General features: G+C 53.4%; 193 protein-coding genes, 3 rRNA genes, 3 pseudogenes and 1 riboswitch (2 of these 200 cut by a window edge). Of the genes and pseudogenes, 52 read left to right on the top strand and 147 right to left on the bottom strand.

The window, feature by feature from the left end; genetic code table 11:
• Positions 1–144, top strand: the 3' portion of a protein-coding gene (locus tag KE531_11855) for an HPr family phosphocarrier protein (GenBank protein ID MBR9954295.1). Its footprint begins 90 nt before the window's first position; 144 of the gene's 234 nt are visible here — the last part of the coding sequence; the start codon falls outside the window, past its left edge; it ends in the stop codon at positions 142–144.
• Between the two features lie 58 nt (positions 145–202).
• Here the strand turns inward: KE531_11855 and thiI are convergent, their stop codons facing one another.
• From thiI to KE531_11785, 14 genes are all read right to left on the bottom strand, one after another.
• Complete coding sequence (thiI, locus tag KE531_11850) at positions 203–1,387, bottom strand: tRNA 4-thiouridine(8) synthase ThiI (GenBank protein ID MBR9954294.1); 1,185 nt, start codon at positions 1,385–1,387, stop codon at positions 203–205.
• A gap of 25 nt (positions 1,388–1,412) precedes the next feature.
• A complete protein-coding gene (locus KE531_11845; GenBank protein MBR9954293.1) occupies positions 1,413–2,582 on the bottom strand; it encodes a cysteine desulfurase in 1,170 nt (389 codons plus the stop codon).
• Positions 2,583–3,323 (bottom strand): 16S rRNA (uracil(1498)-N(3))-methyltransferase, encoded by a 741-nt coding sequence (locus KE531_11840; protein MBR9954292.1) that lies wholly within the window; start codon positions 3,321–3,323, stop codon positions 2,583–2,585.
• Complete coding sequence (prmA, locus tag KE531_11835; GenBank protein ID MBR9954291.1) at positions 3,323–4,279, bottom strand: 50S ribosomal protein L11 methyltransferase; 957 nt, start codon at positions 4,277–4,279, stop codon at positions 3,323–3,325. Before prmA ends, KE531_11840 begins: the two co-directional genes overlap by 1 nt.
• Positions 4,280–4,294: 15 nt before the next feature.
• Positions 4,295–5,041, bottom strand: a complete 747-nt coding sequence (locus tag KE531_11830) for a TSUP family transporter (GenBank protein MBR9954290.1) — start codon at positions 5,039–5,041, stop codon at positions 4,295–4,297.
• Between the two features lie 172 nt (positions 5,042–5,213).
• Complete coding sequence (locus KE531_11825) at positions 5,214–5,804, bottom strand: flavodoxin family protein (GenBank protein MBR9954289.1); 591 nt, start codon at positions 5,802–5,804, stop codon at positions 5,214–5,216.
• Between the two features lie 13 nt (positions 5,805–5,817).
• Positions 5,818–6,147, bottom strand: coding sequence for a TIGR04076 family protein (locus KE531_11820; GenBank protein ID MBR9954288.1), 330 nt, complete (start codon positions 6,145–6,147; stop codon positions 5,818–5,820).
• Positions 6,137–6,478: a TIGR04076 family protein gene (locus KE531_11815; GenBank protein MBR9954287.1), complete on the bottom strand. Its 342-nt coding sequence runs from the start codon at positions 6,476–6,478 to the stop codon at positions 6,137–6,139. Before KE531_11815 ends, KE531_11820 begins: the two co-directional genes overlap by 11 nt.
• Positions 6,479–6,670: 192 nt before the next feature.
• On the bottom strand, positions 6,671–7,720 hold the full coding sequence (locus KE531_11810; protein MBR9954286.1) for an electron transfer flavoprotein subunit alpha/FixB family protein: 1,050 nt from the start codon (positions 7,718–7,720) through the stop codon (positions 6,671–6,673).
• A gap of 30 nt (positions 7,721–7,750) precedes the next feature.
• Positions 7,751–8,533, bottom strand: a complete 783-nt coding sequence (locus KE531_11805) for an electron transfer flavoprotein subunit beta/FixA family protein (protein ID MBR9954285.1) — start codon at positions 8,531–8,533, stop codon at positions 7,751–7,753.
• 48 nt (positions 8,534–8,581) lie between these two features.
• A complete protein-coding gene (locus KE531_11800; GenBank protein ID MBR9954284.1) occupies positions 8,582–9,736 on the bottom strand; it encodes an acyl-CoA dehydrogenase in 1,155 nt (384 codons plus the stop codon).
• Positions 9,737–9,922: 186 nt separating this feature from the next.
• Positions 9,923–10,762 (bottom strand): 3-hydroxybutyryl-CoA dehydrogenase, encoded by an 840-nt coding sequence (locus KE531_11795; GenBank protein ID MBR9954283.1) that lies wholly within the window; start codon positions 10,760–10,762, stop codon positions 9,923–9,925.
• 25 nt (positions 10,763–10,787) lie between these two features.
• Positions 10,788–11,564 (bottom strand): enoyl-CoA hydratase/isomerase family protein, encoded by a 777-nt coding sequence (locus KE531_11790; GenBank protein MBR9954282.1) that lies wholly within the window; start codon positions 11,562–11,564, stop codon positions 10,788–10,790.
• Positions 11,565–11,605: 41 nt separating this feature from the next.
• On the bottom strand, positions 11,606–12,787 hold the full coding sequence (locus tag KE531_11785) for an acetyl-CoA C-acetyltransferase (protein ID MBR9954281.1): 1,182 nt from the start codon (positions 12,785–12,787) through the stop codon (positions 11,606–11,608).
• Positions 12,788–13,134: 347 nt separating this feature from the next.
• Here KE531_11785 and KE531_11780 point away from each other — a divergent pair, with 347 nt between their 5' ends.
• Both KE531_11780 and KE531_11775 read left to right on the top strand, forming a co-directional pair.
• On the top strand, positions 13,135–14,478 hold the full coding sequence (locus KE531_11780) for a butyryl-CoA:acetate CoA-transferase (GenBank protein ID MBR9954280.1): 1,344 nt from the start codon (positions 13,135–13,137) through the stop codon (positions 14,476–14,478).
• Between the two features lie 73 nt (positions 14,479–14,551).
• Complete coding sequence (locus KE531_11775; protein ID MBR9954279.1) at positions 14,552–15,592, top strand: alcohol dehydrogenase catalytic domain-containing protein; 1,041 nt, start codon at positions 14,552–14,554, stop codon at positions 15,590–15,592.
• Between the two features lie 12 nt (positions 15,593–15,604).
• Here the strand turns inward: KE531_11775 and KE531_11770 are convergent, their stop codons facing one another.
• From KE531_11770 to KE531_11745, 6 genes are all read right to left on the bottom strand, one after another.
• Positions 15,605–16,042 (bottom strand): hypothetical protein, encoded by a 438-nt coding sequence (locus KE531_11770; GenBank protein ID MBR9954278.1) that lies wholly within the window; start codon positions 16,040–16,042, stop codon positions 15,605–15,607.
• A gap of 15 nt (positions 16,043–16,057) precedes the next feature.
• Positions 16,058–16,954 (bottom strand): LysR family transcriptional regulator, encoded by an 897-nt coding sequence (locus KE531_11765; GenBank protein ID MBR9954277.1) that lies wholly within the window; start codon positions 16,952–16,954, stop codon positions 16,058–16,060.
• Between the two features lie 330 nt (positions 16,955–17,284).
• Positions 17,285–18,658, bottom strand: coding sequence for an argininosuccinate lyase (gene argH / locus KE531_11760; protein ID MBR9954276.1), 1,374 nt, complete (start codon positions 18,656–18,658; stop codon positions 17,285–17,287).
• Positions 18,655–21,471 (bottom strand): YfhO family protein, encoded by a 2,817-nt coding sequence (locus KE531_11755; GenBank protein MBR9954275.1) that lies wholly within the window; start codon positions 21,469–21,471, stop codon positions 18,655–18,657. The genes argH and KE531_11755 overlap by 4 nt, the downstream gene beginning before the upstream one ends.
• A gap of 204 nt (positions 21,472–21,675) precedes the next feature.
• Positions 21,676–22,101 carry a GtrA family protein gene (locus tag KE531_11750; GenBank protein MBR9954274.1) on the bottom strand — a complete coding sequence of 142 codons (426 nt, stop codon included), beginning with the start codon at positions 22,099–22,101 and terminating at the stop codon, positions 21,676–21,678.
• Between the two features lie 252 nt (positions 22,102–22,353).
• Positions 22,354–23,634 (bottom strand): aminotransferase, encoded by a 1,281-nt coding sequence (locus KE531_11745; GenBank protein MBR9954273.1) that lies wholly within the window; start codon positions 23,632–23,634, stop codon positions 22,354–22,356.
• Between the two features lie 248 nt (positions 23,635–23,882).
• On the opposite strand from KE531_11745, the gene KE531_11740 reads away from it, so the two are divergent.
• The 4 genes from KE531_11740 to KE531_11725 all read left to right on the top strand — a co-directional run bounded on the left by KE531_11740 (position 23,883) and on the right by KE531_11725 (position 27,892).
• Complete coding sequence (locus tag KE531_11740) at positions 23,883–25,169, top strand: sensor histidine kinase (protein ID MBR9954272.1); 1,287 nt, start codon at positions 23,883–23,885, stop codon at positions 25,167–25,169.
• A complete protein-coding gene (locus tag KE531_11735; GenBank protein MBR9954271.1) occupies positions 25,166–26,008 on the top strand; it encodes a response regulator in 843 nt (280 codons plus the stop codon). Before KE531_11740 ends, KE531_11735 begins: the two co-directional genes overlap by 4 nt.
• A gap of 150 nt (positions 26,009–26,158) precedes the next feature.
• Complete coding sequence (gltS, locus tag KE531_11730) at positions 26,159–27,370, top strand: sodium/glutamate symporter (protein ID MBR9954270.1); 1,212 nt, start codon at positions 26,159–26,161, stop codon at positions 27,368–27,370.
• Between the two features lie 39 nt (positions 27,371–27,409).
• Positions 27,410–27,892 (top strand): GNAT family N-acetyltransferase, encoded by a 483-nt coding sequence (locus KE531_11725; protein ID MBR9954269.1) that lies wholly within the window; start codon positions 27,410–27,412, stop codon positions 27,890–27,892.
• 290 nt (positions 27,893–28,182) lie between these two features.
• On the opposite strand, the gene KE531_11720 is transcribed toward KE531_11725, so the two are convergent.
• Positions 28,183–28,608, bottom strand: coding sequence for a hypothetical protein (locus KE531_11720; protein MBR9954268.1), 426 nt, complete (start codon positions 28,606–28,608; stop codon positions 28,183–28,185).
• Position 28,609: 1 nt separating this feature from the next.
• A complete protein-coding gene (locus tag KE531_11715; GenBank protein ID MBR9954267.1) occupies positions 28,610–28,807 on the bottom strand; it encodes a helix-turn-helix transcriptional regulator in 198 nt (65 codons plus the stop codon).
• Positions 28,808–28,976: 169 nt separating this feature from the next.
• Between KE531_11715 and KE531_11710 the strand changes: the two genes are divergently transcribed.
• Entirely contained in the window at positions 28,977–30,521 is a 1,545-nt protein-coding gene (locus KE531_11710) for a BCCT family transporter (protein ID MBR9954266.1), read from the top strand.
• A 101-nt stretch (positions 30,522–30,622) separates the two neighbouring features.
• Here the strand turns inward: KE531_11710 and KE531_11705 are convergent, their stop codons facing one another.
• From KE531_11705 to KE531_11680, 6 genes are all read right to left on the bottom strand, one after another.
• Complete coding sequence (locus tag KE531_11705) at positions 30,623–31,552, bottom strand: IS3 family transposase (GenBank protein MBR9954265.1); 930 nt, start codon at positions 31,550–31,552, stop codon at positions 30,623–30,625.
• Entirely contained in the window at positions 31,522–32,193 is a 672-nt protein-coding gene (locus KE531_11700) for a transposase (protein ID MBR9954264.1), read from the bottom strand. The genes KE531_11705 and KE531_11700 overlap by 31 nt, the downstream gene beginning before the upstream one ends.
• Positions 32,194–32,287: 94 nt before the next feature.
• A complete protein-coding gene (locus KE531_11695; GenBank protein ID MBR9954263.1) occupies positions 32,288–33,361 on the bottom strand; it encodes a hypothetical protein in 1,074 nt (357 codons plus the stop codon).
• A complete protein-coding gene (locus tag KE531_11690; GenBank protein ID MBR9954262.1) occupies positions 33,342–34,427 on the bottom strand; it encodes a DUF58 domain-containing protein in 1,086 nt (361 codons plus the stop codon). Before KE531_11690 ends, KE531_11695 begins: the two co-directional genes overlap by 20 nt.
• Positions 34,424–35,371, bottom strand: coding sequence for an AAA family ATPase (locus tag KE531_11685; protein MBR9954261.1), 948 nt, complete (start codon positions 35,369–35,371; stop codon positions 34,424–34,426). The genes KE531_11690 and KE531_11685 overlap by 4 nt, the downstream gene beginning before the upstream one ends.
• A gap of 141 nt (positions 35,372–35,512) precedes the next feature.
• The gene (locus KE531_11680) at positions 35,513–36,835 is read right to left on the bottom strand and encodes a Zn-dependent hydrolase (GenBank protein ID MBR9954260.1); all 1,323 of its coding nucleotides are present in this window, start codon (positions 36,833–36,835) and stop codon (positions 35,513–35,515) included.
• A 170-nt stretch (positions 36,836–37,005) separates the two neighbouring features.
• Between KE531_11680 and KE531_11675 the strand changes: the two genes are divergently transcribed.
• Positions 37,006–38,397 (top strand): cell wall-binding protein, encoded by a 1,392-nt coding sequence (locus KE531_11675; GenBank protein MBR9954259.1) that lies wholly within the window; start codon positions 37,006–37,008, stop codon positions 38,395–38,397.
• A gap of 99 nt (positions 38,398–38,496) precedes the next feature.
• On the opposite strand, the gene KE531_11670 is transcribed toward KE531_11675, so the two are convergent.
• The 9 genes from KE531_11670 to KE531_11630 form a co-directional block, all read right to left on the bottom strand.
• On the bottom strand, positions 38,497–39,858 hold the full coding sequence (locus KE531_11670; GenBank protein ID MBR9954258.1) for a sodium:glutamate symporter: 1,362 nt from the start codon (positions 39,856–39,858) through the stop codon (positions 38,497–38,499).
• Positions 39,837–40,004, bottom strand: a complete 168-nt coding sequence (locus KE531_11665; GenBank protein MBR9954257.1) for a hypothetical protein — start codon at positions 40,002–40,004, stop codon at positions 39,837–39,839. The genes KE531_11670 and KE531_11665 overlap by 22 nt, the downstream gene beginning before the upstream one ends.
• A gap of 154 nt (positions 40,005–40,158) precedes the next feature.
• The gene (locus tag KE531_11660) at positions 40,159–42,204 is read right to left on the bottom strand and encodes an LCP family protein (GenBank protein MBR9954256.1); all 2,046 of its coding nucleotides are present in this window, start codon (positions 42,202–42,204) and stop codon (positions 40,159–40,161) included.
• Between the two features lie 15 nt (positions 42,205–42,219).
• Positions 42,220–43,641 (bottom strand): undecaprenyl-phosphate glucose phosphotransferase, encoded by a 1,422-nt coding sequence (locus tag KE531_11655; GenBank protein MBR9954255.1) that lies wholly within the window; start codon positions 43,639–43,641, stop codon positions 42,220–42,222.
• A gap of 119 nt (positions 43,642–43,760) precedes the next feature.
• Positions 43,761–44,771 carry a glycosyltransferase family 2 protein gene (locus KE531_11650; protein MBR9954254.1) on the bottom strand — a complete coding sequence of 337 codons (1,011 nt, stop codon included), beginning with the start codon at positions 44,769–44,771 and terminating at the stop codon, positions 43,761–43,763.
• A 16-nt stretch (positions 44,772–44,787) separates the two neighbouring features.
• The gene (locus tag KE531_11645; protein ID MBR9954253.1) at positions 44,788–46,983 is read right to left on the bottom strand and encodes a glycosyltransferase family 2 protein; all 2,196 of its coding nucleotides are present in this window, start codon (positions 46,981–46,983) and stop codon (positions 44,788–44,790) included.
• Positions 46,980–47,939 (bottom strand): glycosyltransferase family 2 protein, encoded by a 960-nt coding sequence (locus KE531_11640; protein ID MBR9954252.1) that lies wholly within the window; start codon positions 47,937–47,939, stop codon positions 46,980–46,982. The genes KE531_11645 and KE531_11640 overlap by 4 nt, the downstream gene beginning before the upstream one ends.
• Positions 47,940–48,243: 304 nt before the next feature.
• Positions 48,244–49,194: an NAD(P)-dependent oxidoreductase gene (locus tag KE531_11635; GenBank protein ID MBR9954251.1), complete on the bottom strand. Its 951-nt coding sequence runs from the start codon at positions 49,192–49,194 to the stop codon at positions 48,244–48,246.
• Entirely contained in the window at positions 49,191–51,170 is a 1,980-nt protein-coding gene (locus KE531_11630) for a thiamine pyrophosphate-binding protein (GenBank protein ID MBR9954250.1), read from the bottom strand. The genes KE531_11635 and KE531_11630 overlap by 4 nt, the downstream gene beginning before the upstream one ends.
• Positions 51,171–51,537: 367 nt before the next feature.
• On the opposite strand from KE531_11630, the gene KE531_11625 reads away from it, so the two are divergent.
• Positions 51,538–52,875 carry a cell wall-binding protein gene (locus KE531_11625; protein ID MBR9954249.1) on the top strand — a complete coding sequence of 446 codons (1,338 nt, stop codon included), beginning with the start codon at positions 51,538–51,540 and terminating at the stop codon, positions 52,873–52,875.
• Positions 52,876–52,956: 81 nt separating this feature from the next.
• On the opposite strand, the gene KE531_11620 is transcribed toward KE531_11625, so the two are convergent.
• Positions 52,957–53,106 (bottom strand): hypothetical protein, encoded by a 150-nt coding sequence (locus tag KE531_11620; protein MBR9954248.1) that lies wholly within the window; start codon positions 53,104–53,106, stop codon positions 52,957–52,959.
• 193 nt (positions 53,107–53,299) lie between these two features.
• Here KE531_11620 and KE531_11615 point away from each other — a divergent pair, with 193 nt between their 5' ends.
• Positions 53,300–53,653, top strand: a complete 354-nt coding sequence (locus KE531_11615) for a cupin domain-containing protein (protein ID MBR9954247.1) — start codon at positions 53,300–53,302, stop codon at positions 53,651–53,653.
• A gap of 62 nt (positions 53,654–53,715) precedes the next feature.
• Here the strand turns inward: KE531_11615 and KE531_11610 are convergent, their stop codons facing one another.
• Positions 53,716–54,807: an aldo/keto reductase gene (locus tag KE531_11610; protein ID MBR9954246.1), complete on the bottom strand. Its 1,092-nt coding sequence runs from the start codon at positions 54,805–54,807 to the stop codon at positions 53,716–53,718.
• A 156-nt stretch (positions 54,808–54,963) separates the two neighbouring features.
• Between KE531_11610 and KE531_11605 the strand changes: the two genes are divergently transcribed.
• Positions 54,964–55,368, top strand: a complete 405-nt coding sequence (locus tag KE531_11605) for a MerR family transcriptional regulator (GenBank protein ID MBR9954245.1) — start codon at positions 54,964–54,966, stop codon at positions 55,366–55,368.
• Here the strand turns inward: KE531_11605 and KE531_11600 are convergent.
• The 11 genes from KE531_11600 to KE531_11550 all read right to left on the bottom strand — a co-directional run bounded on the left by KE531_11600 (position 55,354) and on the right by KE531_11550 (position 64,780).
• Positions 55,354–56,145 (bottom strand): HAD family phosphatase, encoded by a 792-nt coding sequence (locus KE531_11600; protein ID MBR9954244.1) that lies wholly within the window; start codon positions 56,143–56,145, stop codon positions 55,354–55,356. The two genes, KE531_11605 and KE531_11600, sit on opposite strands and share 15 nt — an antisense overlap.
• Before the next feature lies 1 nt (position 56,146).
• On the bottom strand, positions 56,147–56,740 hold the full coding sequence (locus KE531_11595) for a xanthine phosphoribosyltransferase (protein ID MBR9954243.1): 594 nt from the start codon (positions 56,738–56,740) through the stop codon (positions 56,147–56,149).
• A 36-nt stretch (positions 56,741–56,776) separates the two neighbouring features.
• A complete protein-coding gene (gene tig / locus KE531_11590) occupies positions 56,777–57,937 on the bottom strand; it encodes a trigger factor (protein MBR9954242.1) in 1,161 nt (386 codons plus the stop codon).
• A 168-nt stretch (positions 57,938–58,105) separates the two neighbouring features.
• The gene (locus KE531_11585; protein MBR9954241.1) at positions 58,106–58,396 is read right to left on the bottom strand and encodes a type II toxin-antitoxin system YafQ family toxin; all 291 of its coding nucleotides are present in this window, start codon (positions 58,394–58,396) and stop codon (positions 58,106–58,108) included.
• Positions 58,393–58,671, bottom strand: a complete 279-nt coding sequence (locus KE531_11580; protein MBR9954240.1) for a type II toxin-antitoxin system RelB/DinJ family antitoxin — start codon at positions 58,669–58,671, stop codon at positions 58,393–58,395. The genes KE531_11585 and KE531_11580 overlap by 4 nt, the downstream gene beginning before the upstream one ends.
• A gap of 142 nt (positions 58,672–58,813) precedes the next feature.
• Positions 58,814–60,205 carry an aminopeptidase gene (locus KE531_11575; GenBank protein ID MBR9954239.1) on the bottom strand — a complete coding sequence of 464 codons (1,392 nt, stop codon included), beginning with the start codon at positions 60,203–60,205 and terminating at the stop codon, positions 58,814–58,816.
• Positions 60,206–60,415: 210 nt separating this feature from the next.
• A complete protein-coding gene (gene dtd, locus KE531_11570) occupies positions 60,416–60,871 on the bottom strand; it encodes a D-tyrosyl-tRNA(Tyr) deacylase (GenBank protein ID MBR9954238.1) in 456 nt (151 codons plus the stop codon).
• Between the two features lie 48 nt (positions 60,872–60,919).
• Entirely contained in the window at positions 60,920–61,636 is a 717-nt protein-coding gene (locus KE531_11565; GenBank protein MBR9954237.1) for a GTP pyrophosphokinase family protein, read from the bottom strand.
• Between the two features lie 36 nt (positions 61,637–61,672).
• Positions 61,673–62,566 carry a S1 RNA-binding domain-containing protein gene (locus KE531_11560; protein ID MBR9954236.1) on the bottom strand — a complete coding sequence of 298 codons (894 nt, stop codon included), beginning with the start codon at positions 62,564–62,566 and terminating at the stop codon, positions 61,673–61,675.
• A 118-nt stretch (positions 62,567–62,684) separates the two neighbouring features.
• A complete protein-coding gene (locus tag KE531_11555; protein MBR9954235.1) occupies positions 62,685–64,070 on the bottom strand; it encodes a HAMP domain-containing histidine kinase in 1,386 nt (461 codons plus the stop codon).
• Positions 64,067–64,780 carry a response regulator transcription factor gene (locus tag KE531_11550; protein MBR9954234.1) on the bottom strand — a complete coding sequence of 238 codons (714 nt, stop codon included), beginning with the start codon at positions 64,778–64,780 and terminating at the stop codon, positions 64,067–64,069. Before KE531_11550 ends, KE531_11555 begins: the two co-directional genes overlap by 4 nt.
• Before the next feature lie 219 nt (positions 64,781–64,999).
• Between KE531_11550 and KE531_11545 the strand changes: the two genes are divergently transcribed.
• Positions 65,000–66,442 carry an amidohydrolase gene (locus tag KE531_11545; GenBank protein ID MBR9954233.1) on the top strand — a complete coding sequence of 481 codons (1,443 nt, stop codon included), beginning with the start codon at positions 65,000–65,002 and terminating at the stop codon, positions 66,440–66,442.
• Positions 66,443–66,501: 59 nt separating this feature from the next.
• Here the strand turns inward: KE531_11545 and KE531_11540 are convergent, their stop codons facing one another.
• The 3 genes from KE531_11540 to KE531_11530 are packed head-to-tail and all read right to left on the bottom strand — an operon-like array spanning position 66,502 to position 69,403.
• Positions 66,502–67,710 (bottom strand): CoA transferase, encoded by a 1,209-nt coding sequence (locus KE531_11540; GenBank protein ID MBR9954232.1) that lies wholly within the window; start codon positions 67,708–67,710, stop codon positions 66,502–66,504.
• Positions 67,710–68,039, bottom strand: a complete 330-nt coding sequence (locus KE531_11535; GenBank protein ID MBR9954231.1) for a hypothetical protein — start codon at positions 68,037–68,039, stop codon at positions 67,710–67,712. The genes KE531_11540 and KE531_11535 overlap by 1 nt, the downstream gene beginning before the upstream one ends.
• Positions 68,036–69,403 (bottom strand): DUF1446 domain-containing protein, encoded by a 1,368-nt coding sequence (locus KE531_11530; protein ID MBR9954230.1) that lies wholly within the window; start codon positions 69,401–69,403, stop codon positions 68,036–68,038. The genes KE531_11535 and KE531_11530 overlap by 4 nt, the downstream gene beginning before the upstream one ends.
• Positions 69,404–69,626: 223 nt before the next feature.
• On the opposite strand from KE531_11530, the gene KE531_11525 reads away from it, so the two are divergent.
• Positions 69,627–70,703, top strand: coding sequence for a LacI family DNA-binding transcriptional regulator (locus KE531_11525; GenBank protein MBR9954229.1), 1,077 nt, complete (start codon positions 69,627–69,629; stop codon positions 70,701–70,703).
• Here KE531_11525 and KE531_11520 read toward each other — a convergent pair.
• Positions 70,651–73,188 (bottom strand): response regulator, encoded by a 2,538-nt coding sequence (locus tag KE531_11520; GenBank protein ID MBR9954228.1) that lies wholly within the window; start codon positions 73,186–73,188, stop codon positions 70,651–70,653. The two genes, KE531_11525 and KE531_11520, sit on opposite strands and share 53 nt — an antisense overlap.
• A gap of 793 nt (positions 73,189–73,981) precedes the next feature.
• On the opposite strand from KE531_11520, the gene KE531_11515 reads away from it, so the two are divergent.
• Positions 73,982–74,191, top strand: a complete 210-nt coding sequence (locus tag KE531_11515; protein MBR9954227.1) for a helix-turn-helix transcriptional regulator — start codon at positions 73,982–73,984, stop codon at positions 74,189–74,191.
• 22 nt (positions 74,192–74,213) lie between these two features.
• The gene (locus KE531_11510; GenBank protein MBR9954226.1) at positions 74,214–74,861 is read left to right on the top strand and encodes a hypothetical protein; all 648 of its coding nucleotides are present in this window, start codon (positions 74,214–74,216) and stop codon (positions 74,859–74,861) included.
• Between the two features lie 261 nt (positions 74,862–75,122).
• Here the strand turns inward: KE531_11510 and KE531_11505 are convergent, their stop codons facing one another.
• The 14 genes and pseudogenes from KE531_11505 to KE531_11440 form a co-directional block, all read right to left on the bottom strand.
• On the bottom strand, positions 75,123–76,667 hold the full coding sequence (locus tag KE531_11505; GenBank protein MBR9954225.1) for an N-6 DNA methylase: 1,545 nt from the start codon (positions 76,665–76,667) through the stop codon (positions 75,123–75,125).
• 844 nt (positions 76,668–77,511) lie between these two features.
• Complete coding sequence (gene tuf, locus KE531_11500; protein ID MBR9954224.1) at positions 77,512–78,705, bottom strand: elongation factor Tu; 1,194 nt, start codon at positions 78,703–78,705, stop codon at positions 77,512–77,514.
• 113 nt (positions 78,706–78,818) lie between these two features.
• Entirely contained in the window at positions 78,819–80,942 is a 2,124-nt protein-coding gene (fusA, locus tag KE531_11495; protein MBR9954223.1) for an elongation factor G, read from the bottom strand.
• A gap of 15 nt (positions 80,943–80,957) precedes the next feature.
• Complete coding sequence (rpsG, locus tag KE531_11490) at positions 80,958–81,428, bottom strand: 30S ribosomal protein S7 (protein ID MBR9954222.1); 471 nt, start codon at positions 81,426–81,428, stop codon at positions 80,958–80,960.
• Positions 81,429–81,738: 310 nt separating this feature from the next.
• Entirely contained in the window at positions 81,739–82,158 is a 420-nt protein-coding gene (gene rpsL / locus KE531_11485; GenBank protein ID MBR9954221.1) for a 30S ribosomal protein S12, read from the bottom strand.
• Positions 82,159–82,387: 229 nt separating this feature from the next.
• Complete coding sequence (locus KE531_11480; GenBank protein MBR9954220.1) at positions 82,388–84,235, bottom strand: alpha-amylase family protein; 1,848 nt, start codon at positions 84,233–84,235, stop codon at positions 82,388–82,390.
• 78 nt (positions 84,236–84,313) lie between these two features.
• Positions 84,314–86,284, bottom strand: coding sequence for a glucose PTS transporter subunit IIA (locus KE531_11475; protein MBR9954219.1), 1,971 nt, complete (start codon positions 86,282–86,284; stop codon positions 84,314–84,316).
• Positions 86,285–86,314: 30 nt separating this feature from the next.
• Positions 86,315–87,145, bottom strand: coding sequence for an HAD family hydrolase (locus tag KE531_11470; GenBank protein MBR9954218.1), 831 nt, complete (start codon positions 87,143–87,145; stop codon positions 86,315–86,317).
• Positions 87,146–87,169: 24 nt separating this feature from the next.
• Complete coding sequence (gene ptsP / locus KE531_11465; protein ID MBR9954217.1) at positions 87,170–88,786, bottom strand: phosphoenolpyruvate--protein phosphotransferase; 1,617 nt, start codon at positions 88,784–88,786, stop codon at positions 87,170–87,172.
• A gap of 39 nt (positions 88,787–88,825) precedes the next feature.
• Entirely contained in the window at positions 88,826–89,074 is a 249-nt protein-coding gene (locus KE531_11460; GenBank protein MBR9954216.1) for an HPr family phosphocarrier protein, read from the bottom strand.
• 298 nt (positions 89,075–89,372) lie between these two features.
• Entirely contained in the window at positions 89,373–90,365 is a 993-nt protein-coding gene (locus KE531_11455) for a LacI family DNA-binding transcriptional regulator (protein ID MBR9954215.1), read from the bottom strand.
• Positions 90,366–90,381: 16 nt separating this feature from the next.
• The gene (locus KE531_11450; GenBank protein MBR9954214.1) at positions 90,382–90,765 is read right to left on the bottom strand and encodes a PaaI family thioesterase; all 384 of its coding nucleotides are present in this window, start codon (positions 90,763–90,765) and stop codon (positions 90,382–90,384) included.
• Positions 90,766–90,857: 92 nt separating this feature from the next.
• The gene (locus KE531_11445; GenBank protein MBR9954213.1) at positions 90,858–91,928 is read right to left on the bottom strand and encodes a glycosyl transferase family 2; all 1,071 of its coding nucleotides are present in this window, start codon (positions 91,926–91,928) and stop codon (positions 90,858–90,860) included.
• Between the two features lie 180 nt (positions 91,929–92,108).
• A pseudogene (locus KE531_11440) lies at positions 92,109–92,747 on the bottom strand (BclA protein).
• Between the two features lie 306 nt (positions 92,748–93,053).
• Here KE531_11440 and KE531_11435 point away from each other — a divergent pair.
• From KE531_11435 to KE531_11425, 3 genes are all read left to right on the top strand, one after another.
• Complete coding sequence (locus KE531_11435; protein ID MBR9954212.1) at positions 93,054–94,052, top strand: GGDEF domain-containing protein; 999 nt, start codon at positions 93,054–93,056, stop codon at positions 94,050–94,052.
• A 117-nt stretch (positions 94,053–94,169) separates the two neighbouring features.
• Positions 94,170–94,400 carry a hypothetical protein gene (locus KE531_11430; protein ID MBR9954211.1) on the top strand — a complete coding sequence of 77 codons (231 nt, stop codon included), beginning with the start codon at positions 94,170–94,172 and terminating at the stop codon, positions 94,398–94,400.
• 12 nt (positions 94,401–94,412) lie between these two features.
• The gene (locus tag KE531_11425) at positions 94,413–96,065 is read left to right on the top strand and encodes a recombinase family protein (GenBank protein MBR9954210.1); all 1,653 of its coding nucleotides are present in this window, start codon (positions 94,413–94,415) and stop codon (positions 96,063–96,065) included.
• A 21-nt stretch (positions 96,066–96,086) separates the two neighbouring features.
• Here KE531_11425 and KE531_11420 read toward each other — a convergent pair.
• Together KE531_11420 and KE531_11415 are read right to left on the bottom strand one after the other, a co-directional pair.
• Positions 96,087–96,764, bottom strand: a pseudogene (locus KE531_11420) (collagen-like protein).
• Positions 96,765–96,809: 45 nt separating this feature from the next.
• A complete protein-coding gene (locus KE531_11415) occupies positions 96,810–97,901 on the bottom strand; it encodes a glycosyltransferase family 2 protein (GenBank protein MBR9954209.1) in 1,092 nt (363 codons plus the stop codon).
• Positions 97,902–98,039: 138 nt separating this feature from the next.
• Between KE531_11415 and KE531_11410 the strand changes: the two genes are divergently transcribed.
• Positions 98,040–98,981, top strand: a complete 942-nt coding sequence (locus KE531_11410; GenBank protein ID MBR9954208.1) for a hydroxyacid dehydrogenase — start codon at positions 98,040–98,042, stop codon at positions 98,979–98,981.
• A 62-nt stretch (positions 98,982–99,043) separates the two neighbouring features.
• Here KE531_11410 and KE531_11405 read toward each other — a convergent pair whose 3' ends face one another.
• The 6 genes from KE531_11405 to KE531_11380 all read right to left on the bottom strand — a co-directional run bounded on the left by KE531_11405 (position 99,044) and on the right by KE531_11380 (position 110,635).
• Positions 99,044–100,129 carry a hypothetical protein gene (locus KE531_11405; protein MBR9954207.1) on the bottom strand — a complete coding sequence of 362 codons (1,086 nt, stop codon included), beginning with the start codon at positions 100,127–100,129 and terminating at the stop codon, positions 99,044–99,046.
• A gap of 31 nt (positions 100,130–100,160) precedes the next feature.
• The gene (locus KE531_11400) at positions 100,161–100,469 is read right to left on the bottom strand and encodes a hypothetical protein (GenBank protein ID MBR9954206.1); all 309 of its coding nucleotides are present in this window, start codon (positions 100,467–100,469) and stop codon (positions 100,161–100,163) included.
• Positions 100,470–100,574: 105 nt separating this feature from the next.
• A complete protein-coding gene (locus tag KE531_11395; protein MBR9954205.1) occupies positions 100,575–101,777 on the bottom strand; it encodes a diaminopropionate ammonia-lyase in 1,203 nt (400 codons plus the stop codon).
• A gap of 59 nt (positions 101,778–101,836) precedes the next feature.
• Positions 101,837–103,003: a cation transporter gene (locus tag KE531_11390; GenBank protein MBR9954204.1), complete on the bottom strand. Its 1,167-nt coding sequence runs from the start codon at positions 103,001–103,003 to the stop codon at positions 101,837–101,839.
• Positions 103,004–103,099: 96 nt separating this feature from the next.
• Positions 103,100–106,753, bottom strand: a complete 3,654-nt coding sequence (gene rpoC / locus KE531_11385) for a DNA-directed RNA polymerase subunit beta' (GenBank protein MBR9954203.1) — start codon at positions 106,751–106,753, stop codon at positions 103,100–103,102.
• 15 nt (positions 106,754–106,768) lie between these two features.
• Positions 106,769–110,635 carry a DNA-directed RNA polymerase subunit beta gene (locus KE531_11380; GenBank protein MBR9954202.1) on the bottom strand — a complete coding sequence of 1,289 codons (3,867 nt, stop codon included), beginning with the start codon at positions 110,633–110,635 and terminating at the stop codon, positions 106,769–106,771.
• 293 nt (positions 110,636–110,928) lie between these two features.
• Here KE531_11380 and KE531_11375 point away from each other — a divergent pair, with 293 nt between their 5' ends.
• The 3 genes from KE531_11375 to KE531_11365 are packed head-to-tail and all read left to right on the top strand — an operon-like array spanning position 110,929 to position 115,010.
• A complete protein-coding gene (locus KE531_11375) occupies positions 110,929–111,399 on the top strand; it encodes an NAD(P)H-dependent oxidoreductase subunit E (GenBank protein ID MBR9954201.1) in 471 nt (156 codons plus the stop codon).
• Positions 111,396–113,294: an NADH-quinone oxidoreductase subunit NuoF gene (gene nuoF, locus KE531_11370; GenBank protein ID MBR9954200.1), complete on the top strand. Its 1,899-nt coding sequence runs from the start codon at positions 111,396–111,398 to the stop codon at positions 113,292–113,294. The genes KE531_11375 and nuoF overlap by 4 nt, the downstream gene beginning before the upstream one ends.
• A gap of 12 nt (positions 113,295–113,306) precedes the next feature.
• Entirely contained in the window at positions 113,307–115,010 is a 1,704-nt protein-coding gene (locus tag KE531_11365; GenBank protein MBR9954199.1) for a [FeFe] hydrogenase, group A, read from the top strand.
• A 130-nt stretch (positions 115,011–115,140) separates the two neighbouring features.
• On the opposite strand, the gene surE is transcribed toward KE531_11365, so the two are convergent.
• Genes surE through KE531_11345 form a run of 4 tightly spaced genes read right to left on the bottom strand, consistent with a single transcriptional unit; the run spans position 115,141 to position 118,847 of the window.
• A complete protein-coding gene (gene surE, locus KE531_11360; protein MBR9954198.1) occupies positions 115,141–115,866 on the bottom strand; it encodes a 5'/3'-nucleotidase SurE in 726 nt (241 codons plus the stop codon).
• Between the two features lies 1 nt (position 115,867).
• A complete protein-coding gene (locus KE531_11355) occupies positions 115,868–117,190 on the bottom strand; it encodes a replication-associated recombination protein A (protein ID MBR9954197.1) in 1,323 nt (440 codons plus the stop codon).
• Between the two features lie 9 nt (positions 117,191–117,199).
• Complete coding sequence (locus KE531_11350) at positions 117,200–117,919, bottom strand: polysaccharide deacetylase family protein (GenBank protein ID MBR9954196.1); 720 nt, start codon at positions 117,917–117,919, stop codon at positions 117,200–117,202.
• Between the two features lie 55 nt (positions 117,920–117,974).
• Entirely contained in the window at positions 117,975–118,847 is an 873-nt protein-coding gene (locus tag KE531_11345) for an LD-carboxypeptidase (protein ID MBR9954195.1), read from the bottom strand.
• A 191-nt stretch (positions 118,848–119,038) separates the two neighbouring features.
• Between KE531_11345 and KE531_11340 the strand changes: the two genes are divergently transcribed.
• Both KE531_11340 and KE531_11335 read left to right on the top strand, forming a co-directional pair.
• Positions 119,039–119,632 carry a hypothetical protein gene (locus KE531_11340; protein ID MBR9954194.1) on the top strand — a complete coding sequence of 198 codons (594 nt, stop codon included), beginning with the start codon at positions 119,039–119,041 and terminating at the stop codon, positions 119,630–119,632.
• A gap of 225 nt (positions 119,633–119,857) precedes the next feature.
• Positions 119,858–120,682, top strand: coding sequence for a M55 family metallopeptidase (locus tag KE531_11335; GenBank protein ID MBR9954193.1), 825 nt, complete (start codon positions 119,858–119,860; stop codon positions 120,680–120,682).
• A gap of 2 nt (positions 120,683–120,684) precedes the next feature.
• On the opposite strand, the gene KE531_11330 is transcribed toward KE531_11335, so the two are convergent.
• Genes KE531_11330 through KE531_11310 form a run of 5 tightly spaced genes read right to left on the bottom strand, consistent with a single transcriptional unit; the run spans position 120,685 to position 127,606 of the window.
• Complete coding sequence (locus tag KE531_11330; GenBank protein ID MBR9954192.1) at positions 120,685–121,836, bottom strand: TolC family protein; 1,152 nt, start codon at positions 121,834–121,836, stop codon at positions 120,685–120,687.
• 14 nt (positions 121,837–121,850) lie between these two features.
• The gene (locus KE531_11325) at positions 121,851–123,032 is read right to left on the bottom strand and encodes a TolC family protein (GenBank protein MBR9954191.1); all 1,182 of its coding nucleotides are present in this window, start codon (positions 123,030–123,032) and stop codon (positions 121,851–121,853) included.
• Between the two features lies 1 nt (position 123,033).
• Entirely contained in the window at positions 123,034–126,039 is a 3,006-nt protein-coding gene (locus KE531_11320) for an efflux RND transporter permease subunit (GenBank protein ID MBR9954190.1), read from the bottom strand.
• A 3-nt stretch (positions 126,040–126,042) separates the two neighbouring features.
• Positions 126,043–127,185, bottom strand: coding sequence for an efflux RND transporter periplasmic adaptor subunit (locus KE531_11315; protein MBR9954189.1), 1,143 nt, complete (start codon positions 127,183–127,185; stop codon positions 126,043–126,045).
• A gap of 4 nt (positions 127,186–127,189) precedes the next feature.
• A complete protein-coding gene (locus tag KE531_11310; protein MBR9954188.1) occupies positions 127,190–127,606 on the bottom strand; it encodes a hypothetical protein in 417 nt (138 codons plus the stop codon).
• 158 nt (positions 127,607–127,764) lie between these two features.
• Here KE531_11310 and KE531_11305 point away from each other — a divergent pair, with 158 nt between their 5' ends.
• The 5 genes from KE531_11305 to KE531_11285 all read left to right on the top strand — a co-directional run bounded on the left by KE531_11305 (position 127,765) and on the right by KE531_11285 (position 131,830).
• Positions 127,765–128,451 (top strand): response regulator transcription factor, encoded by a 687-nt coding sequence (locus KE531_11305; GenBank protein MBR9954187.1) that lies wholly within the window; start codon positions 127,765–127,767, stop codon positions 128,449–128,451.
• On the top strand, positions 128,420–129,877 hold the full coding sequence (locus KE531_11300) for a HAMP domain-containing histidine kinase (GenBank protein ID MBR9954186.1): 1,458 nt from the start codon (positions 128,420–128,422) through the stop codon (positions 129,875–129,877). The genes KE531_11305 and KE531_11300 overlap by 32 nt, the downstream gene beginning before the upstream one ends.
• A 174-nt stretch (positions 129,878–130,051) precedes the next feature.
• The gene (locus tag KE531_11295) at positions 130,052–130,705 is read left to right on the top strand and encodes a hypothetical protein (protein ID MBR9954185.1); all 654 of its coding nucleotides are present in this window, start codon (positions 130,052–130,054) and stop codon (positions 130,703–130,705) included.
• A gap of 2 nt (positions 130,706–130,707) precedes the next feature.
• On the top strand, positions 130,708–131,313 hold the full coding sequence (locus KE531_11290; protein MBR9954184.1) for a hypothetical protein: 606 nt from the start codon (positions 130,708–130,710) through the stop codon (positions 131,311–131,313).
• A gap of 1 nt (position 131,314) precedes the next feature.
• The gene (locus tag KE531_11285; GenBank protein ID MBR9954183.1) at positions 131,315–131,830 is read left to right on the top strand and encodes a hypothetical protein; all 516 of its coding nucleotides are present in this window, start codon (positions 131,315–131,317) and stop codon (positions 131,828–131,830) included.
• A gap of 167 nt (positions 131,831–131,997) precedes the next feature.
• Here the strand turns inward: KE531_11285 and KE531_11280 are convergent, their stop codons facing one another.
• The 9 genes from KE531_11280 to KE531_11240 form a co-directional block, all read right to left on the bottom strand.
• A complete protein-coding gene (locus KE531_11280; protein MBR9954182.1) occupies positions 131,998–132,927 on the bottom strand; it encodes an IS3 family transposase in 930 nt (309 codons plus the stop codon).
• Positions 132,897–133,568, bottom strand: coding sequence for a transposase (locus KE531_11275; GenBank protein MBR9954181.1), 672 nt, complete (start codon positions 133,566–133,568; stop codon positions 132,897–132,899). The genes KE531_11280 and KE531_11275 overlap by 31 nt, the downstream gene beginning before the upstream one ends.
• A gap of 98 nt (positions 133,569–133,666) precedes the next feature.
• Positions 133,667–135,382: a dihydroxy-acid dehydratase gene (locus tag KE531_11270; protein MBR9954180.1), complete on the bottom strand. Its 1,716-nt coding sequence runs from the start codon at positions 135,380–135,382 to the stop codon at positions 133,667–133,669.
• A gap of 27 nt (positions 135,383–135,409) precedes the next feature.
• Positions 135,410–136,120: an ABC transporter ATP-binding protein gene (locus KE531_11265; protein MBR9954179.1), complete on the bottom strand. Its 711-nt coding sequence runs from the start codon at positions 136,118–136,120 to the stop codon at positions 135,410–135,412.
• Positions 136,117–136,893: an ABC transporter ATP-binding protein gene (locus KE531_11260; protein MBR9954178.1), complete on the bottom strand. Its 777-nt coding sequence runs from the start codon at positions 136,891–136,893 to the stop codon at positions 136,117–136,119. Before KE531_11260 ends, KE531_11265 begins: the two co-directional genes overlap by 4 nt.
• A gap of 4 nt (positions 136,894–136,897) precedes the next feature.
• Complete coding sequence (locus KE531_11255; GenBank protein MBR9954177.1) at positions 136,898–137,881, bottom strand: branched-chain amino acid ABC transporter permease; 984 nt, start codon at positions 137,879–137,881, stop codon at positions 136,898–136,900.
• A gap of 12 nt (positions 137,882–137,893) precedes the next feature.
• Complete coding sequence (locus KE531_11250) at positions 137,894–138,781, bottom strand: branched-chain amino acid ABC transporter permease (protein MBR9954176.1); 888 nt, start codon at positions 138,779–138,781, stop codon at positions 137,894–137,896.
• Positions 138,782–138,847: 66 nt separating this feature from the next.
• Positions 138,848–140,125, bottom strand: coding sequence for an ABC transporter substrate-binding protein (locus tag KE531_11245; protein ID MBR9954175.1), 1,278 nt, complete (start codon positions 140,123–140,125; stop codon positions 138,848–138,850).
• Between the two features lie 360 nt (positions 140,126–140,485).
• Positions 140,486–141,139, bottom strand: coding sequence for a FadR family transcriptional regulator (locus KE531_11240; protein ID MBR9954174.1), 654 nt, complete (start codon positions 141,137–141,139; stop codon positions 140,486–140,488).
• 445 nt (positions 141,140–141,584) lie between these two features.
• Here KE531_11240 and KE531_11235 point away from each other — a divergent pair, with 445 nt between their 5' ends.
• Positions 141,585–143,231 carry an amidohydrolase gene (locus KE531_11235; GenBank protein MBR9954173.1) on the top strand — a complete coding sequence of 549 codons (1,647 nt, stop codon included), beginning with the start codon at positions 141,585–141,587 and terminating at the stop codon, positions 143,229–143,231.
• Positions 143,232–143,283: 52 nt separating this feature from the next.
• Here the strand turns inward: KE531_11235 and yfcC are convergent, their stop codons facing one another.
• Genes yfcC through KE531_11220 form a run of 3 tightly spaced genes read right to left on the bottom strand, consistent with a single transcriptional unit; the run spans position 143,284 to position 147,090 of the window.
• Positions 143,284–144,798: a putative basic amino acid antiporter YfcC gene (yfcC, locus tag KE531_11230; GenBank protein ID MBR9954172.1), complete on the bottom strand. Its 1,515-nt coding sequence runs from the start codon at positions 144,796–144,798 to the stop codon at positions 143,284–143,286.
• Between the two features lie 49 nt (positions 144,799–144,847).
• Positions 144,848–146,020, bottom strand: a complete 1,173-nt coding sequence (gene iadA, locus KE531_11225; GenBank protein MBR9954171.1) for a beta-aspartyl-peptidase — start codon at positions 146,018–146,020, stop codon at positions 144,848–144,850.
• A 56-nt stretch (positions 146,021–146,076) separates the two neighbouring features.
• A complete protein-coding gene (locus tag KE531_11220; protein MBR9954170.1) occupies positions 146,077–147,090 on the bottom strand; it encodes a tRNA-dihydrouridine synthase in 1,014 nt (337 codons plus the stop codon).
• A 180-nt stretch (positions 147,091–147,270) separates the two neighbouring features.
• On the opposite strand from KE531_11220, the gene KE531_11215 reads away from it, so the two are divergent.
• Positions 147,271–147,882, top strand: coding sequence for a histidine phosphatase family protein (locus tag KE531_11215; protein MBR9954169.1), 612 nt, complete (start codon positions 147,271–147,273; stop codon positions 147,880–147,882).
• A 26-nt stretch (positions 147,883–147,908) separates the two neighbouring features.
• Here the strand turns inward: KE531_11215 and KE531_11210 are convergent, their stop codons facing one another.
• Together KE531_11210 and KE531_11205 are read right to left on the bottom strand one after the other, a co-directional pair.
• Positions 147,909–148,358: a hypothetical protein gene (locus KE531_11210; protein ID MBR9954168.1), complete on the bottom strand. Its 450-nt coding sequence runs from the start codon at positions 148,356–148,358 to the stop codon at positions 147,909–147,911.
• Positions 148,359–149,027, bottom strand: coding sequence for a hypothetical protein (locus KE531_11205; protein MBR9954167.1), 669 nt, complete (start codon positions 149,025–149,027; stop codon positions 148,359–148,361). It abuts the gene before it with no gap.
• 222 nt (positions 149,028–149,249) lie between these two features.
• Between KE531_11205 and KE531_11200 the strand changes: the two genes are divergently transcribed.
• From KE531_11200 to bioF, 3 genes and pseudogenes are all read left to right on the top strand, one after another.
• On the top strand, positions 149,250–150,266 hold the full coding sequence (locus KE531_11200; protein ID MBR9954166.1) for a threonine aldolase: 1,017 nt from the start codon (positions 149,250–149,252) through the stop codon (positions 150,264–150,266).
• 155 nt (positions 150,267–150,421) lie between these two features.
• Entirely contained in the window at positions 150,422–150,976 is a 555-nt protein-coding gene (locus tag KE531_11195) for a hypothetical protein (protein MBR9954165.1), read from the top strand.
• A pseudogene (gene bioF, locus KE531_11190) lies at positions 150,973–152,891 on the top strand (8-amino-7-oxononanoate synthase). The gene KE531_11195 and the pseudogene bioF overlap by 4 nt, the downstream one beginning before the upstream one ends.
• 74 nt (positions 152,892–152,965) lie before the next feature.
• Here the strand turns inward: bioF and KE531_11185 are convergent.
• The 3 genes from KE531_11185 to gdhA all read right to left on the bottom strand — a co-directional run bounded on the left by KE531_11185 (position 152,966) and on the right by gdhA (position 156,686).
• Positions 152,966–154,147: an amidohydrolase gene (locus KE531_11185; GenBank protein MBR9954164.1), complete on the bottom strand. Its 1,182-nt coding sequence runs from the start codon at positions 154,145–154,147 to the stop codon at positions 152,966–152,968.
• A 77-nt stretch (positions 154,148–154,224) separates the two neighbouring features.
• Positions 154,225–155,193, bottom strand: a complete 969-nt coding sequence (locus tag KE531_11180) for a hydroxyacid dehydrogenase (GenBank protein ID MBR9954163.1) — start codon at positions 155,191–155,193, stop codon at positions 154,225–154,227.
• Between the two features lie 140 nt (positions 155,194–155,333).
• The gene (gdhA, locus tag KE531_11175; GenBank protein ID MBR9954162.1) at positions 155,334–156,686 is read right to left on the bottom strand and encodes an NADP-specific glutamate dehydrogenase; all 1,353 of its coding nucleotides are present in this window, start codon (positions 156,684–156,686) and stop codon (positions 155,334–155,336) included.
• 438 nt (positions 156,687–157,124) lie between these two features.
• Between gdhA and KE531_11170 the strand changes: the two genes are divergently transcribed.
• The gene (locus tag KE531_11170; GenBank protein ID MBR9954161.1) at positions 157,125–158,435 is read left to right on the top strand and encodes a hypothetical protein; all 1,311 of its coding nucleotides are present in this window, start codon (positions 157,125–157,127) and stop codon (positions 158,433–158,435) included.
• Between the two features lie 49 nt (positions 158,436–158,484).
• Here KE531_11170 and KE531_11165 read toward each other — a convergent pair whose 3' ends face one another.
• Genes KE531_11165 through KE531_11155 form a run of 3 tightly spaced genes read right to left on the bottom strand, consistent with a single transcriptional unit; the run spans position 158,485 to position 159,849 of the window.
• Positions 158,485–158,916, bottom strand: coding sequence for a flavodoxin (locus KE531_11165; GenBank protein MBR9954160.1), 432 nt, complete (start codon positions 158,914–158,916; stop codon positions 158,485–158,487).
• 14 nt (positions 158,917–158,930) lie between these two features.
• Complete coding sequence (locus KE531_11160) at positions 158,931–159,548, bottom strand: DUF3793 family protein (GenBank protein ID MBR9954159.1); 618 nt, start codon at positions 159,546–159,548, stop codon at positions 158,931–158,933.
• 19 nt (positions 159,549–159,567) lie between these two features.
• A complete protein-coding gene (locus tag KE531_11155; protein ID MBR9954158.1) occupies positions 159,568–159,849 on the bottom strand; it encodes a DUF2325 domain-containing protein in 282 nt (93 codons plus the stop codon).
• A 297-nt stretch (positions 159,850–160,146) separates the two neighbouring features.
• Here KE531_11155 and KE531_11150 point away from each other — a divergent pair, with 297 nt between their 5' ends.
• The gene (locus KE531_11150; GenBank protein MBR9954157.1) at positions 160,147–160,524 is read left to right on the top strand and encodes a metal-dependent transcriptional regulator; all 378 of its coding nucleotides are present in this window, start codon (positions 160,147–160,149) and stop codon (positions 160,522–160,524) included.
• A gap of 173 nt (positions 160,525–160,697) precedes the next feature.
• Here KE531_11150 and KE531_11145 read toward each other — a convergent pair whose 3' ends face one another.
• The 3 genes from KE531_11145 to yaaA form a co-directional block, all read right to left on the bottom strand.
• The gene (locus KE531_11145) at positions 160,698–161,336 is read right to left on the bottom strand and encodes an orotate phosphoribosyltransferase (protein ID MBR9954156.1); all 639 of its coding nucleotides are present in this window, start codon (positions 161,334–161,336) and stop codon (positions 160,698–160,700) included.
• 135 nt (positions 161,337–161,471) lie between these two features.
• Entirely contained in the window at positions 161,472–162,347 is an 876-nt protein-coding gene (locus KE531_11140) for a methionyl aminopeptidase (protein MBR9954155.1), read from the bottom strand.
• A 14-nt stretch (positions 162,348–162,361) separates the two neighbouring features.
• Positions 162,362–163,117, bottom strand: coding sequence for a peroxide stress protein YaaA (yaaA, locus tag KE531_11135; protein MBR9954154.1), 756 nt, complete (start codon positions 163,115–163,117; stop codon positions 162,362–162,364).
• 136 nt (positions 163,118–163,253) lie between these two features.
• Between yaaA and pcp the strand changes: the two genes are divergently transcribed.
• Positions 163,254–163,895 (top strand): pyroglutamyl-peptidase I, encoded by a 642-nt coding sequence (pcp, locus tag KE531_11130; protein ID MBR9954153.1) that lies wholly within the window; start codon positions 163,254–163,256, stop codon positions 163,893–163,895.
• An 18-nt stretch (positions 163,896–163,913) separates the two neighbouring features.
• Positions 163,914–164,114 (top strand): hypothetical protein, encoded by a 201-nt coding sequence (locus KE531_11125; GenBank protein ID MBR9954152.1) that lies wholly within the window; start codon positions 163,914–163,916, stop codon positions 164,112–164,114.
• A gap of 72 nt (positions 164,115–164,186) precedes the next feature.
• Here the strand turns inward: KE531_11125 and KE531_11120 are convergent, their stop codons facing one another.
• On the bottom strand, positions 164,187–164,513 hold the full coding sequence (locus tag KE531_11120) for a branched-chain amino acid transporter permease (GenBank protein MBR9954151.1): 327 nt from the start codon (positions 164,511–164,513) through the stop codon (positions 164,187–164,189).
• On the bottom strand, positions 164,510–165,244 hold the full coding sequence (locus KE531_11115; protein MBR9954150.1) for an AzlC family ABC transporter permease: 735 nt from the start codon (positions 165,242–165,244) through the stop codon (positions 164,510–164,512). Before KE531_11115 ends, KE531_11120 begins: the two co-directional genes overlap by 4 nt.
• A gap of 194 nt (positions 165,245–165,438) precedes the next feature.
• On the opposite strand from KE531_11115, the gene KE531_11110 reads away from it, so the two are divergent.
• The 3 genes from KE531_11110 to KE531_11100 are packed head-to-tail and all read left to right on the top strand — an operon-like array spanning position 165,439 to position 168,579.
• On the top strand, positions 165,439–166,695 hold the full coding sequence (locus KE531_11110) for an MFS transporter (protein MBR9954149.1): 1,257 nt from the start codon (positions 165,439–165,441) through the stop codon (positions 166,693–166,695).
• Positions 166,692–167,999 carry a hypothetical protein gene (locus KE531_11105; GenBank protein ID MBR9954148.1) on the top strand — a complete coding sequence of 436 codons (1,308 nt, stop codon included), beginning with the start codon at positions 166,692–166,694 and terminating at the stop codon, positions 167,997–167,999. Before KE531_11110 ends, KE531_11105 begins: the two co-directional genes overlap by 4 nt.
• A gap of 28 nt (positions 168,000–168,027) precedes the next feature.
• Positions 168,028–168,579 (top strand): GNAT family N-acetyltransferase, encoded by a 552-nt coding sequence (locus KE531_11100; protein ID MBR9954147.1) that lies wholly within the window; start codon positions 168,028–168,030, stop codon positions 168,577–168,579.
• A gap of 90 nt (positions 168,580–168,669) precedes the next feature.
• Here KE531_11100 and KE531_11095 read toward each other — a convergent pair.
• The 10 genes from KE531_11095 to KE531_11050 form a co-directional block, all read right to left on the bottom strand.
• A 23S ribosomal RNA gene (locus KE531_11095) occupies positions 168,670–171,559 on the bottom strand.
• Positions 171,560–171,921: 362 nt separating this feature from the next.
• Positions 171,922–172,039, bottom strand: a 5S ribosomal RNA gene (gene rrf, locus KE531_11090).
• Positions 172,040–172,102: 63 nt separating this feature from the next.
• Positions 172,103–173,633 (bottom strand): 16S ribosomal RNA (locus KE531_11085).
• The 16S, 23S and 5S rRNA genes sit together here, the layout of an rRNA operon.
• A 444-nt stretch (positions 173,634–174,077) precedes the next feature.
• Positions 174,078–175,619, bottom strand: a complete 1,542-nt coding sequence (locus KE531_11080) for a HAMP domain-containing protein (GenBank protein MBR9954146.1) — start codon at positions 175,617–175,619, stop codon at positions 174,078–174,080.
• On the bottom strand, positions 175,616–176,296 hold the full coding sequence (locus KE531_11075) for a response regulator transcription factor (protein ID MBR9954145.1): 681 nt from the start codon (positions 176,294–176,296) through the stop codon (positions 175,616–175,618). Before KE531_11075 ends, KE531_11080 begins: the two co-directional genes overlap by 4 nt.
• A 299-nt stretch (positions 176,297–176,595) precedes the next feature.
• Positions 176,596–178,392, bottom strand: coding sequence for an aspartate--tRNA ligase (gene aspS / locus KE531_11070; GenBank protein MBR9954144.1), 1,797 nt, complete (start codon positions 178,390–178,392; stop codon positions 176,596–176,598).
• Between the two features lie 24 nt (positions 178,393–178,416).
• Complete coding sequence (gene hisS / locus KE531_11065) at positions 178,417–179,682, bottom strand: histidine--tRNA ligase (GenBank protein ID MBR9954143.1); 1,266 nt, start codon at positions 179,680–179,682, stop codon at positions 178,417–178,419.
• Between the two features lie 53 nt (positions 179,683–179,735).
• Positions 179,736–181,178 carry a coproporphyrinogen dehydrogenase HemZ gene (gene hemZ, locus KE531_11060; GenBank protein MBR9954142.1) on the bottom strand — a complete coding sequence of 481 codons (1,443 nt, stop codon included), beginning with the start codon at positions 181,176–181,178 and terminating at the stop codon, positions 179,736–179,738.
• Positions 181,175–181,819, bottom strand: coding sequence for an MBL fold metallo-hydrolase (locus KE531_11055; GenBank protein MBR9954141.1), 645 nt, complete (start codon positions 181,817–181,819; stop codon positions 181,175–181,177). The genes hemZ and KE531_11055 overlap by 4 nt, the downstream gene beginning before the upstream one ends.
• Before the next feature lie 90 nt (positions 181,820–181,909).
• On the bottom strand, positions 181,910–184,192 hold the full coding sequence (locus KE531_11050) for a bifunctional (p)ppGpp synthetase/guanosine-3',5'-bis(diphosphate) 3'-pyrophosphohydrolase (protein MBR9954140.1): 2,283 nt from the start codon (positions 184,190–184,192) through the stop codon (positions 181,910–181,912).
• A 421-nt stretch (positions 184,193–184,613) separates the two neighbouring features.
• On the opposite strand from KE531_11050, the gene KE531_11045 reads away from it, so the two are divergent.
• The 7 genes from KE531_11045 (at position 184,614) to KE531_11015 (ending at position 195,192) form a co-directional block, all read left to right on the top strand.
• Complete coding sequence (locus KE531_11045; protein MBR9954139.1) at positions 184,614–185,792, top strand: amidohydrolase; 1,179 nt, start codon at positions 184,614–184,616, stop codon at positions 185,790–185,792.
• A gap of 79 nt (positions 185,793–185,871) precedes the next feature.
• Positions 185,872–187,296, top strand: coding sequence for a YfcC family protein (locus KE531_11040; GenBank protein ID MBR9954138.1), 1,425 nt, complete (start codon positions 185,872–185,874; stop codon positions 187,294–187,296).
• A gap of 114 nt (positions 187,297–187,410) precedes the next feature.
• Complete coding sequence (locus KE531_11035; GenBank protein ID MBR9954137.1) at positions 187,411–189,027, top strand: gamma-glutamyltransferase family protein; 1,617 nt, start codon at positions 187,411–187,413, stop codon at positions 189,025–189,027.
• Positions 189,028–189,234: 207 nt separating this feature from the next.
• On the top strand, positions 189,235–191,817 hold the full coding sequence (locus KE531_11030) for an FAD-dependent oxidoreductase (GenBank protein MBR9954136.1): 2,583 nt from the start codon (positions 189,235–189,237) through the stop codon (positions 191,815–191,817).
• Between the two features lie 439 nt (positions 191,818–192,256).
• Positions 192,257–193,795: an AbgT family transporter gene (locus KE531_11025; GenBank protein ID MBR9954135.1), complete on the top strand. Its 1,539-nt coding sequence runs from the start codon at positions 192,257–192,259 to the stop codon at positions 193,793–193,795.
• Positions 193,796–193,841: 46 nt separating this feature from the next.
• The gene (locus KE531_11020) at positions 193,842–194,336 is read left to right on the top strand and encodes a pyridoxamine 5'-phosphate oxidase family protein (protein MBR9954134.1); all 495 of its coding nucleotides are present in this window, start codon (positions 193,842–193,844) and stop codon (positions 194,334–194,336) included.
• A gap of 67 nt (positions 194,337–194,403) precedes the next feature.
• The gene (locus KE531_11015; protein ID MBR9954133.1) at positions 194,404–195,192 is read left to right on the top strand and encodes a polysaccharide deacetylase family protein; all 789 of its coding nucleotides are present in this window, start codon (positions 194,404–194,406) and stop codon (positions 195,190–195,192) included.
• A 95-nt stretch (positions 195,193–195,287) separates the two neighbouring features.
• On the opposite strand, the gene KE531_11010 is transcribed toward KE531_11015, so the two are convergent.
• The 5 genes from KE531_11010 to KE531_10990 all read right to left on the bottom strand — a co-directional run bounded on the left by KE531_11010 (position 195,288) and on the right by KE531_10990 (position 201,740).
• Positions 195,288–196,451, bottom strand: a complete 1,164-nt coding sequence (locus KE531_11010; GenBank protein ID MBR9954132.1) for a polysaccharide deacetylase family protein — start codon at positions 196,449–196,451, stop codon at positions 195,288–195,290.
• 119 nt (positions 196,452–196,570) lie between these two features.
• Entirely contained in the window at positions 196,571–197,104 is a 534-nt protein-coding gene (locus KE531_11005) for an HD domain-containing protein (protein ID MBR9954131.1), read from the bottom strand.
• Between the two features lie 34 nt (positions 197,105–197,138).
• Entirely contained in the window at positions 197,139–197,945 is an 807-nt protein-coding gene (locus KE531_11000; protein ID MBR9954130.1) for a mechanosensitive ion channel family protein, read from the bottom strand.
• Between the two features lie 102 nt (positions 197,946–198,047).
• Positions 198,048–200,576, bottom strand: a complete 2,529-nt coding sequence (gene glgB / locus KE531_10995; GenBank protein MBR9954129.1) for a 1,4-alpha-glucan branching protein GlgB — start codon at positions 200,574–200,576, stop codon at positions 198,048–198,050.
• Positions 200,577–200,621: 45 nt separating this feature from the next.
• Complete coding sequence (locus tag KE531_10990; GenBank protein ID MBR9954128.1) at positions 200,622–201,740, bottom strand: DUF3810 domain-containing protein; 1,119 nt, start codon at positions 201,738–201,740, stop codon at positions 200,622–200,624.
• Between the two features lie 94 nt (positions 201,741–201,834).
• Between KE531_10990 and lepB the strand changes: the two genes are divergently transcribed.
• Both lepB and KE531_10980 read left to right on the top strand, forming a co-directional pair.
• Positions 201,835–202,473 (top strand): signal peptidase I, encoded by a 639-nt coding sequence (lepB, locus tag KE531_10985; GenBank protein MBR9954127.1) that lies wholly within the window; start codon positions 201,835–201,837, stop codon positions 202,471–202,473.
• A 27-nt stretch (positions 202,474–202,500) separates the two neighbouring features.
• Positions 202,501–203,820 (top strand): aspartate kinase, encoded by a 1,320-nt coding sequence (locus KE531_10980; protein ID MBR9954126.1) that lies wholly within the window; start codon positions 202,501–202,503, stop codon positions 203,818–203,820.
• Between the two features lie 48 nt (positions 203,821–203,868).
• Here KE531_10980 and rpiB read toward each other — a convergent pair whose 3' ends face one another.
• The 11 genes from rpiB to KE531_10925 form a co-directional block, all read right to left on the bottom strand.
• Positions 203,869–204,315: a ribose 5-phosphate isomerase B gene (gene rpiB / locus KE531_10975; protein MBR9954125.1), complete on the bottom strand. Its 447-nt coding sequence runs from the start codon at positions 204,313–204,315 to the stop codon at positions 203,869–203,871.
• 13 nt (positions 204,316–204,328) lie between these two features.
• Positions 204,329–205,462 carry a chorismate synthase gene (aroC, locus tag KE531_10970; protein ID MBR9954124.1) on the bottom strand — a complete coding sequence of 378 codons (1,134 nt, stop codon included), beginning with the start codon at positions 205,460–205,462 and terminating at the stop codon, positions 204,329–204,331.
• 12 nt (positions 205,463–205,474) lie between these two features.
• Positions 205,475–206,524: a lactonase family protein gene (locus KE531_10965; GenBank protein MBR9954123.1), complete on the bottom strand. Its 1,050-nt coding sequence runs from the start codon at positions 206,522–206,524 to the stop codon at positions 205,475–205,477.
• 198 nt (positions 206,525–206,722) lie between these two features.
• Entirely contained in the window at positions 206,723–207,997 is a 1,275-nt protein-coding gene (locus KE531_10960) for an ATP-binding protein (protein MBR9954122.1), read from the bottom strand.
• 304 nt (positions 207,998–208,301) lie between these two features.
• Entirely contained in the window at positions 208,302–209,981 is a 1,680-nt protein-coding gene (locus KE531_10955; protein MBR9954121.1) for a DEAD/DEAH box helicase, read from the bottom strand.
• Between the two features lie 149 nt (positions 209,982–210,130).
• Complete coding sequence (locus tag KE531_10950; protein ID MBR9954120.1) at positions 210,131–211,144, bottom strand: LacI family DNA-binding transcriptional regulator; 1,014 nt, start codon at positions 211,142–211,144, stop codon at positions 210,131–210,133.
• 27 nt (positions 211,145–211,171) lie between these two features.
• On the bottom strand, positions 211,172–211,900 hold the full coding sequence (locus tag KE531_10945) for a glycerophosphodiester phosphodiesterase (protein MBR9954119.1): 729 nt from the start codon (positions 211,898–211,900) through the stop codon (positions 211,172–211,174).
• 65 nt (positions 211,901–211,965) lie between these two features.
• Positions 211,966–212,754 (bottom strand): ABC transporter ATP-binding protein, encoded by a 789-nt coding sequence (locus KE531_10940; protein MBR9954118.1) that lies wholly within the window; start codon positions 212,752–212,754, stop codon positions 211,966–211,968.
• A 10-nt stretch (positions 212,755–212,764) separates the two neighbouring features.
• On the bottom strand, positions 212,765–213,550 hold the full coding sequence (locus KE531_10935) for an ABC transporter permease (GenBank protein MBR9954117.1): 786 nt from the start codon (positions 213,548–213,550) through the stop codon (positions 212,765–212,767).
• 17 nt (positions 213,551–213,567) lie between these two features.
• Entirely contained in the window at positions 213,568–214,395 is an 828-nt protein-coding gene (locus KE531_10930; GenBank protein ID MBR9954116.1) for an amidohydrolase family protein, read from the bottom strand.
• The gene (locus KE531_10925; GenBank protein ID MBR9954115.1) at positions 214,395–215,402 is read right to left on the bottom strand and encodes an ABC transporter substrate-binding protein; all 1,008 of its coding nucleotides are present in this window, start codon (positions 215,400–215,402) and stop codon (positions 214,395–214,397) included. The genes KE531_10930 and KE531_10925 overlap by 1 nt, the downstream gene beginning before the upstream one ends.
• A gap of 358 nt (positions 215,403–215,760) precedes the next feature.
• Here KE531_10925 and KE531_10920 point away from each other — a divergent pair, with 358 nt between their 5' ends.
• Positions 215,761–216,480, top strand: coding sequence for a phosphatase (locus KE531_10920; GenBank protein MBR9954114.1), 720 nt, complete (start codon positions 215,761–215,763; stop codon positions 216,478–216,480).
• A 39-nt stretch (positions 216,481–216,519) separates the two neighbouring features.
• On the opposite strand, the gene KE531_10915 is transcribed toward KE531_10920, so the two are convergent.
• From KE531_10915 to KE531_10865, 11 genes are all read right to left on the bottom strand, one after another.
• Positions 216,520–217,503 (bottom strand): M15 family metallopeptidase, encoded by a 984-nt coding sequence (locus KE531_10915; protein MBR9954113.1) that lies wholly within the window; start codon positions 217,501–217,503, stop codon positions 216,520–216,522.
• 128 nt (positions 217,504–217,631) lie between these two features.
• Positions 217,632–218,321, bottom strand: a complete 690-nt coding sequence (locus tag KE531_10910) for a response regulator transcription factor (protein MBR9954112.1) — start codon at positions 218,319–218,321, stop codon at positions 217,632–217,634.
• Between the two features lie 13 nt (positions 218,322–218,334).
• The gene (locus KE531_10905) at positions 218,335–219,813 is read right to left on the bottom strand and encodes a HAMP domain-containing histidine kinase (protein ID MBR9954111.1); all 1,479 of its coding nucleotides are present in this window, start codon (positions 219,811–219,813) and stop codon (positions 218,335–218,337) included.
• Positions 219,814–220,151: 338 nt separating this feature from the next.
• On the bottom strand, positions 220,152–221,339 hold the full coding sequence (metK, locus tag KE531_10900; protein ID MBR9954110.1) for a methionine adenosyltransferase: 1,188 nt from the start codon (positions 221,337–221,339) through the stop codon (positions 220,152–220,154).
• Positions 221,340–221,455: 116 nt separating this feature from the next.
• Positions 221,456–221,572: riboswitch (SAM riboswitch) on the bottom strand.
• Between the two features lie 208 nt (positions 221,573–221,780).
• Positions 221,781–223,073 (bottom strand): UDP-N-acetylglucosamine 1-carboxyvinyltransferase, encoded by a 1,293-nt coding sequence (locus KE531_10895; protein ID MBR9954109.1) that lies wholly within the window; start codon positions 223,071–223,073, stop codon positions 221,781–221,783.
• A gap of 341 nt (positions 223,074–223,414) precedes the next feature.
• Positions 223,415–224,368: an ATP-binding cassette domain-containing protein gene (locus KE531_10890; protein ID MBR9954108.1), complete on the bottom strand. Its 954-nt coding sequence runs from the start codon at positions 224,366–224,368 to the stop codon at positions 223,415–223,417.
• Positions 224,365–225,384, bottom strand: coding sequence for an ABC transporter ATP-binding protein (locus KE531_10885; GenBank protein ID MBR9954107.1), 1,020 nt, complete (start codon positions 225,382–225,384; stop codon positions 224,365–224,367). Before KE531_10885 ends, KE531_10890 begins: the two co-directional genes overlap by 4 nt.
• A 40-nt stretch (positions 225,385–225,424) precedes the next feature.
• The gene (locus tag KE531_10880; GenBank protein ID MBR9954106.1) at positions 225,425–226,318 is read right to left on the bottom strand and encodes an ABC transporter permease; all 894 of its coding nucleotides are present in this window, start codon (positions 226,316–226,318) and stop codon (positions 225,425–225,427) included.
• Between the two features lie 16 nt (positions 226,319–226,334).
• Complete coding sequence (locus tag KE531_10875; protein ID MBR9954105.1) at positions 226,335–227,264, bottom strand: ABC transporter permease; 930 nt, start codon at positions 227,262–227,264, stop codon at positions 226,335–226,337.
• 108 nt (positions 227,265–227,372) lie between these two features.
• Entirely contained in the window at positions 227,373–228,977 is a 1,605-nt protein-coding gene (locus KE531_10870) for an ABC transporter substrate-binding protein (GenBank protein MBR9954104.1), read from the bottom strand.
• A 324-nt stretch (positions 228,978–229,301) separates the two neighbouring features.
• Positions 229,302–230,686: the 3' portion of a hypothetical protein gene (locus KE531_10865; GenBank protein ID MBR9954103.1), read on the bottom strand. 1,084 nt of this gene lie beyond the right edge of the window; the window shows 1,385 of its 2,469 coding nt (coding positions 1,085–2,469); its start codon lies off the right edge, out of view — the gene reads right to left on this strand; its stop codon occupies positions 229,302–229,304.

Genomic DNA, 230,686 nt, shown 5'->3' with positions numbered 1-230,686 from the left:
GTTTCCGGAAGATACGTGATCGACGCGAAATCCATCATGGGTATCTTCAGCCTGGATCTCTCCAAGCCCATCGACTTAAACATCCATGCCGAGGGCGACGCCGAGGACATCCTCACGGTGCTGGCACCCTATATCGTTGACTGATCTTTTTGACGTACACAGCCGGGATTTTTTCCCGGCTGTTTTCATATCTGCGGCCCTCTTACGGGTTGCAGACAATCACTTCCCTGGTCTCAATGGCCGTCTTCATCAGCTCGTCAATCTTTTCCGCAAGCTTCGTCTCAGACATCCGGATTCTCGAAAGGTTCGGCTTCGTCACCGGGTGCTTGGCGACGAAAATCGTACAGCAGTCCTCGTAGGGCAGGACGGACGTCTCATAGGTATCGATTTTTAAGGAAATATCCACAATATCCTGCTTGTCAAAGGCGATGAGCGGCCGCATGACCGGCATCGTGCAGACCTCGTTTGTGACTGCAAGCGACTGCATGGTCTGGGAGGCCACCTGGCCGATGCTCTCGCCCGTCACCAGGGCAAGGCAGCCGGACTCCTTGGCAATCGCCTCAGCAATCCGCATCATGTAGCGGCGCATGATGATCGTCAGCTCATCGTGGGGGCATTCCTCATAGATGTAAAGCTGAATGTCGGTGAAATTCACCACATTTAAGCGGATGGGGCCGGTGTATTTTGCCACCAGCTTCGCAAGATCCACCACCTTTTCCTTGGCGCGCTCGCTGGTATAAGGCGGCGCGTGGAAGTAGGTGGCTTCCATGGTGACGCCGCGCTTTGCCACCATCCAGCCGGCAACAGGGCTGTCGATGCCGCCGGAAAGGAGCAGCATGGCTTTTCCCGCCGTCCCGATGGGCATGCCGCCGGGGCCCGGGATGGTCTCGGAAAAAATGTTGATCTTATGGCGCACTTCCACCCGAAGAAGCACATCCGGGTTGTGGACGTCGACTTTCGTGTTGGGGTAGGCGTTTAAAATCACCTCGCCCAGGTCGCGGTTGATCTGGTCGGAAACTACGGGGTACTGTTTGTTCCCGCGCTTTGCCACCACCTTGAAGGTAAAGGCTTTATCGCCGTAGGCCTCGCCAATGTATTTTACCACCTGCGCCTTTAAGTCCTCGTAGCCGTTGTCCTCCACCTGCACCATGGGGCAGATGCCGACAATGCCGAAAATTTTCTTTAAGGTGTCCACCACCTCGTCAAAATCGAAGTCGGCCCTGGCCTCGGCGTAGATGCGGCCGGCCTCCTTTGTGACGGAAAAGTCTCCGTCCAGCCGTTTTAAGCGGTGGTAGATCTGTTTCACCAGGGCGTCCTCAAACAGGTACCTGTTCTTTCCCTTGACGCCGATTTCCGCGTATTTGATTAAAAATGACTTGTATTTCATCGTTCTAAACTCCTATCTTCCCGCACTATGCCCGCCGGTATTTCCGAAGAACGGGCAAAAGCTCCTGTAACTGGGCGAGGCAGTAGTCCACCTCGTCCTCCGTGTTGAAAAGCCCGAAAGAGAACCGGAGGACGGAATCGAGAAGCTCTGCCTTTAAGCCGATGCCGCGAAGCGTCCCCGAAACGCCCGGATGCGTAGACGAGCATGCCGAGCCGGAGGACACATAAACACCCCGGTCTTCCAGCGCATGCAAAAGCACCTCGGCGCGCACGCCTTCAAAGGCCGCGCTCACAATCTGCGGCGCGCTGTCACGCCCCGTAAGCCCCAGAACCGTCACGCCCTCCATCTTAGAGAGGCCGGACACCAGCCTGTCCTTTAAGGCGTAAAGCTTTTCCACCTTCGCCTCATGTTCCCGGTAAATCTCCTTTACCGCAGCCCCCAGTCCGGCGCAGCCCGGCACGTTTTCCGTCCCGGAGCGCAGGCCTTTCTGCTGGCCGCCGCCGTAGATTAACGGCTTTATTTTCACGCGCTCATCCATGTACAGGAAGCCGACGCCCTTGGGGCCGTGGATCTTGTGGCCGCTGACGGAGAGCAGGTCGATGCCCTGGCGCTTCGGGCGGATCACATATTTTCCGTAGGCCTGGATGGCGTCCACATGGAAATACGCGCCCGGCTTCTTTTCTTTTATGATTTTCCCGATTTCCTCGATGGGTTCCACGGCCCCCATCTCGTTGTTCACATACATGACGGAGACGAGGATCGTATCGTCACAGATGGCCTCCCGCAGGGCGTCCGGAGAGACAATCCCGTTATGATCCACAGGAAGGTACGTCACGCGAAAGCCCTGTTCCTCGAGAAAGCTCATGGTGTTATAGATGGACGCATGCTCGATGCAGGTGGTAATCAGGTGGTTTCCGGCACGCCTGCTGGCAAGGGCCGTCCCGATTAAGGCCATGTTGTTGGACTCGGTGCCGCCGGAGGTGAAAACAATCTCCTTTTCCTTCACACGCAGGGACTTTGCGATCTCTTCTCTCGCTTCTTTAATATAATGCTCCGCCTCCACGCCTTTGATGTGGCGCGCGGCCGTATTCCCGTAGTCCTCGGTCAGCGTCTTTACCATCACGTCCCTTACGCAGTCAAACACCTGCGTCGTGGCGGAATTGTCAAAATATACTTCTCTTCTCTCTCGTTCCATTTATTCCTCCAGAAGAAGCCCCAAAGCCGAAAGCACGAAAAGCCCGGCCGTCTCTGTCCTCAAAATCCGTTTCCCAAGTGTCACAGGCGTCACGCCGTCCTCGCCTGCCATGGCGATTTCCGCCTCGTCAAAGCCGCCCGCCGGGCCGATGAACACGGCTGCGCGCCCGCCGGGCTCCAGACTTTTAAAAAGCGTCCGCGTCTTTTCCATGCTGCCGCCCTCTGCCTCGTAGGGGATGACCTTTAAATCAAAGCCGTCCGCAAACCGGAGCGCGTCTTTAAAGCTCATGACAGGCAGAATTTCAGGGATGTACATCCGCCCTGACTGTTTGGCGGCGCTTTCCGAGATACTGCTCCACCGCTTTCTCTTTGCCTCTTCCTTTTTGGCGTCGAGGCGCACGACGGTACGCATGGTATCCACCGGCACGACGGCATGGACGCCTAACTCCACGGCCTTCTGGATGATGAGCTCCATCTTGTCGCTCTTTGGAAGCCCCTGGAACAGATAGATTCTGGCCGGAAGCTCCGTGTCTTCCACCGGCTCCGGAAGGTTTTTAAGAATCACCTTTTTCTCCTCATATCCGGCAATCTCACAGAGCTTTTGAAGCCCCTTTCCGTCGCTTATCGTAAGCCGCTCGCCGGGCTTCATCCGCAGCACGTTTTTTATATGGTTCACGTCAGGGCCTGCAATGACCGTCACGTCTGCCCCGATGTTTTCGGTTTCCGCAAAAAAATGATACACTATTTCTTCCTCGCTGTCACGGATACCCACTCGCCCATCCGCGTCACTTCCACGATCTCAAAGGCGCTGTTTCCTGCGAAGGCGTCGAGGACGGCCTGTTCCTTCATGTCGATGATGCCGGAAGTGATGAAAAGCCCGCCTTTTTTAATATGGGCGGCGATTTCCGCCTGAAGTAAAATGATGACGTCCGCCAGGATGTTTGCCACGGCGATATCATAGCATTCATAGCCGGACGCATCCTGCACGGCTTTTTCGTCGATGATATTCCCCTTAAGAACGTCAAACTTCTCCTTCGGGATTTCGTTGGCCGCCAGGTTTTCATGGACAGCCGTGATGGCGTTTTCGTCAAGATCCGTGCCGAAGACATGGCCGGCGCCAAGCTTTAAGGCCGTGATGCCTAAAATCCCGCTTCCCGTTCCCACGTCCAGGATATCCATGCCGTCTTTTACATACTTTTTAAGCTGGCGGATGCAGAGCTGTGTCGTCTCATGCTTTCCCGTCCCAAAGGCCGTGCCCGGGTCGATCTGGATTAAAAGCTTTCCCTCCTGTCCCTCGGGAATCTCCTCCCAGGTGGGCTTAATCAGGATATCGTCCACCGTAAACGGCTTAAAATACTGCTTCCAGTTGTTGATCCAGTCCTTGTCCTCGGTCTCCGATGCCGTGATGATTCCTGCGCCGATGTCCACGTAGGTTTTTAACTCCGAAAGCCCCTCTCTGACGGCCGCCAGGATTTCTTCGGCGTTGTCGTCATCGTCCAGATAAAAGCTGACCCTGGCGCTCCCGTCGTCCGGCGGAAGCTCCGGCAGGATGTCGATAAACATGCCCTTCGTCTCCTTTTCGGTCAACGGCACGTTGTCCTCGATTTCCATCCCCTGAATCCCGATGTCGCCAAAGAGGCTTCCTAAGTAATCCACGGCCTCCGTCGTCGTCTCCAGCGTAAATTTCTTCCACTTCATATGATCTCTCCGTTCTTATCCCATCAAAATCTTGATAAACAAAAGCACCAGCACGGTCATGACGACAGGACGCACGATCTTCTGGCCGTTGCCGACCACAAGGCCGGAGCCGATGTAGCTGCCTGCCATGCAGAAAAGCGCCGCCGTGATTCCCAGAATATAGTCCACCTTCCCGTTGGCATAAAAGGTGCCAAGAGCCGAAATATCCGCGGCCAGGTTGATAAATTTCGAGACGCCGGCCGCCTCCTTCAGTTCCATTTTTACGACTCCCGTAAACACCAGGATTAAAAACGTCCCGGTGCCAGGCCCGTAAAAACCGTTGTACATGCCGATGAGAAGGGAGGCAAACAGACCGGCTGCCAACATTTTTCCCCAGGGAAGCTCCGACTCGCCTTCCTTTCTCCCCATCTCTTTGTTCCGCATGACATAAAAGGCCACAACCGGCAGCACGACAATCATGAGCGACTGAATCAGCCGCTCACTGACGCGAAGGGCCAGATTGGCGCCCAAAGCGGCGCCTAAAATCGACGCCGCCGCACACGGCACGGCCAACTTCCAGCGGATCAGCCCCCGCTTTGCAAACCTGGCCGCCGCCACGACGGAACCGGGAAACGAGCTCAATTTCGTCGTTCCCATCGTCACATGCACCGGCACCCCTGCCAGCATATAGGCCGGAAACGAGATAAGCCCGCCGCCTCCGGCAATGGAATCCACAAAGCCTGCCAAAAACACCAGCGGGCATACAATCAGAAATTTTTCCATACCTTCCCCTTTTTCCTATGAAAATCCTGCATTCATCGCAGACAAAGTCACATGATATCATAGCACAGTTTTTTGCGGTTGACAATAAGGGAGTTGGAAACTTTGCCGCCGCATCCCCAGGACGCAGCAAAGGCGGCAGTTTTCACTGCCGCCCTGTCTTCCTGCGTATCGTCTATTTTTCATCCTCATAAATATGCAGGCCGAACTCATAGGCCTCTTTCAGATGCCCGGTTTTTTCAATCTGCGGCCGCCCGTTGGTGCTGCCGCAGCCGCCAGCTAAGAGCATGCCCCTGTCACGGAAGCCGATGTAGTTCACCAGCGCAAACTTATAATAAGAAACCGCCTGCTCAAACGTCCAGAAAAAGTTGTCGGCGGACGTCATAAGGAGCGCACAGTCCCGCACCGGATATTTTTCATACCGGCCGAGCAGCGGGTTTTCGTCTTCCTCTGCGATGCAGTAAAACCGCTCGATAAAGGCCTTGATTTTCGCCGACACCGTCCAGAAATAGAGCGGTGATGCGAAAACAATCAGATCCGTTTCTTTGATCTTCGGGATCAGCTCGTGAAAGCCGTCCTTCTGGACACACGGCTTCCCGTAGCGGCAGACGTTGCAGCCGAGACAACCGTTCACCTGCACCTTATTTAAGGACACCAGCTCCGTCTGATGGCCGGCCGCCTCGGCCCCTCTCATGAATTCCCTGACAAGCTGGGCCGTGTTCCCGTTGGGACGGCCGCCGCCAAGGACGACAAGGATTTTTTTCATTCCTGGTTCTCTCCTATTCCTCAAAGACTTCCATTAAAAATACGACGGGACGCACGCCGTCGTCACAGCAGACGACGATCTTTTTGCTGTCCTTCATCCAGCCCTCCCAGTAGAAGTTGCCGCCCTGGAGCGCGGAATATACCTTCCCTTTCAGAATATCCCAGGCCGAGATGCAGAAATTGTTCTCATACGGGAAACGGTCATACGTCTCCCTGGTGACAAAAAATTCCTGTCCGTCCTCAAACTTCCCGCACTTCCCAACACCGGGCTTTGCGATGTACTTTTCCACCAGATCCCCGTAAAACTCCCGTTTCAGGATTGTGATTTTTACCTTACGCTTCATCTGCTTCCTCCCCGTCGATCCTCTCGATCTTAAAAATCACCGGCCGCGTGCCGTCGTTGCAGCAGGCAATCATCATCTTCTCATCGTTCGTCCAGCCCTTCATGATCGAGCCACCCTGAAGCGCCGCATAGACGTAGCGGCTGATGGCATCCCAGGCCTCGGCGCAGAACTGCCCGTTTAACATCTGCGAATAATTCCTGCCGTCCACAAGAAATTCCTGTCCCACCTCGAACATCGGACAGACGCCGGATTTTGGATCCGCCAGGTACTCCTCCTGAAGATCCGCAAAACATTCCTTCCGCAGCACCGTGATTTTGCATTTGTGTGTCATGTGTTACCGCTCTCCTTTCCCGATTTTATCCGGATTTTCTGCTGGCTCTATTTTACATCATATGGGAGGCGTCTGTCTGCTTCAAATGTTACGAAAAGCGCCCCCAAAGGCCCCGGCCGCAAAAGCCGGTTCCCCTGGGGGCGCTCCTGACGCCGTCCGTTTTCCGGACGCGCGCATTCACACAGATTTCACTTATTTGCTTGCTGCCGCCTTGGCCTCTTTGATCTTCTGGGTCAGAAGCGGAACAATCTTATTCAAGTCACCGACAACGCCGTAGTCAGCCACATCGAAGATCGGTGCGGACTCGTCCTTGTTGATGGCGATGATGATATCGGACTCTTCCATACCGGCAAGGTGCTGGATAGCGCCGGAGATACCGATTGCAAAATATACGTGCGGACGAACGGTCTTTCCGGTCTGTCCTACCTGGAGATCCTTCGGCTTCCAGCCTGCATCCACAACGGCACGGGAACAGCTTACGGTTCCGCCGATGGCCTCAGCCAGCTCATCCAGGATTTTGAAGTTCTCCGGGCTTCCGACTCCGCGGCCGCCGGAAACAAGGATCTTTGCATCCATAATATCGGCAACATTGTTGACAGCCTTTACGATATCAAGGATCTCAACGTATTTCTCGTTCGGAACGAAGCCGGGGTTGAAGCTCTCAACCTCTGCCTTTCTTCCTGCCTCTCTCGGAAGCTTCTGCATAACGCCGGGACGAACCGTAGCCATCTGCGGACGGAATTCCGGGCATGCAATCGTAGCGATGGTGTTGCCGCCGAAAGCCGGACGTGTCATGAGAAGCTGGTTGTGCTTCTGCTCTTTGCCCGGGGTCGGAACAAGCGGAAAGTCTCCGATGTCAAGCTGCGTACAGTCAGCCGTAAGGCCTGTATGGATTCTCGCGCATACACGCGGGCCCAGGTCACGTCCGATGGCCGTAGCGCCGATTAAGAAAACGTCCGGTTTGTACTTCTCGATAACGGAAGCAAGTGCATGGGTGTACGGCTCTGTCCTGTATTCTTTTAACTGCGGGTCATCCACAACGATTACCTTGTCTGCGCCGTACTCGCCAAGCTCGTCTGTAAGTCCCATTACGTCAGAACCAACCAGGACTGCCGTCACGGTCGTTCCAAGATCCTTTGCAAGATCCTTTCCTTTGCCAATCAGCTCCAATGCAATGCTGCTGATTTTATTGTCAACCTGCTGTGCAAAGACATATACTCCCTTGTATTCTTCTAAGTTCATTACATTCACCACACTTTTCTATTATTTTAATTAGATTACATGCTTCTCTTCGAGCTTTCCAACGATGTAGGAAACGGATTCGGTCGGGTCAAGAACGACCTTCTCGCCGGCACCCTTTCTTACCTTATCGGAAGCCTTTGCAATCTGAGTCGGGGATCCCTTAAGACCAAGGTTGGAATCAAGGACATCCTTCAGATCGTTTCTGCCCCAAACGGTGATTTCCTTCTTGTAAGCGTCGAAAATTCCGCCCGGAGTCATGTAACGCGGCTCGTTTAATTCGGAAAGTGCTGTGATTAAGCACGGCATTTTTGCTTTCAGGACATGGTATCTGTCGTCATACTGACGCTGTACGATGACGCTGTCGCCTTCGATCTTGATATCCTGGGCATAGCTGATAACCGGGATTCCGAGATGCTCGGAGATCTGCGGGCCAACCTGTGCCGTATCGCCGTCGATAGCCTGACGGCCTGTGATAATCAGGTCATAGTCCAGGTTGCGGATTGCGCCTGCGATAGTCTGGGATGTTGCCCAGGTATCGGCGCCGCCGAGAACCCTGTCTGTTACCAGGATGCCGTTGTCAGCACCCATGGCCATAGCCTCACGAAGAACCTCTTCTGCCTTCGGAAGACCCATTGTAATAACTGTTACCTCTGCACCATACTGATCTTTTAAGCGGAGAGCTGCCTCCAGACCTGCCTTGTCGTCCGGGTTCATGATGGTGAGCATAGCCGCTCTGTCAAGAGTTCCATCCGGTTTGAACTTAACGCCGCCCTTGGTATCCGGCACCTGTTTAATACAAACAACTACTTTCACTGTATTTCACTCCTATTCTTCGTTATTCTCTTTTCCTGGAATCCCCGATTACTTAAGTAATGCGCCGGAAATTACCATTCTCTGAACTTCGCTTGTACCCTCGTAGATCTCCGTGATCTTAGCATCACGCATCATGCGCTCTACGTCGTACTCTCTCGTGTAACCATAACCACCATGGAGCTGAACAGCCTTTGTTGTTACTTCCATAGCAACTTCTGCTGCATACAGTTTTGCCATAGCTGCTTCCACAGAATAGGACTTCTGGGTAGCCTTTGCCATAGCTGCGCGGTAAACCAGATACTGAGCTGCCTGAACCTTTGTAGCCATGTCGGCAAGCTGGAACTGGGTATTCTGGAACTGGCCGATGGATCTTCCGAACTGCTTTCTTTCCTTTACATACTCGATGGTTCTCTCCAGAGCGCCCTCAGCAAGGCCGAGTGCCTGGGCAGCGATACCGATACGGCCGCCGTCAAGAGTATGCATGGCAATATGGAAGCCCTCGCCCTTCTTTCCAAGCAGGTTTTCCTTCGGGATGCGGCAGTCTGTGAAGATCAGCTCATATGTAGCGGAGCCGCGGATACCCATCTTCTTCTCTTTTGTACCAAAGGAGAAGCCCGGGGTTCCCTTCTCTACGATGAATGCGGAGATTTCTTTTTTCTTTCTGCCCTTCTTGTCCTCAACGATGCCGGTAACAGCGATGATTACATAAACGTCTGCTTCCTTGCCGTTGGTGATGAAGATCTTGGAGCCGTTAAGAACCCACTCGTCTCCCTCCAGGACAGCCTTTGTCTGCTGGCCCTGTGCGTCCGTACCTGCGCCCGGCTCAGTTAAACCGAATGCGCCGAGCTTCTCGCCCTTTGCAAGCGGGATCAGGTATTTCTGCTTCTGCTCTTCCGTACCGTAGGTCTGGATCGGATCGCAGCAGAGGGACGTATGAGCGGAAACGATAACGCCTGTGGTACCGCAGACCTTGGAGAGCTCCTCTACACACATTGCATATGCAAGCGGATCACAGCCCTGTCCGCCGTATTCCTTCGGAACCGGAATGCCAAGGAAACCGATCTTTGCCATTTTCTCAACGGTCTCTCTCGGGAAGCTTTCCGTCTCATCCACCTCTTGAGCAAGAGGTTTTACTTCTTTCTGAGCGAAATCATGAAACAATGTTCTCGCCATCTCATGCTCTTTACTTAATGTAAAATCCATGTGTTAGTTCCTCCTTGTAATTGGTTCATATATGACATGGGGAAACGTGGATGCGGCATCTCCCCTATGTATCAAAGCATAAATTGTCCCGGTGGCCGCACACCGGCCGGGCGGGAACCAAAAAATCCCCTCCCGGCCGGCTCCCCCTGCGGTTCGCCGGAATCCCAATGCCCGCTCTCCGGGCTTTTATTTTGTATAATCGTAGAAGCCTCTGCCGGTCTTCTGTCCGAGACGGCCGCCGCGCACCATTTTCTTAAGGAGCGGATGCGGACGGTACTTGGAATCGCCTGTCTCGCTCTGGAGTACCTCCATGATCGCCAAGACAACGTCCAGGCCAACCAGATCGCCGAGCGCTAACGGGCCCATCGGATGATTGGCTCCGAGCTTCATGGCCTCGTCGATTCCCTCCACCGATGCAACGCCGTCTGCGTAAATGCCGATGGCCTCGTTAATCATCGGGATCAGGATGCGGTTTACAACAAAGCCTGCGGCTTCCTCTACCTGTACCGGGGTCTTTCCGATCTCTTTGGAGATGCGGATCACTTCCTCAACGGCTTCCGGAGCTGTGTTGAGGCCTGCAATGACCTCGATAAGCTTCATAACAGGAGCCGGGTTGAAGAAATGCATGCCAACCACGTGGCGGTCAATGCCTGCGCCGATCTCCGTGATGGAGAGGGAGGAGGTATTGGTTGCAAAAATACACGACGGCTTGCAGATCGCATCAAGCTCTTTGAAGGTCTGCTTTTTGATTGCCATGTTCTCGATGGCAGCTTCCACGATCAGGTCGCAGTCGCCGCAGATATCCTTCACGCCTGTGGTGATCTTTCCAAGGATTTTATCCATGTCCTCCTGCGCCATTTTCCCTTTTGCGACGCGCTTGGATAAGGTTTTCTCGATTTTCTTCTTGCCGTTTGCTGCAAATTCTTCATTGATATCGCACAGCATAACCTCATAGCCTTCGGTCTGTGCGAATGCCTGTGCAATTCCGGAACCCATGGTTCCTGCACCTATAACACCAACCTTCATGATATGCCTCCTTAATTTCCGCCTCTTAACGATTATGAAATTCTTCTACCTTGCGTTTTTCAAGGAATGCCTGCATGGCGTCCTTCTGATCCTCGGTCTCAAAGCACTCGGAGAAATACTTTTCCTCGATGGCGACCGCATGATCCAGGTCGGAAAGATAGCCGTCCGTAATCGCCTGCTTGCAGTTTCTCACCGCAATCGGCGCATTGGACGCGATCCTCTTTGCCAGCTTCATGGCCGCAGACATCAGCTCTTCCTTCGGATAAACGGCGTTGACAAGGCCGATCCTGGCAGCTTCGTCCGCCTTGATGTTGACGGCTGCATAGATCATTTCCTTTGCCTTTCCCGTTCCCACAAGCCTTACGAGCCTCTGGGTGCCGCCAAAGCCCGGCGTAATTCCAAGGCCTGCCTCCGGCTGGCCGAATACGGCGTTCTCGGAGCAGATCCGGATATCACAGCTCATGGCGAGCTCGTTGCCGCCGCCGAGAGCAAAGCCATTTACCGCCGCAATGGTCGGGATCGGCAGGCTCTCCAACTTGCGGAAAATGTCGTTTCCGAACTTTCCGAACTCACGGCCCTCTGTCTTCGTCATATGGCTCATCTCGCCGATATCGGCGCCGGCCACAAAGGCCTTTTCGCCTGCGCCGGTCACGATGACTGCCCGTGTCCCGTTCAGGTCGATTTTATCAATTACTTCATCCAGGTCTTTCAATACCTGTCTGTTCAGTGCATTCAAAGCTTCGGGGCGGTTGATCGTTATGATGCCAACATAGCCGTCCTGCTCATACGTTACAAATCCCATAGCTGACTGCCTCCTAAAAGAATCCCTGTTTTATGTAAGGATTAGTCTCTCTTTACAATCGCCGCACAGCCCATGCCGCCGCCGATGCAGAGTGTTGCAAGTCCCGTCTTCGCGTCCTTCTTCTGCATCTCATGAAGCAGGGTTACAAGGATACGGCAGCCGGAGGCTCCTACCGGATGTCCAAGGGCAATGGCGCCGCCGTTGGGGTTTAATTTGGAAAGGTCAAAGCCAAGATCCTTTCCTACGGCAACGGACTGGGCCGCAAATGCCTCATTGGCCTCGATAACATCGAAGTCTTCGATCTTCATGCCGGTTTTTTCCATAACTTTTCTCGTCGCTGCCACCGGGCCGATACCCATAATCCGCGGCTCAACGCCTGCAAGAGCGCCTGCCACCCAGGTAGCCATCGGCGTTACGCCGAGCTCTTTTGCCTTCTCTTCGCTCATGACAACGACTGCCGCAGCACCGTCATTGATTCCGGAGGAGTTGCCTGCCGTCACGATTCCGTCCTTCTTAAAGGCCGGGCGCAGCTTTGCAAGAACTTCTGCGGTCGTTCCGGGACGCGGGCCCTCGTCGGTGTCCACGATTACGGTTTCTTTTTTCTTCTTTACTTCTACCGGCACGATCTCGTCCTTAAAGGCGCCTGCCTTCTGAGCAGCCTCGCACTTATTCTGGCTGTCGGCCGCGAATTTGTCCAGCTCTTCTCTCGTAAGGCCCCACTGCTCGCAGATGTTCTCGGCAGTGATTCCCATGTGATAGTCGTTGAATGCATCCCAGAGGGCATCCTTAATCATCGTATCCACAAGCGTTCCGTTGTTCATCCTGTATCCGTAGCGGCCCTGCATTACCGCGTAGGGAGCCATGGACATGTTCTCACAGCCGCCTGCGACGACGATGTCCGCATCGCCCGCCTCGATCATCTGAGCCGCCATGTTTACAGCCTGAAGGCCGGAACCGCAGACGACATTGATCGTAACTGCCGGGACTTCAACCGGAAGTCCTGCGTGGAGGGATGCCTGACGTGCCACGTTCTGTCCCTGTCCTGCCTGGATGACACAGCCCATGTACACCTGGTCTACGTTTTCCGGGGCGATTCCGGCTCTCTTTACAGCCTCTTTGATAACAATCGCTCCCAGTTCGGCTGCCGGAACCGTGCTCAGTGCACCGCCCATTGTGCCGATTGCTGTACGGCATGCGCCTGCCAATACAATTTTCTTTGCCATTAGTTTTTCCTCCTCAATATACCGTTTGACGGCCCTCCGAGGCGTTTCCCGCCGACATCCGGCGACATTCCCGCAGACGGCTCGACAATACTTCATATGTCATTTATCATAACACCAATCATTTTAGCTGTCAAATAATTATCAAAGGTTTTTTCTTGATTTTTCATTAACTTTTTATGTGATTTTCTAAAATCCTTTGATGAAATGAAACGGCTGTTTTTCATGGTTTCCTGGGAAATGAAGCCGGGGCCGTCTTTCATATTGACCGTGCCCGGCAGAAATGTTAAAATTAAGACGATGACGGATGCGCCGCATCCTATCTTTTATAAGAAACGAGGGCGATAACAATGGATTTCAGAAAAATGTATGAAGAAAAGCTGGTGACGGCTGAGGAAGCCGCAAAAGCTGTCAAATCCGGCGACTGGGTGGACTACGGCTGGACGACGGGAACTCCCGTGGCCGTCGACGCTGCCATCGCAAAGCGTATGCCGGAGCTTACGGATGTGAATTTCCGCGGCGGCATTTTAATGTGGGTGCCGGAAATTTTCAAGATTGAGAACCCGGCCGACCATCTGACCTGGAACTCCTGGCACATGGGCGGCATCGAGAGAAAGGCCATCGCGCAGGGCTTTTCCTTCTATGCGCCGATCCGCTATTCCGAGCTTCCGAGATATTACAGGGACTCCCAGACGAAGCCGGATGTGGCTGTTTTCCAGGTGGCTCCCATGGACGAGCACGGATATTTTAACTTCGGCCCCAATGCGTCCCACATGGCCGCATGCTGCGAGACGGCAAAGACCGTCATCGTCGAGGTCAACGAAAACATGCCTGTCTGCTACGGCGGCTTTGAGGACTGCATCCATGTCTCCAAGGTGGACATGATCGTCGAGGGCGATAACCCGGCCATCGCCGAGATGGGCGGCGCTGCTGCTGCCACCGAGGTGGACGAGGCTGTCGCAAAGCTCATCGTCGAGGAAATCCCGGACGGCGCCTGCTTACAGCTTGGCATCGGCGGCATGCCGAACGCCGTCGGCTCCATGATCGCAAAGTCTGACCTTAAGGATCTCGGCGTACATACGGAGATGTATGTGGATGCCTTTGTCGACATTGCAAAGGCCGGAAAGATCACCGGCGCAAGAAAGGGCATCGACAAGGGCCGCCAGGTTTACGCTTTCGGCGCCGGCACGAAGAAGCTCTATGATTATCTGAACAAGAACCCGGAATGTATGTCTGCGCCTGTCAGCTATACGAATGATGTCCGCACCATCGCATCCCTCGACAACTTTATTTCCATCAACAACGCCGTGGATCTCGACCTGTTCGGCCAGATCAACGCCGAGTCCTCCGGGCTCAAACACATCAGCGGCGCCGGCGGACAGCTTGACTTCGTCCTGGGCGCTTACCTTTCCAAAGGCGGAAAGAGCTTTATCTGCTGTTCTTCCACCTTTACCACGAAGGACGGCCAGTTAAAGTCCAGGATCCTGCCGACGTTAAATCCGGGCTCCATCGTCACCGACACCCGCGCCAACGTCCACTATCTCGTGACCGAGTACGGTAAGGTGAATTTAAAGGGCCTTTCCACCTGGCAGAAGGCCGAGGCCATCATCTCCGTCGCACACCCGCAGTTCCGCGATGAACTGATCGAAAACGCAGAGAAGATGCATATCTGGAAAAAGAGCAACAAGCGGTAAAGCCTTACGGCTTGCGGCTGCGGCCGTTCCCGGGATGGGGCGGCCGCAGTTTTTTTCAGAAAGGATAACTATCATGCTGGCATATATATATGAAGGAACAGGGAAATTTTCCATGGCTGAAAAGCCGAGGCCAACGCTTTTAAGCCCCAGGGACGCCGTCGTGCGGGTGACGCTCTCCAGCATCTGCACCAGCGATCTGCACATCAAGCACGGTTCCGTGCCCAGGGCCGTACCGGGGATTACTGTGGGGCACGAGATGGTGGGCGTCGTGGAAGAAATCGGTAAAGAGGTAAAAAATGTCCGCCCCGGCGACCGGGTGGCCGTCAATGTGGAGACCTTCTGCGGACAGTGCTTTTTCTGCCTCCATGGCTATGTGAACAACTGCACGGATCCCGACGGCGGCTGGGCCCTCGGCTGCCGGATCGACGGCGGCCAGGCGGAGTTTGTCCGCGTGCCATATGCCGACCAGGGGCTTACGAAAATCCCGGACTCTGTCTCCGACGAGCAGGCGCTTTTTACAGGCGATATCCTGGCTACCGGCTACTGGGCCGCGAAGATCGGGGAAATCAAAGAGGGCGATACGGTGTTGATTTTAGGTGCCGGGCCTACGGGGATCTGTACCCTGGCCTGCGTGCTGTTAAAAAACCCCGGCCGCGTCATCGTGGCCGAGGTGGATGAGGGACGGATCGCCTTCGTGAAACAGCACTATCCCCAGGTGACTGTCGTAAATCCCCATGAGACGGATCTGGAAGCGTTTGTAAAGGCCCACAGTGAACACGGCGGCGCCGACGTGGTGATGGAGGTTGCCGGAACAGCCGAAACCTTTAAGCTCGCCTGGCAGGCGGCCAGGCCCAACGCCGTCGTTGTGGTGGTGGCGCTCTATGACGAGGCGCAGACACTGCCGCTTCCTGAGATGTATGGGAAGAATCTGACCTTTAAAACAGGCGGCGTGGACGGATGCGACTGTGAGGAAATCCTGCGGCTCATTGAGGCCGGCCGCATTGATATGACGCCGTTAATTACCCACCGGGTTTCCCTTAAGGAGATTGAAAAGGGGTATGAGATCTTTGAGGGGAGACGTGACGGGGTGATTAAGGTGGCGGTGGCGCCGTAAAATGGGAAGGGGTTATTCCCCCTTCCTAAAACTCACCGCACACACCGCCAGAATCATCCCCGCCACAAAAAATGCCGGCAGACAGTTATTGTAGACCCACACGACAAGGTACCCCAGCCTGCTGGACAGTTGTTCCGGAAGTACCGGGAAAAAGTTGTGGATCGTCGACAGGATGTCTGCGGCCAGATAAGCCGCAAGAAGAGCCGTCACAGCAGCAAGAAATCCCTTTTTTACTGTCCCGTTCAGGCGCACGCTTCCTTTTAACAGAAGAAGCTGTCCCAGAAAATAACCGCCGAGAAGATACGCCGCCGGAATCAGATAAAACCAGTAAAACAGGACCTCATCAAAGGAAAACGTGCGCGCTATGCTATCCACAGCTTCTCTGTAATTCGTTAAAGCCAGCAAATCTGCCGCAAACAGCACTGCCAATAAACGGTTTGCCTTCTTCATGTCGTCTCCTCCTTTCTAGGAAACCTCCCGCACCGTCACGCCGTCTTCCTCCCTGAGCCGCTTCCTGCAAAGCTCCAAAAGCGGCTCCTGGTAGGGCGAGGCGTCCTGGACGCGGTAGAGGTAGTAAAGCGTCCGTTTCGGAAGCTCCACATCCAGTTCGTGAATGGAAATCGGCGCCGTGTCCTTCATGCTCCTGGCGATGGACACCGGCAGAAACGCCCAGTTATCGCCGCTCTGGGCAAAATACTGGAGAAAGCCCATCTCATCCAGGTACATCCGCGGCACCGAGGAGTTGCCGAAATAGTAATTGTGCCAGGCATCGAAATTCCTGTCCCAGCGGGTGCGGATCTCGTGGCGGGAGTCAAGCTGGCTGATTTTTAAGGACGGCGGGAGCCCCAGCTCCGTTCCGGCCACCAGGCACAGTTCCTCTTCAAAAAACAGCTCGGTCTTCACCTGGGACGAATAGATCGGGTCGGTAATGAAAGCGATGTCGGCACTCTTGTTGCTGACGTGGGGATAGGCCTCGCTGGAGTGGATCGTCGACACATGGAGGCTGCATTCCGGGTGTTCCTTCATAAAGGTCTGGAACACATTCGGCAGCATGAAGGTCAAAAGACTCCCGACGCTGGCGACATAAAAGTTTTTCTCATGGCCTAAAAGCGCCTCCTCCTGGGTCTCATTCCAGAGCGCCTGCCAGCGGTAGGCCAGCCCGATGAAGGCCTGCCCCTGCCTCGTCAGCGTCACATGGCGGACGCCCTTTCCGCGCACGAAAAGCGGATAGCCCAACTCCTCTTCCAGCGCGCGGATCCGGCGGCCCAGGGCCGGCTGCGTCACGTAGAGCTTTTCGGCTGCGGCGGAGAAGCTTCCGTACTGTACAATGTTTAAAAATGCTTCGATTTCCAGAAATGTCATATGGCCTGCCCTCGTCATAAATGTTATTATTTATTTACATTATATCAAACAAATAAACATTTTACAATTATATTATCTGGTGTTACACTATACTCGCAATCAGGAAATACCTCAGAAACGGCTGAGGCTGTTTACAAATTCAAAGGGGTGACATGGGATGATGGAAATTAAAGATCTCTGGGAAAACTGTGAACCGACCGATTAACTTTATTTACTTATGACATTTTCTTATTTTTGAGGCCATTAGTTGGCCTTCCTTCTCTAAATATGACACGGGGGCCGCAGACAAATCAAAACCTGCAGATTTGTCTGTGGCCCTCGTCGCATCTTCTACGCTTCCAGCTCTTTCTTATAAATTTCAAGGACACGCTTCATGGCATCGGCGCCTGGCGCCCCGATGGTGGTGCGCTTCTCCACGCATGTTTTCATGGAAATTGCCTCATAAATATCTTCTTCAAATACCGGGCAGACAGACTTGTACTCCGAAAGGCTCAGTTCATCCAGGGATTTCCCTTCGTTTATCGCCATGAGGACAAGCTGGCCGATGATGCCGTGGGCATCGCGGAACGGCACGCCGTGGTTCACCAGATAGTCGGCAGCATCCGTGGCGTTCGTAAAGCCGCGCTTTGCGCTGGCCTCCATTTTATCTTTCCTGAAGGTCATGGAAGAAACCATGCCTGTAAACAGGAGCAGGCACCCCTTCACCGTGTCGATGGCGTCAAAGGTCAGCTCCTTGTCCTCCTGGAGATCCTTATCGTAAGCCAGCGGGATCCCCTTCATCACCGTAAGGAGAGACATGAGCGCGCCGTAGACGCGGCCGGCTTTCCCGCGGATTAACTCGGCGATATCCGGGTTCTTCTTCTGGGGCATGATGCTGCTTCCGGTGCTGTAAGAATCGTCCATCTCCACAAACTGATACTCGTTGCTGTTCCAGATGATGATCTCCTCGGAGAACCGGCTTAAATGCATGGCAATGATGGAGAGTGCCGAAAGAAGCTCGATCAGGTAATCCCGGTCGGAGACGGAATCCATGCTGTTTAAGGTGGGGCCGTCAAAGCCAAGGAGCTCTGCTGTGTATTCCCGGTCGAGGGGATAGGTGGTACCGGCCAGGGCGCCGGAGCCAAGGGGGCAGACATTCATCCGCTTCCGGATATCAAGGAGACGTCCCCTGTCACGGCGGAACATCTCATAATACGCGCCGAGGTGGTGGGATAAGGTCACGGGCTGTGCCTTCTGGAGATGGGTAAAACCCGGCATATACGTGTGGAGATTGTCCTCCATGAGTGTCAGAAGTTCGGAAAGAAGCCCCTTTAAAAGCCCGTCCAGCTCGTCGATCTCGTCCCTGGTGTAGAGCTTCATGTCAAGCGCCACCTGGTCGTTTCGGCTGCGCCCCGTGTGCAGGCGCTTTCCGGCCTCGCCGATCCGCTCGATTAACGTCGCTTCCACAAAGGAATGGATGTCCTCGTACTCCGTCGTGATTTCCAGGCGGCCGGTTTCCAGGTCGCTTAAAATCCCCTCAAGGCCGGAAACGATGGCCTCCTTATCTTCTGCGCTTAAAATGCCCTGCTTTGCCAGCATCGTCACATGGGCAATGCTGCCCCGGATGTCCTGGCGGTAAAATTTCTGGTCAAAGGAAATGGATTCGTTGAAATTGTGGACAAGCGCGTCTGTCTCTTTTGTAAATCGTCCTCCCCAAAGCTTCATGGATTTGTCCTCCTTGTATCTTTTTTGTCTTGTTTATCCGTCTGTCTGCGGATCAGATATAAAAGCAGCAGAACCGCGGCTGAGGCGCCTGTAAGGATCATGCCGCCCTTTAAGCCCTTCGGGAAATAGGAAAAATGGATTTCATGCTGTCCCTCGGGAAGATCCAGGGCCAGAAAGGCCTCGAACGCCTTCTTCGTCACGGCCGGCTCCCCGTCCACCGTCACCGTCCAGCCCTCGTCGTAAGGGATTGTCGTAAGAAACATACCGGCCTCCGCCGCATCGACGGTTCCGGAAAGCTCCGTATCGGTCCAGCTTGTAAGGTGCATGGGCATCTCGTTTAATTTTTCATAGACGGAGATGAACGCCCTCTCGGAAAACCGGTAGACGAAGACATTTAACTGTTCGCCTGTCTGGCCGGCCGTAAACGTCACTTCGTTTCCGTCGGCAATGGTGCCAAGCTCCAGGAAATATCCCCTGTCCGTGTTGGAAAAGCTCTTCTGGCCCGTGGGCAGGGACGCCTTCACGTCCTTCACCTGCTTATTTGCCACATAGGCGTAATATTCGCCTGTGATGTCTGCCGTAAATCGGTAGGTGTTTCCCGTCATCTCTCCGTCCACAAGCGCCAGCACAGGATCGGAGCCAAGCACGCCGCAGAGGTCGTTCTGCACGTCCGCCGGGTTGTCCATCTGGTACAGCCAGTTTTCTTCCAGATCCGACGGGACAACAAAGCCCAAGGGCAGCGTGTAAATATTTTCGTAAAGGTATGTCTCCCCGGATTCTCTGAGATACATCATGATATCCGTGTTTTCCATCCGCTCGGAATACAGCGCATAGCGGACGGACAGCAGCATGTCCACGAGCGGCGTGCTGCCGGTGATGCTGTAAGCGTTCGTGGACGCCTCACAGCCCATGCGCTTGAAAAATTTCGTGAGATCTGCGTTGGCCGTGGACGAAAACAGGGAGACGGACGGGAAATTCATCCATGCCCCGTCGTTTTTCGTCTTCCGCGTCTTCTTCTCCACCCGGTAAAAGTCCTCCGCCGGCTGGAGCGTCTCCGCCAGGAACCTCACATCCTCATTGTCGGCCGTATAGGCCGTCCGGCTCGTCGTCGTCACGCTCGTGACCGTCATGTTGACGGCCGCTTCCACCGACACCACCGTCAGCGCCAGAAACACGGCCAGGCCGCGCCTTCCGCGCCGGTACATGTAGATGAGCCCTGTGTAAATGGACAAAAACAGGATCGCCGCATAGTAAACCGCAAAGTGGAAGTGCTCCTGCTCCACCAGCTTTTCCGCCAGAAGGACGAAGCAGACTGCGCCCCAAAAGGAGGCCGCCACATGGCTCCGGGGCATGGTTTTTAAGTGCAGAAATGCCCGGAAGCAGATAAACAGCATCAAAAAGATATAGATAAACGACTGTCTGCACGGCAGGCTGTTGGGGTAATGGAAGCCGTGCCAGATGAAATTTAAGACGTTGATGGAGAAGCTGGCGAAAAAGATCAGCAGCAGGCCGCAGTAAACGCTCTTCTCCTTCACGGATATTTTCCGGCAGGCCAGGTACATGAGGAAAAACATCAGCACGGCCACGCCGCAGTAGATATTCGGCCAGTGATCCAGCCCGATTTCCGACTGTACGTTCCCGATATGGCGGGCGATCATGTCGAAGATGGAGAAATAGGAACTCCAGGCGGACGGGAAGGTGAAATTCCCCGAAGCCGTAGCCTGAAGGGCGAAAATCTCCGGCAGCAGGACGATGGCCGCCAGCCCTCCGGCGAGCAGCGAGTAGACGGCAAACCGCAGGCATGCCATCGCGTATTTCTTAAATTTCCCAGGCCGCTCCAGAATTAACAGCGCAATGAAGTAAAGCACCAGGAAAATGCACGTCATGATGGAGATATAATAATTGGAAAGGATCGAAAGTCCTAACGTCAGGCAGTATAAAAAGCCGCGGCCGCGCTTTACGAGCCTCTCAAGCCCCAGGACAATGAGCGGAAACAGCAGGATGCAGTCTAACCACATGATATTCCAGCTATATGCGGCCATGTAGCCGGAAAGGGCATAAAAAATCCCGAACATGCCGATTCCGATGGTACTCGTCCGGCAGTGCTTCTTTAAATACCAGGCAAAGCTTAAGCCTGCAAGGCCCGTCTTTATGACGATCATGTACGTCATGAATTCGATGATATAGGCCTTCGGGCAGAGTAAAATCAGCCAGTTTAACGGACTTGCCAGATAGTAAGCATAGAGGGCCGCAAAGTTGACGCCCATGCCTACGTCCCAGCTGTAAAGCAGGCTGCCGCCGGTTCTCAGTTTATACTGAAATTCGGAGAAAAACGGCGCATACTGGTGGTACATGTCGGTACGCAGGAAACTCTCTTCTCCAAAGGGGAAAATCCCCCGCTGGGCGTAGATGATGAGCATGATGACTATCGGCACAAAAAACGCCACAAGAAGCCCGTCGCCGGGGCGGACGATGGACGCGTCCTCCTTCGTTTTCACAGGATTTCCACGCCTTCTGGATTTTGACGCCTGGGAGGCGGCAGAAGGCGGGACGGCGGCCGTCTCCTCCGGGGCAGACGGCTCTGCGCCGAAAGCAGACGAGGCTTCGGGCGCGGACGGCTCTGCGCTGGATCCGGCCATGGTTTCGCGGACGGGCGGCTCTGCGTTCGAAGCAGCCGTAACTTCGCGGACAGACGGCTCACCATTGGAAGCAGCCATAACCTCGCGGACAGACGGCTCCCCATCGGAAGCAGCCATAGACTCGCGGACAGACGGCTCCTCACCGGCTCCGGCCGAATCCTTTCGGGATAGCATCCCCTCTTCGGAGAATGCCGCTGCCTCTTTCTCAAACGCCTCCATATCAAAGGGATCCATGGCATCATCCAGCCAGAAGTCCTCTCCGGCTTCCTCCGGCTTCCGAGGGGACTTTGGCCTGCCGGCCCCCGCGGCTCCCAGGATCTCTTCCATTTCCTCGGAAATTTTCTTTATATCATTCTGTTCCATCAAGGAATACTCCTTTTATTTTTCGTCATTCTTTTTGGCAAAGATCAAAATTTTGCTGAACACATAATTTAAAACCACGACGGCCACGGAGATCACCAGCTTGCTGATGAAAAAGTCAATCTTCATCCAGTCCACCATGACGGCGACGGCCACCAGGTTAAAAAGAAACGTGGCAATCCGGCAGGCCACAAAGGAGACAAACTCCCGCCACACGGCCGCAGGCTCTAAAGTCCTGCTGTGAAACACCCACCATTTGTTCGTCACGAAGGCGAACAGCACAGCCGCGATCCAGGCAATCGTCTGGGAAAAAACGGCTCCCATTCCTGCCATATAAAAAAGATAGTTGGATATGGCGTAATCCACGGCAGTCGTCAGCACGCCGAAAATCAGATACACGCCGCCTTCTTTAAGCAGTGCCTGCTTTCCTTTTGTATCTTTCATAGTTTTCCCCATTTTCTGATAAATCCGGTATTATGGGAGTCAAAATACTTTTTGACTCCTACATTATTTTAGTATAGCCCGCGGAAAATGTAAAGGGACTTATGGGTATGTCTGCACGGAAAAAAGAATCCCGCAAGCGGCAGGCAGCCTTTCCTGTGGAACAAAAAACGAACAGAATGCCGGCATCCCGTTTCCGGGGCCGGCATTCTGTTCGTTTTATGTCTGTGTAAAGTCAAATGGCAAATTTGGGTTTTATGCCTCGAGAAGCTTCTCAACACTTACAAGCTTCACGCATACGCAGAAGATCTCTGCGGCCTGCTTTAACTCGTCAAGCGTCGGGAAGGACGGGGCAATACGGATATTGCTGTCGTGCGGATCCTTTCCGTAAGGATATGTAGCGCCTGCGCCTGTCATGACAACGCCTGCCTCCTTGCACTTGGAAACGATGGCCTTGGCACAGCCGTCCATGGCGTTGAAGGATACGAAGTAGCCGCCGTTGGGCTTCGTCCAGGTTCCGATCTCCAGACCCTTAAGCTCTTTATTTAAAATCTCGTCAACAGCCTCGAATCTCGGACGGAGAATGTCAGCATGCTTTGCCATATGGGCCTTTAAGCCTTCTACGTTTCCGAAGAATTTCACATGACGGAGCTGGTTCATCTTGTCGTGGCTGATTAACTGGTTGTTCATCTGCTTCTTGATATCCTCGATGTTTGCCTTGGAGGTGGCAATGGCGGAGATACCTGCGCCCGGGAACGTCACCTTGGACGTGGAACCGAACTTGTAAACCATATCCGGGTTTCCTGCCTTCTCGCACTCGGAGAGGATATCCAGCACATGATCCGGATGATCCGGATACAGGTGATGTACGCAGTAAGCGTTATCCCAGTAAATACGGAAATCTTTTGCCGCCGGTTTCAGGTTTGCGAAGCGTTTTACTACTTCATCCGAATAGGACTGTCCGCTCGGGTTGGAGTAAAGCGGCACGCACCAGATACCCTTTACGCTCTCATCGTTGTTGACGTACTGCTCTACCATGTCCATGTCCGGGCCGTCGTCATGAAGCGGGATGTTGATCATCTCGACACCGAAGTATTCGGTGATTGCGAAATGTCTGTCATATCCCGGAACCGGGCAGAGGAATTTCACCTTGTCTAACTTGCACCACGGGGTATTTCCCATAACGCCGTGGGAATAGGAACGGGATACGGTATCGTACATTAACGTAAGGCTCGAGCTTCCGTACATGATGATGTTCTCAGCCGGAGCATCCATCATTCCGCCCATGAGTTCCTTTGCCTCCTGGATTCCTGTCAGGACGCCGTAGTTTCTGCAGTCACCGTCTACGCTCATATAGTCGCTCTTGCTGTTTAAAACGTCAAGCATCGGCATGGAGAGGTCAAGCTGCTCGGAGCTTGGCTTTCCGCGGGCCATGTTGAGCTTCAGGTTCTTTCCCTGGTACTCCTTGTAAACAGCCGTAAGCTGCTCCTTTAAGGACGCAAGCTCTTCTTTCGACATTTCATGATAAGGTTTCATGTTCTTTCCTCCTCAAATTTGCATCACATAGTTTCCGCTGCCCCGATAGTCTCCCGGAACAACTCTTTCTCATAACTTCATTATAATCTACCGGCTGGTTTCTTACAATACAAAAATCTCAAATTTCCGCTTTATTTTTTCATGTTTTCCGCCGTGAAAAGGAAAGAATCTTAAGCATCCGCATTGACATTTTTCCCGGCGTACCGTATGATTTTAGGCAGACTTATGAACATATTCAGGAGGGAGCCATGGGAAACCGGAAACGCATTTTACTGACAGGCACCGTCGTCGCCGCATCTTCGCAGCTTTACTGGAATCTTTTTACGCCCAACTTCCGCGTTTCTGCCTCTGTCCTTCTCCTTCCTGTCCTGCTCATGACCATCGGAAAAAGCGCCGGAACCGTAAAAACCTGTGCGGCCACAGCCGTCATGGTTTTCTTCGTCCGGGCTGCCCTGCTCTTCTTTGCCCTTGGGAGCCTGCCGGGGAAAGCCGTCCTTTTTCTGGTTCCCGGCTCGCTTTTTTATCTGGTTTACGGCCTGCTTTTCCGGCTGTTCATAAAAAGCAAATATACGGCAGGCTGGAAGCGGCTGTTTCCCGCCATCCTGCTCTGTGATTTTCTCTCCAATCTGGCGGAGCTCACCCTTCAGGAGCTTTTAACCGGCTACGTGCCCTTTTTCTTCACGGCCGGTTCCCTCTTTTTCATCGCCGTTTTCCGCACGCTCCTTGCCGGCCTCTGCCTGACTGCCGAGGCCCAGTACCGGGCCCTTCTCTCCCGCACCGAGCACGAAGACAGGTATCGCCGCCTGTTCCTCATGACGGCCAATTTAAAAAATGAAGTCTACTTTATGCGGAAAAATTCTGAGGAAATCGAGTCCATCATGAGCGGCGCCTACCGGCTTTACGAGACGCTCCAGGGGCTTGACGTGCCGGAGGAAACCAGGCGGACGGCCCTTTCCATTGCCCGCGACGTTCATGAAATCAAAAAGGACTATATGCGGATTATCCAGGGCATCGAACAGGAAATCTCCGCCGAGTACGATGAAAAGCAGATGGAGCTTAAAGACATCTTCCGCATCCTGGAGGAGACGACTCATCGGATGTCGGAAAGCCTGGGGCTGCGGCTTTCTTTGGATTTTTCCTGCCAGGATAATTTCGTCACCGGGGAGCACTATGCCCTGATGGCCGTGTTAAAAAACCTGGTGACAAACGCCGTTGAGGCCATCGCCTCAAAAAAGAGCACAGGAACCGTCTCTCTCCGGGAGCACATCGACGGCGATACCGTCATTTTCACGGTCATCGACTCCGGCCCCGGCATTTCGCCGCGCCATCTGCCCAATATTTTCAAAATGGGCTATTCCACCAAATTCAATCAGGAAACCGGAAACATTTACCGGGGAGTCGGCCTTTGCGGCGTCAAAATGACCGTGGAAGAAAAATTCGGCGGCGCCATCGGCGTGGAGTCAGAACCAGGAAAGGGCGCCGTCTTCACCCTGCATATACCTGCTAAGGCCCTGAAGGGAGGTACATTCTTTTGAGAATCTATATTGTGGAGGACGACATTTCTGTCATCAGCATCCTGGAGGATATCATCGAGGATCACGACCTCGGAGAGGTCTGCGGCGACTGCGGCGGCCAGCCCGCCGATGTGGAGGAGATTCTGCGGGCCAGGCCGGACGTCATCCTGGTGGACTTTTTCATGCCGGTGATGGACGGCGTCGAATTTGTCCAGAAGCTGCGCCGCCAGAACCGTCAGATCAAGTGCATCATGATCTCCCAGGTATCCGCCAAGGAGCTTGTCAGCAAGGCATACAGCGCCGGCATTGATTTTTTCATCAGCAAGCCCATCAACATCATCGAGGTGACGTCTGTTTTAAAAAATGTCCGGCATCAGCTTGAAAACGAGCAGACCCTGAACAACATCCGGCGGATGTTCTTAAGCGACATGGCGCCGGAAACCAGGGAGAAAAATGAGCTCCATCTTTATTTAAAGAAGCTGCGCTACATCTTAAACCGTCTCGGCATGTCCGGAGAAAAGGGCTGCCCAGACATCATAAAAATCTGTGAATATCTCTATGAAAACCGGATTCCTGCTTCCCAGCTCAACATCGGCCATACCTGCGAGCTTTTAAGCGATTCGCCGAAAAATATGGAACAGCGGATCCGCCGGGCCATTGCCGCCGGAATGTCCAACATTGCCCACATGGGGATCGAGGACTTCTTAAACGAAACCTTCACAAGCTATTCCGGCACCTTGTTTTCCTTTGAAGAAATCAAGGCAGAAATGGATTATCTCCGCGGCAAACGGAAAAGCGGCGGAAAGGTCAGCATCAAAAACTTCATCGACGGTCTGATGCTGGAGGCCGAACGGCAGTAACCGGCCATGGCCTGCAATTTTTTTGCAGGCTTTTTGTCTTTTTCTGAAGTTTTTTGAGAGAAAGCCTGTAAAATCTTTCCATGCAGACAACTCTTTCGTATAAATAATAGAAAGAGAACGAGTCTTAAAAATTCATATGGAGGTGTTTTCATGTTTTCGATTGAACTGAACATGTATCAGGCTGTGGCCGTAGCAGCCGTCGTGCTGCTCCTTGGCCGTGTGCTTACGGGGCTTTTCCCGGTTCTCAAAAAATACTGCATTCCGGAGCCTGTGGTGGGAGGCGTCGTCTACGCCCTGGTTCATGTAATCCTGCGTTCCGCCGGAATCCTTGAGATTTCCTTTGATGCTACGCTTCAGAACTTTTTTATGACCGTATTCTTTTGCAGCGTCGGCTTTACGGCCTGCTTCCGCCTGCTAAAAAAGGGCGGCATCCAGGTCTTCCTTTTCCTTGGTCTGGCAGTCCTCATGGTAATTCTCCAGAACGTCCTGGGAAGCGCCCTTGCGGCAGCCTTCCATCTTGACCCGCGGCTGGGGCTTGCTACCGGCTCCATCCCGATGGTCGGCGGGCACGGCACCGCAGGTGCCTTTGGCCCCGTTCTGGAAACTGCCGGTGTGACCGGCGCCCACGCGGTTGCCATCGCGTCTGCCACCTTCGGCCTCGTGGCCGGCTGCGTCATCGGCGGCCCCATCGCTTACCGCAGAATCCACTCTCTGAACCTGCATTCCACGGAAAGCGCCACTGGCTCCAACGAGGTGGTTGTGGACAAAAATGAAGTGACCGGGGCCATCGACTCACGCCGCTTCCTGGACGCGTCCCTGTACCTGGCTATCGCCATCGGCGCCGGAACCGTCGTGTCCTCCCTGCTCCAGAAAATCACGATCATGGGACAGCCCATGTCGTTCCCCAGCTACATAGGCGCCATGGTTGTGGCAGCCGCCATCCGCAATGTCATGGACGTGCGCGAAAAGGATGTCCCCATGGAGGAGATCAGCACCATCGGCAGCTTCTCCCTCTCCCTGTTCCTTGGCCTCGCCATGATGGGCTTAAAGCTCTGGCAGCTTGCAGAGCTGGCTCTCCCGATGGTTGTCATGCTGGCCGGACAGACGGTTCTGATGGCATTCTTCGCCTATTTCATCGTCTTCACGCTTCTTGGCAGAAACTACGATGCTGCTGTCATGACGACAGGCTTCTGCGGCTTCGGAATGGGTGCTACGCCCAACGCCATGGCGAACATGCAGGCCGTAACCTCCAAATACGGCCCGTCCCCGACGGCATATTTCGTCGTGCCGCTGGTTGGCAGCCTGTTCATCGACTTTATCAACAGCATCCTGATTACGCTGTTTATGAACTTCCTCCCGTAAACCTGCGGGAACAGAACGATTCTTCCAGGAGGCGCCGGAATGAAAGAAATCATCGCATACACCATGGTCTGTACGGAAATGCCAAAGAAAGAAGCCGGGATCTGCTGCGTCCCTTTCGAGGAACGCTTCTGGCCGGAATATCAGGCGCGGTACAATGAATGCTTTTATGAAATGCGGAAAGCCCTGGAGATTGAACCGTTCAATTACCTTTCTGACTTTTCCCAAATGTCTGGCAATGCAGAGCACACGTTTCTGTATTTCAGGGACGGCGCGATTGCAGGCGCCGTCTCCTGTTACGGGAACGAAATCGACGATCTGTTTGTGGCAAAGCCATGTCAGGGGATGGGAATCGGCAAGGCGCTGCTGCTCTGGGGGATGCATCATATCAGGAACCGGCAGGCAGCGAACGGCGGCACCGCAGGAGAAGAAATATTTCTCCACGCGGCAGCATGGAACGAGAGGGCTGTTTCCCTTTATAAAAAGATGGGATTTGTGATTGCGGAGACTGTGAAGGTGCGATAGGAGTTTTCCTCGTATTGGACGAATGAATAAAAAAATCTTTGAAACGCTTCGCCAGATGTGTCATATTGATAACCGAAAAGGGGGACGCCAGAGAAGCGCCCCTCCCTCATTCGTTTACAGCTAAACTGAGTTCAGCCGTCAACTATTCGCAGTAGTTGGCGGCTGCTTTCGTCTATCCTTGAAGATCCCGTAAAAAGGACAAAGAGCCGGCCTGCGCCAAATTGATGGCGAGGCCGGCCCCGGAACTCTCCTTTCGAAACCTTTCTTCAGAAGAAAGTATCTCCTTCCCATCAGTCCTCATACTGCTTCGCCGTCTTTTCCGAGAAATGTTTCCCAATCTTTCCCGACGCATAATATACCAGGGTAAAGAAAACGATAAAGATCAGGAAATTCCCCCATACGCCGCCGTCTGTCAGGCCGCCCTGGGCGGCCGACGCCGCAAGATATCCGAGCCCTGCGCCGCCCAGGGCACAGAAAAACCGGATTTTCTGCCGCTTTGCCGGTACCGCATCCTCCGGGCCGATGCCGCGCATGAACTGGCGCACAGCCAGGTAAACCGGTGAAAACACAAGGATCACGAATTCCGTCACACACTCCGACACCGCCGCATCAAAAAGGAAAAATTTCACCAAAAGAGATACGGCCGTAAATACAAGAATGATGCTTAAAAGCTCTGAATAAATTTGTCTGTACTCTCCTTTTACACGTTCGTCCATACTATTCCTCCTCCCAGAAAAGTTCATCCAGTGTCTTGTCCAGCACGCGGCAGATTTTAATACACAGGTTCAACGTCGGATTATATTCTCCTGATTCAATCATCCCGATAGTCTGCCGCGTAACGCCTGCTTTCTCGGCCAGCTCGCTCTGGGACATGTCCTTCGCCGCCCTGGCCGCTTTCATTCGTAGATTTTTCATGTATCCGCCTCCTTTAACCATAAGGTACAATATTTCTTTTATAATGTCAAGTATTTTTTACATATGTAAGAGAAAGTTCAGAAACTGCCCCTTGCATTCTCTCCCCGGCAATGCTATAATGTTCAATAATTAGTAATAAATCATTTTTTTGAACGCAAGAGGTAAACATATGGACAACAAAAAACAAGCAAGCCGCCCGCTGAGGGAGCAGATTGACTGGCCGGCTGCCGTCATCCCCTTTGCCCTGATCCTGTTCCTTTTTATAAGCTTTACGGCATTTCCGGAATCCTCAAAAAAGCTCCTGGAATGGATCCGTTTTCTTTTAGGAGACACCCTTGGCCTCTATTATCTCGTCATCGGCCTCGGCATCTTTCTCCTCTCCCTCTATCTGGCCTTCTCCAGATACGGGGATATCCGTCTCGGAAAGCCGGGAGAAAAGCCGAAATATTCTGCCTTCACATGGGGCAGCATGATGTTTACCGCCGGTCTGGCCGCCGACATCCTCTTTTACTCCCTCTGTGAGTGGATCCTCTACGCCTCCGATCCGCACCTTGCCGAGCTCGGCAGCATGCAGATCTGGTCGAGTACCTTCCCGATCTTCCACTGGGGGCCGATCCCCTGGGGGTTTTATTTGGTGTTAGCCGTGGCCTTCGGCTTCATGATCCATGTGCGCGGCTGCAAAAAGCAGAAATATTCCGAGGCGTGCCGGCCGCTTCTCGGTTCCCGCGTCGACGGCTTCTGGGGCCGCCTCATCGACCTTTTGGCACTGTTTGCCCTTTTAGCCGGAACGGCCACGACCTTCGGACTGGCGACGCCGCTCCTCTCCCAGATTGTTTCCACGCTTTTTGGCATTCCGTCCTCCAAATGGATCACCATCGCCATCCTGATCGTGACCTGCATCGTCTATACGGTGTCCGTGGCCGGCGGGATGAAAGGCATTGCCAGACTGGCCGCTGCCTGCATGTACCTGTTTTTTGCCCTTCTGGCCTATGTCCTGTTCTTCGGCGGTGAAATGCGGTATATCCTTGAGACAGGCTTTTCCGCCATCGGGAACCTGGCTCAGAATTTCTTTTCCATGGCAACCTATACAGATCCTTTAAGGGAAACGTCATTCCCCCAGAACTGGACGATTTTTTACTGGGCCTACTGGATGGTATGGTGCGTGGCGGCGCCGTTTTTCATCGGCAGCATTTCCCGCGGCCGCACGGTACGGCAGACGATCCTAGGCGGCTATGTTTACAGCCTCGGAAGCACCTTTTTAAGCTTCATCATCCTCGGGAATTACAGCCTCGGGCTCCAGGAGTCGGGACGCCTTGACGTCATGGCCCTCTATGAAGCCACCGGCGACCTGTATTCGGTGATCCTCTCCATTGTGCAGACGCTCCCGTTCCCGGCCGCCGTCCTGATTCTTTTAGGCCTTGCTATGATTGCCTTTTATGCCACGAGCTTTGACTCCATCTCCCTGGTGGCCTCCGGCTATACCTACAAGGAGCTCACGGGAGACGAAAAGCCCCACAACGCCGTGATCATTTTCTGGGCCGTCATGCTGATCCTGTTCCCCATTGCCCTGGTGTTCAGCGACAACTCCATGGCAAATCTCCAGTCCGTCTCCATCATCGCGGCCTTTCCCATCGCCGCCGTGATTCTTCTGATTGTCGCCAGCTTCTTAAAAGATGCGAAGCAGTATATGGAAAAAGGCGAAAAACGCCCATAAAAACCCCGCTCCGGCCGGTATCTTGAACTGCTTCCCGTCAAGTAGACAATCAAAAAAATATAATTTTTTTCTGCCAGTAGGTATCACCTGCTGGCAGATTTTTACGCTGCCTGTAAATATTTTTCGTGTTTCTCCATTGGTGTTACTATACCAAGCTTCCTCTGCAAACGTCTGTTGTTATAGTAATTGATATATTTCTCTATCATGACCACCAGTGATTCTCTGTCCATAAATCGTTTACCATAATAACGCTCCCGTTTTAGAATTCCCCAGAATCCTTCCATTGGTCCATTATCGATACACTTTGCTACTCTGGACATGCTCTGCATCATCCCTGCTGCTTCAAGTTTTGCATGAAAGGCTCTATTGGTGTATTGAAAGCCTCTGTCACTGTGAAACATTGGATGTGCATCAGGATTATCTTTGACTGCATCATCAAAGGTATCAAACACTAATGCATTACTATTACTGTCTCCAATACGGTAGGATACGATTCTTCGGTCATACAGGTCAAGAATTGCACTTAAATATACCTTGTGCTTTTCATTTCCGATATAGTAATGAAATTCCGTTACATCGGTCAACCACTTTTCATTCGGAGCTTCTGCCGTAAATTCACGATTCAGGATATTTTCGGCTATGTACTGTGGATTTGCATCCTGTCTTGTACAGCTATCGTTTGCATATTTAATGGTGGATTTGATACCAAGTTTCCGGCAGATGCGCAAAACACGTTTATCATTTACATCAATGTCATGGTAACGCTCCAACTCATCACGGATTCTGCGATAACCCTTATCAGGTGATTCTATGTGGATTTTTTCTATCAGTTCCGCAATTTTTCGGTTTTCCTGTTCATTCTCTGACATTTCATGGTTCAGCCATTTGTAATAAGCCGCCCTTGAAACACCGCCAATCTTACAAAGCTCCTGTATCGGATAATCGTGTTCTTTCTGTTCTTCTTTGACAGCCTGATAGATATGCTCGTGGCGGATCAGGCTCAGCCCCGCCTCCTTTCGATTTCCTCTAATTTTTTTAAGAATGATAACTCCATTTCTGCACGTTGCCGTTTGGCTTTTTCCAGTTTCAACTCCGCTTGAAGCTTTTCCACCTCTGTAAGAGAATCTTCCGATTTTCTTTTGCCGCGGTTATCCTGTAATGCAGGAACTCCGCCTGTTTCGTATTTGATAGTGTAATTTCGTGCCTGCTGATAGGACACCTTAAAGTTTTCTGATGTTTCAGCATAGTTATGGCCATGGGAAATGCAGTAGGATGCAATTTCCACTCTTTCTTCAAACGTTGTTTTTCTTCCTTTGGTCATAAGACTACATCCTCCTGTTCTGGAAGCCTTCAGTTCCTTATGACCATTATACAGCGCAATCCATTGCCTGAGTGTACGAGTACTGGAAATTTTATATTTTTTACAAATATCACGTAGTGAACCAAGACCAGAAAGATACTCTTGTACGGCAATCTCTTTCTCGGCAGAAGTTCTTTTGGTCCATCCTTTGTTGTAAAAGGTTTCTGAACCCATAGACTGATAATTACGAATCCATTCTTCTAAAGTAGTAGGATGAATTCCTTCGCCTGTTGATACAGATGTAATACTATGTTTAGCTTCCAAAATAAGCTTTACCATTCGTAATTTATCTTCAGCAGAATATTTACGCATAAGAAATGCTCCCTCCTTGATAAACAGTTTTATTATTTCAACTGTCTACCTAGAAGGGAGCATATCATCTTACCGGCCGAAACGGGGCCTTTTTCTATCTGTATTCCTTTTCTTCCGCTTTTAACTTCCGGTACTGCTCCCTGTCTCTCTTTTTCTCCTCGCTGCTTTCCTTATGGCCGCCGTAGCGAACCTTTAAATACTGTTCCCGGAAAGCCGAAAGCCCGTCTTCCTGCCACAAGCTGCGGGCCGCCTGTTCTACGGCCAGGCTCGTCGCAATGCCCTCGGGATAGAGGCCGCGCTTTCTGCACAACTTTAAAAATTTCCGATAGTAATAGCGGATATTCCGTTCCGAGGAAAGTTCCCCCCATCCGCTCTGCCTCTCACCGCCCGGCGAAAGCTGTTCCCGGACGGAAGTCCCGGCGTTGTCACGCCCGTCATACCGGCCCACGTCGGAAAATTTCCGGTACAGGTAACGCAGAAATAAAAAACCGAGCACAGCCGCAAGCAGGATGCCGAAAACCTTGAAAAAGACCGGCGTCTCCGACACAGTCATCTGGGCCGTCTCTGCCTCAAGCCCTGTCTCGAGCGTAAGCTCCGCCTCATACTGAGAGAGAGGCTCAAGCGCCGGAATAAACCGGCCGAGAATCTCAAATACCAGCACAAGGGCACGCACCATGAGAATCAGAAGCGGCAGGATCAGGTACCGGTACATGCCGCTCACAAAGGAGACTGCCGCCTCCCGGACAGGCCGCATGGAAAGAAGGAAGGCGCAGACGGCCAATAAAAAAAGATACAGGCCGTTAAGCCCCAGAAACTTCGCCTTGCTCTGTTCCGCTTCCGAAACGCGGCTGACCCTCAAAAGCAGGATTCCGAAAACAAAGAAGGCCAGGACAAACACGCCGCACTGGGACTGCCACCGGCTGACCCCCAGCATCGCAAGCTCCAGAATGGCAGCAACCGCCAGAAGCTTTCCCTCAAACAGGATCGCATCCTGGGCGCCGCCGCCCATGTCCCGCTTTCTCCCGGTTATCATGAGCCACACGGCCCAGGCCGCCGGAACAGCCGTAAGGATGACTTTAAGAAGGACTGGCGCCGCCACCATCAGAGGAAAGACGATTGCCAGGTACCAGGACAGATCCGTAAGGAATTTAAGAATCAAGACGGCCATGTTCCCCCTCCATTTCCGCTGCATCAAACACAAGCGCCCTGGCGCCGGAGGCCTCCTCCAGACAGGAAAGCCCTGCGGCAAAGGACTGGCCCCGCCCCGGCGTCACAATAATGAAATTCCGCTTTCCCGGAAGCCCTCTGGCCGCCTTGGAGAAAAACTCCGCAGCACTTTCCCGGCAGCCGTAGGTCATGCGCCCAAGCCCCTCTAAAACCGTCTCCAGATGGCCGGCCCCGAGGCCGTCGCCCACCTGGTTCCAGTTTCCCATGGCCCCGGCAATGATGCCGTTGGTCTTAAAATCATAGGCCAGCTTTTTCCGCTCCAGCTCCTCGCAGATGTTCCTGGCCGCAGAATAGCAGAGCTCCAGCCATTCAGACCGGCGCTCCTCATTTTCGCAGTCCGTGTTGAGAAGAACCGTACAGGAGAGGTCTGCCGTGCTGTCATACTGGCGCACCATGAGCCGGCCGGCTTTGGCGCTCTGGAGCCAGCTTATGGAGCGGAACGGCTCCCTTCCCGTGTACTCCCGGAAGCCGATGGTAATCATCGGATCCTCAAACAGGCTTTTTTTCACCGAATACTCCCCGAGGAAACCGCCAAGAACCGTCTCCACGGAAGCCGTGGGAAGCGCCTTCGGCTTCACAACCATCTCTTTTAGTTCCGGATAGTAGCCATAGATGCTTTTAAAGCCGAGGAAATCGCCGGCTTCCGCCGATGAACCGCGGAAAAAATACCGGCCGCGCCTGGGAAGCGCCACCTTTCTTTCCATTTTCACCTGCTGTTTTCCCGCCACATAGAGGACGGAGCTTAAGCCGGAAACATCCTTTTTCTCCACCGGCTTTCCTGTCTCCGAAAAATACAGCCCCTCCGGGACGGCCTCTCTTACTCCCAAATACGGTACCATTGTCCGTTTTCCGTTGGTAATCGTGAGGAACCAGGAAAATTCCTCTCCCGGCTCCACCAAAACCCGGTCCGTGGCCGTCTCCACGGTCACCTTGTCGAACGCGTGAACCAGCGAATATTTTTCGGCCGCATACAAAACGGCCGCAAACAGAACAAGAAACAGTATCATCTTACGTTCTCCAGCGGGACAGGAACCGTCTCTGCCAGCCGCATCAGATATTTTTTGGCGTCCTCGAAGCTCTCGCCGCCGCGGGAAATGATCCTGTGGCTCAAGACATACGGCGCCGTCTCCAGCACATCCTCGGGAATCACAAAGTTCCTTCCGGCGCAGGCAGCCGTCACCTGGGAGGCGCGGTAAAGGGCGATGGCGCCGCGGGTCGAGACGCCGGTGACGAACCGGCTCTCTGTCCTGGTCTTTTCCACCAGATCCATAATATAGCCGGCTACCTCTTTACAGACAGCAACCTGTGGGAATTCTGCCTTCATGGCCGCAATCTCCTCCGGCGAAATCACCGGCGTCAGCGTCTCTAAAATATCGGCCGCCGGCTTCCTTGCGATGACGGCAAGCTCCTGTTCCCTCGTCATGTAACCAAGGCTGATTTTCATGAAAAACCGGTCAAGCTGCGCCTCCGGGAGCGGGAAAGTTCCGTAGGATTCCACGGGATTCTGCGTCGCCATGACGAAAAACGGCTCGTCCATCCGGTAGCTGATGCCGTCCACGGTGATTTGTCCCTCCTCCATGGCCTCCAAAAGGCTGGACTGGGTCCGCGGCGTGGCGCGGTTGATCTCGTCCGCCAGCACAATGTTCGTAAACAGCGGGCCCTGGCGGAACTCGAATTCCCCTGTTTTCTGGTTGTAAAAATTGATTCCTGTCAGATCCGACGGAAGCAGGTCCGGCGTAAACTGGATGCGCTTGAACCCGCTGCCGATGGTCTTTGCAAATGCCCTGAGCAGCATCGTCTTCCCAGTACCCGGCACGTCCTCCAACAGCACATGGCCGGAACAGAGAAAGCTTGTGAAGATCAGCCGGATGGCCTTCTCCTTTCCGACAATCACGCGGGAACAGCTCTCCACCACCCGTTCCGTATTTTCTTTAAATCGGCTGCAATCCATATGTTTCTCCTTATTGTCACGTTTTTCCTCTATTATAGCGAAAATAGAAGGCAGGAACAAGAAAGATTTTTGTGAAAAATATGTTCACATCTGCACAGGGAATAGGAAGCTTCATTTTTATTCCGTGAGGCATGCCTTTCATCATTTTTCCATCATCAGCCTGCATACGGTTTCCAAAAGGACTTCTGCACCATGTTTAATGTCGGTACTTTCTGTATATTCCTGCGGATTATGGCTTTTCCCGTTTACGCTCGGGACAAATATCATACCTACGTCTGTTATTTCCGTCAGCATAGCCGAATCGTGGACTGCACCGCTGTTCATGCATTGATACGGCAATTTCTTTTGACGGGTTACGTCTTCAATCAGCCCTGTAATGCGGGGAGAGAGATGAATACATTTGGAGCTGCCTATCTCATGGATTGTAATTGATACGCCCCTTTCACATGCCAGCTGGGTACATCTGCACCGGAGGTAATCGGCCATGCTTTCGATACCGTCTTCCTGTACGTCACGGATATCTACGCTGAACTGTATTTTCTGCGGTATGACATTGGACGCATTTGGAATGCATGCAATCTCGCCAACCGTCGCAACCGTTGTTTCATAGACCTCTGCCTGTGCATATTTTTCAACATCACATATTAACTCTGCGGCCGCTGTCATAGGGTCATGCCGCATATTCATCGGAGTTGCTCCGGCATGATTTGATTCTCCGGTAATCTCTATCCGATAGGTACGCATACCAGCAACTGCCTGCACTACGCCAATTGTCAGACCTTTCCGGTCCAATACAGCCCCCTGCTCAACATGCATCTCGATCATGGCATGAATCTGGCCTTTCTTAATGCGGCACTGTTCCAGATGTTCCGGCGCAAGTCCAAAGGATTGTATCATCTCATATGCGGTATGCCCGGTTTCCGCAGTAAGCTGCTTAAGATACTCTTCATCACATTTTCCAACGATAGCTTTGCTTCCTATCATCGTTGTCCCAAAATTGGAGCCTTCCTCTTCTGCGAAAATAACAAGTTCCACTGGCCTGAGAGGCGTTATCTGATTCTCATACAGGACGTTCAGTACCTCTAAAGCCGATATGACCCCAACAACTCCATCGTACTTTCCTCCATTTCGGACACTGTCAATATGAGAGCCAATCCAAACAGGAGGAAGCGAATTATCTTGCCCATTGTATCGTGCCCGGATATTTCCGAGCGGGTCGGTCTGGACAGATATCCCCATCAAGCTGCACTGCTGTTCGATATAATTTCGAGCCAGCCTGTCCTGATCACTGTATGAAAAACGTGTGATTCCATTTCCTGGTGTCATGTTAAATGCTGCAAGTGTTTCTATTCTGGTTATTATCCGGTTTTCTTGAATTTCCATGTTTTTTCTCCCTTTTATTATTTTTATGTAAACCGCATCATAAAGCCCTGATATGGGATGGCAGTATTTCTTCCATACCACAATCCCCTTTTCCTTTCTATCATACCAGAAAAAGAGGCTGTTCACAATTTATTTAGCCACGCGTTTTTCGCGGCATTCCCCCAAATTCTGCTGGACTTACATGCAGCTTTAATGGTATGCTATAAGAAGCGGGTATATGAAAAAATTCTCTCACAGGAGGCTTAACACGTATGAAAAAACGAATGATCGGGGCCGCAGTGATCGGCGTTTCTGCACTCATGACACTGGGAACCGCCTTTACCTCCCTTGCCGACTGGACCATGGACAACGGCGAGTGGGTCTATACGCTGAACAACGGCGAATTTTTTAAGGATGGCTGGAAGGAAGACGGCGGGCACAGCTATTATCTTGGAAGCGACGGCTACATGGTACGCAGCAGACTTCTCGAAATCAATGAAAACTACTATTATGTAAACTCCTCCGGTGCCATGGTGAAAAACGAGTGGCGGGAGCTGGAGAATACCTCCCAGCAGAGCAGTTCAGTTCCGAACGATGTGAACTGGTACTATTTCGGCAGCGACGGAAGGGCGTACCGCAGCAAAAACGGCAAAGCGGCCGTTGAAGAGATCGGCGGGAAGAAATATGTCTTTGACGAGTACGGCAGGATGCTGACCGGCTGGATCAGCGAGTCCGGCGAGGCCCTCACCGATGAAAGCGCATGGCAGGACGCCCTCTACTACGGCGACGGTGACAACAACGGCGGCGCTCTCATCGTAAATAACTGGCTCTATACGAGCGTTCAGGATTATGACAATGAAGACGATATTGAACCGTCCTACTGGTTCTACTTCTCCGCAGCCGGAAAGAAGAAAACGAGCGACCAGGAAACCATCAACGGGAAGAAATATTACTTTAACGAGCACGGCGCTGCCCAGACCGGATGGGTTCAGGAGGACGGCGACGAGCACTGGCATTACTACGGCGACGAGGAAGACTGCTCCCTGCGGACAGGCTGGTTCGAGGCCGTTCCCGACGAGGACATGGACTCCGAAGGCTATTCTGACGGCACCAGCTATTGGTTCTATGCGGCAAGCGACGGGGATCTGGCTGTCAGCCAGATAAAGACCATCAGCGGTGATGTCTATGCCTTCAACGAGTACGGCGAGCTGATGACCGGCCTTAAGAAAATGAGGGTGGAAAACAAGGAGATTCTCGCATACGACGACATCGAGTCCGAGGACGACCTTCCCGGCGACGACGAGGACGATTGGGGCGTCTATTACATGGACGAAAACAACGGACGCGTCAAGACCGGAAACGCCACCATTGACCTGGACGGCAATACATACACCTACGCCTTCAAATCGTCGGGAAGCGATAAGGGACGCGGCATCGACGGCGTAGACGGCAACTACATCTACGACAACGGCCGCCGGCTCAGGGCCGAATCCGGCACCAAGTACGAAATCGTCGTCCATGACGGGACAGAGTACCTGGTGAATACCAGCGGGCTTCTGGCCAAGAAAAAGAAAAACGTGACCGACTCCGACGGCGTCTACTACTGCACTGACTCCGAGGGACGCGTGACCTATACAGGGTATGACCGTTATACGGAAGATTGATGGATGGGAAAAGAGAGGCTGCCATGAATTTGGCAGCCCCTTTTTGTATTCTGCGGCCCTCGCACTTCTGCACTTCCGGCACTTTTGCTTCTTCCCCTTCTATAAAGCCCTCTGCTTCGCCGCGTGCCGCCCAAAAATCAGGAAGCCGGCTGCCAGCAGGACAACAAAGATTACACCAGTAACTCCAAGGACGGCAAAGGGAGCCGACATCATGGCGATGGCGCCGATGGTATTATACGGCTGCTGCCAGAAGGAGCCGATGGTACTGGAGCCGGAGACGCCTTCCGCTGCCAGTGTATCGCCTTCCGGATCCATAATGTTGATGAGGACGAGACCAGTTGTCAGAGAGCCGGTGCACTGTCCGAAAATGCCGGATGCAAACTCGAACCAGTTCTCGGTGTACCATCTTTTTGAAAGGAAGATTGCCATGAACGCCGTCAGGGCACAGATTACGACCGAGGAAATCAGGATCGGCACGAAGAAATCGGCAAAAACACTGAGCCGCAGGGTGGCGACAGCCTGCACAACGACAAATTCCCGGCAAAGGCCTGAAATCATACGAATGGTTCCGCGGTCAACATACTGGTTATACTTTGTCTTCCCAAGGCCAATCCCAATGACCGCACCGAGCACGAGACAGTTGGTATGGAGCGGGATTCTTTCCCAGAATGGGAAAACAGCAATCATGGCCTCCCGGAAAATATTGGAAATTCCGATCACAAGGCCGATAATCATGATCTGAAAGGCCAGAGGGCTCATGACGCCGGAATTGGTGATGGCTCTGGCAATGGGTTTTCTTTCTTCCGGTGCCAAAAGACCTGTGATTTCACTCTGTATCCGGTCATTTTCATTGTGTGCCTTCCGGATGGAATACCCCTTCCGGATTCCCCAGTTTACAAACCACATGCCGCAGACCAGAGCCACATACATGCCGATGGTGGCGTAGACGATGCCGATAGCCAGGGCGTCCTCCCAGCCTTCCGTCGCAAATACGCCTCCCATGATCGCTGCCGATGACTGTCCGCCATAAAAACCGGATACGGGAAGAAGTCCGACGGCAATGGGAAGATCTTTCATGAAGAACGACAGTCCAACGGCAATCAGGATACCGACAATGACCTGCATCATGAAAATGGAGCCGGTCAGACATGTCGTGCATAAAATGTCACGTCCAAAGTTTCCGGCGCCGGCGGATCCCAGAAAAGTGCTGGCAAAAATAATAACCAGAAGGAAATTCGACCACTGGGAAAAGCCGCTTGAAAAGGTGAGACAGACCGGCGAAAACCGGCCCAGAACCTGTTCACCGAGGAGCAGGCCGATTACTCCGGCAATTAACCCGATGTTAAAATAAAATTTGTGGGCAAATTTCAAATGCGGCCGGATCAGGAATGCCAGCATGCACAGGAAACTTACCTTGCTGATATCAATCAAAAAATCGGTCAGTGTAAACGCATCTGCCATATCATTTCCCCCTTTCCTGCTGTCGCCTCCAGGACATCGCTTTCCATGCGAAATCCGCAGGCTCCGGCTGTGATGGCGGCTGTTGGGCCTTCCATGGCTCTCACGGCGCATTTCCTCCTGCCTGGCATTCTGATATCGTCTGACATAAGATCCCCCTCTCTGAAACTCTGCTATAACCATCCTATTGCCGATCTTCCCTTTTCATTCATCCGTTCCGGGAGGGACAGAAAAAACCTGAATAAAGCCGGATCTCTCACGATCCGGCTCCATTCAGGTTTCTCTTTCTTTTCGATTCACTTTTTATGCTCCTGCTCCAGGCACCTCGGCTGCCCCGCTGGTCGCGGTTGAAGCCGGGCCGCCGCTGCCCTGGACAATCTCCTGGGGCGAGGACGCGGTCGGGCTTGTGGGCGCTGTCGGGGACGCTGAACTCGTCGGCGCAGCTGGGGACGTCTGTCCTGCCGGGGATGCGGACGTCGTCGGAGACGCCGCAGTCGTCGGTGAAATAATCACAGAGCTGGAAGAGCCCGATGTCGGCGACGTCACGCCGGACGGGGCGGTTGTGGCTTCCGGCACAGCGGCTGTCGTCGGGTCAGAGCCTGGCCCGTAGCCCTCGGTCGTGTGCATAGTCGCCATGTCAGCCGGGCTGCTCGGCCTGTACTGGCCTGACGAAGACGGCTCATACGCGGGCGAACTTCCCGGATACGGGCTTGACGGCACAATGATTTCTCCGTTTTCGTCTGTCTGTACTGTCGACGGAAGCGTCTCTCCCGGCCCCAGAAGAATTCCGCCGCTCTCCGTGGTTTCCCCTGTGGACTCGCCGGAGGAAGACTCGCCCTCAGAGCTCTGTTCAAGCTCTGTCTCTGACTCGGTCTCTGCGGCCGTTGTAGCCGGAGCCGCAGCCGTCGTACTCTTCGGGATATATCCCTTGTCTGTCGGCACATGGCCGATCTCCTGTCCTTCCTTATAAAGGCCGGTAATCTCCGAAAGCTTGCTGCTGATGGAAAGCACGGTACTGCTCGGCGTATAGTCCTCTGCTCCGTAAAGGAATTCATGAAGGCTCTTTACATTGCTCTCAAGCGTCTGCGGAATGACGCAGTCCTGATTGTACTTTCCAATTTTAATCTTCTGCTCCCCGCGCGCTGCCGGGAAGCCCATTGTCTCGCCGAGATGGTATTTATTCACGTTGCCTACCATCTTCAGGATATCTATTTCATTGATGTTCGTCGCACAGAGGGCAAACATATTGCCTACCAGGCTGTTCAGTGTCGCAATATCAGCCTGCTTTGCCTTCTCAAAGGCCTTTGCAATGACAAGCCTCTGGCGCTCGGTACGGGCATAGTCCGTATCCATCAGACGCAGACGTCCGTAAGCCACAGCCTGCACGCCGTCCAAGTGGTTTAAGCCGGCGCTCTTTAGCTGAACGGAACCGATGCCGGTTCCCTTTACCGTCTCCGTAATAAAGGCATTGATGTAGTAAAACTCGGACTTGCTGATGTCGATGTCAATGCCGCCCAGGATGTTGATTCCCGTCGCCACGGCCGTCCAGTTGAAGGTCGCGTACTGGGTAATGCTTAAATCCAGGTTCTTGTTTAAGGCCATCATGGCCTGCTCCGGCCCGCCCTGGGCATAGGCCGCGTTGATCTTATTGTAGCTGTTCTTCTCAGAGATATTCAGGTACGTGTCACGGAACACAGAAACCAGCTTGATTTCTCCCGTCTCCCTGTTCACGTTGACAATCATGATAACGTCAGCCTGGTTTCCGGAACCCGTGGAACCGTCCCTGGAGTCCACGCCGAACACGGCAAACGTCCAGTAGCCCTTTTCGATCTCCTCACGGACTTCCTGGTTTAAGTTGATACTGCCCTCTACCTTGTTTGGATCGATTTCATTGTCGTTGGCCCCGGCAAAAAGAGAATGGACATAGTACCAGGCTCCGAACACGGCAGCCGCCAGGATCAAAACAACGGCTATCACAACACGGATAATGATTTTCTTCTTTTTGTTGTCCGGTTTTTTCCGTTTTCTCGGCCCCCGGTACCCAGAAACATGGCTTCCGCCGTAGCCGGAACCGCCGTTTCCGCCGGATATCCCGCCGCCGGACGCCTGGCTTCTGCCGGCGCGGCTCCCGGGATCCGCCGTGGACGTCCAAATCTCCTGGCCTTCCGTCTCCTGACTCCTTGCCGCAGAATTCTTTCTCGACCGGGAACGGCCGGCGGTCTCTGTACCGCCTGAAAAGCCAAGCCTTTGGGCCTGACCCGCATCGGCTGTCCTGGCGACGGCCGCCCGGCTCTGACGCCTTCTGCTTCTCTGGGCTCTCACCCGCTCTAACTCGTCTTCATAATTCATACTTGATATCCTCGCCTAATACGCATTTTTATTGATAAATCCTTTAAAGATTGTCAGAAACATGATTTTGAAATCCAGCCCCAGGCTCCAGTTTTCGATATAGTAGAGGTCATGCTCGATCCGCTTGATGATGGACGTATCGCCGCGGTAGCCGTTGACCTGCGCCCAGCCCGTAAGGCCGGGACGAACCTGGTGCTTTATCATATACCTTGGAATCTCTTCCTTGAATTTCTCAACGAAAAACGGACGTTCCGGCCTCGGCCCCACCAGGCTCATATCGCCTTTCAGGATATTGAAAAACTGGGGCGTCTCGTCGATGCTGGTTTTCCGGATAAATTTCCCGACGGACGTAACGCGGGAGTCTCCCGGCGTCGTCCAGCGGCTTTTTTCCTTGCCCGGATCCTGCACCGTCATGGAACGGAACTTATACATTTTAAACGGTCTGTTGTGAAGCCCCACCCGCTCCTGACAGAAAATCACAGGCCCGGGGGAGGTAAGCTTAATCAGTATGGCAACCACGGCCATGACCGGCGAAAACAGCACAATCCCAACCAGTGCGCCCACAATATCCACGGCGCGCTTTACGGCCGCGTTCATCATGTTGTTTAAGGGCACATGGCGGATGTGGATAATCGGAAGCCCCTGAAGGTCTTCCATATACGGTACCGTAGGAATAATATTCCCATAATCCGGAATAAATTTCGTATGGACGCCGGATTTTTCGCACATGGCCACAATATGCCGCAGCTTTTCATAGTCGCCAAGGCTCAGCGTAATGGCGATCTCATCCAGGGTACTGTTCTGTTCCAGGATGTAGTCCAGATCGTCGATGCAGCCGATGACCTTAATGCCGCCGTACTCGCTTCCTCGCTCCATCCTGTCATCCAGGATGCCGCGGATCTGGTAGCCCCATTCGGGATTCTGGCGCACCCGGTCGATAAAGCCCTCAGCGGCGCTGCTGTATCCCACTAACACGATGTGCTTCTGGTTATAGCCGCGGGAGCGCATGGAACGGATCGTGATGCGGATTGCGTTCCGCTCCGCCGTCATCAGGACGGTGTTGATAATATAAAAGTAAACGACAAGCCTCTGAGAGAAATTGAAAAGGTGCGGTTCCTTTCTTCCAAGGAACAACACCAGACCAAAAATCAGAAGCCCAATCGTATTTGCCCTAAAAATTCTTCCAAATTCATTCCTGCGCCCGAGCACCCGCTTCGGTGCGTACAGGTTAAAGCAGGAATAAAGAAGCAGATAGGACGGAAGCACCACGGCCAGCGTCCCGAAATAAAATGCCGGCGGAAGCGTTCCCTTTCCAAGCTGGGCCGCCCATCCGCTGCCGATTACGATATACCACGCCAGAACATAGGAGACCGCAGTCACCAGGGCATCCAGCACGACATGAAGCCGGTTCAGGCTGGCCTGATTATCTTTAATCATAGATCTCACCTGCTTGTTTCGTCATCCCCGCTGCCGGTTTTGGCGGTGAAAAAGGGGATTCTCCACGATTTTCTGTCTTATTATACATGAAACTGCCGGATATTGAAATAAAAGTTTTCTTAAGATTCTCTGTTCTTTTTCTGCCGGACAGCCTTCTTTGCGATCTGCCGCCGGAGAAATTCATAGACATAGACGAAGGTTCCCCAGACAAGCTCCAACTGGATCCCCACGCAGGCCCGGAAGCTCCCGCGAAGCCGCGGCACCTTTTTGCAGGAAGCCACGGTTAAAAAGCCCTCCTTAAGCCCGGCCGCATATTCTTTATGGAAGCCCAGCTTCTTAAAAAAGCCGTATTTTACCAGGGTTCCTGCCGCGAGGAACGGGAAATTGATGAGAAGCTGGAAAAGGGGCATGTTTTTATAATTCAGATAGACGCTGTTCCTGGCAGCAAGCTTTACCTTGAAGGCATTGTATTTGGAGCCGCTGGTGCCGCTCCCCACATGGTACACAATGGCCTCGGGGCAGTAGATATTGTCATAGCCGTACCGCTTGGCCCGCCAGCCCACGTCGATGTCCTCCAGATAGGCAAAGTGCATTTCATCAAAATAGCCGATGGTACCAAATACGGAACGTCTGTAAATGGCCGCACATGCACAGGCCGAAAAAACCTTCCGGTAGCCGCCGTATTTTTTCGCCGGCCGCCCGACGCCTCTCTGGTAAGCCCAGCCGAGAAGACTGTACATGTCGCCGGCATCGTCGAGAAGCTCCGGCTCATGCATCTGAAGGACACGGCTGCTCACGGAGAAAATCTTATCGGAGCGGCTGATGGTCTTTTCAAGCATCTCCACGAAGCGGAAGTCCACCGTCGTATCGTTGTTTAAAAGCAGCACATACGGCGTGTCGGCCGCCCGGATCCCCGTGTTTACGGCGCCGGAAAAGCCGGTGTTTTCCGAAAGGAAAATCGTCGGGATCCCCTGCTCTTTCAGCCATTCGGCGCTGCCGTCGGTGGAGCCGTTGTCCACCACGAGGATTTTAAAATCCCGGACAGACTGCTCTTTTAAGGACGCCAGGCAGTCCTCCATGAAATGAAGCCCGTTGTAATTTGGAATGATTACTGTCGTTCTGATCTGCATCTTATCCCTTCCGTTTCTAATCGAGAGGCACCTCCAGCTTATACGGCTCCCCGATTTTCTCCTTTTTCAGGTCGCGGAGCGCAAAGTTGGACTTTCTTAAGGTCAGGTTCGGGTTGTAGTATGGGTCGCCTTTTTCCAGGATTTCCGGCCACTTCTTTGCAAATATGGCGATCTCCCGGTTGAATCTTGCCACCTTCTCCGGCGTGTCCTCGAGCCCTCTCGATTTTGACTCATAGTGATGGAGCACCGCATAGGGCGCATAGACGACAAGCTTCCCAAGGGCGCGCACCTTCATGCAGTAGTCGATGTCGTTGAAGGCCACGGCTAACTCCTCGGAGAAGCCGCCTGCCGCCTGGAACACAGACTTTTTGCTCATCATGCAGGCCGCCGTCACGGCGCTGTAATCCTGGGCGCACATGGCCCGGTGGAAATAGCTGCTTTCGGCTTTGTGCAGGCCGATGAAGGTGTGGCCGGCAATGCCGCCGAAGCCGACGACGACGCCGGCATGCTGGATCGTGTCGTCCTCATAAAGCAGCCTTGCGCCGACGATCCCCACGTCGTCCCTCTGGCAGAAGCCGAGCATTTCCTCGACGAAATTCTCCGCAATCTGCTCGATATCGTTGTTCATGAACAGAAGATACTCCCCGTTTGCATGGCTTACACCGAAATTGTTGATGGCGGAATAGTTAAACTCCCGCTCCCAGCGCACCACATGAACGTTCGGGAATTCCTTCTGGATTTCTTCGTAATAACGGAACGTCTCCGGATCCGTGCTGTTGTTCTCCACCACCACGAATTCCAGATTTTTATAGGTTCCCTTCATAAGCATCGGCCGGATACAGTTGTCGAGATCCTGGCGATGGTCTTTATTTGGGATAATCACCGAGACAAGCGGTTCGCCGTCCAGGAGGAACTTTGTGTGGTAGATGCCGTAGTCGATGCCCTTTTCCACCTTTTCTGCCCGGATCCCCACACGCTCATAGTGAGCCATGATGGCGCGGGAACCGGCCTCGAAGGCGTACAGCTTGCTCTCCGGATTGCTGGCCGTGGAGTCCTGATGGCAGCGCCAGTGGTACAGAACCTTCGGGATATGGACGATGTTCTCTGCCGCCTCGGTGCAGCGGAAAATAAAATCGTAGTCCTGTGCGCCGTCGAACTCATGGCGGAAGCCTCCGGTCTTTTCAAGAAGCTTTCGCTTCACCACAAACAAATGGCAGATGTAATTGACGCTGCAAAGGAGATCCTGGTTGAAATCCGGCTTAAAATGCGGGTCAAAAAGGGCGCCGCCGTCCATGTCCAGCTTGTCCTCGTCGGAGTAGAGGACGTCGCAGCCGGGATTTTCGTTGATGGCCTTTGCACACTCATAGAGGGCGTTTTCCGTCATTCTATCATCGTGGTCGGCAAGGACGATGAAATCGCCGTCCGCCGCCTCCAGGGCTGCGTTGGTGTTCCCGGAAATCCCCAGGTTTTCCCCGAGGATTTTATAATGGATCCGCGGGTCTTCTTTCGCGTATTTTTTTAAAATGCGCTCGACGCTCTGTCCGGCCGGGCTTCCGTCGGCGATGCAGAGCTCCCAGTTTCCGTAGGTCTGTGCCCGCACGGAATCCAGCATTTCCTTTAAATATTTTTCCGGCGTCTTAAACACCGGGATCACGATGGAAAACTTCGGCATGTACGGGAATGTTTCGGCTTTCTGTGCCTCAAGTTCCTCGCTTGTTGGCTTTGTAAGCTCCCACCACTCGCCGTAGTCGTAGTCGTTGTCGATGCCCTGGAGCTTGTGCTTGGACTTTAAAAATAAGGCCTTCAGGCCATTTTCCTTCCAGAAATCATAGGCCACCCGAACCGTCTCCATGTTCATCAGGTCTTTGATTTTCTGTCTTCTCTTATGGGCCACGCTGGAACGCTTCGCAATCAGCTCTTCATTATATTTTACCCGGATTTTCCTGCCGTCACCGCGGATTACCAGATAATAGTCCTTTCCTCTCTCGTAGGCGAACTGGATATCAAAGCCCAGATCTTTGTCCACTGTCTTCTTGAAATAGATCTGGCTCACGTCGTCCCGCCTGGTGGACACGTATTTATGAATGATGCTTTTATGGTTCCCGTCCTCCACATCGAAGGATATCGCGGAATCCGGCGTCTTTCCGATGGCCCATCCGTTTAGCTGGATGGAATTTTCCCGGATCCGCACCACGTCCACACTGTATCTCATGCTTTCTCCTCTGTCTCGCCTGCGTCAAAATTGATCCTCTCCTCCTCGATGACAAGGGGACGGTGCATGACGCGGGTATTGATGCTCATGATATATTCACCTAAAAGACCGATAAAAAAGATCTGGACAGACCCCAAAAAGCACATGCCGATGAGCACCGGCGCCATGCCGGCCGGGAACCTGTCCCAGTATAAAAGCTTCATCACAAGGTAGATGAATCCCACGAAGAAGCTTACGCCGGAACAGAAGGCGCCGAAAAATGTCGCAAGCCTTAGCCCCGCTTTTGTGTAGGACGTGAAGCTCAACATGGCCGCGTCGTAAAGGCGGAAGAAATTGTTGTGGGTCTTCCCGGCCCGGCGCTTCGGCTGTTCGTAGGGGATTTCCTTCCTCTTAAAGCCCAGCTCCGCCACAATGCCGCGAAGGAACGGCGTCGGGTCATCCAGGTTCCTCAAAACCTCGATAAACTGCCTGTCGTAGAGGCCGGAGCCCGTGAAATGCTCGATCTGTTCCACGTCGGAGAGCTTTCGGATTAACTTATAATAACAGCTTCTTAACCAGTACATCACCGGGTTTTCCCGGCTGCTGGTCTTGATGCCGATGACGATTTTATAGCCGTTTTCCCATTCATGGACATATTTCGGGATCAGCTCCACAGGATCCTGGAAATCGGCCACCATGGAAATCACGCAGTCGCCTGTCACCTGCAAAATCCCGTAGTAAGGCGAATTGAACTGGCCGAAGTTCCTGGCGTTGAAAATCGCCTTGATCTTCGGGTTTCCCGCACACAGGCTCCGAAGAAGCGGCCTTGTATTGTCACTGGAATCGTTGTCGATAAATAAGAGCTCGTAATCATATTCCGGGAGCTCCCTTGTTATGATGTCAATAACCGCCTCGCTGATGGGAACCACATTTTCTTCTTCGTTGTAGCACGGGATCAAAATACTGATTTTCTTCATCGTATGATAGTCTTCTTCCTTTTTTCTTCGCTTTTACCATTGTATCCGGAATCTGCTGTTTGTCAACATTCTTCCCTGTTTTTTACTATGAAAGTCCCGGACAGCGGCGATGTGGATGAGCGTGCCTGCACGCGCAGACGCATCAACATTGGACGGGCTAAGGAGTATGAGCAAGCAGGCCGATAGGCCGGATTGCGAATGCTCCGGCAGATGGCGAGAGCGCAAAGCGCGAAGCCATCTGACTTTCATGCCTGGCGGAGCCTGCGGCAGGCCGCGCAGGAACCACGGCAGGATCAGCATCTTTTCAGGCCGTCCGGTCAGAAAGCATCCGCCGGATCCCTTCTGAAAAGGGAACTTCCGGCTCCCACTTAAGAAAACCGCAGAGCTTCCGGATATCGGGGATCAGATTCACAGGCCCCTCGGCATTTTCCGGCCGCACCCCGAAGCGCGGCGTCCCTCTTTTTCCGCAGGCCGCATGGATTTCTTCCACGAATTCCCGCAGGGGCCTCGTCTCGCTCCCCGCAAGATTGAAAACCGGATTTTTTATCTCGTTAAAAGCCGGCGCTTCCGCCTCGCAGAGCCCTGCCGCGGCTTTTGCCAGATCATCAATATAGAGGAAGTTCCACATCTGAAGGCATTTGCCCATGGAAAGCTCTTCCCCCGCCGTAAACGCCCGCAGACAGCTTTCCACTAACGTCCAGGGATGGTCTCCCGGCCCGTAGACGCTGAAAATCCGGCCGTGGACATACTGCATCCCAAGCTTTTTGCAGAGTTCCTCTCCGCGCTCCCTCATGGCAAGCTTGGCCTCACCGTAAAAGGAACGTGGACGACAGGCTGTCTCTTCCCCCATGAGTTCTTTGTGCATCCCGTACTCCGCCTGGGAGCCGGAAAAGAAAAACCGCGTGCAGCCAAGCTCTGCGGCCGCCTCGGCAGTTTTTAGGGACGCCGCAAGGTTTTTCTCCTGAAGCGCTTTTTCCTCCCTGGCACCGCTTCCCGAACCGCCCCAGCCGAAATGGCAGAACACGGTTCCGTCTTCTCTGGAAACCTGCTTTAAAAGTCCTTCCGGTGTTTCCAGGTCATTTTCTATGATGAGCAGGCGTTTTTCCTTAAGCGCCTGCTCATGTTTCCCTGTCAGAAGATGTATTTTCCCGGAAGACGGGCGGACAGCAGCGATGACGGTATGCCCGTCCTCCAGAAGCCGCCCGGCCGCCGCGGCGCCCACAAAGCTGGTCGCCCCTGTCATGATGATTCTCATTTATTCTCCCTCACCCGCGGGATAATCATGTTTTCATCCATTTCCTCATCGGAAAGGAACGGCGCCAGATCTTCAAGGGGCACGGAAACCATGGTTCCGTCCGGCATCATCTTCGCCTCGGCCTTGGGCTCGAATTTCTGCTCGGTATCCACGAAAATCTCACAGATCACCGGCCCTTCCGTCTTTAAGGTCTTTTCCACGGCCGCACCAAGCTCGCTGTTATGGTGCGCGGCCACATAAGGATAGCCGTATGCCCAGGAGAGCTTTTCCATATCGGGGAAGCTCAAATCGCCGCTGTCCACGCCGACGCCCACAAGGGGCTCATGGAAATGGGCCTTCTGGGTCTGGCGGATGGAATGGTAGCCGCCGTTGTTGATAAGGAAAATCTTAATCGGCATCTTGTGATGGATAATGGTCTGAAGCTCCTGGATGTTCATCTGGATGCTGCCGTCGCCGGTCACAAGGATGATGTCCTGGGTATGGTCTGCCACGCAGGCGCCGATGGCCGCCGGCAGGTCGTAGCCCATGGAGGCGATGGCCGAATTGCTGATGAACCGCTGGCCTTTCTTCATCTCATAGGCATGGCCGCCCACCACACAGGGGGAGCCGTTTCCGACAACCGTAATCTGGCCTTCCTCGGCGCGGCGGCTGATTTCCTTGATGGCCGCGTAGATGTTGGCCGGCGCATCGTCCCCGGCCGCGTAGTGCTTCGGCAGGACGACCGGATATTTTTCCTTCCATTCCTGGCAGCGTTTCACCCACCAGTCCACGGCCTTTTTGTCCTTCGGGCCGCCCTCCGGCATGAATTCCTCTTCGTCAAGCACAAGCTCCAGCTTTTCCAGAAGATCTTTTACATCCGCATGAACCGGCATGTCCACATGGACCGTCGGCTTCTTTAATTCTTCTTCGTCGATATCATTGTAGATCACATACGCCTCCCTGGCCCAGGTCGGGTAATTGTAGCCCACCTGGCGGATGGAAAGGCGGCTTCCGAGGGAAAGGAGCAGGTCGCTGTTCTGGACGGCAAAGTTTCCGGGACGGTCGCCCATGTGCCCGGCACGGCCCACGTAAAGAGGATGCTCGTCGTACATGCAGTCTAAGCTGTTCCAGCCCGTTACCACCGGGATTCCGAGTTTTTCCACAACTCTTGCAAACACGTCATAGGCTTTTCCGATGCGGATGCCGTTTCCGGCGTTGATAACCGGCCGCTTTGCCTCCCGTACCTTCTTTAAAATTGTCCGCGCCGTCTCCACCGTCACCGGCTTCGGAAGCACCTGGCGCTTTTCACCCTGGCCGGCCACGTCCTCGGGAATCATCACGGGACGGCCGGAAATTTTATTCATCATGCATAAGGTACAGCCGGCACAGCCCGTTCCATGGGCGCTCCAGCCGGTACCGCCGTTTTCGTAGTCGTCTTTGTCAAAGCCGAGAAGCTCGTCCGTCTCGATATAGGCGCCCTGGACGTTTAACGGGATGTCAAGCCAGCAGGGGCCGGGACGGCCGGACTGGGCAAGATACAGTGCCTTTTCCAGACAGAAGCGGATCCGCATGGGGTCTAAAACCATCTCCGAATATTTTGTCATGCAGTCCACGGCTTTTACGATATCAAATTCCTGGTCGCCCATGGCGCGGATCCCGAGGCCCGTGCTCCTGGCCGTCGTATCGTAGCGCACCTGGCCGGAAAGGATTAACATCGGGATCGAATCCAGCCAGCCCCCCACGACGCCGGTGATGGCGTTGGTTCCGCCGGGGCCGGTGGTGACACAGACAGCCGCAATTTTATTGTGAATTCGCGCATAGCACTCTGCCGCAATGGCGCAGGCCTGCTCGTGGTGATTGAAGATGCAGTGAAGCCCCGGCTCATGCCCAAGGCCGTCGTCCAGATGCATGGCGCCGCCGCCCGTTACCATGAATACGTCGGTAATCCCGGATTCCGTCAGTTTTTTTGCAATGTAGTCGGACACCTTCATTCTCATTTGAAATTTCTCCTTTCCTTCTCTCGGCCGCGTCCCGGCCCGGTTCGTCCTGTTTCAGGCATTTTCTCCATATACAAACGCGCATTCCGCCTCCGCTTGTCTCGAAAAAGCGGCCCCTGCCGGCAGAATACGTTCTTCGGATATTCTACCACATAACAGACAGGCAGTCCAGTAAATCTGTGCAGGCGGGGAGAAGGAAGCGGTATTTTCCCGCCCTTCCAACGGGTCTCCCGTCCCTGTCACCGGCTGCCAGTTCTGCCAGCAACCTGCACTGGATTTTCTTCTGCCGGTGCTGTTATAATCGCACCGTAAGGCAACAACAGATCGCGCAGAAAAATGCGCTCACGAAAAAGGAGAGAATCAAAACATGAAAAAACAGACACGTTTCTTTGCTGTTATGTCTGCTGCTGCATTTATGAGCATGCTTCCGTATGGAGCCGCCTACGCCGCCCAGTCCGGCTGGACCGAGGAAGACGGCGCCATGGTCTATTACGATGAAGACGGATATCTTACGACAGATTCCTGGAGAAAGAACGGGGATGACTGGTACTTTTTAGATGAAGACGGACAGATTACGATCAATCAGAAGGTCGAGGACTTCTATGTGGGAAGCGACGGAAAGATGGTGAAAAACACCTGGATCGAGCTTCGCAATGAGGAGGACATTGACTCCCCGGAGACCCCTGCTTCCTTCTGGTACTACTTTGAAAAGGACGGCAAGGCGGCTGCCTCCAAGTGGCTGAAGCTGGACAGCAAATGGTATTACTTCAACGATGCCGGCCAGATGCAGACAGGAAAAACGGCGGTCGGCAGTTCCACCTACTATTTCGGTGACGACGGCGCCATGAAGACCGGCTGGCTGAAGTTAGACGACGGCGCTGCTGTTCCGGGCGCTTCCGATTCCTGGTACTATTTTGAGTCTGACGGAAAAATGGTAGAAAACCATGTGGATAAAAAAATCAATGGCGCATACTACACCTTCGTAAACGGCAGGATGCAGACCGGCTGGATCCTGATTGATAAGGAAGAGGCAGGAACCGGCTCTGAGACGGCTTCCAATGCGGCAGAAACGAAAGCACCGTCTGTCGGCGCCTACCAGTATTACGGTGAAGAAGGTGACGGAAAGCGCGCGGAAGGATGGCGCACCATCGAGGGCGTCGAAGGCATTCACGACATGGATGAGACCTACACCTTCTATTTTAAAGATGGACGTTCCTATTTCTCCGAGACGGCTGGGAACCAGCTCTTTACGGTGGACGCAAAAAAATATGCGTTCAACGAGCGCGGTGAGATGCAGACAGGAAAGCAGTCTGTGAATATCGGTGACGGAAAGACGGCCAACTTCTACTTTGACGAGAACGGCGTCATGAAGACCGGCAAACAGAATATTTACAACGAAGAGACAGGTGAGACAGAGAGCTGGTACTTCTATACCGACGGCGAGCAGAAGGGCCAGGGCTACCACGGTCTGAGAGACAACACGCTCTATATCAACGGAAAACGTCAGGAGGCAAGTTCTGATGTGCGCTACGCTCCCGTTGAGTTCGAGGGCAGCAGATATCTGGTGAACACCACCGGTTCTGTCCAGAAGGCATCTTCCTCCTCCACTTCTTCCGTGAAGCCGGAGCTCGGACGCGGCTTTAAGGATTTCAAGGATGCCAACGGCACCATCTGGGTTGTTGATACGAATGGGATCTTACAGTAAAGAGCACACCTGATTTGCAAAAAAAGGGAATGGCTTCTGCGTACCCCGCAGAGGCCATTTTTTTTTAACCGCGGGACATGTTTATAGACTGCCTTCAGAAATATAATGTTTTACCAGGCGGTTCAATGTCACTTTCATCTGGGCGATTATGCTCATAAGCTTTTCATTGTCTTCTTTCAGCCTGATATTTTCCTGTTCCAAAGCAGCAATGCGTTCCTCAACGCTCATCATTCTGCCCCCTTTGCATACACCATTCGGATACCTAGCAGTATCACTACCTTTATAATACATTTTCTGCCAAATGGAAAGCAAAATCGGCCGCAAGTTTCGACACGATTCGCGTTTGCCTGTAAAGCAAAGGAATTTTACTTTTTTCGGGATTTATGCTATTCTGGAGACAGGATCAATCGAAGGAGGTCATTCCATGGTAAGAAAAACAGAATCAGTGTTTGTTCAGGGGCTCCGAGGCGGCGAGGGAACCGTTGAACTCCGCCATATTTTAAGCAAGGACGAGCTCATGGGCCACGGCACCATGTACGCCCATGTCATTCTGCCGCCCCATGCGTCCATAGGCTTTCATCAGCATGTGGGGAATACGGAGCCGTATTATGTCATAAAGGGAAACGGCATTTTTGTGGACAACGACGGCACGAGGACGGAAATCCATCCCGGCGACGTCTGCGTCATCGAGGTCGGACAGAGCCATGCCATCGAAAATCCGTCCGAGGAACCCCTTGAGATCATGGCGCTTGTAATCAACGAAAGAGTATCGGAATAAGACGGCACATGCGTCCAAACGCCGCCGGCCCGCAAAACAGGGGCCTGGCGGCGTTCTGCCTTTTATTTTCCAAAATAGGCGGCGATTTCCTCCATCCGCGCCTCCTGCTTCACATGGAAGGGGCAGCGGGACTCGCAGTGGCCGCATTTTACACAGTCACCGGCCTTTACGGACAGCTTTTCGTAATGTCCCTTTGCCATCTCGTCTCCGGCCAGGGCCAGATCGTAATACTTGTTGATTAAGCCCACGTTGAGCCCCCTCGGGCACGGCTGGCAGTGGTTGCAGTAAACGCAGATCCCGTCGGCATTCTGCGGCGTAAATTCTGCGATCACCGAATAGTCCTTTTCCGCCTCCGAGGCCTTGAGGTACCGGAGCACCGTCTTTAAATCATTCACATCCCGAACTCCCGGCAGCACCGTTAAAACAGCCGGCCGGTCCAGTGCATACTGGATACACTGAGTCTCCGTCAGGGCGCGGTGGAACAGGGAAGTCTTTTCATTCAAAAGCTGGCCGCCTGCAAATGGCTTCATGACGGAAATCCCGACGCCGAGCTTTTCGCAGTCCCGGTATAAATCTGCCCGCTCCTTCGCCTCGCCGATGGCGTATTTGCCTTTCTGGTAGTCGTAGGCCGGGTTGATGCTGAACATGAACATGTCGATGAGCCCCGTCTCAAGAAGGCGTCTCGCAATCTCCGGGTTGTGGGAGGAAAAACCGAGATGGCGGATTTTCCCCTCGCTTTTCAGGCCTTTCATGTAGTCCCAGATTCCGCCCTCCATGATTTCCTTTAAGTCGTCCGGCTCGTCGACGCAGTGGATATAGCCGAGATCCGTATAGTCCGTATGGAACAGGGAAAGCTCCCATTCAAACTGTTCCTTAATCCGCTTTAAATCCCTCGACCAGCCGTATTTCCCATTGTCATAGACTGCGCCGAAATGCATCTGCGTGATAAGCTGTTCCCGGCGTCCCTCGAAGGCCTTTGCGTATGCATGGTACGGCGCTTCCTCCGAGGCCGCCAGGTCAAAGAAATTGACCCCATTTTCAATGGCTGTATTGAGAAGACAGACAATCTCCTCCTCCGTGCCCGTCACGGAGCCCATTCCAAGGCCGATGACACTGATTTTTTCTCCGCCGTGCGGCAGTTTCCGGTATTCCATAATCTTCCCCTTTCCCCTGGCTCATGCCAGGCACAGGCAAATTGCTTCGGTTTCTTTTTTATCAGCATACTCCCTCGAGTATAGTCTAAGTCAAGCGCAAATTTTCTTGACATAGAGTGTACTCCAGGGGTTACAATGGAAAGCGAGGTGATACATATGACTTATACCGTTTCCCAGGCCGCCGAAAAGGCCGGCCTCTCCGTTTATACGCTCCGCTATTACGACAAGGAGGGGCTGATGCCGTTTTTGGACAAGGCGCCGGACGGCACGAGAAGATTCAAAGACAGTGATTTCCAGTGGTTAAAGACCATCACATGCTTAAAGAATACGGGGATGTCCATCCATGAGATCCGCGATTTCGTTGCACTCTGCATGGAGGGGGATGCGACATTAAAAAAGCGCCTTGCGATCATGAAAGACCATCAGGCGCGTTTTGAACAGAAAATGGCGCAGATGCAGCTCTATCAGGAGACCATCCGCAGTAAAATCCGGTATTACGAAGATGCCGTCGCCGCAGGCACAGAAAACCGGCAGCCCGCGACGCCGTCACAGAATCGCTAAGGCTTCAAAGGCATAGGCGATGCCGTCCTCTTCCACGGTCTTCGTCACAAACGTGGCATATGGCTCAAGGACTGCATCGTGCTTTCCCATGATGACGGAATTGCAGGCATAGCGGATCATGGCAAGGTCGTTGCTGCTGTCGCCGAAGGCGTAGGACTGTTCCCAGGGAATATCAAAATACCGCAGGATAAATTCCATGGCCGCAGCCTTGTTAAAGCCGGCCGGCACGCATTCGTAGAGGCCGTGCCCGCGGTCAATGGCCGCAAAGTCCGGCTCCAGGAATTTGAGGAAGCCGTCGATATCGCTTTCTTCTACTACTTCCACACAGAATTTGTCAAAGTCCGCCGCCTTTTCCCAGTCGTCAGTGATAAGGACGCCGCGGCGCCTTAAGGAATTTTTCATCCGCTCCACGGATTCCAGCGGAGAGACGCCTTCCCTGGCGCAGCAGGCCTCCATGCCCTCTAAGACGCCTTCCAGCCTGTGACTTATGATCGCTTTCTGGATTTCCAGGCGGCGGCCGGCCGGAACCGTGTTGTGAAGGACTTTTTTCCCGCCGATCTCGATGTACGTGCCGCAGCCGCAGAGATAGCCGTCCACGGGGATCCCGCTTTCCTCCACGTCCTGCATCAGGCACCTGGCCCGCCCGGAATTTATAAAGACCAGATGGCCTTTTTCTCTTGCTTTTCTTAGGGCCTCTGCGGCGCTTTCCGGGATTTTTCGGCTCTTCTCCCCAAGAAGCGTCCCGTCTATGTCAAAAAACAATGCTTTTCTTTCCATGTTATCTCTTCCCGTCCCCGTTCCGGAACGTGATCTCTCCTGTTTTTTCGTCCATGCCGTCTACGATTGCCAGCGATTCCAGATGGATGCCGCGCTTCCGGATGGCTTCGCCGCCGCTCTGGAAGCCCTTTTCGATGACGACACCGGCGCCGATGACCTCTGCACCGGCTTCCTCGGAAAGGCTTATGAGGCCTTCCAGGGCCTTTCCGTTTGCAAGGAAATCATCGATCAGAAGCACCTTGTCCCCTTTTCCCAGAAAATCCCTGGAAACCATGATGTCGTAGGTACGCCCATGGGTAAAGGACTCCACCTTCGCCGTATAGACGCCGCCGGCAATGTTCTTCGTCTTGTTTTTCTTCGCAAAAACCACCGGCACGCCGAAATACTGGGCGGCAATGCAGGCAATCCCAATGCCGGAGGCCTCAATCGTCAGAATTTTATTGATCTCCGGTTCCGGGAACAGACGCCGGAACTCTTTGCCGATCTCATTTAACAGGCCGATGTCCATCTGATGATTCAAAAAGCTGTCCACCTTGAGGACATTCCCCTCCCGGACTTTTCCGTCTCTCCGAATCCTGTCTTCCAGAAGCTTCATACTCTTCTCCTCCGTATCCGGACGAAGGCGGCCGCCTTATTCTGCCGCCGTCTCCGTCTCTTCTGCCGTACTTTCTGCCGGCGTGTCAGCCGCCGTGCCGTTATCTTCCGTCACCGTCACATTGGCGTTGTCCACCAGGAAATGATATGCGGCTTCCATCATAAACAAGTCATTGGCCGATTCCTCGCCGTAGGTCTGGATCAGCGCGTCCACGCTGTCAAAGTTGTTGGCCTTCGCAAGCTCTTCCTTCTGTTCGTCGGTCGGCTCGACATTCTCCAGGCGGATCACCTCGTCTAACACCATCTGCTGCTTCACAAGATTTTCTGCATTTTCCTCGAGTCCAGCCATATCCATGCCCAGGAACAGGCTCAAGAAATCCTCTAACTCCATGCCGTACTGGGACGCATAGATCGTGTAGGTCTGTGTCAGCTGGTTTACCATCTCCTCGACAGCATCCGGGTCGCAGGTGATCTCCGAATTGTCAATGATCTGGACGAGTGCCTGGTTTCCCGCCTCATAAAAGGCGCTCCGCTCCTTCTGGAGCAGCAGGTTCTCGTAGATCTGCGCCTCGAGAAGCTCCATGGTGGCGTTCTCATCGTCCATGGCGCGCTTTGCAAGCGCATCGTCGCGGGCCGGGTCGCTTAATACCTTCAGGCTGTTGAGCTTTACGTGGAACACGACGGGCTGGCCGGCCAGATCCGGGTTGTTTTCATAGGGATCCGGGAAGGTCAGGTTTAAATCCTTTTCCTCGCCGATCTCCATGCCGATGACGCCGTCCTCAAAACCGTCGATGAACCGGCCGCTTCCAAGCTCCAGATCCATGCCCTGAGCCGTTCCGCCTGCAAAGGCAACGCCGTCCTTGGTGCCCTCATAGTCGATGTTGGCCGTATCGCCTTCCTGCGCCGGGCGTCCTGTCACTTCCTCCTCGTTGGGGAACAGGCTTACAATGTAGCCGATCTGCTCGTCGATCTCCTCGTCCGTCACCTCGGCCTTTGACATGGTCAGGGACAGCCCTTTATACTCTCCGAGGGTGATGCTGCTTTCGTCGGTCAGCTCTTCCTCCGATTTCGTCCCGGCTTCTGCCGCCGTTGTCGCCGCAGCAGCCGTGCTCTCGCTTTCTTCCGTTTTATTCTGGCACCCCGTCACGGCAAGAGCCAAAACGGCCATGCAGAGTCCTGCTTTTATGATTTTTCTCATGCTTTGTTTTCTTCTCCTTAACTGCTTAATTTGAGAGGGGAAACCTCGTTTCACGATTTTATCATAATCCGGGGCGGAAAGGAAGGGATTTTACATAATATTAAGAAACACGAAAGGTGAGGTGAAAAACCGCCGTACATATTTTCCTGCACGGCGGCCGTTTAGATTTTATTTTCCAAATAAATCGCTGTGTGTCCCGGTACGTGCCAGTGTCAGCACCAGAACATCGTCCTCAATACGGTAAATGAGCAGCCAGTCCGGAAGAATATGGCATTCCCGGTGTCCTACCCAATCACCAGACAGATCGTGATCACGGTTTTTCTCCGGCAGTGTTTCACCCATTGCCAGCAGTGTTACAACCTGTTCCAGCAATTCAATTTTCAGTCCACGCTTGATTGCCCGCTTGTAATCTTTTTTAAAACCTGTCGTGTACTTGACTGTGTATTTCGTCCTTCTCATTTTTTCAAGTCTGCAAACAGCTCGTCAAGGTCATCATAGCCCTTCACAGACGGATCTTTTGCAATCCTCTCCGCTTCCAGCATTGCTGCTATTGTTTCTTTGCTGGGCTGTTCCAGTTTTACTTCAAAGGGAATGCCGCCCACACGAAGAGACTGGCGCACAAAAATATTAAACGCAGTCGACAGGTTCATGCCAAGCTCACTAAACAAAGCGTCAGCCTGTGCTTTCAAATCTGCATCCATGCGGATACTGATGTTTGTGGTATTTCCAGCCATATCATCAACCCCTTTCTGCTGGCTCTTTTAGTATATGCCATTTGCACGAAAAAAGCAATGCTTTGCACGAAAATTTATATCTTTTCCGATTCAAAAAGAGGACGCATGCTCAGTTTCCCGCATGCGCCCTCCCATATGCTCCTTATTTATAAAACGCCGCAAACGCCCGGTATGTATTATACACATCCAGCTTGGAAGCGAGCTCAAACGGCGCATGCATCGAAAGGATCGGCACTCCCAGATCCACCACATCCACGTCCATGGCTGCCACGAACATGGCGATGGTTCCGCCGCCGCCTACATCCACGGCACCCAGCTCGCCGGTCTGCCAGTAAACGCCGTTTTCATCCATGATGTCAATGACCTTGGACATGGTTTCCGCGCTGGCGTCGCTGCTGCCGGATTTACCTCTGGCGCCCGTGTATTTTGTCAGGACACAGCCCTTATTGATGTAGCAGGAGTTCCGCTCCTCGTAAACGGCCGGGAACGTGGGATCGTACGCCGCGTTCACGTCCGAAGACAGGCAGATGGAATTTTTCAGGGTCTTTCTGGAAGATGCGCCCTGGTTCTCGCAGAGCTCCTCGATCATATGAAGGACGAAGTCGGAGTTCAGGCCCGTATTTCCGACAGAGCCGACCTCTTCCTTGTCAGCTAAGATCGTGAAGGTCGTGTGTACCGGGCTCTTGCTCTCGATTTCTGCCATCAGCGCCGTGTACGCGCATACCCTGTCGTCCTGTCCGTAGGAACCAACGAGGCTCTTGTCCAGACCGATGTCCACAGCCTTGTATGCCGGCACCAGTTCGATCTCTGCCCTTGTGAAATCCCTCTCCGTGATTCCGTACTGGTCGTAAAGAAGCTTCATAGCCATGAGCTTCACCGGCTCTTTGATTTTCTCCTTCTCCTCGTCGAGATACGGGATGGAGCCGATAACAATGTTTAACTCCTCGCCCTTTAAGCCCTCATTTAATTTCCTTGCGTTCTGGTCGGCTGCCAGATGGGGAAGCAGGTCGGTGATGCAGAACTGCGGCTCGCCCTCTTTCTCGCCGATGGAAATCTCCACGGCTTCCCCGTTCTTCTTCACAACGACGCCGTGCATGGCAAGCGGTACGGCTCCCCACTGGTATTTCCGGATTCCGCCGTAATAATGCGGCTTTAAGTAGGCGATTTCCCCTTTCTCAAACAGCGGGTTCGGCTTTAAGTCGAGACGCGGGGAATCGATATGCGCCCCGTTCATCCGAAGGCCGTCCTCCAGGGACGCCGTTCCGATGGTGGCTGCTGCCAGGGACTTTCCGCGGTTGTTCCAGTAAACCTTATCGCCGGCTTTATAAGTTTCCTTTTCATCAAATTTCCGATAGCCGGCCGCCTCTAACATCCGGACGGCTTCCTTTACGCATTCCCGCTCTGTCTTTCCCTTATTTAAAAACTCCTTGTAGCCCTCGCAGAATTCTGCTGCCTTTTCTCTCTGCTCCGGCGCTTCTTCCCCGATATGGGGTGCTTTCCAGAGAAGCTCTTTTTCCATTTCTTTTGCGTTCATAATTCTTTTGTCCTCCTTATTTTGTGCTAACAGTTCCGCCATGCAGGCACATATGACAAAATGCCGCGTGGGAGCTTGCTCACAAAGCGGAGTTTGTCATATGTGGATATAGGGCGGACGCCCGACATGAATCATTTGACGGCCAATACCATCTCTCGTCAGCCAATATCATGGAATCCGTCAAATGATGAATGGCATGGCGGAACTGTTTCATTTTGCAAACAGCGTTTCGCTGTCCAGCATCAGTGTAAACGGCCCGTCATTGACAAGCTCAATTTTCATGTCGGCGCCGAAGCTCCCGTGTTCTACGGTTTTTACATGGGTTCTGCACCGCTCCATAAAATACTCATAAAGCCGGTTTGCAGCCTCCGGCGCTCCGGCTCCGATGAAGCTGGGACGGTTGCCCTTTTTGCAGTCTGCGTACAGCGTAAACTGGCTCACCACCAGAAGCTCGCCGTCCACGTCCGCCAAAGACAGGTTCGTCTTCCCGTTTTCATCCTCAAAAATCCTCAGCTTGCATATTTTATCTGCCAGCTTGTCGGCCACCGCCTCGTCGTCCCGGTCGGAAACGCCAAGAAGAATCAGAAACCCCTTTCCGATCTTCCCGATCTCCTCACCGTCCACGCAGACCGCAGCGCGGTTTACTCTTTGCAGTACAGCTCTCATGTCTTCCTCCGTGTCTCAGTTTTTGTCTGCCAGGAGCCCTCCGGCTCATCACTGGAGCTCCCGCTCCGCTAATTCCTGGGCGCGCTTCCTGTTTTCCTCAAGCTGGATCCTGCGCTCTTCTTCCTTTCTCTGGCGCTCGCCAATCTCCATGATGGCATGATTTAAGGAAAACATCTTGGCATCCAGCATATCCACCACATCGGCGCAGGCCTTTAGCTCCGCCTCCAGATAATCCGGCGCGTTTCCCTCGAATTTATAGGCAATTTTATGTTCCAGGCTGGCCCAGAAATCCATGGCGATGGTGCGGATCTGGATCTCTACCTTCACATTCCTGACCCCGTCGATTAAGTACACCGGGATCGTCACCACCATGTGATAGCTCTTATAGCCATTGGCCTTCGGATGCTGGATGTAGTCTTTCACATGGATCACCGTGATGTCCGACTGTTTGGCGATCATGTCGGCGATCTGGTAGATATCCGACATGAAGGAACAGATGATGCGGATTCCGGCGATGTCGTTTAAATGTTCCACCATGTTCTCAATGGTGACATCCCATCCGTCGTTTTTCAGCTTCTTTACAATACTTTCCGGCGTCTTTAATCTTGAGGTAATGTGCTCAATCGGGCTGTGGTTATAAAGCTGGACAAATTCGTTGTTCAAAATCTCAATCTTTGTGTTGATGGATTTCAACGCCGAATTGTACAAAAACATGGTTGATTTCCACTGGTCAATCTGGTCGAAAGACTCAGTCTCTTCCGTCATAATTGCCGCCCCCTCTCTGCACAGGCCGGCTTATGCCTAATTTAATTTGATTCCCTTTAACAGTGCGCCAAGCCCTGTGCTCGCCTGGCCGCTTTCCTTATAGTCGAAGACCTCCTCCGGCTCATTGTCCTCTTCCGCCAGGGCTTTCATGCTCAGGCTGATTTTCCCGTCTGCCGTGGAGATGATCTTTACGCGCACCTCCTGACCTTCCTTTAAGACGACGCCCGGGTGTTTGATCCGCTGGGTGCTGATCTGGGAAATATGGAGAAGTCCGGACAGGCCGTTTTCCAATGTCACAAACGCGCCGTAGGGCTTTAATGTATCGACGGTTCCCGTCATGACAGCGCCCACCTCGCATTTGGCGATCTGTTTTTTCTTCTCTTCCTGCTTTTTCTCCCTTGCCACCTCGCGGCCGGAGAGCACAAGGCGGTGGTTCTCCTCATCGGCCGTGATGACCGTAACCTCCAAGGACTTCCCGTCCCACTCCGAAAGGTCTTCCACGTAGCCGTCCGTCAGCTTGGAGGCCGGGATGAAGCCGCGGATCCCCTCTAAATACGCGACGGCGCCGCTCTTTACGATCTCACTGATCTTTACGGTCACGACGGTTCTCTCTTCCATGAGGTTTTTTAACTTCTCCCACGCAAGGACGGCATTGGCATCCTTTTTGGACAGGACAATGTTTCCTTCTCCGTCGTTGGTCGCCATCACCGTTGCCACAATCTCGTCGCCGGGATGGACGGCTTCTTCCATGTTAAAGTCCGGATCCTCGCTTAAATCCTCTTTCCGGATGATTCCGTCGGCATATGTTTTTAAATCCACAAGGACAGCATCTTCGGTTACGTCGATCACGGTTCCTGTGACAACGTCTCCCACATGGATCTTCTTAAAGGTCGCTTCCAGCTCTTCCTTGTAATCGTCCATTGTTTCCATAAAAAATACCCCTTTCCAGTTTCTTTCCATCCGCGTCCGAACGCCGTTTTTCCTGCGCTGGCGCCAGGACGCTCTCTATACTATTTAACCATATTCCGGCCAATATTGCCAGCGTTTTTTATGCTGTTTTTCCATCTTCCCTGTCTGTTGGAAGATAAATGTCAAACATCGGGCCATTCCCCGTATTTTTGGCCGAAATCCGGCCGCCCATGTATTCCAGGGAGGTTTTTGCAATGGAAAGCCCGAGGCCGTGGTTTCCGCCCTGGCCCTTATAAAACCTGTCAAAAATCCGTTCCATGTCCTCTGCTGCGATTTCAGGCCCGTCGTCCCACACGGAGAGCCAGGCCTTTCCGTCCCGGGTTCCGTAGGAAATCCGCACGGCGGACGACGCATAGCGGATGCAGTTGGATACCACATTCACCACGGCTTTTTCAAGAAGCGTCCTGTCAGCCAGAGCCGTGCACGCCTCTTTTTCCTCAAGCTCCAGGCGGATCCGCCCCGACACCGTCATTCCTGCAAACTTCGGCATGAGCCCTGATAAAAATTCTCCCAGGAAGACTTCCTCCGGCACGGTCTCATAACGGAGCTGATCCATCCGCGTCAGGGACAAAATCCCGTCCACCACCTCGGTAAGCCGGCTGCTTTCCTCGAGGATCACGCCGGCAGCCTGGGTCACATCCTCCAAAACGCCGCACTGGATCCCCTGGGCATAGCCGCTGATGGACATGAGCGGCGTCCGAAGCTCATGGGAGGCGTTCTGGAAAAATGTCCGCTCGGCCTCGTCGGCACGCGAAAGCTTCTCCTGCATGCGGTTGATCTCGTCCTCCAGCTCACAGAGCTCCCGCACCGTGGCATGGCTTTCCACCCGCCGGAATTTCTTGTCGCCGATTCCCCTGGCTGCCTCGCAGAGGCGCCGCACCGGGCCGGAAATGCTGCCGGCCACAAACCAGAACAGCAGGATCTCGATGGCCGTCATCGCCAGCATGATAAGGAGCATGAGCCTGGATACCTGGGATAACAGGCTTTCGGCCTCATGGATCCTGCTGTAAAAAACCAGACTGTTTGCCTCTTCAAACGGCACATAATAAAGAAGATAGGCGCTGTCTCCCGCCGTTTTCCTAAAAATTTCCCGTTCTTCCCAGGTTCCCGCCTCCGAGATAAAAAGCTCATAGATCTGCCCGGCATCCGCTTCCCTGTCCGGATTTTTCGGAAAAAGCAGCTCCTGCTCCTGATTCACGGCGAGAAGCCCGGAGCCCCCAGGCTCCTTTCGCATGAGCATGCCGTAGAGAGCATCCTCCGGATTTTCCGGCGCCCGTTTCAGATCTTCCCGCTCTTCCTTTGTAATCCGTTCGGCCTGGCGGATCAGCCGCTCCAGCTCCCGCCTCGCATTGTAGGTCATGTGAGCCGATAAGGTCTGGCTGAACACCAGCCAGAAGGCCAGCGGAAACAGGATCGAAATAAACACCACCGGCAGGAAAATCTTCATCCGGATACTGACCTTCATGACTCTTCTCCCACAAACAGCCGGAATCCGTAGCCCCAGACCGTCTCGATCCGAACTGCGTCCTCCTGTTCCTTAAACTTTCGCCTCAGCCGCTTCACCATATCGTCCACGGCGCGGGTATCCACCTGACTGCTGTCCACCTTCCAGAGTGCCTTAAGAAGCTCGTCCCGGCTGGCCGCATACTCCGGCTGTGCCAGCATGTAATTCAGGAACTCAAACTCCAGCGGCGTCAGGGAAATCTCCGTTTCCCGGATCTTTGCAAGCCGCCTGCCCGGATGAAGCTTAAGCTCTCCGGCGCCGTGTGCGTCCTGTTCCCTTGGCGCTTCCGGCCTCATGGCATCCATGCGCCTGAAAATCGCCTTCACCCGTGTCACCAGTTCCAGCGGAAGAAACGGCTTTACCATATAGTCGTCACTTCCCAGCGTAATCCCGTTGATCCTGTCAAGAGGCGAATCCTTGGCTGAAACAATGATGATCGGGACACTGCTCACCTGGCGGATCCGCGTGCAGACATCGAGGCCGTCGGTTCCCGGCATCATGATATCCAGTACCAGGAGATCCGGCATCTCCCTTTCGCACGCCGAAAGCACCGAGTCCCCGTCATAAAAGCAGCAGACCTCAAAGCTCTCCTTTTCCAGGAAATTCCGGATCAGAAAGCAGATATTCTTTTCATCGTCCGCCACATAAATTTTTCTCTTTTTTTCTGTCATACTGCCACCTCTGAATTGTCTGACCTCATTTCTGATATCATACCATTTCAGCCGGCCAAGGTAAATACCCGGAATTCTTCAAAATTTTTATTGTGGATTTTCCAAAGATATAGTACACTGTCTTCATGACAGCGTTTCAGTAACGTGATGATGTGCTGATGTTCCGGGCGGCAGGTTCCTGGCCGCCGGACATCCGTTTTTCAGAAAGGACGGTTTTCCATGACAGATCTTCAATTTCTCGAACAGATCATTGAACGAAAATCAGAAAAAATTCTCGATGCCAACGACCGGATCTGGGAGTATGCCGAGTTGGCCTACCACGAGACAAAGTCGGCAGCGCTTCTTTGCGGCATCCTGGAAGAAGAGGGGTTTTCCGTAAAGACGGGCTGCGCCGGAATTCCCACCTGCTTTACAGGTACCTTCTCTTATGGGACAGGAAAGCCGGTCATGGGCATTTTAGGCGAATACGATGCCCTGGCCTCCTTAAGCCAGACGGCAGCTTTCCCGGAAAAAGCCCCGTTGATTCCCGGCGGCCCCGGCCATGGCTGCGGCCACTCCTGCCTGGGGACAGGCGCCCTCGCCGCGGCGCTGGCCGTAAAGGAATATCTTGAGGCATACAAAAAGGACGGCACCGTGATCTACTTCGGATGCCCGGCGGAAGAAGGCGCCGGTGCCAAGCAGTTCATGGCAAGAGCCGGCATGTTCAACGATGTGGACTTTGTCTACACCTGGCACCCGGCCACGGAAAACTCCGTCGAGGCCAACCACAGCAACGCCATCATGGGCGCCAACTTCATTTTTGACGGCGTCACGGCTCACGCCGGCGGCTGCCCGTACCTGGGCCGGAGCGCCCTGGATGCTGCCGAGCTCATGAACGTGGGCTGCAACTACTTAAGAGAGCACATGATCCCGGAAGCCAGGCTCCATTACGCCTACATCGACGCCGGCGGCACGGCTCCGAACGTGGTGCCCGACCATGCCGTCATCCGCTATGAAGTCCGCTCGCCCTGGGTGGCGCAGGTGAAAGACCTGTTCCGCCGCGTCGTGAACGTGGCCCGCGGCGCCGCCCTCATGACGGAAACCGAGATGAAATATGAGCTTTCCATGGCCTTCACCGAATACCTGCCGAACAACGCCCTGGCGGAGATCGGCGACGCCTGTCTGAAGGAAGTCGGCGCGCCGAAATGGGACGAGGACGACTATGCGCTCGCAAGGAAGTTCCTAAATACATACAACGCACAGACCATAGAAAATATTAAGAACAATATCATCGAGATTTATGGAGAAGAACGGCTTTCCGAGATTTTAGAGCGGCCCCTTGACAGCGAAATCCATCCCTTTGACCCGGCGAAGCTCAAACAGACGGCCGGCTCCACCGACGTCGGCGACGTGGGCTATGCCGCTCCCACCTTAAACTTCCAGATCGCCACGGCCTGCATCGGGAATGTGGGCCACACCTGGCAGATGACGGCCCAGTCCTGCAGCCCCATCGCCCACAAGGGCCTCCTGACGGCCGCCAAGGTCATCGCCCTCTCCTGCGTCCGCACCATGGATCAGCCGGAGGTGATTGAGCGGGCGAAGGCAGAAGTGCGGAAACGAAACGGCGGCAGATATACCTGCCCGCTGCCGGACGAGGTGCTGCCGCCGCTGGAGACGTATTAAGGTTTTGTGGCCGGATATAATACTTTCGGGGGCTCTTTGGAGCCCCCGGCTTTATACCCTTAAAACACCCCGTCCTTCCGAAGCTCCTCCATCTCCTCATCGCTCATCCCAATCATCTCCTTCATAATCCGCTCATTATCCTCTCCTAAAAGCGGCGCCGGCTTTCTGATTTTTTCCTTCGTCCCCAGCATCTTAATTGGCGAGCCGTTGACTGTCATCTCGCCGATGACCGGATGGGTGAGCTTTACAAACATTTCCCTGGCGCCCGCGATGTGCTCGTCCTCTACAATCTGCTTCAGATCATAAATCGGAGATGCCGGAATCCCGTGGGCCGACACCATCCGAACGACCTCCGCCACCGTATATTTCTTCGTCCAGGACTCGATCCTTGGCTTCTGGACATCGCTGTTTTTCACCCGCAGGGGCACGGTCAAAAACCTCTCATCGTCAATCATGTCCGGCATATGGAGGACTTCCCGGCAGAGCTCTTCGTAAAGCTTCTGGTTTCCGCAGGCAATCACCACATAGCCGTCCTTCGCCTCATAGGTATCGTATGGCGCCACCGACGCATAAGCGTTCCCGAGCCGTTCCGGAAGCTGTCCGGAATAAAAGTACCGCTCAAAGGCATTCTCCAGCGACGCCACGACGGAATCCACCAGGGAAATATCCACCCGCTGCCCCTCGCCTGTCAGGTTCCTGGCGTTGACTGCCGCCAGAATCCCGATGGCTAAGTTCATGCCGCCCAGAATGTCTCCCATGGCATTGCCGGCTCTCGTCGGCAGCCCACCCTTGGGGCCGGTGACGCTCATGAGGCCGCCCATGGCCTGAGATATGATGTCGTACCCCGGCCGGTCCGAATACGGCCCGTAGCTTCCGAAGCCGGAAATAGCCCCGTAAATCAGGCGGCTGTTCACCTGCTTTAATGTCTCGTATCCCAGGCCCATCTTATCCATGACGCCGGGCCGGTAATTTTCAATTAAGATATCCGCCTTTTTTACAAGCTCCAGGAAAATCTGTTTTCCCTTTTCTGATTTCAGGTTCAGGGTAATGCCCTCTTTATTCCGGTTTAAATTGGCAAAGTAGGCGCTCTCCCCGTTGACATGGGGCGCATATGCCCTGGCGTCGTCTCCCCGCTTCGGAACCTCGATTTTAATGGCCCTGGCACCCAGGTCGCCGAGGATGGCGCCGCAGAACGGCCCTGCCACCACCCGGCTTAAATCCAGCACAAGAAGGTTTTCCAGGGCGCCGTGTTCCCGTCTCTCTTCCATCAAAGCTCGCCCTCCTCCACATGGATTTTCATTCTCATGAACGCGGAGCCCATGGATTTTCCAAGGGAATCCAGCCGCAGCGACAAGGTGGCGCCTCCGCCGAGGGCATGCTTCATCACAAAATTGAACCCGCCAAGGGACGGCACCTCGTACCGGATGATCTCGCCCTTAACCATGTCCTTAAAATATTCCCGCACCTTTTCTGCGGTCACTTCCCGCTTAATGATTTCATAATACTCCGGCTTTCTTGCATATACGCAGACGTTGCTGGTATCCCCCTTGTCCCCGGAGCGGCCGTGTGCAATTTCCTTCAGATAAATTTCCATCATTTCACCTCCAGAATATGAGATGTCAGCTTCACCGCGTCTCGCGGCACAAGCGTCGGCCAGAGGCCGATCACCTCCTGAACCTTGGCTCTTCCGCCGAAGAAGCTGGCTCCTGGCGGGCCGTTGAGCTGGAGCGGGGAAATCTCCGGGATCAGCTTGGCTGCCTCCGCCTTCTCCTTTGTCCGGATGGCGATCCTTAAAACCACCTCATTGAGGTTTTTCACGGCCTCCGGGCTCATGTCAGCGACACCGAGATGCAGGGAATTGAGCCCCACATAGCTGATGTGGATTTCCTCAGCCTTAAGCCCCTTCCGCTTCATCTTCTTCATCAGGATATCTGCCGCGTACTGTGCCTTTTCATAGGCGTCCGGCCATGCAAAACTTAAATATGTAACCACCTTCCAGCCGGCGTGATAGCCGATGCAGAGCTTCAGCGTGTCCGGCCTCTCCTTGCCCTTAATGTTCCCGATTTCCACCCGATTCGGCCCGGCGTTTTTCACCGTTGCCTGGCTGATATCCACATTGACGTCCGGCGTAATATAGTTGGCCGGGTCGTGAACCTCATAGAGGAACTGTTCCTTTACGGACTGCTCGCAGATGACGCCGCCGCAGTCCGGCGCCTTCGTGATGAAAAACCCGTCATCGGACAGTTCCGCAATGGGGAATCCAAGTTCATCCATGTCGGGGACGCTTCGCCAGTCATACTGGTAATTGCCGCCGGCGCCCTGACCGCCGCATTCCAAAAGATGGCCGGCCATGATCCCTCTCGCCAGGTTGTCCCAGTCGTCCGGCTTCCAGCCGAATTCATGAAGAAGCGGCGCTAAAAACAGAGCCGAATCGGCGGCGCGCCCTGTGACAACCACATCAGCGCCTTCTTCCAGGCAGCGGACAATGGGCTCATGCCCGAAATAGACGTTGGCGTTCAAAATCTGGTCACGGATTTCACCAAAATCCCCGGTCTCATCCATGTTTTCAAAGGAAATTCCCTTGGCCAAAAGCTCCGGGATCTGCTCCTTCATATCATCGCCGAGGACATAGCCGATCCGGTATCCGGAAAGCCCTTTCTCTTCCGCGATCTCCTTCAGGGCACCGACACAGCCCTCGATGTTCATGCCTCCGGCGTTGGTAATAATCCCGATCTTCTTTTCATAGGCTGTCTGGGCCACTTCCTTCATGAGCCCGATGAAATCCCTGGCATATCCGGCCTGGGGGTTTTTAAGCTTCTGCCGTTCCATGATGGAAAGGGTCAACTCCGCCAGGTAGTCGCATGCCATGTAGTCCAGATTTCCATGGCGGATCATATGGATGGCCGCATCGTTGCTGTCGCCCCAGAAGCCCTGTCCGCCTCCGATTGAAACTCTCTTCACTCTGGTTTCCTCCTTCTTTCGCCATTTCCCGCCGCTCCAAAAGCGGGAAATGCCATGATTCGCTTTGACATCGGCCCTGTTTCCGTTATAATAGAAAGAAGAGTCCGATTTTGTTTTTAGCAAAGTTAGAACGTAATACTAGAACGTTCTACTTAAAAATAATCATACGCTTTCAGGCTTGCCATGTCAAGTCTTTTTTGCGAACTTATAAGGAGTTGTCCATATGCCTACGATAAAAGAACTGGCCGCTTATGTCGGCGTCTCCGTCAGCACCGTATCCCTCGTCCTGCGAGGGGAAGCAGGAGAACGAAAAATTTCCCAGGCCACTCAGGAGAAAGTCTGGCGCGCCGCCCAGGAGCTTGGCTACCAGCCCAACATCTCCGCCCGCCGCCTGCGCCACCACGGCGAAGATCAGAAGCTTGTCATCGCCGTCTTCTGGGCCAGGGATTTCCGCGCCCCGATGGTCGTCCGCTTTCTGCGCGGCATTCAGGACGGAATCATAAAAAACAGTCATAATTGTGAAATCATCATGCATCCTTATACGATTAACGAGCTGGAAAAAGAAATGTCTTTAAAAGAGATGAACCTGTTCCATGCAGCCATCGTCTGCAACGCCACAAAAAGAGACATGGAATTTCTGGAAAATGCAGACATCCGCGTCCCCGTCGTCCTCTACAACCGGCCGTCCGACCGTTTTAACACCGTAACCATTGACGACCGGCTTCTCGGCGCAAAAGCCGCCGAGGTTTTCGCCTCCAGGGGCCACAAGCATGCGGCCGTCCTGTCGGCGGAACCGGTTTTTGAAGGCATGGACGACCGGATTGACAGCTTCTGCCAGACATGTAAATCAGCCGGAATGACCGTGGACGCTGTTCTGGAACAGGAAAATTCCATGGCCGGCGGTTTCTTAGGCGCCTCGGGGATTCTCTCCCTTCCGGCGCTCCCTGACTGCCTGTTCTGCGCCTCCGATGCCATTGCCGTCGGCGCTCTGAAGGCCTTCCATGACGCCGGAATCCGGATCCCGGACGACCTGGAACTTATCAGCGTCGGAAACGGAGATAAAGAGCTGGAGGAATATTCCATCCCCTCCCTCTCCATCGTCCACGTCCCCATGGAAAAAATGGCAGGAATCTGCCTGGAACTTTTGATTGAAATTACAAAAGGACAGGCAGATTCACGGAAATCCGTGGAAATGCCTGTCCGCTATATCAGCCGGGAAAGCTGCGGGGAAATGGCGGAAAATCCGCCTACTCCCCTCTCTCCCCAATCAGCCTCACAAGGGTCCTGCAAAGAATCGTAAAATCAATGGGCTTTGACACATGGGCGTCCATGCCGGCTTCCTCAGTGGCCGCAATGTCCTCGGCAAAGGCGTTGGCCGTCAGCGCCACAATGGGGATCCGGCCGGCATCCGGGCGGGGAAGCTTTCGGATCTTCCTGGCCGCATCGCAGCCGTTCATCACCGGCATCTGCATATCCATGAGAATCGCATCAAAGGAAAACAGCCCGGAATCCTTAAACGCATCGAGGGCTTCCTTCCCGTTCCATGCCTGGACAATCTCGGCACCGCTCATGGAAAGAAGATCCGTCGCCACCTCCATGTTGATCTGGTTGTCTTCCGCTAAAAGGATCCGGCGCCCCTCTAACGTAATCTCCTGCGGGGCCGCGCAGGCCGCAGCCTCGCCGGCTGTATCGGCTTCCTCCGGCTCGGCCGCCACGAGGGGAAGCACAAGGCTGAAGGTGGTGCCTTCCCCAAGACTGCTCGCCACCGTAATGTGCCCGTTCATCTGTTCCACCAGGTTCTTCACAATCGCCATGCCGAGACCGGTTCCGGCCACCTTTTTCGCGCCGAACCTGGTCTCCCTCGCGTATGGGTCGAAGACCTGTGACAAAAACTCCTCTGACATACCGGTGCCAGTATCCGAAACGGCAATCCGGTACTTTCCGAATTCCTGGTTCTCAACCTCACTGACGGACACGGAAACCGAATCCCCCGGCGACGTAAACTTAAAAGCATTGGACAGGAGATTGTTTACGATCTGGGTAATCCGCATGGGATCTCCCATGACATAGGCCGTATCCAGTTCAAATGATACCTGGAAGTTCTTCTCTTCCCGCTCCGCCTGGAAACGGAAATTGTCGGCACAGTCCTGGATGCACCGCTTCAAATTGAACCTCTGGGTATTGATCTCCATCTTTCCCTGCTCCATCCTGGACATGTCCAGGATATCGTTGATCAGCTCAAGGAGCTGTCTTCCCGAAAACAGGATTTTCTCCAAATACCCTTTCACCTTTCCCGGGTTCTCCACTTCCCGCTCGGCCAGCTCCGAAAGGCCTAAAATGGCGTTGAGCGGCGTCCGCATATCGTGGGACATGCTGCTGAAAAAGGCCTGTTTGGACTGTTCGCTCTGCCGGGACATCTCCAGGGAATTCTTTAGGAGCTTCCGTTCCTGAAGCTGCGAGCGCTTTTCCTGATCCACCTCGCTGAAGCAAAGTACCACCTCGTCCGGCGCCAGGGACTCGTCGAACAGAATCCGCACATTCACCCAACGGTACTCTTCACCGAATTTCCTTAAGAAGTCACCGCCGAAATCCTTAATCCGCCTGGAAACCAGCTTCCGGATATTTTCCGTCGAAAAGCTGGCAAGATATTCCTCTTTCGCCTCCTCTTCGATGACCTCTGTCATGACGGTTAAAAGCTCACTGTACGGCCCTGCCGCCGGGATCCGGCTGCGGATATAGTCAGAACCCTTAATCATCTCATACGTGTCGTCCCCGTAATTGATTCGGTAAATGGCATAATAGGAATTGCCAAGGACTCTTACGGTCTCGTCCGTCCTCTCGATCTTTTTGTAAAACCTGTACTCTCTCCAGGTAATAACGGCAAGAATCAGTACAAGAAGCAGAAACACCAGACAGAAGCCGGCAAAAAACTGCCTCAGGTACCAGAGAATGCTGGAATAAGGAATCGTGATAATGGAAATCCAGCCATTAGGCATCCAGGTATAGTAGACACCCCGCTGCTTTCCATCCAGGTCGGTGATGCTGGAATCATAGCTGTCCTGCTCGCCGCGCTCAATGCTTGCGAGAACTCCCAGGATATACTGGGACAGCTCCTCCTCCGGCCCGGTCCAGTCTGTCTCACTGTAAATGATCTGACCGTTCCCGTCACACAGGAAAAAGGAACCTCCCTCCTGCTCATCCAGGGCCGTCTCGCGGAACTGGAAATTTTCCGGGAAAATATCAAAGGCAATGACAATATCATCCTCTTGAGAGGGGCTCTTCTGGGCGATTGTTATAACCGACCTGTCATAAATGACATCTCTATATACATCAGTAAAAATTGTCTCACCCGGCGACGCTGCCGCCTTCTGATACCACTCGGAAGACTCGAAATCGTATGTATCATCACCTTCCCATGGGTTCGCCGCGACAATTTTCCCGTCCACAATCGCATAGGGATCCACAATATCGCTTCCGAGGACGCGCTGAAGCCAGACAAAATACATCTGGAGCCACTCTTCGATTTGTTCCGTCGAAGTATTCTCCTGCCGGTCTGCCTGATCTTCCCCAAAATTCAGCAGCGTCTCATAAACCGTAAGCTGATTCTGCATTTCCGACGCACAGTTGGCCGCCAGGGCGCTGCCAAGATCCTGGGAGGATTTTAAAAGTACCTCCTTCACCATGTGAAAGCTGAAAATCCCGATGCCGATCAGCACAAAAAACAGGATCAGGTTGAATCTCATATTCCGCATCAGCTTTCGCTTGCGTTTCTTTGCATATGTCATGGGCGCCTCCTTGTCCGCGGAAATTATCTCTTCAAAAATATTCATATTATTTTAAGCCGTACCGCAGCCTGCTGTCAAGCAAAAGCCGCTGGAAATCACCGGAGCGCAAAAGGTTATTTTAAAAAAACGAAAACGTAGTTTTTTCAAGGGGAGGCGTGACAAAAGTCATGCCGTTTCCTTTTTCACAAGTTCTTCCAGTGGGGTGAAGCCGATACCGTCATACTTGATGTGGATGTTCTATCTGTGTTTGCCGTTTTGACTCCACTTAGAGCTGGTGCTCATAACTGCAATAAAATACTCACGGAAATTGGGTTTATACTCCATCACCAACTAAATATGCTTCAAGACCATGTCCTCCAACACAGACTCACGGATAAAGTAGCTGGGGCATTTTCCGCGATTCTTCAAGTATGTGAAGCAATCTTCTTTCTGTCCCAAATGGATTTGACGTAGGTCTTGAAGCTGACCGTACAGCCTATGTACCCCTGCGTTCTAAAATTTTGACCACGGAATTGCTATTCCATCCGCAAGGGTTCTCCCATAATGGGTTCGGCTAGTTGATGCCTTTATTATTTTTGTACGCGATAGAGGACAATAAACCAATACTTCGGGCTTTTAAGTTCTTTGACATAGCCATACGGAACAGTAGGCGCCAGCGGCACAGCGTAGTTGATAATTTTGGCTTCGTATCTTGATGAAAAACCGCCAACCGTTACTTATAGTCCGTTGTTTTATATGCAACAAATGAGTAAAATTTTGATGCATATTGTTTAATCATGGAGGTGAACTTTATTTGGATATTCAAAGAGAGTTTGGTCTAAGGATACGACAATTACGAAAAGAGAGTGGAATGAGTCAAGAAAAATTTGCCCTGTCTATTGATATGGACAGAACCTATCTTGCTTCGATTGAAGCGGGCAAGAGAAATCCTGCGCTCCAAAACATCAAGAAAATTGCTGATGGGTTGGGAATATCTTTGAGTGACTTATTTCTAGGATTATAACATTTGGGGAGGTTATTCGTAAATGACACGTGATGAACAATTAACTGCTGTTAAGGTTGAGCGAAATCACCTTGAAGAAAAGCTTAATCAACTAATTAAGCACATCGGAAATATTCCAATCGCTAATACCAAGATTATGCCATATGGTTGGCGCAAAGCAGCAAAAGGACGCACTGTATGGCGAATTGTCGAAGAAGTAATCAGCCAGGGCCTTGAAAGTCGCGTTAAGCAGCTTGGCTTTGATAGCGTACACGCTGCAGATTCTGAAGTTGGTGTCTTTGATTTTAGATTCTGTTACGATGGAAACAAGGAATCATATGTTAATATCAAGTCTGCTGTATTGGGTGGCAGAACAAACAAGGACGATATCTCAAAGGCGGTTAGGTTAATTGATTTTTACAAAAAAAATCCTTCTGCGAATTTGTACATAGCGACATTTGTAATAAGTTTCAACGATGATATGACAATAGGTCTGGACAAGTGCATTGTCTTTCCGACAGCATGGATACCAGACGTTTATGTCAATCCAAGCAACAACGGAAATCTTCAATCTTCTATGTACAAAAATCTAAGGACAGCTACTAAACGCACACCGCAAGAGTTCCTTGTTGTGTTAGAGCAAGCAAACCAAGTAGCACTTGAAAAAAAGAAAAGAAAGAGCGTGGGATGATTTTGTGATAATTACATTTTAGCAATTGATTGGCTCCTTCCTGGCGAGACAAAAGAGATATCGTGTTCACAATCTAATCCTGACACTTTGAAGTTTCCAGACATTCTCTCCTGACTGGACACCTTCAAAGGAAACTTAAAACTTCTATTCCAGAGAACATCCTGATTGATGTAAAAAGAGTTCCTTCATATGTTACAGTATCCTTGTCTAACTATATTGATGAATAATGAAAGAGCGAAAGTTTTGCCTTCGCTCTTTCGGTTAGCAATTGCTTAGATACTTTAGAAATATGTCGTTTAATATATTAAGTTCTGTATCTGTGATGGTTGTTGCCAGAGAATGATAAATGCTCATTATCTTTTCACAATCTTCAGACGAAATTAATGTTACATCCAACATAAGTGCAGAGTTCAAATCGTTTGGTTGAAATTTTTCCAGTCCATTTCCCAATTCTTTTCTGTTTTCTTTTAGTATCGTTTGGGCAATTGGTGTCAAGAAGTAACAAAAAATCAAATCAGTATATTCTTCGTATTCTTTTCTTACATAAACAGAGTGAAATGTAGTGAGTGTCTTGATTCCTAGGAGATTCCTTACAAACTTAATTTTATCTCTGCATGCAGAACTTACCCATATTGGAGCTGGCTTTTTTTGTTCTATAGTGTACCAAGGAACTCGGCTGGCTGGTAAATACTTATTATTGACACCTTCTTCTTCGCCTTGCCTAATGTATTCTTTAATTTCTTCTGTAAGTCCATCTTTAATATCCAACAAGTAGACCATTTTGTCTTGTTCTGCCAAAGCGTTGAAATCGTTTTCAGTAAAGATAATTGATTTGACATCTGCTGACCTACAAATGCACTTTTCAAAATAAAAGTCTGGAATATTTTTTTCACGAATCTTAGTCTTGTTAAAGCAGTAAAAGTCATTCGCTCCTGTCGCTATTCCTCTTGAAACCACGCAAAAGTTTGAAAGATTTATTAGGTTGTTATATGATACCGTTTCTTCGTGATAAAGATAGAGTCTCCATTTTTCATTAGGATTAATATCATCATACTTAACGCTAATATGATTTTCGTTTTCGAACACCATTGACATGGGTTTTTCGAGCTGATTAATAGAGTTAAGATTATAAAAAGAAATTTCCTCTTTCTCTTTTTTATCAAGAAGCAGAATACAACAAGTTGTAGTTGCGTTGAAAAACAAATCTTTATCCTTACGGAAATTGATAATTGATTTCAGCAATCTTTTTTCAATCATCAGTTTTTTAATTGCCACACCATACTTTGAATTGAGAAATTCGCTTGGAATAATATATGCCAATCGACTATTGTTAGACATTTGGAAAATACTTTTGATAAGAAACAATATATACAAATTTGTATAACTGCTGTATTTAATTCCGGTATAAGCACTTATTTTTTCAAGTATTTCAGTTCGATTTGAAACGGCTTGAAACCTATTATATGGAGGATTGCATACAATAGCATCAAATTGTAAATCCCAACCATTTAATAGGTAGTCGACATTATATATATTGGCTGACGTGGGATTTCCAAAAAAGTCCAAAATTTTATTGTCGATTTCGTATCCTGTTAGCTCGCACTCTGGGTTGACATATGCTGCGTATTGTAAAAAAACACTATTACCTACCGCGGGATCAAGAATAGTTTTGGCATTTCTACATGCCCATTCACACATGAATCGAGCAATTATTGGATTTGTGAAATACTGCCCTAATGACTTAATATGTTGCTGTGTTACTGACTTCGTATAATCAACTTCTTTTCGCATAACAGCTTTATTCATTGTCACTATCATCCTTCTTTAACACGATGCAATCTTCAGATTGGTCGTAATAAATCTTAAATTTCGTTACACCTTTTTCTGCGTTAAGGTTTGCTAAGATGCTTTTAGGCAACCTAATACGCATATCTTTTTGCAGGATATAGGTATCCAAGTAAATTAGTTCTCTCGACATTTCAATTCCTTTCAGCCTAATTTTAGTCTAATAATAGCATAAGCTCAGTCTAAAATCAATGGTGTGCTCCCTCATAGGCTGCATTCCGCCTTTCCTGGTTGGACTAAAGATTTCGCCCTCCACTAAAAAAGCATCTACTATGACCTCTTATAAAAACCTGCCCCTTTGGGTACTTCTGCAAGTTCAGCATCGTCTTGCAGCAGCGGTTACTCCTCTCAAAGCGTTCCATGCAGCCCCCTGAGTACCACACGTTTCTTTCCTGCCATCCATGCGCCGCTAAACTCACGATAAAAAATAAGCTATACCTAGCCATCAAACCAAGTATAGCTTATTTTCAGTTTAGCCCCTCGTCGTCAGATGCCTTAAATGGTCAAATTTGGGGGGTAACCTTTTTATGAACGTCTGGCTAATCGCCAAAGCCTTTCTTGTGTAAGAGGAAACTCAGTTTCCTCTTACATCGAGCAGGGGAGATTTCCCCTGTTCAGTATTGCACACAAACATTCCCTACGTGCTCCATATTCTTACACCCAGCAAATGGCATTTCATGCGAGCATGATACCGCTTGCCAGGCTTATGAAACAAGAAAAGCTCCCCGGATAAATCCGGGAAGCTCACTTTGCGCTTGGACATAACGGTATCCTTGGATACCTCTATTTATTTTTCACGAATTGATTATTCGATGATGGAAACAACTCTACCGGAACCAACGGTACGGCCGCCCTCACGGATAGCGAAGCGGAGACCCTGCTCCATAGCTACCGGGTGGATCAGCTCGATGGTCATCTCTACGTTGTCGCCAGGCATGCACATCTCGGTGCCAGCCGGAAGCTCGCAAACGCCGGTAACGTCTGTTGTTCTGAAGTAGAACTGCGGACGATAGTTGTTGAAGAACGGAGTATGACGGCCGCCCTCGTCTTTGGTCAGAACGTAAACCTGAGCCGTAAATTTCTTATGGCACTTTACGGAACCCGGTTTTACAAGACACTGTCCTCTCTGGATCTCAGTTCTCTGAACACCACGAAGCAGAGCGCCGATGTTGTCACCAGCCTGAGCCTGATCAAGGAGCTTACGGAACATCTCGATACCAGTTACAACCGTCTTGCGGGTCTCCTCATGGATACCAACGATCTCAACCTCGTCGTTGAGCTTCAGCGTACCACGCTCTACACGGCCAGTAGCAACGGTACCACGGCCAGTGATGGTGAATACGTCCTCAACCGGCATAAGGAACGGCTTATCGGTGTCACGAACCGGATCCGGAATATAGCTGTCAACTGCAGCCATAAGCTCCATAACCTTGTCGCCCCACTCGCTCTGCGGATCCTCAAGTGCCTTAAGAGCGGAACCCTGGATAACCGGAGTGTCATCGCCCGGGAACTCGTACTCGTTAAGAAGGTCTCTGATCTCCATCTCAACCAGCTCAAGGAGCTCCGGATCGTCTACCATGTCACACTTGTTCATGAATACAACGATGTACGGAACGCCTACCTGACGGGAAAGCAGGATGTGCTCTCTTGTCTGAGCCATAACACCATCCGTAGCAGCAACTACAAGGATAGCGCCGTCCATCTGAGCTGCACCAGTGATCATGTTCTTTACATAGTCAGCATGGCCAGGGCAGTCAACGTGTGCATAGTGTCTGTTCTCTGTCTCGTACTCTACGTGTGCGGTGGAGATTGTGATTCCACGCTCTCTCTCTTCCGGAGCCTTATCAATATTCTCAAAATCAGTAGCTACGTTTCCGGCAACTCTCTCGGAAAGTACCTTTGTAATAGCTGCTGTTAATGTAGTTTTACCATGGTCAACGTGTCCAATGGTACCAATGTTACAATGCGGTTTGGTTCTCTCAAACTTAGCTTTTGCCATTTTAAAACGTCCTCCTTAATTTGCGCCCATTGGGCTATTCTATTTAACTAGGCTGAATAATATTATATTCGATTCCAAAAATATTTTCAAGCCCGTTCTTGCTTAATTCACGCTTATTTCGCGCCTTTTCTCTCGGCAATGATCTTCTCCTGGACACTCTTCGGAACCTGCTCGTATTTCTCAAAGAACATGGAGTAGTTGCCGCGTCCCTGGGTCTTGCTTCTTAAATCTGTGGAGTAACCGAACATCTCGGCAAGCGGAACGAATGCTCTTACCATCTTGCCTCCGCCGATATCGTCCATACCTTCGATACGTCCGCGGCGGGAGTTGATGTCGCCGATAACGTCGCCCATGTACTCCTCAGGCATCGTTACCTCTACCTTCATGATCGGCTCAAGAAGCACTGCACCGGCCTTTGCCATAGCATCCTTGAATGCCATGGATCCGGCAATGTGGAATGCCATCTCGGAGGAGTCGACCTCGTGGTAGGAACCGTCGAATACGTTTGCGTGAACGCCCAGTACCGGGAATCCGCCGAGGATACCGGATTTGGCAGCCTCTTCGATACCCTCGCCGACTGCCGGGATGTATTCCTTCGGAATTGCACCGCCGACAACGCTGGACTCGAACTTGAATGTCTCCTCGCCGTTGGGATCCATCGGCTCGAAGTGTACCTTACAGTGACCGTACTGACCGCGGCCGCCGGACTGTCTTGCATACTTGCTGTCAACGTCAACGGCCTTGGTGAAGGTCTCTTTATAAGCAACCTGCGGAGCGCCCACGTTGGCCTCTACCTTGAACTCACGAAGGAGACGGTCAACGATGATTTCAAGATGCAGCTCGCCCATACCGGAAATGATGGTCTGGCCGGTCTCGGAATCGGTGTGGACACGGAAGGTCGGATCCTCTTCTGCAAGCTTTGCAAGGGCCTCGCCCATCTTGTCCTGTCCGGCTTTCGTCTTCGGCTCGATGGCGATGTCGATAACCGGCTCCGGGAACTCCATGGACTCGAGGATTACCGGATGCTGCTCGTCGCAGATGGTATCACCAGTCGTCGTCGTCTTGAAGCCGACAGCGGCAGCGATATCTCCGGAGTAAACCTTGTCAAGCTCCTGTCTCTTGTTGGCATGCATCTGAAGGATACGGCCAACACGCTCTTTTTTGCCCTTTGTTGCATTTAACACGTAGGAACCGGAGTTCATGGTACCGGAATATACGCGGAAGAATGCAAGCTTTCCAACGAACGGGTCAGTCATGATCTTGAATGCAAGAGCAGAGAACGGCTCTTCATCGGAAGAATGACGGACGATCTCGTTGCCGTCCATATCCACGCCCTTGATGGCCGGGATATCGGTCGGAGCAGGCATATATTCAAGGACAGCGTCCAGAAGCTTCTGAACACCTTTGTTTCTGTAAGCGGAACCGCAGCATACCGGAATGGCCTGGCATTCGCAGGTAGCCTTTCTGAGGACTTTCTTCATATCCTCAACGGACGGCTCTTCGCCCTCGAGATACTGCATCATCAGGTCATCATCCAGCTCGCAGATCTTCTCAACCAGCTCGCTGCGGTATAACTCTGCATCATCAGCCATCTCTTCCGGAACGTCGACAATGGAAACATCCTCGCCCTTGTCGTCGTTGTAGATATAAGCCTTCATCTCGAACAGATCGATGATTCCCTTGAATTCATCTTCCTTGCCAATCGGGATCTGAAGGCAGATAGCGTTCTTGCCGAGCCTTGTACGGATCTGCTCGACAGCGCCGTAGAAGTTTGCACCCATGATATCCATCTTGTTGATGAATGCCATTCTCGGTACGTTGTAGGTGTCAGCCTGGCGCCATACGTTCTCGGACTGGGGCTCAACACCGCCCTTTGCACAGAATACGCCGACAGCGCCGTCCAGAACACGCAGGGAACGCTCAACCTCTACCGTGAAGTCAACGTGGCCTGGGGTATCAATGATATTGATACGATGCTCCAGGGCACCTGGTTTCGGCTTGCAGTTCTCCTGAAGCGTCCAGTGGCAGGTGGTAGCTGCGGAAGTGATGGTAATACCTCTCTCCTGCTCCTGCTCCATCCAGTCCATGGTAGCTGTACCTTCATGAGTGTCACCAATTTTATAGTTTACACCAGTGTAATAGAGGATACGCTCGGTCAGTGTGGTCTTACCAGCATCGATGTGAGCCATAATTCCAATATTTCTGGTTCTCTCCAATGGATATTCTCTTCCAGCCAAGGAATTTTCCTCCTTTTAGAATCTGTAATGAGCAAATGCCTTGTTGGCCTCTGCCATCTTGTGCATTTCCTCTTTCTTCTTCACGGCTGCGCCAGTGTTGTTGGCAGCGTCCATGATCTCGTTTGCAAGTCTGTCCATCTGGGTCTTCTCAGATCTCTTTCTGGAATACTGAGTCAGCCAGCGAAGGGCCAGAGCCTGTCTTCTGTCCGGCTTAACCTCAATCGGTACCTGGTAGGTGGCACCGCCGATACGTTTTGCCTTAACCTCGAGAACAGGCATGATGTTGTTCATAGCCTCTTCAAATACTTCTACGGCATCCTTTCCGGTCTTCTCAGCAACCTGGCCGAATGCGCCGTAAACGATCTTCTGAGCAACTCCTCTCTTGCCGTCTAACATGATGTTGTTGATTAACTTCGTAACAACCTTGTTATTGTACAGAGGATCTGCTAATACGTCTCTTTTCTGAGTATGTCCTTTACGTGGCACGTTACTTCCCTCCTTAATCATAAATTGATCAATTCATCGGTACTCACATGTTTCCATAAAATGTGTTCGCGCTCGGTAGTTATCTATTTCCTGCAACCCACAGGTTCAATATCACCGGCACTGACTTTACACTTTACTGCTGTTAGTGAATGTCCTTTTTTCTGCGGAACTCCGGCTCGCCTCATTTGGACGGGAAACCCGAACTCCGCTTCGCGTTGCGCCTTGCGGTATTCCGGCCCATCCCATTCAGACGGGAAACCCGAACTCCGCTTCGCTGCGTTTGGGTAGCGGTAATTGCTTCGCAATTACCTTATTTCTTATCTTTCGGTCTCTTGGCGCCGTACTTGGAGCGGGCCTGCTTTCTGTTGGCTACGCCTGCGGTATCCAGCGTACCTCTGATGATGTGGTATCTGGTACCCGGAAGGTCCTTAACACGGCCGCCGCGGATCAGAACTACGGAGTGCTCCTGAAGGTTGTGACCCTCGCCCGGAATGTAGCTCGTTACCTCGATTCCGTTGGAAAGACGAACCCTGGCAATCTTTCTAAGAGCGGAGTTCGGCTTCTTAGGAGTTGCAGTCTTAACAGCGGTACAAACGCCTCTCTTCTGCGGAGCGGATACGTTGATGGCTTTCTTCTGAAGGGAGTTGTAACCTCTCTGAAGAGCCGGTGCTGTGGATTTCTTGGTTGTCGTCTGTCTTCCTTTTCTTACTAACTGGTTAAATGTAGGCATCCTGTTCACCTCCTGTGATATTGTCTGTGGTTGCTTCTTTTCAGCCTTTTTGCGGCAATCATACGCGCACCAAAAATGGGACGCACTTATGCACGCCCCATTATTATATACAGACTTTCTTTCCCTGTCAAGGAAAAACCTTAAATTTTATCGGCAGAATGCGGATTTTCGGCTTATGATACGCGTGGGCTCGTTGTCTTATGTCCGGACACCCGGCTCTGTCCCTGCCCTACGCCTGTTTTTCCTCCCGGAAAAGCCACCATGCCCCGTATCCCGGCATGGTTTTCCAGGCTGCCGCTTCCTCGCGGCCGGAAATCAGCTCCTTAAAGCTTCCTTCCGTAATTCCCCGGACGGTTTCCTCGCTTCCGTTAAAATTAAACAGCGCGTAAAGCTCCTGCCCCTGGCACTTCCTCAGAACGCCGAGGACATGGCTGTTTCCCGTATCGAAGGTGGAAACGGCCGCGTTTCCGGAGAATACGCCGTAAGCGGCGCGCAGCGTCTCCATGTTCCGCAGGCTCTCAAAAATCCGCCCGGAAACCGCGTTCCCCTCCGTAAGCTCCCATGGGAAGCGGCCGCGGTGGAGATAGCGGCTGTCAAATTTCTTATAGGGGTCTTCCTTATAGGAGTAGTCGTTTAAGGCACCGACTTCATCGCCGCTGTAAAGAACGGGGATGCCGCTCTGGACAAAGAGCCATGCATGAAGCATCTCGATGAGCCTTACGGCCTTCTCCGTTTTTTCTGCGTCGTTCTCATAGAGCGCCGCCTCCAGGCCGCTTAAAGAGGCCGTCGTCCCGCAGAGCCGTGCGTCCTTAAGCCGCGGGTCGTTGTTGTAAAGCTCGCCCCTGGCATCGCTTCCTGGCCACTGCCCCGTCAGGTAATCGTTGAGGTACTTTTTATGGGCCGCCTCGTCGATTTCAAACTGGGAAAGCCAGTCATAGTCAAGTCCCCAGCCGATGTCATCATGGCAGCGCAGGTAGTTTAAGAACACGTAGTCCTTCGGCAGGGCCGAAACCTGATCCATCTGGCGCTTTAAAAGGGCCACATCCTTTGTCGCCACCGTGTTCCAGGTGCTCGCCATGGTCGTCACGTTGTAAAGCATGTGGCACTCCGGCTTCTCGACCGTACCGAAATACGGCACCACCCGGGCCGGCTCCATGACAACCTCGCCGAGAAGCAGCACGCCGGGGCAGACAATCTCACAGACGAGGCGCATCATCCGGACGATGGTATGCACCTTTGGATGGTTCCGGCAGCTTGTGCCAAGTTCCTTCCATATATAAGGCACGGCGTCCAGCCGCATCACGTCGATGCCGCGGTTGGCAAGATACAGCATGTTGCAGGTCATATCGTTGAAGACCGTGGAATTTCCGTAGTTTAAATCCCACTGGTAGGGGTAGAACGTCGTCATGACAACCTGCCTGCAATCCTCCAGCCATGTAAAATTTCCCGGCACCGTGGTCGGGAACACCTCTGGCATGGTTTCCTCAAACTGTTTCGGGATGTCCCAGTTATCATAGAAAAAGTAGCGGCTTCTCGCCTCGGGATCGCCGGCCCGAGCCGCCTTCGCCCAGGCATGGTCTTCGCTGGTGTGGTTCATGACAAAGTCGAGACAGCAGCTAATCCCCTGCCTGCGGCACTCGGCTGTCAGCTCCTCCAGCTCTTCCATGGTTCCAAGCTCCGGCCGCACTTTCCTAAAATCCGCCACCGCATAGCCGCCGTCATCGCGCCCTTTGGGGCTGTCGAGAAGCGGCATCAGGTGGAGATAATTGACGCCGCAGGATTTTATATAAGGAAGCTTCTCCTTCACGCCGGACAGGTTTCCGGCAAAGGCGTCTACATATAACATCATGCCGAGCAGGTCGTTTTTCCGGTACCAGTCCGGCGACTTCTCCCGCCTCCTGTCCTGGCGCTTTAATTCCGCGCTCCGCTTTGTGTATGCATCATACATGGCGCCGCAGAGCCAGTCGAGTCCGTCCATATGATTGTGGTACAATTCACAATATAGCCATTTAAGCTCGTCGTAGCGCGCGTCAAAGCGCTCTGCAAACTCTGGCTTCCAGTTTTTCCGCTCCATCATTTCCTTCTCCTGTTTTGCATGCGCGCGGCGGGCCGGGACGAAAAGCCCCCGTTTCCCGCCGCTTCGGCATGATTTTTGTTATGGCTTCACACAGAATACCTTCTCCAGCGTACCTGCCGCGCCTGTCTTTTCTCTCCTGCACGCGGTGTAGTCGTCGCTGTTTGTCACCAGTACAGCCGTCACCGTGCTGTAACCGGCCGCCTTGATCTTTTCCATATCAAAGGAGAGAAGCTTCTGCCCGGCCTTTACCGCCTCGCCTTCGGAGACGAAAAGCTCAAAGCCGTCGCCGTTCATGTTGACCGTATCAATGCCCACATGGATCAGAATTTCCATCTCACCGGGGCCTGTGATGCCGACGGCGTGGCGGCTGTCCGTCACGGAGGAAATTACGCCGTCCACGGGAGCGACCACCTCGCCTTTTTCCGGTACGATTCCGATGCCGTCGCCCATGATTCCCGTGGCAAAGGTCTCATCCGGGATCTCCTCCCGCGGGATGACCTGGCCGCAGATCGGGTTATAAAGGAGATATTCCCCGTTTTCCATGGCCGGCAGGGCGGTTTTTTCGTCTGCCGCGGCGGCCGTCTGAGCCTCTGATTCCGGCGCTGTTTCGGCCGCTTCCGGTGTCGCCGGAGCTTTCACCGTTTCCGGTGCCGCTTTTTTCCCTTCTCCTTCCGGTTCCTCTTCCTTCCAGACAATCCAGGTGAGGCCGAAGGCTACGGCTGCCGATACAAGAAGGACGATGGCGTACTGGGCCGTGTAGTCAAGGGTGATTAAGAATCCCGGAAGTCCCGTGACACCGTAGGAGGTGGCCCCGATGTGGAAAATGGCTCCGAGAAGTGCTCCGCATGCACCGCCGGCCATACCGCAGGCCAGAGGCTTTACGAGGCGCAGATTAACGCCGAAGATGGCCGGTTCCGTAATTCCTAACGCCGCCGAAAGAGACGAGGGGATCGCCACAGACTTCATCTTCGCATTCCTAGCCTTCAGACCTACGGCCAGGCAGGCCGCGCCCTGGGCAAAGTTTGCTGCCGACGCAATGGGCATCCAGGTGTTGAGGCCGTTTTCCGCCGAAAGCATACCGGCCTCGATGACGTTATACATGTGGTGGATTCCGCATACAACCGTAAGCGGGTAGAGAGCGCCCATAATCATGGCGCCGATGCCGTGGCCCACGGTAATAATATATCCTGCAAAATCCAAAATATAGTTTTCGGCCGTGGAAAAGATCGGGCCGATGAGTCCCAGGGTCAGAAACGCCGTAAACAATACGGTGCAGAGCGGCGTCACAAAGAGATCCACCATCTCCGGCACATGCTTATGGAGCCAGCTCTCCACACGGCACATGATCCAGACGGCGATTACCACCGGGATCACATGGCCCTGGTAGCCCACCTGCCGGATGGAAAGGCCGAACAGGTTCCAGACCGGAATCTCCGAGGCGTCCATGCCGCTTACCGACCAGGCGTTTATGAGGCTCGGATGGATCATAATCATACCGATGACGGCGCCAAGGAAAATATTCCCGCCGAACACCCGCGCCGACGATACGGCAATCAGCACCGGAAGGAACGTAAAGGCCGTATTGGATAAAAGATCCAGAATCCCGTACCAGTCGCTGGCCGCAAAGCCGGGCACAGCCTTTCCGATGGCCTCCACCAGGCCCATCATCAGGCCGGAAGCCACGATGGCCGGCAGAATCGGCACAAATACGTCGCCGAGGGCCTTTACCATCCGCTTGATGACCGGCTGTTTCGCGGCGGCCGCCGCCTTTACCTCTTCCTTCGTAGCGGCCGTCATGCCGCTGACCTTCAAAAATTCTTCGTAGACCTTGTTGACGGTTCCCGTCCCGATGATGAGCTGGAGCTGACCGTTGCTCTCAAAGACGCCGCGGACACCGTCGACATTTTCAAGTTTTTTCATGTCGATTTTTCCGTTGTCCACCGTCACCAGCCTGAGCCGCGTCGCGCAGTGCGCCGCACTCACGATATTTTCCCTGCCGCCGAGGTTTTCATAAATTTCTCTGGCGCATTTCCCATAATCAATAGCCATTTCCCTGTCCTCCGCCGAATTTCCCCATTTTTAGATGAATCCGTATTTTTCAAATGCCCGGTACAGCCCGTCGTCTGTGACAGCCGGGCAGACATCGTCTGCGATTTTCTTTAAGGCTTCGCTTCCGTTCTCCATGCAGACCGACGTTCCCGCCGTCTTAAGCATCTCCAGGTCGTTCATGCTGTCTCCGAAGGCGATGGTGTCTTCCACCGGGATACCCAGATGCCGACAGACGCGCTCCACGCCTTTTCCCTTGTCGAACTGCCGGTTCACCACCTCGCCGTTTATGATCCCGTAGGCGTCCGGCTCCTGGATGCAGAAGTGAAAGCCGCCGCCAAGAAGTTTTTGGGGCTCCAAAAGCTGTCCGGCCTCCTGGCACATGATAACCACCTTATAGACCGGCTCACCGCCGTATTCCTTCATGGAACGGATGTTTAAGGATTTTTCAATCTGCTTCCGCCACCGGAGCAGCTCGCTGTTTTTCCCGCTTCCTGCATGCTCTGCCAAAAACTCTTTGAAGCCGTCGTCGGTATAGGAACCGTCCAGGCATTCCACCGTGCGGTAAATCCCGTTTTGTTCCAGGATCCCCAGAACCTGCTCCTTCTGCACTTCGGTCATGGGGCAGTCATAGATCGTCTGCTCTCCCATCCGGATGTAGCCGCCGGAGCTTGCTACGGCCCCGTCAAAGCCGTATTTTAAAAGCGGCGACAGCATTCCGTAATTCCTGCCGGTACATAAGAACACATAGTTCCCGTTTTCCCGCGCCAGGTTCACGGCCCTGACGGCCGATTCCGGCGGCTCGTTGGTTCCCGGCTCTGTGAGCGTCCCGTCAATGTCCAAAAAAATGATTTTCTTTCCCATATCCTGCCTCATTCATCCTGTATTTTAGCCCTGAATGTTCCGAACCGCCTCCCGCACGGCCAGAATCATGCCGGGCGATACGGAAAGCTCGTCGATTCCCATGTCCACGAATTCCTTCGTCAGGGTCACATCCGCACCGAGCTCTCCGCAGATTCCGACCCAGCAGCCTTCCTTATGGCCGTTTTCCGTCACCAGCCGGATCAGCCTCAAAACGGCTTCGTGGTGGGGATTGAAAAAACGCGCCAGGTTCTCGTTCTGCCGGTCGATGGCCATGACGTACTGGCTTAAATCGTTGGTGCCGATGCTGAAAAAGTCCACTTCCTTTGCCAGAAGGTCGCTGATGACAGCCGCCGCCGGCGTCTCTATCATAATGCCCTCTTCGACGTTTCCGAAGGGCACGCCCTGTCCCTTTAGCTCCGCCCGGACTTCGGCGGAAATCTCTTTGATCCGGCGCACTTCCTCTACCGAGGTAATCATCGGGTACATGATGGCGATCTCACCGAAGGCGCTGGCCCGGTAAATGGCGCGAAGCTGGGTTTTAAAGATTTCCGGCCGCTCCAAACAGATCCGGATGGCCCGAAAGCCCATGGCCGGGTTTTCTTCCTTTTCAAGGCCAAAATAATCCGCTTTCTTGTCTGCGCCGATGTCAAGCGTCCGGATCACGACCTTCTTCCCGGCCATGGTCTCGGCCGCCAGCTTGTAGCTCTGGAACTGTTCCTCTTCGCTGGGGTAATCGTCGTTCTGAAGATACAGGAATTCGCTCCGGAACAGGCCGATCCCCTCGGCGTCGTCCTCTAAGGCCACGGCCACGTCGGCCGTGCTGCCCACATTGGCAAAGAGATTGATCTTCCTGCCGTCTGCCGTGACGGTCTCTTTCCCCTTAAGCTCCTGGCGGCGGCGCTCCCGCTCCATGTCCTCTTTAAGCTTTTTCTCCATGGCCGCCAGCGTCTCCTCGTCAGGATCTATGTAAAAGGTTCCGCTGTATCCGTCCACAATGGCCAGCTTTCCGTCCCACTCTTCTTTCACCGGGATGCCGATGAGCGCCGGGATGTTCATGGTGCGGGCCAGAATCGCCGTGTGGGAATTGGAAGAGCCGTACTCGGTCACAAAGCCGAGAAGCTTGGACTTATCCATCTGTACCGTCTCGCTGGGCGCCAGGTCCTTTGCCGCCACGATCACCGGTTCGCCGCCCATGCTGTTATCCCGCGTCCCGTCCATCAGCGCTGTGATGAGCCGCTCGGAGATATCCCGGATATCCGCAGCTCTCGCCCGGAAATATTCGTCCTCCATCTCCGAAAACATTTTGGCAAAATTGTCGCCGGTGACGGCTACCGCATATTCCGCGTTGACCTGCTGGCCCTCGATGATGTTTTTTACGGCGTCGTTGTAGTCGTCGTCTTCCAGCATCATGGTCTGAACCTCAAAAATTGCCGCGTTGATCTCGCCGACCTCCTGGAGCGCTTTTTCATAAAGCACACCCAGCTCTTCGCCTGCCTTTTCCCTGGCAGCCTCGTACCGCTTCCATTCTGCGGCCGCATCCTCGATGCGGTGCCGCTTGACGACCTGTTCCTCTTTCGCGTAGAACCAGATGCGCCCGACTGCAATCCTCTGAAAAATGGATTTTCCCTTATACTGTTCCATGTCCCGTACCCCCCCCCTGCGCCGGAATTCACCCGGTTTTTACAGATTTGCCTCCAGAAACTCTTTTACCTTCATAAGCACCTCGTCGCTCTCCGACGATACCACAATCTCGTCGCCTTTCTTTGCGCCGAGGCCCATGACCGCGATGAGCTTTGAAGCATCTACGGTCTTCTCGCCCTTCGTGACCGTCACCTCACAGCCGGCTCCCTTCACAAGCTTTACCAGCATCCCAGCCGGTCTCGCGTGAATTCCAACTTCGTCTTTGATTACATAATGAAACTGTCCCATATTTCTTTTCTCCTTTTCCTTTGATTTCATATTATGATATCGTTCTCACTAAAATTATGTTTTAATACATTGTTTGTTTTGTGTTTGCTTGTGATTCATATATGAAATCGTTCTCACTTATGGATTTATTATATCCATGGAGCGGATTGATGTAAATTGACAAATTAGATAAAATTAGGGATGGAAACTATGCAGAATAGACAAATCGCTGGCGCCAGGCGCACACGTGCGCCGGAACGCGGCGGTATCAGCAGAAAAAAAGAGGGCAGCCAGGTTCCCTCTCCGGATTCCTGCTGCCCTATCTGCCGTTCCCTCTCAGGGAACCGCGCATTACAATCTCATAACCCATCTTCAGTTCCTTCACCACGGCCCCCTCCGTCTCCATCCGTTCCACCAGCATTTTCGCCGCTTCCATCCCGCTCGTCTTATAGGGGATATGTACGGTGGTGAGGGCAGGGCTCACAATCCGCGCAGGGATCGTGTCGCCGATGCCGGCCACCTGGATGTCTCCCGGCACCGATTTCCCGGCTTCCTTTAAATAGAGGACGGCTCCGACAGCGATGTTGTCCGTCGCACAGAACACGGAATCCACCGACGGCTCCCGCTCTAAAAGCTCCTTCATTTTCTCCATGCCGGATTCAATGGAAAAATCACCTTCCGCCATCAGCTCCGGCCGGCAGGGAAGCTTCCGCCTCTTTAGCGCCGCCTCGTACCCGCGCCGTCTTTCCAGGCCGACGGCCTCGTCTTTATCCGTGACCCCGATATAAGCCGGGACACGGCCGTTTTCAAGAAGCAGCTCCGTCAGCTCCCAGGCCGCATGGAAATTGTCGTGGTAAACGCAGGAATAGCCCTCCAGCCGCTGACTTAAAATCACAAGCGGTACCCGGCACTCCTTTAAGGCCTTTTTATGCCTGGACGTAAAAATCGTCGCAATGAACAGGATCCCGTCCACATGGCTTTCTTTAAAGATGTTGAGGTATTTGATTTCCTCGCTGATGTCGTTGTTGGTGTTCGCCAGAAGAATCTGGTAGCCATGCTCCGAGAGGATGTCGCTGATCCCGGCCACCATGCGGCTCACCGTATCAGAGCTGATCTTCGGCAGGATGACGCCTACTAACTTCGTCTTTTTCGTCCTCAGCATCTGCGCCTGGGACGACGGCTTATAGCCGGTCTCCTCGATAACCTGGCGGATGCGTTCCTTCTTTTCCCCGCTCACATAGCCCTCGTTTAAGTACCGGGACACCGTCGCCCGCGACACTCCGGCCAGCTTTGCAATTTCATTGATATTCAAGCCTGCCGCCTCCTTCTTATTCCCCAAGGCAGAACATATCCAGCGTCGCGTCTGCCAGGAGCTTTCCGCTTTCGTCTGTCACCGGCACATGGATGATGACAACTTTTCTTCCACGTTTCACGAGAATCCCTTTTGCCGTCAGTGTCCCGGCGGTCACGTTCCCGATGAAGTTGATATGGGCGCTCTGGGTCGCATACATCCGCCCATCGGCCCGCGCCGTGATTCCGGCCACGCAGTCAGCCATGGTGAAAATCAGGCCGCCGTGAACCGTGCCGTTTACGTTTAAGGAATCGCCGCAGATCTTCACCTGGACGACGCTGCACTCCGGGGAAATCTCCACTACTTCGATATGGTTGTATTTCAAGTATGGGTTGCTGTCTGTATATTCTTTGGGATCCATGCTTACTTTTTTGGTTTGCATATGGTGTTCTCCTTTTGTTTTTCATGCTGCGTAATCCGCCTGCTCTTATTGTATCCTGAAATCCAAAAATTTCAAACAGAATTTCCGTCAGTTTTTTCCTTTTCTTCGTCTTTCCCGTTCTCATGCACCAGTTTTTCCAAAAGTTCCGCATTCCCACGAAGCCTCTCATTCCCCGGCTCAATCTCAAGCGCCTTCCTCGCCGCCAGAAGCGCCTCCTCTGTCCGGCCCGTCTGATAAAAGGCGATGGAGCGGAGGTCATAGGGCAGGCTCCCCCAGGCGGCCGCTTCACAGATATACGACTTGGGCCGCTCCTTAAGCGCCAGCGCACAGCTGGTAAAATAGAGGACGCCGTCCCACTCCTCTTCGTCATAGAGAAGCAGGGCAAGATCCATGTACGCCTCCCTGAGGTGCGGTGCCTCGGCGATGGCCTTTAAGTACCACAGACGTCCGACGGCCGGCTCGCCCTTCATCACATAGGATTTGGCAATATAGCGCATGGACGCCGCCCGCTCATCGGCCCATGTGGCCGACGGCATGACAAGGTGGTGCTTCAGCGTGCGGATGCAGTCGTCCCACCGCTTCTTATACATGTATTCCCGGCCCAGGTAATGAGTGTTCCGGTCGTCCTCCGGCGCCTCCCGGACCGACAGCTCCAGAAGCGGCAGGTACTGGGCGCGGGATTTTTCCTGGTCGGGATAATGATTGAGCTGTACGCCCTCCGCAAACACCCGCTTTTCCCGGCCGCCCGCCATATCCCACTCCAGCACCTCGTGCACCGGATGGATCCAGCGGTAGCCGTGCCTGGAATGGATCTGTTCGATCCAGAACACGACGCCCTCGGAGCCGTCCTGGTTAAAGCTCCAGGTATAACGGTAGGACGCCCGGTTCGTCCCCGGCTTCCACGCCGCTTCAAGCTTTTCCCGCCAGCCAGGCTCTAATACCTCGTCGAGATCTGTGCTGACGCAGATGTCCGCATCCTCCGGCACAAGGTCAAGCGCATGATTCCTGGCTGTGTCAAACCGCCACGGCGTGATGATTTCCACACGCACAAGAGCGCCGCGGCTCTTTAATTTCTCTGCCGTCCCGTCTGAAGACCCGGTGTCTAACACCACCACCTGATCTGCCTCTGACATGGAGTCCATCCACCTGTCCACAAATTTAGCTTCATTCTTACAGATTGCATACACAACTACCTTCACGAATTTTCCTCCTGGAAATTTTCATTTATAATGCCGCCTGCCGGACTTGCGCTGCACAAAAGGGCGGTGACTGGCACCGCCCTCCCATGCTCAGGCCGTTTCCCGGCCCTCTTTCGTATTTCCTTAGCTGAGCTTCGTCACCGCCACGGAAGTGTTGGTAAACGACAGGCCCGTTCCTACCATATTCAGGGTGATCGTCGCCGTACCGGTCACGCTGATGATGACAGTTGCCGCCAGGGTCGCCGTGTCCGAGGCGGCCGTAAGCGTCTCCGAGGTAACGCTGCCCGGGATTGCCGTGCCGTTTTCCTCAAGCTGGACGCTGGCCGTGCCGGCGCCGGTGGTATTCGTGGCGACAGTGGAGTAGGAAATCAGGTACACGCCGCTTTCCGTGATGTTGATGTCACTGGCGCCGCCGGTGTGGGTGATGGACGTTCCTTCCGTAAGCTGCGTAGTGTCAAGGGTCAGCGGGTCACCGTTGGACGCCGGGGACTGGCTCGGGACATTGGTCGCATACAGGGCGTCCATGGTCATGGTCGGGCCGGTGGGGCCTGTGGGGCCAGTGGCTCCCGCGGCTCCTGCTGCACCTGCCGGGCCGGTGGGGCCTGTCGGGCCTGCTGCTCCTGCCGTTCCTGCCGGGCCAGTCGGGCCGGTGGCGCCTGCTGCTCCTGCGGCTCCTGTGGCACCTGCCGGGCCAGTCGGGCCTGTGGCACCTGCTGCTCCCGCAGCTCCTGTCGCCCCTGCCGGGCCGGTCGGGCCGGTCGGTGCGTTTCAAACAGGAAACGAACAAGTTCCTATTACGTCAAAAAAGCATCTGAAGCAAAAATTCCGCGCCCAAAAGCCGTGTTTGTATGTACAAACCAGATTTTTTCCATTATAATAGGAATAGCAAATCACACAAACTTCCGCCCTTTGCCTTATCGTGAACCATCAGGCTTAAGGAGGTGTCAGCATGGCAAAAAGCTGCAAAAATTTTTTACCATTCCATACGAAATACAAAATGATTTCTGGCACCACACTCTGAAGAAAAACACCGCCTCCCTGTCCGTTGTCAGCCTTATGATCATCGGAATGGAGACCTACAACATTTTCCGGGTGCTGTTCCTGTCACGTTCCGGCCTTTCCTCTGTCAATAACCGGATTTATTTCGGCATGTACAGCGTCCTGTTTCTTTCTGCAATCCTGTTTCTCTTTCTGGAACGCGCCTCGCGGCACGGCTCTGTCAGACTCCAATGGGCGTTCCAGTATGGCTGTGTGCTGTTTTTCCTTCTGTGGAATGTGGGGCTCAATACATATGACCTGATGCAAAATCCGGATGCCGAAATTTTAGTTCTTGTCACCGCCTTTTGGGGACTGGCCATGTTCGTCCAGATGCCGGCTCTGTACAGCATATTCTGTTACAGCCTGGGCTATATCCTCTTTATAATTTTTGCCGGGCCCATATTAACGTCCGGAACAGTGCTCAACCTGACTTTCTCAACGCTTGCAGCGGCTGCCGTATCCATAACAAACTGCCGCCATGCGGTTGATATGCTTTTGCAGCACCGGGAGCTGGATCTCACGAACCAGCGCCTCCAGGAGCTTCTCCAGACAGATCCCCTCACCGGGATTCTCACAAAAGCCGCGTTCCAGGAACGCGCAGAGCTCAGTCTCTCTTCCTGCGGGCCGGAGCGGCCGCTTGTCATGTTCATCGCCGATTTCGACAAATTTAAGCTCATCAACGATCACTACGGCCATCCCTGCGGCGACTACGTGCTGGCGGAAATGGGGCGCATCCTGAAAGAAGTTTTCCCAAACGCCATTGGAATCGGCCGTCTTGGCGGAGATGAATTTGCCGCCGTTATGAATGCCGGTGTATTTTCCCCTGCGGAAGGCGCCGATCCTGTGAACCGCCATTTAAGCCGTCTCTCATGGAACGGAGAGCCCCTTGACGCCTGCTGCAGCATGGGCGTCTGCCGCCTCAGCCGTGCCGGTGTTTCCTACGGGCAGGCGTATAAAGAAGCAGACAGCGCCCTGTACACGGCAAAGAAAAAAGGCAGGGGCTCCTGCCATCTCTGCGAACTGACATAATCCCAGCCCCCCAACTGCGGCAGGCGCTTTAAGCCGGCCGCTTTTTTCGTCCATAAATCCAGCGGATAAGACAAGCCGGCTTTCGCATAAACATGTTGGGAAGGAGGCGTATTTTTTATGAATCATCAGCAGATTTTAACAAAAGACATGCCGGCAGATCTCAGCGGCCTTAAGCTGGATCCGGCCATTCCTCCCGGCCTGCGGGCCGCCTATATTCAAAATACGGCCGGCAGCCTCTCCCAGTTTCATGTCGGCGGCATCCTTGTTTCTCTGGAATTTACCGACGGTGCGCCGCCCCTCTCTGATGTTCTTGCAGAATTCCTGCACCGCAGGGGCTGCGGCCTGTAAAGGAGGCATTCCATGACACAGAGCATCCGGTCTTCCCCTGCATTTTTCGCGGCTGGACGCAGGACATGGAACATCGCCGTTTACATCCGCCTTTCCAGAGAGGACGCCCGCTCGCCGGCCGAATCCGAGAGCGTTGCCAACCAGAGAGCCATCATCGAAGAGCACATCGCCGCTTTCGACGACGGCGACGAATACCGGATCGCCGGGGAATACGTGGATGACGGGATTTCCGGCACCACCGACGACGGGCGGGACGGCTTCCAGCGGATGCTGTCCGACATCTTGTGCGGCCGCATCAACTGCGTAATCGTCAAGGATCTGGCGCGTTCCTTCCGCAATTACAGCGATCAGGGCTACTATCTGGACGACTGGTTCCCGCGGCATGGCGTGCGCTTTATCTCCCTGTACCATCAGCCTCTCGACAGCTACAAGGAGCCGCGGGGCATGCGGAACATCGCCGTCCCCATCCAGGGCGTGCTCAACGAAAACCACTGCGCCGAGACATCCGATAAGGTGCGCGAAGTCTTTGACATGAAGCGCCGGAACGGGGAACACATCGGCTCCTTTGCCGTTTACGGATACATCAAAGCCCCCGGCAACAAAAACGCACTTGTCATCGACAGGGAGGCAGCCGCCGTTGTCCGGGATATTTTTTCCATGTTTTTAAACGGCATGAGCAAAAATGCCATTGTCCGCAGCTTAAACGGCTGCGGCATTTTAAGCCCCTCCGCCTACAAAAAAGAACGATTGGGGTTAAAATACCAGAATCCCAGGGTCGATCCTGCGAAGCCGTCCCTATGGTGCCCGGCTTCCGTCACGGCGATCCTCAAAAACCGCATGTACTGCGGGGACATGGTGCAGGGGCGCTGCCGGATGAAGAGCTATAAAATCCACATCCAGGAAGCTGTCCCGCAGGAAGAATGGTATGTCGTTGAAAATACCCACGAGCCCATCATCAGCCGGGACACGTTCCAAAAAACCCAGAAACTCCTGTCCATGAACATCCGAACAGGCCCAGGGCAGAACCAGCCCTATCTGTTCAGCGGCTTATTAAAATGCGCCGACTGCGGCAGGGCCATGACCCGCAGCAAGGCAGGAAATGCCGTCTACTACTACTGCCGGACTTACAAAGACTGCTCCAAAAACGCATGCACCAAGCATACCATCCGCCACGACCGTCTGGAGGCTGCTGTCCTCTTTGCTGTCAGGCTCCAGATTTATCTGGCCGCCGGCTGTACAAAGCTTCTGGAACAGGCAGTCCTCGCCGCCCCCTCCAGTCACCGCACCGAAACGCTCACGGAAGCCTTAAACCAAAAGGAGCGGGAACTTTCAAAAATTGCCAGGTACAAACAGGCCATTTACCAGGACTGGAAAGACGGCGAGATCACCCGCGACGATTACCGCCAGATGAAAGAGGACTATGAACGGCAGGCCAAAGAGCTTTCAGGCGCCGTCGAAGGGCTCCGGAGCGAAATAGAAAAGCCAGAGGCCAGAGAAGATACAGAAAATCAGCTCTTTTCCTCTCTGCAAAGAAGCCAGAATATAGATTCCCTGACACGCGATATCCTGCTCGAACTGGTGGATCAGATCATCATCAGGGAAGGCGGCCGCATTACCATCGTTTTCCGCTTTTCCGACGGCCTGTCCGCGCAGAAACCTTCTTAAATACTTTCCTTTTTCCAACGCCCCGGTCGGGCCTTCCGGGCCGGTTGGGCCAGCCGGGCCTTCCGCACCAGTTGCACCTGTTGCTCCTGCCGGCCCCTGCGGGCCGGTCGGGCCTGCCGCACCTGCTGCTCCTGTGGCTCCCGTCGCGCCGGTAGCTCCCGTCGCTCCTGCCGGGCCCTGCGGGCCGGTCGGGCCGGTCGGGCCAGTAACCGTTACCAGATTAAAGTCCGGAGACGAGCCGGGCGTTCCCGTCGGGTTGCTCCTGTTTACCTGGTACAGTGCGCCGTTAAAGTACAGCATGGTGCCTGCCGCATACGGAGTCCCGGCAACGAACTCTGTGACATTGTTAAGGCCTGCACCTGCCGGGCCTGTGGGGCCAGTTGGGCCAATCGGGCCTGCCGGGCCGGTAGCGCCTGTTGCGCCGGTAGCTCCCGTTGCGCCTGCCGGGCCCTGCGGGCCCTGGATCCCCTGGATTCCCTGTGGCCCCTGCGGGCCGGTCGGGCCTGCCGCACCTGGGATTCCCTGCGGCCCCTGCGGGCCCGGAACTCCCATCGGGCCGGTCGGGCCTATGGGCCCCGGCGCTCCCATTGGGCCGGTTGGGCCGACGACGCAGCAGTCATTGCTCGGGCAGCAGCAGCCGTCCATATTGTCTCCGCAGTTATCGTTGCTTCCGCAACATCCTGGATATCTGAAAAACATCTTTAAAACTCCTGTTTTCTTTTACCCTATCATATGTCGCTCCTCTCAATTTTGTCCCTTCCCATTTTCGATTCCGGCCAGATAGTTTCTGTTGGCCGCACAGGTGCTGCTCCCCGGCTTCCTCTGCTCCGCCATCTCATTAAAAAAAGCCGCTTCCTCAAACCGTCCCAGCCGCATCATGCAGGCACAGAGCCCCAGATATGGCACATAACCGTAAAAATCCGTCTGGATGAACCCGCCCTCCGGCCAAGGGCCGGCAAAGGAAACGGCTCTCCAGTACCAGGACGCTGCCGCCGCATACTGCTTTGCAGCAAAGTGCCAGGCGCCCAGATCACAATAAAGCTCCGGCGTCGGCCAGGACACGAGAAAGGCCGAATACAGAGCTTCAAGGGCCTGCTTCCGGTCTCCCAGCCTGCAAAGGCAGTCCGCCTTATGCCTGCACGCATCCAGCCGCTCCGCCATGCCGCCGCCCCCGCCGGAAAGGAAACGGTCGAACTGTCTGACTGCATCATGGTACCGTTTATGGTAGTATAGCTCTTTCCCATAATAATAAAGCTCCCTCGGCTCAAACGGTTCCCCGGCCCGGCGCATGGCCTCAAAAATCCGAAGGTTCCTTCCGGGATCCGGAGATTTCATTTTATGATGCTCGATCCTGATATTTTCCTTTGTGATGCGGCCAAAGGGCTGGATTGCCTCGTGGACACGCCCCCGCCATCTGGCGGCCGCACACCGTCTGATGATCCGCTCCCGGTAAAAAGAAAGTGTGGGATTTCCTGCCTCATCAAAAGCCACGTCATAAGGGAGCATGACAACGTCCGGCCGCTCCGTATCCAACCGCCCCTTAAGCTCCAAAAGCCGTTCCCGCTCCCTGTCCGGAACCACGTCGTCGGCATCCAGCCACATCAGATATTCCATACGCCCCTTGGAAAACGAAAAGTTCCGCGCAGCAGAAAAGTCCTCCTGCCACAAAAAATCATAGACCTGATCGGTAAATTCCCTGGCCGCAGCCTTTGTCCCGTCGCAGGAACCCGTATCGACTACGATGATCTCATCCACCGCCTGGCAGATGCTTGAAAGGCAGCGGGCGAGAACCTCCTCTTCATCCTTTGCAATCATGCAGAGACTGATGGCTGCCATATCCGGACTCCCGCTCTTCTTTCTATACTATATGCCGCGAAACCCTGGCCGCCCGGAAAATAATTCCCAAAATCCATTGAATGTTTCCGTAAAAAGGCTTAAAATGGAAACCAGATAAAAAAACAGGGGGTATCACCAATGAAACTTGTGATTATTGAGCCTTTGGGCGTAAATGACGAAAAACTTCTTTCCATGGCAAAGGACATGCTTCCGTCCGACCTGGAAATCCAGTATTATAATACCCGCGTCACCGACACGGAAACCCTGATTGAGCGCGGAAAAGACGCCGACATCATCGCGGTCTCCAACCTCCCGATGAACGCCGACGTCATAAACGGCTGCAAAAACTTAAAAATGCTCTCCGTGGCCTTCACCGGCGTCGACCACATCGCCATGGATGCCTGCAAAGCAAACCATGTCCTCGTGAGCAACTGCGCCGGCTACTCCACCGCAGCCGTGGCCGACCTGGTATTCGGCATGGTAATCGCGCTGTACCGCCGGATGGTTGCCTGCAACGACGTTGTGAGAAAGGGCGGCACAAAAGACGGCCTTGTCGGATTTGAGCTGGAGGGCAAAAAATTCGGCGTCATCGGAACCGGCGCCATCGGCCTGCGCGTGGCCGAAATTGCAAAAGCCTTCGGCTGCGAGGTTCTCGCATACAGCCGCACCAAAAAGGACATTCCCGGCATCCGCTACGTGGATATGGACACGCTCCTTTCCGAGAGTGACATCGTCTCCGTCCACACGCCGTTAAACGACTCCACCTGCGGCCTCATCGGAAAAGATGAGCTTGCAAAGATGAAGACTTCCGCTATCTTAATCAACACGTCCCGCGGCCCCGTTGTCGACAGCCAGGCCCTGGCCGACGCGTTAAATGCCGGAGACCTGGCAGGCGCCGGCATCGACGTCTTTGAAATGGAACCGCCGGTACCGGAAAATCACCCGCTTCTTACGGCAAAGAACGTGATTGCGACGCCGCATGTGGCCTTTGCCACAAAAGAGGCCCTGGAAAAGCGCGCCGTCATCGTCTTCGACAATATTGACAAATGGATCAAGGGAACGCCGCAGAACGTCATGTAAGCGTTTTTTCGATATTAAAAAGGAGCATCCGCAGATGCTCCTTTTTTCCGTTCCATATTTTCTTACAGCGCCGGTGTCGTAACGTCCTCGTAGCCTTCCGTAGACGGAATTACGAAATCAACCGGCTGTCCCGGGTTGTTGTAAACCAGAGACATATCCAGCTTGCAGTTCAGGCTTTCCGACGCTCCGGTCTCCGGATCCGTAACGATCATATCCATATCCATATAGATCCGCTCACTGGTACAATATCCGCTCTCGTCAATGACGGCCTCGCCGTTTGTGATGTTGATCCGGTAATCGACGCTGCCGAGCAGGTCTTCCATTCCGGCCGTCCCCATCACCTGATTCAGATACGAATTGATTTCTTCCATACCGACCTCATAGGAGATGACAGTCTTTCCGCCCTCTGTCCGCATCTGCATATTTTCCATAAGATTTTCATCGACGTTGACCAGCTCCATGTTGCTCTGGGCATCCTCAAGGGCCTCCGCCATCGGCATGGCCTCTTTAACCTTCATGCCCATCATGTCGATATAATAGTAGCCGTCCGTGTAGAACATGGAATACGGCATCTCCATTCCCAGCATCGTCATATTGCCGTCTGACACGAATTCGATATCGCCGGTCTGGGCGCCTTTGAGCTTCAGGTTCATAACCATGTCCATGTTAATCGCAGTGTCCGCCTCGGACATGGACATTTTATAGACAACGGAGGCGTCCATGCTGTCGACCGCGTTCATCTTATCCTGGGCTGCGCGGTAAACGGACATGGGATCCGACATGTCTGCGGCCGGCTGTTCGGTCTCCTCCTGCACCGCTTCCGTCTGTTCCCCTGCGGGCGCCGTCACTTCCACGGCCTTCGTCTGAACCTTTCCGTTCACGATCCATGCGCCGTTTCCGTCCACCTCATAGCCGTCCACATAGCCATGCTCGCCGAGCATATAGCCGTCGGTTCCGAAATAATAGCACTCCGCAATGCCGTCCTGGTTTCCGTCGAGCCAGTACCAGCCGTTTTTCGCATAGCTCCCGTCGTCGTTCTCGTACCACCAGCCGTTCATATCATTATGCCACTGGCCGGCAAGTGCCGGGAATGACGCCGCCAGTGTCAGCGCAGCAGCCGACACGGCAATTTTTTTCCAAGCCTTCATATTTTGTCAATCCTCCTTAAAGAACGGCCAATTAAAGCGTGGAAGCATCGCGGGTCTGGACAGCCCCATTGATTGTCCAGGCGCCGTTGTCATCTACGGTATAGCCGTCTGCATAGCCATGGTCGTTTACCATGTAGCCGTCATGTCCGAAATAATAGCACTCGGCAATCCCGTCGCCGTTTCCGTCAAGCCAGTGCCAGCCGTCGTCCAGGTATCCGCCGTCGTCCGTTCCATACCACCAGCCGTTCATGTCGTAATTCCACTGGCCGGCAAAGGATGTGAATGCCATCGCAAGCGTCATCGGAATTGCAATCAGCAAAGCCTTGTTTAATTTTCTCATACAAATTCCTCCATTTCTTTTTTCTTAATGAATATGAAAATATTATAGAAGAATTTCTTAATTTTTTCAATAGATTTCTGCTGAATTTTCAAAAAATATGAACTTTTACGCGTTTTTTACAACCTGCGCGTAGTGCTCCGGATCCGTATCGCCCTCCGTGGAGAACATCAAAATCCGCGCCGATTTATCAAGCCCCATGGCCTTCCGGTACTCCGCGTATTCCGGCTTCGTGCAGAGGCTCATGATAAGCCCCAGGCCCACGGCTCCCGACTCGCCGGAAACAACAGGCGCATCGCTCCCCTCCGGATGGGCATAGGACTTCATCCCAAGCTCCGTCACCCAGTCGGGGCAGGAAACGTAAAACGATGCAAAATCTTTAAGAATCGGCCAGATGCAGAGGTTCACCTCGCCGCAGTTTAATCCGGCCATGACCGTCTGCGGGTTCCCGCCGATGGCGACCCGCTCTCCGGCCTTTGCAGATGCCATGACGCAGGCAGACTCATCGGCCTCGATGATGGCCGCCTTCGGGCACTTTTCTCCGAGGACATTGACAAAATATCCCAAAACGCCTCCGGCCATGGTGCCGACGCCTGCCTGGAGGAACACATGGGTCGGAAGCCCGGCGCCGGCCGCCTCCATCTGCTCAAGGGCCTCCTGGGCCATAGTCATATAGCCCTGGGCGATCAGGTTCGGGATCCTGGTGTAGCCGTCAAAGCCCGTATCCTGGACGAAATAATAGCCGTTCTCCCTCGCAAACTGATAGGCATACCGCACCGTATCGTCGTAGTTCCAGTCCGTCACCGTCACCTTCGTCTCGCCGATGGCCGCGATGGCGTCTACCCGGCACTGCCTGGAGCCCTTTGGCATGAACACGAACGCACGCCCGCCCGCCTTATAAGCCGACCAGGCCACGCCTTTCCCGTGGTTCCCGTCGGTGGCCGTCACAAAGACCTTCCCCTTTCCGCCGGGAAACGCCGGATGCACCGTCCCGCCCTCATCGGAAACAGCCTCGGCGCAGAACATGTCTCCCGCTTCCCCGGCGTCTTCTTCCAGCAGGCAGTGGATCGCATAGGACGCGCCAAGCGCCTTAAAAGCCTTGAGCCCGAACCGCTTCGACTCGTCCTTTACATAAATCCCGCCGACGCCAAGCTTTTTCGCCATGGAATCCAGAGAAACAAGCGGCGTCTGTTCATACTCAGAAAGCGACTTATGAAACGCCCGGACTTTGTCCCCCTCGGCCTTAGTCAGGAACTCCGGCGCCTCGCCGCCTTTTCTCTCCCCCTGATACATTGTGATTGTCTCATTCATGCCAATTCCCTCCATACCTTTTTATTTGCCTGGGAAACGCGGATAAAACCGCCGCCTCCCTAAACGTAAGACTGTTCCACCTGGACGACGGCAAAATAATTTTCCCATGTCTCGTCCACCAGCCGTTCAATCCCCTCTCTCACCTCGTCGTTGCTCAGAGGAAAGCCGAAGGGCACAACGGCGTCAAAAATCAGGTTCGTGTGGGTCGGCCCCTGCACCATGCGGAAATCATGGATGGAAATCTCCGGGTACCGCTCCTTTAACCGGTTTACCAGCACGGCCTTCGTCTCCTCCACGGTCTTATTGTTGACCTCGATGGGATCCATATGGATCACCGACTCACAGCCTAACTTCTGGTTCAGCTCCTTTTCAATCCTGTCGATGACATCATGGATCTCAAAAATATCGCAGTCGCCCGACACCTCGCCGTGGAGCGAAATCATCCGTCTTCCAGGGCCATAATCGTGGACAACCAGGTCGTGAATCCCCAAAATTTCCGGATGGGCCATGACCGTGCTCTTAATCTCCTCCACGAACTCGGCCGACGGCGGCTCGCCAAGAAGCGGGTTCAACGTGTCCCTTGCCGCACTGTATCCGGCATAAAGGACAAACCCGGCTACGAGAAGGCCGCACCAGCCGTCGATATTCTTCCCTGTCACATACGTTACGCCCATGGAAAGCAGCACGGCAGTCGTCGCCGCAGAATCGCTTAAGCTGTCCATGGCCGTCGCCTTCATGGCCTCCGATCCGATTTTCTTTCCGATGGAACGGTTGTATAAACACATGTAAAGCTTCACAGCGATGGACGCCACAAGAATCGCCATGGAAAGCGTCCCGGCCGCCACCGGCTCGGGGTGCAGGATCTTTTCCACCGAGCTTTTAAACAGCTCGGCTCCCATGAGAATGATAATCATGGACACGCCGAAGCCGGATATGTACTCGATCCGCCCATGGCCAAAGGGATGGCCGGCATCCGCCTTCATCCCGGAAAACTTGAAGCCCACCAGCGTGATGAATGACGAACCGGCGTCGGAAAGGTTATTGAAAGCATCGGCCGTGATGGCGATGGAACCGCTGATGACACCGGCCAGATACTTTCCGGCAAACAGAAGGACGTTGAGCCCGATGCCCACCAGGCTGCAAAGCATCCCGTAGGCGCGCCGCACCTCGCCGTTTTCCGTCTGGTCCCTGTTTTTGATAAAGATACCTGATAATAATGTTATCATATCAAAATTCCTCTTGCAATGATTATTAGTCCGGACGAACCTTCCGGATATGCAGAAAGAGCCCCGTTTTCGGAACTCTTTCTGTATCGTTTCTGATTAAATTTCCTGGGTATCGTCCTCGTTTAAGATGATCTCCTCGGCTTCCCCGATGGGAGCGTCCTCAAGGGGCTCCTCGGAAAACTCCTGGATCTCCTCCGGCTCTTCCTCCACCTTGTCGTTTCCAAGGCGGATGTCGCGGTAGCGCTTCATACCCGTACCGGCCGGGATCAGCTTACCGATGATGACGTTCTCTTTCAAGCCGATCAGGTGGTCAACCTTGCCGTTGATGGCCGCCTCGGTCAGAACCTTGGTGGTCTCCTGGAAGGAAGCCGCCGATAAGAAGGAGTCGGTTGCCAGAGAGGCCTTCGTGATACCGAGCATCACCTGCTTGCCCTCTGCCGGCTTCTTGCCTTCTGCCTCCAGAGCTTCGTTCATCTCGTTGAACTCCAGCACATCCATGGATGTTCCCGGAAGGACATCGGAATCTCCGCTCTCCTCGATGCGGATCTTCTTTAACATCTGGCGCACAATCATCTCCACGTGCTTGTCGTTGATCTCAACGCCCTGGAGACGGTAGACACGCTGTACCTCGCGGATCATGTAATCCTGTACGGCGCGGACGCCCTTGATCTTTAAGAGGTCATGCGGGTTGATGCTTCCTTCTGTCAGCTCGTCGCCGGCCTCTAAAACCTGGCCGTCCTGAACCTTGATCCTGGATCCGTAGGGGATCAGGTAGGTCTTGGAGTTGCCAGTCTCGTTGTCGGTCACGATAATCTCGCGCTTCTTCTTTGTATCCTTGATGGCAACTACGCCGCCGAACTCTGCGATGATCGCAAGTCCCTTCGGACGTCTTGCCTCGAAAAGCTCCTCGACACGCGGAAGACCCTGTGTGATATCGCCGCCGGCAACGCCGCCCGTATGGAAGGTACGCATGGTAAGCTGGGTACCCGGCTCACCGATGGACTGGGCTGCAATGATGCCGACTGCCTCGCCCACCTGAACCGGCTGGCCCGTCGCCATGTTGGCGCCGTAGCACTTGGCGCAGACACCGATGTGGCACTTGCACGTTAAGACGGTACGGATCTTCACGGAATCTCTTCCTAATTTCTGAAGCACTTCCATGACGGCATGGGCGCGCTTCGGCGTACACATGTGGTTCGCCTTCACAACCACCTCGCCCGTATCCGGGTCAACGATGGTCTCTGCGATATAGCGGCCTGTCAGACGCTCTTCCAGGCTCTCGATGGTCTCTTTTCCGTCCGCGAACGCCTTGATCTCCATGTACGGGATTTCCTTGCCCTCGCAGCAGTCGGTCTCACGGATGATGAGATCCTGGGAAACGTCAACGAGACGTCTCGTCAGATATCCGGAGTCGGCCGTACGGAGAGCCGTATCGGAAAGGCCTTTTCTGGCGCCGTGTGCGGAAATGAAGTACTCCAGTACGTCAAGACCTTCACGGAAGTTGGACTTGATCGGGAGCTCGATGGTGTGTCCCGTCGTATCTGCCATGAGGCCTCGCATACCGGCAAGCTGTTTGATCTGCTTATCGGAACCACGGGCTCCGGAGTCCGCCATCATGAAGATGTTGTTGTATTTGTCAAGACCTGTCAGAAGGTCATGGGTAAGCTGGTCGTCAGTCTCCTTCCAGGTGTCGATAACCTCTTTGTACCGCTCCTCCTCAGTGATGAGGCCGCGGCGGAAGTTCTTGGCAATCCGGTCAACGGTTGCCTCGGCGTCTGCAAGAAGCTGCTTCTTGGAAGCCGGAACGGTCATGTCGGAAATGGATACGGTCATGGCCGCTCTTGTGGAATATTTGTAGCCGATGGCCTTGATGTCGTCTAAGGTGATGGCCGTCTGGATGGCCCCGTGGGTGTTGATGACTTTCTCAAGGATCTGCTTTAACTGTTTTTTCTTTACGAGGAAGTCGATTTCCGGCTTTAACTCGTTGCCCGGGATGGAACGATCCACAAAGCCGAGATCCTGCGGAATGATCTCATTGAACAGGATACGGCCGACGGTGGTTTCCACAACGCCGGTCAGCGTCCGTCCGTCCGGCATGGTCTTCGTCACGCGCACCTTGATTCTTGCATGCAGCGTCACGACGCCGTTTTCATAGGCCAGAATCGCCTCATTGGGGCTCTTGAAGAACTTGCCTTCGCCTTCTGCGCCGGGACGGTCCTGGGTCAGGTAGTAGATACCGAGAACCATATCCTGAGACGGAACGGCAACGGGGCCGCCGTCCGACGGCTTTAACAGGTTGTTGGGCGAAAGTAAGAGGAACCGGCACTCCGCCTGGGCTTCTACGGAAAGCGGAAGGTGTACGGCCATCTGGTCGCCGTCGAAGTCGGCGTTGAAGGCGGTACAAACAAGCGGATGAAGCTTGATGGCCTTGCCTTCTACCAGGATCGGCTCGAAGGCCTGGATTCCAAGACGGTGCAGGGTAGGCGCACGGTTTAACATAACCGGGTGCTCCTTGATGACGTCTTCCAGCACATCCCAAACCTCGGGCTGGAGACGCTCCACCATCTTTTTCGCGTTTTTGATATTGTGGGCAGTCCCGTTTGCCACAAGCTCCTTCATAACGAAGGGCTTGAAAAGCTCGATGGCCATCTCCTTCGGGAGGCCGCACTGGTAAATCTTAAGCTCCGGCCCGACGACGATAACGGAACGTCCCGAGTAGTCAACACGTTTTCCGAGAAGGTTCTGACGGAAACGTCCCTGTTTTCCCTTTAACATGTCGGAAAGGGACTTTAAGGCACGGTTTCCGGGGCCCGTTACGGGGCGCCCTCTCCTGCCGTTGTCGATCAGGGCGTCAACGGCCTCCTGGAGCATTCTCTTCTCGTTTCTTACGATGATATCCGGCGCGCCAAGCTCAAGGAGCCTTGCGAGACGGTTGTTTCTGTTGATGATTCTTCTGTAAAGGTCATTTAAGTCGGATGTTGCGAAACGGCCGCCGTCAAGCTGTACCATCGGGCGGAGATCCGGCGGGATTACCGGGATCACGTTCATAATCATCCACTCCGGCTTGTTTCCGGAATTGCGGAAGGCCTCAACCACCTCGAGGCGCTTGATGATGCGCGCCCGCTTCTGGCCGGTGGAATCTGCCAAAGCTTTTCTTAAATCCTCGGAATCTTTTTCCAGGTCGATGGCCTGCAAAAGCTCCTGGATGGCCTCGGCGCCCATTCCTACGCGGAAGGTGCCGTAGCCGTATTTCTCAACGGCATCACGGTACTCTTTCTCGGAGAGCACCTGCTTTAACTGAAGGCCGGTCGTTCCGGCATCCAGTACGATATACGATGCAAAGTAAAGGACTTTCTCCAGGACTCTCGGGGAGATATCGAGAATCAGGCCCATACGGCTCGGGATCCCCTTAAAGTACCAGATATGGGAGACCGGGGCGGCCAGAGCAATGTGTCCGATACGCTCGCGGCGCACGCTTGCCTTCGTCACCTCGACGCCGCAGCGGTCGCAGATAACGCCCTTGTATCTGATCTTCTTATATTTCCCGCAGTGACACTCCCAGTCCTTGCTCGGTCCGAAGATCCGCTCGCAGAACAGGCCGTCCTTTTCCGGCTTTAACGTCCTGTAATTGATGGTTTCCGGCTTTTTAACCTCGCCGTGGGACCATTCCAGGATCTTTTCCGGAGAAGCAAGTCCGATGCGGATCGCGTCAAATGTCATCGGCTGATAAGTTTCATTTGTCTCAGGCATGAACGGTACTCCCTTCTATTCATTATCGTTAATGGTGTAGTCGTCGTCAATGAGATCCTCGTCGTCTGCACCCTCATCCTCTGTATAGTCGTCGTCCTCCACGCTCACAAGCTCGTCGCCCTTGAATTCCTGCTGCTGGTAGCCGTAGCTTCCGAAGGAGTCTTCTTCGTTGTAGCGTCTGTCGCCCTCGATGATGGAGCGCAGGTCGGTGTCGCCGTAGTCGATAGTCTCGGTCATCTCTACCTCCTCGCCGTCGTCACGCAGCACGCGCACGTCGAGGCCGAGAGACTGGAGCTCCTTTAACAGTACCTTGAAGGACTCCGGAATACCCGGCTCCGGAATGTTCTCGCCCTTGATGATGGCCTCGTAGGTCTTCACACGGCCCACGACGTCGTCGGACTTGACTGTTAAGATTTCCTGGAGCGTATAGGATGCACCGTATGCCTCGAGGGCCCAAACCTCCATCTCGCCGAAACGCTGGCCGCCGAACTGGGCTTTTCCGCCGAGAGGCTGCTGGGTTACGAGGGAGTATGGTCCCGTGGAACGTGCATGGATCTTATCGTCTACCAGGTGGTGAAGCTTCAGGTAATGCATGTGTCCGATGGTAGTCGGGCTGTCGAAATACTCGCCGGTGCGGCCGTCGCGGAGAAGGACTTTTCCGTCTCTCTGGATCGGCACGCCCTTCCAGAGGGCACGATGCTCCAGATTATTGCCGAGATATTCCATAACCTCCGGCTTAATCAGGTCTTTGTACTTCTCCTGGAAGTCTTCCCATTCCATGTTCACATAGTCGTTTGCAAGCTCTAAGGTATCCTGGATGTCGTTCTCGTCAGCACCGTCGAAGACAGGCGTTGCGACGTTGAAGCCGAGGGCTTTGGCCGCAAGGCTTAAGTGGATCTCAAGCACCTGCCCGATGTTCATACGGGACGGCACGCCCAGGGGGTTCAGCACAATGTCGAGCGGACGTCCGTTCGGAAGGAACGGCATATCCTCAACAGGCAGCACGCGGGAAACAACACCCTTGTTTCCGTGACGGCCGGCCATCTTATCACCCACGGAGATCTTACGTTTCTGTGCAATATAGATACGGACGGACTGGTTCACGCCGGGAGCCAGCTCATCGCCGTTTTCTCTTGTAAATACCTTGGCATCCACAATAATGCCGTATGCGCCGTGAGGCACCTTCAAGGAGGTATCACGGACTTCTCTTGCCTTCTCACCGAAGATGGCGCGCAGGAGCCGCTCCTCTGCGGTCAGCTCAGTCTCTCCCTTCGGAGTTACCTTTCCAACCAGGATATCACCGGCACGAACCTCGGCACCGATGCGGATGATTCCGCGCTCGTCAAGGTCTTTCAAGGCATCTTCGCCGACGCCCGGAACGTCTCTCGTGATCTCTTCCGGCCCCAGCTTCGTGTCGCGGGCCTCTGCCTCGTACTCCTCGATGTGGACGGAGGTGTAGACATCGTCCTGAACCAGCTTTTCGCTTAACAGGACAGCGTCCTCGTAGTTGTAGCCCTCCCAGGTCATGAAGCCGATTAACGGGTTCTTTCCAAGGGCAATCTCACCGTTGTTGGTGGACGGGCCGTCTGCGATTACCTCGCCTGCCTCCACATGGTCTCCCTTGTAGACGATGGGCTTCTGGTTGTAGCAGTTGGACTGGTTGCTTCTCGTAAATTTCGTAAGACGGTAAACGTCGCGGTTCCCGTCGGAATCTCTCTTAATGATGATCTCGTTGGAAGCGGAACGCTCCACCACGCCGGCGTTCTTTGCAAGGACGCAGACACCGGAGTCTACGGCAGCCTTTGCCTCGATACCGGTTCCGACAACAGGCGCCTCCGTCTTAAGAAGCGGAACGGCCTGACGCTGCATGTTGGAACCCATCAGGGCACGGTTGGCATCGTCGTTCTCCAGGAACGGGATCATGGAAGTTGCCACGGAGAATACCATCTTCGGGGATACGTCCATCAGGTCGATGGAACGCTTCTGGAACGAAGAGGTTTCCTCACGGAAACGTCCGGAAATATTGTTGTGGACAAAGTGTCCGTCCTCGTCAAGCGGTTCGTTGGCCTGGGCCACGATGAAATTGTCTTCCTCGTCGGCCGTCAGGTAAACCACCTCGTCCGTAACCCTCGGGTTTGCCGGATCGCTCTTGTCGATGGTGCGGTAGGGTGCCTCAACGAAGCCGTACTGGTTCACCCTCGCATAGGTGGCCAGGGAGTTGATCAGACCGATGTTCGGTCCCTCAGGCGTCTCGATGGGGCACATACGGCCGTAGTGGGTGTAGTGTACGTCTCGAACCTCGAAACCGGCACGGTCCCTGGAAAGACCGCCGGGGCCCAGGGCGGAGAGACGTCTCTTGTGGGTCAGCTCGGAAAGCGGATTGTTCTGATCCATGAACTGAGAAAGCTGGGAGCTTCCGAAGAATTCCTTCACAGCCGCCGTCACAGGCTTGATGTTGATTAAGGACTGGGGCGTGATGCCGTCCATGTCCTGAGTCGTCATACGCTCGCGGACGACTCTCTCCATCCTGGAAAGCCCGATGCGGTACTGGTTCTGCAAAAGCTCGCCGACAGCACGGATTCTTCTGTTTCCGAGGTGGTCGATATCATCTTTTGTACCGATTCCGTACTCCAGATGCATATTATAGTTAATGGAAGCGATGATGTCTTCCTTTGTAATGTGCTTCGGGATCAGGTCGTGGATGTTCTTATGGAGTTCCGCCTTTAATTCCTCTTCGGACATATCCCCTGCTTTTTCCAGGATACCGGAAAGCACCGGGTAGAATACTAACTCCGAAACACCGATCTCAGCCGGATCGAAATCCACCCAGGCGGCAAGATCCACCATCATGTTGGAAAGGACTTTTACATTCCTCTCCTCGGTCTGGATCCAGACACAGGGAACGGCCGCGTTCTGGATCTCAATGGCCTTCTCCTTCGTCACCGTCGTACCGGCCTCAGCAAGGATTTCCCCGGTCGCCGTGTTCACCACGTCCTCGGCTAATATCTGGCCGACGATGCGGTTCTTGAAGTGAAGCTTCTTATTAAATTTATAGCGTCCGACCTTCGCAAGATCGTATCTTCTCGGGTCGAAGAACATGCTGTTAAGCAGGCTCTCCGCGCTGTCCACGGAAAGCGGCTCGCCGGGACGGATCTTCTTATATAACTCCAGAAGGCCGTCCTGATAATTGTCGGAGGTATCTTTTCCGAAGCTTGCAAGGATCTTCGGCTCTTCTCCGAACAGGTCGATGATCTCCGCATTGGTACCGAATCCCAATGCGCGGACGAGTACCGTCACCGGCACCTTTCTCGTCCTGTCGACGCGGGCATAGAAAACATCGTTGGAATCGGTCTCGTACTCGAGCCATGCACCGCGGTTCGGGATTACGGTACAGGAGTAAAGCTCCTTACCGATCTTGTCGTGGTCGATTCCGTAATAGATTCCAGGGGAACGTACTAACTGGCTGACAATGACACGTTCCGCGCCGTTAATCACGAATGAACCGGTATCCGTCATTAACGGAAGGTCACCCATGAAAATCTCGTGTTCGTTGATTTCATCTTTATCCTTGTTGCAGAGTCTTACCTTGACCTTTAAGGGCGCAGCGTAAGTCGCATCCCGTTCCTTGCACTCCTCAATCGTATATTTGATATCATCCTTACATAATGTAAAGTCCACGAATTCCAGGCTCAGATGACCAGCAAAGTCCGCGATTGGGGAAATGTCCTCGAAGACTTCCTTCAGGCCTTCATCGAGAAACCACTGGTAGGAATTCTTCTGGATTTCGATCAGGTTGGGCATCTCGAGAACTTCTTTCTGTCTCGAGTAGCTCATTCTTACGCTCTTGCCGGCCGGCACCGGACGTATTCTGCTTTTCTCCATTGACGTTTCACCCCTGTTTTCTTTCTATATAATAACTATTTTTGGGCATAATGGTACCCTTAGGCACACGATACCATAATAGTGCACATTTCATCTTATCATGCAGTTGTCAATATGTCAAGAAAGATTTCCTCTATTTTTTAAAAATGAATTTTTTATACTTTTTTGCCTGTATCTCCTTTGTTTATTATGCATAAACGCTCTTGTATCTTTCCCTGTCTTTGTGATAAAATTGACAATATCATAATCGGACAAAAAAGCAGAGAGGAGAATTTACTTTGAGTCAGACAAGCATTGAAACACTTGATGGGATCCTGGCCGCCCACAACTATGACCCATCTCTTGTCATCGGCATCATGCAGGACATCCAGCGGGAATACCACTACCTCCCCCAGGACGCGCTCACCTATGCGGCGAAAAAGCTCGGCATCAGCGAGGCGAAAATCTACGGTGTGGCGACCTTCTACGAAAACTTTTCCCTGGAACCGAAGGGGAAATACATCATCAAGGTCTGTGACGGCACGGCATGCCATGTGAGAAAGTCCGTCCCGATCCTGGAGGAAATCCGAAAACAGCTCGGCGTTACCGACAAAAAGCCAACCACCGACGACATGATGTTCACGGTGGAGACCGTATCCTGCCTCGGCGCATGCGGCCTGGCCCCTGTCTGTACCGTCAATGACCACGTCTATCCGTCCATGACGCCGGAGAAGGCCCGTCAGATGTTAAAGGAAATCCGTGAAAAGGAGGGCATGACCGAATGATTATCACACGCATCAATACACGGGAAGAGCTGGAAAAAAAGCGCGAAGATTTTAAGCGCGCTCTAAACGCCCAGAGAAAGCAGATCTTAATCTGCGGCGGTACGGGCTGTGTGGCCGGCGGTTCCTTAAAAATATATGACCGGTTAAAAGAGCTTATGGAGGAGCGGGATATCCGCTGCACGCTTCAGATTGAAGAGGAGGCGCACGACGAGAGCGTGGGGCTTAAAAAGAGCGGCTGCCACGGCTTCTGCGAGATGGGGCCTCTCCTTCGGATCGAGCCTATGGGCTGGCTTTACATAAAAGTAAAGGTGGAGGACTGCGAAGACATTTTAGAGCAGAGCATCTTAAATGACAACGTCGTCGACCGCCTGGTTTACCGTGACAAGGACGGAAAGCCCTATAAAAGACAGGAGGACATCCCGTTCTACAAACAGCAGACCCGCGTGGCCTTGGAGCACTGCGGCCACATCAACGCCGAGTCCATCCGCGAATACATCGCCGTCGGCGGTTACAGCGCCGTCGCCAAGGCGCTTTTTGACATGACGCCGGAAGAAGTTGTCGAAGAAATCTCCGAGGCCGGGCTCAGGGGCCGCGGCGGCGCCGGCTTCCCGACCGGAAAGAAGTGGAGCCAGGTGCTCCGCCAGGAGGAGCCGGAAAAATATATCGTCTGCAACGGTGATGAAGGCGACCCCGGCGCATTCATGGACCGCTCCATGATGGAAGGCGACCCCCACCGTGTCATCGAGGGCATGATCATCGCCGGCATCGCCACAAAGGCCCACAACGGCTATATCTACGTCCGCGCCGAGTACCCGCTTGCCGTCGAGCGTCTCTCCATCGCCATCGAGCAGGCCAGGGACCGCGGGCTTCTCGGAAAGAATATCTTAAATTCCGGCTTTGATTTTGACATCAAGATCAGCCAGGGCGCCGGCGCCTTCGTCTGCGGCGAGGGAAGCGCCCTCACGGCTTCCATCGAGGGAAACCGCGGCATGCCCCGCGTCAAGCCGCCGCGTACCGTGGAACACGGCCTCTTTGACAAGCCGACCGTATTAAATAACGTGGAAACCTACTGCAACGTGGCCCCGATCATCAACCGCGGCGCCGCCTGGTATAAGACCATCGGCCCCGACAACAACCACGGCACAAAGGCTTTCGCCCTGACAGGAAACGTCAACAACACCGGCCTCATCGAGGTTCCCATGGGCACGACGCTCCGCCAGATCATCTACGACATCGGCGGCGGCGTAAAGGGCGGGGAGTTTAAGGCCGTCCAGATCGGCGGGCCCTCCGGCGGCTGCCTCTGCATCAGCGCCACGGAAGACCATCTGGACATGCACCTGGATTTTGACTCTCTCCAGGAAGTCGGCGCCATGATCGGCTCCGGCGGCCTCGTCGTCATGAACGATAAAAGCTGCATGGTGGAGGTCGCCAGGTTCTTCATGAACTTCACCCAGAACGAATCCTGCGGAAAATGCGTCCCCTGCCGTGAGGGCACCAAGCGGATGTTGGAGCTTCTCACCGACATCGTCGAGGGCCGCGGCACGCCGGAACATATTGACCTGTTGGAGGATCTCTCTTCCACTATCTCCGAGACGGCTCTCTGCGGCCTCGGCAAATCGGCACCGTCGCCGGTCAGCAGTACCTTAAAATACTTCCGGGATGAGTACCTGGCCCATGTAATCGACAAGAAATGTCCGGCCGGCCAGTGCAAGGCCCTCGTTTCCCTCCGGATCGATCCTGAGCTCTGCCGCGGCTGTACGAAGTGTGCGAGACTCTGTCCTGTCGGAGCCATCTCCGGCACCGTGAAGCAGCCTCACGTCATTGACCAGGAGAAATGCATCAAGTGCCGGGCCTGCATCGACGGCTGCAGCTTCGGCGCCGTAAAAGAAGTGTAGGAGGGGAATGAAATGGCAAAATACATGATTATTGACGGACTCCGCGCAGAGTTCACCGACGAAAAAAACATCCTTCAGGTTATACGGAAAGTCGGCATCAGCATTCCGACCTTCTGCTACTATTCGGATCTCTCCATCTACGGCGCCTGCCGCATGTGCGTGGTTGAGGACGAACGGGGCGGCATCATCGCCTCCTGCTCCACGCCGCCGAAGGACAAGATGGTGATCCGCACCAATACGCCGAAGCTGCACCACCACAGGAAGATGATTCTGGAGCTTCTTCTGGCATCCCACTGCCGCGACTGTACGGTCTGCGAGAAGAACCAGAAATGCCAGCTCCAGTTCCTTGCAAGGCGGTTCGGCCTCGACCATATCCGCTTTCAGAACAACCGGCCCAACTATCCTATCGACGATTCGTCCCATTCCATCGTCCGGGATGCCAACAAGTGCATTCTCTGCGGCGACTGCGTCCGCATGTGCAACGAGATTCAGCACGTGGGAGCCATCGACTTCACCCACCGCGGCTCCAACATGATGGTTGCGCCGGCCTTTAATAAAAAACTGGCGGAGACGGAATGTGTGAACTGCGGCCAGTGCGCGGCTGTCTGCCCCACAGGCGCCATCACCATAAAGAAAAATACGGCCGACGTCTGGAAGGCCATCTACAACCCGATGAAGCGCGTGATCGCCCAGGTGGCCCCGGCTGTTCGGGTGGCTCTCGGCGAGGAATTCGGCATGAAGCCCGGTGAAAACACCATCGGAAAGATTTACACGGTGCTTCATATGATCGGCTTCGACCTGGCCTTTGATACCAGCGTCAGCGCTGACATGACAATCATCGAGGAGACAAACGAGCTGGCTGAAAAGCTGGAAAAGCATGGGGACGCAAAATATCCGCTGTTTACCTCCTGCTGCCCGGCATGGATCCGTTTTGCGGAGACGAAGCACCCGGAGCTGCTGCCGTATATCTCCACCAGCAAATCCCCGATGGAAATGTTCGGCGCCGTTTTGAAGGAATATTATAAGCCGTCCGACGAAGAATGCGGCTTAGAGACTTACAATGTCGCCATCATGCCGTGTACGGCGAAAAAGGCCGAAGCGGCCAGGGAGGAATTTGTGAGAAACGGCGTCCGCGACATCGACGCGGTCATCACCACGAAGGAGCTGGCCGCCATGATCCGCGAGCTGGGCATCCAGTACCCGGAGCTTGAGCCGAGCGCACCTGACATGCCGTTTTCCATCCGCTCCGGCGGCGGCGTGATCTTCGGCGCCAGCGGCGGCGTCACCGAGGCGGCGCTCAGACGTGTGGCCGAGAGAAACAACGCTGCTCTCCAGGAAATCGAATACTCCGGTGTCCGCGGCCTGGACGGCATCAAGAAGATTTCCATCGATGTGGGCGAAAAGACGCTTCATGCCGCCATCGTAAGCGGCCTTGGAAACGCCGAGGCGCTGCTTGCCCTGATTGAGAGCGGCGAAGAACACTTTGATTTCGTGGAAGTCATGGCTTGTCCCGGCGGCTGCATCGGCGGCGCCGGCCAGCCGGAGGGCATCAGGGAAGACAAACAGAAGCGTGCTTCCGGCCTCTATACGGCCGACAAGGGCGCCCTTGTGAAACGCTCCGACGAGAACCCGGTTGTTTTGAGACTTTATGAGGACGGGGTTTTGAAGGATGCCGAAAAAGTCCATGAGCTTCTGCACGTGGAATATCACGGATAATCTGGGAGAAATATAAGAAAGAATCCCACTTACGGGATTCTCCGCCTGCGGCGGGGCACGTAAGCGGGATTCCACCTCTCTGCCGCAGCTTTGGTTTTCGCCATTGCTGCGGCAGCGTTCTTTGTCCCTGTTATTTCCGTTTCGCGGCCCTTAAAAGGGCGTTTTCCAGCTTGCCGACGGAGATGCAGCCGTCTAAAATGGCCCTCGCGTCGCTCCCCTCTTCTGCTTCCGTGCAGTATTTTTCGTAGATGGCAAGGTTTACGCTCCCGTCTGGGAGCTCCTCAGGCGTATAGACCATCTCACAGCCGGGGCGTGCCGACGGGAATCGGTCGTATAAGATTTCCTTCGGCCTGCATGATGGGAAGTTTACGTTCCAAATCTCATAGGGCGCGATTTCCCGCTCTAACAGGTCTTTTATGATATCCTCCAGATAGGCATCGGCCGTCTGAAGATCACGGCAGGTTTCGGCGGAAAAAGCCATGGCCGGGATACCGCAGGCCAGCGCCTCCATGGCGGCTCCTACTGTCCCTGAATAGAGGATATCTGCCCCGGCGTTGCAGCCGTTGTTGATCCCGGAAAGGACGATGTCCGGGCGCTCCGGCATGATGTAAGCGAGCGCCACTTTGACGCAGTCGGCCGGCGTCCCGGAAACCGACCAGGCTTGTACGCCTTTCACCTCAAAATTCGGCTCCGACCTGACTCTTAGTTTATCGAAAATGCTGATCCGGTGGGACATGGCACTGCACTGGCTGTCCGGGGCGGCGACCCAGACCTCTCCGAATTTCTGCGCCGTCCGCGCCAGATGTGCGATCCCGGGCGCCTGGATCCCGTCGTCGTTTACCACAAGAATCCGCATGTCATTCCCCCTCCTTCAGCCATTTTAAATGTTCCTTTATCTTCTTCTCATACCCGTTTTCCGTGGGGCGGTAAAAGCTCGCCCCCTCCATGCCGTCGGGCAGGTACTGCTGTTTCACATAGTGGTTCGGATAGTCGTGGGCATAGAGATAGCCTTTCCCGTGACCCAGCTTTTCAGCGCCCTTATAATGCTTGTCCTGAAGATGGACGGGCACCGGCGGCGTTTCTCTCGTCCGGACAGCTTCCATGGCCTCGGAAATCCCCACGCAGGCGGCGTTGCTTTTCGGCGCCGACGCCACGTATGTCACGGCCTGGGCTAAAATAATCTGTCCCTCGGGAAGTCCAATCCGCTCGACGGCTTGGGCGGCGCTTACGGCCACCGTAAGGGCCTGGGGATCGGCGTTTCCCACGTCCTCGGCGGCACAGATCATGATCCGGCGGGCAATGAACTTCACATCCTCACCGGCGTACAGCATCCGCGCCAGGTAGTAAAGGGCAGCGTCCGGGTCGGAGCCGCGCATGCTTTTTATGAAAGCGGAAATCGTATCGTAGTGATTGTCGCCGTCCTTATCGTAGCGGACGGCCCGCTTCTGGATGCACTCGGCCGCCACGGGCAGCGTAATATAAATTTTCCCGTCCGGCGACGGCTCTGTCGTCAGGACGCCAAGCTCCACGGCATTTAAGGCGGCGCGGGCATCCCCGTTTGCCACGTCCGCCAGGAATCTGACGGCCTCGTCGGTGATTTCGGCATGGTACCCGCCCATGCCCCGCTTTTCATCGGTGACGGCGCGGAGAATCAGTTCCCTGATGTCCTGCTTTTCCAGAGGCTTCAATTCAAAAATCCGTGAGCGGGAAAGAAGGGCGTTGTTGACCTCGAAATACGGGTTTTCCGTGGTGGCGCCGATGAGCGTCACCGTTCCGTCCTCCACGAAGGGGAGAAGGTAGTCCTGCTGCCCTTTGTTAAAGCGGTGGATCTCGTCGATGAAGAGAATCGTCTTTTTCCCGTACATGCCGAGCCTGTCCTTGGCCCGTTTTACGGCCTCTTCCATGTCCTTTTTCCCGGCTGTGGTGGCGTTTAGCTGTTCAAACTCTGCGCTGGTGGTGTTGGCGATGACCTTGGCGAGAGTCGTCTTTCCCGTTCCCGGCGGCCCGTAGAAAATCACCGAGCCCAGCTTGTCGGCCTTGATGGCCCGATAAAGGAGCTTGTCCTTTCCGATAATATGCTGCTGCCCCACCACCTCATCCAGGGTGACGGGACGCATTCTCGATGCAAGGGGCGACTCCTTTTCCATGGCGCCGGCCCGCATAAAATCAAATAAATCCATGGTTTTCCTCTAATCTACCATCAATTCGTCGACGGTAACAAAAGTATAACCTCTCAAAAGAAGGTTGTCAATGATCCGGAGGGCCGCCTCCACCGACGTGGAAAAGCCGTCGTGCATGAGGATAATGTCGCCGCTTTCCGTCTTTCGCAGGACATTTTCCGTGACGCGGCCGGCGTCCTGGACCTTCCAGTCTAAGGAATCCACGCTCCAGAAAACCGGCGTCATGCCGACTGCCTCCTCCAGTGCGTCATTCCAGGCGCCGTAGGGCGGGCGCATGTATTCCGGCTCTGTTCCCGTGACGGCGGCGATTCGGCTTTTCGTCTCGCCAAGCTGGCTCACGGCGTCGGAAACGCTCTCTTTCGTGAGCTCCGTGTGGTACAGGCAGTGGACGCCGACGAGGTGCCCCTCTTCTGCCATCCGCCGCACCAGGTCTTCGTTTCCCTCGATGGAATTCCCGATGAGGAAAAAGGAGGCATGGACACCGCGCTCCTTAAGGCCGTCCAGAAGCTTCGCCGTGTATTCCTTATCGGGGCCATCGTCGAAGGTCAGGGCCACGACTGTCCCCGGCTCTGCTCCCGGCGCTTCGTCTGCCGACACGGCAAGGCCGTCTGACATGGCACGGCCGTCCGGCGCCGCCGGTGAAAACACGGCAAAAGTCAGGCATACAAAAAGAGCCAGGTCGGCAGCCGCCGTCACGAAAAACAGAATGAGCTGTTTTCGGAATGTCATGCGCCTCACCGCCCTGCCTGTTTCTTTCTGTAACTATATGCGGCGGGGCGGGCGGTTATTCGGCAGGGGCCCGGAGAGAGAGCTTTTCGCCGATTATGACTGCTCGGGAATCTGCACGGTGGCCGATCCGCGCAGTTTTTGCGACGGGAATCTCTTTTCCGGCGGCTTCCAGCACCAGTTCCTCCATGGACGGCCGGCATCTTCCCTTTTCCATGGCGAGGAAGGTACCCAGCAGGATTCCGCTTATCTCCTCAAAAACGCCCATAAGCCTTAGCTGGCATAAAAATGATGCCATCTGCGGCACTTCTCCGCCGGAAGCCTCCAAAACCAGGATTTTCCCCCTCATGTCCGGCCAGAATTTGGTGCCCGCAAGCTTTAAAAGACAGCGGATGTTGCCGCCGGCGGCCGTTCCTTCCATATGATCTCCCCGGAGGAAGGTGTAAGGGAACGTGAACAGGGAATTTCCGTCTCCCATGACGGAATCTGAGAAAGCCCTGGTTTGTCTCTCCCCGTCTTCTCCCACCAGGTTCCGGATCTGGTACAGTACCGATGGGCGGCCGGTTCTGGCGTAAATGGCGTTGATGATGCACGTCAGGTCGCTGTATCCCCAGAACCGTTTGTCTGACTTTTCAATACTGCTGAAATCCAGGTACGGAAGAATCCCATTTGCCGTATCGCCGCCGGACACGTCGAAAATAGCACGGATGCCCGGATCCTCATAAAACCGCATAAGCTCTGCGGCCCGCTCCTCTCCCGTGCCGCAAAAAACCGTGCTGCCGGCATACATGCACCGGCTCTTTTCCGGCACGAGGCCAAGCTTTAAAAGCGTTTCTTCGAGTTTTTCCATTTCACTCCGGCGGCTTTCCGAAAGCCCGTTGGAGCAGCAGACGAGGCCGACGCGGCTTCCCTTTTCTAATTTTGCAGACATGACGCCCTCCTGTTTTCTATGTTAAAGACAGTATAGCACAGATCGCCGGGAGTTTTGATGGAAAAGTTTATGGACGGCGGGAAAAACGATTGTTTTTCAGAAGACAGTACCGTATAATATACTTATCTTATCTGCCGGCGGTCAAGCACTGCGCCCCGGCATTCAAAATTCAAAATGGGAGGGATCTGTCAATGAAGCTGTTTGATTTAAAAAGTGTGGCGGCAGGAATTATCATCGGAACTTTTGGGGTCACGACGGCCTTTGCGGCCGCGGCCATTCAGTCCGCCGTTCCGAGCGGCGCGAAGGTGACGCTTGACGGAAGTCCCCTGACTCTTGAAAAGCCCCTCATTTCGGTTTCGATGGAGGGGGAACAGGACACAAGCCTGTATGCGCCGGCGGACGAGCTGCTCACAAAGCTTGGATATTCGGTGCAGTATGACAGCGAGTCAGATACGGTTAAACTGCTTTCCAATAACGGCGCTTCCCAGGAACATCCAGACAGCACCATGGATTTTGCAAACAACGCAGGCCAGAGGAACATTGCGACGTCCGGTGCTTTCCTGGCAGAAGACAATCAAACCCTGGTTTTAACCATCACCTCCGATATTCAGGGCGGAACCGTCGATTTATTTCTCCTTGACCCGGACGGCAATGAACAGCGTATTTCCATCGGTTCGGAAAACATGACGAAGGAGATTCCTTTAAAGAAGGGAACCTGGCAGTATAATTGTTCCGGTTTATTTAAGGACGGCGGAAATGTGCGGGTTGTGGGGACTGTGAGATAAGGGTATAGATTTTTAAAATTGCATATGCTATAATGCCAGTAGGCAAAACGCAATAACAAGTCCATCTGGACAAAGAACGAATCCCCCGACCGTGGTGCTGACACAGTCGAGGGATTCTTCTTTTCTTTTATAGTGGCAAAGCACCCACATCCGCATTGCAAATCCCCGCCATTCCGTCTACAATAGAACCATACAAAAAATCCACCACAAAAGAGAGGTTTCATCATGAAAAAAATCTACATTTCCGCCGACATCGAAGGTATCTGGGGAAACAGCAACCCGGCTTTTACCATGCGGGGCGGCGCGCTCTATGACGAGTACAGGCTGAACATGATAAACGAGGTCAACCTGGCTGCTGACCTTCTATTTAAAAACGGCGTCACGGAGATCACCGTAAACGACGGCCACGGCAACATGGACAATCTCCTGCCGTCAAGGCTCGATAAGCGCGTCTCCTTTGTCACCAGCAACGGCGCGTTTAAGGAATACGGCATGATGGAGGGCTTTGACGGTACCTTCGACGGCGCCATTTTCCTCGGCTACCACTGCCGCAGCAACTCCCATGGCGTCATGGCCCATACGATCTCCGGATCCCTGATCCATTCGGTTTCCGTCGACGGGAAAGAACTGGGAGAAACCGGCATCAACGGGTTCCTCGCAGAGGAATACGGCGTCCCCGTGATCCTTGTGACCGGCGACGACCTGCTTCGTCCGCAGGCGGAGTCCGAGCTTTCCGCCCCGTTTTTCTATGTGGAGACGAAAAAGGCGTTAAATTCCCAGAGCGCCGTCTGCTGTTCCTGGAACATGCTGGAAAGCCGCTATGAAACGGCCATCAAAGAAGCCCTCAAGCTTCCGAAGCAGGACGCGAAAAAAGCGCCCCATACCATGGACATCGTCTTCCGGATGGAGCGCAATGCGGATTTCGCCGCCAGAATGGACGGCGTCACGCGGAGCGGGGACTGTTCTGTCCGTCTGGAAAAGGACGATTTCGATTCCCTTTACCGCTATATGCGTTTTGTCATTAAGACCTGCAACGCCTTCGCAGGCTGAACCTAGACTCCGCGCACCGTCCACAGGTACGACTCATACGTCCCGTAAAGGTTCATGGAGGCGAAATCCATGGATGCCTGGGCCGCGGCAAAGTCGGCCTCGCCTCTCAGAGAATCGGCGCGGCTTAAGAGGCCGGCTGCCTGCTTTCTCTGAAGGGCTTCATACGTCTGGCAGGCGGCCTCATAGGTTTTTTCTGCTCCCTCGTACTGGAGCAGGGCCGCCTGAAGCTCTTCCCAGGCCGAGCGGAAGTTCATTTCGGCTTCCGCCTCGGCCGTTTCGATCTTTTCTTCCCTCAGTTCCCGTTCGTCCGTCCCCTTGGCCTGCGCTCTTCTGGCTTCAAAAAGGGCGCTGTCATTGCTTACGGACTCGGCCATGTCAGCCTCAAAATCCCGCGCTTTCACCGCAGATAAATCCGGCGCTGGAATCCCGCCAATCTGCACATATTCCTCATCCCCAAGCCCAAGAAGGCTCAACAGACTGGCTTTTAGCTGCTCCTTCTGGCTGTTCAGGGAGAGAAGGGACGTCTCCGCCCCCAGGACGGCTTCCTTTGCTGACTGCACATCGGCATCCTTTGCCAAACCGGCGCTCCTTTTCACGACGGCTTCGTCGTACTCCGCCTGTGCCGCCTGAAGTTCCATTTCAGCCGCCGAAACCCGGGATGCCGTCTGGCAATAGGAATTCATCAGCGACTGAGCCGATTTCGTGAGGGAGTCGGCCATGTCCTTAAGGCTCTTTTCCTGGCTGGCCGATGTCATGTTCCGGAGCGTGACGCCGAGCTGGCTGATGGTATCGCCTAAAAGATCGGCGGCATTCTCATAAAAAGAGGCCATCTCCTCGTCGCCGTCTTCCTCATAGGACTCGGCCATATCCTCCATATTTTTCTGTTCTTCAAGAAGCTCCTCCCGCATCTTTCTGTATGGCTCGGCGTTTTCCTCTACGGCTGTTTTCGATTCCAGAAGGTCAGGATTTCCTTCTTCTACAAGGGTACGGAGATTTTCATATTCAATGACGATTCCCCCGGCTTCCGCCGCAGACGCCTTCACCGGAAGGAAAACAGCGGCCGCAGACACGGCGCAGACGGCAAGGAAAAGCTGGCACACGGCACGGCTTCTCAATCGGCCGCTCTCACGCCCGGGGGTTCTTTTTCTTTTCATGTTCCAGCCACCTCCTAGGACACGGACGCCAGTCCGTTCACGGCCCACTCGTATTCGTTAAGCGCCGTAAGCAGCGACAATTCCTGGGTTTTAAGGCTCACCTCGGCGGACAGCAGGGCGAATTCCTTCGACGCATAATCTTTAGCCGTGATGGTGCCGGCCTGAAGCCGCGCCGCAGACGCGGAAAGCTCTGTCTTTGCCAGTTCATAGCTCTCCAACGCCTGCTCATAGCCGGATTTTTCCGAAAGCAGGCTGTTGTAAGCGTTTTTCACGCTGGTGGAAGCCGTCTCCTTCTGGTTTTTATAAGTCCGCTCCTGGGTCTCGCGGACACTTGCCGACCGGGCATTTTCAATCCGCTTTGCCGTCATCTTTAAGCTATAATTGTTCTCGAGGGCCGTCTCAATGTCGGCCTCCACGTCGATGGCGCCGATTTTCTCCAAGTCCGGCTGCGGAACTTCTTTTATATCAACCTCTGCGCCGTAAGGCCAGCCGAGCATCAGACAAAGCTGTTCCTTCGTCTTTTCCAGACTTCCTTTGGCCGTAAGGAGCGACGCTTTCGCCGTCGTCACGGCCTCGGCCATGGAGTCCACCTCCGCCTGGGCCGCCATGCCGGCCGCCTTTTTCGTCACAGCCGCCTCGTAGGAATTCTCCGCCTGGGTCACGGCGTCCTCCAAAACGGCGAGGCTCTCCGTCTGGCTCCAGTAGCTTATCATGAGCTGTTCCGCCTGTTTTACCAGCTCCGCTTCCTCCATATCGTAGCCGAGCTTTACGATCTCCCCGTCATCCACGTTGTTATCGCCCTGTTCCACCAAATTTTCCGCCTGGATCTCACTGCTTAAGGCTGAGGAAAGCCTGGAGGCGTAGCTCACATCGTCATCCTCGGGATATTCGATCCGCTCCAGCATGTCTTCGGCCGAGTTATAATATTCCTTCGAGATATCCAGACTGGATTTTCCCTTATAGTCGTTGTAATCCAGAAGATTCTGCTGAACCGTCGCGTTATATTCATGGATTAAATCCGCAATCTCCTCATATTCCAGCACATTATCCTCCAGGGAGGCCCATTTTTCTTCCGTATATGCAAACTCCGGGCTGGCGGCGGCCGCCTGCACGGGAACGGCTCCCATGCAGAGGGCAGCGGCGCAGGCCGCGGAAAGAACCTTATTTCTCTTCAAAAAACCAACTCCTTTTGACATGTTAAATATCAAGAACCGTCCGTTCCTTTCTTCCGTTCATGATATCGTAGTAAACCGGGAGCATGAACAGGGCCACGAAGACGCCCACGGTCAGGCCTCCGATGTCTACGATGGCGAGGCCCTGCGTCGTGGAACCGCTGCTTCCGATGGCAAGGGCCATGGGGATCATGGAAAGGATCGTCGTAAGGCTCTTCATCAGGATCGGGCGAAGCCTCGTGGCGCCGGCCTCAATCAAAGCCGTTTTTAAATCCATGGTGAGCCGGTACTGGTTCACCGTATCCACGTACAGGATGCCGTTGTTTACGACGGTTCCCACGAGAATCAGAAAGCCCAGAATCGAGGTCATGCTGATGGTGACGCCGGTCAGCTTTAGAAGGCCGAAGGAGCCGATCAGGCTGAAGGGGATCGTCGTCATCACCATGAAGGAAAACTTCGGCGATTCAAACTGGGCCGCCATGACGACGAAGACCAGGAAGGCCGCCGTGGCGATGGCCTCATAAAGGCTGGAAAATTCCTCGTTCATCATCTGATCCCTGCTGTTGACGCCGGTTGTAATGGAGGCGGAAAGATGCGGCGCGATGACCTCGCTGTCGATGGCCGCCTTCACGTTTCCTCCGGTGTACTCGGCCGTAATCGTGATTTCATATTTTTTGTCCGTCTTGGAAATGGAATTGGGGTTGTCGCGGTACGTGACCTCCGCCACGTCCGCAAGCGCCGCATAGCCGCCGGAGGGCTTTGTGAGAATCATGTTCTCCACCTGGGCCACCGTCTCATACTCTCCGTCCGGGTATTCGGCCATGACGCTTATCTCCTGCCCGTCGATGGTAAGCGTCGTCAGTTCCTCCCCGTCTAACATCTGCTTTACCTGGCTTCCGATCTGGGCGGCCGTGAGCCCCTCTGCGGATGCCGCCGCCTGATCCACGTTGATGGCGACGACGGGAGCCGTGTTTTCCAGGCTGGAATGGACGTTGATCACATCGTCTCTGGCCGTCAGTTCCGCGACAATCTCGTCGCTGACTTCCTTTAACTCGTCGTAGTCCTCGCCGTGCAGAATCACCTCATAGCCTCTGGTTCGCCCCATCATGCTCATGGACGTGGACGCCTCCACCTCAATCGTACAATTTTCGATGTCTGCCATCTGCGTCTCCCAAAGGCTCACAATCTCGTCTGTCTCCATTGCCCGGTCATCCTTTAAATAGGCGGTGATGCTGCCGCTGTTTCCGTTATACCGCAGCATGTAGGAATCCACGTTTTCGTTGGCCGCCACAATGGCCTCCGCCTGGTTTAACATTTCTTCCGCCTGCTCGCTTATGAGTCCCGGCCGCGTCTCGATGCTCACGGAGATGGTGCCGGTGTCATCGGCCGTCATGAGCTCGGCTTCCATGCCGCCTGCCAAAAACAGGGTGGCGACGATAAAGGCTACCGATACCGTCATGACAAGGCCCCTGTGCTTTAAAAGCGACGGCATGACCTTCCGGTAGGCCTCCTGCATATGAACCATGGGCCGCGACATCAGCGCCCGGTCTGTCTCCTGGGGCTTATAAGCCATGTAGCAGAGCGGGACGACCGTGATGGCCGAGAGCAGGGACGCGCTCATGCAGAACACGATGGTATAGCCCATGGGGCCGAACATCTGGCCGCTCATGCCCTGGAGGAATACAAGCGGGATGAACACGACGCAGGTGGTAAGCGTCGAGCCGACGACCGACATGACGACGATATTGGTGCCGGAGAGAGCCGCCTTTGCATATTCCAAAATCCCTTTCTGTTCCATGGAATCCAGCGCCCGGAAACAGCTTTCCAGAACGACGATGGAGTTATCCACCATCATGCCGACGCCGAGGACGAGGCCGCTCATGGTGATCGTATTCAAGGAAAAGCCGCATGCCGTCATCAAAATCAGGGACATTAAAATCGACGTCGGAATGGAGCTTCCCACAATCAATGACGCCTTATAGTCGCCGAAGAACATGAAAATAATAATCATGGAGATGACGACGGCCAGCACCATGGTTTCTGCCACATCCATGAGGGAGCTCATGATGCTGTCGGCGGAGTCATTGGCGACCTCAATGGTGAGGTCGGAGTCCTCGGCCATCAGCGCCTCGATGACTTCATGCACATCGTCGGAAAGCTCCATGGCCGTGCTGCTCTGCTGTTTCGTAATGGAGATGGAAATGGTCTCCTGGCCGTTGTAGCGGGATATGCCGCCGCGGCTTTCCTCGGCCGTGTAGACATCTGCCACGTCCTCCAGATAAATGATCTTCCCGCTGCCCGTGGTAATCGGCACCGACAGAAGGTCTTCCAGGGTATCGTTGTCGGAGGAAGTGGTGACGGAAAGCTCCAGGTTCCCGGAGACCGCGTCGCCGGACGGGTAGGAGAGGTCTGCCGCCGTCACAGCCGAAATGATGGAATCCATCGTCACCTGGTACTGTTTCATCATGTCGGATTTCAGTTCCACCCGTATGTATTCCGAGGAGCCGCCCATGGCCTCCACGTCTGCCGCTGTGGAGAGCTGTTCCAGGGCCGGGACGATGTTCTGATCCACATAGTCATAAAGCTCGGTCTCTGTCGCATGAGAAATAGAAAGCATCATCGTGGTTCCCGCGTTCATGCTCATCTCCATGACGCTGGTTTCCACATCGTCGGGAAGCCGCCTTGCCAGGCTGTCCAGGCTTCTGGAAAGCTCGTCATAGGCCTCGCTCATGTCTTCGCCGTAGTCGTATTCCAGCATGATCCTGGCGTTCCCGTCGCCGGAAGTGGAGCTGATGCTTTTTACGCCCTCCAGGGTACTGACCTCGTCTTCGATGGGCTGCGTCACCAGCTCGTCGATGTCTTCGGGCCCGGCGCCGGAATAAGTCGCCATGATGATTAGCATCGGCTGGTCTGTGTCAGGCATCTGCTCCAGGGTTGCGGAAAAGACCGAGGAAATTCCGAATACCAGCAGGCACAAAAGCGCCATAATGGTTGTGACCGGGCGTTTCAGTACGAATCTTGTAATTCCCATACGCTAGCCCTCCTGCTCTGCGGCCGGCGTCTCGTCACCGGCGCTTTCTGCCGCCATATCTTCCCTTAACCGTACCGCGGCGCCTTCATAGAGGTTGGAGCTCCATGTGCTGATCACCAGATCGTCCTCCGAAAGCCCGGAAAGCACCTCGGCATAATCAGAATCGTTTAAGCCGATTTCCACAGCCGTCATATTTGCCGTACCATCCCGGTAAACATAGACATACGCCTCGCCGCCGTTATAATAGACGGCATCCACGGGAATCAGCATGGCATCTTCCGCGCGGCCGGTCACAAGCTTAATTTTCACGGTACTGCCCGTGGCGATCTCGTCGGTGTCCTCCATCTGGGCCTCCGCCTTAAAAAGTCCCGTGTCCTCGTCCACCATGGTGTTGACCTCGGTGATGACCGCGTCATAGCTCTTCCCGTTCTTTTCCACAGTCATGGCGTCACCGACCGCCACATTGGAAAGCATCCGCTGTGTAATATAGAAGGAAACCGTTTTCTGGCCTTCTCCGGTAATCACACAGAGCTCGGCGTTCTGGTTCACCAGGTCATAGACCTCGGCGCTGCAGCTTTCGATGGTGCCGGAAATCGGCGCCGTCACCGTGCTGTATTCCACCTGCTTTTCGTAGGCCAGCTTCGCCGACTCGTACTGGAGTTCGGCGGACTTCACGCTATTGGCATACTGTTCATATTCCTGTTCTGAAAGATCCCCGGCGTCATACAAAATCTGCATCCGGGAGAGGCTGCTTCTCGCCTCCGAGAGGGAGAGGGCCGCCGAATCCATGGAATTTTTTGCCGTGTCCACCTGATCCGTGTCGATTTCAAACAAGACCTGGCCCTGTTCCACCACATCTCCGGCCTTTACCTTCACATCGGTCACATCGCCGGAGGCCTTCGCATAGACGCGAACCACATCGGCGGACTCCAGCGTGCCGGTCAGGTCTGTCGTCAGGAAAATACTTCCCGTTTCCGGCGTTTCGGCGTTCACCACGTCGGGCGCTGCCTGTTCCCCCTGCATCATCATGCCGGCCGGGGCTGCCGCGCCGCCTTTCCCGCGAAAGACCCAAACCGCGCCGAGCACAAGAAACAGCACGGCGATTGATACATAAAGCCAGAATTTCTTTCCAAATTTCTTTGTCATCTTCCTATGATTCTTCCTTTCTGCTTTCTTTTTCTGCCATAATCAGTACGAAAATTCCCACTGCCAGAAGCGTCCATCCGGCAATATCCGCCATCCGCATGTACGCAGGGCCTGTGCCTGTTTTTGATATGGCTCCAGAGATGACCCGGCCGGCAGTCAGGACAGCGAGCCCCCCGTTGTAGAGCCAGGAAAACAGCCGGTAGTATTCCGATTTTCCTGCGTGCGGGGCGAAATGCCGGATCAGAAGATAGCCGATGCACCCGCCAAGAAGCGGATAAGCCAGGCAGCTCCACGAAACTTCCGGACAAAAGCCGTCCTGCCAGGAAGAGATAAGGAACAGCGCGGCACTGGCCGCGGCATAGACATAGACAGGCCGCCATCGTTTTCCCGCTGAATTTCCGACATCCGTTCGTCTCAACATTTCTGCACTCCTTTATCGTCCTTTTCCTGCATCATAGGGAAGAAATGTGGGGAAATTGTGAGGAATTTTTCAGGTTTTTGTGAGAACTCTTTCCATGCGGCCGGACACGGTGCTATAATCAGAACAGTAAAAGCAAATCCGAAAGGAGGAATTTTTCCATGCCGACCTTGTTGATTGCAGACGATGATGCCAGACTCCGCAGGCTGATCCGAACGTATGCGGAACTGGAAAACTATACATGTGAGGAAGCCGGGGACGGCCGCTCTGCCCTCCGTATCTTTCAGGCAACTCCATGCGATCTGGTGATTTTAGACGTGATGATGCCGGGAATGGACGGCTTCGAGACTTTAGAAAAGCTCCGGGAAATAAGCGATGTTCCGGTTATCATGCTGACAGCCAGAACAGAGGAATACGACAAGCTCATGGGTTTCCGTCTCGGCGTCGACGACTATGTCTCCAAACCCTTCAGCCCCAGGGAGCTGATGGCCCGCGTCGCGGCCGTTTTAAGGAGAAACAGCAAAGGGCGGACGGAAACCTCCATGACCTTCGGCAGCCTTACCATCATGCCGGAATTCCGCATCGTGACCTTGGACGGGAATAAGCTCACCCTGCCGCCCAAGGAGTTTGAACTTCTGCTCAAGCTGGCACAAAACGAACGCATCGTCTTAAGCCGCGACCAGCTTTTGGAATCCATCTGGGGATACAGCTATTTCGGCGACGGGCGCACCATTGACACGCACATCAAGTCCCTGCGGGAACACCTCGGGCGCTACCGCGGGATCATTCAAACGGTCTGGGGAGTGGGGTATAAATTTGAATATGACAGAGAAGCCATTGGAAAATAAAAAGACAAGGCCGAGAGCCAGGATGGTGTTCCAGCTCTGGAGCATTATGATGGGGCTCGTTCTGTTCGCCGTTGTGTTCATGTGGGTCGTGCAGATTTTCCTGTTTGAGCAGAACTATGCCGCCGCAGCCCTGGAGGACACGCAGAACAGGCTCCAGCCGGCCATGGAGACGCTCCAGAACAGCGATCTTTCGGAGGACGGCCGGTTCCTGCCGTTTTTAAGCCGCATTACCGACGGCACCTTGTTTCTTCTTGGAGAAGACGGCCGCCTTGTGACGATTTATGCACTGGGCCATGAAATCAAGCCCGGGCCGGAAACGGAACGGCCGGAGGAGCCGGAAATGCAGGTATGGGACAGCATCACGCGCGACCGTCAGTTTGACGTGATTTCTGCGCGAGCGCCCTATCAGAATGTGGTGGAAGCCGGCGGAAGGGCCGTAGCCGTGGAAATTGGTTTTCCGATTACCTTCGGCGGCCGCGACAGCTATCTCGTCATCCACCATGAGCTTCAGATCGACACGATCCTGCACCTCAACCGCCGCCAGCTTATCATATTGAGTATTTTCCTGACCCTGGCCGCCTCTGTGCTGGCCTTCGTCTGCTCCAGGCATTTCACCAAACCGATTTATGCCATCAAGAACACCATCGACCGGCTGGCAGAAAATGACTTTGCGGCAAAGCCGGAGGTGGCCAGAACTGACGAATTCGGCCAGCTTGCCGAGTCCGTGGAGGTGCTGGGGCAGGCGCTCCACCGGGTAGATGTGCTGCGGAAGGAAGTGATTGCCAACGTGTCCCACGAACTGAAATCGCCGCTTTCCGTGATTTCCGGCTACGCGGAGATGGTGCGGGACATCGACTGGAAGGATGAGGACAGACGGAACGAAGATCTGGAACTCATTATCTCGGAATCCCGGCGGATGACGGAGATGGTAAACGATATCCTCGACTACTCCCAGCTCCAGTCCGGCTATCTCCGGCTGAATCTCGAAGACATAAACCTGGGAGAGCTGGCGGAGTCCGAGACGTCCCGCTGCCTCGCGGCCGCAAAAAAGCATGGGATCCGGCTGGAATTTAAAAGCAGTGTGCCGGAGCTCATGATCCATGGGGATCCGTTAAAATTAAGCCAGGTGATGCGAAACCTCCTTTATAACGCCATCAACCACACGCCCGAAGGCGGAACCATCACGGTCTGGCTAAAGGCCGGGGAACATTCTTTCCGGCTGGAGGTACAGAATCCCGGCGATCCGATCCCGGAAGCCGACCGGAAACTCATCTGGGAGCGGTACCAAAGGAGCCAGCACCACAGCGGCCGGAATCTCGGCACCGGTATCGGGCTTTCTATCGTAAAGACGATCCTTGAGGCTCATGGGATGGAGTATGGGGTGGAGTGCGACGAAGGGGGGACGGTGTTTTGGTTTGGAACATAAATTCTTTCGTGCAATCCTTTAAAATCTATTGTGAATCTATATGAATTTGATATAATAAAAATGGGGAATCAGAAAATTGGTGAGTTTAAATAGAATGAACATGAAACAGAGCTTAATCAACAGAAAAAGCCAACGAGCACATTGTAAAATAACAGATGAAAGGATTGGTGTACAATGCAAAGTATGATTAGGTTTTCTTTATTTGGGAATTTTGAGAAGTTCAGTACCAGTAATTTAGACCACTATGTAAAATTGATTGACTTTTTTGGGAAAAGAGGCTACAAACCAGCCACTTCCAATGAATTGCAATTACAGCCAAACGGTCAGTCCAGGGTTCTGATTATGCCTGTTTTCATAAACGAATCAGGGGCGGTTGTGGAAATAACATCGAGCCGTATAAATTTTCAAAAAAACTGTAATAATTTAGATAGAATCGAACTATTAAAAGAAGCATTTGAAAGTGAATTTTTCGATCTGATGGATGCTTTTGCTTCTTTGATGTCTATTGTTTCTAACAGGATGGCTTTAAACTGCGATATCTTGAATTCTGACACATCATCTGAAATGCCGACACAATCAGCATATTTTGATGATGCTAATCAAACTGAAATGTCTGTTCGGAATGTTGCGAGGAAAGAAATCGAAGCCGAAGAAAGCAATGTCATCATAGAAAAGTACATCACAAAGCAAGGCGGCTTCACGAAGTTTTCCTATGACATCAATTCTATTGGCGACAATCAGGCCATGCGCTTTCATAACGGCAATATCAATAAAATGTACAAGGCCTATATCGCCATTGCACTTGAAATTGAGAAAGGATTGAAATAGCGTTGAAATATAATACTACTGCATCTAACCCTGCTGATTATGAACGGCTGTGGCTGGAAGAAAACGCTCTTTTCGGTGAACCGACATATTCAGATACCAGTGCGAATATACATAAAAATGAAATCAGAAGATTCAGCAATCTGTATCGTTCAAATATTGCTGAACAATTTAAGAATATGCAGGACAAGATCATGAGCAGAGAAATTCCAATACTCTCAAAGCTTTTGGCTGAGACCCCCTTTGAAATGGGTTATGAATCTCTAGCAGAGAGATATTTTAATCAATTATCTGATAAGTATGGTATTATAGCGGATACTGTGCTGCAAAACATCTATCTTCAGCATATCTATGATAATCAATACCTGTTGAAACATCTATTGTTTATTGTCGGTAATTTGCCTGCTTCCAGAAGAAGTAACCTTGAACTGATTCCTTTGGCAGGTATATCGAATCCTGATATAGAAATCCAGGACTTATCTGTGAAGTGTTTTGAAGCCTGGGAAGATAAAAGACATTTGCCGACCTTGATTAGTCTGCGGGACAGGACAGATGTTGGGTGGTTTAAGGAGTATATCAATGATGTGATCAAAGAATTAAGCGAGGAATAAAATGGCATATTATGTAAGAAAAATTGCTCGTTCAAAATGGCAGGAAACTCATCTGAGCTCAAATGAAGCTCAGGCAAGGGAAGAAGTAAAAAGAGTAAAAGCAGATGCCATTACGAATTGTATAAAAACATCAGATAACAAACTATCTCTATGGAGAGTCGATGATAAGAAAGATTCTATTGATGATATTGTTCCGCTCATCATTGGTTTTGAAAGACCTGATACCTGCGATGTCGTCTATATCTCCGAAGAAGTCTTTTCAGAAGAGCAGATAACTTTGGAACAATCCTCTGATGATGCTAATACACCAATCGAAGAATTAAAGCAATATCATTATAATGCTATTGTAAAAGATTATGAAGGTCTTGGGAAATTCGCAAAAGTAGTTTTGAAATCGTTAGATAATCACAAGCGTTTTAAAGGCAGGGAAGTCAAAACGAAGCTAAAGGACATGCTGAATAATCATGAAATCGAAAGAGAGATGATTTCGGAAAAATTATACGAGAAACTCAGTTGACTTCCATGTTCGTCAGAAACTTCGCCGAAACAGAAGCCGAATTCCAAAACGCCGTCATAAACATGTAAAAACTCGCCCCCGGGACATTCTGAACTGCTTCCCGTCAAGTAGACAATCAAAAAAATATAATTTTTTTCTGCCAGTAGGTATCACCTGCTGGCAGATTTTTACGCTGCCTGTAAATATTTTTCGTGTTTCTCCATTGGTGTTACTATACCAAGCTTCCTCTGCAAACGTCTGTTGTTATAGTAATTGATATATTTCTCTATCATGACCACCAGTGATTCTCTGTCCATAAATCGTTTACCATAATAACGCTCCCGTTTTAGAATTCCCCAGAATCCTTCCATTGGTCCATTATCGATACACTTTGCTACTCTGGACATGCTCTGCATCATCCCTGCTGCTTCAAGTTTTGCATGAAAGGCTCTATTGGTGTATTGAAAGCCTCTGTCACTGTGAAACATTGGATGTGCATCAGGATTATCTTTGACTGCATCATCAAAGGTATCAAACACTAATGCATTACTATTACTGTCTCCAATACGGTAGGATACGATTCTTCGGTCATACAGGTCAAGAATTGCACTTAAATATACCTTGTGCTTTTCATTTCCGATATAGTAATGAAATTCCGTTACATCGGTCAACCACTTTTCATTCGGAGCTTCTGCCGTAAATTCACGATTCAGGATATTTTCGGCTATGTACTGTGGATTTGCAGCCTGTCTTGTACAGCTATCGTTTGCATATTTAATGGTGGATTTGATACCAAGTTTCCGGCAGATGCGCAAAACACGTTTATCATTTACATCAATGTCATGGTAACGCTCCAACTCATCACGGATTCTGCGATAACCCTTATCAGGTGATTCTATGTGGATTTTTTCTATCAGTTCCGCAATTTTTCGGTTTTCCTGTTCATTCTCTGACATTTCATGGTTCAGCCATTTGTAATAAGCCGCCCTTGAAACACCGCCAATCTTACAAAGCGCCTGTATCGGATAATCGTGTTCTTTCTGTTCTTCTTTGACAGCCTGATAGATATGCTCGTGGCGGATCAGGCTCAGCCCCGCCTCCTTTCGATTTCCTCTAATTTTTTTAAGAATGATAACTCCATTTCTGCACGTTGCCGTTTGGCTTTTTCCAGTTTCAACTCCGCTTGAAGCTTTTCCACCTCTGTAAGAGAATCTTCCGATTTTCTTTTGCCGCGGTTATCCTGTAATGCAGGAACTCCGCCTGTTTCGTATTTGATAGTGTAATTTCGTGCCTGCTGATAGGACACCTTAAAGTTTTCTGATGTTTCAGCATAGTTATGGCCATGGGAAATGCAGTAGGATGCAATTTCCACTCTTTCTTCAAACGTTGTTTTTCTTCCTTTGGTCATAAGACTACATCCTCCTGTTCTGGAAGCCTTCAGTTCCTTATGACCATTATACAGCGCAATCCATTGCCTGAGTGTACGAGTACTGGAAATTTTATATTTTTTACAAATATCACGTAGTGAACCAAGACCAGAAAGATACTCTTGTACGGCAATCTCTTTCTCGGCAGAAGTTCTTTTGGTCCATCCTTTGTTGTAAAAGGTTTCTGAACCCATAGACTGATAATTACGAATCCATTCTTCTAAAGTAGTAGGATGAATTCCTTCGCCTGTTGATACAGATGTAATACTATGTTTAGCTTCCAAAATAAGCTTTACCATTCGTAATTTATCTTCAGCAGAATATTTACGCATAAGAAATGCTCCCTCCTTGATAAACAGTTTTATTATTTCAACTGTCTACCTAGAAGGGAGCATATCATTCCGCACAAACTGTCCCGGGGGCTTTCCTTCTATTCCATATATCCGCCCTTCATCGGCGATACTGCGTGCTCCGAAAACAGATGCAGCACGCCGTCCTCATAGCGCCCTTTCGGCGCCTTCCAGTTTTCTTTCCTGACTCTGAGGATCTCTTCCATCTCCTCCGGCGTCCGCTTCTTTCCTTTCACGCCGATAATCCGCAGAACCCTGGCGTCGATATCCAGCTCGATTAAATCGCCTTCCTCCACCAGCGCAATGGGCCCGCCGTCGGCAGCCTCCGGCGATACGTGGCCGATCACCGGCCCCTTCGATGCGCCGGAAAAACGGCCGTCCGTAATCAATGCAACGCTGGCCGCCAGCTCCGGGTCGGAGCAGATGGCCTCGCCGGTGTAAAACATCTCCGGCATGCCGCTTCCCTTCGGCCCCTCATAGCGGACGAAGACGGCGTCGCCCGGATGGATCTCCTTCTTGATAATCGCGTCGATGGCCGCTTCCTCGCTGTCAAAAGGCCTGGCGTTCAGCACCTTCTTAAACATCTCCTTCGGCACGGCCGAATGCTTGACGACGGCTCCCTCCGGCGCCAGGTTCCCGTAGAGAATCCCGATGGTTCCGTTCTTCCCAAGAGGTTTCTCGAACGGACGGATAATTTCCTCCCGGTCAATCCCATATTTCTTTAAATGTTCCGCCGCTTTTTCGTAGTAGCCGCTCTTTTTCACGTCCTCCAAGTTTTCCCCGAGGGTCTTTCCCGTCACCGTCATCACGTCCAGGTTCAGCATGGACTTGATCTCCTCCATGATGGCCGGCACGCCGCCTGCGTAGTACACGTACTGGGACGGCCAGAAGCCGGTGGGACGCACATTCAGTATGTAATGGGCATTTCGGTGGATCCGGTCAAAGGACTTGGCATCCATGGTAATCCCGAAGGTATGGGCAATGGCCGGCAGATGGAGAATCGCATTGGTCGAGCCGGAAATGGCGGCATGGACGATGACTGCGTTCTCAAAGGACTGTTCCGTCACCATGTCGCGTGCCTTAAGCCCCATTCTTGCAAGACGCACTGACTGGCGGCCCGCCTCCCTGGCAAATTCCTTTAATTCCTCACAGGTCGCCGGAAGCAGCGCGCTTCCCGGCAGCATGAGCCCAAGGGCCTCGGCCATGACCTGCATGGTGCCGGCCGTCCCCATGAACGAGCAGGCGCCGCAGGACGGGCAGGCGTTGTGCTTGTAATATTCAAACTTCTCCTTTGTGATTTCGCCTCTCTGGTACATGGCGCTGTACTTTCCCATGTGCTCCAAGGTCAGGTAATCCGGCCCGGCTTCCATGACGCCGCCGGTCATGACAATGCTCGGGATGTTCAGCTTTCCGACTCCCATCAGGTTCCCCGGAAGCCCCTTGTCGCAGCTTGCGATGAACACGCCGCCGTCAAAGGGCGTCGCACTCCCGTGGATCTCGATCATCTGGCTGATGATGTCCCTGGAAACCAGGGAGTAATTGATCCCGTCATGGCCCTGTGCCATGCCGTCGCAGATGTCCGTGACGAAATATCTCGAGCCCTTTCCGTTCTCCTCTGCAATTCCCTGGCGCGCTTCCTCCACAAGCTCCAAAAGATGGGCGCTGCCGGGATGGCTGTCGCCAAAGGTGCTCTCAATCAGGATGCTGGGCTTTAAAAGGTCTTCCTCGGTCCAGCCCATGCCCATCCTTAAAGGATCCATCTCCGGCGCAATCTTCCTCGTCTCCTGGTTTATCAGTTTCTCCATACCGTTTTCTCCTTTTCATCAGCCGCCTAAATATGCCTTTTGGATCTCCTCGTTTTCGGCCAGCTCGGCTGCCGGGCCGGAAAGCGTGATGACGCCGTTTTCGATTACATAGGCCCTGTCGGCTGTTTTTAAAGCCAGCTTGGCGTTCTGTTCAATCAGAACAATGGTAATTCCTTCTTTATTCAATTCCCGGATGTTGCGGAAAATATCGGCCACAACCACCGGCGCAAGTCCCATGGACGGCTCGTCCAAGAGAAGAAGCCTTGGATGCGCCATCATCGCACGTCCCATGGCCAACATCTGCTGCTCACCGCCGGAAAGGCTGCCGCCCTTCTGGTGCATCCGCTCCTCAAGCCGCGGGAACAGCTTGAACACACGCTCAATATCTGCCTGGGGATTTTCCCCTCTTGGTCTAGTATAGGCCCCCATCTTCAGATTTTCAAGTACCGACAGCTCTCCGAAGATCTGACGGCCCTCCGGAACCTGCACAATACCCATTTTCACGATTTTATCGGCCGTATTTTTCCCGCCCAGCTCCTGTCCGTCAAAGGTAATCGTCCCTTTATGGGGAAGCAGGCCGGAAATACACGTGAGAAGCGTCGTCTTCCCCGCCCCGTTGGCACCCACGATGGCAACAATTTCCCCCTGGTTCACCGTAAGGCTGATCCCTTTGAGGGCCTGGATATTTCCATAAGAAGCGTACAGATTTTCTATGTTCAGGAAACTCATTCGTCTTCCTCCTTGCCAAGATATGCCTCAATCACCTGCGGATCGTTTTTCACCACACTCGGGACGCCTTCGCAGATCTTCCCGCCGTGGTCGAGCACCGTAATCATGTCGGAAATGCCCATGACAAACTTCATGTCATGTTCCACGAGAAGAACCGTGACTCCGGAATCCCGGATTTTGTAGATGGTCTTTGCCAGCTCATCCGTCTCCGATGCGTTCATGCCAGCGCACGGCTCGTCCAGCATCAGGATCTTCGGCTCGCTCGCCAGGGCCCTGGCAATCTCCAGGATTCGCTTTTTTCCGTAAGGCAGGCTGCTTGCGAGCGTCTCCTTTTCATTCCCCAGGCCCACATATTCTAACATCTCCTCGGCCTTATGGTAGCATTTCCACTCTGCTTCCTTCATCTTTTTCGTGTGGAACATGGTGCCGAGCACCGTGGATTTCGTCCTGGAATGGTGGCCGATCATGACGTTTTCCAACGCCGACATGGATTCAAACAGAAGGATGTTCTGGAACGTCCTGGCGATGCCCCGTTCCGTCACCTGGTGGGGCTTTAGCTTTGTGATGTCCTCGCCGTCAAAAAACACACGGCCGGACGTCGGCATGTAAATTCCGGAGATCACGTTGAAAAACGTGGTTTTCCCCGCCCCGTTAGGGCCGATGAGCGCATGGATTTCGCCCCGTTTTATTTCCATGTCCACTTCATTGACGGCCTTCAAGCCGCCGAACTGCATGGTAATTTTCTCTGCCTTCAGTAAAATGTCTTTTTCCATCTGCTCACCCCTCTTTCACTGCTGCCTTCTTCGCCGCCATTTTTTTCGTGACCTTATTTGCCAGGTTTTTGATGCCGCCGTAAATTCCTTCCGGCATGAACAGCATCACGAGGATAATTAAGATTCCGTAAATACCGTCCAGGTAATTGGAGAACACCCGCAGAAGCTCCGGGAGCGTCCCGATTACCAGCGTTCCGGCCACAGGGCCAAAGAGGCTGCCCATGCCGCCGCAGACCGTCATGGTTAAAAGCGTGATGGACGTCTTATTGAACATGTCTGCCGACAGGTAGCTCATATTCAGTGCATAGATGCAGCCGGCAAGGCCTGCAAGCGCCGCTGAAATGCCGCAAACCAGGAATTTATATCCGTTTACGTTGATGCCCATGGCAGCGGCCGCGATGGGCGCGTTGCGGACAGCCTGCATGGCGCGGCCGGTCTTGGAGTAAATCAGCCGGTAGCAGAATAAAAAGACGAGAAGCGTCACGGCAAGCGCCACGTAGTAAAGCTCAAAATTGCTGAATTTGTGGCCGAAAACCGTGAGCTTCGGAATGCCCGTAAAACCGTTGGCTCCGCCTGTCAGCCATTTTTCGTTGGTGATGGTGATCGTCACGGCTTTCGCAAAGCCCGACGTTGTCATGGCCAGGAAAATCGTGGAAAGCTTCGAGCAGGCAAGGCCGATAAACAGGCCGCAGACAAACGAAATCGCCACGGCGCCGATGATGGCAAGCAGGAAATGGACGCCCAGGGTCTTATTTAAAATCGCATAGGCATAGCCGCCGATGGCCATAAACGCCGCATGTCCCAGAGACATCTGCCCGGTGTAGCCGATCAGAAGATTTAAGCTTGCTGCAAGAATCCCGAAATAACAGTAGGAAATCAGGATATTCATCATGTAATTGTTCTTCGGGCCGGCGACGAGAGGGGCCACCAGCGCAACCGCAATCATGATCCCGATTATGATCCATGTGGATTTTTTCGCTTTATGCATGGTTCGTCCTCCTTATACCTTTGTAATCTTCGCCTGACCCAGAATTCCCTGTGGCCTCCAGAACAATACCACCAAGAGAATCAGGAAGGTAAACACGTCTTTATATGCCGTGGAAATATAGAGGGAACAGAGCGTCTCCGCCACGCCTAAAAGCACGCCGCCCAGCATGGCGCCCGGCAGGCTTCCGAACCCGCCCATGACAGCCGCGGTCATGGCCTTCGTTCCCATGGAACTTCCCATGGAAAAGCTTACGGAGTAGACCGGCCCCATGAGGACACCGGCCACGGCGGCGAGACATGCCGCAATGGTGTAGGTGGCCGTGATGATTGTCGTGATTTTCACGCCCATTAAAGACGCGGCTTTCCGATTCATGGACACGGCGTTCATGGCAATTCCCGTCTTCGTCTTTTTCATGAACAGCGCCAGTGCAATCATCAGGCAGGCGCAGATTCCGATGACCCAGAGGTTCTGAGGCGTTACGGCGATGGAATCCCCGAAGAACGGGATATGGATGGCCTGGTTGTCAAACATGGCCGGAAAGCGCTTGATGTCCGAGCCCCAGACGATCTTTGCAATCTGCTGCACCACGTACTGCATGCCCAGGGTTGCGATGAGAAGCGCGTTCATGGGGCGGTTATACATGGGACGGTAGGCCAGCCGTTCAAGGCCAAGCATCACAAGGGAGGTAAGCAGGGCCGCCCCGGTAAATACAAGGACTGCCGGGAGCCCAAGTCTTGTCGATAAGGTAAGGCCGATGAAGGCGCCGAGCATGTAAAAGTCGCCCTGTGCAAAATGGCCCATTTTTAACGTGCTGTATATGACGCTGTAACCAAGGGCAATCAGCGCGTAGATGGCCCCCTGGGAGATCCCGCCGATCAGGGCCTGTACGAACATTGTCATATCCGTGGTCTCCTTTCCTTTTAAAAATGGGCCAGAATTTTCATTCCGGCCCGATTGTCCTGTCTTTTAGTTCGGATATACTCTGCTCTGGCTGTAATCCGGTCCCCATTCTGCGATATTCATCTGGGCAAGTCCCTCGCCGTTGTCAAAGGCACTGTAATCGAAATGTCCCTGAACACCGTCGAAGGAAGCGTTTCTGAGCTGCTCATTGAGCTTCACGGAGAAGTCCTCGGCCTCTACGTCATACGGCCCAAGGTTGTTGAGAGCCGTCACCAGATGGAATACCGAATCATAAACTCTGGCCGGTACGTCGGCCGGATCCTGGTTCTGTACATCGGCTTCCTTGAAGTCTTCAATGAATCTTACGATAGATGGGTTGCTCTCATCCGGGATATAGCCTACCGGGAACACAACGCCTTCCAGGTCGCTTGCATCCCAGGTCTCCGTCATCTGGGCCTGGCCCATACTGGTTCCGCCTGCAAACAGGATTTCCTCCGGCACCTTGCCCCAGTTCTGCTCGATGTTCTTCATGCAGGTATTTCCCTGGGACTGGTTGAGGCCCCAGAAAATCACAGCCTGGGCGCCGCCGTCCTTCATCTTTAAAACCTGTGCCGTGAAGTCCGTGTCCTCATTCGTCATGGCATCCCTCGTCACCAGCTCCAGGTTATATTTTTCCTTCATAACCTTTTCGATATGGTCTGCTGCGGAAGAACCGCCCTCCGTATTGATATGGATCATGCCAAGCTTGTCGTAGCCCTTCTCCTCCACGAGATACTGGAGAAGCGTTTCCGCCTGGATTAAGTCGGTTCCCGTCTCGATGCAAAGGTACTCAAAGCCCTGGGATACGGAAGCCGGGCCGGATACGATTCCAAGAAGCGGCACCTGCGCCTCCTCAAACATCGGGCCGGACACAAGAACCATGGTCGTCAGCATATGCCCGATGGCCACGTCTGCACCGTACTGGTCGAGGACATAGGTGGCGGCTGCCGGCGCACCGTCCGTGGCGCCCTTGTCGTCCACATACTCAAACTCCAGATTATAATCCTTTAAAAGCCCGTCCTCTTCAATCGCCTTCATGGCTGCTGTGATGGATGCCTGGTATAACTCTCCGAATCTGGCGCTTGTTCCCGACATGGGGCACATAACGCCGACCTTTACCGTCGGCTTGTCAGCAGCATCCGCGCTGTCTCCCGACGCGGCAGCCGTACTTTCCGTTCCTGCGGCCGCTGCCGTCGTTCCTGCTGCTGCCGTCTCTTCTCCGCCGCCGCTGCATCCTCCCAGCGCCATACTGAGCATTGCCAGGGCAGTAAGCGGAGCCAGCCATCTCATTTTCTTTTTCATCATACTCCAACTCTCCTTCTCAAGTTTCCCGTCCGGGGTGCTGATGCCGTTCTTCTCCTTTTCATCTCCAAAGAGCAGCTTCATAAGATACGACATCATACGTCTTATGTTTGTAAGGCCACTATATCATTTTCACAAGTTTTTTGTCAATATATTTTGCCGAATTATATATTTTTTGTGTACTTTCTCCATTTCCATTTTTATTTTTTGTGCATTTTATCTTTACAAGTCCAAGTCATCCCTTTATTTTATCGTTTCTGCCCAACGATATCGTGATTCCGCTTAAAACAAAACAGCCGGAAGCCGCGGAACGCATTTTCACGCTCCGCGGCTTCCGGCCGAATGTTCCGGCAGTCTGTCCCTTTATTCTTTTTCCCTGTCGCTTTCGGCCAGCACCTCAAATTTCCGCATCCGATCCCGGTTGTAAATCAAATGCTGCGTCATGGCCGCCTTCGCGCCGATGGGGTCCCGGTCAGCAATGGCCTCCGTAAGCTGCCTGTGTGTGTCGATGGTCTCCTGTTCCAGGGAGTAATTCGTCATCTCCACAAAATAGCTTACGCCCTTCGTGATAATCGGGATCACGTTCGGCATCACCTGGTTTTTCGTACTTTTTGCAATCCTTGCATGGAACTCTACGTCCTTTTCCAGATGCGGGACACCGGCGCGGATCATCTCCTCCACCTCTTCGCAGAGCGCCCGGATCTCCGCAATGTCCTCATCGGTGGCACGGACGGCCGCCAGCTCCGCGATCTGCGGCTCCAAAAGCATGCGGATTTCCAGAAGATCCTGGGCCAGCCTGTACTTGTCCTGCATATACTGAAAGCCAAGCGGGTCATCCACGGCTCCGGGACACTCCCTCACAAACGTCCCTTTTCCCCTGCGGATCTCCAGCACGCTGCGGCTCACGAGAAGCTTTACCGCCTCCCGTACAGTCCCGCGGCCCACGTTTAATAGCGATGCCAGTTCAAATTCATTGGGAAGCTTTTCCCCTGCCGTAAGAGCCTGTTCCCGGATCATGTCGGAAATCCGGTCGGCCACCTGTTCGGCCAGGGATTTTCCGCTCTCCTGTACGGCTCCAAAACCTGCCAGTTTCTCAAATTCTACTGTGTCCAATTTTTACCCCCCCCCCACGCACACCGTGCGGCGGTGCTTATTTTTTCATTCTCCGGGATACCGCCGCCTTCCGCGGCTCCCTCTATTTCCCATTATAGTAAATTCCTGAAATACCTGTCAACCACAAACCGACGTTTTTCGTGCAAGACATACGACGTCATATTTCTTGTTGTGTTTCCGATGGCGATGTGCTATGATAGCGGCATAGACCCGGACGCGGCTAAAAACGCCGTGCCTGGACACGGAATCCGCGCCGGAAATCGCTTTTTGGGCTGCGGCGCAAAAGGTACCAGATACAGAAGTAAATCACGCATCCCGCCGGCCGTCTCCGGCGGGGAAAGGAGGAACCATGGAACATCCCACCGGACAGAACACATCATTTGCCGACCATGTATGGCTTCACGGAAACATTTACACGGAAGATCAGGAAAATCCCCGTGCCGAGGCACTTGCCTCCCGCGGGCAGGAGCTTGTCTTCGTCGGAACCAATGAGGACGCCGCCGCTTTCATCGGCCCCGAAACATACGTCCACGACCTTGAGGGAAGAACCGTCGTCCCCGGCTTTATCGAAGGCCACATGCATCTCCAGTCCTACGGCGAGAGCCTTTTGACGCTCCCCATCCGCGACCGCTCCAAAAACGAAATCCTGGCGGCCGTAAAGGAGGCGGCAGAGACCACGCCGGCCGGCCAGTGGATCTTAGGCGGCATGGGCTGGAACAATGAAGTCTGGGAGGACCCGTCCTATCCCACAAAAGAGGAGTTGGACGCTGTTTCCCCCAATCACCCTGTCATGCTTCCCCGCATGGACGGCCACATGATTTGGGTCAACAGCATGGCCCTCTCCCTCTGCGGCATCACCGAAAAGACGCCGGATCCCGAAGGCGGCGAGTTTTTCCGCCGGGCTGACGGGACGCTTACGGGCTGTGCCGCCAACGCCGCCAGCGAGGCCATAAAACGGCATATTCCCGCCCCGGATCAGGAAAAGCGGCTCCGTGCGCTCCTAACGGCCCAGGAACGCCTGCTCTCCTACGGAGTCACGAGCTTAAATGACATGTCTACCTCCTGGGACAACGTGTGCGATATCAAAAAACTTCTCACCGACGGGCAGTTTAAACTCCGCTTCCACGGCGCGCTTCGCGGAGCCATTGGGAAACAGGCGGATCCGAAGCTCCACGAATACTTCCTCGCCTGCCCGGAGGTGGATCTCTTCGACCGGCACTACACCGTCCGCGCCGTAAAATTCCTGGCAGACGGTTCCGTCGGCGCCCAGAGTGCCTGCCTCTTTGAGGATTACAGCGACCGCCCCGGCCACCGCGGGACAAAAATGTTTACGGACGAGGAATTTTATGAGGCCGTAAAAGAAGCCGCCTCCCACCATATGCAGGCCATCACCCATGCCATCGGCGACGCGGCCATCGACCAGGTTCTCACGGTCTATGCGCGTGTTTTAAACGAGATTCCAACACCAGACCACAGGTTCCATATCGAACACTTCCAGACCGTGACCGGAGACTCCAGGGAACGTGCCAAAGCCCTCGGCGTCATCGCTGGTATGCAGCCGACCCATGCGCCAAACAGCGCCTCCATGGCCTTAAGGCGTCTCGGCCATGACCGGGCCTCCCGCGCTTACGCCGTCGGCCTTGTCTTAAGAGGCCTTGGCATGATCGCCGGCGGCTCCGATGCGCCGGTGGCCCCGCCCAATCCCCTTGACGGAATCCATTCCGCCGTCACGCGGACCAACGGACGTCTCGAGCCAGAAGGCGGCTTCTTTATGGAGAACGCCATTTCCAGGGAAGACGCTTTAAAGGCCTACACCGTCTGGGGCGCCTATGCCCAGTTTACGGAAAACCAGAAGGGCTGTTTAAAAGCCGGCATGCTGGCTGACTTTGCCGTTCTCGATGGAGATCTCATGACCGTCCCGGCCGATGAGCTCCTCAACCTCCATGTCCTTTTCACCGTCATCGGCGGCGAGTGCGTGTACAGCAAAAAAGACTGACATAACAAAGGCGCAGCACCGAAGCTGGTACTGCGCCTTTTCTTACCTGTTTTTACGAAAGCCCAATCAACACACCGAGAACCACTGCTGCCGATGCACAAACAAACAGCACTGCCTGGAATTTAATCTGGAACTTCGCCCATTTGCCCCAGTCAAGTCTGGCAGCCGCAAGGGCGCCGAGGAGACAGCCGGAAGTCGGGACAATGAAGTTTGTAAACGCGTCGCCGAGCTGGAAAGCCAGAACAGCCACCTGACGCTCGATTCCCACCAGATCCGCAAGCGGTGCCATGATCGGCATCGTAAGGGCGGCCTGTCCGGAACCGGAAACGACAAAGAAGTTGAAGACCGACTGGAAAATATACATGAACCAGGCGGAAATCACCGGCGGGAAGCCCTGCATTCCCTCGCTGATGGCGTGCAGGATCGTGTTGAGCACCGTGCCGTCCGTGGCGCTCGTTCCGCCGAGGACGATGATGATGCCCTGGGCCATTCCGACACAGATGGCTGCGCCCAGAAGGTCTGCCGCGCCCTTGTCAAAAGAGGTGGCAATGTCGTTGATCCGCATGCCGTTCAGATGGAACACAACGCCGATGATGCCGGACACAAGGCCCATCACGAAGAACTGGGAAGCGATTTCCGGGATATAATATCCCTTTTCCACAACGCCCCAGATCGTCCATGCCATGCAGGCTGCAACCGTCAGGATCACCAGCTTGTGACCAAGGGTAAACGGCGGCATCTCCTGTCCGTTGGCCGCAAATTCCTTCCGGTACTGCTCGTCTGATTCATAAGCGACGGACAGCTTCGGGTTCTTCTTGATTTTCTTCGCATAGCGCATTGTGAAAATAATGCTGATGGCCGTAAAAATGATCCACAGCGGCACGCGGAACCATGCACCCGACATGACCGGGAGTCCGGAGATTCCCTGTGCAACCGCGAGGCTGAAGGGATTCTGCCAGGAGGTACCGAAGCCGATCTGCGTCGCCACATAAGAACACATGATTCCCACGACAGCGTCATAGCCCATGGCGATAAACATGGGCACAAGGATCATGACAAACGGGATTGCCTCCTCACCCATTCCGAACACAGCTCCGCCCAAAGAAAACAGAGTCATAAGAATCGGAATCAGCAGGATTTCCCGTCCGTTTGTCAGAGCAATCACGCGCATGATGCCGCTGTCCACGGCTCCCGTCCGAAGGACAATGCCGAAGGCGCCGCCCACCACCAGGATAAACGCGATGATGCCCACGGCCGTTCCGTTTTTGTCGCCGACGGTCATGCCTTCAAAAACAAAGTTCAAAATGCCCTGTCCGCCGTGATCCTCGGTTCCCCAGAGCGGCGCAACCTTCGTGATCTTATTGCCGTTTTCATCCAGAACATAGGTAAAGCTGTCCGGATCCAGGACCGTTCTCGTCTTTTCCACGCCGTGATCCATGTAAGTGATTTCTTTTTGCTCATATTTGCCCAGTGGGACAAACATTGTGAGGACTGCCGCCACCAAAATCACAAAGAAAATGATGATGTAAGTATGCGGCATTGAAAACTGCCTCTTTTTCTTTTCCATATTTGGTAAACCTGCCTTTCACTTTTTCTTTCGCACACCTTGCTTTATTTTACCGCTCAAAGGTTCCCCTGACAAGGGCTTTTCCGTCTGAAACCATCAGGCGCCCCTTTGCCATGACCGTATGAAGCTTTAAAGTTTTCTGATCCGCCAGAACCAGATCCCCGTCGGCCCCCTCTGCAAGCCGCCCCTTTTGTTCCAGCTTCAAAAGGAATGCAGGATTCGATGTAACCGGCTTCAGCGCATCGGTCAGGGACACGCCGTCCTTTAACACGGCATCGCACAGCTCCCGGTACATGGACGATACCTTTCCCACGCCAAGTCCCTGGAAGCTCCCGTCAGGGCCGAAGACAGGAAGACTCCCCTGTCCGTCCGATGAAAACGTCACATGATCGGCCGGCACACCTGCATCCAGAGCCATTTTAAGACCGGTGCTTGCCTTCACCTCGTCCGGCTCCAGGAAATCCGGATCTGAGCTGGTAGTCAGGTCAATATAGCCGCCGCAGTTCTTCGCATAGTCGATGCCGTCCGCCATCAAAGACGTGCTGCGGTTGATATGGGTCGGCAGCATGTTGGATGCCGGAATCTGCGTATTTTCCAGCACATAGCGCAGATAGGAAAGCTGCTCCTTTCCGTCTCCCATATGGATGTTCACGAGGCCGGCCTTTCCGGAGAGAATGCCTCCGACCCGCGTATCTGCAATAATCTTTGCGAATTCCTCCTTCGTCGGCTGCGAAGAGCGGTGATCGGCGATGGCGATTTCCCCGGTTCCTATGACGCGGTCCAAAAGGATAATATCATCCATAATATTCCCGGTCAGCGTCCGCACCGGCACCTGGTAGGAACCAGTATAGGCATAAACCGTAATGCCCTCTTCCTCAAGGCCCTTTGCCTTCGCAAGAAGGTTTGTCATGGTACGCGTGCAGCCGTCCGTTCCCAGGAGTCCGGCGACTGTGGTAACGCCTCCCATTGTGATGTCCGTCAGCATGATTTCCGGCGTCCGCGTCCTGGCTCCGCCTTCTCCGCCGCCGCCCAGGATATGGACATGGGCATCAATGAGGCCTGGAAACGCGGCCATGCCGCTTCCGTCGATCACTTCTGTACCGTACTCCGAAACCTCGGGAAGTCCCGGCGCCATTTTAAGGATTTTTTCTCCGCCAATAAGCAGATCCATGACACCAAGATCTTCCGGCGCAAAGACATGGACATTTTTAATCAAATACATACGTTATCTCCTTTGTACTGACATTTATCATACTATAACATACTTTAATAGAAAGGTCACTGAAAATCTGTATTTTCCGAAGGTTCCTGCTGTCCGGCACCCTGAATGGCACCGGAAAACAGCAGCTTCGTGATGCTCTTATATTCTTCCAGGCTTTTTGCCTTCTTTAACTTCCTCAAAAGCTTTTCCTCACCGGGAAAATGTCCCTCTAAGTACGCCCAGAGTTCCTTCATCTTAAACAGCACGTTCCTGTCCCCGGAAAATACGGCGGCATACTGGCTGCAAAGCTCGTCCAGGAATGCCGAAAGCCGTTCTTCCTCTTTCCGTGCACCGGCCGTTTCGCACCTGCCTTCGCCCGCGCAGGCCTTTTCCCCCAGCGACGGATCCATGAGAAAACCGCGGCCGAGCATCAGCGTCTTCGTCTCCGGAAAATCCGCACAGTGGCGGCGGATATCCGCTTCTGTAAACAAATCGCCGTTATAAACCACAGGATTTCTGCTCCCGTTCACCGCCATTCTGTACGCCTCCATGTTCGGATGGTTTTTATAAAAATCCGTCTGGACGCGCGGATGGATGATTAACTCCGCAATGGGGTACCTGTTAAAGATTTCCAAAAGCCTTTCAAACTCCCCGGGATCCTCTTTCCCGATCCGCGTTTTTACGGAAACCGCCTGGCGGCTCCCCCGCTTTTCCATGCCGGAAAAGACGGCGTCAAAAAATGAATCCAGTTCCTCCGGAAATGCCAGGAAGCCAGAACCCTTTTTCTTTGCCGCCACCGTCCCCGACGGGCAGCCCAGGTTTAAATTGATTTCCCGGTATCCCATGCCTTCTAAAAGCTCTGCCGTTTTTAGGAAGTCCTCCGCCCGGTTCGTGAGAATCTGCGGCACAAGAGGGACTCCCTCGTTGTTCTCCGGCAGCACGTCCCGAAGCTCCCTTCCCCCGATCCCCTTCTGCGGCCCTGGCGCGAGAAACGGGGTGAAATACTTTGCAGTGCCCGGATAATAGTTCCTGTGGACGCGGCGGTAGATGTATCCTGTGATCCCCTCCATCGGGGCAAAGTAAATGTTCATGTTGTGAAAAGCCTTTCTGTTCTTTTGAGGGTGGTAGGGAGATTGTAGCATAGAAATGGGCGGTTGTCGAATCTAAAAATATTTTTTCTTGGAAAAACAAGATTGCATTCCCCACCCCCATGCGCTAAACTGATACTGACCCACCCGCGGTCCCCATCAAAAGAAAAGGAGCTTTTCCACATGAAAATATACATGATCCGCCACGGCGAGACCGACTGGAACCGCGAGCTGCGCCTCCAGGGGCGCGAAGACGTGCCCTTAAACGCGGCCGGAAAAATCCAGGCTGCCGTCTGCGGGGATGCCTTAAAAGGCCTTGGCATCCAGGCCGTCTTCACAAGCCCCCTAAGCCGCGCCCGCCTCACCGGGGAAATCCTGGCCGGCCGCATCGGCCTGGATCCCGGAGCCGTCCTGGCCATGGACGGCCTCATCGAGCGTGACCTGGGCGAATTCTCCGGGAAACTCATCAAAGACCGGCAGGAATACTTCTCGGTCTCCGCCGGTCAGGACTCCTGCGGCATGGAGCCCTTCGAGCAGGTGGGCATCCGCATGCTTCGCGCCCTTTCAGACCTCTCAAAATCCGGCTTTTCCTCCGTGGCCGCCGTTTCCCACGGCGCAGCCATCAACGTCCTTCTTGCCAGGCTCTCCAACCACACGCTCGGCACCGGAAAGACAAAACTTCTAAACGGCGGCATCAGCCTCTTAGAGGGCAGCGCTGCCGAGGGCTTTTCCATCACCGTCTGCAACGCATCGCCGGACGAATTTCGCCGCATCGTCTCCCCTTGGCGTCCATAGCCGCCGGGGGCGGTGCAGCCGTCCCCTCACCACCTGTCTCTCCGCTCCAGCCCGTCAAGCTCCACCTGCGCCAGCCCGTTCTCCATGCACAGATTTCTCCCGTCGTTAAAGAGTACGAGCCCCCAGATCACGGCAATCCGTATCATCTTCCTGATATAAAACTCCACATGCCCATAGCCGCAGAACGCACACCTGGCAATGCTGTACAGATATGCATCCGACGCCGCATCATAGCACTCCTGGTACTCCAATCTGTGCTGTGCAATCCCCATTTTCCAAAGCCGCCTCCGTATAAATGGCTCCCCGTAAACCTCAAACGGAAACTTCTCGTACAGCAAGAACACGTCTTCCCCCTTCCGCATTCCGATCTCCCTGATGGCGCGTGGAAAATATTCATACAGCTTCTGCCTGCACAGCCGCACCCGGTTCTTTCTGTAATATGCCCGCCTGTACTCTCTCTTTCTCGCCTTTTCCATTCACTTTTTCGCCGCACCGTCAAGCTTTCCCTTCCAGGCCGCTATTTCATCATCCCATTTCACCATGTACACAGCCGGGAACCCTGCTTTCATCTTCCGGAGGATTTCTGCAAGCTCCCTGCTTTTTGCCGTCCCTGCCTTCGTAAACGCGTGTGCATGTTCCCCATTTGGATTCAAGTACACCGTCTGCATGTCCCTGCTGAAAGCCAGTTCAATTTTCCGTGTCCCCATCTCCCGCCTCAAAGGCGCGCTCAAGCGAATCTCGCCCTTTTCCGTCACCGTCATTTTTTTCTCCGAAAGCATGCCCCTCTCCGGCTCCAAAATAAAATACTGCTTCCAGTCCAGAGAAAGCGCCTTTACAGCCCCATCCATGTCTTCCCCCTTTCTGCCATGTTCTGCCTCACGCTTTTCGCTCCCGCTGTCCGCATTTTCTCCCTTCGCACTGTTTTCCATCTCCCTTTCCGCTTTCCAGTAAACGCCTTTTTCCTCCCCGCACATCAAATACCCGTTCTTCTTCATCTGGAACAACACGTTGTTAAGCGCATGTCTGTCCGTCTCAAGATCAATGCCATCTGCCCTGCACGTCTCCCGCAGTTCTCCGATTCCATGCTGCCTTCCGTCCTCATACACCCTGCGGATTACCCCGCGGATCCGTTCATATTTCGTCATTTCTGTCTCCTCCCTCTTATTCTCCGCCCTGCTGCATCTGCCCTTCCCACTCTCAACTATAACTACAATGCAAGTTTACTTCAAATAAGGGACAGATACAACAAAATCCAACACTTTTCGACATACTCGGATACCGCAGACTTTCCCCTGGACATTCCCGCTCCGATTCATTATACTATCAGAAAGACCATCTGCCATCGCAGAAGAACAGGAGAAAACCATATGTACAGCTTTACAAACGATTACAGCGAAGGCGCCCATCCCAGGATACTGGAAGCCATGATGAACGCCAACCTGACCCAGAATGTTGGCTACGGCCTGGACGCCCACTCCCTTGCCGCAGCCGGCACCATCCGCCACCTTGCAGACGCGCCGGATGCCGCCGTCCACTTCGTCGTTGGCGGCACCCAGACAAACCTGCTTCTCATCGCAGCGGCGCTCCGCCCCTACCAGGCCGTCATCGCCGCTGCCACCGGCCACGTCAACGTCCATGAAGCCGGAGCTATCGAGGGCACCGGACACAAAGTCCTTGCGCTGCCGACGACCACCGGAAAGCTGACGCCGGAAATCATCGCGCCATGCCTGACCGAGCACTGCGATGAACACATGGTACAGCCAAAGCTTGTCTACATTTCCGACTCCACTGAGCTCGGCACCGTCTACACCAAGGCGGAGCTGGAGGCCCTTCACCATTTCTGCCGCCTCCACGGCCTCATGCTCTATCTGGACGGCGCCCGTTTAGGCTCTGCCCTGACCTCTGCGCCCAACGATCTGACCTTAAAGGATCTCGCAGCCTTAACCGACGCATTTTATATCGGCGGCACAAAAAACGGCGCCCTTCTCGGCGAAGCGCTCGTCATCCAAAAAGACAGCTTAAAGGAAGACTTCCGTTTCATGATGAAAAACCGCGGCGCCATGCTGGCAAAGGGTTTCCTCGCCGGCATCCAGTTTGAAGAACTGTTCCGGGACGGCCTCTTCTTCGACCTTGCTGCCCATGCCAACGAGATGGCTGCCATCCTGCGGGACGGGATCCGGAAGGCCGGGTATTCCTTTGTCTCGGATTCCCACACAAACCTTCTCTTCCCCATACTCCCCGACGAACTTGTTGATAAGCTCGGAAAAGACTTCACCTTCGAGCGGTCGCAAAAGCCCGATGACAGCCACACGGTCATCCGCCTCGTGACCTCCTGGGCCACGCCGGAAAAAGCTGTCCGCGACTTCCTCTCCGCTCTCGCTTAAAATCCAGAAACGCCAGACACGGGTGCGCCGTCAAACGCTCCCCGTGTCTTTTTTCTCTCATTTGTCAACCATTTCACTTTGTAACAGTTGACAATCTTCCCCCCGCCTGCTATATTAACGGCATGAGAATAAGAAAGGACAGAGACAAACATACCATGGAACACGCAAAACCATCGTCCGCTCTCCAAAGGCTGGCCCTCGACGGGCTCCTGACGGCGATGCTGGTTCTCCTCGGCATGCTCAAACTGCCCTCCCTGATTCCCGGTGCGGAATTCCAGCTTTCGGCTCCCTACGCCGTCTGCCTGGCCGCTGCCGTCGGTTTCAGGCGCTATCTGGGAATCGGCATCTGCTCCAGCCTGATTCAGCTTCTTTTGGGCACCCACACCATCTGGAACGTCCTCATCGCCATGGTGTTCCGCATCACGGCGGGAGCCATCGCCGCCAAAAAACCGGAAAAGAGGCTCCGGCTGCTTTTGGCAGGCCCCATCGGAACCGGCTGCGCCCGCCTGGTGCTGGCCGCCATGCTCCGTGTCCCGGCTCTGCCGCTTCTTGCCGCGGCCGTTCCCGGAATGATCTTCACAGCCGTCTGCACGGCACTTTTTTATCCGGCCTTTTGCCGGGCCGCCGCACAGGCCGGCTTTCCCCGCTTTGGAAAACCGGTTCCATGCAGGCAGAGCCATCCAGAAAAAACGTACAGGGGAAAATCATGAGCACAGACTTATACAGCATAAAAATGCGCGCCAGCCGCAAGGAAAACGGCAGAGAAATGCACATCTCCGGCGCAGAAAAAATCGTGGAGCAGGACAGCCTCCAGTCCATCTGCGCCCAGCTTCTTGAACGGGCCATGCACCATTCCAAAGGCGAAGCCGATTTTATCAACCTGAAAGTAGAGCGCGTGGCCGCCGAAGACGTGATGTACTGCGACGGGCTTCCCGTAACCACCTGCGAAGTTCCGACGGCAGAGGAAGGACGTGCGAAAATCTTAGAGCTTTTAGACCGCTCCGGTATCCCAAATGGCCGGGAAATATTAGAACAGTTAAAAAATACCTGGGGCATGCGCGGCGCCATGCTGCTTGACGCCGACACCTTAGAACGTCTGGAGCCTGACAATGAGCGGGGCGTGCGCGCCACCTACATGGACGCGGCCGGAACCGGCGACGACCGCTCCCAGAAAAACCATTTCAAAGAAGCGCTCGTGCTGGCCACCAAGGTGGCAAATCACAAGAACATCATCGGCGAAATCTGCATTTCCGACGACCCGGACTATGTGACGGGATACTTCGCATCGAAGGAACTGGGCTATGTGCGGATCACAAAACTAAAAGAGATGGGATGTCCGGACGGAGGCCGCATTTTCCTTTTCCGCGGAAAACCGGAAGAAGCAGACGACTGCATCCGCTACCTGGAACATCAGAAAATGCTGATCCGGCTTTAAAGACAAGGGGGCAAACAGCCATGGACAAATGGGAACGAATCGACAGTGAACTTTTGCAGCTAAAAAACGGCAGCCTGTTCCGGAAAATGACCGTCTTTGACTCTGCACAGACGGCCGTCGTCACAATAGAAGGGAAAAAGCAGCACCTGTTTTCCTCCAACAGCTATCTGGATCTGAGCAGCGAGCCAAGAATCAAAGAATATGCCGGCCGGATTCTCAACGAATACGGCGCCGGTTCCGGCGGCTCCCGCCTGACGACGGGAACCACAAGAATCCACATGGAGCTGGAACAGGCCATCGCCGCATTCAAAAACAGAGAGGCCGCCCTCGTATTCAACACCGGCTACATGGCCAATGTGGGGATCCTGTCCGCCCTGACCCAGAAAGGCGATATCATTTACAGCGACCAGTTAAACCACGCCAGCATCATCGACGGCTGCCGCTTATCAAAGGCTGACCTGGTAGTTTACCGCCACAACGACATGGACGATCTGGAAGAAAAAATCAAGGCACACCCGGGAAAACGCGGCATCATCGTCAGCGACGGCGTGTTCAGCATGGACGGCGACATCGTAAACCTCCCGCGGCTCACCGAGCTTGCCGGCCGCTACGGCCTTCTCTCCATGATCGACGAAGCCCACGCCACCGGCGTCATCGGCGCCACCGGCCGCGGCACCGAAGAATATTTCGGCATGGAGGGCTCCGTGGATGTGCTGATGGGCACTCTCAGCAAAGCCGTCGGAGGCGAAGGCGGCTTCGTCTGCGGCTCCCGCAGCCTGATCGAATACCTGGTAAACAAAGCCAGAAGCTTCATCTTTTCCACCGCCCTCTCCCCGGTCTCCATGGCCGCTGACTTAGAAGGCCTGCGCCTCATCATGGAACAGCCGGAGCGGGTACAAAAGCTTCAGGAAAACATCCGCTTCTGCTGTGCCGCCTTAAACGCCCGCGGCATCGACGCCGCCTCCGAGACGGCGATCATCCCGATCATCATCGGCGGCGAGGCCCGCGCCATGCGCGTCATGGAGCTTTTAAAAGAACGCGGCTATTACATCTCGGCCATCCGCTACCCCACCGTCGCAAAAGGCAGCGCCCGGCTAAGGCTTGCCCTCATGTCCTCCCACACCCGCGAAGACTTAGAAGGGCTTGCAGACGCTTTAAAAGAATCCATGGAACTTTCCGAAAACGAATAATCCTTTCCGCAAAAAATCCGGCGGCAGTCTCCAAAAATGACTGCCGCCGGATCCATATATCCGCCCGTCTCGATTTAATTTTCTGCCAGATAATCAATGGCCGTCTGTGCCAGAAGAGCGGCTCCTCTCCAGAGGATGTCCTCATCCACGTCAAACCGGCTGTTGTGGAGCGGCCAGGGCTCTTCGCCCTCCTTCGCCGTGCCGAGCCATACGAACGCGCCCTTCTTCTCCAACAGATAGAAGGAGAAATCCTCTGCCGGCATGGCCGGAAGCTTCACGTCCACAACGTCCTCCTCGCCGAACAGGGAAACGGCCGTCTTCTTAATCATGGCCGCATCGGCCTCATGGTTCACAAGGGCCGGATAGCCGCGGCCGTAAGTGATGTCGGCCGTCGCGCCCGACTGGAGACAGATGGCGTCGAGAAGCTTTCTCATGGACTCCTCCACCATATCCCTGGTCTCCTCATTGAGGGTACGGACCGTGCCGTCCAGCACACAGTCGCCGGCAATGATATTGTATCTGGTTCCCGCATTGAAAATACCGAAGGTCACAACGGCGTTGTCAAGGGGGTTCACCTTCCTGCTGACGATGGTCTGGGCCGCCATAACAAACTGCGCGCCGAGAACAACGGCGTCGATACCCTGATCCGGCTTTGCGCCGTGGGCCGTCTTGCCGTGGATCGTGATCGTGAAATGATCCGTCGCAGCCATTAGCGGGCCTGCCTTGATTCCGATTTTCCCGTGGGGAAGATCCGGCCACACATGAAGCCCGTAAACAGCCTCCACGTCATCCATATACCCCGACTTTAACATCTCCCTGGATCCGCCGATGGGGGATAACTCCTCTGCCGGCTGGAAAATCAGCTTGACTGTTCCCTTAATCTGATCCCGTCTCTGGCACAGAAGCTCTGCCGCCCCGATTAACCCCGTCATGTGGTTGTCGTGGCCGCATGCATGCATCACGCCGTCGTTGCGGGACTTATATTCCACTTCATTCATCTCCTGGATCTGAAGCGCATCCATATCAGCGCGGAGCGCCACAGCCTTGCCCGGCATGGTTCCCTTGATTACGCCGACAACACCGTGTCCGCCCACATTTTCAATGACCTCATCGCAGCCGATTTCCTTTAAATATGCGGCGACTTTTTTCGCTGTCTCCACCTCATGCTGAGAAACCTCCGGGTACTCATGGAAATCTCTCCTGATCTTAGAAAGCTTCGGCATCAATGCCTTTGCCGATTCAATGATACACGTCATGTCATGCTCCTCCTGTCTTAAACGGAAAAGAACCCAAGGCCGTCCGACGATGAGTTCTTTTGAGATTCAGTTCCTGATTAAAATTTATTTGCAGCAAACTTCGCATCCTTGCCTTCCAGAACGGCGCAGATATCCTCTGCAACCGTCTCACAGCAGCGGATGACGGACTGCTCCGTCGTTGCAGCCGTGTGCGGCGTCAGGATTACATTGTCAAGGCTGTATAACGGGCTGTCAAGCGGCAGCGGCTCCTTCTCGGTAACATCGAGGCCGGCGCAGTTGATGACATTCTCCTGCATCGCCTGGATTAACTCTGCCTCATTAACCACCTCACCGCGGCTCGCGTTGATGAAGGAAGCCGTCGGCTTCATGAGCTTGAACTCTCTCATGCCGATGCTGTGCTCCGTCTCAGGCGTCAGCGGCGTATGAAGGCTGATGAAATCTGCCTGCTTGAATACCTCATCCTGGTTTTCCACAAGAGTGATCAGATCGCCAAGCTGATCCTGCTTCAGGAACGGGTCATAACCGATCACGTTCATGCCGAAGCCGCACTTTGCGATGGTTGCAAGCATACGGCCGATTCTTCCGCAGCCCACAAGTCCCAGGGTCTTGCCCTGAAGCTCATATGTATTCTCAAGTCCGAAACGAACCTTATAATTTCCGGAACGGAACTGCTTATCTACATACTGATAGCGGCGGGCACACGCCAGCATTAAGAAAGCAGCCTGCTCTGCAACAGACTGTGCGTTCTGGCCGGGTGCATAAACCACGCGGATGCCTCTCTCCGTCGCTGCCGGGATATCGATATTGTCAAGGCCTGCTCCCTGCTTACCGATCACCTTCAGATTCGGGCCAGCCGCATCCATCATGGCTGCCGTAACCGGCTCTGTCCGGCACATAATTGCCTCCGGCTTCAGCGCCTTCAATTCCTCGACGTAGCCTGCCTCGTCAAAGAAATGGTTGGTTACAACAGCTTTTCCGCCGGCTGCCTCAAAAATCTTTGTGGCAACGTCGCTGATCTGCACTGTGTAAAAAACTGTAAATGCCATGTTTATCCTTCCTCTCTGAATATAATGGATATCACAGGATGATGAATCCCGTAATACTAATATAGGGGCGCCGCGGAAGAAACTTCTCCCGCAGCCACCCCCGATATTCTGAATGAATTCAGTTTTGGGTATCCCCCTGATTACCAGGCAATGCCCTGTGCCATCATAGCATCAGCAACCTTCTGGAAGCCAACGATGTTAGCACCAGCAACCAGGTTGTAGCCAAGGCCGTACTTCTCAGCAGCTTCTGCGGAGCCGTCATGGATACCTGTCATGATCTGATGCAGCTTAGCGTCAACCTCTTCTGCTGTCCAGGAGTATCTCTCGCTGTTCTGGCTCATCTCAAGACCGGATACAAGAACACCGCCGGCGTTAACTGCCTTGGACGGAGCAACAACCATGTTCTCCTGCTCCATTAAGAACTTCAGAGCGTCGTTGGTTGTCGGCATGTTAGCAACTTCGATGTAGTATTTGATGTTGTTGGCAACGATTCTCTTCGCCTGCTCCATGTTGACATCGTTCTGAGTAGCGCACGGCATTACGATATCAACCTTCTCGCCCCACGGTTTGTCGTTCGGAACGAACTTGCAGCCGAATTTGTCAGCGTAGTCCTGAACGCGGTCGCGTCCGCTTGCTCTCATTTCGAGCATGTAGTCGAGTTTCTCTTTCGTTGTGATTCCATCCGGATCATAGATGTATCCATCCGGTCCGGACAGAGTAACAGCCTTAGCGCCAAGCTCAGCAAGCTTGGTAGCTGCGCCCCATGCTACGTTACCGAAACCAGCCAGGGAAACGGTCTTGCCAGCAAGTGTGTCATTCTCATGTTTCAGAACTGCTTCCAGATAGTAAACAGCACCGAAACCAGTAGCTTCCGGACGGATCAGGGAACCACCGAAGGAAAGTCCCTTACCTGTGATTGTGCCGTTCTCGAAAGCACCTCTGATGCGGCGGTACTGGCCATACAGATAGCCGATCTCGCGTGCGCCTACGCCAAGGTCACCAGCCGGGATATCTACGTCCGGACCGATGTGGCGCTGTAACTCAGTCATGAATGCCTGGCAGAATCTCATTACTTCTGCGTCGCTCTTTCCTCTCGGGTCAAAGTCAGAACCACCCTTTGCACCGCCCATCGGAAGAGTTGTAAGGCTGTTCTTGAATGTCTGCTCAAATCCTAAGAACTTCATGATGGACAGATTTACGGACGGATGGAAACGTAAGCCTCCCTTGTACGGTCCGATAGCGCCGTTGAACTGAACGCGGTATCCGCGGTTTACATGAGTCTGACCATTGTCATCTACCCATACGACACGGAACTCTACGGTTCTCTCCGGCTCTACCATTCTCTCAAGGAGAGCTGCTTTTTCATATTCCGGATGTGCATCTACAACCGGGCCTAAAGAAGTTAAAACTTCCTCTGCTGTCTGAAGGAATTCAGGCTCATTAGCGTTTTTTTCCTTTAACTCCGCCAATACTCTGTCAACATACTTGCTCATTTCGCAAATACCTCCTTAAATATTTGGTTGTCATTAACCCCTGTGCATCTCGCACGAATAAGAGACTTAAAATACGGTCTTGCGGTGTTTATTGAAGCTTTGTGTCTCAATATCGGCCATAAAAAGCCATTCTGCGGGCGGTATTGCAGTTATTTCTCAAACAGTTGGAAATCCATATGTAATATCGTTTTTTACCGCAGAAAAAAGGAAGCCTTCCGTCCCTTTCCGCGCCAGCTTCCTGCCGTTTCCCTTTCCGTCAGGGTTCTGGCACCGCGTCTTTTTATTTAAGACTTATGTATTTCGCGTCTTTTATTATCCATATTTTAACATAGGCTTTTGACTTTGTCAATATTATGTGTTACGATTCTAGGGGGAATCTGATTTATCGACACATTTGTCATTAAAAGACGCATTTTCCTTCGGAAAGGAGTATTTTCTATGATTACCATCAGCATCGTAAGTCCAAAAAAATCCATGGATGTGATCCGCAAAGCCATTGCCCATCAGGATTTCGGCTGTTCCTTCCATAAATATGTCTATGATAAGCTGGAGGAGATCACGGATATTTATGAGCAGTGCAAGTCATTTTCCGACGTGATCTTCTTTTCCGGGGAGCTTGGCTACTCCTATATGCTGACCCATATCGACGATATCCAGGTACCCTGCGCTTTCGTATCCTATGAGGAAAAGGACATTTTATCCATCCTGTTAAACTTTGTCCTGCGCTATCCCCATATCCCGCTATCCCGGGTCTACATGGATTTCCTGACGCCGGTCAACGATTTCATGAACCTGAAAACATATCTGTCGCCGGATTACATGCCCTACTGCTTTGAAAATCCCGAGTACAATTATGAGACCTTGAGGGAGCGGGTGGAAGAGCTCTGGAACTCCGGGAAAATCGACATTGTGCTGACCCGTACCACCAACCAGCTTGAGGTTTTGAATAAAATGAAAATCCCTTATATCCACTTCCTGCCTTCAGAGGAAATGGTGCGGAATTCCATCCGGAGCGCCGTCAATTCCGTCCGCTTAAACCAGCAAAACCGGGCCGGCAAGCTGGTGATCCTCATTAAGCTCATATATCCGGAATCCATCACTTCCCATGACCGGGAGTATCTGGAGATTACACTCCACAAATACCTTCTGGACTTTAGGCGGGAGTACGGCTACGACTTCTCCGTCCACTCCGTCTCCAACCGCTTTGAGCTCATGGCCGACAGCGATTTTTACAAAAAGAACTTCGAGCGAATCCAGGATCTGATCGCCTTCCTGGATGGAAAAGACAGCCTGGAGTTCCGAATCGGCGCCGGCATCGGAAGCTCCGTCGGTGAAAGCCATTACCAGGCCGAAGCCGCTCTCCAGGAGGCCATCCGCTACGGGAAAAACGACGGCTTCCTGATCCACGGAAATGATAATGTACTGACGGGGCCCTTATCCTTAACGCGCACCTTAAATTACAGCTATTCCAACATAAAGGCACTGGAGTATTCCCAGAAAAACGGCATCAACGAGAGCAACCTCTTAAAGATCGTCGGCCTCTTCCAGATGGATAAGGACACGGTCATGACGGCTGCCTCCCTCTCCCAGTGGCTCAACATCACCAGCCGGAGCTGCAACCGGATCCTCCAGCTGCTTCTCGACTCCGGCCTCATCGAGGAAATCGAGCCGCAGAAACAGGAGGGGAAAGGCCGCCCCACCAGGCAGTACCGGTTTTTAAAACAGAATTTCATCCACACGTTTTTCTAGGCATGGATATGAAAGGGGACGGAAACCAAAGCTTTCCGTCCCTCTCTTTTTATGCGTTTGCAAGCTGTTTTCCAAACTCCCTGCACGCCTCCAGTGCATCGTCGTCCGGCGTCTCGTGGGCGATGACGCCTTCCCCGCCCACCAGCACAGCGCCGGCGTTCTTCATGCGTTCTTCCCAGTCCCGCATCCACTGGCCGTCGCCCCATCCGTAGGAGCCGAACAGGCCGATCTTCTTTCCGGAGGCAAACGTCTCCACTTCCATGACGAAGGGCTCCATATCGCCTTCCTCCAGCACCTCATCCCCCATGGCCGGGCAGCCGAGGGCAAAGACGGGCGCCGCCTTTAAATCGTCCATGCTGACCGAGGAAATATCAAGGATCTCGGCTTCCTTTCCGGCCTCCGCGATTCCCTTCCCGATGGCCTCCGCCATGATCCCCGTGTTTCCTGTCTGTGTCCAGAATGCTACGATAATTTTATCCATGTTTCATTTTCCTCCTATATGGTTATTGCTCTGCATCCCTGTCTTGTAAAGGATGTCAGGATTTCCCGGATTCCATTTCCGCTTCCGGCAAGCCGGATCACGGCTTCCCTCGCCCGGTCATAGCCGGCAAAGGTTTCAAGTGCTTTCGGAAGGTCTCCATATACCTTCCAGTATCCCGAATACAGGAAGTCTCTTCCCTCGTTCCGGATAAAGCTTTTTACGTCCTCCTCCGGATATTCCAGAAGCAGGCCGATCTCGTGGGGAAAGCCGCCGCGGCCTTCCATGTGTTTCTGGTAGCGGCCGGAAACCTGCCGCAGGATTTCTGGAAGCTCCATGCCGCCGTAGCCCCACTCCTCTAAAAGCTCCCGCACGCCGTCCTTTTTTATATGTGCTTCCATCTCCGCTTCCCGGTAGAGCAGCACGGAAATCCTCCCGTCAAGCTCATAGAGCACATGGCAGGAAACCGGCGTCGGCGCAAACAAGGCCATGACAGCGCTGCGCTTATCTGCCCCCACATTCAAAAGGTTCGACAGCTTCACACCGGCAAGGAGCGGCGCGCACTGGAGCGCCACCTGGGTTTCCAAAAACCTCATATCCAGTCCCCGCATGATGCGGAATGCCTCATCACTCATTGACTCCCTCCCTTTCGGATTAACAGCACCGCTGTTCCAAAATCTCCGTCAGCGCGCTGCCGCTGCTGGTGTGACAGCGGACAATGTCGGTTCTCGAGCTGTCCACCTCGTCCAGCACACAGCGGATCATCTTGTGGGATACGGTGCTGGTGAACAGGATCAGAAGATCCGGCGTGCCGATCTGCTTGTCGAGCCCCGTCCTCATCTGGGTGAAGACCTTCGCCTTATATTTGTGATCCTGGCATATTTTTTTATATTGTCTGACCATGCGGTCATGGCCTCCGATGATAACTACACTCATTCCGTTACCTCCATGCTGTATGGCCGCAGCTTTCATATTCTGCCGCCTGTTCTCTCTGTCTGTCCTGCTGTCCTTTGCAGCGGGAAAAATACGCTCTTTTAGTTAGTTTTGTCTAACTCATAGCTATAAGTTAGCATAAACTAACTTTATTGTCAAGACTATTTTTTCCAGTTTTCAAAGCGCCGCCATCGGCCTCTGCATCCGGCCTGCCCGGCCGCGAAGCGTTTGACCTTTTCCGCCAAGTATGGTACACTGGATAGGGGATGTCCAAACTACGGTATTAGGAGGGATTCTATTTTGAAAATACAGGAATCGGCTGAGAATTACTTAGAAACCATACTGATGCTGAGTCAGCAGCAGCCGTATGTCCGCTCCATTGACGTTGCCATGGAACTGGGGTTTTCCAAGGCCAGCGTCAGCGTCGCCATGAAAAACCTGAGAGAAAACGGCTATGTGCAGGTCGACGATTCCGGCCATCTCTCCCTGACGCCGCAGGGCCTTCAGATCGCGGAAACCATCTATGAACGCCATACCATGATTTCCGGCTGGCTCATGAAGCTGGGCGTCAGCAAAGAAACGGCCCTCGAAGATGCCTGCCGCATGGAACACGTCATCAGCCCGGAAAGCTTCCAGGCCATAAAAAACCATATTAACGGACAGGGAACGGAGAAATAGTAAAAAAGCCGGGATGAGGAAAGGCTTCATCCCAGCTTTTTTTCATTCAGTGCCATCACTTCGTCCGGATATGGAAATACCGAGAGGTAATGTTCTCCTGTCCGGCCGCGTACCGTTGTCTCTTTCATGACATGGTACCACCGTCTGACCGCTGTCTCCAGCGTCCGTCCCCGTTACAGCTTGGAATAGCCGTAGGGGTTAATCAGTGCATCCAGCTTCCTCCCCGCCTTGCAGATCGGGCAGTCCCGGTAATCGGTGTACTGGTAGTCCGGGACGTCCTTCACTCCGAAGACGGCTTTCACCGGGATTCCATCTACTTCGTCCAGGCTGCTGAATACCGCAGAGATCACATGCAGAATCCCGCCGTAATACTGGATGCTCTCAATGGCCTTGTTGACCGTAAGGCCCGTCGTCACCGTGGACGTTAAAAGGATCACGTTTTTCCCGGCTAACATCGGATAAAAATTCTCACGGAAAATAAGCTGGCTGTTGCTGTTGTACTCGGGGCGGATGATGTAAATAGTCTGGTGGGCATTCATGGACAAAAATCCGCTCCTGGTCAGCTCCTCGGCGAGAAGCGTGCCGATGACCTCCGTGCCCTCGATGCACACGATGGTGTCCACGACCATGTTGTAGAGATACATCTGCGCCAGCACCCGGGCAATCTCCTGAGCCTCGCTGACGCGGCTCTTGATGGTTGTCAGGTCAACATAGTAGTTTGTGTGGGCATGGTTCGTCGCAAAATGTCCCTTTACGACCTTTAACGGGACGTCAACGCCGCCTGCTCTGATCTTCTCATACTTCATCTCCATAAGACAGCCTCCTTCTCTGTTTTTCACGTACTTGTCTGGTAGTTCCATTATACTAAATTCCGTCGGCTATCTCAAGGAAAATTTACATAATTTATTTAATATTTTATTAAAGTCAGACGTTTCATGCGTCCTCTCTTAATAGGCCAGCACCTCATGGCCGTCCTCGGTCACAAGCACCATGATCTCCCACTGGGCCGACGGCTTCCCGTCCTCGGTATAGATCGTCCAGCCGTTTCCGTCGTCCACATAGATGCCGTCCGTCCCCATATTCACCATGGGCTCGATGGTAAAAATCATGCCCGGCGCCATTAACATCTCCGTCCCCTTTCTGGACACATAGCTGACAAACGGCTCCTCATGGAACTCCAGGCCGACGCCATGGCCGCCCACATCCCGCACCACCGTATAGCCGTTTTTCTTCGCATGCTCATGGACGGCCTGCCCCATGTCGCCGAGATATCCCCAGGGCTTCACTTTTTCAAGCCCTTTATCCACAGCTTCCTTCGCCACACGCACAAGCCGCTCCTTCTCCGGGCCCACGTCCCCGATCATGAACATCCGCGACGAGTCGGAGAAAAAGCCGTCCAGAATCGTGGAGACATCCACGTTGACAATGTCGCCTTCCTTTAACACCACATCGTCAGACGGGATGCCGTGGCAGACCTGGGAATTGACCGACGTGCAGACGCTTTTCGGAAAGCCCTCATAGTGGAGAGGCGCCGGGATCCCGCCGTGCTTTGTGGTAAACTGGTAAACCCAGTCGTCGATCTCCTGGGTGGTGACGCCGGCGCCGATCCGCTCCGCCACGTAATCCAGCACAGCAATGTTTAATTTCCCGCTCTCCCGGATCTTTTCAATCTGCGCCGGGTTTTTAATAATTTTATGGGACGGCACTTCATGGCCGGAAAACCTGGCACGCCCGATTTTCTGGTCGAAAACCATGTGGCACTCCCCGTATTTTTTCCCGCTGCCGCACCAGCAGGGATCATCTTTTCCAATTCTGCGAAACATCGTTTTTCCTTTCTTTATGTGGTTTCCTTTAAAAACACGTAGGTATCCCTGGACGATTCCATTTCGGAAAACCGGTAGCCCAGGCAGGAAAACCCTTTTAACTCCTCTTCCTTTTCGATTCCATGTTCAGCCATGAAGCGCACCATTTCGCCGCGCGCCATCTTGGCCTCCGTCGCCTTTACCTTCACCTTCCCGCCGGACTTTACCCCGAATACGCAGGTAACAAACCGGACTCCAGGCTCCAGATACGGCTCCACGGAGCGGCTGTACTCCTTCGAGGCCAGATTCACAATGACCGGCGCACGGTCGTCTCTTATGAGAGCCTCATAAAGCCGCCTCCCCCAGAAGCCATAGAGATCCCCGGATGCCCCGGCCGGAAGCTTCGCCTGCATCTCCAGCCGGTAGGGGACAACCCGGTCGTCCGGCTTTAAAATCCCGTAGAACCCGCTTAAAATCCGCAGGTGTTCCTTTACATACTCCCACTGCCCATAGGAAAACAGCTTCGGCGCCATGTACTGATACTGGATCCCCACATAGGCCAGAACCGCCGGCGTCTGGGCCCTGGAAAGCTCCATGGAGCGAAACCGCAGGAAATTCTCATGGGTGATGGAATCATTGGCCTTAAAAAGGACTTTTAGCTCCGGCTCCGTCATGGCCTTCAGACGGGAAAGCAGCGTCTCAGCCTCCGAAAGGAACTCCGGGAGCCCGCCCGGCTCAAACAGGTCGCTGCACTCTTCCATCTTTTTTGCAGGTGAAATGATAATTTTCATCGTATTGCGTCCCCGCTTCTTGCGTATTTTTCCAACTTTATATATAATAGTGGTGGAGCCGGATCACCGCCGGCCCCAGTATCCTATCATACAGGCATGATTGCTGTTTGTCAATTTATCGAAAGAGGTGTTGCAGATGAAAGTCTTAATTACAGGCTTCGATCCTTTCGGCGGCGAGGCCATCAACCCGGCCTGGGAAGCCGTAAAGCTCCTGCCCGATGAGATCGCAGGCGCTCAGGTCATCAAGATGCAGATCCCGACTGTCGTCGGCAAATCCATTGAAAAGGTCCATGAAAAAATGGTATCCGAACAGCCCGACATCGTCATCAGCGTCGGCCAGGCAGGCGGCCGGTTCGGCGTCACCCCGGAACGTGTTGCCATCAACGTCACCGATGCCAGGATCCCCGACAACGAAGGGAACCAGCCCATCGACGAGCCGGTTTTTGCCGATGGAGATACGGCTTACTTCTCGAATCTTCCTGTGAAAGCCATGGTACAGGCCATCAAGGAGGCCGGTTATCCGTCTGTGCTTTCCAACTCCGCCGGAACTTATATCTGCAACCACGTGATGTACGGCATCCTCTACTACATACAAAAGGAATTCCCGTCCGTCCGTGGCGGGTTCATCCATGTCCCCTACGCCCCGGCCCAGGTGACGGAAAAGCCCGGCACACCGTCCATGGCCATCTCTGACATTGCAGGCTCCCTGGCCGCTGCCGTCGCTGCCGCCGTGAACTGCAAGGACGATATCCGCGCCGTAGGAGGCGAAATTCACTAAATCATAAGGAGGGTAATTATGGAAAAAATCAAACGCCACCGGAATGTCCTCTGGTTCTTCATGGCAGGAATCTGGTTTCTCCAGTTCAGCCTCAACCTTCTCTATCGGAAATCCTTCGACCTGCTTTCCATTCTCCAGCTTCTCAATGCCATCGCCGCTGCGGCTGTCGGCATTGTGGAAACGGCCAACTGCCGCATGGAGAGCAGAAGCCAGGAATAACCGTAACCATGTAAGTTTAAAAGCGCCGCAAAAATCATTTTCCGTGATTTTGCGGCGCTTAATTTTATCCCTCTAAAACACCATCTGCACCAGCACCATGTAAAAAACCGTGCCGCCTGCGATGGACACAAGCATCTGCCGCTTCCAAATATGCAATCCGGCTGTCACGGCGATGGCGAGAAGCTCCGGAAGCCCATGGTTTCCCGAAAAAAACTCCACATTTTTCAGACAGTAAACCACCAGCATGCCGAAAATAGCTGCCGGAAGCGCCTTGCCAAGGTACTGCACATAAGCCGGCGTCGGCCGCTTCGGCGAAAACAAAAGGAACGGAAGAAACCGCGTCGCCATGGTGCCCAGGGCACAGATGGCAACCGTAAGAATCTGTTCTGTAAGCGTCATGAAAGTCCACCTGCCTTTTCAATGGGTTTCCGGAATACGGTTAAAAGAACCAGGATGCATGCCATCGTCGGAATCATAAACGAATCTGCGCCGAAAACAGCCAGACAGGCCGCCGACGCAAAAAGGCCGATGAACGCCGTATGATGGCGCTTTTCCTTCATCCACTGTTCGAGGAAAATCACCACAAACATGGCCGTCATCACAAAGTCCAGCCCCTTCGTATCGAAGGTGATGAACGAGCCGAGAATCCCGCCCAAAGCTGCCCCGGACACCCAGTAAATCTGGTTTAAAAGCGTCACGAAAAACATGAACCAGCCCTTGTCGACGCCTTCCGGGATTTCGGCCGAACAGTTGATGGAAAACGTCTCATCGCAGAGCCCGAAAATCAGATATGGCTTTTTCCAGCCCGTCCCCTTGAGCTTGTCCAGCATGGCGATGCCGTAAAAAAGGTGTCTGGCCTGGATCATCAGCGTCATGATTAAGGTCTGGAGCGGCGCAAATGTCCCGAGCAGCATGGATACGGCCACAAACTCCAGCGAGCCGCCGAAAATTGTAAGCCCCATGAGCATCGGATACCAGAAGCTGAAGCCTGACACGTTCATATAAATGCCGTAAGTGATTCCCAGAAACCAGAAGCCCGCAAAAATCGGGATCGTGTACGGGAATGCGGCCGCAAATGCCTTTCGCCTTATGCCGCCGGACACGGCCGGCGTCTCGATAGTATGTTCCATGTGAATTCTGTCCCCCTCTGCCGGATTTTCAGTCATACTCACGATTATACCGCCGGATTCCCGGAAGGGCAACCGGTTCCTTTTCTGCTTTTTTCAGATTTTATCAAAAAAACCAGTGTTTTGTTGATTTTATTTTTCGCATCTGTTAGTATATTTTTATAAAATATCATTCTTTCAGAAATCAGGTGAGATGCATGCAGAAATTTCCAAAAAGCTTCTGGTATTTTGCCGGATCACAGCTTATCACAAATTTATCGGACGGGATCACAACCATCACGCTGACACTCCTGACTCTCAGCGTGTCAGCCTCTTCCTCCCATCTCGGATACGTGATGGCTGCACTTTCTGCGCCCTGGTTTCTCCTGTCCATTGCGGCCGGAATCGTGATTGACCGGCAGGGCGCCTACCAGACGGCAAAACGGGCAAACGGCCTCCGGGCCCTGGCCTTTTTTCTCTTTGCCGCGTTTTCCGTTTTCGGAAAGCTCTCCATTCCGCTCCTTGCGGTCTTTGCGTTTCTCATGGGAACGCTTGAGGTGCTCTGCGACAACAGCCACTCCATCTTCCTCCCGCGGATTTTGGAGAAAGACCAGCTGGAAAAAGCCAACAGCATCGTATCCACGGCCGAACTGGCTTCCAATAAATTCATCGGCGTCAACCTGGGGAGTCTTTTTTCCATGCTGTCAGGAACCCTCTCCCTCTGTGCGACAGGCGTCTGCTACGTGATGTCCTGCCTGTTCCTCTCTCTTTCTAAGCGGGCCGGTCGGGGCACGCCAAGGGAAGCCGCCTACCGCCCGGCGCCGTCCCCCTCCCGGCTGACAGGAAAATCGTTTCTGTCCGATGTGTCCTTCGGGCTTTTGTATCTGTTCCGCAAAAAGGACATCGGCTTTTTCGTGCTGATTGGTTTCATCCTGAACCTGACTGCCGGCATGCAGCTTGCCTTTTACATTTTATATATCACGGAAACCCTGCATTACAGCCAGCAGGTCTACTCGCTTTTAATCTCCTTTGCCGGCATCGGCTCCCTGCTCGGCGGCGTGGCCGTCTACTTTGTCATCGACCGTTTTGGGAGATATTTTGTCCTAGCATTCTGCTGTGCGGCGGTGTTATTCCAGTTCCTGTTCCGATACGGAACCGCGAGCCTTCTGCCGCTCTTTGCCGCCTCCCTTTTGGAGGGGCTTTCCGTCACGGCCGTCAATACCATTTCCATGTCCCACAGGCAGAGGGAAATCGAGCCGGAATGCATGGGAAAGGTCATGGCTACCACCCGCTTCCTGATTGTGGGCGCCACGTCCCTGGGCTCCCTGGCCGGCGGCTGGGCCGCGGAATCCATAAGCTACCCGGTTCTCGGCCTCGCCATGGGAGCCGCCTCGTTCCTGACGGTCGCCTTCTGTACGGTAAAACTTAAGCCATATCTCAAAACGGGCAGCAAAAGGAAAGGAGAAACAGCATGATAAGCAAAAAAGAACTGGACGAACTGCTCGACCGCTTCCCCGAAATGAAGCCCATTGCCGGCTTTTCCGGGACTGTGGAGGAGTTTTATCTTCAATATGAAAAGCCGTTTACGGCTCCCATCCTAAAGCGTCAGGATTTTCTTCTTAGAGCCATACGGGCTGCCGCAGCGCCTGTCTGCCCGGAGGCGGAGCTGGAGTCCATCGAGGCCGCACTTAAGGAAAATTATCTGGTGTCATCAGCGGAACACCATGCCTCCATTTCCTTCAACGAAACCTTGAACATCGTGCTCAACCAGTACCTGATCAAGTGCCGTCAGAGGCTCCCGGTGATTTCGTTATCCTGCGCCACGACAGCTATGACAAATGAGCTCTATCCCCGCGGCGTCGTCTACCGGGATTTCAAAATCCCCTTTGCCGCCAGGAACACTCGCTTCGCTTACAATACGCCGCCCATGAACCGGGACACGTTCTTTCAGAAACTGAAAGACCTGAAAAAAGACGGCTCCATTATGGAAGAAGAATTTTCTTTTCTTCAAGACTGGTTTGAAAGCCAGTGGGAGTTTTTGGACGGCCATGATTTCCTCGATCAGATCAGCCTCTTAAACAAACGGCTCTGGAGAGATTTTCTCGCCGAAGATGCCTGGTACCCGAGGCTCAATTATTTCATGATTCCCCTGGAGCGCGTCGTTCACAATCTGCTTATGGCTGACTGGAAAGCCGAACGGCCGGGGTGGGTCTTTGCTCTTTTGTTTTCCAAAGATGGGCGGGAGCTCATAAACCGCGTCCTGGACAGAACCCGCTCCTGCTGGGACAACGAAAAGAAAACCGGCACCTTTTTCTTCTGGGGAATCCGGGAAAACGGCCGGCCGGAAAAGCTCTTTTTAAAGGATGACTTTCTCCTGTCCGCCGACGGCTCCCTGCGGTATTTACTGGAAGCGGAAGCCGTCATGAAAGAAATCCAGGCAGGCCGCCTTGTTGCCTCCACCGCCCTGTTTTTTCTCTATGTGGTGTTCTTTTGCGGGCTCACGGCCATGGGCGGCATTCTCCAGGTCAACTACCTGGCCGGGCTGAAACACCGGCTTCTGAACGGAAATCCCCTGGGCCTTGCAGAAAACGACCTTTCCGTCATCCGAAGCTCCGTCACAGGCCTTTACGCCAATTTCCAGGGCTCTCCGTGGACAGACGGCGGCATCAGCCGGATCCGAAACAAACTGTCACGTTCCAGCCTTGAGGCTTACGGGGCGCAAAATCATTTCAGCCAGATTCAGGAATGCCTGGAATTCCTGTACCATTTTTCCTATTAAACACTTATAAAAAGGAGGGGTTCCATCTATGAAATACTTAAAAAAGATGTCCGGATATCTCGTCTACCTTTCCCCGGTCAATCCGGAGGACTTTGAAATTTCCGCCAAGTGGATGAACGACAGGGAGGTGGCCGAAAATCTCTCCGTCTTTCACAGGCAATATTCCTTCCTTAAGGAAAAACAGGGGCTGGCAGAATCGGCGCTCGACAACTATTCCTTTGCCATTGTGCGGAAAGAGGACGACCGGCTCATCGGCTTCTGCGCCTTTTATAACGTCGACATGACTCACCAGCGGGCAGAATTTTATATTTATCTCGGCGAGGCGGAATTCCGCAAAAAGGGGTTCGGCCGCGATGCGCTCCTTACACTGCTCCGCTACGGCTTCTGCGTCTTAAACTTCAACAATATCATGCTGCGCGTCCTCTCTTTCAACGAAGCTGCTTTTTATCTCTATGAAAGCGTGGGCTTTAAAATCATAGGACGCAGGCGCGAGTCCTTCTATAAAGACGGCACATATTTTGACGAGATTTATATGGATATGACGAAAAAAGATTTCTTTGAGAAAGGCACTGTCATATAATGCAAAGAGGCCGTGGAATCAACTTCCACGGCCTCATTTCACATACCTTCAAAACCACATATTGAACACATCCACCAACCCACAAACCTTCTGGTTAAGCCCTCGACCGATTAGTAACAGTCAGCTCCATACATTACTGTACTTCCACCTCTGCCCTATCTACCTCGTCGTCTTCAAGGGGTCTTACTTCTTTCGAATGGGATATCTCATCTTGAGGGGGGCTTCACGCTTAGATGCCTTCAGCGTTTATCCCTTCCAGACTTGGCTACCCGGCCATGAGCTTAGAAGCTCAACCGGTACACCAGCGGTCCGTCCATCCCGGTCCTCTCGTACTAAGGACAGCTCCTCTCAAATATCCTCCGCCTGCGCCGGATAGGGACCGAACTGTCTCACGACGTTCTGAACCCAGCTCGCGTACCGCTTTAATGGGCGAACAGCCCAACCCTTGGGACCTACTTCAGCCCCAGGATGCGATGAGCCGACATCGAGGTGCCAAACCACTCCGTCGATGTGAACTCTTGGGAGTGATAAGCCTGTTATCCCCAGGGTAGCTTTTATCCGTTGAGCGATGGCAATCCCACTTTCATACCACCGGATCACTAAGTCCTAGTTTCCTACCTGCTCGACCCGTCGGTCTCGCAGTCAAGCTCCCTTCTGCCTTTGCACTCTTCGAATGGTTTCCAACCATTCTGAGGGAACCTTTGAGCGCCTCCGATACCCTTTCGGAGGCGACCGCCCCAGTCAAACTCCCCACCTGACATTGTCCCCTCACCAGGTCATGGTGACAGGTTAGAAACCCAGTGACGCAAGGGTGGTATCCCAACAGCGGCTCTGCTTAGACCGGAGTCCAAGCTTCACAGCCTCCCACCTATCCTGTGCATGCATCACCGAATCCCAGTATCAAGCTGGAGTAAAGCTCCATGGGGTCTTTCCGTCCTGGCGCAGGTAACCAGCATCTTCACTGGTACTTCAATTTCACCGGGTGCATTGTCGAGACAGCGCTCAAATCATTACGCCTTTCGTGCGGGTCGGAACTTACCCGACAAGGAATTTCGCTACCTTAGGACCGTTATAGTTACGGCCGCCGTTTACTGGGGCTTAAATTCAAAGCTTCGCTTTCGCTAACCTCTCCTCTTAACCTTCCAGCACCGGGCAGGCGTCAGCCCATATACCTCACCTTACGGTTTCGCATAGACCTGTGTTTTTGCTAAACAGTTGCTTGAGCCTATTCTCTGCGGCCAGGTCTCCCTGGCACCCCTTCTCCCGAAGTTACGGGGTCATTTTGCCGAGTTCCTTAACAATGCTTCTCCCGCCGGCCTTAGGATTCTCTCCTCATCCACCTGTGTCGGTTTACGGTACGGGCACATGGTACGCAATAGCGGCTTTTCTCGGCAGCCGGAATCAGATGCTTCCCTACTTTTGTTCGGTCCGCGTCACGTCTTCGGATTGTATGGCGGATTTGCCAACCATACTCCTACCCCGCTTGCCCGGAGATTCTGTTCCCCGGTCATCCTATCCTTCTGCGTCCCCACAGTTCTGATACCATGTGGTACAGGAATCTAAACCTGTTGTCCATCGGCTACGCTTCTCAGCCTCGCCTTAGGCCCCGACTTACCCAGGGCAGATCAGCTTTACCCTGGAACCCTTAGATATTCGGCCTGGAGGATTCCCACCTCCATCTCGCTACTCATTCCGGCATTCTCTCTTCTTAAACGTCCACAGCTCCTTATCGGTACTGCTTCGCCCATTTAAGAATGCTCCTCTACCAATGATTAAAAATCATTCCTAGGCTTCGGTGTCGTGTTTTAGCCCCGGACATTTTCGGCGCAGGACCTCTCGACTAGTGAGCTATTACGCACTCTTTGAATGTGTGGCTGCTTCTGAGCCAACATCCTAGTTGTCTTTGAAATCCCACATCCTTTTCCACTTAACACGCACTTGGGGACCTTAGCCGTAGGTCTGGGCTCTTTCCCTTTTGACTGCCCAACTTATCTCGTGCAGTCTGACTCCCGTACATCATCTGGATGCCATTCGGAGTTTGATATTCTTCGGTAGGCTTTGACGCCCCCTAGGAAATTCAGTGCTCTACCTGCATCAGACTAATACGAGGCTAGCCCTAAAGCTATTTCGAGGAGAACCAGCTATCTCCGGGTTCGATTGGAATTTCTCCCCTATCCACACCTCATCGCCACCCTTTTCAACGGATGTGCGTTCGGTCCTCCACGAAATTTTACTTTCGCTTCAACCTGGACATGGATAGATCACCCGGTTTCGGGTCTGCACATACTGACTTTACGCCCTATTAAGACTTGCTCTCGCTTCGGCTCCGGGCCTTAAGCCCTTAACCTTGCCAGTATCCGCAACTCGCCGGACCGTTCTACAAAAAGTACGCGGTTGCACCTTAACGTGCTTCCACAGCTTGTAAACACAGGGTTTCAGGTTCTCTTTCACTCCCCTCCCGGGGTTCTTTTCACCTTTCCTTCACAGTACTATGCGCTATCGGTCACTAAGGAGTATTTAGCCTTGGGGGGTGGTCCCCCCGACTTCCTGCAAGGTTCCACGTGTCTCGCAGTACTCTGGATTCCACTAGTTAACTACTGTTTTCATGTACGAGGCTTTCACTCTCTCTGGCCGGACTTCCCAGACCGTTCCATTAACAGATCGTCTCACATAACGTGGTCCATAACCCCGGGATGCACGCATCCCGGTTTGGGCTCTTCCAATTTCGCTCGCCGCTACTTTCGGAATCGATGTTTCTTTCTCTTCCTCCGGCTACTTAGATGTTTCAGTTCACCGGGTTCCCGGCGTATGGCTATGGATTCACCATACGTCACTTGAGGTTTACTCAAGTAGGTTTCCCCATTCAGAGATCTCCGGATCAAAGGATATTTGCTCCTCCCCGAAGCTTTTCGCAGCTTATCACGTCTTTCATCGGCTCTTAGTGCCAAGGCATCCACCCTGCGCTCTTTCTAGCTTAACCAGTTGTCTCAAAGCCGCGGGAACGGCTCCAAAACGAACACACATAGCGTTGTGTGCCTGGCTTGTGTTTACTTTCGGTTTACATATCTTTCGATATGCCTCGGATGTCTTGTATCTTAAATATTTAAGATTACTTGTTTCAATATGCGGTTTTCAAGGTACGTTCTGACTGATGTTTTATCAGTCATTGGCAAGTTCAAATTCCTTTAAGCTCACCAATCACTGGTAAAAACCAGTTATATTGAACAGCACTGCCCTGCTGGAAAGGGTTAACACATTCATCACTGCGAATTTCGCCTTTCTCTCCACCCGCTAGAATATGTCTGTTCTATTTTAAACTCTTTCGAGTATTTTTCAAATGGACTCCGGCATCCACCTACTCTCCCATGCCGTCTCCAGCATAGTACCATCGGCCGTCTGGGTCTTAACCGTCGTGTTCGGGATGGGAACGGGTGTGTCCCCCAGACGCATCGACACCGGAATCTTTCTTTAGTTTCTCTTGAAAACTAAACAGTATATAAAACCCCTACTTCTTCTTCCTTAGAAAGGAGGTGATCCAGCCGCACCTTCCGATACGGCTACCTTGTTACGACTTCACCCCAGTTATCAGACCTGCCTTCGACAGCTCCCTCTTTACAGTTGGGTCACTGGCTTCGGGCATTTCCGACTCCCATGGTGTGACGGGCGGTGTGTACAAGACCCGGGAACGTATTCACCGCGGCATTCTGATCCGCGATTACTAGCGATTCCAGCTTCATGTAGTCGAGTTGCAGACTACAATCCGAACTGAGACGTTATTTTTGGGATTTGCTCACCTTCACAGGGCCGCTTCCCTCTGTTTACGCCATTGTAGCACGTGTGTAGCCCAAATCATAAGGGGCATGATGATTTGACGTCATCCCCACCTTCCTCCAGGTTATCCCTGGCAGTCTCCCTAGAGTGCCCGGCTTTACCGCTGGCTACTAAGGATAAGGGTTGCGCTCGTTGCGGGACTTAACCCAACATCTCACGACACGAGCTGACGACAACCATGCACCACCTGTCTGGGATGCCCCGAAGGGAAGGGAACTTTACTTCCCAGTCATCCCGATGTCAAGACTTGGTAAGGTTCTTCGCGTTGCTTCGGATTAAACCACATGCTCCACCGCTTGTGCGGGTCCCCGTCAATTCCTTTGAGTTTCATTCTTGCGAACGTACTCCCCAGGTGGAATACTTACTGCGTTTGCGGCGGCACCGAGGAGCTTTGCTCCCCAACACCTAGTATTCATCGTTTACGGCGTGGACTACCAGGGTATCTAATCCTGTTTGCTCCCCACGCTTTCGAGCCTCAACGTCAGTGACTGTCCAGTAAGCCGCCTTCGCCACTGGTGTTCCTCCTAATATCTACGCATTTCACCGCTACACTAGGAATTCCGCTTACCTCTCCAGCACTCTAGTTTTACAGTTTCCAAAGCAGCTCCGGGGTTGAGCCCCGGGATTTCACTTCAGACTTGCAATACCGTCTACGCTCCCTTTACACCCAGTAAATCCGGATAACGCTTGCCCCCTACGTATTACCGCGGCTGCTGGCACGTAGTTAGCCGGGGCTTCTTAGTCAGGTACCGTCAGTTTCTTCCCTGCTGATAGAGCTTTACATACCGAAATACTTCTTCACTCACGCGGCGTCGCTGCATCAGGGTTTCCCCCATTGTGCAATATCCCCCACTGCTGCCTCCCGTAGGAGTTTGGGCCGTGTCTCAGTCCCAATGTGGCCGGTCACCCTCTCAGGTCGGCTACTGATCGTCGCCTTGGTGGGCCGTTACCCCGCCAACTAGCTAATCAGACGCGGGTCCATCTCATACCACCGGAGTTTTTCACGCAATACCATGCGGTATCGTGCGCTTATGCGGTATTAGCAGTCATTTCTAACTGTTATCCCCCTGTATGAGGCAGGTTACCCACGCGTTACTCACCCGTCCGCCACTCAGTCAATCAAGATTCCATCCGAAAACTTCCTCTTGGTTGCTTCGTTCGACTTGCATGTGTTAGGCACGCCGCCAGCGTTCATCCTGAGCCAGGATCAAACTCTCATGTTAAAGTTTGTTTCCAGGTTCAAAACTTAGCTTGGCTAATTTCAAACCGTTCTACTGTTGTTTAGGTTTTGTTCTGAATGTTCTCATTCATGGCTTAAACCAAAAAGCCATTTTTATAAGAATTTTCAGGGTTTTACATACTGTTCAGTTTTCAAGGTTCTTTGTTGTTTCCTCGGAAGCAACTCTGATATCTTATCACAAGTTCAACCGTTTGTCAACAACTTTTTTTATTTTTTTGAACTTCTTTTTTGAAGCTCTGCCCCGTCGCTCGAGGCGTGTATTATAATATCAAATGGTTTCCAAAAAGTCAACCACTTTTTTCAACTTTTTTCCATTATTTTTTCCTTGTTTCGAGCCGGCGGATAAAAACAACAATATGGAGTGGTACCATGCTTTAAACCCACAACATGTACCGCTCCATATCTGTCATTTCCTTATAAATTTTCCTTACTCATTACTGCAATCCACCGTAAACCAGAACTCCACCCCGTTCTGCCAGTTCTGCACGCCGCAGCTCTGGTGGTGGGCGTCCATGATGGCCTTTACGATGGAGAGGCCGATGCCGCTGCCGCCGTACTCCCGTGTCCTGGCCTTGTCTACCTTATAGAACTTCGTCCAGAGATTTGGAAGCGCGTCCTCCGGAATCGGCGTTCCCGTGTTGAACACGGAGACCCGCACGTCTTTTTCTTCCTGTTCCATGCGGATTACCACTTTCTTCTCGCCGTCCGCATGGTTGATGGCGTTGCTTAAGTAGTTGGTGATGACCTCCTCGATCTTAAATTCGTCTGCCCAGACAAAAACAGGTTCCGAAACATCAAAGACAACCTCGATCCCCTTCTGCTGTGCCAGAATCTGCGCCGAGCTTATGACGCCCTGGATCAGCTCGGTCAAATCGAACCGCTCCATAACCGTCCTGTCGTTTCCGCTTTCTAAGGACGAAAGCGTGAGGAGCTGCTTCACCATCTTATTCATCTTGTTGGCTTCATCCACGATGACGTCGCAGTAATAGTCCCGGCTTTCCTTGTCCTCGCCCATGCCCTCCTGGAGCCCTTCGGCGTAGCCCTGGATCAGGGCAATCGGTGTCTTTAATTCATGGGATACGTTGGCGATGAACTCCTTGCGCATCTCGTCGATCTTCGTCTTCTCCTCGATGTCCTTCTGGAGCTGGTTGTTGGCCGATTTTAACTCGGCGATGGTCTCCTTTAACCGCTCGGAAAGCTCATTCATGCTGTTTCCCAGGACGGTGATCTCCGAGGAATCATGACGTTTTGCCTCATATTTGGCATCAAAATCCAGCCCTGACATCCGTTCGGAAAGCTCGGAAAGCCGGCTGATGGGCTTTGTGATCATCCGCGTCATCAGATAGACGATGCCTGCCCCTGCCACAATCGTGACAAATCCCACATACGTCAAGAAGCGGTTGGACAGAGCCACGCTCTCACCGATACTGGAAAGCGGCGTGCTCATGATAAAAGCCGTGCTGTAATCGGAAAAGAATCCCCAGCTTTCCAGATAGAGGCTGTCCCTTAACGGGTCAAAGGTCTTCTGGATCGTGTAATTGTCGTTCTTTTCCACGACGCTGTATTTTAGTTTATTTTTTCCCAGAATATACCGGTCAATCCTGTCCTTTAGGAAGCTTACGTCCCTGGCCGTGGAATAGATCGCCGGATCCTCTAGGCTGTTGTCGATCATGAGCATCGAGACATTGGCGCTGTCGCTGAAGTCGCGCACGATTTCAAGCAGGTCGCCCTCCTCGATGTTCCCGTCTGAATCCATGGTACGGCCCATGGCCTCCTGGATGGAGATTCCCTGTTCCAGATTCTGCCGGATCTGGCCGTCGATGGTCTCATATGCCTCATTCAGGGCCTTTACCTTTTCCGAAATATAATACTGTTCCAGATACCACTGGTTCACGCCCCAGACGACGGCAATCATCGCAACCATTAACCCAATGAACGTGACGACAAGCCTTGTCCGTATTGATTTCATTCTCCGTTCACCTCGAGCTTATACCCCATTCCCCAGATGGTTTTGATGGCATCGCCCTTGGGGCCCAGCTTGCTGCGGAGTTTTTTCACGTGGGTATCGATGGTTCTGGCGTCGCCGAAATAGTCGTAATTCCATACATTATTGAGAATTTTCTCCCTGGAAAGGGCAATTCCCTGGTTTTCCAGGAAATACGTCAGGAGCTCAAATTCCTTGTTGCTTAAATCCACCGGTTTCCCGTCCACGCTGACCTCGTGGGCATCCTTGTCCACGCGGATTCCGTCAGCCTCTAGGATTTCGCCGGTGGAGACGCTCCCGCGACGTAAAATCGCCTCCGTCCTCGCCACCAGGATTTTCGGGCTGAAGGGCTTTGAAATGTATTCATCGACGCCCAGCTCAAAGCCAAGAAGCTCATCCCGCTCCTCGGAACGAGCCGTCAGCATGATAATCGGCACCTGGGAGTAGCGGCGGATGGTCTTGCAGACCTCCCAGCCGTCCATTTTCGGCATCATCACGTCCAGGATAATCAGGCCGATGTCCTTTTCCTTAAAGAAAATGTCCACGGCTTCCTCGCCGTCCGCTGCCTCAATGACCCGATATCCCTTTATTCCCAAAAAGTCTTTGACGAGCTTCCGCATCCGCGCCTCGTCATCCACCATCAGAATCTTCACAGCATCCATATTTATCACCTCATCCTTATCATACCTGTATTCTAGCAAACGGAAACGAAAAATTCCACATTTTCACCAACTTTTCACAAAGGCGGGGAGAAAAGTGTGTGCTTGGCGCACACTCGCGCCGGAGCGCAGCTGCGTCAGCAGCTATCTTCCTTTGCGCGGAGTGCGCATCCCGCCCGGAGGGCTTTTTATTCCATAGGAAACCACTGCTTTTATGCGTTAATTTAACACAGCCTTTCCTATGGAATAAAATCAGGCCCCGCGGGAAACCTGAGCTCCCACGGGGCCTGAAACGCCAAACTTTATTCTTCCTTTTCCTCGGGAACTACGGCAATGTGCAGCTCCTCAAGCTGTTTTTCGTCCACTTCGGACGGCGCCTCCATCATCAGGCAGGAGGCATCCTTGATCTTCGGGAACGCGATGACGTCGCGGATGCTGTCGGCGCCCACCATCAGCATGATGACGCGGTCGAGGCCGTAAGCCAGCCCCGCATGGGGCGGCACGCCGTACTTGAATGCATCAAGAAGGAAGCCGAACTGCTCCTCGGCACGTTCCTTTGTGAAGCCGAGAACCTCAAGCATCTTCTCCTGCACGTCTGCCTGGTGGATCCTGACGGAACCGCCGCCAAGCTCGGTGCCGTTTAACACGATGTCGTAGGCCTTCGCACGGACGGCGCCCGGGTCGGTGTCGATGAGCGGCAGATCTTCGTCCATGGGCATCGTAAACGGATGGTGCATTGCCACAAAACGTCCCTCTTCCTCAGAATACTCAAGAAGCGGGAACTCCGTCACCCACAGGAATTTGAAATCATCTTTCTTTAACAGGTCAAGCTGTCTTGCCAGCTCCAGACGCAGATTTCCTAAGACGTCAAAGACGACTTTATTTTTGTCGGCGGCAAAGAACAGAAGGTCGCCGGGCTTTCCGTCCATGGCCTTTGCCAGTGCGTTCAGCTCCTCTTCCTTCATGAACTTTCCAAAGGAACACTTATAGCTTCCGTCCTCGTGGATCGCAAGGTATGCAAGCCCCTTGGCGCCAAAGCCCTTTGCGTACTCCACAAGGGCGTCGATTTTCTTTCTCGGCATGCCGGCCTGTCCCTCGGCATTGATGCCGCGGACGGTACCTCCGTTTTCCAGGGCGCTCTTAAAGACGACGAATTCGCAGTCTTTTACCACCTCGGACACGTTTTTAAGCTCCATGCCAAAGCGCATATCCGGCTTGTCGGAGCCGAACCGGTCCATGGCCTCTCTCCAGGTTAAGCGCGGAATCGGAAGCTCCACGTCAAAATCGCAGATTTCCTTGAAAATTTTCTTAAGAAGCCGCTCGTTGACGTCAAGGACGTCCTCCACGTCCACGAAGGACAGCTCCATGTCGATCTGAGTAAATTCCGGCTGGCGGTCTGCCCGCAGATCCTCGTCGCGGTAGCAGCGTGCAAGCTGGAAGTAGCGGTCGAAGCCGGAGCACATGAGAAGCTGTTTTAAAAGCTGCGGCGACTGGGGCAGCGCATAGAAGCTCCCCGGATGCACGCGGCTCGGCACAAGGTAGTCACGGGCGCCCTCCGGCGTGCTCTTAATAAGCGTGGGCGTCTCGATCTCCAAAAAGCCCTCGTCTGCCAAAAACTGTCTTACCATGGTCGCCACGCGGCTCCGGATCATGATATTCCTCTGAAGGTCGGGGCGGCGCAGGTCAAGATACCTGTATTTTAAGCGCAGCTCTTCCTTCGTCTTGCTGTTTTCTTCAATCGGGAACGGCAGTACCTCGGATTCTGAGAGAATCCGCAGGGATTTTGCCCGCATCTCGATGGTGCCGGTCTTTAAATTCTCGTTGGCGGCTCCGCCTCTCTTTTCAATGGTGCCGGTGACGGCAATAGCAAATTCGCTTCTCAATCGCTCTGCCTTTTCAAAGCTCTCTGTGCCGCAGTCGCTCTCCTCAAAAATAATCTGGATGATGCCGGAACGGTCGCGCAGGTCGGTAAAGATAATGCCGCCTTTGTTCCTGCTCTTCTGCACCCATCCCATCAGGGTCAGTTCCTGTCCGATGTTCGCCTCCGTCACCTCTGCACAGCGGCAGGAACGGTGGAGGCCTACCATTGATTCAGCCATAAGTTTTTCCTCCCAAGGATGTTGTTATCGTTTCAAAGCTTCCCTGTAAAATTCACGGAACTCGCCGTAGCCTTCCTTCATAAGCTGTTCCTTCTGGAATTTCTTGTTTTTGTTCATCTGTGCCACGAGGACAGTCTTCCCCCCGGCGCGGGCCGCCATGGCCTCTTTCATAATAGAAGAAAGCGCATCGGGCGCCATGCCTTTTTCAAAGAGCCACGCCTCCTTCTCCCGGCCGTCCGGGATTTCAAAGCCACTCTCCGTAAGGATCAGGACAATCCGCTCAAAGCCGATGGAAAAGCCGCAGGCCGGCGTATCCATGCCGGTAAACTTTCCGATCATCTTGTCGTACCGGCCGCCGCCTGCCACGGAGCCTCCGAAGCCTTCCATGGAAACCTCGAAAATCGTCCCCGTATAATAGCCCATGCCGCGCACAAGCGTCGGGTCAAACTGAAGGCCAAAGCCGCCGTCGGAGACGTGAAGAACCGTCTCGATGATGCCGGCCAGGTTCTCGGCCGTCCCTTCCGGAAGAAACTCCCCGAGGATTTCTCCCATGCGGCGGACGCCGTCGGCATCCGGCGTCACCTGGCTCATGAGACCCAGATATTTGTCGGCCGTCTCTTCGGAACAGCCGTTCTCCATCAGTTCCTGTCTCACGCCGTCGGCGCCGATCTTGTCCATCTTGTCCACGGTGATGAACACCTTCTCGATGTCCTCCTCCGGGAAGCCGCTGTAAAGGGCCATGGCACGGAGAATCTGCCGGTCATTGATCCGCACCATAAACCGCTTATCGGGACAGATTTTCGAGAGGGCCGTCGTCGTCGCCAGCACTAACTCGATTTCCGCCTGGCTCGTGGCATCGCCCAGAATGTCGATGTCGCACTGGACAAACTGGCGGTAGCGCCCCTTCTGGGGTCTGTCTGCCCGCCATACGTTCCCAACCTGGAGCGCCTTAAAGGGGGCAGGGAGGTTCGCCGCGTTGTTTGCATAGTATCTGGAAAGTGGGAGCGTCAGATCATAGCGCAGGCCGCTGTCAGTCAGGTCGTTTTCTGCCTCCGCCGTCTCAAGATTCAGTTTTTCTCCGCGCTTTAATACCTTAAAAATCAGCTTTTCATTGTCTCCGCCCTGCTTGCTCAAAAGGTTTTCAATGTGTTCCACACAGGGCGTCTCGATGGTGGAAAAGCCAAATCCGCGGTATGTCTCCTTAATCTGGTTTAACACATAGTCACGGATCTGCATCTCTGCCGGCAGGATGTCCCTCATGCCGGTCACAGGTTTCTTTTTTAATGCCATAGCTTTTCATCCTTTTTTCGTATTTTCTTGCTTTCCCAACTAGAATACGCCAGTCACGGCAGCTTTTCAAGCATTTTTTCCTTCCTGGCAATCATTTCGTCAATCCGCTCGATATACTGGCCGACGTCCTTCACGTTTTCCACACGCTCCAGCCGGTTTTCCGCCGGGAAGGCCACCTTCGTCGTGGTTCCTGCGCCGCAGCCGACGATAGTCTGCTTTTCTTCCATAATCAGGATATTGTAAATGCAGGCTTTCCCGGGCGCCGCATAGCCGACGTTCTCAAAGTTCCCGGCCATGTTTTTCTGCCGGTAAAGGTAGTAGGGAAGAAGACCCACCTCTCTGGCATACTCCGCCGTCAAGTCAACCATCTCCTGGGTATTCCGGATTTTTAAGTTCGCGTACTGTTCCCGGAACATGTTAAGCCTGGCGGCCCGCTTGATGGCGAGGGAATGGACGGTGACGCTGTCCGGCGCCATGGCCTTTAATTCTTCCATGGTGGCGCGCACGTCGTCGATGTCTTCCTCCGGAAGGCCGATGATTAAGTCCATATTGATGTTGTCAAAGCCAAGCTCTCTCGCAAGGGCGTATTTTTCCTTCACCATCTCCACCGTGTGCCGCCGGCCGATTAAATCCAGCGTGGCCTGCTTCATGGTCTGGGGATTGATGGAAATCCGCGTGATCCCATGCTTTCTTAACGCCAGAAGCTTTTCTCTCGTGATGCTGTCAGGCCGTCCCGCCTCCACGGTGAACTCGCTGACAGAAGAAAGGTCGAAAAGCTCCTCAATTTTTGTGAGGATGGCGTCTAACTCCCCGGCCTCTAAGGACGTGGGTGTCCCGCCGCCGAAATAAACCGTGTCCAGGGTGCGCCCCTTCATTTTTTCGGCCGTGTAGGAAAGTTCCTTAAACAGCGCATCAAGATAAAGCCCTGTCTTTCCCTTCCATGCGCCGATGGGATACGACGTAAACGAACAGTACAGGCAGGTGGTCGGGCAGAACGGGATGCCCACATAGAGGCTGTACCCGTTTTCATAGTCGATGTTCTTTAAAAGCTCCCGCTCGCGGCCGGCAATTTCGATGCTCAAGTCAATTTTTTCCCGGCTCGTTAAGTAGGTTTCCTCCATGAACCGGCCGATCTCGTCTTCACTCTGGCCCGCCTCCAGCCTCGTAAGGGCAATCTTCGTGGGGCGGATCCCCGTGAGCGTCCCCCAGGGCAGCGTCTTTTTCGTCTTTTCCGAGAGCAGGCCGTAAAGCTCCCGCTTGATTTTTGATTTCGCCGTCTGGCGTTCTTCATACTCTACGGGAAATTCCAGGTTCCCCGTCACGGAATCGCCTTCCAGAATGCGGAACCGGAAATGTCCATCCGAATACGTTCCTTCTATATAATATGATACATCTTCCCGCCGTTCATGAACAAAGGACTCTCCCGGATAAAAAGCCATCAAAAGCTCGCGCATGTCCTGCTCATAAGCAGTATCATTTAATAAAAGCCCGATCATAGCTTCAGCCTCGCAAGAGGATTGTATTTTTTCTCAAAGCCGATGGTAGTCGGATCCATATGGCCAGGGTAAACCATCACGTCGTCCGGAAGCTCCTTTAACAGCCGGTTCACCGAGTAGGCAATGGACTTGCCGCTGCCCGTCGGAAGATCCGTCCGGCCGTAAGACATGTGGAAAATCGTGTCGCCGGCAAAGAGGACTTCTTCTTTTTCGATGTAGTAACAGCAGGAGCCGATGGTATGTCCCGGCGTCTCAAAAACCTTGAAGGAAAAGCCGGCCAGCTCTAAAACATCGCCCTCCCGCACCGTCTTATCCGGCACGAGGGAATAGGGCTTCCCGTAATAATTTTCCACCAGATTTTTCTCGCCGTCCTCTAAAATCACCAGCTCTTTCTCCGCAGCATAAACCGGCACGCCCCACTCTTTCCGCAGGTCATCGGCCGCCATCATGTGATCGAAATGGCCGTGGGTCAAAAGGATCGCCTCCGGCCTAAGGCCCAGGTTCTTAAGCCCCGAAGAAATCACGTCTGCCCCGTCGCCGGGATCCACGATTACGGCCCGTTTTGTCTCCTCATTGTAAACAAGGTAGCAGTTGGTGGACACCAGCCCTACCACGAGTGTCTTTACACGAATCTCGCTCATCGCTTCCGTCTCCTTTTTGAGATTGATAACAGAGGCCCGCCGGACGCCATACGCCGGCAGGCCCCTCTATGGTTTCAAGGTTCGCCCGGATTACCCTGCCGTACGCTGGATATCCAGGACGCCCTCGATCTGTCTTACTTTATCCATCAGGCTGTTTAGTTCTTCGATTCCGTGGGTATCAAAGGACATGGTGATCGTCGCCTTCCCCTGCTTGTTGACGCGGGCATTCATGTTTGTCACGTCAATCTGACGCTCGGTGAAAATCTTCGAGATATCCACGAACATGCCGATCCTGTTGTTGGCAAAAATCTGGATTTCTGTGGAGTATTTCGCCTGTCCCTGGTCGTTTTCCGGCGCCTGCCACTCTGCGTCGATGAGTCTGGCACGCTCCAACTCCGGAAGATTCAGGATATTGATACAGTCTGTGCGGTGGATCGTAACCCCACGGCCCCTCGTGACAAAGCCGACGATCTCGTCGCCCGGTACCGGGCTGCAGCACTTGGCAAATTTTACCGCCAGATCGTGAATCCCCTTCACAACGATGCCGCTCTTGGACTTTCCAGCAATCGGCACGACTTCCGGGCGGTTGCTGTCGCCGAGACTGTCGAGGATGGTGGCGTCTGTCACCTCGCGCTTTAGCTTCTTCTCCCGCTCTTCCACCATCTTGTTGATGACCTGGCCCTCTTTCAAGCCGCCGTGGCCGATGGAGGCGAGGACAGAATCCCAGTCCTTGTAGGCGTACCGTTTCATGACCTTTTCCATGAATTCCGGCTTGCTGATATCAGCGTAGTTGATGCCCTTGGCCTTGCAGTAACGGTCGATCATCTCACGGCCGCGGATGATATTGTCGGCCTTTAATTCCTGTTTGAACCAGTTGTTGATCTTATTCTTCGCCTGGGTGCTCTTTACAATGGCGAGCCAGTCGCGGCTCGGGCCTTTGGAATTCTGGGAGGTCATGATCTCCACACGGTCGCCGTTCTGGAGCACGTAGTCAATGTTGACGAGCTTTCCGTTCACCCTGGCGCCAACCATCTTGTTTCCGACGGCGCTGTGGATCGAGTAGGCAAAGTCGATGGGCGTGGAGCCGCTCGGCAGGTTTTTCACGTCGCCGGTGGGCGTAAAGCAGTACACGCTGTCGGCGAACAGGTCGAGGTCGCTCTTTAACAGGCTCAAGAACTCCTTGTTGTCGGACATGTCCTTCTGCCATTCGAGGATCTGGCGCAGCCAGCTTAATTTCTTTTCCTCGTCGCCTGCCGCAACCGTTCCGCTGCCGCTCTCCTTGTACTTCCAGTGGGCCGCGATACCGAATTCCGCGGTGCGGTGCATCTCAAAGGTACGGATCTGGATCTCAAAGGGCTGGCCGTTGGTGCCGATGAGCGTCGTATGTAAGGACTGGTACATATTCGGCTTCGGCATGGCAATGTAATCCTTAAACCGGCCCGGGATCGGCTTATACATTTCATGGATCACACCGAGGGCTGCATAGCAGTCCTTGACCGTGTCCACGATGATCCGCACGGCAAAAATATCGTAAATCTGATCCAGCGTCTTGTGCTGGTTCGTCATCTTTTTATAGATACTGAAGAAATGCTTGACCCGGCCTTCCACCTCGCACTTGATCTCGGCGTTTGTCATGTGATTTTTTACTTCACGGATAATGTCATTGATGAAAGCCTGCCTGGCATCTTTTGTCAGGGCAATCTTTTCCTCAAGGTCTTTGTACGCCTCCGGTTCCAGGTATTTGAGCGCCAGATCGTCAAGCTCAATCTTGATCCTGGAAATACCAAGTCGGTCGGCAAGGGGCGAGTAGATCTCGATGGTTTCCCTGGCCTTTTCCTTCTGTTTTTCCGGCTTCATATATTGAAGCGTCCGCATGTTGTGAAGACGGTCAGCCAGTTTAATTAAGATGACACGGATGTCCTTTGCCATGGCGAGGAACATCTTTCTTAAGTTTTCTGCCTGAATCTCCACCTTGTCGGCCGACCAGGAGAGCTGTGTCAGCTTGGTAACGCCGTCCACGAGAAGAGCCACCTCAGCGCCGAAGAGCTTTGTGATCTCCTCATCAGTCAAAACCGTGTCCTCCACCACGTCATGCAGGATACCGGCAATGATCGTCTCTTTGTCAAGCTCCAGATCCGACAGGATAATGGCAACGCAGAGCGGGTGGATAATATACGGCTCCCCGGATTTACGCTTCTGATCCTTATGGGCATCTCTGGCAATCTCATATGCCTTCTGGATCATGGACAGGTCATCCGAAGGATGATATCTTTTTATGCTGGCAACAAGCTCGTCATAAAGTACCTCCGGGCTTGTAAAATCCGCCGGAGCTTCCAGCTCCGTCACAATTTCTTTCAATTTATTTTCTTCCATCCGTTTCACCTTCTCTTCAAAGCATTTTCCATCCGGCCCTTTCGCCGACATTCCCCATCTTATAATGATATATACGTTCAATTATAAATTTATTTGTCATAAAATGCAATCGTTATTTCGCGCAATGCGACAAAATAAGCGGTTTTCCGGTGCCTGCGGCACGTGCTCCGCCATGGGGGCTTATGGACAGTATGCCCCATTTTTCACCGCCATTGCACATATTTTTGTATTCTATGCAAAATTCCGGAATACCTATTATAATATTTTTTCATAGCCCAAGCCCCCTAAAACAGTTGCAATCTGTAAACAAATACTATAAAATAAGCTTCATTACTTAATTTTTTATAAAATTTATTTAACTTTTTTCTGTACTGTTCCATTCTGCGGAATGGCGGCACAGGAAATTGAAGGAGGTCTGCTCATGGAAACTAAAGAACTCGTATTAAAATATGCAGATGACATGGCTGCTGTCCGCAGGCATATTCACCAGCATCCGGAACTAAGCCATCAGGAATTTGCCACCACGGCACTTATCAAAGAGAAGCTGGCAGAATACGGTGTGGAAATTGCTGAAATCGGCCTGGAGACCGGCGTTGTCGGAATCCTGCGCGGCGGAAAGCCGGGAAAAACGGTTGCCATCCGCGAAGACATCGACGCACTGCCCATGGCAGAGCTCACAGGTCTCCCGTTTGCTTCCGAAGTGGAGGGAGTCTGCCACTCCTGCGGCCATGATATTCATACCACAACGCTTTTATACTGCGCCAGAGTGCTGTCCGAAATCAAGGACGAACTGGCAGGAAATGTGGTTTTCCTGTTCCAGCCGGCCGAGGAGAACGGCACCGGCGCCAAATATATGGTAGAGAAAGGCGCCCTGAACGTGATAAAGCCCGACGTTTTCATCGGCCTTCACGTATCGCCGGAATATGACGCCGGCTCCATCGGCCTCAAAAAAGGCCCGGCCAACGCTTCCTGCGACGTCTTCTCCATCAAAATCAGCGGAAAAGGCGGCCACGGCGCCCATCCGGAAAACTGCATCGACCCCATCGCCATCAGCGCGTATGTCCTCGCACAGCTCCAGACGGTTATTTCCCGTGAGAACCACCCGGTTTACCCGGCCGTCATGACTATCGGCAGCATCCACGGCGGAAAGGCGCCAAACGTCATCCCGGATTTCGTGGAGATGAGCGGTACCTTAAGAAGCTTAAACGCCGACAGCCGCGCAGCCATGCAGAATGCCATCGACCGCATCGTAAAATCCTGCTCAGAGGCCATGAGAGGCCAGGGCGAGGTTACATGGAACAAGGGAATGCCGCCGCTTGTAAACGATGAAAGCGTCATCGACGGACTCCGCGCCGCCGCAGAAAAGACCATCGGCGCAGACCACATCGTGACGGTTCCGAACCCGTCCCTTGGCTCTGAGGACTTCTCCTACATGTTCCCGGAGTACGGCCCCGGCGCACAGTTCCGCTTAGGTTCCGGAAACAACGAAGATCCCAACACAAGACACGGCCTTCACAACTCGAAGAATGTGTTCGACGAAAAATGCCTGGCCGCAGGCGCCTCCGTGCTGATTCAGTACGTCCGCGACTTTTTGAAGTAAAAGCGCAAAAAGATAAGGAATCTCTCCGGCGCCCCATATGCGGGGCGCCAGGATTCAAGAATATAAAAGGAGCGTATCTATGGAAAAACAGAAAAAGAAATTCCAGCTTCCCAGTACATGTGCCCTGCTCTTCATGCTGACGATCTTCGCCGCTATCCTGACCTGGGTCATTCCAGCAGGCGAGTTCGACACAGAGCAGATTGACGGCACTACCCGTGCCATCGCCGGCACCTATCACGCTATCGAACAGAGTCCGCAGGGGCCCTGGGCTGTACTCGAAGCGACGATTACAGGCTTCACAAAATCCAGCACAGCCGTCCTGATGGTTATGGTTATGTTTATCGGTGCCGCCGTCCATCTTCTTCAGAAAACCGGTGCCATTGAAATCGCATTTAAGAGCATCGCAAGCGGCGGAAAACAGGCTAATGACTATGTAATCGCCTTTGTACTCATGCTGTTCATGACCATCGGCGGCGCATGCGGCGTTTTCGCAAATCCGACGGTTGCCCTTGTTCCCATCGGAATCATTCTTTCTCAGGCTATCGGATTGGATGCGGCTGCCGGAATGATGTTAGTGTATCTGGGAGCATACTCTGGTTTTAATATTGGCTGGGCAAACCCGTCTACTCTTGGCGTCGCACATCCGATTGCTGAGCTTCCTGTTTTCTCCGGTATGGGTGTCCGCGTTTTCATCCATGTTATCAACTTCATCATGACATATGTTTTTGTCGTTATGTACATGAAGAGAATCCGCAAGGATCCGACCAAAAGCCTTAATTATGAGCCTGGCCTTAAAACTTCCCAGTTCATGGGACTGCAGGATGAGGGCAACACAGATGCCCTGAATGGACGTCTTAATGTCGGCCAGATCATCGCCCTTGCCTCCACGCTGGCCGCCATCGTTGTCGTTGTAATCGGTTCCGTTCAGTTTGGATGGGGCAACTCCCAGTTTGCAGCCGTATTCTTCCTTGTTGCCGTTATCATCGGTCTCACAAATGGCTATGGTGTCAACGGAACAACCAAGGAATTTATTACCGGCGCTTCCAAGATGGTAAATGCTGCTTTTATCATTGGCTTTGCCAACGCAATTTCTGTCGTACTTACTAACGGGCAGATTCTGAATACGATTGTTTACTACCTGTCTCTGCCGCTTTCTCAGGTTGGCCCTGTGTTAGGTGCAAACCTGATGATGGTCATAAATACGGCCATCAACCTGTTTATCCCGTCCGGCTCCGGCCAGGCTGCGGTCGTTATGCCTTTAATGGTTCCGACTGCCGACCTTACGGGAATTACCCGTCAGGTAGCAGTTCAGGCTTACCAGTTCGGCGCAGGTTTTGCTGATTGTATCATCCCGACGGCCGGTACCCTGATGGGCAGCCTTGGTATCGCGGGAATCTCCTACAACAAGTGGGTTAAGAGCTATGCTCCGCTTCTCATCCTTCAGTTTGTATTTTCTATCATTATGCTGACGGTTCTTCAGACCATCGGCTGGACAGGTGTCTAATCCCAAAGCGTTTAAGAGCTGTGAGGCATGAAATCTCACAGCTCTTTTTCTTGCATTTTCCCCGCATCCGCAGTACCATAAAATCAGAAAATTTACCGCAAAAAGGAGTCTCTTATGGAATTTCAGTTTGATCCCCTTACCTACCGCTACCCGTCGCGGCGCACGGTGACGTACGGCGCACGCGGCATGGTCTGCGCGGCGCAGCCCCTGGCGGCCCAGGCCGGCCTCGATATCATTAAGCAGGGCGGGAACGCCTTCGACGGCATCCTGGCGGCAGCCGCCTGCATGATGCTCACGGAGCCCATGTCCTGCAACATGGGCGGCGACGGCTTTGCCATCCTCTGTCACGAGGGAAAGCTTTACGGCTTAAACGCCAGCGGCCCGGCCCCCATGCTTTTAAGCATCGACGCCTTAAAGGCCGCCGGACACACGGAAATGCCGCGGCTTGGCTGGGGCGCCGTCACCGTACCAGGCGTCACCTCCGGCTGGGCCGAAATCAACCGCCGCTTCGGCCGCCTTCCGCTCACCGAAATCCTGAAACCTGCCATCTCCTATGCCAGGGACGGCTTCCCGGTGGCTCCCGTGGCGTCAAGGCTCTGGAAAAATGCCTGGCGGAATTTAAAGAGGGAAACGCCGGAAGAGCATTTTAACACCTGGGCCGAGGTTTTTGCGCCGGACGGGCATGCGCCGGAGGCCGGAACGCTTTTTAAGGCCCCCGCCTTTGCCGAAACTTTAGAAGAGCTTGCCCGGACAAACTGTGAGTCCTTCTACCGCGGCGCCATCGCCGACGAAATCGACGCGTTTTCCAAAAAGACCGGCGGTTATATCAGAAAGGACGACCTGGCTGCTTACCATGCCGAATGGGTGGAGCCCATCACCACAAACTACCGCGGCTTCGATGTCTGGGAGCTTCCGCCGAACGGCCACGGACTTGTCGTCTTGATGGCGCTCAACATTTTAGAGGGCTTTGACCTTTCCGGCGGCCATGAAAATCCTGAGGTACTCCATCGGATCATCGAGTCCTTAAAGCTGGCCTTTGCCGACGGGAAACGATACATCTCTGACCCGAAGGCCATGAAAACCGAGGTAAAACGCCTGCTTTCCAAAGAATACGCCGAAAAGCGGCGGGCCTTAATCGGGAAAGAGGCCATGGATCCCATGGCAGGCGACCCCTACTGCGGCGACACGGTCTATCTCTGCGCTGCCGACGGCGAGGGGAACATGATCAGCTACATCCAGTCCACCTTTGCCGGCTTCGGCTCCGGAATCTCCCTCCCCGGGACAGGCATCGTCTTCCAGAACCGCGGCAACGGCTTCACCATGGACGAAACCATGGATAACTGCGTAGCGCCGGGCAAACGCCCCTACCACACCATCATCCCCGGCTTCCTCACAAAGGACGGAAAGCCTCTCGGCCCCTTCGGCGTCATGGGCGGCTTCATGCAGCCCCAGGGACATCTCCAGGTGCTCACCAACATGATCGACTTTCACATGAATCCCCAGGAGGCCCTCGACGCCCCGCGGTTCATGTGGACAAAGGGAAAGGAAATCCAGTTAGAGCACGGCTTCGGCGCGCCTCTCATCGACATCCTCTCCCGGCGGGAGCACCAGATCCAGGTGCCGTCCGCAAACATCATGCTGGGCCGCGGCCAGATTATTTTAAGGAGCGGGGAAGGCGTCCTCTGCGGCGCTTCGGAGCCGCGAACCGACGGAATGGCAGCCGCCTGGTAAAAAATTTCTGATTACGTTTCGTAATCGCTGTGATTACAAGATTTTATTCATGGCTTTTCCTTATTTTCTTTACTTTGCCGCCGTAATCAGGTACAATAGAATTTAGGTATGGCCCGCAGGAAGTTTCGCATTTGCCAGACTTCCCGCGGGCCTTGAGTTTATCTTACATAATGAAAGGGGCAGTGTCTCCCACTGCAGGGTGAAAGCATGAAAGTATTGATTATCGGGGGCGTTGCTGCCGGTACCAAGGCAGCCGCCAAGCTTAAGAGAATGGACCGTTCTCTTGACGTAACCATCGTAACCATGGGAAAAGACATTTCCTATGCCGGATGCGGGCTTCCGTACTATGTGGGGAATGTGATTCCTGACAAGTCCCAGCTCATCGTAAATACTCCGGCTTCCTTCTCCGCCCTGACCGGCGCAAAGGTTTTAACTGAGCGCGAGATCGTAAAGCTTGATGTAAACGGAAAAAAGGCCGAGGCTAAGAACCTGCGGACAGGAAATACCGAAGAGTATGATTATGATGTCTGTCTCATCGCCACGGGCGCATCTCCCATTGTCCCGCGGTTAGAGGGCATCACTCTTCCCGGCGTCTTCACCATGCGTACTCCCCAGGATGCCATCGAAATCCGGGAATATTTAGAGTCCAACGCCCCGAAGAAGGCCGTGGTTGTCGGCGGCGGCTTCATCGGCCTTGAGGCAGCCGAAAACCTGCTTGCCCAGGGTCTCTCCGTCACAGTCATTGATATGGCCGATCAGATCATGCCCGGCTTCGACCCGGAGATGGCCGACTATGCAAAGCGCCATCTGATTAAGAAGGGCATCAAGGTTTTAACCGGCACGAAGATGGAGTCCATCACGGGCACCGTAAAGGCCGAGGGCGTCAAGACCGACAAGGGAGAATTAAAGGCTGACATCGTCGTCATGTCCCTTGGAATCCGTCCCAACACCGCCTTCTTAAAGGACACGGGCCTGGAGTTCATGCCCAACGGCACGATTCCGGTGGACGGAAAGCTCCGTACCAACTTAGAAAACATTTATGCAGCCGGCGACTGCGCCTGCGTCGTAAACCGTCAGACCGGAAAGCGGGCATGGTCCCCGATGGGTTCCTCTGCCAACATGGAGGGCCGCACCTTTGCAAGGGCGCTCTGCGGCGAGGATGTCTCCTATGAGGGCGTTCTCGGAACGGCTGTCGTAAAGCTTCCCGACTTAAACGGCGGTCGCACCGGCCTCTCCGAGCTTTCCGCAAAGGAAGAGGGCTACGATGTGGTGTCCAACCTCTGTATCGTTGACGACAAGGCACACTACTATCCGGGCGCTTCCACCTTTATTATTAAAACCGTAGCTGACAAAGCTTCCAGAAAGCTCCTTGGTCTCCAGGTGCTCGGCTCCGGCGCCGTCGACAAAGTGACCGACGTGGCCGTGACCGCCATCACCATGGACGCCACCGTTGATCAGCTCATGAACCTTGACATGGCTTACGCGCCGCCGTTCTCCACGGCAATCCATCCGTTTGTGACGGCTGTGAGCATCCTGACAAACAAGATGGACGGCATCCTGGAGAGCTTTTCACCGGCTGAATTTGCCGCAGGCGCCGCTGACGGCTACAAGGTTATTGATACGTCTCCTGTTCCGGCCATCCCGGATGCGCCGTATGTGGATGTCAATCAGGTGAACGGGCCTGTGGACGGCCTTGATAAGGATGAAAAGATCCTGATTATCTGTGCAAAGGGCAAGAGAAGCTACCTGCTCCAGAACCGCCTGAAATTCTACGGCTACACCAACACGAAGGTTCTCGAAGGCGGACTGACCTTCAATATTTATAAGAAGGCAGCAGCCGGAAAAGTGACCGTAAGCGCCGAGGAAATCACCCGCTTAAAGGCTCTCGGCTGCCTCCACAATAAGGGAACCGACAACTTCAACGTCCGTGTCATCACAAGAAACGGCAACATCACAGCGGCTGAGAACCAGGCCATCGCCGCGGCAGCCGAGAAATATGGCAGCGGCCGCATCGCCATGACGACGCGTCTTACTATGGAAATCATCGGTGTTCCCTACGGAAACATCGACGCGCTCCGCGAGGATCTGGCAGATGCCGGCTTAGAGACGGGCGGCACCGGCTCCAAGGTGCGTCCGGTTGTGGCCTGCAAGGGAACCACCTGCCAGTACGGACTTCTGGATTCCTATGCGCTGTCCGACAAGATCCACGAGATCTTCTACCATGGCTACGCCGGCGTAAAGCTTCCGCATAAGTTCAAAATTGCGGTCGGCGGCTGCCCCAACAACTGCGTAAAGCCGAACCTTAACGATCTAGGTATCGTCGGCCAGAGAATCCCGCAGTTCAACAGCGATCTCTGCCATGGCTGCAAGGTCTGCCAGGTTGAGGCGTCCTGCCCGATGAAGGCTTCTGCCGTCAAGGACGGAAAGCTTGTCATCGACGGCGAGAACTGCAACAACTGCGGACGCTGTGTCGGAAAGTGCCCGTTCCATGCACTTGACGAAGGCACCTACGGCTACAAGATCTACATCGGCGGCCGCTGGGGCAAGAGAGTGGCTCACGGCCATGCTTTAAGCCCGGTATTCTCCACCGAGGAAGAAGTCCTCTCCATCATCGAGAAGGCCATCCTCTTATTCCGCGAACAGGGCGAGACCGGCGAGCGCTTCGCCGACACCATCGAGCGCCTTGGCTTCGAGAATGTGGAAAAACAGCTCTTATCCGACGACATCTTAAAGAGACGCGACGAGATTATCGGCGCACAGCTTCACCTTGTGGGCGGTGCAACCTGCTAATCCGTTTCATAACAGTCAGCCGCACGGCGGGCCTTTCGCGGGCCTGCCGGTGCGGCTGCTTTTTGTTTGTATAAAATTGATATTTTCTTAACGCAATTTTATTAAATTTTATTATTTTTTAACAAATCCCTTTCATTTTTCCCAAAATGTGCTAGAATAGACCTATTATATTATCTCATAACAACTTCCCGCAAAATGGGACAAGAGGTGCAGAAAGGAGGCGCAATAGGAGCCGCACCATTTTCATCTGTTCTGCCATCTCATGCAGAACATCAGCCGCGAAATTCCGGCAGGCCGCGCGGGCGCCAGGACATTGCGGCAGTATCGGAACCTCCTTTTTGCAGAAAAACGGATGATTTCGATCCAATGAATCTCCGCCCCTTTGAAAAGAACGGGCCAGAGATTCCCCAAGTCTATTACTTAAGACAGGAGGTCTTTTATGGCAAAGAACAAAAAAGGTTCATTGATGGACCGCTTTCTAAATGTAATCGAATATGGATGCAACAAGCTTCCCAGCCCATTCACCATGTTCATGTGGCTGTTCCTGTTTATTGCAGTTCTATCCCTGATTTTTTCCATGCTGGGTGTATCCGTGACGAGTCCGTCAGACGGGTCAGAGGTAGTCGTTCAGAACTTCTTCTCACAGGAAGGCTTATCCTGGTTCCTCAAAAGCGTTACCACGAACTTCAGCGGCTTCGCTTCTCTCGGCCTGGTACTGTCCATGACATTAGGTATCAGCCTCTGTGAGCAGGTCGGACTGGTTGACAGCCTTCTGAAAAAAAGTATGGCCAACGTATCCGCAGGGATTGTTCCCTATGTGGTTGCCCTGATCGGTACCTGCGGAAACCTGGCTTCCGATACGTGCAGCGTTCTCGTTCCGCCGCTCGCAGCCATCGCTTTCCTGGGCGTCGGCAGAAGCCCGGTGGCCGGCCTCATGTGCGGATGGATTGCCGCTAACGCCGGTTTCTCTGCGAACCTGATGATCGCCGGAACCGACTCTCTTTTAGCCGGTATCACCAACACCTCGATCCAGGTGCTTCTTGGAAGCGACACTACTTTCACCGTTGACAGCGCCTGCAACTGGTTCTTCATGGTTGCTTCTACCTTCCTTGTAACCATCGTTGTCGGCTGGTGCACGAACCATCTCCTTGAGCCCCGTGTCGGAAAATATCACGGCGAAGCGGCCTTAAGCAAGGAGGAACTGACCCCCATCCAGTTAAAGGGTCTCCGCAACAGCGGAATCGTTCTGTTAGTCTATGTTGCAGTTATCGTGATCGGAATCGTTGCCGGCCCTCTGGCAAATCCGGAAACCGGCGGAATCGTCGGCAGCCTTTTCTTAAGCGGCCTGATCCCGATTATCCTTTTAATGTTTGTTCTTTGCGGTATTGCCTACGGCGTTACCACAGGTGTGATTAAAAATGAGCGCGACGTGACGAGCCGTTTTACAAAGGCCATGGCCGGCATGGGCTCTTTCGTTGCTTTCTGTTTCGCCGCCGGACAGTTCACGGCTCTGTTTAACTGGACGAAGATCGGTACGGTCATCGCCATTGCAGGCGCCAATTTCCTTCAGGGTGTCGGCTTTACCGGTGCACCCATGTTTGTCGGCATCATCATCCTGACCATCATGATTAACCTGTTCATGAGCTCCGGTTCTGCAAAATGGACCATTTTGGGTCCGATTTTCGTTCCCATGCTCATGCTGCTGGGATATCATCCGGCCTTTACACAGTTAATTTACCGTATCGGTGACTCCCCGACCAATGCTCTTGCGCCGCTGTCTCCGTACCTGTACATGTGTCTGGCCGTTATGAACGAAAAGTACGATAAGGACATGAAGCTGGGAAGCTTCCTTGCTCCGTGTATCCCCACTGTTGCCGCCGTTCAGGTACTCTGGATCGCTTTCCTGCTTCTCTGGTACTTTGTCGGTCTTCCGCTTGGACCTGGAGCACCGATTTATCTTCCGGCAGGAATTATCTAAACGGACGCAGAGTGCCTGTTAAAACTAAAAAAAGGAGTTGCCTGTCATGTTCAGAGAAATGCGAAGAAAGCGCCAGGCCCTCTCAAAGGAGGCGTGCGAGGCTGTCCTGGCCTCCTGCACCTGCGGCGTCCTGGCCGTATCCGGGGACGACGGCTATCCCTATGCCGTTCCCTTAAGCTATGTCTATGAAGACGGGAAATTTTTCTTCCACTGTGCCAAATCCGGCCACAAGCTTGACGCCATAGACAGAAACCATAAGGTTTCATTCTGCGTCGTGGAAAAGGACGAGATTGTCCCGGAAGAGTACACTACTTATTTCCGAAGCGTCATTGCCTTTGGACAGATCCGCCGCCTGGAGGATGACACCGAAAAGCGGGCGGCCATTGAAAAGCTGGCGGCCAGGTATGCGCCGGACGACAGCGCAGAAAACCGGGCCAGCGCCATCGACAAGGAATGGGCTCCGCTCTGCATGCTGGAGCTTGACGTGGAACATATGACCGGCAAGGAAGCTATCGAGCTTACAAAGAAGCGCGGGGGCTGATGCCGGAAACGCATAGGCGAGCTGGAAAACGCATAAAATAGAAGGAATTCGATTCTTCGAGGCCCAGATGAAAAACCGTGATTTCTTTTTCCAGCTTCCCGAAAATGCCGTTTTCTGGCTGCTCCTTCTCTTTCTTGCCGCCGGATCCGCCTCCTCCCTTTATGGAAAGGCAACCGGACGGATCGAAACAGCCGCCTCGGGGCGTGTGCTCTCACCAATCTCGGTGATCTCCCCGCAGGCGGCTTCTTCTGCCCTGGCGCCCATCACGCAGGTCTCCGGCTGCGGCCCGCTCTGCGCCCTGACCTTTGACGTGACGTCGGCTAAGGACGATCCAAGGCCTGTCCTTGCTGCCCTCGAATCTGCCGGAGTGAACGCCACCTTTTTCCTGTCGGAAGACTGGGTGCTCTCCCATCCGGAGGAGACGAAGGCGCTTTCAGAAAGCGGCCATGAAATCGGCCTGACGTCTGCCGCCTCGGAAAATCACCGCGGCCTGTCAAAATCCGAGCTGCGCGCCCGCCTCGTCTCCCTCGCGGAAACGGTCCGGACACTTACCGGCCAGACGCCGTCCCTGTTCCGGCCGCCATACGGAGACCCGGAAAATCCCATCACCGATGCAGCCTCTGACCTGGGATATGCCGTCATCGGGGCAAGCTGTGACAGCCTGGACTGGAAGGACTACGGCTCTGAAGCCATTGCCGCACAGATTCTTAACGAGTGTGAACCAGAAAGCGGCAGCATTCTCCAGTTCCGCGGCGGAGCCAAATACACGGCCGCCGCCTTGGAGCCGATCCTTTCCGGGCTCCAGGGACTCGGCCTCTCTGCGACGACGGTATCCGGGCTTTTCCCGGATTCGTGAAAGGGAACTCTGCCAGCAGAAAAGGCTGCCGCTGCCGGGGAATTTTGTTTCCCTGGCAGCGGCAGCCTTTTGCTGTCCGCGTATGTTATATGATTTTATGGCCGGAACTTATTGTAGGATGCACCTGCCTTCATTCCGCCGCGCAGGCTCGCCATCTCGCTGACCGTCACAAGCTGATAGCCGCGCTTGGTAAGCTCAGGGATCAGGATCTCCGCTGCCTCGGCAGACGGCGCGTACAGATCGTGCATCAGGATGATGTCACCGTCCTTGACATTGTTAAGCACCGTATCCACGGTCGTCTGGGCATTTTTCGTCTTCCAGTCCAGCGTATCAATGCTCCACATGATTGCAGGCACGCCTTTCTTTGCAAGAGCGGCCTTTGAAGCGTCGTTTAAAAAGCCTCCCGGCGGCCTTAAGAGCTTCGGCGTCACACCGGCTGCCGACTGGACTGCCGCATCCACCTGGCCCAGGTTTGTGAGCAGCTCGCTCTCCGACATCTTCGTTATGTATCCGTGGTTCCATGTATGGCTTGCCGGCTCACTGCCGATGGCTGCCATCCGTTTCACCGTATCGGTATAGCTCCCGATACGGTTCCCCACCATGAAAAAGGTTGCCGCGCCGCCGTTGGCTTCCAGAGAATCCAGAATCCGCGGCGTGTACTTCGACGGGCCGTCATCAAAGGTCAGGGCCACCATCGGCTTATTCGGGTCAATCACACGTCCCACCGGCTTTGGCTCTGCCGGTGCGCCGGCGCCCTTTGCCGTAATTGCAATCCGCAGCCCGTCGACCCGCAGGCCACGCCCCTCCGTTCCTGCCGTCTGTCCGTTCATGACAAGATCTGTCCATGCACCGTTTTCATAGACGGAATAATAGACATCGTAATTCTCCGCAAGCTGGCCCGTAAGCTGGATTCGAACTGCCTCCAGGGGCATCGTCGTCGTTGTCGTCCCGTTCTGGGAGAAATTCTCCTCCCAGGTGAGCCAGCCGGAGCCGCTCAAATTGACCTGATAGATGATCGTCCCCGTCATTCCCGCCGGCTGGTTGGAGAGCGTCGCCTTCATGGCCGTCACGTAGCTGCCCGGCGATGCCTGGGCGTAAGTATTATCGCCGCTGTTGCTGCTCCAGCCGATCCCGTTCTGGAAAATGCTGTACACAGCGCCCATGCTCTCAGCCGCCAGCGCGCTCATGGATAAGCCAAGAGTCATGACGGCGGCTGCCGCTGCCGTTAAAACGGCGTTCTTTCGTTTAAAAAATCTCATCACTGCCTCCTTTCCATTTATTTCAGGCCCGTATGCGGCCTGTTTTTTGGATAAGGTCATTTTACCACATTTTTGCCACAATTTTATTACGATTCCAATACGTTTTCCTGAATTTTCACTTACTGCCCGAAAATCTTTTGAAGCAGCATCCCGTACTCCGCGTATGCCGTCTCTTTTTCCAGCCCGGAAAGCCGCGCGTAAATACTCCGGTAGTACCATTCATGCTTCCTCTTGTCCTTTTCCCGGAATTTCTCCCAGACAGACTCCCCCTTTAAAAGCAGGTCCGCCGCCGTACTTCTCAGGTTGCTTAACTTATCGCCGAGGCAGATCATCTTCACCTCCACGGGGGCCGTCTCCATGTGGAGAACGGTCGTCTGTTTCCGCTCCTGCCAGCTTTTTGTCTTGTCCTCACTCTCCGCCTGCACAAGGCCGGCCACGCGGGCGCCGAACTGCTTCTCAAGCTCCTCATACGTCACGCCAGCATCCTCGATCACATCGTGGAGCAGCGCCGCACAGATGACTTCCTCGTCCCCGGTCATCCCGGAGACAATGGCCGCTGTCTCAAGCGGGTGGACAATGTACGGCACCGACGTGCCCTTCCGGAATTTCCCTTCATGTGCTTTTTCTGCAAACTCTGCCGCTTTCTGTATCATATGGTTTCCCTCCCAGAAAACGCCGGACAGGCTGCTACTTCTCCCCTATCATCCGGACATTCATGTAATTGTACGGGATTTCGATCCCCTCCCGCTCAAACGTAAGCTTGATTTCTTCCAAAAGCCTCCATCTCAAAGGCCAGTAATCTTCGGTCTTCACCCAGCCACGGACGCCAATCACGACACCGTTTCCCGTCAGGCTGTCCACATAAACAGTGATCCCGTCTTCCTTTATAATCTCCGGGCTGTCCGCATAAAGCGTCTCCAATAGCTCCTTTGCACGCTTAAGATCCGCCTGGTATCCGATTGTCACCGTCAGATCCAGCCGCCGCTTCTCCATAGTCGTCACGTTGGTGATGGTCATATTGGACAGCGTCCCGTTGGGAATCACAACTTTCTTATTGTCGATGGACAGCAGCGTCGTGTACACCAGGCCGATGGAGTAGACCGTTCCCTCGCCCTCCTCCGTCACGATATAGTCATCGACACGGAAGGGCTTCATAAAGAGAATCAGGACGCCGCCTGCGAAATTCGCCAGGCTGCCCTGGAGCGCCAGGCCGAGGGCCAGGCCGGCCGAACCTGTGACTGCCACGATGGAGGCTGTGTTCATGCCAAGCTGCTGGGCTGCCATAAAAATAAGAAGAAACAGCAGCACAGCATTGAGCAGTGCATCCAGGAACCGGAGCAGCGTGATCTCCACCTCTGCCCGCTCCAGCGAACGCCTCACCATTTTCCGGATGATGCCGATCACCTTAAAGCCGACAATCAGAATCAGCGCCGCAAGCGCCAGCCGGACTGCAAAGTCAAGAGCCTGCGGCCCCCAGCCTTTCACCGTTTCCATCAGGACATTCACCTTCTCTGCATCCAGCACCGGAACTTCCTCCTTCACCGGCAGTCCTCCTTTCCGAAGGCGCCCCCGAACCAGGGGGCGCCAAATGGTCTTTTATTTCTTAATCAGACGGCCGACCCGCTCGGAAATCATGTCCAGAGCCTCCGAGGCTCTCCCTTTCCGGCCTTTTTTTACCGTCTCCGATATTTCCGGTTCTTTTTCTTTTAAGGCTTCTGATGTCCCGGCCTTCCTGGCGCCGGTTCCCGCAGCCGTTTCCGGCTCCGGCTTCTTTGTTTCTTCTTTTTTGCCTGCCGCCTTCTCCTGTGTCCTGCCCGCAGCCTTTTTTGCCTCCGGCTTCTTAGACGTCACTGCTTTCTTTCCCTTGGAAACGCCCTTCTTTCCGGCCGGCTCCGGCGTACACTGGAACACACAGACGGCCATCGGCGGAATGTTGATCTGGATGGAATTCTCCCTCTCGTCCCATTCCTCCTTCTTTGACGACTTCGCCCGCGGATTTCCCATGCCGCTTCCGCCGAACGGTACGGCGTCACTGTTTAAGATCTCCTTGTATTTTCCTGCAAAGGGCACGCCGATGCGGAATTTTTCATGGGGCACCGGTGCAAAGTTGCAGACAAAGAGCAGCGTCTCCTCCGGCTTCTTCGACCGCCTGATAAAAATGGCGATGTTGTCTGCCTGGTAGGTGCAGTTGATCCACTGGAAGCCCTCCGGCTCATCGTCCAGCTCATAAAGGGCCGGATGGCTCGCATAAAGCTGGTTTAAGGCCTTTACATATTCCTTCATCTGGCTGTGGAGCGGATATTCCAGAAGCTCCCACTCGAGAGAGCGGTTCTCGTTCCATTCGTCGATCTGGCCGAAATCCTGGCCCATGAAGAGAAGCTTCTTTCCCGGATGGCCCGTCATAAAGCCGTATGCCGCCCGCAGGTTCGCAAACTTCTTTTCAAAAGTGTCTCCCGGCATCTTCCCTGCCATGGAGCCCTTTCCGTGAACCACCTCGTCATGGGAGAATACCAGCATGAACTTCTCGCTGTACGCATACAGCATGCTGAAGGTCAGCTCATTGTAATGCTGGTTCCTGAAATACGGGTCGCACTGCATGTATCCCAGGAAATCGTTCATCCAGCCCATGTTCCATTTATAGTCGAAGCCAAGCCCGCCGTCTTTCACATCGCCGGTAATCATCGGCCATGCCGTCGATTCCTCAGCAATCAGGAGCGCGCCGCCGGTCTCCTTTTTAAAGATCGAATTCAGATGCTTTAAGAACTCCACGGCCTCCAGGTTCTCATGGCCGCCGTAGATGTTCGGCACCCACTCGCCGGCATTTTTCCCGTAATCCAGATACAGCATGGAAGCCACCGCATCCATGCGGATTCCGTCGGCGTGGTACTCTTTTGCCCAGAAGAGGGCGTTGGAGATCAGGAAGTTGGAAACCTGCGGGCGACCATAGTTGTAGATTAACGTCCCCCAGTGGGGATGGCTCCCCTGGCGCGGGTCGAGGTGCTCATAAAGGCATGTCCCGTCGAAGGCCGCCAGGCCGTAGGAATCCCGCGGGAAATGGGCCGGAACCCAGTCTAAAATCACGCCGATGCCTTGTCCATGCATGTAATCCATGAAAGCCTTAAAGTCATCCGGCGTCCCGTAGCGGCTTGTGGGCGCATAATAGCCCGTCACCTGGTAGCCCCAGGAGGCGTCGAGGGGATGTTCCATGACCGGCATCAGTTCCACATGGGTATAGCCCATCTCCTTCACGTATTCCGCCAGCTTCCCAGCGATCTCCCGGTAGTTGTAGAACTGGCTCCCGTTGATAGCCTCGCCGTTTTCATCTGTCTCCACGGCCTTCTGCATCCAGGAACCGAGATGCACCTCATAGACCGACATGGGCGCTTCTGTTTTCCGGACGGCCTTGCGCTTCTCCATCCAGCCGGCATCCTGCCACTGGTACGCGTCAATATCCCAGACAACGGAAGCCGTGTTGGGGCGCAGCTCCGCGAAGTTCCCATAGGGGTCTGCCTTTAGCATCGGAATGCCGCTTTTCGTCTTTACTTCATATTTATAAATCATGCCGGGTCTCACTCCCGGAATGAAAATTTCAAAGATGCCGGAATCGCCGATGCGGCGCATCTGGTGGCGCCTTCCGTCCCAGAAGTTAAAATCGCCGACGACGCTCACGCGCATGGCCTCCGGAGCCCACACGGCAAAATGTACGCCGTCCACACCGTCATTTTTTGCCGGATGGGCGCCCAGCTTCTTATAGGAATCATAATAAATACCGGCCACAAACTTCTTTAAATCCGAATCCGTAAACAGGGAACGGAACCGGTAGGAATAGGGATCGTCAAACTCTTCCGTGTCTCCGTCCTCATATTCCGCCGCAAAGCGGTAGGGCGAAAGCTCACGCCGGTCTAAAAGAACGGCGAAAAAGCCGCCCTCATCGGCCAGCTCCATCGGGTATCTTTTTCCGTCCAGCAGGACGTCCAGCTTTTTTGCATTGGGGATATACGCCTGAATCAGAAGCCCCTCTTTCACCACATGCGCTCCTAAAAGCTTCTGCGGCTCGTCCGCCTCCGAATACACAAGCTCTTCAATCCCGGCCCAGTCCATAAGATCGTATAAAATTTTATCCATATAACCGCCCTCATACCAAAGCATTTTCATGCCGTTATTTTGTCTTTATTTTACCATTTTCATATCCCGGTTACAAGAAGAATCCTTGCGGTTTTCCAGGAAATCCGCAAGCATCAGATCCACAGCCCGCCCGTAGGTCTTCGTCCCCTCCGGCTGGCCGTTGGCCTTTAAGTAGGTATTGTTGACCTTATCGGCGGCTTCGGCCACTTTTCCCTCATATTTCGCCCAAAAAGCGCTGTTTTCCGCAAGATCCTCACGAACCTCCGGCTCCAGGCGGCCGTAAAGGGAGACATACGCCTCGTAGTCCTCCTTCGCCAGGGCATTTCCGGCATAAATCCATCCGCATAAGTACCCACTGTAATTATAGTCCGAAAACGGCGAGTTCAGACAGGCCAGGTACCCGATAAAATTTGCCTCGTCCTCCCGCATGAACCCGCGCAGATGGGAGAGCTCATGGCAAATCGTGTGAGGGATGTTGTAAGATGTCATGTCCTGGTTATAGTTGGCCTCAATCGTAAACGGCGAATAGACGCCGGAACACTGCTGGACAGAGAGAATCCAGGAGACGGCCACCGGCTTCGGCTGCGGATAAAAGCCGGAAAGGGCCGGGTACGTTTCAGAAAGCGCCTCCATAGTCATGGCTCCCCGCTTCTCCACGGTTTCTTCATACGTCTCCCCGCGGGTCTTTGACGCCTCGTTGACCTGGTCTGTCAGCCATGCACAGAGGTCGTAAAGGTCGTCACGGCCCGCCTTTCCCGTCTCCAGGCCGAGATAAGCGGAAAACGGCTTTCGGTAATAATTGATCCCGCAGTTTGCCGCATAGAGGAAAAGAAGCGCCCCGCAGTAACAGAAAACCGATGCAATCACGAAAAACGGCCGCCTCCAGTGGCGCACGGCCCAGAAAACAGCCAGGAGGACAGAGAGATAGAGGAACATCTCCACCGCGGAAAACGGAAAAAGTCCGAAAATCCGGCCTACGGACGCCACAAGAACCGGGTAAACATGGGCAGAATACCAGTCGGAAAAGCCGGAAATGCGCCTGGCGGCCAAAAGAAGTGCACCGCCGGCCAAAAATAACACAGCTCCCAAAAGGGCCAATCGTCCTGTCCATTTTTTCCAATTTCTCTCCATTTTGTCTTTTCCCCCGATTTTTTTTCTTACCATTTGCGAAAAGGGCTTGCGAAACTTCCAAAATTATCATAAACTCATTATATTGCTTTTCAGTATCATTCGTCAAATAGAGGGTTAGAAGAAAATTATGGAAAAAGAAAAAGAACAGAAACCAAAAGGAAAAATAGACTGGAAGGCGGAGATCATAAGCTGGATCCAGATCCTGGCGGCAGCCGCGGTCATTGCCTTCGTACTGACAACATTCATCATCGCCAACAGCGAGGTTCCCAGCGGCTCCATGGAGAACACGATCATGACCGGAAGCCGCGTCATCGGCTCCCGGCTTAACTATCTCTTCACCGATCCGGAGCGGGGCGACGTGGTAATTTTCGTCTTCGGCTGGGAGTGCCCGGCCTGCGGCAACACCATTGAGGGGGAAAAACAGGAAATCTGCCCCTACTGTGAATCCGACGTCGGGAAACGCGGGAAAACCATTTACTATGTGAAGCGGATCATCGGCATTCCCGGCGATGTCATCGACATTGTGGACGATAAAGTCTACTTAAACGGCTCCGACACACCGCTTGAAGAGCCGTACCTGGCCGAGGAGATGAACCAGGGCGAAACCTTCCATTTTGAGGTGCCCGAGGGCTGTTATTTCATGATGGGCGACAACCGGAACTGGTCACTGGATGCCAGATACTGGAAAAATCCCTATATCTCCAAAGATAAAATCATCGCCCAGGTGCTTTTTGAATACTTCCCACAGATAAAGCTCATCCATTAAGACATAGATGCAGGAGACTAAAAAGAGATGAAAAAAGTTGTAAAATTCGGCGGCAGCTCCTTAGCCAGCGCCCGCCAGTTTAAAAAGGTAAAGGCAATCATTGATGCGGATCGGTCGCGGGCGTTTGTCGTCCCGTCGGCTCCCGGGAAACGCGACGTCAAGGACACGAAGGTCACAGACCTTCTCTACCAGTGCTACGACGCCGCTTCCACCGGCCAGAGCTATATCCGCATCCTCGATCAGATCAGAAAAAGGTTCCAGGATATCATCGACGGCCTGGATCTCAACCTGAACCTGGATTTTGAATTTGACAAAATAGAAGAAAACTTCGTCGCCGGCGCAGGAAGGGATTACGCCGCCTCCCGCGGGGAATATTTAAACGGCCTTATCATGTCCGCCTACCTCGGCTTTCCGTTCATCGACGCAGCCGAAGTGATCTTTTTTGATGAAACCGGCGCATTCCTCTCTGAGGAGACGAACAGAGAGCTGGAGGAACGGCTGGCCCAATATAAGCAGGCCGTCATCCCCGGCTTCTACGGCTCAAAGCCGGACGGTTCCATCGCCACCTTCTCAAGGGGCGGCTCCGACATCACCGGCTCTCTGGTGGCCCGGGCGCTTCACGCCGATCTCTACGAAAACTGGACGGACGTGTCCGGCTTCCTTGTGGCTGATCCCAGAATCGTGGAAAATCCGGTTCCCATCGAGACTATCACGTATAAGGAACTCCGGGAGCTGTCCTACATGGGCGCCAGCGTACTCCATGAGGACTCCATTTTCCCCGTCCGCAAGGAGGGCATCCCAATCAACATCCGGAATACCAACAAGCCGGAGGCGCCGGGAACCATGATCGTGGAAGACACCTCCAAAAAGCCCCGCTACATCATCACCGGCGTGGCCGGAAAAAAGGGCTTCTGTGCCGTCAACATCGAAAAAGCCATGATGAACATGGAAATCGGCTTCGGCCGCAAGGTGCTGGAGGTCTTTGAAAAATGCGGCCTCTCCTTTGAGCATGCACCGTCCGGTATCGACACCATGACCGTCTTCGTCCATCAGGAGGAATTCCAGGAAAAAGAGCAGTCTGTCATCGCCGGGATCCACCGGGCCGTAAAGCCGGATTCTGTGGATCTGGAATCAGATCTGGCCCTCGTCGCTGTCGTGGGCCGCGGCATGAAATCTGCCCGCGGGACGGCCGGCCGCGTCTTCTCCGCCCTGGCCCATGCCAGAATCAACGTGAAGATGATCGACCAGGGCTCCAGCGAAATGAACATCATCATCGGCGTCCAGAACGAGGACTTTGAAAACGCCGTCCGCGCTATCTACGATATCTTTATTAAAACAGAGCTTTAATTCCATAAAAAGTGTGCGCCGTCCGCGCACACTTTTCTTATTTCTTCCCTATTCGTCTTTTCCCTCAATCGCCATAATCAGGTCAACGCGTCTCTGGTGGCGGCCGCCTTCAAACTCTGCCGCCAGCCACTCGTCCACGATCATCTTCGCCAGTTCGCTTCCGACGACTCTTGCGCCGAAGGCCAGCACATTGGAATTGTTGTGCATCCTGGAAAGCTTTGCCGTGTAGGGCTCGCTGCACACGCAGGCGCGGATGCCCTTTACCTTGTTGGCCGCCAGGGAAATCCCGACGCCGGTTCCGCAGATGGCGATACCGAGATCCGCCTCGCCGGATGCCACGGCACGTCCCACTTTCTCGCCGTAAACCGGGTAGTCACAGCTCTCCTCGGAGTTCGTCCCGAGATCCATGACTTCATATCCCTTTGAAATCAGATGTTCCTTGATGATATTTTTCATCTCCACCGCGGAGTGGTCATTTCCCATTGCAATCTTCATGTTTCTTTTCCTCTCATTCGTTTTCTGTATCTTCAGCCGCCTCCACCTGGAAAAACATCTGGAGCATGTCCAGTCTTGAGGTCATGGATAAAAACAGCATATCAAGCACCGCGATGGCCGCCATGGCCTCAACCACTACTGCCGCACGCGGTACTACCACCGGATCGTGACGCCCGTGGATGGAAAGCTCCATCTCGTTTCCGTCTCTGTCCACGGTCTCCTGGGGCCTTGCAATGGACGGCGTCGGCTTAAAGGCCGCCCGGAACACAAGGCGGCTCCCGTCGCTGATTCCGCCCAGGACACCGCCGGCGTGGTTTGTCTTTTTTATGATGGTTCCGTCTGCATCCCTTCGGAACGCGTCGTTGTTCTCCGAACCGGCCGATCTGGCGGCCGCGAATCCGTCTCCAATCTCAAAGCCCTTCACAGCTCCTATGGAAAGGATGGCCTTCGCCAGGTTGGCGTCCAGCTTTTCAAAGACCGGCTCTCCCAGGCCTGCCGGAAGTCCGTCTGTCACACACTCCACGACGCCGCCGGCCGAATCGCAGGCCGCCATTTTTTCTTCGAGATATGCTGCCGCCCTCTCTGCCGCTTCCTTATCCGGCATGCAGAGACGATTGTTTTCCGCCTCCGAAAGGTCGAACCGCTCTGGGTCGATCTCCACCGGGCCGATGGATTTCGTGTACGCCTTCACCGTAATCCCCAAGGCCCGCAGCACCTTTGCCGCCACAGCGCCGGCCGCCACGCGTCCGATGGTCTCCCTGGCTGAGGAACGTCCGCCTCCGCGGTAATCCCGGAAGCCAAATTTTTCATCAAAGGTATAGTCCGCATGCCCCGGCCGGTAGCAGGAGGCAATCTGGCTGTAATCCTTTGACCTCTGATCCGTATTTCTCACAATCATGGAAATCGGCGTTCCCGTCGTCTTCCCCTCGAATACGCCGGAGAGAATTTCCACCTCGTCAGCCTCGTTCCGCTTCGTGGCATAGCGGCTCTGGCCCGGCTTTCTCCGATCCAGGTATTCCTGAATATCCGCTTCCTTTAAAGGCAGTCCCGCCGGACAGCCGTCCACGACGACGCCGATGGCCTTTCCGTGGGATTCGCCCCATGTGGTTACTTTAAAAATTGTCCCTGTTGTTGAGCCAGCAGCCATTCCTTTTGTCTCCTATCTTATCTTGACGATCTCACAGCAGTTGGGCTCGTTGATGGGAATGCTCCTGCTGCTCATGACGAGGAGTCCCTTTTCGTAGTCCACGCGGAAGAACGAAACGGAGCCCTCATGGTTGATGGAAGCCAGATGCTTTCCGTCCGGGAAAACAGCGATGTCCTTCGGGTAATCGCCGCTGATGGGCAGGCAGAATTTGAAGGTCAGAAGCCCGGTCTCTGCGTCCCTCTCGTAAAGGGATACCGTATTGTCCCCGGCATTCGAGCAGAACAGATGCTTTTCATCCGGCGTAAACCGCATGGCGCAGGCCGCCGTCATCCGGCTTGTCTCACCGCCCGTGGTGGAAACCGTCTGGATTTTCTCCACAATCGGCGTCCTCTCCCCCTCTTTGTAGGAAAACACGTCGATCACATTTTTCAGTTCATAAAGCACATAGAAGAACCGGCCATCCTGGCTGAAAATAAACCGCTTCGGCGCCGATTCCAGCTCGCAGCGGATCGTGTCCACCAGCATGACACGTCCCTCGTTCTTATCAAAACGGTACACCTTAATCTGGTCGATTCCAAGATCTGCCACCATCAGAAACCGGCCGTCCGGCGTCAGGCGGCTGCAGCTCACGTGGGGGCGGTAGTTCCGCTCCGCAACGCTGCCCAGGCCCTTGTGGAACACGCCGTCAGTGATCCGGCCCACGGAACCGTCCTTATTAAGCTTTAATACCGTCATTTTCCCGTCATGATACCCCGAAACAAAAATATACTTGTTATCCGTATCCGTCGACAGATGGCAGCCGCGCATCCCCTTGATGTTGGCGCTGTTGATCCTCGACAGACTTCCGTTTTCCAGGATCCGGAACGATACGACGCCTTCATCTGCGATGGAGTACAGGATTTTCCCGTTGTTGGAGGCCTGTACATAGGAAGAGTTGTCCACTTCTACCTCACAGCGGTAAATAAATGTCCCCGCTTCCACATCCACGTCGTAAACCGTAATCCCTTTTGCCTTCCCCGTATAGGAATAAGAGCCTATGTAGGCCATGTAATTTCCTGTCATCGGCAATTCTCCCCCTTTTACCGGCCATCTGGCCCTAAGTTTTTGCTATGGTTCATTTTAACATATCCATGGCGGTTTGTTAACTACTAAAATCATCGTGTACAGGAAAAAATCCCGGCAAAATGCCGGGAAATCTTTCCAGGAAACGTCCAAGCGGGCCACACACACGGACTCCATCACTTCATTCTGTTCTCTAATTTAGCTTTTTAAGCAGCCGATGGGAACAACATATACTCCATCATGACGGCGATATGCCCAGTCACCGTTCCCCGTCAAAACCATGAGGAAAGACGGAGCTTTCATTTTATCGGTATCGATCTTCGCTTCCATGGATTTCAGACTCTTTGCACCTTCCTCAATGAACTTATCGCCGCCAAGCTTGATTTCAATGAGACCGTATTTGCCGTTTCTCAAATGAACGACCGCATCGCATTCTTGTCCGTCTTTGTCTCGATAATGGTAAACCTCACCATTCAGAGCATCCGCAAATACACGAAGGTCTCTGATGCAAAGCGTTTCAAAGAGAAATCCGAAAGTCTTTAAGTCATTCACCAAATCATTCGGACCGATGCCCAAAGCCGCAGCAGCGATAGAAGGGTCAACATAATACCGAGTGTCAGACGAGCGAATCGCAGTTTTTGAGCGGAGATTCGGATTCCATGCAGGCATATCTTCGACTACAAAGATTTTTCGGAGAGCGTTTACATAGGAAGCAACCGTTTCTTCATTGATTGTGAACTCATCATTGGCCGCAATGTCCTGTGCTAGAACTGTGTTTGGTACTTGAGCACCCTGGTTCCTTGCGTAGGAACGCATAAGTCTTTTGACTCTTTCGGGATTCTTCTGCACGTTGTCTGCCCGGTTAATGTCGGAATGGACAACAGCATCGTAATAGTCTATTGCCTGATCAAGTGCAATCTCATCACGCATATCTACCGCTTGCGGCCAGCCTCCTCGACATACAAGGAAGGCCAAACGGTCAATGCTGAGATTGGAGCCGCCGTCAACCTCTGTTTCTCCGTCGAATAAGCTTTTTAAGCTGACATCTCCCGTAGAATCTCCTGATTCGTATAAGCTCATAGGTCTCATTGTCAGCCAGGTAAATCGTCCTGTACCGGAGTGGGTGATTTCCTTGGTGTCAGCAGGGACAGCGGAACCGGTAAGCACAAACTGTCCAAGTTCACGGCGATGGTCAACTTCAAAGCGAATGGCATCCCAAAGTTTTGGGGCAAGCTGCCATTCGTCGATAAGCCTCGGTGCAGCACCCTTTAACAGGCGCTTTGGGTTCAGTTCAGACATAGTGATGTTCTGTTCTTTCTTTTCCGGGTCATCCATATACAAGATACTGGCGGCAATCTGCTCGGCAGTTGTGGTTTTGCCGCACCATTTTGGTCCTTCTATCAAGACCGCCCCCTTGCCCTCCAGTTTGCGTTTTAGAATATCGTCAGCGATTCTCTTTCTGTAATTTTCCATTCGGAACACCTCGTTTCCATTCACGTTGTTTTTATTATGCGCCATAACTGTGAATTTTACAAGTTTTTTCCGACGGTTGGCTGAATATTTTTCCGACGATTGGCTGCAAATAAATCCGATAGTTGGCGAAAAAGGAAGCCGGCAGTTAGAAATATTATTCCCCGCCGTCAAAGGCGGGGAGGGAAGCTTCCACAACTGCCAATTCATGTTCAGGATATGCTTTAAACAAGCGCGGGCCTCCCATTCCCGGAGACCCGCGCTTCATCTGCCACTCTTTATATAAGAAGCATCCGTCACTGCCCTTCTATTTCCTCGCAGCGCCTGCCACTTCCATTCTTACGTTCCGTCCTTTAATTTTCACATGGTTCATTGCGTTTAACACGATATCCGCCTGATCCCTCGGCACCTCCACGAAAGTGTACTTGTCGTACATGTCGATACTGCCCACGAGACGTCCCGGCATGCCGGACTCCCCGGCAATGGCGCCCAGGATGTCGCCGGGCTTAACGTTCTGGTTCTTTCCAAGGTTGATGAAAAGCCGCGTCATGCCGTTTCTCGCCGTCCTGCGGTCCACGTATTCGTCGTCATCCCTGCGTCCGCGGCGCCTTCCGTTCCCCCGGCCGTTACTACGGCGGCTTCCCAGGTCTTCCAGGTCGCGGAGCGGGTACGCTTCCTCAGCAATGTCCTCGTAGTCGTCGCCCATGGTCATCTTAAGGAATGCCGCCGCCAGCTCTAAAGACGTGTAATCCTCTGCCAGAAGCCGCTTTTCCACGATCCGCGCCATCTTATCCAGCTCACCCTCGCGGATCAGCTCCTGCACCTGGTCGAGGATTTTTTCTGCCTTGATGGCCGTCACATCGTTTAAGGACGGGATCGGCTGCGGCACAATCCGCGTCTTGCAGAACCGCTGGATGTCGCGGAGCTTATAAACCTCGCTTCCGACGGCCAGGCTGAAGGCGCGTCCCTCTCTCCCGGCGCGGCCGGTTCTTCCGATCCGGTGTACATAATACTCGTCGTCCTGGGGGATGTCGAAGTTGAACACAGCCTCCACGTCGTCCACGTCGATGCCTCTGGCAGCCACGTCTGTCGCCACGAGGATTTCCGTGGCCCCGTTCCGGAAGCTGTCCATGACACGGTCTCGCTGTTCCTGCTTTAAGTCGCCGTGAAGCCCCTCGGCGAAGTAGCCGCGGCCCTGGAGCGCCTGCACAAGCTCATCCACCTGCTTTTTCGTGTTGCAGAACACCACGGAAAGCTTCGGCGAGTACAGGTCTAAAAGACGGCACATGACCTCCACCTTGTTCCGCGGCTTCACCTCATAGTAATACTGCGTCACCTTCGGCACCGTCAGCTCTTTCTTTACGACCCGCACCATCTCCGGCGATTTCTGGAATTTTCTGGCAATCTCCGCAATAGCCTCCGGCATCGTGGCCGAAAACATGACGGTCTGGCGCTCTTCGGGCATCTGGCTTAAAATCGTCTCCATGTCCTCTAAAAAGCCCATGTTTAACATCTCATCGGCCTCGTCTAAGACAACCGTGTGGATGTCATCGGTGCGGATGGTCTTTCTCCGCATGTGATCCATGACACGGCCTGGCGTCCCGACAATGATCTGGACGCCGCCCTTTAAGGAGCGGATCTGCTTTACAATCTCCTGGCCGCCGTAGACCGGCAGAACCTTGATGCCGTGCAGGTATTTCGCAAGGCGCCGGAGCTCGTCGGCCACCTGGATCGCCAGCTCCCTCGTGGGGCAGAGGACGATGGCCTGGGTCTTCCGGCTCTTCGGCGACACCCGCTCCAAAAGCGGGATGCCAAAGGCGGCCGTCTTTCCCGTTCCTGTCTGGGCCTGGCCGATCATGTCCTTCCCTTCCATCTGCACCGGGATGGCCTGGGCCTGGATCGGCGACGCCGCCTCGAAGCCCATGTCTGTCACGGCTCTTAAAATTTTATCATTCAGCTGAAGCTCTTCAAATTTAACTGTTTCCATTCCTGATCCTTTCTCTATGGTTCCCAAAAGGCGGCAAAATCGCCTTTCCAGAATTAAATTTCCCCAGAAAAAACGAGAAGATTCAAAAGAGACCCATGAATCTTCCCATTTCACACAAGGTATAACTATATCAGAGGTTTTCCTGGCTGTCAAGAGAGGGGTTCACCGAAAACTCCCACGCTGGCGCCTTCCAGCAGACGGGGGTAAAGGGAAATTTTCCGTACTGGTGATACATCTCCTTTAAGCCTTAAAAGCAGTGCCCGAACCGCCTCACGGCCCAGGCCTTCCGTGTGGACATCCACCGTGGAGAGCTGCGGCGCCGTGGCCGTCGCCGTGCAGTCTCCGTTAATGCTCACCATGGATACGTTTCCCGGCACCTCGACCCGCTGCTCCTGAAGAGCCTGGAGCGCGCCGATGGCAAGCGGATCATTGGACACAAAGATCGCATCCGGGAGAGCTCCGCCGTTTTTTAGCCAGTTTTCCATAAGGCTGCGGCCGCTTGCTACGCCGTGTTCTCCTTCCAGCATCCCGATGCCTTCCATTTCTCCGTGACGGCTGAGATACTGTTTAAAATAGTACCGTTTCCGCTCCCATTCCGGCGTCCCGTCCACGTCCAGACCGCCTAAGTAAAGAATCCGTCTATGGCCGCGTGATCTTAAATAATCCATTCCCAGGTCAACGGCCTCCTGCACATCGTAGGCAATCCAGTCCATTTCCGCCGGGAAAAAGTTGGACTGTCCCAAAAACACTCGCTTCACCTTTCTGCTGTTTTTTAAGATTTCTTCCATCTGCTCCCTGGGGAAATTTCCCGTGACAATGACCCCGTCCAGGTTTTCGTCAAGCTGTGCGAGAAAGGAATAGGGAAGAAACGAACACTGCATCCCCATCTCCCGGCAGGCCGTCTCGATCCCGTAGCGGACAGAAAAATAATAGGCATTGTCCACCTGGTTTAAAAAGTGGGTATCCTTATGTATCACGGCAATCTGGTACTGCCGTCCTTCTTTCCTGTGCTTTTTCGTCTGATATCCAAGCTCCTCTGCCGCTGAAAAAATCCGTTTTCTCGTCTCCTCCGAGATCGACAGCGCCGAGTCACCCCTCAGCGCCCTGGAGACCGCGGATTTTGAGACCCCGGCTCTCTCTGCCACATCCAAAAGCGTCACCATAGATGCTTCATCTCCCCATCCTGCATGTTATCCGGCCAGCTCCCTGGCCGCTTCGATTCCCGGGAAATCCGTTTCATACATGTCCACACCGATTTCCCTGGCAATGTTGATCCATCGTTCTTCTTTTAAAATAGCTCCATCTACATAATAACCTGCTTCATGCAGTTCTGTCACTATCTTTTTTTCCATATTCCACACATAAGACAGATAAATTTCCGCTTCCATCTCTTTCATGAGCTTCACCGGGTCTGCCGGCACAAAGGGGACGATAAGCCCGAGCATAAGCTCCGGCATCTGCGCTTTCAGTTCTTTTAAAATCTGGTAATCTGCACCGAAGGCGAAGACCCGTTCCGTCATGCCTGTCAGTCGAAGCTCTTCTGTCATAACCGTTAAAAGTTTCCGGTTGGCCTTTTTCATGTCATAGGGAACGGTCTTTAATTCCAGGCCGAACCATGCACCTTTTTCTTTTCCCCACTCCAAAGCCTCTCTGAGCGTACAGAGCCCTGGAATGGCTGCCTTTAATTCCGAAAAGTCATGTTCATGGACATAGCCGGTCAGGCCGCCTTTTTCCGGCTTCACGTCATGGACAATCACGGCCTTTCCGTCTTTTGAAAGCTGCACGTCGATTTCCAGATAATCGGCTCCCTGGCGCATCCCCTCTTCCATGGCTGCAATGGAGTTTTCCGGATACCTGCATTCACAGCCGCGGTGGCCGCCGATTAGGATTTTTTTGGAATGCTTCAAAAGCTCTCTCATAATGTTCTCCTTTTAAAGGGAAAGGGCCTCCCGCCCGCCGGACCGGAAGCCCCCAAAATTATCTCCTACACATATTGTTCCAGCTTGCCGCCGAAATTTGCCGCCTGGAAAAAGAAGCGGAAAATGCCGGCACGAATCTTCATAAACGCCTCGCTGCTGCGCTCTCTCGGCCTCGGAAGGCTCACCTCCACAATCTCCTCCACCCGGCCAGGGCGGCTGGAGAGCACCACGATGCGGTCGCTTAAGAAGATGGCCTCGTCGATATCGTGCGTCACCAGAACCATGGTCTTTTTCTCCGTTTCCCAGATCCTTAAAACCTCGTTCTGCATGTTGATACGGGTCAAGGCATCCAAAGCGCCGAAGGGCTCGTCCAAAAGCAGCACGTCCGGCCGGTTCACCAGCGCCCTGGCGATGCTGACACGCTGCTGCATACCGCCGGAGAGCTGTTTGGGAAGCGCCTTCTCAAAGCCCTTTAATCCTACCAGGTCAATATGCTCCTGAACGATCTGCTTTTTCTCTGCGGCGCTCATTTTCCCGGTAATTCCGAACTCGATGTTGGACTGGACGGTCTTCCAGGGGTAAAGCCTGGCCTCCTGGAAAATCATGCCGCAGTCCACCGAAGGCTTTTCCACGATCCTGTCCCCGATGCGGATGGTTCCGGAAGTGGGGTGATCCAGGCCGATAATCATTTTCAAAAGCGTACTTTTTCCGCAGCCGCTGGCGCCCACGATGCTGACAAACTCCCCTTCCCTGATGTCCAGGGTAATGCCGTCCAGCACAGGGAGCTCCTGTCCGCTGATCTGAAACACTTTCTTTACGTTCTCGATTTTCAGATGTGCTTTTCTCTCTTCCATTCCAATCCCCCTACTTCTCGTCCGTGTATGCCCAACTGAGCAGCCGTCTCTGCACCATCGTCAGCACCTTGTCAATGAAAAGCCCGATGAGCCCGATGTGGATGACGCCGGCAAACACCTTCGCCGGCTGTGCCAGCTCTCTGGCGTAGTGGATCATGTAGCCGATACCGCTGGTGGCCGCGATCATTTCTGCTCCGACCACGCACGTCCAGGCAGAGCTGATGCCGAGCCTGAGCCCCGTAAACACCGACGGGAGAGCCGATGGGAGATATACCTGAAGCACGATGCATAAAGGACTTTTTTCCAGAATCCTTGCTTCCTCCAAAAGCTTCGTGTCGGTACTCTGGATTCCGTGGGTGGTGTTTAAAAGAACCGGCCAGAAGCTTCCGATGAAAATCACGGCCGTCTTTGAGGACTCCTGGATGCCGAGCCATAAAATCAAAAGCGGGATCCACGCAAGCATCGGAACCGGCCGCAGGATATTCACCAGGGAACCGAAGATCCGGTTGCAGGTCTTGGAAAAGCCCATGATGCCGCCCAGGATAATCCCCGCCACAGCGCCCAGGGAAAAGCCGCGTAGTACCCTCTGGATACTGATGAGCAGGTCTTCCGCCATCTTGCCGCTTCTCCAGAGATCCGCGGCGGTGGCAAACACCGTCTTGGGCGACGGAAGGATGCTGGCCCTCACGAGCCCGAACTCAGAGGCGATGAACCAGGCCGCAAGCACAGCGGCCGGCGCAATGACCGCCAGAAAATAATTGCGAAAAACAGCCGTCGAATCCTGTGTCTTCTTCATTTTCTATCTTTCCTCTCTTATTTCAGTCCTAAAAGCCCGGCGCCGTTTTCCCGGAAGATTTTCCTCTCGTCCTCCGGGAAAAGGCCCCACTCCTTTACGTTTTCCACGGCACGGGATACGCTGCAAAGCGGATAAGAGGAACCAAAAAGGATCTTATCCCGGGCGAGGCCGGCGGCCGCGTCTCTCCAGTCCTGCCAGCCGGGGCAGTTCACGCTGTAAAGATCCGGCGCCAGATAAATGTTCTCCGCAAAAAACGCGGCGCATACCATCTCCCGTACCCAGGGCCAGCCGCCGTGGCCGGCCACGGCCTTCATGCCGGGATGGTTTTTTGCGATTTTCTGGAACCTGCCAGGAAGGGACGGATCCAGCACCGGCGTAATCGAGCCGCTGAAGGTCGCCATGAGGATCATCTCCTGCTCCTCCAAAAGCTGGTAAAGAGGCTCGTATGCCTCGTCATCAAAGAGCAGGCTGTTTCCGAAGCCCGGCTCGATGGACACGCCTTTGATCCCTTCCGTGTCTATGTATGTCCGGATTTCCTTCAGGCTTTCCTCGGGATTTTCCGGCGTATAAAGCGGGAAAATCTCGAACCGGCCGGGATACGCCCTCCCTATTTCAAACAACTCTTCATTGGAAATAAAGGTGCCTTTGGACTGGCGTCCCGGCACTACGGCCAGCTCCACGCCGGCCTCATCCATCTCCTTTACAAGAAGCTTTAGGGACTTTTCCTTCATGGAAGCCGTCTTCTCGCAATTCAGGCCGGAAAGGAACCGGTCAACGGTTCCGTTTTTTTCCATGGCCTGATACCCGCCGTATAACGGCCTCATGCGAAAATCGATGATTCCCATTATTCTCCGAATGCCTCCTCAAGGAAGCTCTCATCGTAAATTCCGTCGATGTCGATGTCCGTCTCCAGAATCCCGGAGCTTCTCATGAACTCATATTCCCTCTTCATGTAGTCCTTATCCTGCTGGGTCAGGTGCAGGGAACAGTCGTACTTGTCCATATAGCCTTCCATGTACTCTCTGTCGGCCTCGCAGTATTCTGCCAGCAGATCCAGGCATTCCTCAGTATTTTCCATATAGTAGGTGTTGGCGCGGTCAAGAACCTTTAAGAACCGGACGATGATGTCGCCGTGCTCTTCCATGAAGTCCTCGGTTGCCACGAGAACCTGATTGTTTCTGGCGCCGGTTTCCTCCAGGTTGCAGAGTACGCGCACATCCCCGTTTTCTAAGAATTTATCCGTATTCGGTGCAATGCTCTGCATGCAGTCGATCTCTCCGCTCACCAAAGCTGTGTAGGCCTCTGTTCCCTTCAGGTTATAGACATTGACGTCATCCTCGGTCAGGCCGCCTAACGACAGCATTTCTAACATCTGATAATGGTTGTCAGTACCAATGTTCACAGCCAGGTCACGTCCGGCAAGCTGGGAAACCTCGGTGATGTCCGAATCTGCCCGCACAAGAAGCACCGGATCTGTTGTGGACACGGTTGCCATACTGATGACCTTCGTCTCATTGCCGTTTGCGATGCCGCTGAACGCCGGCTGGCCGCCCAGGAAAGACATATCCAGGTTTCCAGCCGTCAAAGCCTCAACCATAACGGCGCCGCTTCCGAGGTATTCCACGCTGATCTCGATGTTGTCCTCCGCAAACTCTTCCTCAAAAAATCCCTTTTCATTGGCAATTTTTACCGGGTAAAGGAACGTCTCTCCGAGGAAATCCCCGACTGTCACCTTGATGGGCTCACTTGCCGCGGCATTGTTTCCGCTGCCGGACGTCTCACTGGATGAACCGCATCCTGCCATAGCCATACTCAGCATAACCGGAAGTGCCATTAACAACCATTTTTTCATTTTCTTCTCCTCCACACGTAATTTACTAAAATTTACCAATCCAATCCCGCCGTATTTTCATAAATTCTCCATCCCGTCTCAGACTTTCCAGAGGATTTCAGCAGAAAATCTGCGATTTTGAACGAGTAAACATGTCATATTTCATGTTTGATTCTAAGGTATTTCCATACTCGTGTCAACACATTTGACGTCAAAATTACCTATTTATTTACTTTATTTTACTCCTGTGATATAATCAGCGCATACATATTTTGCGTTGGCGACAAAAAACGGGCACCAGGTTCCGCCGAAGGCATCCCGCCCGTATCTGTACATACCAAAACGCTTTTTTCATGCTTTCAGGAGGAAATTGCTTATGATAAAGACAATCGCAGATCTGCACACCCACACCATGGTGAGCCAGCATGCATACAGTACCCTTGACGAGATGGCCTCTGCCGCCAGAGAGCTCGGCTTTTCAGCCATCGGAATCACCGACCACGGCCCCGGCATGCTGGACGGTGCCATTGCCCACCACTTTTTCTGCATGAATGGGCTTCCCTCGGAAATTGGCGGCCTGCGCCTCGTAAAAGGAGCTGAGGTGAATATCAAAGATTTTCACGGCCGTCTCGACCTGGAGAACAGCCTCCTTTCCCGGCTGGATTTCGTCATCGCCTCCTATCATATAGAGGCCATAGATCCGGCATCTGTGAAAGACCACACGGAAGGCTGGCTGGCCGTCATAGAAAACCCGGATGTAGACTGCCTGGGGCACTGCGGAAATCCCGTATTCTCCTGCGATCTCCCCGCCGTTGTAAAAGCCTGCGCTCAGCACGGAAAAATCCTGGAAATCAACTCCAACTCCTTTCAGGTGCGTCCGGGAAGCGATGAAAACTGCCGTATGGCAGCAAGGCTCTGCATGGAGTACGAAGTCCCAGTTATTGTAAGTTCCGACGCTCACAGCCGCTACTGCGTCGGCGACCATAAGGCCGCCCTTCAAATGCTTAACTCCATCGGATTCCCCGAAGAGCTTGTGCTGAATGCCGATACCAACCGGCTGTTTCAGTATCTGGATGGGCTGAAAAGGGCACAAAAATAGGAAGCAGAGCCAATCCCCTGCTTCCCATCCCTTCCTATTTTAATAAGAGTAAAAATCAAAATGCATATAATCCTTCGTCGAAAATGCCGCGCCCCAGTTCCATCCATGGGCACCGAAGGCCTTCACCACGTCGCTGTCGCGGCTGATGGAATAGGGGTTGACGCCCGGCTCCCACTTGCTGCCCACGAGCACCGTTCCGTCGGCACGAACCTGGGGATTCTGATCCGGGTTGATGTCGATGGCAAGGCCGGCGCTGTGATTGCTGGTGAGGCCGTTGCTTCTCCAGCTATAACCGCCCAGGCTGTTGATAGGGAACTGCTCCGGCCCATTATAGATCTCCGTGAAAATCGCTTTCACATCATCTGCAATGGAGCTCATCACCTGAACGCGGTCCGTTCCCGCTACCTTCTGGCCGCCGGAAAGCCGCCAGACCGGAACCTCTACCCAGACCATCTCCTGAGAAGCTGTCTCATTGCTCGGATTTGCAGCAATCCGCTCATACTGCGTCCACACCTGCTGCACTAATTCATAATTGTCCGGATATTTCCAGTAATGGGCCGCATAGTGGTAAGCAGCCTTATCGCCCTCGCTCAGGTAGGGATCACTGTCATACCAGTACGGGTCATAATACCACGGATCATAAAAACCCCAGGAGTTCCAGCTATCGTCGTAATACGCATCGTCCGAACTCCAGTCCTCGCCGCTTCCGCCGCCGGGGCCGCCGGGTTCCACGGTCTTCGTCTGAACCTGCCCGTCCACGACCCATGCGCCGTCTCCGTTCACCTGAGAGCCGTCGGGAGCCGTTCCGTTCGTCAGCAGATATCCGTTTTCATCGAAATAGTAGCACTCCGACACGCCATCCCCGTTTCCGTCCAGCCATTCCCAGGCTGACACCGGCCAGGTTCCATCGTCCTTTGCATACCACCATCCATTTTCACTTGACTGCCATTCGCCGGCGTAAGCCGTCATGGAAAATGCCGCAGTAAAGGCGGCCGCAAGAATCAAAAAACTGCGTTTTTTCATTTGTGTTTTCCCCCTCATGCCATTTTTCTTCTATCATATTCCGATATCTGCAAATTTTCAACAAATTTCGCAATAAAAATAAGAGAACCCCTGCATGCACAAGGATTCTCATGGATATCTTTTTCACTTTACACTTTAAAGCGGTAGCCGACCCCCCATATGGTTTCAATGTACTGGGGCTTCGCCGTATTCATCTCAATCTTCTCCCGGATCTTCTTGATATGAACCGTAACCGTCGCAATATCCCCGATGGACTCCATGTCCCAGATTTTAGAGAACAGCTCTTCCTTCGTATAGACATGGTTGGGGTTCTGCGCCAGGAATGTCAGGAGATCAAACTCCTTTGTCGTGAAATTCTTCTCTTCGCCGTTGACATAGACGCGCCTTGCCGTCTTGTCAATCTTTAACCCGCGGATCTCAATCACATCATTGACCGGCGCGCCGCTTCCAATCAGGCGCTCGTACCGTGACATATGCGCCTTCACGCGGGCCACCATCTCGCTCGGGCTGAAAGGCTTCGTAATATAATCGTCCGCACCGAGCCCAAGGCCACGGATCTTGTCAATGTCATCCTTTTTGGCCGAAACCATGATAATCGGCGTATTCTTTTTCTCCCGGATCTTCCGGCAGATTTCAAACCCGTCGACGCCCGGAAGCATCAGATCCAAAATAAACAGGTCGAAATCCTCATTAAGGGCACGTTTCAGTCCGCTCTCCCCCTCATTCTCGATTTCCACCTCAAAACCGGAAAGTTCAAGATAATCCTTCTCCAGCTCCGCAATGCTTTCTTCATCTTCAACAATCAAAATCTTGCTCATACTGCTCTCCTTTTCACGCACTTATCTTCCTGAGTACAAAATGGATCTCCGTGCCGATCCCTTCCTTACTCGTCGCCCATATTTTCCCGCCATGGTCTTCAATGATCTTTTTCACGATGGAAAGGCCGATCCCGCTGCCGCCCTTCGCGGAATTCCTCGACGAATCTGTCCTGTAAAACCGGTCAAAAATATAAGGAATGTCCTTTGCTGCAATGCCTTTTCCGTTATCCTCAATTTCAACCTGGACAAAATCCCCCACATCGAGAATCCTGATGTTGATGATTCCATGTTTCTTATCCATATATTTCAGGGAATTGCCGATGATGTTGTTAATCACCCGCTTTATCTGCTCTGCATCGGCAATCACCAGGACGTCCTCATCCACATAATTAAAATATCCAAGCTCCACGCCGCGGGCCTCTAACTCCAGCCCAACCTCATCAATGCAGTCTCCGAAATAATCTGCCACATTGATTTTGGAAAACGTGTACGGAATCTTATTGGTGTCAATCTTGGAATAAAAGGTCAGCTCATCAATGAGCCTGTCCATGTCATTGGCCTTATTGTAGATGGTGCGTATGTATTTATCCAGCTTCTCCGGGGAAGATGCGACGCCGTCCATGATCCCCTCCACATAGCCCTTGATCGCCGTAATCGGCGTTTTCAGGTCGTGGGAGATATTGCTGATTAACTCCTTATTCTCCTTGTCATACTGGATTTTCTCCTCCGTGGACTCCTTGAGCCGGATCCGCATCTCCTCGAAATTCTGGCAAAGCTGCCCGATTTCATCGTCGTCCTCCACGTCCAGGGTAAAGTCCAGGTTCCCGTCACGGATCTGCTTCGTGGCCTCCTGGAGGCGCCCAATGGGCCTTAACATCGAGCGGTACACCCATGTGACAAGAACCATGGCTGCAATACAGAGAATCATCACGCTTGTGATCAGCATCTCAAACACCATGTTCTGAAGCTCGGGAATAGCCTTCTCCACATTCGTCACCAGATAGATGTCGCCGTCGGCGCCGTCGGAAAACAGAAAGCCCTTCTGCTTAATCAGGTGTTCCGTATTATCATCCAGATAATTTCCCCATTCATCTTCCTCACCGAGGTTTTCATAATGATCCAGCGAGTCCTGGAGCTCCTCTGTTTCCGCAGCTTCGCTTCCAAACAGATACTCCCCGCCCTTCCTGACAATCAGGAACGAATACTTTTCCTCCAGCCGCTGAGACAGACGTTCCAGATATTCGCCGTCAGAAAAGCTGTCGGGGGACTTTTCCAACTCCCTGTCGATTTCCCTCTGGACGGACTCGGTCAGATGGCTGAAAACACGGATCGAAGAACCGCCGGTCAGGTCAACCTGCTCCGCCAGCCCATATGTCTCGCTGAATACACGGTTCTGATAATTGTTGAGCCCCATGATTGCAAAATAAATCAGCGCAATCGGTACTACCGTGATAATGAGGAATGCCACTACAAGCTTTGTCCTGATTTTCATACGTGGCCGCCATCTCCTTTTCTGTTCTGCCGCCCCGCGCGCACATGCCACCGGCGGAACTTAGCGCCCGGATTTCCGCGGTAAACGCGGAAACCGGCATGCGCAGATATAATATTCACGTTGTGAATATTATTCCATGTCCGCTCCGCGGCCATGGGCCTCCGGCGGATTTTAGCGCACGGATTTCTGCGGTAAACGCAGAAACCGGTATGCGCAGATATAATATTCACGTTGTGAATATTATATCATAACTCCCCATCCCCGTGTATAAAAGTATTCTAAAATCTCAATACAAAAGGCCCAATTCCCTATGTTGGAATCAGGCCCCTGCGTATCTTTTACAGATATTTCTTTAAAGTTTCCACCCGGTCAAGGCGCTCCCACGGAAGATCCACATCCGTTCTTCCGAAGTGGCCGTATGCCGCCGTCTGCTTGTAAATCGGACGGCGAAGATCCAGCATCCTGATGATGCCTGCCGGCCTTAAGTCGAAATTCTCACGGATAATCTCCACCAGCTTCTCATTGGAAAGCTTTCCGGTGCCGTAAGTCTCCACCATCACCGACGTGGGATGAGCCACACCGATGGCATAAGAAAGCTGGATCTCACACTGGTCTGCCAGCCCGGCTGCCACGATGTTCTTTGCCACGTATCTGGCCGCGTACGCCGCTGAACGGTCAACCTTTGTGCAGTCCTTTCCGGAGAACGCACCGCCGCCGTGGCGCGCATAGCCGCCGTAAGTGTCAACAATAATCTTTCTTCCTGTCAGCCCGCTGTCCCCGTGTGGGCCGCCGATCACGAAGCGTCCCGTCGGATTGATGAAAAACTTCGTATCCGCATCCACCATCTCCTGCGGCAGAATCACATCGAACACATGCTTTTTGATATCTGCATGGATCTCTTCCTGGGTCACGGAATCGTCATGCTGTGTCGAAAGCACGACAGCGTCAAGGCGGAACGGCTTGCCGTTCTCATCGTACTCCACCGTCACCTGCGTCTTTCCGTCGGGACGAAGATACGGAAGCGTCTTATTCTTGCGAACTTCCGTCAGCCGTCTCGCCAGCTTGTGAGCCAGGGAGATGGCATAAGGCATGTACTCTTCCGTCTCGTTGCTGGCATAGCCGAACATCATGCCCTGGTCGCCGGCGCCGATGGCGTTTAACTCATCCTCTGTCATGGAATTTTCCTTCGCCTCCAGGGCCTTGTCAACGCCCATGGCAATATCCGCAGACTGCTCGTCGATGGCCACAATCACGCCGCAGGTATCGCAGTCAAAGCCATACTTCGCCCTGTCATATCCAATTTCCCGTACCGTCTCCCGCACGATCTTCTGAATATCCACATAAGCGTTCGTGGTGATCTCACCCATCACCATCACAAGCCCCGTCGTCGCGCATGTCTCGCAGGCCACGCGGCTCATCGGATCCTTTTCCATCAGCGCATCCAAGATCGCATCGGAAATCGCATCACACATTTTATCCGGATGTCCTTCTGTTACGGACTCGGAAGTAAACAAATGTCTCTCCATTTTTTCTCCTTTCAGGTTTATCCCAAGGGCGGCTTTTCAAACGCCCGCGCCCTTCGGGACAAAGAAAAAGCCCGCTTTCAAAATAAGCGGACTTGACAATAACACGTTATCAAATCCTCTTATTGCTCGATTTCTCGCTCAGGCTGGCACCTTCCTGCCCTCTCGCATCCGCGATTAACAGGGGTTGCCGTGACTTCACAGATCCTATGTATCTCCATCACTCTGAATAAGGGATATTGCGAACTTTCTATTCTGTTTTGTACAGACAGTATCTTATACGATTCTGTCCCAAAAGTCAACCATAAAATTTATCATTTGATTTCGGCCGGAGACCGCAGCGAAAAACAGTCCCGCGCCGCGCCGGAAACCGCATCACGCTCCGGACCGGCGACCGCCACAACAGCCCCGCACCGCGCCGCCAGATACGCCCAAACGCCTCGCTTAGCCGACCCGCAGCTTAAACTTCTGCGCCTCTTTCTCCGAATCCACACATTCAATCACAGCCCCAAGGCTCCGCAGCTTCTCGTCAAAGCATTCATAGCCGCGCTCAATGTACTCAATGTCCTCCACCGTCGTATAGCCGTCGGCCGCAAGCCCTGCAATCACCAGCGCAGCACCGGCACGCAGATCCGGCGCTACCACCTGGGCGCCTGTCAGACAGGCAACGCCGTCCACAATGGCAACCGTCCCCTCGACCTTAATCTGCGCCCCCATCCGGGACAGCTCATCCACATATTTAAACCGGTTCTCAAACACGCTCTCCGTCACGACGCTCGTTCCGTCGGCCAACGCCAATGCAACCGTCATCTGCGGCTGCATATCCGTCGGAAATCCGGGATACGGAAGCGTCTTAAAATTCATATGGCGCTGTCTCGGCTTGCCGACAACGCGCACTTCCTCGTCAAACTCCACCACTTCACAGCCCATCTCCGCCAGCTTTGCGGAAATCGCCTCCAGGTGCTTCGGAATCACGTTTTTCACCGTGATGTCCCCGCGGGTCGCTGCCGCCGCACACATAAACGTCCCGGCCTCAATCTGATCCGGGATAATGGAATAATCCGTCCCATGCAGGCTTCTCACGCCGCGGATACGGATCACGTCCGTACCGGCGCCCTTGATATTGGCACCCATGCTGTTCAAGAAGTTTGCCACATCAACTACATGCGGCTCCTTCGCCACGTTTTCCAGAATCGTCTCACCCTCAGCCATGGTTGCCGCCATCATGATATTGATGGTTGCACCGACAGAAACCACATCCAGATAGATATGGCTCGCCACCAGGTCGATGGCGTGGGCCACCACAGCGCCGCGGGAAATGGTCACATCGGCCCCAAGGGCGCGAAACCCCTTCAAATGCTGGTCGATGGGCCGGCTCCCAATATCACAGCCGCCGGGAAGCGGCACTTCCGCACTTTTATATTTTCCAAGGAGCGCGCCGATGAAATAATAGGACGCGCGGATTTTCCGCATATGTTCGTCTTCCACCGTCACCACGTGGATATTTCCCGCGTTGATCCGAACCGTGTGCCGGTCCAGGTGCTCAACCTCAGCACCGAGATCCCGGATCGCGTCCAGCATCGCATTGATATCGCTGACATCCGGCAGGTTCTCCACCACAACGTCCTCATCCGTCATGATAGCAGCCGCCAGAATCCCCAGAGCCGCATTTTTTGCGCCGCTTATGGTAACTTCACCGACAAGCGGATTGCCGCCCTTGATAATATACTGTTCCATTTCCCACCTCTATATTTGACCGCGCTGCACCGAAATCTCTCCGCCGCAGGCTCTTTCCATCCAATTCATTTATAAACTTCGACTTATAAATTATAGCATACATTGGAAATTTGTAAAGTAAAGATTTTCCGCCGCCTCCGCAGACGCTGTATTTCAGGGGTATTTTCCCTTCTCATAGTTGTGATTATCATCGCACACGAACCTTCCGCACTATCGTGCTCCATGTTCTTACGCCCGGCAAATGGCATTTCATGCAGGCATGATGCCGCTTGCCGGGCTTGTGCAGCAAAAAAGCCGAAGCTGCATCAATTTCAGCTTCGGCTTTTCTTGTATCATAATAATCAATCCGTAAGGAAACAGGAGACGAAATGTCCCGGGCTGATTTCCTTTAACTGCGGCTCGCCGTTGCGGCAGCGGTCTGTCGCATGCGGGCAGCGGTTTGCGAACCGGCAGGCAGCCGGCGGCTCAATCGGGGATGTGATCTCGCCCTTTAACAGGATACGCTTAACCTGTGCATCCGGATCCGGGATCGGGATAGCGGACAGAAGCGCCTGTGTGTACGGATGGGTCGGGTGAGCAAACAGCTCTTCCGACGGCGCCTTCTCAATCAGCTTGCCGAGGTACATAACGGCAATGTCATCAGAGAAGTGGTTTACAACAGAAAGGTCATGGGTGATGAACATGTAGGTCAGACCCATCTTCTTCTGAAGTTCTTTCATCAGGTTCAGAATCTGTGCCTGAATGGATACGTCCAGGGCCGATACCGGCTCATCGCAGACGATGAACTTCGGGTTCAGAGCCAGTGCACGGGCGATACCGATTCTCTGGCGGCGGCCGCCGTCCAGCTCGTGCGGATACGTGTTGATCAAGCGCTCTGCAAGACCTACGGTCTCCATCAGCTCACGTACTCTGTCTAACTGTTTGTTCTTATCCGTGATGATCTTGTTGATCTGAAGCGGATAAGCGATGATCTCACTGATCGTTTTACGCGGGTTCAAGCTGGAGAAAGGATCCTGGAAGATGATCTGCATGTCGGTACGTTTCTTCCGCATCTCTTCCTTGGACAGCTTTGTCACATCCTGGCCCTCAAAGAAAACTTCACCGGAGGTAGGCTCCAAAAGTCTGAGGATTGCACGGCCTGTCGTAGATTTACCGCAGCCGGACTCACCTACCACGCCAAGAGTCTTGCCCTTTTCGATGGTAAACGTAACGTCGTCAACGGCATGCAGCATCCCCTTCGGGGTTTTGAAATATTTCCTTAAATTCCGGACATCAAGCAACGGCTGTGTACTCATCGTCTGTTCACCTTCCCTTCCTGAATATTGTCTTTGTTATACAGGTGACATTCGACGTAATGGGTATCGTTGCGATATACACGTCCCGGCTTCTGGGTCTTGCAGATCTCCATCGCATAGTCGCACCGCGGGCAGAAAGCACAGCCCTTCGGCAGGTTGCTTGGGTCAGGCATAAGGCCCTTGATCGGCTTTAACTCAGCCTGGCGGTTCTTTAAATCCGGCAGGGAGTTGAACAGACCCTCGGTGTACGGATGACGGGTATTCTTGAAAATATCATTTAACGTACCATGCTCGATAACATGGCCGGCATAAATGACGGAAACTTTATCACAGATCTCGGCAACGATTCCAAGGTCATGGGTAATCATTAACATCGAGGTGTTGTACTTGTCACGGAGGTTCTTCATCATATCAAGAACCTGTGCCTGAATCGTAACGTCCAGGGCGGTTGTCGGCTCGTCGGCAATCAGAAGCTCCGGGTTGCAGGCAAGAGCCATAGCGATAACAACTCGCTGTTTCATACCGCCGGAGAACTGATGGGGATACTCGGCTCCACGGCTTCCCGGGATACCTACTAACTCCAACATGTCGCGGGCACGCTTTAAAATATCCTGATGGCTTCCTTCCTCATGGAGGCGGATAACCTCTGCGATCTGATCCTCTACGGTCATAACCGGGTCAAGGGAGGTCATGGGATCCTGGAAGATCATGGCAACCTTTTTGCCTCGGATGTCGCGCAGCTCTTTCTCGCTCATGGCCAGGATATCCTGTCCGTCCAGCTTGATGCTGCCGTCAACGATTACTCCCGGAGGAGTCGGGATCAGCTTTAAAAGGGAGAGGCCCGTCGTCGTTTTTCCGGCGCCGGTCTCACCTACCAGGCCGAGGGTTTTACCTCTTTCAATTTCCAGTTCCAGGCCGTTTAATGCCTGAACAGTACCGTAATCCGTCCGGAATTCAACCACGAGATTTTTGATCTCCGCGGTCAGATCCTTTCCGGATGCATTCTTATTTTCCATAGCTTCTTTTTTTACAGTTTCGCTCATCTCTCTACCCCCTTTAACGCAGTCTCGGGTCAAGTGCGTCCCTCAGTCCATCACCCAACAGGTTGAGCGAGAGAATCGTAACCATGATTGCAAGTCCCGGGAACAGACACATGTAGCTGTAATCGCGGATGTACGCACGTGCAGCGGACAGCATTGCGCCCCACTCCGGTGTCGGCGCCGGAATACCAAGACCGATGAAGGAAAGGCCGGCAATCGAAAGGATTACGGAAGCCACCTGAAGTGTCGTCTGAACGATGATCGGAGCAAGGCTGTTCGGAAGCACATCACGGAAGATGATGGTTGCGTCCTTGGCTCCAACGGCTCTTGCCGCCTCAATGTACTCCGCGTCACGAACCGTCATGACGGCGCCGCGGACGACTCGGGAGAACGTCGGGATAGCCGAAACCGCCTGGGCAATAACCAGGTTCGGGATCGAGTTTCCCAGGGAGGCTACAATACAGATTGCAAGCAGCGTACCGGGGATTGCAAGGAAAACATCCATGATACGCATGATAACCATATCAACTTTTCCGCCGAAATAACCGGCAGCAGAACCAAGCACCAGTCCGATGGCAAGGGCTACGATAACCGTAACGACACCGATGGACAGGGAGATCGAGGTTCCATACATAACACGGATCAGAATGTCACGGCCCATCTCGTCGGTTCCGAACGGATGTGCAGCAGACGGAGCCTGAAGCGTATTGCCGTAGTCTGCTTTCGTCACCTGTGTGTCATAGTCAAAAACAATCGGAGAAAAGATGGCCGTCAAAACCAGAAGACATACGATCACAAGACCGAGTACAGCTGTCTTATTCCGGCACAAACGTCTCCACACATCGGCAACCTGGCTTTTTTTCTTGATAGCCACCTGCCCGTTTTCAACATTTGCAGAAGCGTTGCTCATTCTTTATCCCCCTCTCTTATTTGTACTGCGCTTTGATACGCGGGTCAATGAAGCCGTAAACCAGGTCGACAAGCAGGTTGACCAGCGCGAAGCTGATGGCCAGAAGGATGACGCAGCCCATAACCGACGGGATATCACGTCCCTGGATAGACTGGATCATGTAACGGCCAATTCCCGGCCATGCGAAAACGCTTTCCGTAAGAACGGAACCGCCTAACATACCGCCGATCTGAAGACCGATAACAGTTGTCGTCGGAATCAATGCATTTCTCAGAGCGTGCTGTGTGATAACTTCGCCCTCCGGAAGACCCTTTGCACGGACGGTACGGATGTAGTCCTGACGGATTGTCTCAAGCATGGAGCTTCGTGTCGTACGGGCGATGGACGCCATATGCATGAAGCCCAGCGCAAACGAGGGCAAGACTAAGCTCTTGATGCCTTGATCCGCGCCTGAAACAGGGAACCATCCAAGTTTTACGGAGAACAGAAGGATCAATAAGAGGCCCATCCAGAAGACGGGCATGGATATACCGATTAGCGATATAAACATACTGATTCCGTCAAACAGCGTATTTTGTTTTATGGCAGCTATGATTCCTAAAGGAAGAGCTAAAAGAATAGCAACGACCGTAGAGGTCAGAGTTAATTTAATCGTATTCGGGAAACGTGCCAGGATTTCCTCGGAAACCGGATCACGCGTCTTATAAGAAGTTCCAAAATCGCCATGAACCAGATCCCACATGTAACGGCCGTACCGTACAAAGAACGGATCGTCAAGTCCCATCTCTTCACGGAGAGCTGCAATATCTTCGGGACGTGCCTGCTCGCCTAAGATCGTCTTTGCGGGATCGCCGGGAGCCAGATCCAGGATGAAATATACCAGCAGCGTAACGCCAATCAGAACTGGTATCAATGCCAGGAGACGTTTAACAATGAATTTAATCATACCGCACGTTCCTCTCCTTTCCTCGTAATTCCAAAGCAAGGGAACTACCCGCCAGGGGGCAGTTCCCCGCTCATCATGTTTCCAGATTATTTAAAATCGGTCAGCCGATTACTCAGCCCAGTAGAACTCCTCGTAGTAGGTCTCGCCGCCTGCGCTCAGGTTGAAGCCCTGGAGTTTGGAGTTGTATGCACGCGTATTGTTCTTCATGTAAAGCGGAACCTGCGGGCAGTTATCATTGATAGCCTTGCAGAATTCAGTAACAATAGCCTCGTTCTCGGTCGGGTCGATGGTAGACTGAATGGAATCAATCAGGGCGTCGATCTCCGGAATGTTGGTACGAGTCTTGTTGGACGCGTTGATGGAGCTGGAGTGATATACGCCCAGTGCATAAGCAAGAAGGTTGCTGGAGGTATATCCGCCGATAGCTGCCTGGTAGTCACCAGTAGCCGTTACATCGAGGTATGTAGCAAGGTCCATGGACTCAAGCTGAATCTCAATGCCAAGGTTGTCTTTTAAGTTGCTCTGGATAACCTGTCCTGCACGGAGCTTGGTATCATCAGAGCAGATCAGGGTGAAGCCGCACTGTGCCGGATCCAGACCGGACTCAGCAAGGTAAGCCTTAGCCTGCTCAACATCGTAAGTCGGAGCGCCTTCTGCGGTTGTTCCCGGGAAGCAGTCCGGAACCATTGCGTCAACCGGGCTGCCGTCGCCGTTTAATGCAACCTGGATGATGGCGTTCTTATCGATTGCAGAAGCAATAGCCTTACGGAAGTTGATGTTGTTAAACGGAGCGATCTCGTTGTTGATCATCATGAAGTTGTGGGAAGTACCAGCCTCGCTGAATACTGTTACATCCGGGTTGTCCTGAAGACGGGAAACGTCTGTGGTCTCAACCTCGATAATCACGTCAACTTCACCGGCTTCCAGAGCCATTGTACGGGAGGAGCCTTCCGGAATGATCTTCCAGGTTACATGTTTGATCGGAGCAGCGCCGTCAAAGTAATCCTCGAATGCTTCAAGCTCAATGCTCTCGCCCTTGTTCCATGCAACCAGCTTGTATGGGCCGGTACCGATGGGCTCTTTGTTGAAGTCATGGCCGCTTGCGATCAGGTCTGCCGGAAGGATGAAGTTACCATGGTGGCAGAGGTCGCTTAAAAGGCCGGACTGCGGGCCGTCTGTTGTGATCTTAATGGTGTAATCATCAACAACTTCGATGGTTCCTGTGGATTTGCCGTACTGAGCAACCTCAGGAGATTCTTTACAGAGTTCCAGGGACGCCTTAACGTCCTCGGCAACCATCTCGTCGCCGTTGTGGAACTTAACGCCCTGTTTCAGGTGGAAGATCCACTCGGTATCGCTCTCGGTCTCGTAGCTCTCAACAAGATCCGGAACCGGCTCAAGGTTCTCGTTTGTCTTGAAAAGACCGTTGTGCGTCATACCGTTGATGTAGTCACCGGCTACTGCGTTGTGCAGGTTTGTGGTAAGACTGGGGGTTTCGTTTGCAGTTGCGAGAATCAGTGTGTCTTTTGCGGAAGCAGTTGCTCCTCCGGACGTCTCGCCGCCGGAAGATGCCGTCGTTTCCGTCGTCGCACTTCCCTGGGTCGTCTCAGCCGTTGATGTGCCGCTATCGCTGGAACCACAGCCTGCTAACAGGCTGGCAGCCATAGACAGCGCCAGAACAGGTGCTAAGATGTGCCTAAGTTTTTTCGTCATACTCTCTCACCTCATAATTTTATTTGCATGGCCACAGACCAGATGCATCATGACATAATCACAATTATAGGAAGTTCCGGAAGCCATTTTTTCATCGCGCAGAATCCGTCTTTTCCTACAATTTCCGATTGAGCTTTCCACTATGATAACACAGTTTCATCATCAAAGCAAGAAAAAATTTAATTGTACTTGTGAATTTATACAATTTCCCATTTCCAGTCCGTCAGCTTTTCGGGCATTTTGAATATGCACCGCTGTATAGAAAAGCTTTACTTTGCTGACATGATAGTTTGACAGCAGAAAAAACAAAGTGCCTATTTTCCGCTATTCGGCTGGGATCCGGCAGACATAGTCATTCCCCAGCCCGGAAAAATAAGCGTCTGCCTGGCTCGTTTCCATACGCTCCGTGTTCCCTGAAATCGGGTCGTAAAATGTAACATGGCTCTGATCGTAAGCCGTCAAAACGACGGAACGCCCCTCTCCCGTGTATGCCAGGACGGGGATATCCATATCCACAAAATAGAGGATCTGATCCAGCGTACAGCCGTCAGCCTCCAAAAGAAGGCTTCCATCTTCAAGATACCATTTTCCTGCATTCGCCTCTGCCGTCCGGAGAAGCCGCTCTGCTGCCGCCGCGCCGTTCCGGATCGTATGGGCAGAGGATTTGTCGCCGCGGCTCCAGAGGATCCGGCCGTCTTCTCCTGCCACAAACCCCATCCGCTCGTAGGCGGCCGCCGCAGCGGCGGAAAATTTTTCGTAAGACCCGAGGAAGCCCCCCTGGGCATATGCGTAAAACCGGTCATGAACGTCTGCATTTCCTGCTGGCAGGCGCAGGACGTCTGTCCTCTCCGATGCCATGATATCCGCCTCCCTGCCGGCAAAGGCCTTTCCCGCCGGGACGTCTGAGGAAAGCTGGATAAAATATACCCGCTCCTTGTCTGTCGATGCGTACCAGCCGACCAGGCTTTCGGCGCCGGATGCCGTGTCCGAGTTGCAGACCAGCGTGTCCTCTGTCACAGGCGCATAGAATCCCAGCTCCGGCTCCCTCGTAAGCTGAATGTGGATGCGGCTCTCGTCCGCCCGGGCGTTCCGGATATAGCTGCCGGCTTTTTCATAATGCATGGCCGTTTCCATGTTCCTGTCAAGAATATCCAGAGAATTGAGGAACAGTCCCATGATCCTGCCGTTGGACATGATATAGTTTCCCGGCTCCCCTGTCCCGTAGATGCAGTCGCTTCCGACAAAGCCCAGGATCCGGCAGATGCTGGAGCCTCCTCCGATCTGCGTCCGTTCCCCGGTGTTTAAATCCATCACGGAGAGGGCGCGGGCATCGTAGAGCGTCCCGCCTTCCTGCCATGCAATTCTGGACTGATCGGCACTGACGGCAAAGCTGTCTTCCGTCAGGCCAGAGGCCACAGCGACGTATTCATGGCTCACAAGATCCACGCCGTAGACCGTGCCGTCCATGTAAAAATAGAAAAATCCGTTGGCGCCTTTGTGGGCTAGGGTTTCCACATCCTCTGCCAGCATTTCTGCGCTTTCCGATGCCGGGAAGAAAAGCTGCTCCACGGCTTCGCCGGATTCGGCATCGTAATGGTAGAGGGCGGCTCCTGTGAAGCCTTCGTGACGGCCAAGGCTCATATATCCGTGCACGAGGAAATCCAACTGGCCGTCGTCCTGAACCGTGAGGATTTTGATTTCATGGTTTT

The organism is Eubacteriaceae bacterium Marseille-Q4139, assembly GCA_018223415.1.
Classification (GTDB): Bacteria; Bacillota; Clostridia; order Lachnospirales; family Lachnospiraceae; genus CABSIM01.
Note: the sequence above shows the minus strand (reverse complement) of the source record. Positions and strands in the feature narration are given on the sequence as shown.

Excerpts from the sequence above, each read along its gene's own strand:
- thiI (MBR9954294.1), bottom strand. The coding sequence starts at position 1,387 with ATGAAATACAAGTCATTTTTAATCAAATACGCGGAAATCGGCGTCAAG.
- KE531_11845 (MBR9954293.1), bottom strand. The coding sequence starts at position 2,582 with ATGGAACGAGAGAGAAGAGAAGTATATTTTGACAATTCCGCCACGACG.
- prmA (MBR9954291.1), bottom strand. The coding sequence starts at position 4,279 with ATGAAGTGGAAGAAATTTACGCTGGAGACGACGACGGAGGCCGTGGAT.
- KE531_11830 (MBR9954290.1), bottom strand. The coding sequence starts at position 5,041 with ATGGAAAAATTTCTGATTGTATGCCCGCTGGTGTTTTTGGCAGGCTTT.
- KE531_11825 (MBR9954289.1), bottom strand. The coding sequence starts at position 5,804 with ATGAAAAAAATCCTTGTCGTCCTTGGCGGCGGCCGTCCCAACGGGAAC.
- KE531_11820 (MBR9954288.1), bottom strand. The coding sequence starts at position 6,147 with ATGAAGCGTAAGGTAAAAATCACAATCCTGAAACGGGAGTTTTACGGG.
- KE531_11815 (MBR9954287.1), bottom strand. The coding sequence starts at position 6,478 with ATGACACACAAATGCAAAATCACGGTGCTGCGGAAGGAATGTTTTGCG.
- KE531_11810 (MBR9954286.1), bottom strand. The coding sequence starts at position 7,720 with ATGAACTTAGAAGAATACAAGGGAGTATATGTCTTTGCACAGCAGGTT.
- KE531_11800 (MBR9954284.1), bottom strand. The coding sequence starts at position 9,736 with ATGGATTTTACATTAAGTAAAGAGCATGAGATGGCGAGAACATTGTTT.
- KE531_11795 (MBR9954283.1), bottom strand. The coding sequence starts at position 10,762 with ATGAAGGTTGGTGTTATAGGTGCAGGAACCATGGGTTCCGGAATTGCA.
- KE531_11790 (MBR9954282.1), bottom strand. The coding sequence starts at position 11,564 with ATGGGATTTGTAACGTATGAGCAGGACGGCTATGTTGGCATCATAACG.
- KE531_11785 (MBR9954281.1), bottom strand. The coding sequence starts at position 12,787 with ATGGCAAAGAAAATTGTATTGGCAGGCGCATGCCGTACAGCAATCGGC.
- KE531_11780 (MBR9954280.1), top strand. The coding sequence starts at position 13,135 with ATGGATTTCAGAAAAATGTATGAAGAAAAGCTGGTGACGGCTGAGGAA.
- KE531_11775 (MBR9954279.1), top strand. The coding sequence starts at position 14,552 with ATGCTGGCATATATATATGAAGGAACAGGGAAATTTTCCATGGCTGAA.
- KE531_11770 (MBR9954278.1), bottom strand. The coding sequence starts at position 16,042 with ATGAAGAAGGCAAACCGTTTATTGGCAGTGCTGTTTGCGGCAGATTTG.
- KE531_11765 (MBR9954277.1), bottom strand. The coding sequence starts at position 16,954 with ATGACATTTCTGGAAATCGAAGCATTTTTAAACATTGTACAGTACGGA.
- argH (MBR9954276.1), bottom strand. The coding sequence starts at position 18,658 with ATGAAGCTTTGGGGAGGACGATTTACAAAAGAGACAGACGCGCTTGTC.
- KE531_11755 (MBR9954275.1), bottom strand. The coding sequence starts at position 21,471 with ATGCTATCCCGAAAGGATTCGGCCGGAGCCGGTGAGGAGCCGTCTGTC.
- KE531_11750 (MBR9954274.1), bottom strand. The coding sequence starts at position 22,101 with ATGAAAGATACAAAAGGAAAGCAGGCACTGCTTAAAGAAGGCGGCGTG.
- KE531_11745 (MBR9954273.1), bottom strand. The coding sequence starts at position 23,634 with ATGAAACCTTATCATGAAATGTCGAAAGAAGAGCTTGCGTCCTTAAAG.
- KE531_11740 (MBR9954272.1), top strand. The coding sequence starts at position 23,883 with ATGGGAAACCGGAAACGCATTTTACTGACAGGCACCGTCGTCGCCGCA.
- gltS (MBR9954270.1), top strand. The coding sequence starts at position 26,159 with ATGTTTTCGATTGAACTGAACATGTATCAGGCTGTGGCCGTAGCAGCC.
- KE531_11725 (MBR9954269.1), top strand. The coding sequence starts at position 27,410 with ATGAAAGAAATCATCGCATACACCATGGTCTGTACGGAAATGCCAAAG.
- KE531_11720 (MBR9954268.1), bottom strand. The coding sequence starts at position 28,608 with ATGGACGAACGTGTAAAAGGAGAGTACAGACAAATTTATTCAGAGCTT.
- KE531_11715 (MBR9954267.1), bottom strand. The coding sequence starts at position 28,807 with ATGAAAAATCTACGAATGAAAGCGGCCAGGGCGGCGAAGGACATGTCC.
- KE531_11710 (MBR9954266.1), top strand. The coding sequence starts at position 28,977 with ATGGACAACAAAAAACAAGCAAGCCGCCCGCTGAGGGAGCAGATTGAC.
- KE531_11700 (MBR9954264.1), bottom strand. The coding sequence starts at position 32,193 with ATGCGTAAATATTCTGCTGAAGATAAATTACGAATGGTAAAGCTTATT.
- KE531_11695 (MBR9954263.1), bottom strand. The coding sequence starts at position 33,361 with ATGGCCGTCTTGATTCTTAAATTCCTTACGGATCTGTCCTGGTACCTG.
- KE531_11690 (MBR9954262.1), bottom strand. The coding sequence starts at position 34,427 with ATGATACTGTTTCTTGTTCTGTTTGCGGCCGTTTTGTATGCGGCCGAA.
- KE531_11685 (MBR9954261.1), bottom strand. The coding sequence starts at position 35,371 with ATGGATTGCAGCCGATTTAAAGAAAATACGGAACGGGTGGTGGAGAGC.
- KE531_11675 (MBR9954259.1), top strand. The coding sequence starts at position 37,006 with ATGAAAAAACGAATGATCGGGGCCGCAGTGATCGGCGTTTCTGCACTC.
- KE531_11670 (MBR9954258.1), bottom strand. The coding sequence starts at position 39,858 with ATGGCAGATGCGTTTACACTGACCGATTTTTTGATTGATATCAGCAAG.
- KE531_11665 (MBR9954257.1), bottom strand. The coding sequence starts at position 40,004 with ATGTCAGACGATATCAGAATGCCAGGCAGGAGGAAATGCGCCGTGAGA.
- KE531_11660 (MBR9954256.1), bottom strand. The coding sequence starts at position 42,204 with ATGAATTATGAAGACGAGTTAGAGCGGGTGAGAGCCCAGAGAAGCAGA.
- KE531_11655 (MBR9954255.1), bottom strand. The coding sequence starts at position 43,641 with ATGATTAAAGATAATCAGGCCAGCCTGAACCGGCTTCATGTCGTGCTG.
- KE531_11650 (MBR9954254.1), bottom strand. The coding sequence starts at position 44,771 with ATGCAGATCAGAACGACAGTAATCATTCCAAATTACAACGGGCTTCAT.
- KE531_11645 (MBR9954253.1), bottom strand. The coding sequence starts at position 46,983 with ATGAGATACAGTGTGGACGTGGTGCGGATCCGGGAAAATTCCATCCAG.
- KE531_11640 (MBR9954252.1), bottom strand. The coding sequence starts at position 47,939 with ATGAAGAAAATCAGTATTTTGATCCCGTGCTACAACGAAGAAGAAAAT.
- KE531_11635 (MBR9954251.1), bottom strand. The coding sequence starts at position 49,194 with ATGAGAATCATCATGACAGGGGCGACCAGCTTTGTGGGCGCCGCGGCG.
- KE531_11630 (MBR9954250.1), bottom strand. The coding sequence starts at position 51,170 with ATGAGAATGAAGGTGTCCGACTACATTGCAAAAAAACTGACGGAATCC.
- KE531_11625 (MBR9954249.1), top strand. The coding sequence starts at position 51,538 with ATGAAAAAACAGACACGTTTCTTTGCTGTTATGTCTGCTGCTGCATTT.
- KE531_11620 (MBR9954248.1), bottom strand. The coding sequence starts at position 53,106 with ATGATGAGCGTTGAGGAACGCATTGCTGCTTTGGAACAGGAAAATATC.
- KE531_11615 (MBR9954247.1), top strand. The coding sequence starts at position 53,300 with ATGGTAAGAAAAACAGAATCAGTGTTTGTTCAGGGGCTCCGAGGCGGC.
- KE531_11610 (MBR9954246.1), bottom strand. The coding sequence starts at position 54,807 with ATGGAATACCGGAAACTGCCGCACGGCGGAGAAAAAATCAGTGTCATC.
- KE531_11605 (MBR9954245.1), top strand. The coding sequence starts at position 54,964 with ATGACTTATACCGTTTCCCAGGCCGCCGAAAAGGCCGGCCTCTCCGTT.
- KE531_11600 (MBR9954244.1), bottom strand. The coding sequence starts at position 56,145 with ATGGAAAGAAAAGCATTGTTTTTTGACATAGACGGGACGCTTCTTGGG.
- KE531_11595 (MBR9954243.1), bottom strand. The coding sequence starts at position 56,740 with ATGAAGCTTCTGGAAGACAGGATTCGGAGAGACGGAAAAGTCCGGGAG.
- tig (MBR9954242.1), bottom strand. The coding sequence starts at position 57,937 with ATGAGAAAAATCATAAAAGCAGGACTCTGCATGGCCGTTTTGGCTCTT.
- KE531_11585 (MBR9954241.1), bottom strand. The coding sequence starts at position 58,396 with ATGAGAAGGACGAAATACACAGTCAAGTACACGACAGGTTTTAAAAAA.
- KE531_11580 (MBR9954240.1), bottom strand. The coding sequence starts at position 58,671 with ATGGCTGGAAATACCACAAACATCAGTATCCGCATGGATGCAGATTTG.
- KE531_11575 (MBR9954239.1), bottom strand. The coding sequence starts at position 60,205 with ATGAACGCAAAAGAAATGGAAAAAGAGCTTCTCTGGAAAGCACCCCAT.
- dtd (MBR9954238.1), bottom strand. The coding sequence starts at position 60,871 with ATGAGAGCTGTACTGCAAAGAGTAAACCGCGCTGCGGTCTGCGTGGAC.
- KE531_11565 (MBR9954237.1), bottom strand. The coding sequence starts at position 61,636 with ATGACGGAAGAGACTGAGTCTTTCGACCAGATTGACCAGTGGAAATCA.
- KE531_11560 (MBR9954236.1), bottom strand. The coding sequence starts at position 62,566 with ATGGAAACAATGGACGATTACAAGGAAGAGCTGGAAGCGACCTTTAAG.
- KE531_11555 (MBR9954235.1), bottom strand. The coding sequence starts at position 64,070 with ATGAAGGTCAGTATCCGGATGAAGATTTTCCTGCCGGTGGTGTTTATT.
- KE531_11550 (MBR9954234.1), bottom strand. The coding sequence starts at position 64,780 with ATGACAGAAAAAAAGAGAAAAATTTATGTGGCGGACGATGAAAAGAAT.
- KE531_11545 (MBR9954233.1), top strand. The coding sequence starts at position 65,000 with ATGACAGATCTTCAATTTCTCGAACAGATCATTGAACGAAAATCAGAA.
- KE531_11540 (MBR9954232.1), bottom strand. The coding sequence starts at position 67,710 with ATGGAAGAGAGACGGGAACACGGCGCCCTGGAAAACCTTCTTGTGCTG.
- KE531_11535 (MBR9954231.1), bottom strand. The coding sequence starts at position 68,039 with ATGATGGAAATTTATCTGAAGGAAATTGCACACGGCCGCTCCGGGGAC.
- KE531_11525 (MBR9954229.1), top strand. The coding sequence starts at position 69,627 with ATGCCTACGATAAAAGAACTGGCCGCTTATGTCGGCGTCTCCGTCAGC.
- KE531_11520 (MBR9954228.1), bottom strand. The coding sequence starts at position 73,188 with ATGACATATGCAAAGAAACGCAAGCGAAAGCTGATGCGGAATATGAGA.
- KE531_11510 (MBR9954226.1), top strand. The coding sequence starts at position 74,214 with ATGACACGTGATGAACAATTAACTGCTGTTAAGGTTGAGCGAAATCAC.
- KE531_11505 (MBR9954225.1), bottom strand. The coding sequence starts at position 76,667 with ATGAATAAAGCTGTTATGCGAAAAGAAGTTGATTATACGAAGTCAGTA.
- tuf (MBR9954224.1), bottom strand. The coding sequence starts at position 78,705 with ATGGCAAAAGCTAAGTTTGAGAGAACCAAACCGCATTGTAACATTGGT.
- rpsL (MBR9954221.1), bottom strand. The coding sequence starts at position 82,158 with ATGCCTACATTTAACCAGTTAGTAAGAAAAGGAAGACAGACGACAACC.
- KE531_11480 (MBR9954220.1), bottom strand. The coding sequence starts at position 84,235 with ATGATGGAGCGGAAAAACTGGAAGCCAGAGTTTGCAGAGCGCTTTGAC.
- KE531_11475 (MBR9954219.1), bottom strand. The coding sequence starts at position 86,284 with ATGGCTATTGATTATGGGAAATGCGCCAGAGAAATTTATGAAAACCTC.
- KE531_11470 (MBR9954218.1), bottom strand. The coding sequence starts at position 87,145 with ATGGGAAAGAAAATCATTTTTTTGGACATTGACGGGACGCTCACAGAG.
- ptsP (MBR9954217.1), bottom strand. The coding sequence starts at position 88,786 with ATGGAACAGTATAAGGGAAAATCCATTTTTCAGAGGATTGCAGTCGGG.
- KE531_11460 (MBR9954216.1), bottom strand. The coding sequence starts at position 89,074 with ATGGGACAGTTTCATTATGTAATCAAAGACGAAGTTGGAATTCACGCG.
- KE531_11450 (MBR9954214.1), bottom strand. The coding sequence starts at position 90,765 with ATGGATCCCAAAGAATATACAGACAGCAACCCATACTTGAAATACAAC.
- KE531_11445 (MBR9954213.1), bottom strand. The coding sequence starts at position 91,928 with ATGGACTCCATGTCAGAGGCAGATCAGGTGGTGGTGTTAGACACCGGG.
- KE531_11435 (MBR9954212.1), top strand. The coding sequence starts at position 93,054 with ATGGAGACCTACAACATTTTCCGGGTGCTGTTCCTGTCACGTTCCGGC.
- KE531_11430 (MBR9954211.1), top strand. The coding sequence starts at position 94,170 with ATGAATCATCAGCAGATTTTAACAAAAGACATGCCGGCAGATCTCAGC.
- KE531_11425 (MBR9954210.1), top strand. The coding sequence starts at position 94,413 with ATGACACAGAGCATCCGGTCTTCCCCTGCATTTTTCGCGGCTGGACGC.
- KE531_11415 (MBR9954209.1), bottom strand. The coding sequence starts at position 97,901 with ATGGCAGCCATCAGTCTCTGCATGATTGCAAAGGATGAAGAGGAGGTT.
- KE531_11410 (MBR9954208.1), top strand. The coding sequence starts at position 98,040 with ATGAAACTTGTGATTATTGAGCCTTTGGGCGTAAATGACGAAAAACTT.
- KE531_11405 (MBR9954207.1), bottom strand. The coding sequence starts at position 100,129 with ATGAAGGCTTGGAAAAAAATTGCCGTGTCGGCTGCTGCGCTGACACTG.
- KE531_11400 (MBR9954206.1), bottom strand. The coding sequence starts at position 100,469 with ATGAGAAAATTAAACAAGGCTTTGCTGATTGCAATTCCGATGACGCTT.
- KE531_11395 (MBR9954205.1), bottom strand. The coding sequence starts at position 101,777 with ATGAATGAGACAATCACAATGTATCAGGGGGAGAGAAAAGGCGGCGAG.
- KE531_11390 (MBR9954204.1), bottom strand. The coding sequence starts at position 103,003 with ATGATAACATTATTATCAGGTATCTTTATCAAAAACAGGGACCAGACG.
- rpoC (MBR9954203.1), bottom strand. The coding sequence starts at position 106,753 with ATGCCTGAGACAAATGAAACTTATCAGCCGATGACATTTGACGCGATC.
- KE531_11380 (MBR9954202.1), bottom strand. The coding sequence starts at position 110,635 with ATGGAGAAAAGCAGAATACGTCCGGTGCCGGCCGGCAAGAGCGTAAGA.
- nuoF (MBR9954200.1), top strand. The coding sequence starts at position 111,396 with ATGATTATCACACGCATCAATACACGGGAAGAGCTGGAAAAAAAGCGC.
- KE531_11365 (MBR9954199.1), top strand. The coding sequence starts at position 113,307 with ATGGCAAAATACATGATTATTGACGGACTCCGCGCAGAGTTCACCGAC.
- surE (MBR9954198.1), bottom strand. The coding sequence starts at position 115,866 with ATGCGGATTCTTGTGGTAAACGACGACGGGATCCAGGCGCCCGGGATC.
- KE531_11355 (MBR9954197.1), bottom strand. The coding sequence starts at position 117,190 with ATGGATTTATTTGATTTTATGCGGGCCGGCGCCATGGAAAAGGAGTCG.
- KE531_11350 (MBR9954196.1), bottom strand. The coding sequence starts at position 117,919 with ATGACATTCCGAAAACAGCTCATTCTGTTTTTCGTGACGGCGGCTGCC.
- KE531_11345 (MBR9954195.1), bottom strand. The coding sequence starts at position 118,847 with ATGTCTGCAAAATTAGAAAAGGGAAGCCGCGTCGGCCTCGTCTGCTGC.
- KE531_11340 (MBR9954194.1), top strand. The coding sequence starts at position 119,039 with ATGAAGCTGTTTGATTTAAAAAGTGTGGCGGCAGGAATTATCATCGGA.
- KE531_11335 (MBR9954193.1), top strand. The coding sequence starts at position 119,858 with ATGAAAAAAATCTACATTTCCGCCGACATCGAAGGTATCTGGGGAAAC.
- KE531_11330 (MBR9954192.1), bottom strand. The coding sequence starts at position 121,836 with ATGAAAAGAAAAAGAACCCCCGGGCGTGAGAGCGGCCGATTGAGAAGC.
- KE531_11325 (MBR9954191.1), bottom strand. The coding sequence starts at position 123,032 with ATGTCAAAAGGAGTTGGTTTTTTGAAGAGAAATAAGGTTCTTTCCGCG.
- KE531_11320 (MBR9954190.1), bottom strand. The coding sequence starts at position 126,039 with ATGGGAATTACAAGATTCGTACTGAAACGCCCGGTCACAACCATTATG.
- KE531_11315 (MBR9954189.1), bottom strand. The coding sequence starts at position 127,185 with ATGACAAAGAAATTTGGAAAGAAATTCTGGCTTTATGTATCAATCGCC.
- KE531_11310 (MBR9954188.1), bottom strand. The coding sequence starts at position 127,606 with ATGTTGAGACGAACGGATGTCGGAAATTCAGCGGGAAAACGATGGCGG.
- KE531_11305 (MBR9954187.1), top strand. The coding sequence starts at position 127,765 with ATGCCGACCTTGTTGATTGCAGACGATGATGCCAGACTCCGCAGGCTG.
- KE531_11295 (MBR9954185.1), top strand. The coding sequence starts at position 130,052 with ATGCAAAGTATGATTAGGTTTTCTTTATTTGGGAATTTTGAGAAGTTC.
- KE531_11285 (MBR9954183.1), top strand. The coding sequence starts at position 131,315 with ATGGCATATTATGTAAGAAAAATTGCTCGTTCAAAATGGCAGGAAACT.
- KE531_11275 (MBR9954181.1), bottom strand. The coding sequence starts at position 133,568 with ATGCGTAAATATTCTGCTGAAGATAAATTACGAATGGTAAAGCTTATT.
- KE531_11265 (MBR9954179.1), bottom strand. The coding sequence starts at position 136,120 with ATGAGTTTCCTGAACATAGAAAATCTGTACGCTTCTTATGGAAATATC.
- KE531_11260 (MBR9954178.1), bottom strand. The coding sequence starts at position 136,893 with ATGGAAAAAGACATTTTACTGAAGGCAGAGAAAATTACCATGCAGTTC.
- KE531_11255 (MBR9954177.1), bottom strand. The coding sequence starts at position 137,881 with ATGCATAAAGCGAAAAAATCCACATGGATCATAATCGGGATCATGATT.
- KE531_11250 (MBR9954176.1), bottom strand. The coding sequence starts at position 138,781 with ATGACAATGTTCGTACAGGCCCTGATCGGCGGGATCTCCCAGGGGGCC.
- KE531_11245 (MBR9954175.1), bottom strand. The coding sequence starts at position 140,125 with ATGATGAAAAAGAAAATGAGATGGCTGGCTCCGCTTACTGCCCTGGCA.
- KE531_11240 (MBR9954174.1), bottom strand. The coding sequence starts at position 141,139 with ATGATCCGGGAACAGGCTCTTACGGCAGGGGAAAAGCTTCCCAATGAA.
- KE531_11235 (MBR9954173.1), top strand. The coding sequence starts at position 141,585 with ATGGAACATCCCACCGGACAGAACACATCATTTGCCGACCATGTATGG.
- yfcC (MBR9954172.1), bottom strand. The coding sequence starts at position 144,798 with ATGGAAAAGAAAAAGAGGCAGTTTTCAATGCCGCATACTTACATCATC.
- iadA (MBR9954171.1), bottom strand. The coding sequence starts at position 146,020 with ATGTATTTGATTAAAAATGTCCATGTCTTTGCGCCGGAAGATCTTGGT.
- KE531_11220 (MBR9954170.1), bottom strand. The coding sequence starts at position 147,090 with ATGAACATTTACTTTGCCCCGATGGAGGGGATCACAGGATACATCTAC.
- KE531_11215 (MBR9954169.1), top strand. The coding sequence starts at position 147,271 with ATGAAAATATACATGATCCGCCACGGCGAGACCGACTGGAACCGCGAG.
- KE531_11210 (MBR9954168.1), bottom strand. The coding sequence starts at position 148,358 with ATGGAAAAGGCGAGAAAGAGAGAGTACAGGCGGGCATATTACAGAAAG.
- KE531_11205 (MBR9954167.1), bottom strand. The coding sequence starts at position 149,027 with ATGACGAAATATGAACGGATCCGCGGGGTAATCCGCAGGGTGTATGAG.
- KE531_11200 (MBR9954166.1), top strand. The coding sequence starts at position 149,250 with ATGTACAGCTTTACAAACGATTACAGCGAAGGCGCCCATCCCAGGATA.
- KE531_11195 (MBR9954165.1), top strand. The coding sequence starts at position 150,422 with ATGGAACACGCAAAACCATCGTCCGCTCTCCAAAGGCTGGCCCTCGAC.
- KE531_11185 (MBR9954164.1), bottom strand. The coding sequence starts at position 154,147 with ATGACGTGTATCATTGAATCGGCAAAGGCATTGATGCCGAAGCTTTCT.
- KE531_11180 (MBR9954163.1), bottom strand. The coding sequence starts at position 155,193 with ATGGCATTTACAGTTTTTTACACAGTGCAGATCAGCGACGTTGCCACA.
- gdhA (MBR9954162.1), bottom strand. The coding sequence starts at position 156,686 with ATGAGCAAGTATGTTGACAGAGTATTGGCGGAGTTAAAGGAAAAAAAC.
- KE531_11170 (MBR9954161.1), top strand. The coding sequence starts at position 157,125 with ATGATTACCATCAGCATCGTAAGTCCAAAAAAATCCATGGATGTGATC.
- KE531_11165 (MBR9954160.1), bottom strand. The coding sequence starts at position 158,916 with ATGGATAAAATTATCGTAGCATTCTGGACACAGACAGGAAACACGGGG.
- KE531_11160 (MBR9954159.1), bottom strand. The coding sequence starts at position 159,548 with ATGAGTGATGAGGCATTCCGCATCATGCGGGGACTGGATATGAGGTTT.
- KE531_11155 (MBR9954158.1), bottom strand. The coding sequence starts at position 159,849 with ATGAGTGTAGTTATCATCGGAGGCCATGACCGCATGGTCAGACAATAT.
- KE531_11145 (MBR9954156.1), bottom strand. The coding sequence starts at position 161,336 with ATGGAGATGAAGTATGAGAAGATCAGAGCAGGCGGCGTTGACGTCCCG.
- KE531_11140 (MBR9954155.1), bottom strand. The coding sequence starts at position 162,347 with ATGTTTCGCAGAATTGGAAAAGATGATCCCTGCTGGTGCGGCAGCGGG.
- yaaA (MBR9954154.1), bottom strand. The coding sequence starts at position 163,117 with ATGAAAATTATCATTTCACCTGCAAAAAAGATGGAAGAGTGCAGCGAC.
- pcp (MBR9954153.1), top strand. The coding sequence starts at position 163,254 with ATGAAAGTCTTAATTACAGGCTTCGATCCTTTCGGCGGCGAGGCCATC.
- KE531_11125 (MBR9954152.1), top strand. The coding sequence starts at position 163,914 with ATGGAAAAAATCAAACGCCACCGGAATGTCCTCTGGTTCTTCATGGCA.
- KE531_11120 (MBR9954151.1), bottom strand. The coding sequence starts at position 164,513 with ATGACGCTTACAGAACAGATTCTTACGGTTGCCATCTGTGCCCTGGGC.
- KE531_11115 (MBR9954150.1), bottom strand. The coding sequence starts at position 165,244 with ATGGAACATACTATCGAGACGCCGGCCGTGTCCGGCGGCATAAGGCGA.
- KE531_11110 (MBR9954149.1), top strand. The coding sequence starts at position 165,439 with ATGCAGAAATTTCCAAAAAGCTTCTGGTATTTTGCCGGATCACAGCTT.
- KE531_11105 (MBR9954148.1), top strand. The coding sequence starts at position 166,692 with ATGATAAGCAAAAAAGAACTGGACGAACTGCTCGACCGCTTCCCCGAA.
- KE531_11100 (MBR9954147.1), top strand. The coding sequence starts at position 168,028 with ATGAAATACTTAAAAAAGATGTCCGGATATCTCGTCTACCTTTCCCCG.
- KE531_11080 (MBR9954146.1), bottom strand. The coding sequence starts at position 175,619 with ATGAAATCAATACGGACAAGGCTTGTCGTCACGTTCATTGGGTTAATG.
- KE531_11075 (MBR9954145.1), bottom strand. The coding sequence starts at position 176,296 with ATGGATGCTGTGAAGATTCTGATGGTGGATGACGAGGCGCGGATGCGG.
- aspS (MBR9954144.1), bottom strand. The coding sequence starts at position 178,392 with ATGGCTGAATCAATGGTAGGCCTCCACCGTTCCTGCCGCTGTGCAGAG.
- hisS (MBR9954143.1), bottom strand. The coding sequence starts at position 179,682 with ATGGCATTAAAAAAGAAACCTGTGACCGGCATGAGGGACATCCTGCCG.
- hemZ (MBR9954142.1), bottom strand. The coding sequence starts at position 181,178 with ATGATCGGGCTTTTATTAAATGATACTGCTTATGAGCAGGACATGCGC.
- KE531_11055 (MBR9954141.1), bottom strand. The coding sequence starts at position 181,819 with ATGAGCGAGATTCGTGTAAAGACACTCGTGGTAGGGCTGGTGTCCACC.
- KE531_11050 (MBR9954140.1), bottom strand. The coding sequence starts at position 184,192 with ATGGAAGAAAATAAATTGAAAGAAATTGTGACGGAGCTGGAAGCTCCG.
- KE531_11045 (MBR9954139.1), top strand. The coding sequence starts at position 184,614 with ATGGAAACTAAAGAACTCGTATTAAAATATGCAGATGACATGGCTGCT.
- KE531_11040 (MBR9954138.1), top strand. The coding sequence starts at position 185,872 with ATGGAAAAACAGAAAAAGAAATTCCAGCTTCCCAGTACATGTGCCCTG.
- KE531_11035 (MBR9954137.1), top strand. The coding sequence starts at position 187,411 with ATGGAATTTCAGTTTGATCCCCTTACCTACCGCTACCCGTCGCGGCGC.
- KE531_11030 (MBR9954136.1), top strand. The coding sequence starts at position 189,235 with ATGAAAGTATTGATTATCGGGGGCGTTGCTGCCGGTACCAAGGCAGCC.
- KE531_11025 (MBR9954135.1), top strand. The coding sequence starts at position 192,257 with ATGGCAAAGAACAAAAAAGGTTCATTGATGGACCGCTTTCTAAATGTA.
- KE531_11020 (MBR9954134.1), top strand. The coding sequence starts at position 193,842 with ATGTTCAGAGAAATGCGAAGAAAGCGCCAGGCCCTCTCAAAGGAGGCG.
- KE531_11015 (MBR9954133.1), top strand. The coding sequence starts at position 194,404 with ATGAAAAACCGTGATTTCTTTTTCCAGCTTCCCGAAAATGCCGTTTTC.
- KE531_11010 (MBR9954132.1), bottom strand. The coding sequence starts at position 196,451 with ATGAGATTTTTTAAACGAAAGAACGCCGTTTTAACGGCAGCGGCAGCC.
- KE531_11005 (MBR9954131.1), bottom strand. The coding sequence starts at position 197,104 with ATGATACAGAAAGCGGCAGAGTTTGCAGAAAAAGCACATGAAGGGAAA.
- KE531_11000 (MBR9954130.1), bottom strand. The coding sequence starts at position 197,945 with ATGGAAACGGTGAAAGGCTGGGGGCCGCAGGCTCTTGACTTTGCAGTC.
- glgB (MBR9954129.1), bottom strand. The coding sequence starts at position 200,576 with ATGGATAAAATTTTATACGATCTTATGGACTGGGCCGGGATTGAAGAG.
- KE531_10990 (MBR9954128.1), bottom strand. The coding sequence starts at position 201,740 with ATGGTAAGAAAAAAAATCGGGGGAAAAGACAAAATGGAGAGAAATTGG.
- lepB (MBR9954127.1), top strand. The coding sequence starts at position 201,835 with ATGGAAAAAGAAAAAGAACAGAAACCAAAAGGAAAAATAGACTGGAAG.
- KE531_10980 (MBR9954126.1), top strand. The coding sequence starts at position 202,501 with ATGAAAAAAGTTGTAAAATTCGGCGGCAGCTCCTTAGCCAGCGCCCGC.
- rpiB (MBR9954125.1), bottom strand. The coding sequence starts at position 204,315 with ATGAAGATTGCAATGGGAAATGACCACTCCGCGGTGGAGATGAAAAAT.
- aroC (MBR9954124.1), bottom strand. The coding sequence starts at position 205,462 with ATGGCTGCTGGCTCAACAACAGGGACAATTTTTAAAGTAACCACATGG.
- KE531_10965 (MBR9954123.1), bottom strand. The coding sequence starts at position 206,524 with ATGACAGGAAATTACATGGCCTACATAGGCTCTTATTCCTATACGGGG.
- KE531_10960 (MBR9954122.1), bottom strand. The coding sequence starts at position 207,997 with ATGGAAAATTACAGAAAGAGAATCGCTGACGATATTCTAAAACGCAAA.
- KE531_10955 (MBR9954121.1), bottom strand. The coding sequence starts at position 209,981 with ATGGAAACAGTTAAATTTGAAGAGCTTCAGCTGAATGATAAAATTTTA.
- KE531_10950 (MBR9954120.1), bottom strand. The coding sequence starts at position 211,144 with ATGGTGACGCTTTTGGATGTGGCAGAGAGAGCCGGGGTCTCAAAATCC.
- KE531_10945 (MBR9954119.1), bottom strand. The coding sequence starts at position 211,900 with ATGAGAGAGCTTTTGAAGCATTCCAAAAAAATCCTAATCGGCGGCCAC.
- KE531_10940 (MBR9954118.1), bottom strand. The coding sequence starts at position 212,754 with ATGGAAGAGAGAAAAGCACATCTGAAAATCGAGAACGTAAAGAAAGTG.
- KE531_10935 (MBR9954117.1), bottom strand. The coding sequence starts at position 213,550 with ATGAAGAAGACACAGGATTCGACGGCTGTTTTTCGCAATTATTTTCTG.
- KE531_10930 (MBR9954116.1), bottom strand. The coding sequence starts at position 214,395 with ATGGGAATCATCGATTTTCGCATGAGGCCGTTATACGGCGGGTATCAG.
- KE531_10925 (MBR9954115.1), bottom strand. The coding sequence starts at position 215,402 with ATGAAAAAATGGTTGTTAATGGCACTTCCGGTTATGCTGAGTATGGCT.
- KE531_10915 (MBR9954113.1), bottom strand. The coding sequence starts at position 217,503 with ATGAAAAAACGCAGTTTTTTGATTCTTGCGGCCGCCTTTACTGCGGCA.
- KE531_10910 (MBR9954112.1), bottom strand. The coding sequence starts at position 218,321 with ATGAGCAAGATTTTGATTGTTGAAGATGAAGAAAGCATTGCGGAGCTG.
- KE531_10905 (MBR9954111.1), bottom strand. The coding sequence starts at position 219,813 with ATGAAAATCAGGACAAAGCTTGTAGTGGCATTCCTCATTATCACGGTA.
- metK (MBR9954110.1), bottom strand. The coding sequence starts at position 221,339 with ATGGAGAGACATTTGTTTACTTCCGAGTCCGTAACAGAAGGACATCCG.
- KE531_10895 (MBR9954109.1), bottom strand. The coding sequence starts at position 223,073 with ATGGAACAGTATATTATCAAGGGCGGCAATCCGCTTGTCGGTGAAGTT.
- KE531_10890 (MBR9954108.1), bottom strand. The coding sequence starts at position 224,368 with ATGAGTACACAGCCGTTGCTTGATGTCCGGAATTTAAGGAAATATTTC.
- KE531_10885 (MBR9954107.1), bottom strand. The coding sequence starts at position 225,384 with ATGGAAAATAAGAATGCATCCGGAAAGGATCTGACCGCGGAGATCAAA.
- KE531_10880 (MBR9954106.1), bottom strand. The coding sequence starts at position 226,318 with ATGAGCAACGCTTCTGCAAATGTTGAAAACGGGCAGGTGGCTATCAAG.
- KE531_10875 (MBR9954105.1), bottom strand. The coding sequence starts at position 227,264 with ATGATTAAATTCATTGTTAAACGTCTCCTGGCATTGATACCAGTTCTG.
- KE531_10870 (MBR9954104.1), bottom strand. The coding sequence starts at position 228,977 with ATGACGAAAAAACTTAGGCACATCTTAGCACCTGTTCTGGCGCTGTCT.